A 227,577-nucleotide genomic window follows, 5' to 3' on the forward strand; every position below is an offset into this window, starting at 1 on the left:
GCCGCGCGGCCCTTAGGGCCGCGCGGCGGGGATCCGTACCGGGGCGCGGCGTTGCGGAGAACGTGGGCCTCGTCCGGCTACTTTCGAAGCTGTTGCGGCGGAGGGCTATTCGCGCAGGGTGGCCTCGAAGGCGATGCGGTCGCCGCGGTAGAGGGCGCGGACACGTTCGATGGGGCGGCCGTCGGAATCTACGGTGCGGCGGTGCAGCAGGATCATCGGGAGGGCTGTGGTGCATTCCAGCAGGGCCGCCTCGCGCGGGGAGGCCAGCACCGTCTCGATGCGCTCGCGGGCCGACTCGAAGACGACGCCCGAGGCGCGGATCGCGGCGTACAGCGATGTGGTCGGGTCGTAGTTCGCGCGCAGCCCGCCGAAGCGCTCACGGGTGAGGAAAGTGCTTTCCAGGCCGATCTTTTCGTCGTCGGCCAGCAGAATGCGTTCGAGGTGCATGATCGTCGTGCCGGTCGCGACGCCGAGCGCCGCCGCGGTATCGGCATCGGCGGGCACGTCGTCCCAGCTCACCAGCACGCGGCCCGGCGTGCGGCCCAGGCTGATCGCCGCCTCGGTGTAGGAGCGCAACGACAACGGCTGCACCAGCTTCGGCCGCGACACCACGGTGCCGCGGCCCTGCCGCCGAATCCGGCCCTCCACCAGCAGGTCTCGCAGCGCCTGCCGCACGGTCTCGCGCGCCACCTCGAACCGGCCGGCGAGCTCCCGCTCCGACGGAACCGGATCCCCCTCCTCGAGCCCGCCGATGATGCGCTCGATCTGCGTGCGCACACGGTAGGCCTTGGGCAGCCGGTTCTCCGAATCCGCACGGCCACTCGGCATTTCGCCGGTTCCGGGGCCGGGCTGCACCGCTGCGACATCGGTTGCGTCCATGCCCACAGCGTACCTCAATTGGTCTATACCAATTGTTAACCCAGCGTTCGCACAGGAAACACCCAACGGTCTAGACCATTGCGCATCATGGTCGGCATGCGATTGGTCATCATCGGCGGCGGCATCCTCGGCACCGCGCACGCCTTGGCCGCGATCGGCCGCGGCCACGAGGTCGTGCAGCTGGAGCGCGAGGCGCAGGCCCGCGGCGCCACGGTTCGCAACTTCGGCCTGGTCTGGGTGTCCGGGCGCAGCGCGAACGAACTGGACATCACGCTGCGCTCGCGCCGGCTGTGGGAGGAGATCGGCGGGAAGGTGCCCGGCATCGGCTTCCGCCCGGCCGGTTCGATCACACTGGTGCGCACCGAGGCCGAACTTGCGGTGGCCGAGGCGGCCGCGGCCGGGCCGACGGCGGCCGAGCGCGGCTTCGAACTGCTCGATCCCGACAGGGTCCGCGCGCTTAATCCGGCACTGCGCGGCAAATTCCTTGCGGGCCTGCACTGTTCGACAGATGCGGCGGTGGAGTCACGGCAGGCCATGCCCGCGCTGCGCGCCTACATGGAGGCCACCGGCCGATACACCTTCTATGCCGGGACCGAGGCCCGCACCATCACCGGCGGCACCGTCGTCGACGATCGCGGCCGGCGGTTCGACGCCGATCTGGTGCTGGTGTGCCCGGGTGCCGCACACGGCGGACTCACCCGGGAACTGGTGGGCGACATCCCCGTCCGGCGCGTGCGGCTGCAGATGATGCAGACCGCACCGCTCGGGGAGTCGCTGACCACCGCCATCGCCGACGGCGACAGCTTCCGGTACTACCCCGGCTTCGCGGGCCCGGAACTGAATCGCCTCAGTCACGAAGAGTCCCAGGCATTTACGGCCGCGCAGCACAAGATGCAGCTGCTGTGCGTGCAGCGCCTGCACGGCGGGCTCACCATCGGCGACACCCACGAATACGACGAACCGTTCGCCTTCGACGTCGACGAGGCCCCGTACGAGCACCTCACGTCGGTCGCCGAGGAACTGCTCGGTCGGAAGCTGCCGCCGGTCGTGCGGCGCTGGGCGGGCGTGTACAGCCAGAGCATCGACCCCGGCACGATCGTCACCCGCGCCCGGGCCGCCGACAACGTCTGGGTGATCACCGGCCCGGGCGGACGCGGGATGACGCTGGGCCCCGCACTCGGCGAGGAAACCGCCGACCTGCTCCACCTGTGAAGGGAAACACATTGTCCGACAAGCAGATCGAGCTGGCCGTCCTGGATATGGCGGGCACCACTGTGGCCGACGGCGGACTGGTCCTGCGGGCCTTCGATGCCGCCGCGACCGCGGCGGGCGTCCCGGCCGAGGGACCCGAGCGCGATGCCGCCGTCCGCTACGTGGTCGAGACCATGGGGCAGTCCAAGATCAGCGTATTCCGGGCGCTGCTGGGCGACGAGGACCGCGCCCGGCTCGCCAACCGCACCTTCGAGGCCGCCTACGACGAGTTCGCGGGCGAGGCCACCCCGATTCCCGGTGCGGCCGAGGCGATCACACGGCTGCGCGACGCCGGGATCAAGGTCGCCCTCACCACCGGCTTCAGTCGCGGCACGCAGGACAGGCTGCTGGATGCGCTGGGGTGGCGCGAGATCGCCGACCTGACGCTGGCGCCGTCGGAGGCGGGCCGCGGCCGCCCCTACCCGGACCTGGTCCTCACCGCGCTGCTGCGGCTCCAGGCCGATTCCGTGGATCACGTTGCGGTGCTGGGCGATACGGCCAGCGATATCGGCACCGGACTGGCCGCGGGCGCCCGCATCGTCGCGGGGACGCTCACCGGCGCACACGACGAGGAGCAGCTGCGTGCTGCCGGTGCGACGCACGTGGTGCCGTCGGTGGTGGAATTCGCCGATCTGCTGCTGACCGAGCACGCGGCGTCACCCGACGCTCCGTAACCGACCCATCACCACCATCCTCACGCCCCTTCCCACGAAAGTTACAGTCATCGTGCGTATTTCGATATCACGCCTCGCACGCGCCGCGCTGATCCTCGCCTCCGCGACCGCGGTCGCGTTCTCCGCTGTCGCCTGCGGCGGCACCGGCACCTCTTCGGGCGGCAACACCGTCACCGTCTACTCCGCCGACGGCGTCGGCGACTGGTACAAGTCCCAGTTCGCGAAGTTCACCGAGCAGACGGGTATTTCGGTGAATCTGGTCGAGGCGGGCTCGGGTGAGGTGGTCAACCGCGTCGACAAGGAACAGTCCAACCCGCAGGCCGACGTCATGGTGACGCTGCCGCCGTTCATCCAGAAGGCCGCGAAATCCGGTCTGCTGCAGGACAGCGGCATCGATACGACCGCGGTGGCCGATACGGACAAGGATCCGGGCGGCAAGTACGTCACCCTGGCCGGAAACTACCTGTCGTTCATCGCCAATCCCTCGATCGACTCCAAGCTCACCTGGGACGACCTGCTGAAGCCCGAATTCAAGGGGAAGCTGCAGTATTCGACCCCGGGGCAGGCCGGTGACGGCACCGCGGTGCTGATCCTGCTGCAGCAGCTGCTGGGCAAGCAGGGCGCGCTGGACTACCTGGCGAAGCTGCAGGCCAACAATGTCGGCCCGTCCGCGTCGACGGGCAAGCTGCAGCCGAAGGTCGACAACGGCGAGCTGCTGGTAGCCAACGGCGACGTGCAGATGAACCTGGCCAACATCAAGGAGAAGGGCTCGAAGTTCAACGTGTTCTTCCCCGCCTCCGCCGACGGCACCCGCAGCACCGTCGCGGTGCCCTACGTGATGGGCCTGGCCAAGGGTGCGCCGCACCAGGATTCGGCGAAGAAGCTGATGGAGTACCTGCTGTCGATCGACGTGCAGAAGACCCTGGGTCCCGATGCGATGGCGGTGCCGGTCCGCAAGGATCTGCGCGACGCCCCGACGCTCGACGGCAGCGTGTCGCCGGCGGCGTACGTCAAGGACGTCACCGTCGTGACGCCGGACTGGAACCGGGTCCTCGACGAGCTGGACGGCGATATCGCCGCCTACCAGCGGGCCACCGGAAGCTGACAGGCACAGGAGCGACATCATGTCCGCACCGACGACCTCCGCCGCCTCGGCCGTCACCACGGCCGACGCCGAGCCGGCGATCGTATTCGACCGAGTCGGCGTCCGCTACGGCCGCGGCCGCAAGGCCACGGTCGCGCTGGCCGAGTTCACCCTGCGCGTCGCCGCCGGGGAAACCGTTGCGCTGCTGGGCCCCAGCGGTTCCGGTAAGTCCACCGCGCTCAAGGCGCTGGCCGGGTTCGTCCGGCCCACCTCCGGCGCGGTCCGGCTGTCCGGTATCGACGTCACCGACCTCTCCCCCGCCAAGCGCGGGATCGGCGTGGTCGTGCAGTCGTACGCGCTGTTCCCGCACATGCGGGTGCACGACAATGTCGCCTTCGGCCTGAAGGCACATCGGGTGCCGCGCAAAGAGATCGGGGCCCGCGTGGCCGAGGCGCTGGAGATGGTCGGCATGGCCGCCTACGCGCAGCGGCTGCCGCGCGAGCTGTCCGGTGGTCAGCAGCAGCGGGTGGCGATCGCCCGGGCGCTGGCCATCCGGCCTCGCGTCCTGCTGCTGGACGAGCCGCTGGCGGCGTTGGATGCGCAGCTGCGCCAGTCCATGCTCGGCGAACTGCAGCAGTTGCGAAAGGCCCTGCCGGACACCGCGATGCTGTACGTCACCCACGATCAGGCGGAGGCGCTGGCCCTCGCCGACCGGATCGCGGTGATGCGTGACGCCCGCCTGGTCGACATCGACTCCGCCGAGAGCCTGTGGCGCCGCCCGCCCAGCTCGTTCACCGCCGCCTTCCTCGGGGGCGCGAACCTGTTGCCCTGCACCGTGAAACACGTATCCGGCCGCGCCGCATTGGTAGCGGTCGGCGAGCGCACCCTGCGCGCCGAGGCACCCGAACCCGGTATCGGACAGCTGGACTGGGCGCCCGACGCCGAGGGACTGCTGTGCGTGCGCCCGCATACCGTCCGGGTCGGCGCCACCACCGACCGGGACGCGGTGCTCGCCACGGTCGTCTCCAGCGTCTGGCGCGGCTCGACCACCCGCCTGCACCTCGACGTCAACGGCCTGCCCGCCGAACTCGTCGCCGACGTCCCGGGCCACACCGACGCATCGGTCGGCGCAACCGTGGGCGTCCGGTTCCCGGACCCGGCGGGAGTCCTGATCCCCGCCGCCGTCGGCACCGAACCCGGCTCCGCCACCACCGATTCGGAAGCAACCCCGTGATCCTCCCCGCCATTCCCCCCGGCCACCACGACACCACCGACCTCCCCGCACCCCTTGCCGGTTCCCACACAGCATCCAGCGCCCCGTACGGGGTGCGTGAGCACGAACAGGGTGCGGCAAGCGCGATCCATGAGGGGGATCGCGCGCCCGGGAACCTTCCCGCACCCCTTACCGATTCGCGCACCGCTTTCAGCGGCCCGTACAGGGTGCGTGAGCACGGAAGGGGTGCGGGAAGTGTCGGCATGCCGGTGGTCCGGACGAGGCGGGGTGGCTCATGAGCGCCACCGTCGTTCTCGAGCGGACCGCGGCGGAGCCGGGCCCCACGCGTCCTGCCGCCCGGCGTAATTGGCGGCCCATCCTCTGGTCGTTGCCGCCGCTGCTGATCGTCCTGGGTATCGCGGTCTATCCGATAGTGCGGGTGCTGACCGAATCCACCGAGACACCGAGCGGTCGCGGCGGGGCCGTGTGGTCGCAGGTGCTCGCGTCGCAGGCGTTCCGGGATGCGCTGTGGCGCACCGTATCCATCGCGGTGTGCTCGACCGCCGGGTGCCTGATCCTGGGCACGCTGCTGGCGGTGGTGCTGGCGTTCGTGCCGTTCCCGGGTTCGGCGGTGGTGGGCAGGCTCATCGATACGGTGCTGACGCTGCCGTCGTTCCTCATCACCCTGTCGTTCACCTTCCTCTACGGCACCGCGGGCGCGGTGAACGCGCTGATCGCGCAGATCACCGGAAACCGCTCCCCCGCACTGAATTTCCTCACCACCCCGACCGGGGTCGTCCTGGCCGAGATCACCTACTTCACGCCGTTCGTGGTGCGCCCGCTGCTGGCCGCGTTCGCGCAGCTGCCGCGCGAGCAACTGGATGTGGCCGCGAGCCTGGGGGCTTCGCCGTGGCGGGTGCTGCGCCAGGTCGTGCTTCCGGAGGCCTGGCCCGCGCTGGCCGCGGGCGGCAGCCTGGTACTGCTGTTGGCGCTCAACGAATTCGGCATCGTCCTGTTCACCGGCGCCAAGGGCGTCATCACGCTGCCCGCGCTGATCTACACGCGCGGCATCGTCACCTTCGACCTGCCGGGTGCCGCGGTGCTGGCCTCGGTGCAGGTGCTGCTGTCGCTGACCCTGTACCTCGGCTACCGGCTGATCTTCGCCCGGTTCACCGGGATTCCGACACGGGAGGGCTGATCCATGCTGGTCTGGACTCGGCGCGGGCGAGCGGTCGTGCTCGCGGTCTTCGCGCTGATCGTGCTGGTGGTGTTCGCGGCCCCGATCGCGACGGTCGTGGCGGCCGCACTGGCCGGTCGCTGGACCGGCCCGCTGCCGTCGGATCTGGGCCTGCACAACTTCGAGCGGGCGCTGTCGGGCGAGCAGGCGGCGAGCCTGTCGGTGAGCCTGCAGACGGCGCTGCTCGCGGGCGCGGTGGCACTGGTGCTGGGCACCTGGGCGGCGTTGGCCGCACGAGAGGCACCGCGGTGGTGGCGCCGGTTCACCGACGCCGTGTTCCATCTGCCGGTGGCGGTGCCGTCGGTGGCGATCGGGCTGGGCCTGCTGATCGCGTTCAACCAGCGTCCGCTGCTGCTGGGCGGCACGAAATGGATTGTGATCCTGGCCCATTCGGTGCTGGTGCTGGCGTACGCGTTCAGCGCGGTGTCCGCGGCGCTGGACCGGGTCGACCCCAATTACCGTCAGGCCGCCGAATCGCTGGGCGCGGGACCGGTCCGGGTGCTGACGCGAATCACGTTGCCGCTGTTGCTGCCCGCGCTCGGTGCGGCCGCCGGGCTGGCGATCGCGCTGTCGATGGGCGAGCTGGGCGCCACCATCATGGTCTATCCCGCGACGTGGAAGACCTTGCCGGTCACCATCTTCGCCGCCACCGACCGCGGCGACGTGTTCGACGCCGCGGCGTGCACCACCCTACTGGTGGCGGTCACGCTGGTCGCGCTGCTCGTCCTCGGGCGGCTACGTGGCCGCGCCGCAGTGCGATAAGAAACAAACCTGTCGGTAATTATCGCAATTCTGATTTCGCCGCGGCGGCAATGGATATGCGACGGGGAAATGTTGCGGGCGTGCCGCGCCAGTCGACCACGCGGCACGCCGGGCGGGGCGCCCCGTTGCGCCCGCCGATCAGGCGGGCAACGTCACGGTTCGAGTGTGCTACTGGCCGAATAGCATTCGCTCGAGCGACGTCACCGATCGGGCAATGACCTCAGATGTCACTGCTTTCGGGGCAGGTCACTGCTCGGGTAACCGACGACGGCCACCGGCCACGTCGATTACGAGATCAGTGTAACCGTCCACCAGTTCTGCCAGGTGATACCAGTGTTTATGGGTGTTATCGCTGCGCGGGCCGTCGCGATCGATCGCGTCGTTGGCATCGACCCAGCTCCGGGCCATGCGATCGACGACCGCGCCGAGGCTCTCGGTGTGCAGGGAGGCGCCGTTGCGATGCTGCGGCAGCTCCTGTTCCACCCAGTCGTTGATATCGTCGACGAGTTCACCCCGGCGGCAATCTATCTCCGCCAACATGATCGGGTCGCCGATCTCCGTGCGCCGGGCGTGCAACTCGGCGAGCGCGTGCGCGGTGCGCAACAACACCCGATCCTGGAATCGCCTGCCTTGGAACGCACAGAGCAATTGCGGCGCGGTCGGCAGCACCCCAGCTATCGACGTCGTCATCCCTGCACCCCGAAATCGCCCGAGTACTTCACTAATCGCGCCAACATGATTGATCTCCGGATTTCGCTGTCTACCGGTCATCGGATCGGTGGTTCACAACTAGGCTAGCTGGGATCATGCTCTTACAAATGCAAGAACGCAAGATTGCGTCTGCATTCTCGGTCGGCGGTGTGGGAACGACATCTCGGACACCGCCTCGAACGGTCGTCGCCACGCTCGACATCGCCCGCGACAAGCCGTCCGCGACGACCTCTTTCGAGGCGAAACTGCTGGTCCAGGCATCGAACGCCACTCAGGTAGGCCCTGAACGGGTCCGTCCGAGACAGCCACGGACACCTGCCACACCGCGGTTTCCGCCCCCCTGAACACGCCCGCTCCTTGACCCCCTACTCGCGCCCGATCGCCGATTCCACGACCCCCGAGGGGTGGACCACGACATCTCCGCGCACTAATATAAGTAACAACCTATTTAAGGAGTGTCTTATGTCTATGCTGAGCGACCCTGTTGCCGTCGCCGGTCTCGTGGCCCGCGAGATCCGCACCGGGACCCGCGACGGGGCCCCGACCAAGATCGCCATTGCCCGGCGCAGCTATCCCACGGATCGCGCCGACCTGTGGGACGCGCTCACCGATATCGAGCGGCTCCCGCGGTGGTTCCTGCCGATCAGCGGCGACCTGGCGGTCGGTGGCCGATACCAGCTCGAGGGCAACGCGGGCGGCGTGGTCGAGAGCTGCGAGGCACCCGAACGGTTCGCGGTGACATGGGAGATGGGTCCCCAGATCTCCTGGCTGACCGTCAGTCTGACCCCGGCCGACGACGGCACCGTGCTGGAACTGGTGCACGAGGCATATGTCGATCCGGACCTGTGGTCGCAGTTCGGGCCGGGCGCGGTGGGCGTCGGCTGGGATCTCGCCCTGATGGGCCTGGGCCTGCACGTGTCGAGCGGGGCGGCGGTCGATCCGGCCGAGGGGGCCGCATTTCCGACCACGCCCGAGGGTAAGGAGTTCGTGCGGTCGTCGGCCGCCGGCTGGGCCGACGCGGCGGTCCGCGACGGCGACGATCCGGCGGCGGCGCATGCCGCGGCGGAGCAGACGATAGGCTTCTACACGATCGTGCCCGAGGAGGACCCGCAGCCCTGATGAGCGAGCCAGCCCGGGCACAGGTATTCGAGGCCCTCGGAGATCCGGTGCGCCGCGGCATTCTCGAACTGCTGGCCGCCGGCGAACTGCCCGCCAGCGCGGTGGTCGCCGGCGTCCAGCGGTATACGCCGATCTCCCAGCCCGCCGTGTCCCAGCACCTCAAGGTGTTGCGCGAGGCCGGGCTCGTGAGCGTCCGCGTCGACGGCTCGCGGCGCATCTACACGCTGGACCGCGCGGGCCTCGACGCGGCACGGGACTGGCTCACCCGTCTGGCCGATCCGCTGGCACCGTTCGACCAGCCCCTCGACGCCCTCGCCACCGAGGTCGCTCGCGGCAGACGAACTCGCCGCCGTGCCGAACCCGGCCGGCGGTCCGGGGAGCCGCCGAGCACCCGATACGCCTGACCGCCGCGGTGTCTTCAGATCGAGATTTACCGCGGCGCAAAACATTTCGAACCCGGCGCCCAATGACGCTGTGGCCACAGTTCTTTGGCGGCCACGCGCGCCCCGAAGGCGTAGAGGGACAGGATCACCACCGCCGCCGGTACGACGACGAGGCCGAGACCCCACCACGCGAGAATCCAGGGCAGCCCCGCGATGAAGGCCGCGCAGCACAGCAGCGCGATGGTTCGCCGAGACCTGGAAGCGGATTCCAATGGCGAGAGCCAGGGATAGGTAAGGATCATCACGACGACGGCGGGAAACAAGACCCACAGGGCCGCCGTGGGTGTGGACAGCGCCATCGTCACCACGACTGCCACCACGGTGCCCGCGACGCAGGCCAGCCGGTATCCCTTCAGCAGCACACCGGGAAACTCGTACTCGGCCACCGTGCCATCGTAGGTGCAGGTCGATGCGGGTCAGCGGATGGCCGCCGTCGCCGTGGACACGCCGAGCGGAGTTCAGCCCACCCGATCCGGCGCGCGCACGGGCAGCACGGCGATCAGCCCCAGCCCGAGCACCAGGAGCAGGCCCACGATGCCCGCGCGATCGGCCCCGAAGGCCCAGACGAACAGCCCGAACATGACCGGGGCCAGGAACGACACCGCGCGGCCCGTCGTCGTGTAGAGGCCGAACAGCTGGCCCTCGCGTCCGGGCGGCGCGAGGCGGGCGAGGAAGCTGCGCGCGGCCGCCTGCGCGGGACCGACGAATATGGTGAGCAGCAGGCCGAACACCCAGAACAGCACGGGCCCGGAGACGATCAGCAGCGCGGTGCCGAAGACCAGCATCGCGGCCAGCGAGGTGACGATGACCGCCTTCGGGCCGACCGTGTCGTCGAAGCGCCCGGCGACGATCGCCCCCAGTGCCGCAACCACATTCGCCGCGATGCCGAACAGCAGCACATCGTCGTCGGAGATCCCGTACACGCGCACCGCGAGCACCGCGCCGAAGGTGAAGACCCCGGCCAGGCCGTCCCGGAATATCGCACTGGCCAGGAGAAATCCGACGATCCGCCGGTCGGCCCCCCACAATTCGCGCAGGTCGCGCGCCAGCACCCGATAGGAGGCGAAGAAACCGGCCCGCGCGGCGCCCGGATCGGCGTCGGTGCGCGGCAGTTCCGGCACGGCCAGCAGCACCGGCAGCGCGAAGGCGGCGAACCATACCGCCGCCAGCACCGCGACCAGCCGGATATTCAGCCCGTCCGCGGTCGGCACCCCCAGTAGCCCGCGCGTATCGCCGTCCCCCGCGATGAATCCCACATAGCAGATCAGCAGCAGCCCGATACCGCCGAAATATCCCATCGCCCAGCCGAATCCGGACACCCGGCCGATCGTCGCCGGTGTGGAGACCTGCCGCAGCATGGCGTTGTAGGGCACGCCCGCCAATTCGAACGCCGCCGAACCGAGCGCGAGCAGCAGCAGACCCAGCCACAGCTCGCGATAGTCGTCGTGCACGAAGAACATCCCGGCCATCAGCAGGATGGTGATCGCGGTCAGCAGACCCAGCGCCCGCTTGCGCCGTGCGGTGGCGTCGAACCACTGCCCGCTGATCGGCGCGGTCAGCGCGACCACCAGCCCGGACAGCCCCAGAGCCCAGCCCAGCCACGCGCTCGCCGAGATTCCGCCCGGCAGATCGTCACCGACCGTGTCGGTCAGATACACCGAGAAGACAAAAGTAAGGATGACCGCCTGGAACGCCGCCGAACCCCAGTCCCACAACCCCCACGCCACCACCTGCCGCTTCCCGGCCGCCTGCCCGATGGTGACCCGCCCCGGAACTTCGGTCATGCGACGCAGCGTATGCGACGGCGGCGCCCGATGCCCGGCGTACCGGCACCGCAGATCCCGGCCCTCACCGATGTTGCAGCAGGTACGCTCTCGGACTATGAACGCCCCCGCTGCGGCTCGGCGCTGGTCAGCGGGCTCCGACAAGGCAGGGACGCGATAGCGCGTTCCGCGAAGTGCACAGAGGAGAGCGCTCGCCATGGCAGGCAAGCGGACGGTGCTGACGGTCCAGCTCAGACGGCTGGCCGCACTGCTGCACGAGATGCGCGAACACGCCGGGGTCGGCAAGGACGTGGTCAGCGCCCGCACCGGCATCAACGTCACGACCCTGTACCGCATCGAGACGGCCCAGGCCCGCCCGCAGCGGCGCACCCTGATGGCCATGCTCGACCTGTACGGCGTCGAGGAGCCGCAGCGCGCGGATGCTCTGCAGTTGCTGCAGGAGGCCCAGAAGCCCGGTATGTCACGCCCGTTCGAGGCCTCGGTGTCGGAGGTGTACGCCGCCTACATCAACTTCGAGAACGAGGCGCTCTCGGCGCGGCTGTTCCAGACGTCGTTCATCCCCGGGCTGCTGCAGACCGAGCAGTACGCCGTGGCGGTGCTGGATACGGCCATGCCGAAGGTCGAGGCCGTGGTCATCGAGCAGCGCCTGCGCGCGCGCTTCGAGCGGGCCAAGGTGCTCACCAAGGAGGAGCCGCTGGAGCTGTGGGTGGTGCTCGACGAGGCGGCGATCCGGCGCGTGGTCGGCGGCCGGGAGGTGATGCGCGGGCAGCTGCTGCGGCTGGTCGAGGAGTCGGAGAAGCGCAACGTCATCCTGCAGGTGCTGCCGTTCGACGCGGGCGCGCATCCGGCCATGGTCGGCTCGTTCGTGCTGCTGGACTTCCACGACCCGGCCGATCCGGAGCTGGTATATGTCGAGGGCATCGCGGGTGACGATATCGTGGAGGGCCACAACGAGATTCGCCGCTTCGGCGTGATGTTCGACCAGCTCCGCGCGATGGCCCTGAGCCCACGCGACTCGACGTCCCTGATGGCCGAGGTGGCCGACGAACTGAAGTAGCCCGGCCAACATGCATGCCGGGCATGAACGGGGGCGGACGCCGGGCATGACGAGGGAAGCATGCCGGGCATGACCGGGGAATGCATGACGGGGCCGGGAATTGCGTTCAGCTGCGGCTGGCCCGGCGGTAGCCGATGATCGCGGGCACGGCGAAAACCACGATCGCCCCCACCGACCAGGCGACGGTTGCCAGCAGCGGCCCGCGCACCGGACCGCCCAGCGACAGGCCGCGCATGGCGTCGACGGCGTAGGACATGGGCTGGTGCGCCACAATCGGTTTCGCCCAGGCCGGGTACGCCGCCAGCGGCACGAATCCGGTGGAGAAGAACATCAGCAGCGACGAGCCCAGCGAGATCGCCTCCACCAGTGCCGGTTTCGCGGTGTAGACGGCGACCGCGGTCACCAAGGTGGCGAAGCCCAGCCCGTACAGCAGCGGCACGCCCACCAGCGCCACGGCCGCGGGCCAGCCCTGCCGGAACCGGAGCCCGAGCAGCACCCCCACCCCGAACAACACCAGCGTGCCCACCAGAATGCGGGCCCCCTCGGCGAGAATGCGCGCCAGCAGCCCCGATGCGCGATGCACCGGCAGCACCCAGAACCGGGCCAGCAGACCGTCGTCCCGCTCGCGGCCCAGCGTGATCGCCCCGGCCAGCGATCCCGACATGACCGACACCAACGTCACCATCGGCACCGAACCGTACAGCGCGCTCGCCCCGGAGAATGCCGAAATCTGGCGCCCCAGCACGGTATTGAGCATCACCAGCAGCAGCACCGGAAATATCAGCGACTGGGCCATGGTCAACGGGTCACGGCGCCAGCGAGTCAGTAGTCGCCGGGTCTGAATCATCGTCTGCGGCAACAGATATCGCCACGCCTCGGTGACAACGGACACCACCGGCAGCTCGGTGGCCGCGCGCGCCGTGCCTGCCTCGCGCGATCCGTTCGCCGTGTCGCGCGCCGCCCGCGATCCCGCCGTCATCGCTGCCTCCGCACGGCCACCAGCACCGAGCACCCGCCGAATACGGCCAGCCCCAACGCCGTCCACCCCAGCCCCGGCCCCACGGTGGCCCAGCTCACCGCCCCCGTACGCCCGGACCGGTCCCCCGCCAGTACCCGCATCACGCCGATGAACTGCGAGACCGGCTGATCGCGGGCGAAACCCTGGATCCAGTGCGGGAACTGGCTCGCCGGGGCGAATCCGGTGGACACCATGCCGAGGATCAGCTGCGGCAGCACCAGTGCCTGCGTCGTCGCCTCCGGGCTCTTCGACAGCGCCCCCAGCAGATCGCCCATCAGGCCCAGCAGCAGCCCGAGGGCCAGGGCGAACGCGATGAAGCCCGCGGTGTGCCACCCGCTCCCGTAGAACCGGAATCCGATCACGTGCCCGCAGATCAAGGCTGCCACCAGCGCGATCACGATCCGATACCCGACCGCCACGGTCCGGGCCGCCAGCGGCGCCACGGACGGCATGGGCATGGTCGCGAAGCGGGCGTCCAGCCCGTCCCGCGCATCGGTGGCCGACCGGAACGCCGCGGCCGTCCCACAGAAGGACACGGCCTGCATCACGATCATGGGCATCAGGAACTGCGCATAGCTGCTGAGCCCATGCCCAGCGAAGCTCATCACCCGGTTCAGCGGCACATAGAACCCGACGGTGAACACCACCGGAGACAGCAGCGCGGTCAGCACCTCCCCGTTCCGCAGGGACGGCCGGACCAGGCGCAATGCCAGAACCCAGCACTGCCGCACCGCCGACCGCCGGGGCACCGGCGGCGCGCCGGGCCGTGCGAGCACATCGATCGCCATCCCGTACTCCCTCCCCGTGCGCCGACGGCAGGTGCCTCCATCTCATCAGACATAACGTGCGAATTCCGGGGACCGTTCGATGTCCTCGCTCCGGTCGGCGTGTTCGCGGCTGTCAACCCCCGTCACCGATATTCGGCCGATCCGAGCGCGTCGTCCCCGCACCCGCGCCGCCCGCGGCCACTATGCTGGCCGCCGTGCTCGAACCCCAGCCTCCCGTCGCGCCCCATCCCGATATCGCCCACCTCGCCCCCCTGCTGGGCACCTGGCGCGGCTCCGGCCACGGTGAGTATCCGACCATCGAGTCGTTCGATTACCAGGAGGAAGTCACCTTCGGCCATGTCGGCCGCCCGTTCCTCACCTACCGCCAGCGCACCCGGCACGCCGGCGACGGCCGCTCGCTGCACGCGGAGACCGGCTACCTGCGCTGCGCCGGGCCGGACCGCATCGAGCTGATCCTCGCCCACCCGACCGGGATCACCGAGATCTGCGAGGGCAGCCTCGACGTCGCCGACGGCGGCCTCACCATGGAATTGGACTCCACCCACATCGGCCTCACCGCCACCGCGAAACGCGTGACCGCGCTGGGCCGCTCGCTCCGGTTGTCCGGTGACACCATCGATTACACGCTGCGCATGGCCGCCGCCGGGCAGCCGAAGCAGCATCATCTGGCCGCCAGCCTGCGCCGGGCCGAATAACAAAAAGGTCACCGACACGCCCGTGACCTGCGGCACGAATTCCGGGACCTGTGCTATTGCGCACCAGGGGTTGTCTCGGAGATTGCTGGCGTTCTACCGTTTTTCGAGTCGGCTAACAGTCGGCGACCGATAGTTCGAGCCCATTGGATCTCGCTCACCCCACAAGGGAGAAGACCATGAAGCGTTCGACGCTCACCCTCATAACCGCAGGGATGCTGCTAGCCGGAACCGGCGCCGTGGAATTGCTCGGCGACGCGTCCGTCGGAGCCGAATCCCCCGTTGGGAATGCCGCCTCGACGGGAACGAGCGGAATGGAGGTGCACTCGCCATAGATACCGACGAACACATTCGAATGCGACCCGACGACCGGATGCCTCACTCTCCCAGGCATCCGGTCGTCGCATATTCCGCCGGTCCTCGGTGATTTATGCGGTCCCCGGCGGCAGCGCCGTCAGCATATCCCGGGTAACCGCGACCGCATTATCGGAACTTCCGCCCTTCACCAGCAGCGTCGCGAACGCCATATCGCCGCGGTAGCCGATGAACCACGAATGCGAGCCGCCCTCCACCTCCGACTCGCCGGTCTTGCCATACACCTCGCCCTGATCGGCGATCCGCTCGGCGGTACCCCCGTTCACCACCATCCGCATCATCGTCCGCAGTCCCTGCACCACCGCCGGGGACAGTGGTGGGCGGTCCCCGACGACCTTCGTCTCGTATCCGGCGATCAGGTACGGCGTCGGCACCGAGCCGCGCGCGACGGTGGCGGCCGCGAGCGCCATCGCGAACGGGCTCGTCACCACCGTGCCCTGCCCGATGCCGTTCTCGGTGCGCTGCACCCTGTCCGATGCGGGTGGCACCGATCCCGACACCGTGGGCAGCCCGACGACGCTGTAGTCCGGCCCGATGCCGAACCGGGTCGCGGCATCGGTCAGCGCACCGGCGGGCAACTCGCTGGCGATCTTGGCGAAGGCGGTATTGCAGGAGCGCTGGTAGGCGGTGGCCATCGGCACGTCGCCGATGGTGAACAGCTGGTAGTTGGGGATGGTCCGCTCCCCGATCACGATCCGGCTCGGGCACGGCACCACCGTGTCGGGGGTCGCGACCCCCTCGGCCATCGCCGCGGCCGCGGTCACCGTCTTGAAGGTGGAGCCGGGCGGGTACAGCCCGGAGGTGGCGACGGGGCCGTCGGTATCGGCCGCCTTGTTCTGGGCCACCGCCAGCACCGCGCCGGTGGACGGCTGCAGCACCACCATCATGGTCTGGTCGGGGCGCACGTCGACCGCCCGCTGCGCGGAGTTCTGTACGTTGCGGTCGATGCTCAGCGAGAACGACGGCGCAGGCCGCGGCGCCACCTCGTGCAGCACGTCGACGTCGACCCCGTTGGTGTTGACCGTGACGACGCTCCAGCCGGCCTTACCGTCCACCTCGTCGATGACGGTCTTGCGGACCTGCGCCATCAGATCGGGGGCGAAGCGGCGGTCGGCGGGAATCAGGTCCGCGTGTTTGCCGGTGGTCACGCCGGGGAGCCCGAGCAGCTGGGCGCCCACCTGGTCGAACTCCCGATCACTCAGCGCCGCAACGGTATACGCACCCGGGGCCTTGCGCGCCGCGGCGAGGATGGAGTCGGCGGTCAGGTCCTCGTCGAACTGATTCAGGGCCGCGGCCAGGGCATCGGCGACATAGCCGGGGTCGGGGGCCGCGCTGGCCGTGAACGTGATCGGGTGCGCCGTACCGGGAATCAGCACGTCGGCACCGGAGCGCTCGTTCACCCGCGCGCGCGGCGCCGGGGTGGCACGCAGTTCCATGGTCTGTGTGTCGCCGAGCCTGGGGTGAATATCCGACGCCGTCCAGCGCACCTGCCAGCGCCCTCCGCTGCGCCCCATCTGCAGCTGCCCGGTGTAGGTCCAGACGCGGTCCTTCGGCAGCCGCCACTCGTAGGTGTAGTCGACGGTGGCGGTGTCGCCCGTGACCCGGGCGTCGCCCGCATGCGCGCTCAGCTGCTCGGCCTGCAGCTTGTCCCACGCCGAAGCCAGTGCGCCACTTGCCTTTCCGGGCTGATTGGTGAGCCGCGCCGCCGCTTCCACATCGTGGCGCGCGACCGCGGCCAGGAAATCGTCGGCCGCGGGCACCGGTCCCTGGGACTCGGCCGCGCACCCGCCGGATGCCAGGACGAGCGCCGCGGACACGACCAGCACGGCGATCGAACTCCGGGAGGGAACCTTCGCCATCCGCCCGGGAACACGGCCAACACAACGTCTTTCGGATATCGACATCGAGAGGATGGTATCCAGCCAACTACCCGCAAACACCTCCGACACACTGTGCCGACCCCGGCCAAAAGCACGCCGGGGATGACGAGGGAGCAGCCTTACTCGCCGCCCCTGTCATTTCCGGCGTGTCCCGCCCCTGCCATTTCCGGCATGGCCGGAATCAGTCCACCAGAACCGTGGCGAACGTGGCGATCTGGTTGAATCCGACCTTCTTGTAGGCGCGGCGGGCCGCCTCGTTGTAGCAGTTGACGTACAGGCTGGCGGTGCGGCCCGACGCCACGACCGCATTCGCCACCGCGGCCGTCCCCGCGGTGCCCACCCCGCGACCGCGACAGCTCGGATGCACCCACACGCCCTGAATCTGCCCGGTGCGCCGCGACACCGCGCCCACCTCGGCCTTGTACACGACCTCGCCGTCCTCGAAGCGGGCCCAGGCGCGACCGGCCTGAATCAGGCTCGAGACGCGCCGCCGATAACTGCGCCCGCCGTCGCCGACGCGGGGATCCACACCGATCTCCTCGGTGAACATGGCGACCGCGGCGACCAGGTACCGGTCCAGTTCATCGGCCCGCACCCGGCGCACCCGGGGATCGGGCACCGCGTAGGCGGGACCGTCGAGTGCGAGCAGCGGCTGGTCGGCGCGCAGATCCCGGGCCGGGCCCCAGCGTTCGGACAGCATCTCCCACAGCGGCAGCGCCAGTTCCTGGCGGCCGACCACCGACGAGCACACCCGCGGCCAGCGGACCGCCCGCTCGGCGAAGGCGCGCAGGTCGTCCGGGCCGCCGCGCAGCGGTACCAGGTTCGCGCCGGAGAAGCACAGCGACGTCATCGGGCCGCCGCGGCTCCACAGTTCCGCCTGCCCGCCCCGGCCCTCGAGGCCGTACTCCTGCAGGCGCGCAGCGACCATGCAGCTGGCCACCGGGTCGGTGTCCAGGATTTGCAGCACCTGTGCCAGATCGCGATTCGCGAGCTGGCGAGCGCCGGAATTCCTTGTCCGGCGGGTCGGCTCCAGCACACTCCGCACGACTCACAGCCTGCCACGAAGAGTGCGAATACGCTGCTGTTTGGGTGCCGGGAGCGACGCACCACACACGGCGGCGCCCGGTGTCACGAACGCATCCCGATCACCGGCTATCCGACGGTGACGACCGGTTCGCCCGCACCGGCGTCGCCCATCTCCTCGGCGATGCGCATCGCCTCTTCGATCAGGGTCTCCACGATCTGGTGCTCGGGCACGGTCTTGATGACCTCGCCCTTCACGAAGATCTGGCCCTTGCCGTTCCCCGAGGCCACGCCCAGATCGGCCTCGCGCGCCTCGCCGGGCCCGTTCACCACGCAGCCCATCACGGCCACCCGCAGCGGGATCTCCATGCCCTCCAGGCCCGCGGTGACCTCGTCGGCCAGGGTGTACACGTCGACCTGCGCGCGCCCGCACGACGGGCACGACACGATCTCGAGCTTGCGCGGGCGCAGATTCAGCGACTGCAGGATCTGGTTGCCGACCTTCACCTCTTCGACCGGCGGGGCCGACAGCGAGACGCGGATCGTATCGCCGATGCCCTGCGACAGCAGCGCGCCGAACGCGGTCGCCGACTTGATGGTGCCCTGGAACGCCGGACCGGCCTCGGTGACGCCCAAGTGCAGCGGATAGTCGCACTGCGCGGCCAGCTGGCGGTAGGCCTCCACCATGATCACCGGGTCGTTGTGCTTGACCGAGATCTTGATATCGCCGAAGCCGTGCTCCTCGAACAGGCTCGCCTCCCACAGCGCCGACTCCACCAGCGCCTCCGGCGTCGCCTTGCCGTACTTCTCCAGCATCCGCTTGTCGAGCGAACCCGCGTTGACGCCGATGCGGATCGGGATGCCCGCCGCCCCGGCCGCCTTCGCGACCTCGCCGACGCGGCCGTCGAATTCCTTGATATTGCCCGGGTTGACCCGCACCGCGGCGCAGCCGGCGTCGATCGCGGCGAAGATATAGCGCGGCTGGAAGTGGATATCGGCGATGACCGGGATGGGGGATTTCTTCGCGATCGCGGCCAGCGCGTCGGCGTCCTCCTGGCGCGGGCACGCCACCCGCACGATGTCGCAGCCCGACGCGGTCAGCTCCGCGATCTGCTGCAGCGTGGAATTCACGTCGTGGGTTCTGGTGGTCGTCATCGACTGCACCGACACCGGGAAGTCACTGCCGACCCCGACCTTGCCCACCTGTAGTTGGCGAGTCTTGCGCCGGGGTGCGAGGACGGCCGCGGGCCCCGACGGCATCCCCAAGGCGATGGCACTGCTCACGTTCGGTTGCCTACTTTCGTGCTTTCGTGTGTGCTCCACCCGTTCGGGCCCGAGTCTAGTGGTGTTGCCGTACCAGACGCTGTGAGAGCGCCGACAACGTATCGGATTAGGGGTCGGCCACGGACACCAGGGATTCGTCGCGATCCGAACGATGGTGCTGTGGAACAGGTTTCGCGACGGTCGGCCGGGCGTGTCGGCGCAGCTGAGAGCGCGTGGCGCGGTGTGTGACGCATTACACAATCGTGTGTCGCCGCGCGGTGATCGTTTGCCCGATACGACCGCCGAGTGATGAAATCTGCCCGCCGATGGAACCGAAGGCAGCCCCGCCGCGTCGGAACCAGTAACGGACCGATTCCCCGGAGGTGGCATGTCCAACAGCGAGCAGGAAGCGGAGCGCGCCCGCAACGCCGAGCTGCGCGACCAGGTCGACTCGATGCTCGTCACCTTCGAGCAGGAGCGCCGCGAGCTGGCCGAGGTGCAGGCCCGGCTGGCGGCCACCACGGGCGAGGCCTGGTCGTCGGACAATCTGGTCCGCGTCGTCAGCAATGTCTCCGGCATCCCGATCGAGGTGCACCTGACGCCGGAGTCGTTCAAGCGCTCCACCCCGGAGCGGCTGAGCCGGTCCATCACCGAGGCCGCGCAGGCCGCCGCCCGTTCCGCCGTCGAACAGTCCGAGCAGGCCACGGCGGCGCTGCACGGCGCCGCCGATCAACTGCCCGACCTGCCCGATATCGTCCCCGGCGCGCCCAGCATCAAGGATCTGATGCAGTCGATGGTGCCGGAGCCAGCGGAGGTGCCGCCCCCGCCCTCTCCCCCGATGGACGACGAGGAAGAGGACGACTACTACCGCAATCGCTCGTACCTGGACGATCGGCGCTAGTCCGAGTCACACCTCCGGGGCCGGGTTCGCCACTGGGCGAGGCTGGCCCTGCCGGTTCTGCACGCGAATGATCAAGGCCGCCAAGCACGCGGCTGCCGTGGCGAGCACACCGACTTCGATGAATTCCACGACGATCAGGCTCCAGCCGCCCTTCGGGCCGTAGGTGATCATGGTGTATTCATCGGTCGTGACGGTCTCCGGGTCCGGCGCGCTCAGCCGCAGATTCACGAACCCGAGCGCCCAGTTGGCCAGCCAGGCGACCCACCACGCGTCCACCAGCGCACCGGCGGGGCGCATCCGCAGATCCCTCGTATCCGCCCGCGTACCGGGGTCGGACGCCCGCAGCACATCGGCCATGATCATCCGGGGGAACCAGAGGTTGACCACCGGACAGAACCAGCCGCCGATCACCCAGCCGATGGGCAGCCGATGCCGGGCGACACACAGCAACTCGGCATTGCGGCGGGCGCGCCACAACCAGATGATGAACACGATTCCCGCGCCGAGCAGCAGGAGCATTTCGATACCGCCGACCCAGGCGCCGGCCCCCCACTCCGCCTCCATTTCCTGCCCATTTTCCAGGCGACGCTCGAATTCCGCGTAGGTGGCCGCGTCGACGATCACGCCGATCAACGACATGACGACGACGCCCGCGATCAGTGTCATCGCCCAGGCGCCGAGGGACGCTATCGGCCGGAGGCTCCCGTGCGCGGGCCCGGTTTCGGGTGCGTGTGACATTTTCCAACTCCCTTATCGATTTTCGTGACAGCGCGCATACCGCCTGCACGGCATGCGAATTCGGCTCGTATCGCGTCGTGAGCGCGCCGAGCTCGGAATGGTGGATGCGTATTCGCTATTCGCGGCGGATCGGATCGGGCCGCGGCCGGTCGATCAACCACGCCGAACCGTCGGGCGGGAGCAGGCGGTCGATCACCGGCGGAGAGGCCAGCGCCACGGGCAGGCCGGGTAGCTCGACGGCGCGGTCGCCGGTGTTGACCCAGCATTGAGCGGCGCCGTTGGTGAAGGCGAGCGCACCGGGCGGGGTATCGAGCCAGCGGATCGCCGCCGCATCCGCCCAGTACACGCGCCGCAGGGCGAGCGCCGTGCGGTAGAGGGTGAGGAACGATCCACGATCGGAATCCTGAGCCGCGACGGTGCGATCGGCCCACGCCGCCGGCTGGGGCAGCCACGGCGACCGCTCGGCGTGGTCGGGCGAGAAACCGTACGGCGGAGCGTCGCCGGACCACGGGATCGGGACCCGACAGCCGTCGCGCCCGACATCGGTATACCCGGATTGGGCCCAGGTCGGGTCCTGGCGAATGTCACCGGGCAGGTCTTCCACCTCCTCGAGGCCCAGTTCGTCGCCCTGATACAGGTAGGCGCAGCCGGGCAGGGCGAGCTGAAGCAGGGCCGCGGCGCGGGCGCGGCGGCGGCCGAGGTCGTGGTCCGGTGTCTCCCGCGTCCATCGGGTGCGGTCCCATTCGGAATCGATCTCGGCGCCGGGCTGGGAGCGGGCGTAGCGGGTCACGATGCGGGTTACGTCGTGATTGGCGAGCACCCACGCCGGGGACGCGCCGACGGCGGCGGCCTGTCCGACGGCGTCCTCGACCACCGCACGCAGAGGCGCGGCCCGCCACGACGATCGGAGCAGGTCCATCTGAAAGGCCGTGTGCAGCAAGCCCGGCCGCAGGTAACGAGCCAGCCGGGCGTTATCGCAGACGTGGATCTCGCCGACGAAAATCCTTGGCGGCGAATAGGAATCGGCGATCCTGCGCCACGATCGGTAGATGTCGGCGGTGCCGTCCTGATCCCAGGCCGGATGGTCGCTGATGCGATCGAACCCCACGATGCGTTTGCCCGCGTCCGGCAGTGCCGGATCCTTGACCAGACCGTGCGCCACGTCGATCCGGAAGCCGTCCAGGCCGCGATCGAACCAGAAGCGCAGCGTGCGTTCGAAATCGGCGCGCACGGCGGGGTGATTCCAGTTGAGATCCGGCTGCGAGGACGCGAACAGGTGCAGGTACCACCGGCCGTCGTCGACGCGGGTCCATGCCGGGCCGCCGAAGATCGACTCCCAATCGTTCGGCGGCAGCCCGCCTTCGGGGCCGCGCCCCGGACGGAACCAATAGCGATCCCGCGCGTCCGCGTCGCCGCGCAGCGCCGCCCGGAACCACGGGTGCGCGCTCGAGGTGTGGTTGGGGACGATATCGAACAGCACCCGCAGGCCCAGCGCGTGCGCCCGCGCGATGAGGGTCTCGGCGTCACCGAGCGTGCCGTACACGGGATCGATATCTCGATAGTCGGCCACGTCGTAGCCGCCGTCGGCCATCGGCGACGGATACACCGGTGTCAGCCAGATCGCGTCCACGCCCAGCCGCGCTAGATACGGGAGTCGCGCCAGAAGCCCTGCGAGATCACCGATTCCATCGCCGTCGCCGTCCGCGAACGATCGGGAGTACACCTGATAGATAACGGCATTGCGCCACCACGGATCGCCGGTCGCGTGACCGTGCGCGATAGGCGCTGTCGAATGTTCCTGCACCGTCGTTCTTTCCGAGAAACGATGAAACTCGACGACGTCGAATACAACGATAATTGCGCTGAAACCGAGTCGGAGTCAACGCCTGCGGGTTACGTAATTTCCTGCGGAAACCCTTGGTGTCCAGGAGTTTTCGCGCGAAACTTTTTGCGTGGGGTTAAGCTGAAGGCGTGAGCCGAAAACAGGTCACCATGGCGGATATCGCCGCCGCGGTCGGCCGAATCGCGGGGCGGAAGATCTCGATCCCGACAGTCTCTCGGGCAGTGCACCTCGAACCCGGCGTCTCCCCGGAGCTCCGCGAGCTCGTTCTGCGGGTGGCCGAGGAGATGAACTACATCCCCACTCCGGAGAGCACCGGCCGGGTGGCGGTCCTCACCCCGGTGGTGGACACCTGGTTCTACTCCAGCGTCGTCGCCGGCATCGAAACCGAATTGCACAGGGCCGGACTGGATCTGCTGCTGTACTGCCTCACCACGGCCGACCAGCGACGGCAGTTCATCGCGGGCCTGCCGCAACGGCGCAAGGTCGATGCCGTGATCGTCGTCGCCGCGCCGGTCGGCGACACCGACCGCGAACTCCTGCTCCGCCGGGGCTATCCGGTGGTGAGCGTGGGCGCGCGCACCGACGGCCTCGCCACCGTCCGCTTCGACGATCACGAGGCCGCGCGCAAGGCCGTCGGGCACCTGATCCACCAGGGGCACAACCGAATCGCGATGATCCGCACCGAATCGCTGGAGGGCGCGTACTGGGATGCCGACCGCGACCGCTACCGCGGATATCGGGATCAGCTCGACGCGGCCGGGCTGCGTTTCCGCGAGGACTACGTCGTCTCGGTGCGCTGGGGTGTCGACGAGGGCGGTCTCGCCATGGACCGGCTGCTCAACGTCGAGGCCCCGCTGCCGACGGCCGTGTTCTGCCACTCCGACGAGGTCGCCGCGGGCGCCCTGCGCAAGCTCCGCCACGACGCCCGCATCCCCGTTCCCGAATCCCTGTCGGTGGTAGCCGTCGACGACCACCCGATCGCCGAAATGATCAACCTGACCACCGTCGCCCAGCCCGCCCGCCACCAGGGCTCCCGAGCCGCCCGAGCGATCATCGACCACCTGACCGGCCAAATCCCCCTCGACCCCACCGCAGCCACGACCCTCCCCGCCACCAACCTCATCTTCCGCGGCTCCACCGCCCCACCACCCACCGAATCGGCCGCAGCGCCACGCTAGCCAACCGGACGAGAACGGACTGGCCCTGAGTCCGCGCTACCGCCAGCCCGAAACGACCCGCCGAGCCGACCATCTCTGCCGGACTCTGCTGCGCGACATCGCCTCCTGACTCCCAGCAGGCGTCTACACGTCGGCGGATCCTCCCGGATCGGGTTTGCGGGCGACGCCCGCGTATCCGACCATCTGCTTGTCCATCGATCGCGGGGGGACGATTCCGTCCGGGTGCCAACGGTGTGGCGTCTCGATTCCGGGATCGACCAGGTCCAACCCATCGAAGAACCGGGTGAACTCCACACGATCTCGGAGCCGGAACGTGATACCGCTGTCGCGGTAGATCTGGACGGCGCGATCGGCGATATCGGGTGTGAATTCGCCGGTGATATGGGTCATCACCAGATACGAGCCGGGCGCGAGCGCGTTCATCAAGGTGTCGACGATGTCGTAGGGATGTTCGTCGTCATCGATGAAGTGCATCAGCGCTATCAAGCTCAGCGCCACCGGACGTTCGAGATCCAAGATCTCACGCAACTTCGGAGCGTCGAGAATCGTCTCCGGGGCGCGAACGTCGGCGGGAATGAATCCGGTGCGTCCTTCCGGGGTGCCGACGAGCAAGGCCCTGGCGTGAGCGAGCACGATCGGGTCGTTGTCGACGTAGACCACCCTCGCGTCGGGCGCGATCTGCTGCACGGTCTGATGGAGATTCGGCTCGGTCGGAATACCGGTGCCGATATCGAGGAACTGACGAATGCCCGCCTGCGCGACGAAACGCGCAGCGCGAATCATGAAGTCCCGGTTGGTTCGCGCCGCCCGCCGCACCGACGGAAGCAGCTGTTCGATCTTCTCCACGGCCTCGCGGTCGGCGTCGTAGTTGTCCTTACCGCCGAGCATGTAGTCGTACATCCGAGACGGTTGAGCCTGATCTATCCCCAGATCCGGCCCAATTCTGTTGTCTTCGTCGGTCATCAGCGTGTTCCCTCGCGAGCAAAGTCGGCAATACTCCGGCGATCCTGCGGATCAATGGCGATACACGGGCACCCTCCGGTAGCCGTGCGAGATGAAGCTGGGAACGGCGCCCAACTCCTGCGGCGGATTCGCCAGTCGCATCTCCGGAAAGCGCGCGAACACCGCGGGCAGCGCGACCATGGCCTCCAGACGCGCCAGCGGCGCACCCAAGCAGTGGTGGACGCCGTGGCCGAACGACAGATGTTCCTTACCCGCGCGGCCCACATCGAAAGCGGCGGCACTGTCTCCGTGCCGCTTCGGATCCCGGCCGGCTGCCGAGTACGACGCGAGAATCGCCTGGCCTCGCGCGATGCGCACGTCGCCCACCTCGAGGTCGTCGACGGCATAACGCAACGGCAGATATCCCACCGGCGACTCGCAGCGCAGCGTCTCCTCCACGACCTCGGCCCAGGACACTCGCCCGTCGAGGACCCGCGTCTTCTGGTCGGGGTGACCGAGCAGTGCCACGATGGCGTTGCCGATGAGGTTGACGGTGGTCTCGTGGCCCGCGCCGATCACCAGCATCACCGTCTCGATGAGTTCTCGATCGTCGAGGCGCGAGCCGTCCTCGTCGTCCGATGCGGCGATGAGGGCGCTGGTCACGTCGGCGCCGGGGTCCCGCCGCTTGCGCGCCACGAGCTCGCCGACGATCCGGCCGATCTCGGCGTAGGCCGCCGCCGAGGCGTCCGGGGCCAGGGTGGTATCGAAACCGCTGTCGACGCACGCACTCAGCGCCGGACGCAGCGCATCGGGGATACCCATCAGCTCGCAGACGACCCGCATCGGCAGCACGTAGCAGAACCGTTCACGCAGATCGACCACCTCCCCCGCCGGTACCCGATCGACGGCGTCGAGCAACTCGTCGGCCACCTCCTGGATGTAGGGACGCAGGGCGTTCGTGCGGCGGACGGTGAACGCGGGCGCGACCAGCCGTCGCAGCCTGCGGTGCTCGGGGCCGTAGGCGGTGAGCATGTTGTTGGCGGCCACCCACGGCTTCAGCGGCCAATGACGGGGTACCTCGCCATTGCGGAAGGCGGGCCAATGGCGACGGGCGTCCTTGGAGACCCGGGGGTCGGCGAGCAGCTCCGCGAGGACGTCGGCATCGGTCACCGCCCAGGCACGCACCCCACCGGGCAGCTCCACCAGCGTCGCCGGACCGCGCGAACGGAGGCGCTCGACCTCTCCGTGGAGGTCGGCAGCGGTCGGGTCGAGGACGACGGGCTCGATGTCCAACGGCTTCCCCTCCGGCGATATCTGGTCGAATCGTTCGAATACGTCACCCGTACGACCTTGTCGCCCAACCCTATACCGGCTTTGCCGACCGGTAGGGTCACCACTGGTAGGGCAGGAATTTCCCGTCCAGGGTTACGACGACACGGTCGCCGGCCGGGTCCTCGGCCCGCGCCACGTCCAGGCGGAAGTTGATGGCGCTCATGATGCCGTCGCCGAATTCCTCGTGGATCAGTTCCTTGATCGCCGGGCCGTACACCTGCAGCACCTCGTAGAACCGGTAGATCGTCGGGTCGGTGGGCACCGCGGTCTCCAGAGCACCGCGGGTCGGCTGCGCCCGCAGCGCCAGCTCGATCTCCTCGCCCAGATCCAGCAGTCCCGCAACGGTTTTCGCTTCCGCCTCCGGCACCGGATGCTGTCCGAGCAGCGCGGCAACCGTCCACGCCGGGGCCCGCCCGATCGCCTCGGACAGCTGCGCCCACGTGAGCCCCAGCCGCTGCTTGGCCGCGATGATCACCGCCGCCGCTTCCTTCTTCGTCACTGCCGCACCTCCCTGGATATCCAACGCCGACGGACCCTACGCCGCACAAGTTCCCGCGAGGTTAATTCGCGAGACGACGCTCTCCGGCAACCGATTACGGGAAGAGTTTGATCGGGTTCACGATGTCGGCGGCGAGGGTGAGGATCATGTAGGCGCCGCCGATGACGACCACCACGTACGTGGCTGGGAGGAGTTTCATGTAGTCGACCGGGGCGCCGGGGGGTAGGCCCTTGCGGCCGCGCAGCACGTTGCGCAGCTTCTCGTACAGCACCACCGCGATGTGCCCACCGTCCAGCGGTAGCAGCGGCAGGATGTTGAAGGCGCCGAGGAAGAAGTTCAGGCTGGCCAGCACCAGGATGAATACGCCCCACAGGCCGCGTTCGGCCGTCTCGCCGCCGATCTTGCTGGCGCCGTAGACGCTCACGGGGGTGTCGGCGCTGCGTTCGCCGCCGGTGACGGCGGTCCACAGGTCGGCCACCTTGCTGGGCATCTGCGCCAGCGAGGCGAAGGTCTTGCCGAACATGTCGCCGGTGAAGGAGATCGAGGCGGGGATGGCGGCGAAGAAGCCGTACTGCTGCGGGTCGTAGTAGTCCTGGCCCACACCGACCTTCCCGACCATCACCGGGGAGGTGACGCGCTCCTCCGTCCCGGGCTTGAACGGATAAGTGGCCGTCTGCTGCGGCGTCACCGGGATATCGAGCCGCTCACCGTCACGTTCCACGGTGTACAACAAAGTGCCGCTCTGCTCGGTGGCCTTCTGCAGCTCCGGCCAGCTGTCGACGGGAACGCCGTTGATCGCCACGACCTTGTCCCCGCGCTTCAGCCCGGCCTGCAGCGCGGGCCCGGCCGGGCTGCTCGCCGTGCACGGTTGCGCGGTGCCGTCCGGGTTCTGCGCCTGGACGCACTCGGTCGGATTGATCTGTGTCTCCGGCGGCACGTCGAGCCGCGGCAGCCCCCACCCCACCGCCAGCAGCACGATCAGCAGGAACCCGAGCAGGAAGTTCATCGCGATGCCGCCGGACATCACGAGCAGCCGCTTCCAGGTCGCCTGCCGGTACATGGCCCGGTCCAGGTCCTCCGGTTCCATCTCGTCCAGCGCGGTCATGCCCGCGATATCGCAGAAACCGCCCAGCGGCAATGCCTTGAGCCCGTATTCGGTTTCACCGCGGCGGAAGGAGAACACCTTCGGCCCGAAACCGACGAAGAAGCGGCGCACCTTCATGCCCGTGGCCTGCGCCGTCCACATGTGGCCGCACTCGTGCAGGGCCACCGATACCGTGATGCCGAGCGCGAACAGCACGAACCCGATCGCGAACCCCATGCAGTGTCGAACCCTTCTGCGTCAGTTACCCACGTGCGACTGCGCACGCTGCCGCGCCCACGCGTCGGCCGCGAGCACCTCGTCCAAGGTAGCGGGTTCCGCGCTCCACCGGTCCGCCGCCTCGACCACACGCGCCACCGTGCGCACGATCTCGGGGAACCGGATGTGCCCGTCGAGGAAGGCCTGCACGGCAATCTCGTTGGCGGCGTTGTAGACCGCCGTCACGCTACCGCCCGCCCGCCCGGCCTGCCGGGCCAGTTCCACCGCCGGGAACACCTCGTTGTCGACCGGCTCGAACTCCCAGGTGAACGCCGTGCCGAAGTCCAGCGGTGCGAGCACTCCGGGCACCCGGTCCGGCCAGCCCAGCGCCAGCGAGATCGGCAGCTTCATATCCGGCGGGCTGGCCTGGGCGATGGTGGACCCGTCGGTGAAGGTCACCATCGAGTGCACGATCGACTGCGGATGCACGGTGACGTCGATCTTGTCGTAGTCGATGCCGAACAGCATGTGCGCCTCGATCAGCTCGAGGCCCTTGTTCACCAGCGACGCCGAATTCAGGGTATTCATCAGGCCCATCGACCAGGTCGGATGTGCCTTGGCCTCGGCCGGATTCACCGATTCCAGCATCTGCGTCGTCCACCCCCGGAACGGGCCGCCCGACGCCGTGAGCACCAGCCGGTCCACCTCGTCCGCCCGGCCGCTGCGCAGGCACTGCGCCATCGCCGAATGCTCCGAGTCCACCGGCACGATCTGCCCGGGCGCCGCGGCGCGGGTCACCAGCGAGCCGCCCGCCACCAGCGACTCCTTGTTCGCCAGCGCGAGGCGACGCCCCGATTCCAGCGTGGCCAGGGTCGGCTCCAGGCCCAGCGAGCCGACCAGCGCGTTGAGCACGACGTCGGCCTCGGTGCGGCGCACCAGCTCGGCCACCGCGGCCGGGCCCGCCAGTGCCACACCGAGTTTCGCGGCCGCGGCGGGATCGGCGACGGCGACGTTGGTGGTACCCGTCGCCCGGATCTGCTCGGCCAGCAGCGCGGTATTGCCGCCGCGCGCGGCCAGCCCCACCACCTCGAACCGATCGGGATCGGCGGCGATCACCTCCAGCGCCTGTGTGCCAATGGAACCGGTGCTGCCGAGCAGCAGGACTCTCACGATGTCGGACACCCCCTCATTGTTCCGGACCCAGCGCTCCGACACCCGCTCACCCCGCTGGCTACGACGGGCAGTCGTATGACAACATGGTGACGACAGTCTGTACCTGTTGTGCAGCAACCCGTACTGATGGGAGCGAACGTGGCCGCCACGGAACTGGAACCCGCCAAGAGCGCCGTCGTCACCAAGGTCGACCCCGCCGAGGTTCCGTCCGCCGCCTGGGGCTGGAGCGGCGAGTCACGGCGGACCTTCAAGGTCGCCGGCTGGGTGGTCGTGGTGATTCTGCTGGCCATGCTGTTCGAAGGGCCCCAGGGCAGTTCGTCGGGCACCGGCAACATCGGCTACCTGTTCCTGATCGGCTCCGCCGTCGCGCTCGCGGCCGTCCTGATCCGCGACTCGTTCCTGAAGAACAAGCCGCGCTAGTCACCGTCCCCGGCGGCGCGGGGGCTTCTTGCGGCCGGGGTGTGAATTCTTCCGTCCGGCGGTCCCGCGACCGCCGGACGTTCGCGTTCCCGAGCCTCGAGTTTCCTTGCTCTGAGTACCGCGGCCCTGAGCGGGTGGCGCCTTCCGTTCCGGCTTCTCCTCGGCCGCTGCGGTTTTCGCGTGTGACTGTGAGCGGGAACTGCGCTCGGTGCGGCCGCGCACGATGCCGATGAACTGCTCGATCTCCTCGGACTCGTGCTCGATCGGCCACGCCAGGGCGATCTCGGTATCCGGCACGTCGGTCACCGTGCGGAAGACGAGATCCCGCCGGTGGTGCAGCCGCGCCAGCGAATGCGGCATGATCGCCGCGCCGCCGACCGCGGCGACGAGTTCGACCGTGCCCGCCAGGGCGTCGAGGTCGCTCGCGTCCTGCATCCGCTCGTCGGCCAGATCCGCCGCGGCCACCTCGTCGAACAGCGAGATCGGGTGATCCTTGGGCACCACGACGACCGGCAGCTCGTGGTAGAGCGGGATGGCGTGCATGCCGTCGCGATCGATCAGCAGGCGCACGAAACACATGTCGACCCGCCCGTCCCGCAGCGCCGCGTCCTGCTCGGCCTGCGGCACCCCGATCACGTCCAGGGGGCTGTCCGGGAACCGCTCTGCCCACCGGCGCGCCCACTTGGCGACGGTCACGCCCGGAACGTAACCGATCCGCAGCGCACCGGGAGCAGACTCGTTCATTCCAGCAAGGGTATCGGGGAGTGCCTCGGTCCCCGAGCACGGTCGGCCCGAAGTGACGGGCCGGGAAGCGACCGCCGCCGATCCGGTCGTCACGCTCGGTTCATCGGGGACCGGCGAAATAGGACCGCGAGCCCAAGGTCATATCCACACAGGCGGCGAGCAGGATGTCGCGCTCCACTCGATCGACGCGATGCGGCACCGACACCCGGATACCGCTGATCGCAAGGCGATTCGCGTCCGGCGCGGCGTCGGTCGCGTGCGCCAGTTCGAGGCAGCCGACCTCTCCCCCGGACTGGTCGAGCAGCAGTAGGCGGGACGACTCCGGCACCGGGCTCGGCGCGGGATCCGGGACGAAGTGGAACAGCGTGCCGCCGGTCGAGGCGACCGCCGTGGCGGTTTCGGCGTGCAGGATGGCACCGACGGATACGCCGTCGCCGCGATGCACTCGCGTCCACGCGGCATCCTTCGACTCGATCCAGACCGTGGATCCGTCCGAGCAGGAGATCCGGCATCGGACGCGAGCCGAACCGAGCAGATTCGCCAGCCTCCCGCGAACTCCGGCCTCGGTCCGGTGCTCGGCGACCGCCAGCAGTTCCCCGGCTCCGGTCCGGAAGGTCACCTTCGGCGCATCCGCCGCCGCGTACTCCACTCGGCCCTCGATCGTCGTCGACACGTTCGGCAGGGCTGACATAGGAGAATGTTATTGCTGTGAGCTGGATCTCACAGTGATTTGCGGTCCCTAGGCCGATGCGCGTGGTGGCGGCGGCCCGCACCGAAGACCATCCGGCCGTTCCCCGTTACGATTGTCCGGATTTGATCTTCGTGAACGGGACGGCCGGGCGTTGAGCACGCGAGCGATTCTGCTGGTCCTGGCGTGCGCGTTCGTTCCGATGATGGATGCGTTCATCGCGGGCGTGGCGCTGCCCGGCATCCGGCGGGATTTCGATATCGCGGCGGGGTCGGCGCTGCTCGGCCTGATCATGGTCGGCTATCTCGCCGGTTTCGGCTCGCTGTTGATCGTCGGCGGGCGTCTCGGTGACCGCCTCGGGCGCCGCCGGGTGCTGTGGGCGGCGGTCTGCGGTTTCCTCGCCGCGTCGATGGTGTGCGGTCTGGCGCCGTGGCTTCCGGTGCTGGTCGTCGGGCGGATCGTGCAGGGCGCCACGGCGGCCTTCGTCATGCCCCAGGTGCTGGGGTTGCTCACCGCCCACGCCGGGTCGCGGCGCGATCGCGCGATCAGCTGGTATTCGTCGATGAGCGGACTGTCCGCGCTGATCGGGCTCATCGGCGGCAGCGCACTGCTCGACGTCGTCGGCGGCGACGGCGCGTGGCGCTGGCTGTTCCTGATCAATGTTCCGGTCGGGGTGGCCGCGCTGCTCCTGCTGCCCCGGCTGGTTCCGGACACGCGCCCGGACGCCGATCAGCAGATCGACTGGCGCGGTGGCGCACTGCTGTCGCTCACGGTCCTCACGTTCCTGCTGGCGGTCTCGCTGGCGACGACCTCCGGCCTCGCGGCGGTCGCCCTCGGCGTCGGGACGCTGCTCGCCGGGCGCGCGTGGCTGCGGCAGCAACGCCGGTCCGCGCCGACCGCCCTCGTGCCCGCGCGGATGTTCGAAAACCCGGATCTCCGTTGGGCGTTGGCGCTGATGCTGCCCTTCTTCGCCGGTGCGGGCGGATTCCTGTTCGCCCTGCCGCAGACCCTGCAGGAGGGACTGGGGCGCACCCCGCTGGCGGCCGGTGTGCTGACGGCGCCGATGGCACTGGGGTTCCTGGTGTCGTCGTTCACGGTGCCGCGGATACGGGATCGGCTCGGGGTACGGACGATCGCGCTGGGGGCGGCGGTGCAGGGCGGCGGCCTGGCCGTCATGGCGGGCGGCGTGCTGACCGCGTCCGCCCCGGTGATGTGCCTGGCGCTGTTGCTGATCGGCACCGGTCAGGGAATCGCCCTGGGCGCCATGAACGCCCACCTGCTGTCGCTGGTCCCGGCCGAACTGGCCGGGATGGGCGGGGGCGTGCTCCTGACGGCTCAGCAGGTGTCGATCGCCACCGGCACGGCGGTGCTCGGAACCGTGTTCGGCGAGGTCGTGCAGTCGTCGGGGCACCGGACGGCGATGGTCGCGGTGCTGGGTACGCAGATCCTCTTGGCCGCGTTGGTGATTGCCGCCGGGCTGCGGTCAGCTTCCGTCCGCCGCGCCGGCCGGCTGTAGCGCGGAGATATCGCTCAGGCTGTAGCCCATCTCGTCGTGCAGGAACCGCACCATCGTCCACCATCGGGCGCCGTCCGCGTCGAAGCCGCCGAACCTGGCGCAGTACAGCGGAATCCAGCGCAGCGACTGCTCGATCATGGTCTCCCGGGAGGGCTGCTCCCGGCCGTAGTCGGCGTAGGAGATCGACCGATGATGGATGAAACGCCCTCCCGGAAGCCGGTTCTCGCAGAGATCGGTGTATTCGCGGGTCTGCAGGATCAGGTAGTGCCAGACCTCGTCGATCGCCTGCTCGACGGGCAGGAACAGCCCGCCCAGCTCGTCGGGATGCGCCGAGACCAGCGCCAGGTAGCGCACCGCTTCGCGCACCTGCACACGGGCGGTCGGCTCGTCGACGCTGTTGTGCTGTCGCACATAGCGAACCGTCTCCTCGTACAGCTCGCCGAGGATCGCGTGTTCTGTCATCGGGTATCTCCTCGGCGATCGAGCCAGGCGTACTTTCCGGACTTGCCGATCGGAATGTGGGTGTGGTGCGCGACATCCACGGCCAGCCCGGTCAGCGCGGAGGCGGCCGACGCCAGTTCGTGCGCGGCGGCGGTATCGAGTGCCGCGCCGTCGAAGGTGGTGTAGGCCAGCAGCGCCCGGGCGCCGTCGACACGCAGCTGGTAGACGAACACCCGCGGGCCGATATTCGCGATTACGTCGTCGAGTTCCGCCTGCGAGGTGATCGCGGTATCGCTGACGAGCAGTTCCTTCTCCCGGCCGCAGAAGCGAACGATCTGCCGCGGATCGGAGGAGCCGTCGCGCGTGTGCACGCAGTCGCCGGTGTTGTACCGCAGCAACGGCATGAAGGGATTGCGGATGCTCGAGACCACGAGGTTGTAGATGCCGCGGCTGCCCGGAATCGGCTCGAGCTCGACCTCCATCCTGTCCAGGTGCGGGTGGTAGTGCCCCGCGGTGTCGCCGTAGTAGAGATATCCCAGCTCGGTGCTCCCGAACAGTTCCACGACCCGGCAGCCGAGCCGCTCCTCGAGGAACCGCCGGACATTGCGCGGCGTGAATTCGTACCCGTGGATCGCGCTGGCCGGGCGCGGCAGCCGCGTGCCCGCGGCGCGCAGCAGATACGCGGCGTGATACGACGAGCAGTCGAGATGGTAGGCGCCGGAACCTTTCTCGTGCCGGGCGGCCTCGATCTCCGCGAGCATCCGATCGACGGCCGCCGCCGACCACAGCGCCGGATCCAGGTCCTGATTGATGTACAGGGTCCGGTCGTCGAGCCATCGCCGCGCGATATCGGCGGCGTCGCCGCCCCGGGACTCGCTGACCCGCGCCACGTGATCGGTGGCCAGCCGGGTGGTGACGGACACGCGGGGAACTCCGGCGGCGAAGGTGTCGCCGATCTCCGGATGGTCCCGCCACACCGCGTAATACGTGCGCAGCAGAAACAGCGGCGGTCGAATCAGCTGCATGCGTGCGTGATTGGTGCCGGTGGACCAGACATATTGCGCGGCACCGGATTCCAACGCGGCCTCGACCCGGGGCGTCAGGAAGGACGCGGGGAACGACTGCGCCAGATCGGCTTTGGTGATGATCGGGAAGGCATTCGCCGCCGCCTGGTCCCGATAGAACGGGATATCACCGACGGCCTCGACGAACGGGCTCGGAAGTGGGCGGGTGCCTGCGGTTTCCGTCATGAGTGGCTGGCTCGGAGCCGGACCGGGCCCCGGCCCGGCTCACGCCGAGCGACTAGGAGATACAACCGGCCTTGGAAATGCACCCCGACTTGGAGATGCACCCGTCCTTGGCCGCCGAATCCGAGTTGGCCGCCACCCACTTCTCCCAGTTCTCGTCCCGGGCGAGAACCTTGATCATGTCGTTCATGGAGCATCCCTTCGGTCGAGCAACCTACCTGCGCAGCCCAGGGTAAAGCAAAGGTAAAGAGAGGGTCAGGCGTTGTAAGCAGCCTCACACACACGCCGAAAGTGAAACGACTCGTGACTGTCGTGTGCAGATGTGTTCGCATTACCATGGAGGCTCCGATGCATCGACGGTCACGACGCCGGGTCGCCGTGACAGCGGTGCTTCCTACCGAACCTCGGAGTGAATCCCATGGTCGCAGAACCGGTCCGGATCGACCGCATGGATCCGCTGGTCGTCGAACGAGGTCCGACGGCACTGCGGATAGCAGTCGGCAGGCAACTGCGCAAACTGCGGGAACAGTGCGGCATCACCCGCGAGGCCGCCGGTGACCACATCCGCGGTTCACACGCCAAGATCAGCCGCCTCGAACTCGGCCGGACGGGATTCAAGGAACGCGACATCCGGGATCTGCTGACGCTGTACGGCATCGCCGACGATCAGGAGTGCGACGAATTCCTGGACCTGGTCCGCAAGGCCAACGAACCCGGCTGGTGGCACCGCTACAGCGATCTGCTGCCCGCCTGGTTCGAGACCTATCTAGGCCTCGAATACGCGGCGAAGTCGATCAGAACCTTTGAGGGACAACTGGTTCCGGGCCTGCTGCAGATCGAGGAGTACACCCGCGCGGTGGTGGCGCTCGGCCACCAGAACACCGAGGCGGCAAGGCGGGTGGAGCTGCGCAGGCGGCGTCAGGAGATTCTCGACCGGCGCGGCGGCCCCACCCTGTGGGCGGTACTGGACGAGGCCGTCATGCATCGCCCGATCGGCGGCGTCGACGTCCTGCGCGCACAACTCGAACATCTGGTGGCGATGTCCGCCAGGCAGAACGTGACGATTCAGGTGCTGCCCTACGCGGCCGGCGGCCACCCGGCGGCGGGCAGCTCGTTCACGATGCTCCGCTTCGCCGAACCCGAACTCCCCGACCTGGTCTACATGGAACAACTGACCAGCGCCGCCTACCTGGACCGCCAGGACGACCTCGACCACTACCGCCAGGTCATGGAGCAGCTCACCGTGCAGGCCGAACCGCCGGAACGCTCCCGCAAACTCCTGCAGGAGAAGATCGCGAAGCTGCGCGTGTGATCGTCACCGCGCTGACACGGTGATGCCAGGTTAGGTGTTGCCGAGAACGCCGATGCACATGTGGGCACATTCGGCAGCGAGTTCCGCAGCGGTCATGGTCTCGGGATCGTCGAGCCATCGTTCGATGAGTTGGTTGACGCCGCCGGTGATGAACAGTGCCGCGCGGCGCAGCCGAGCCGGGTCGGGGGTGATTGCGAGCGCGGGGGGTGCGTGGTCGACTACCAGATCGGCGATCAGGGTGAGTACGTCGTGGCGGCGCTGCCGTAAGGCCGGGATGTCGCCCGGATCGCTGGCGACGATGCGATGGATGTGCCGATCGTTCGCGACGGTTTCGAGAAAGGCTTGCAGCGCGGCGTGCAGTCGATGCTCGGCAGGTCCGGTGCTCGATACCCCGGCCTGCACGAGGGTCGCGAGCAGTTGGTCGCGAACTTCGTCGGCGACCGCGGCGAGCAGATCCTCGCGATTGGCGAAGTGCTCGTAGAAGTAGCGGTCGGTGAGTCCGGCCGATTTGCACACCCCACGCACCGTGACCGCGGCGATCCCCGATTCTCCCCACGCGGCGCGCGCGGCGGCGACCAACCGGGCGCGGCGGTCGGCACGGCGGTCGGCGGCGCTGATACCGCCGTAGCTGCGCGGGGCCTGGCTCGTCATTGACAACACTCTAGGCGCACCCCTACATTTGCGGACATACGTCATCAGATGACAGTCGTCATCAGATTAGCGGTTCAAGGGAGAATCCACGATGACCAGCACTCGCACCGATACCTCCGCCTACCGCCAGATCACCGCGCCGCTGCTCGACGAACTCGACTACGGCATCGAACAGATCGACGGGCACCTGCCCAAGGATCTGCGCGGCACGCTGTATCGGATCGGGCCGGGTAAACATCAGGTCGGTCGCAGCCTGCTGCACAATGTGTTCGACGGCGACGGCATGATTTCCCAGTTCATCCTGGACGGCTCCGGGGTGCGGTTCCGCAACCGCTACGTCCGCACCCGCCACTTCCAGCACGGGCAGCGCTCGGACCGAATCCGGTATCGCGGTGTGGGAGGCCAGGTCCCGGGCGGCCCGCTGGCCAATATCGGGCGGCTCCCGGCCAACGTGGCCAACACCAATATCGTCAACTACGACGGCGGCCTGCTCGCCCTGTGGGAGATGGGCAACCCGCACCGCCTCGACCCCGACACCCTCGACACGTTGGGCCCCACCGATTTCGGCGGGCGGCTGGGGTTCCTCGGCGCGTTCTCCGCGCACCCGAAATGGGATCCGGTCACCGGCGACATGTACAACTTCGGTCTCGACATCCTGCCCACGCCCCGGATCCGCACCTACCGCATCGACCGCACCGGACGCCTGCATCGGCTCGCGACGATTCCGATGCTGGACCTGCCGTGGAACCACGACTTCGCCCTCACCGAACGGTATCTGGTGTTCGTCCTCGACCCAATCCTGCCGAACATCGCCAAACTGGCCCTGGCAACGCATTCGTTCATCGAATCCCTCGACTTCCACCACGCCAAGGGCACCCGGTTCCTGCTGGTCCCGAAAAACGGTGGACGCCCACGGATCATCGAGCACGAAGCCCTCCTGCACGTGCATCTCACCAACGCCTACGACGACGGTGACGACACGGTGGTCGAACTGGTGCGCCTGGACACCGACTGGGATCAGTTCCGGCGCATGACCGGCATGGTGAACACCACCGGCCCACAGGCGCCCCAGTTCCCGAACTCCCGCCTCATGCAGTACCGAATCACCCACGGCGGCACCGTGATCGAAAACGAACTCACCGACCGTTCCGGAGAATTCCCGCAATACGACTGGCGGCGCGGCACTCGCCGACACCGCTACAGCTACCTCGCCGGAGCCGGCGGCCCAGCGGGAGTGTTCAACTCCATCATCAAGGTCGACCACGACACCGGCGCGGTGACCAGCTGCGACCTCGGAGCGAGCTCGGTCGGCGAACCACTGTTCGTGCCCCGCGCCCGCGACTCCGCAGAGGACGACGGCTGGCTCCTCGCCCTCAACCACCAACTCACCGAAAACCGCTCCCAGCTCCTGATATTCAACGCCCACGACCTCGACCGAGGACCGTTGGCCACCGCCTGGCTCGACCACCACATCCCCTGGGGCTTCCACGGCACCTTCACCCATCGCATCGCCCATCCCACCGAGCCCCTGCCAGACCCGAACATCCTGTAATCCCGCTCACGGGGTTGTTCGGACCGAGCCCACCGCGGGCCTTCACCGTCACCCCGCACGGGCTTGCGTCGCGATACCTCGAGGCCAGGTCGGCAGCACGAAAATGCTTGCCGCGCAATAAGTTTGATTGCCAGCACAAATAGTCGCACATCGGCCATCCGCCCACCCGAGGCCCCAGCCAACCTCGCAATGAATACTCGACAGCATCAGCAACCGGCCGATTCTGCAGATCGCTGGTGGAATCACGCCGCCCTTGACGACGAGGCGGTGAAGCACCCCGTCAGCGACGGGACGACTTGAACATCTCGACCGCGACCACCCGTTCCCACCTCTGTCGGTGACGTGATCCGCGGACGAACCTACCCCTCCGCGGCCAACTGCCCGCAGGCTGCGGCGATCTCCTGGCCCCGCGTATCGCGGACCGTGCACGGGACGCCCTGGGCCTCCACGCGCCGGACGAATTCGCGCTCAACGGGTTTCGGGGAGGCGTCCCATTTGGAGCCCGGGGTGGGGTTCAGGGGGATCAGGTTCACGTGGACCCGGGAACCGAGGGCCTTGTGGAGTTTGGAACCCAGCATGTCCGCGCGCCAAGGGTGATCGTTGATGTCGCGGATCAGCGCGTACTCGATCGAGACACGGCGGCCGCTGGTATCGGCGTAATACCGTGCCGCATCCAGCACCTCGGCCACCGACCAGCGATTGTTCACCGGCACCAACGTATCTCGCAGCTCGTCGTCCGGCGTATGCAGGGAGACAGCCAAAGTCACCGACAGGCCCTCGTCGGCCAGCTTGCGGATCGCGGGGGCCAGGCCCACCGTCGACACCACCACATTCCGCTGCGAAATGCCGAGACCGTCGGGCGCCGGCGAGGTGATGCGCCGCACCGCGTTCACCACGCGCTTGTAGTTCGCCAGCGGCTCGCCCATGCCCATGAACACGATGTTGGACAGGCGGCCGGGGCCACCGGCGACCTCGCCGTCGCGCAGGGCGGCAGCGGCGGCGCGCACCTGGTCGACGATCTCCGCGGTGGACAGGTTGCGGTCGAGTCCGCCCTGGCCGGTCGCGCAGAACGGGCAGGCCATGCCGCAGCCCGCCTGGCTGGAGATGCACAGCGTGTTGCGGTCCGGGTAGCGCATCAGCACCGATTCCAGCAGGGTGCCGTCGCCCGCCCGCCACAGCGATTTGCGGGTCGTTCCGTCGTCGCACACCACGTGCCGCACCTCGGTCAGCAGCGGCGGGAACAGCGCCTCGGCGATCTTGGCCCGCATCGGCGCGGGCAGGTCGGTCATCTGCTCGGGATCGGCCTGCAGACGTCCGTAGTACTGCCGCGCGATCTGGTCGGCCCGGAACTTGGGCAGGCCCAGCTCCTCGACCACCCGGCGCCGCTCGGCCGCGTCGAGATCGGCGAGGTGGCGCGGCGGCATACCGCGACGCGGAGCATCGAAAACCAGCGGCAGGGGGGTTGTCATAACCCTCCCAGTGTCCCACCTCCGCGAGCGAGGATCGGCCCCGGGTAGACGAGGCCGTGATCACATCGGCACCCGGAACACATCCACAACCTCCGACGTGGTCACATCCCCACCCGGAACACATCCACAACCTCCGACGTGATCACATCCCCGCCCGGAACACATCCACAACCTCCGGCATGGTCACATCCGCACCCGGGACGCATCCCCCCAACCCGCGCCGTGGTCACATCGGCGGCGGCTCCACGTCGCAGGTGCCGCGGACGCGGTCGAAGGCCGCCCGGAATTCGGGATGGTCGCGGCCGAGAGCGGCGGCGTAGCGGTCGAGCGTGTCGTACTCCAGCTCGTCGGCCTCCTCGGTCCGGCCCAGGGCGCGCAGGTCGAGGGCCAGGTTGATCCCGCACTGCAGGGTGTAGGGATGGTCCGGCCCCCGCACCCTGCGGCTGCGGTCGAGCACGTCGGCCCCGATCTCGGCGGCCTCCTCGATCCGGCCGAGCCCGGCGAGATCGGAGGCCTCACCGCTGCGGGCCGCCAGCGTATAGGGATGGTCGGCGCCCAGCCGGACGGTGAACAGGTCGACGGCCTCGCGGTCGAGTTCCAGCGCCTCCGCGCAGCGTTCCCGGGTGCGCAGCGCCGCCGCGTAGTTGGCCGCGCACGCCGCCGTGTACGGGTGGTCGGCGTGCGCGGCCGAACACAACCGGTAGGCCTCCTCCGCCGTCGTGGCGGCGAGACCCGCATTGCCGGTGAGTCGATAGTCGTTCGCGAGATTCGTTCTCGCCGCGACGGATTCGGGATGACTGTCGCCGTAGACCCGGACATGGTCGATCAGCGTCGTCTGCTGCAACTCGCGCGCCTCGCGGTACCGCCCCGCCTTGCGGTAGGACACCGCGAGGTTCTTGCGGGCGCGCAGGATGTTCTGTTGCAGCGCATTGGGAAACAGCTCCCGGAACTCCCCCAGCACCCGTTCCTGCAGGGCCACCGACGCCTCGTACGCACCGAGCTCCCGATGGTTGCGGGCGACGTTGTTCACGCAGTGCAGCCGCAGGATGGCGTCGTCGGCCAGCAGCGGATCGCTGCGGAAACGCTCGTAGTTGCCGGCGTCCAGGTCCATCGCGTCCGCGAAGCGGCCCAGCATGCGGTAGGACACGGCGAGGTTGTGGGCCGCGCGCAGGGTCTCGATATTGTTGTCGCCCAGGCATTCCCGGGCCCACGCGTGCGACTGCTCGTTGAGTCCGACCGCCCCGGCCCAGTTTCCGGCCATGCGCATGCACGCGGCCATGAGGTCGCTGGACCAGACGTACTCCTCGGGGAACCGGCCGCGGGACTCCTCGACACCCGAACGCGCGGCCGCGGCGGCATCGTGGGCCTGCGACCAGTCACCCAGCTGCCACAGCGCGTTGCCGGTGACGATCCGGATGCGGACCACACGGATATCGTCGGTGCCCAGCATCGCCGACCAGGCCTCCGCGGCCTGCAGTCCCAGCCCGGCCGCCGCGGTCAGTTCGCCCTGGATCCGCAACGCGTCCACGACATTGCGGATCAGGTCCGGCAGCTGGGCGCACGGGTCGTCCGGATCCGCGACCAGCGGGCACGACAGCACCTCGATCTGCGCCACCTGCTGCCACAGCCACAGGTAACGGTTCCACAGCGACGGCACATCGGAGCGCTGCGGATCGGCGTCGCACAGCACGCGGTGCGCGACGTGCTGGTTGTCCTCGGCGAGCTCCCGGGGCAGGAACTCCCGGATGCCGTGCCACGGGATCGCGTGAATCTTCAGCGCGCGACCACCCTCCGTGAGCGGGTCGGCGCAGATCTCGGCCACCGAATCCCGGGTCACCAGGTCGAGGACCCGCTTGCGGCGATGCTCGTTGCCCAGTGCCTCGGCGAGTTCCGCGGGCAGCCGCGCCCCCGGCCGCCGCTCGGTGCCGGGCAGCTGCGATATCAACAGCGCCAAGGGAATCGGCTGATCCGCGGCGAAGCACGTCAGCAGCCGCAGCAGGTGCCCGGCCGCCCAGGCGTCCGAGCCCGGCGGCTCGTCGAGCAGCGGGCGCAGCGAGTCGCCGATGATCGAGGTGGCCCGCTTGTACACGCCCGGCTCGTCCTGCAGCAGCACGAACGGCTCGGACCGCACCCGCGCCAGCAGCGCCTCGTCGACGGCGTCGGTGCCCCGGGATCCGCGGTGCGCCAACGCGTTCAGCAGCACCGGGCTGCCGTCGACGGCGCTGCTGAACCGCTCCGCCAGCCGCTCGGGCAGGCCGTGCACGTGCCGCTGCAGCAGGGCCGCGCCCTCGTCGACGGTGAACATCGGCACCGCAACCGGACGCGGGTTGTCCCAGTCGGCGACCTTCGAGGTGAACAGCACGTGGCCGGGACCGTCCCACGGCACCATGTCCGACAGCCGCGCCGGTTTGCGCGGCAGCGGCAGTTCCTCACCCGCGGTGCGGTAGTGGTCCGGCGTCACGTTGTCGTAGACGATCAGATACCGCTTGGCGGACCGCCGCAGCGCCGCCACCACGTCGTGGTGCCGGGTGGCGCGCGGCAGCGAATCCGGCAGGCCCAGCGGCCCGGCCAGCTGGCCCAGCTCGGTGCGCATGACCGCGCCGTTCTCCCCCGAGATCCAGGCGATGAGGTCGTACTGCGACCGGAACCGGTGCACGTAGGCCGCGGCCAGCCACGTCTTGCCGCTGCCCGCCACCCCGGTGAGCACCGCCGCACCCGCGGTATCCAGCTGGGATCGGATCCGGTCGAGTTCGCGGTCGCGGCCGTAGAACCAGGCCGGTTGATACCGGGGCAGGCTCTTGGACTGGAAGTCGACGAACATCTCCTGGCGCGGATACCGCACGGGCGTGCGGCCCGCCTGGCGCAGCCGCTCTCCCGCCGCGGCGGGGTCGGCGCCCAACGCCTGCAACACCTTCGACCGCGCCTGCGCCTCGTCGGGCAGCAGCCGCAGGTCCACTGCGGCGATCCGGCCCGCCTCGGACGGAACCTCGGCGGCGGTGCCGACGATGACCGCGAGCAGACCGGCCGGATCGGTTTCGGCCTTGCGCCAGTCCTCGGGCGCGAGCGCGGCGGCGTGCACGAAGCTGCCGCTGATCACCAGGATGGCCGAACCGGCACCGGCCGCGCCGGTGAGTTCCCACTCCGCCCCGACCAGCCGGGTCCGGATGTCGAACCCGGCCTCGGTGCCGATCTGCTGTAGCCACAGCGCCCAGACCGTGTCCTCGGGGGCGTGGACCACGTCGATCGGCTCGGCCATCGGGGTCGAGTGCGGTGCACTGGGCGCCACGTCGCTTACTCCCATCGCACTGTCGGGACGGCCGCACGGCCGTCGGGATCCGTTACGGCGGCGCGCCGCATCAGAGTCACGAAACGTCGGCCGGCCGGGGTGAGCCGGTCCGACTCGAGCAGGGTGTCACACGCGGCGAGGGTCTGGTCCCGGACTTCTGCCGTATCGGGTACGGATTCGGCAATCCCGTTGGCGGCGAGCCGCCCCCACAGCCGCCCCACGGCCAGGTGCGCGTATATGCCGTGGAGCACCGCGCTGGTCGGCCGGGGCTCACGACGCCAGGGCGAGGGCAGCGCGGCCGGGCCGTCGGTCTCGATCAGCGGCACGATCTCCATCAGGGCGCTCAGCTTCGAATGCTGGAATTCGTGCAGCAGCCCGGTGGCGGCGGCCACGGTGTCGGCGGGCAGCACCATGGCCGCCGCGCCGAAGGAGTCCGCCAGGGTGGAGCTGCGGAACGGGCAGGTGTCCCGGGACCTCGGCAGTACCGCTTGGAAGCCGCGCGACAACGGGGCGGCCAGTTCGGGGACCGCGGTGTCCAGCAGCCGCACGGACTCGTCGAACAATCGCTGCCAGGCGCCGAATTCGCTGTCGCTCCAGGGTTTCCAGCGCTGGTCCGGGTGCACCGGCGCGATATCGGGCCACGCCGACGGCGTGGGCGGCAAGTCGTCGAATTCGATGCTCACGGCCCCGGCGGGCGGGCGCGCGGTCAGCCACCGCAGCGGGGTCCATCGACGGCCCGCCAGCAGCGGTTCGGCGGTGCCGCAGTAGCGCACCCGCGCGGTGTCCCCGGCCCGACCGGTCCAGCAGCCCAGCCCGGGCACCACCACGGCGTCGCCGACCTGCGGCACCTCGAGGTCGAAGTCGATCCGGGCCCGCATCGCCGCCCCGGCGGCGAAGGAGGCCAGGTGCGCGATCGGCACCTCGTCCGAGCCTTCCCGGCCGTCGCCGAGACCGGCCGCGCACACCGCCACCCAGGCCCCGAATCGCGGGTGCTGCACCGTATTTCGAACCACCTCGGGATCGTGTCGCTGCACCGTCACGAGCGTGTCGAAGCCCGCCCGGGCGATGCGGCGCTGTGGATCGTCGGGCCCGTCGCGCAGCACGGCCGCCAGGAAGGCGAGATTGCGGCTGGCCCGGGCGCGCTGCAGCAGCGCCAGCGTCCCCGGCGCGTCGGCGAGGACGGCGAGCGCGTCGATATCGGCATCGGACACCGACACCACATCCGGCTCCGCACCGCTCCCCGTCCCCGACACCATGGCCGCCTCCGTCGCGGCGCTCACGCGCCACCGGCGTTGTGGCCGGCGAAGATGATCCCCACCGAGGCACGGCGATGCAGCGCCGTGCGGTACGCCTGCACCACCTCGGGCCGGTGCGCGCTGAGCAACTCGTCGAGCGGCAGATCGGCCAGATCCGGTACGCCCCGTGCGGATTCGGGCTCCATCGCGCAACCTCCCCCCGGCGAACCGGATCGAGCCCGGTACCGCGACCGGATTCCGCCGATCGTTGCACTCACCCTGGCTCTCTTCCTCGAAGCAACTGCTTTCAAAATAGCCGAAATACGCCACTCCGAAACCCGCAATTGCCGGTAGCGCCTTGGGAATTGACGCTCGGCCTGGCTCCGGAACAGGGTGATGTCGCGGGTGCACGCGGCCGCGATCGCGACGGCGACCACCAGCCCCACCGGCGGCAGCGCCCCGCCGCTGGACTCGAGGGCCAGCGCGATCGCCGCCAGCGGCGTGCGCACGGCCGGGCCGAGGCATGCCGCCATCCCGGTGATGGTGAACGCCGCCGCCGATCCGGGCTGCAGTCCGGCCTCGAACGCGAGCCGCCAGCACAGCGCTCCCGTGGTCGCGCCGATCACCATGGCGGGCCCGAACACCCCGCCGACGCCCCCGGTGTGCAGCGTCACCGACGTGGCCGCGATCTTCACCAGAGGCAGCGCGACCAGCAGCCACAGCGGCAGCGCGGCGACCGCGACCTGCGACAAACCCATCGACACGATGCCGTAGCCGGTGCCGAGCGTCATCGGCAGGAAGATCCCGACAGTGCCCAGCGCCGCACCCGCCACCGCCGCCGTGACCACCGGCCACCGCCGCATCGGCGCGGTCAGGCGGCCCACCGTGTGGAACGTCCACACGTACAGCCGGGCCACCAGCGCACACACCAGACCCACCGCGGCCAGCAGGGCGGTGCTGCCCGGATCCCACAGCGCGCCGAAATCGGCGACCCCGAACATCGGCCGGTATCCGTACACGGCGACGAAGATCCAGAAGGCGATCGGCACTGCGGGCAACGCGAAAATCATTGCCGCCCAATCGATACCGCGACGGCGCAGGAGCTCACCGGCCAGCAGCACCCCGCCGATCGGCGCCTGGAACAGGGCGCCGACGCCCGCCCCCAGCGCGGCCACGACGACCAGGCCGCTCTCGCCCGGAGTCAGCCGCAGCCGACGGCCGACGGCCGCGCTCAGCGACGCCGACACCTGGGCGACCGGGCCCTCGGTACCACCCGATCCACCGGAGCCGAGGGTCACCGCGGTCCCGCCGAGCTTGCTGAGCGCGCCCCGCACGGTCAGCCCGGACAGGTCACGCCCGTTGACGGCGTTGATGACCCCGTCGGTCCCGTTCACCTGCGGGCCCCCGAGCCGGGACAGCAGCACCGCCGTCACCATGCCGCCCGCGACCAGCAGCGGCAGCAGCCACGCGCCGCGATCACGCAGCGGTTCCACCGGCGCGTACCACAGCCCGGCACCGATCGGCTCCAGCGGCAGGACCGAGCCCAGCAATCCGTGCGTGGTCACGTCCAGCAGTGCCCGCAGCGCGACCGCGCCGAGCCCGGCCGCGACCGCGGCCAACAACACCGCCGACCAGCGAACGCCCCACCTCCGAGGTCGTGACCGATCGGCGCCGCTCATCGCGGTCCGTCGTGAGCACCACCGGCGGCATCGAGCAGTTCGCAAGCCTCCGAGACGGCCGCGGTATGCGGCCGCGGGGCGGTCGACAGGACGCTGGACAGGGTGGCCGCGATCGCCGGGGGCAGCGCACCCGTCGTGACGGCGTGCACGACGCGAGTGACGGCCTGGCGCAGGGCCTCGTCGCTCTCCGGCACCGGCACGGTCGGTAGTAGTCGGGCCGCGTAGCGGAACTGCTCGGTGATGCGATCGGCGAGTTCGTCACGGGGATAGGCGGATTGCGTGGCGATGTCCAGATAGGCCCGCGCGATCTTCAACATCAGGATCGCCGTCCGGTCCCCGGTGCCGCCGTCGCCGATGTTGCCGCCCTTGGTGAATTCGTCACCGGTGCTCTCGGTCGTCGAACGCCCGGCCGCCAGATACAGATCCACCGCCTCCCACCCGTGCAGCGGCTCGCCGGTGACCTCCGACCGCCACAGCGTGGCATCGCCCAGTCGTTCGGACAGTTCGGCGCGGGCCGGATCCTCGGTCTCGGTGGTGTCGAGCGCGGTGCGCAGCACCCGGGTGGCATCGGTCAGGAATTCGCCGCCACCGACCGCGGTGAAGCGCCGCAGCAGCAGGTCCCCCAGCCGCACCAGCGCGGTCGTCGGCTCGTCGGTGTCGGGGGCCTCGTCCAGCGCCGCCTTGGAGACGGCGATCGCCTCGTCCAGATCGGCCGCGTCCCCGCGGCTTTCCCAGCGGCGTAGCAGCAGCCCGCTCAGCATCGCCAGCAGTTCGGCGCGCTCGGGACGACCCACCGGCACGGTCTCGAGGGCACGGCGCGCGGCGCCCAGCGCCGACTCGTCGTCGCCCAGCCGCGCGGCCGCGGCGGCCTCGCGCACGACGGTGTCGTAGCGGCGCTGCTCCTCCTCGCTCGGCGGCCGATCCCGCGGATCCGGAAAGTTGGGTGCGATGCGACGCAGCGTGTCGGGAGACAGGTAGGCGAAGGGCGAGCCGTCGCCCTCGGCCGGGCGCGAGACGGCCGCGCGGAACACCGGGCCCGGGACGTCGTAGCGCTGCACGATGAACTGCGAGGCCGCGGCCAGCACCCGGGCCGCCTCGCTGCGCGGAATGCCGTCGCGCAGGATCTCGGCGACATCCGGACGGAACGCGAAGACCCGGCTGTCCTCGGGAATCGTGTAGGGCGGCGCGGATCTCGCCGTCGTGTCCTCGATCAGGCCACCGGCCAGCACCTCGGCCAGCACGCTCGGCTTGCTGCCGGGCAGCACCGCCTGCTGCACCAGCCGCATGATCGGCAGCAGCAGCGGCACCTGGGCGAGGCTCGCCGCCAGCCGGAACGCCTCCGGCGTCGACGCCGCACGGAACCGCCGCACCCGTTCCAGGGCGTGGCGGCCCAGCTGCCGGTCCTGCCGGACCGCCAAGGTGCTCACGGAGTTCGGATCGGGCGGCTCGCCCCGCCGCAGCAGCGGGTACCCGGCGGTGCGGCGCTGCCCGGCCAGCAGCTGGGCCCACGGCCGGATCCAGCCGGGTGTCAGTTCCAGCACCGGGATGGCGGTGGTCGGCGTGCCCGCGGGTGCGACCAGGCGCAGCGGCGAGGGACGGTCGGGGATCACGGAAGTTATTCGTCCGTGGCCCCATTGCAGACCGGTGCGGCGCCACAGGCTGTTGGGGAGCGGCTGCACGATCGCCACCGGCGACAGCGCCGCGAGCCGTTCCAGCTGCGCCGCCGCGCTCCCCCACCCCCAGGCGTCCCCCAGGCAGGCGGTGAACACCATGACGACGCGGCGCCCCGACGGATCGGCCAGCGCCGAGAGCGGGCGGTCGGCGGAGCGGCGGGCGCCGGTGGCCAAACGCAGTGTCCCGGCGTCGTCTTCGTCGAGATACCACACGGTGACCTGGCGGAATCCGACCGAATCCACGAGTCGCCGCACCGCGGCGGCCAGCCCGCTCCAGGCCGCCATCGACGAATGGCGGTCGAAGACCAGCGCCGCGTCGCGCCGACGCACCAGCTTCGGCGTGGTGACCGGCCACGCGACGCCGGTAAGAGCGGTGCGGTCCACGGACGCGTCCTCGTCGAAGACGCTCTCGCGGGGATCGGGCAGCCGCTGACCCAGCGGGCGCAGGTCGCCGAGCAGGCTCGGACCCGACTCCAGCGGCGAGGGTGCGGGCACGTCGATCTCGGTGCGGGCGGGCCAGGCGCCGGGAATTCCGGGCGGCGTCACCGCGCCGGAATCGCGCGGCAGCAGCGCATGGGCCGTCCCCGCGTCCGGGAGCGGGGGCGGCATGGCTTCGGGTTCGATCGGCGGCGGCGAATGCTGCTGCGCGACAGCCGAATCCGGCTGGTCGGTAATGTGCTTCGCCAGATACAGCGCCTCGGCCACGGTGTCACCGTCGACATCCAGCCCGCGCAGCGCCTCGAGGAGTTCGGAAAGGCTCTCCACCTCAGCCTCCGGTGTCCGTGGGCTGCATGAGCCGCTCGGCCAGGCGCTGCCGGTCCACCTCCGCGCCGTCGGCCCGCGTGGCCTGGGTCAACACGTGCAGGGCGATCAGCAGTCGGTCGGTCGGCAGCGTCCCCAGCTCGCTGCGTCGTCTGATAAAAGTGTCGATGATATCGCCGTATTCGTCCACCACCGATCCGCCGAGATGCGCGGCGACCACCCGCTCCAGCTGCGCCCGCTCGGGCCGCTCCAGCCGCAGCTGCAGGCAGCGCCGCAGGAACGCCGGGGGGAATTCCCGCTCGCCGTTACTGGTCATGACGATCACCGGGAAGGCACTGCACTGCACGAAACCCTCACGCACGCCGACTCTTTCGCGGCCCTCATGGGTGAAGACCTCGACCTCCGGCCGGTGCGCGCGGATACGGCGCAGCTCATCGATCTGGTATTCGCCGTTCTCGAATACGTGCAGCAGATCGTTGGGGAGATCGACATCCGCCTTATCGATCTCATCGATCAGCAGCACCCGCGGTTTCGCATACGGCAGCAGCGCGGTGCCCAGCGGACCGAGCGTGATGTAGTCCGCCAGCCCCTCCGCGTCGTCGTCCGCCTCGCGGACCCGGCGGATCTGCGCCTCCTCGAAGCGGCGCAGCGCATCGTAGGTGTACAGGCCGTCGCGCAGGACGCTGCGGCTGGTGATGGGCCAGTGCAGGATCGGGCCCAGCTCCAGCTCGCGCGCGATCAGATACGCCAGTGAGGACTTGCCCAGCCCGGGCGCACCGGTGACCAGCAGCGGCCGGCGGCACAGCAGCGCGGCGTTGATCACGTCGAGATCGGCCGATCGCAGCTGATGCGCGCCGATCCCGTCGCGGCCGAGCTTGCGGCTGATCTGGGTGGGCTGATCGGGCTGCTCCTGCGGGAAGGGCAGCAGCGGATGCCCGGTGAACGTCCGGGCGATCATCGGCGGCGGCACGGCATCCCACGCGTCCGGGCGCGGATCGCTCGTACCGCGGAATACATGCCAACTCGGTGCGGTCATGGCCACTCCCCTCCCATCACGCCGGACCCGCCAGCGGAGGCGGACGCCGCCTGCTCTGACCTGGTATATCGACTATGTAGACAACCTTGCGCCAGAAACGATCTCGTTCCTCGGATTCCTCCCGCGCCCGCTGCGCACGCCAGATCTGGTCGTGCCAGTCGACCGGCGAGCGCCCGCCCAGGCGCCGGGTCAGCCGGGCCCGGAAGTCGCTGCCCGCGCATTCCACACCGCAGGCCGGGTGGGCGGCGCACCGCTCGTTGCGCCACAGCGTCACCGGCAGCGCGTTGGTCGCCGACGCGGTGAGCACGTGGGTCGTCGGCGGTTCGGTGACGCCCAGCGCATCGTGCGGGCCGTCCCCGGCGTCGTCGGGCGCGAACAGCGCCTGCAGGGTGGCCAGCCGCTCCGCGCGCGGGTCGTCGCACCGCAGCCAGAACAGGGCGTCGAACTCCCGCTGCCGCAGCCGATTCCACCGCTCCTCGAGTTCGACGAGCTGCTCGTCGCTCTTCTCCCAGGTGCAGCTGCGCCGCAGCCGCATCGCGAATTTGCTGCTGAACGGCCGCTCGTCGGGCCGCAGCCACTCGTACAGCGGTTCCTCGGTCAGGTGCTCGTCCGGCAGCGCCACGACGATCTCCACCGCGTCGCGCGGGGCGTTGATATTGCTCAAATGCCTGTGCAGCGCGGACTTCAGGGCATCCTTGGCATGGTCGTAGCCGGGGTACCGGCCCTCCTGGCCGAGCGGGATGATCTCCTGATCGCCGAATTTCTGCGCCACCTCGAACCGGTACGGCACCGGGGCGCACTCGTCGGTGCGTGGGCCCTCCTCCGGCACGATGACGCCGAACAGCCTGGTGACCGCCACCGAGACCGGGCGCGGCGCCAGAAACATCCGTTCGAATTCCGGATAGTCGCGCGGCGGGATGATCTTCTTCGGGATCCGCCGCAGGCCCTCGGCGACCGCCGAATCGGGCGGCAGGTGGTTCGGCGCCAGCGCACAGAACCTGGCCAGGTCGAACTCCCGGTTCTGACTCTCGGTGCCGACGTATTCGGCGACGTCACGCAGGGTGATCAGGCGGCCGGGGGCGGGCGGGAAGGTATCCCGGAACAGCTCCCCGACCAGGCCGCTGGAGACCCCGCGCTCCGCCGCGATCGTGAGCCGGGCCAGCCAGCCGTGCACCTCGACCAGCCAGCGCCGCACCATCGCCTCCGGGCCGACCAGGCGATCCGCCCACGCCTGCTCGTCGCGGTGATGGCCGTCGTGCGCGAGGACGATCTCCTCGTACAGCCCCGGCACGCGCAGCCGCCGCAGCCCCTCCAGGAGGTAGGCGATCGCACCGCCCTGCGCGGCCGCGATGTTCTCGCTCGCCTTGACGAACCCGACCACGCCGCCGTGCCGGGTCGACCACACCGGACCGCCCGACATGCCCCGGATGACTCCCCGGTCCCCGTCGATGGTGAAGAAACGCGACGGCAAGTGGGTGTCGCGGACGTGGTAGCCGTGATAGATCTCCACGACCCGCTCGACATAGCTCGGATTCAGTGCGCTGATGAGCAATTCGTCGCGCGGGGCCAGCGCGGGTTCGGCCATCAGCACGCAGGGCGCCGTCACCAGGTCCGGGCGCTCCAGGCGCAGCACGGCGTGGTCGTCGAAATCCCACCGGCCGCCCTCGGGGGGAGGCGGGGAGGCGGCGACGACCTCGGCGATGCACTCGCTGCCCTCGCCGAACGACAGCCGCACGCGGCCGTTGTCCACACCGGCGGCGACGTGCGCCGCCGTCACCGCATAGCCCGGGGCCACACGAAACGCGGTACCGACCCGCTCGGCACCGGCCCGATCCGGCGCCACCGCCGCGGTAGCCCCTTTCAGCAACACCTCGATATCAGCGTGCACCGGCACGGCACTATCACCCCTTCGCCTGCTCCCCGGCAGGTGGAGGGGCACCAAGATCCCAGTCGAGCTTGACCTTCAGCGTGGCCTTGAGTCCGCCCGACGCCAGCACCGCCACGACGCGACCCGCGTCCAGTGACAGCTCCAGCCCGAATTCCACCGATACCCGGTCCGCCCTCAGGCCTTCGACGCTCTGATGGACCGATGTCGCAACACTTTTGATCGTGGGGGTGAGGTTCTCCAGCTTGAAACGGTCACGCAATCCGACGTCCACGCCGCCCTGCTCGGGAACATCCTCCTCGAGCCTGGCGTAGACGACGGTGCCGTCGGGCATCTCCACACGATCGACGTGTGCCATGCCTACCCCCAGTTCCCGTGAATGGGCTGTGCGCCAACAGTACCGGCCAGGTCACCGCGCGACACCGGAAACGCCCGGATCACCCCACAGTGGTCACCCGACCACAACCCTCCGATCCGGCGTGCCTGCATTAAATCACCGAAACGCCTTGAGCAGCAAGATTTTTCGAGCAATTCCTGAGCTATTGCGAGGCGACGATCAGTAGCTCTCCGATAACGCATTTCCCCCGGCGGCGACGGCGAAACGCACCGCGCGAACCCGCAGAATATGCGTGCATTACCCATAGCCATCGGCAATGATCGAGATATGACCAGCGACGCAGCCCCGACCTCAGGCCCGGATCCGCACGCCGACACACCCGCAAAGCCGCAGACCCCGCAGTCCCCGAAGACACCCCCGGCCACGCGCCCCACCACCACACCGGCACCGCGCAAGCGATCGCTCAAGACCCGCACCGGCTATACCTGGGTCGCCCTCGTCGCCGCGGCGGTGCTGGGTATCGTCCTGCTGATCTTCATCATCCAGAACCAGGACCAGGCTCAGGTCAACCTGTTCTTCTGGGAGTTCTCGCTGCCGCTCGGGATCACCATCCTGCTCTCGGTGATCGCCGGGGCACTGGTGATGGGGCTGGTCGGGGGCTGGCGCATCCTGCAGTTGCGCCGCGCGGCCAAACGAAACTAGAGCAGCGTGGTGAACACCAGCCACGACACGAACGCCGACGGCAGCATCGAGTCCAACCGGTCCATGATGCCGCCGTGGCCGGGCAGCAGCGTGCCCATATCCTTGATGCCCAGCTCGCGCTTGACCTGCGATTCGACCAGATCGCCACCGGTGGCCACCAGCACCACCGCGATGCCCGCGAGCACGCCGATCATCGAATTCGCCTGCAGCAGCAGCGTCACGGTGAGCAGGCCGCCGATGATGCAGAACACCAGCGAACCGACGAACCCTTCCCACGACTTCTTCGGGCTGATCGCGGGAACCATCGTATGCCTGCCGAACAGCACGCCCGCCACGTAGCCACCGACATCCGAGCAGACCACCAGGATCATGAAGGTCAGCACCCGCAGGTTGCCGTCCTCCTGCAGCAGCTGCAGCACCGCGAACGCGGCCAGCAGCGGCACCCACGCCAGGACGAACAGGGTGATCGCGGTGTCGCGCAGGAAGTTTCGCGGCGTGGCCGCCAGGCCGTGATCGAACAGCCGCCACCCCATGCACACCAGCGCGGTCCCGGCGAACGCCCCCGTCACGCCGTCGGCGCCGAACGGCCAGGCCAGCCACAGGATCGCCTGCCCGCCCAGGATCAGCGGGATGCGCGGCACCAGCACATCGGCCTCGCGCAGCCGCTTGGCCACCTCCCAGGTGGCGACCGCGATGGCCGCGGCGGCGACGCCGACGAGCACCTTCGGGACGAACAGCAGGATCGCGATGAGCGACAGCCCCAGTGCGAAGCCGACACCCAGCGCGGCCGGTAAGTTCCGACCGGCACGCGAGGACTTGCCGTCCGGCTGCGCCGACGGTACTCCCTTTGCCGGTGTCACACCGGTCGCGTCGCTCGCCGGCGTCGCATCGCCGGCGGCGGCTTCTTCGGCCACCATTGTCCCGTCGCTCACTTGTCGTCCGCTCCGTCCGGCCCGGCGGGGAAACGCCCGAGGGCCTAGACCTCGAGCAGTTCCGATTCCTTGTGCTTGACCAGTTCGTCGATCTGGCCCACGTACCTGTGGGTCACCTTGTCCAGTTCCTTCTCCGCGCGGCCGACCTCGTCCTCGCCGGCCTCGCCGTCCTTCTGAATGCGCCCCAGCTCGTCCATCGCCTTGCGGCGCACGTTGCGGATGGCGATCTTGGCGTCCTCGCCCTTGCCCTTGGCCTGCTTGACCAGCTCGCGGCGCCGCTCCTCGGTGAGCTGCGGGACCACGACGCGGATGATGTGGCCGTCGTTGGTGGGGTTCACGCCCAGGTCCGAGTTGCGGATCGCGGTCTCGATCGCCTGTAGCTGAGCCTGCTCGTACGGCTTGATGACGACCATGCGCGGCTCGGGCACCGTGATGCCCGACATCTGGGTGATCGGTGTCGGCGCCCCGTAGTAGTCGACGACAACCCTGTTGAACATGCTCGGATTCGCGCGTCCGGTCCGGATGGCCCCGAGATCGTCCTTCGCCACCGAGACAGCCTTTTCCATCTTCTCCTCGGCGTCGAAGAGCGCTTCTTCAATCACGACCGTTTCCTCCACAGCGTTCGTCGAATGTCGGTTCCGGTTCAGGACTGCACCAGGGTGCCGACCTTCTCACCTGCCACCGCGCGGGCGATATTGCCCTTCACCAGTAAATTGAACACCAGAATCGGCATCTGGTTGTCCATACACAGGCTGAACGAGGTGGCGTCGGCGACCTTCAGCCCGCGTTCGAGCACTTCCTTGTGCGTGATTTCGGAGAACAGGGTGGCGTCGGGGTCCACGCGCGGATCGTCGGTGTACACCCCGTCCACCGCCTTCGCCATCAGGACCACCTCGGCACCGATCTCCAGGGCCCGCTGGGCGGCGGTGGTGTCGGTGGAGAAGTACGGCATGCCCATACCGGCGCCGAAGATCACCACCCGGCCCTTCTCCAGGTGCCGCTTGGCGCGCAGCGGCAGGTAGGGCTCGGCGACCTGGCCCATCGTTATCGCCGTCTGCACCCGGGTGTCCACGCCCTGCTTCTGCAGGAAGTCCTGCAGCGCAAGGCTGTTCATCACGGTGCCGAGCATGCCCATGTAATCCGAGCGGGCGCGCTCCATGCCGCGCTCCTCCAGCTCCGCGCCGCGGAAGAAGTTCCCGCCGCCGATGACCACCGCCACCTGCACGCCGGAGCCCACCACCTCGGCGATCTGCTCGGCAACCGTCTGCACCACATCCGGGTCCAATCCGACATTGCCGCCGCCGAACATCTCCCCACCCAGCTTGAGGAGCACTCGGCGATAACCCTTGCGGGCCGGTTCCGGGTCCGACATCGGTCTCCTTCTGCTCGGCAGACTGGTACACACGCGCGAAAAGACCATCCGGTGTCGGGAGGAACACGGGACGGTGACAAAAGCTCTGTCCATCCTGCCCTACGACCCCATCTAAACGTGAACCGACCCACGAATTCGTGACCGAGCGGCGCACTTCGGACATCGTCGCTCCGGCGCCGCCCGCCGGAACGCGCGCAGTGCCGCCACAGCAAGAGCCCCCGCACGGTCGAACCTGTTGTGCGGGGGCTCTTTTCGCTGAGCGGATCGACCGATCAGGCCTGGCCGACCTCGAACCGGGCGAAGCGGCTGACGGTGACGCCCGCATCGTCCAGCAGCTGCTTGACGGTCTTCTTGGAGTCGGTGACCGACGGCTGCTCCAGCAGCACGACGTCCTTGTAGAAGCCGTTGAGACGGCCCTCGACGATCTTCGGCAGGGCGCCCTCCGGCTTGCCCTCCTCGCGAGCGGTCGCCTCGGCGATGCCGCGCTCCTTCTCGACGAGCTCGGCCGGGACCTCGTCGCGGGTGACGTAGCGCGCCTTCAGCGCGGCCACCTGCATGGCGGCGGCACGCGCGGCCTCGGCTGCGGCGTCGCCCTCGCCCTGGTACTCCACCAGCACGCCGACGGCCGGCGGCAGGTCCGAGGAACGCTTGTGCAGGTAGGTCGCGACCGGGCCCTCGAAGGACACGACGCGGCGCAGCTCCAGCTTCTCGCCGATCTTCGCGGCCAGCTCCTGCACGACCTGGTCGGCGGTCTTGCCGTTGACGTCGAGGGCCTTCAGCGCGTCCAGGTCGGCCGGGCGGGCCTTGGCGGCGGCCTCGGCGATATCCCCGGCGACGTTCTGGAACTCGTCGTTCTTGGCGACGAAGTCGGTCTCGGAGTTGATCTCGAACATGACGCCGTTCGACGCGGCGACCAGGCCCTCGGCCGTGGCGCGCTCGGCACGCTTGCCGACGTCCTTGGCGCCCTTGATGCGCAGGACCTCGACGGCCTTCTCGAAGTCGCCGTCGGTCTCCTCGAGCGCCTTCTTGCAGTCCATCATGCCGGAGCCGGTGAGCTCGCGGAGCCGCTTGACGTCAGCGGCGGTGTAGTTCGCCATCCTGGCGAGCCTCCTTGGAGTTAGGTGTGAGTCCGCTTAGCAACACCATGCCGACCGCTTCCGAACAGGAAGGGCCGGCACGGTGAACAACAACTGGCGACGCGGTAGAAGCGTCCGGGCCGAAAACGGCAGCGTGCGGAACCAGCTGTGGCTCGCCGCTGCCGTAGTCGGACATCGATCAGAAGTCGGCCGGGGTCTTGGTGGCCGGGTCTTCCTTCAGCTCGGCCTCGGCCGCGGTCTCGACGGGAGCCTCGGCGGCGGAGGCCTCTTCGGTGCTCGGGTTCGCCTGAGCCAGCAGCTCCTGCTCCCACTCGGCGAGCGGCTCACCGGCGCCGGCCTCCGGCTTGGCGTCGCCACCGGCACGCGCGGCGCGGGCCTGCACGCCCTCGGCGACGGCGGAAGCCACGACCTTGGTCAGCAGCGCGGCCGAACGGATCGCGTCGTCGTTGCCCGGGATCGGGTAGTCGACCAGGTCGGGATCGCAGTTGGTGTCCAGGATCGCGATGACCGGGATGTTCAGCTTGCGGGCCTCGCCGACGGCGATGTGCTCCTTGTTGGTGTCCACGACCCAGATGGCCGACGGCACCTTGGCCATATCGCGGATACCGCCGAGGGTGCGCTCCAGCTTGTTCTTCTCACGCGTCAGCATGAGGATTTCCTTCTTGGTGCGACCCTCGAAGCCACCGGTCTGCTCCATCGCCTCGAGCTCCTTCAGGCGCTGCAGGCGCTTGTGGACGGTCGAGAAGTTGGTGAGCATGCCGCCCAGCCAGCGCTGGTTCACATACGGCATGCCGACGCGGGTGGCCTCGGAAGCGATCGACTCCTGGGCCTGCTTCTTGGTGCCGACGAAGAGGACGGTGCCACCGTGGGCGACGGTCTCCTTGACGAACTCGTAGGCCTTGTCGATGTAGGTCAGCGTCTGCTGCAGGTCGATGATGTAGATGCCGTTGCGGTCGGTGAAGATGAACCGCTTCATCTTCGGGTTCCAACGGCGGGTCTGATGCCCGAAGTGTGCGCCGCTGTCCAGCAGCTGCTTCATGGTTACGACAGCCATAGCTCTCGTATCTCTCTTTCGTTTGCCGGTTGATGCAGGGATCGGCGATCCCCGCCCTGGCGCCCGAGGCCGCCGGACCCGGGGTTTCGAGAACACTCGGGACCAGCCGACGACCATGCAATGCAGGCGCGCGAAGTCGGCCCACACGTGGTGAACCGCCTGGCCAGTCTACGCCGCCGCCCTGTCCGGACCTAATCGGTGGTCAGGCGCCCACCTCTGTGCGCAGTACAAACGCGGCGGCAGACAGTGCCCGGGCGCCCTCCGACGAGCGGCAGGACGATGCGCCCGGTCCCGGCTGCCCGACACCTGCGGGATTATGCCGCCCTGGCCATGACTACCCGGCGGGGACAGACACCAAGTCCGGTCACGACTACCGGTGCGCCGCGAGGAGATGCGGGTAGGCCCCGTTCACGGCTTCCCGGCCAGCGGCGGGTTCGTGGGCCCACAGCAGCCGATTCGTGCGGCCGACCTGCGCGGCAGCGCCTGCTTTTCGGACAGCCTGTATCGCCCCCGAACGGCCGCGGCGGGCGGACGCACTCTGTTCACAATCGCGCCGGTTGTCCACACTCGCCGACGATGGGCTTCCGACGCGTTGCGCTGTGCGACAAGCTTTTTGGATGTGCCGGGTACTCATGTTCGTAATCGCGTGGTTGCTGCTGCCGACGGTGTCTGCGCCCGAGGCCGGTGCGGCGCCGGGCGGTCGTTTCGATTGGCCGCTGCAGCCGCGGCCTCCGGTGCTGCGCCGGTTCGACAAACCGCCGCAGGACTGGCTGCCCGGGCATCGCGGGGTGGACCTGGGCGGCACGGCCGGGCAAGCGGTACTCGCGGCCGGTGACGGCGTGGTCGTCTTCGCGGGTGAGGTGGCAGGCAAGCCGGTCGTCTCACTCGACCACGCGGGCGGGCTGCGCACCACCCACGAACCGGTGCGCGCCTCGGTCACGGTGGGGCGCAAGGTAATTCGAGGCGAACCCATCGGCACACTGGAGACCGGCCACGCAGGCTGCACCACCCCGTGCCTGCACTGGGGAGCCCGCCGCGGACGGGACTACCTCGACCCGCTCGGCCTGATCCGCGCCACCCCACTACGCCTCAAACCCGTAATCCCGGCGCGATGAATATCCTTGCGCCGGTGCCGTCTCTGCGGGCAATCACCTCCGGCACCGCGCGCGATCCGCCCCATTCACCACCAGATACTCACAGCTCGCGCGACGAATGCGGCGCCCTCCCGCACGGCCACCCGCTTCACCAACGACATCGGCCGCTCGCGCGGTGAGCCCTGCACGCCTGCCGTCATGCTCGCAAGCGGCGCTTTCCTCGCTGACTGCGGCCCATCGACCCACTGGCCGGTCCATCCCGCGATGCCTCGAGCAGTGCTAACGTCCGGCGGAGACGGCACCCTCGCGTTCGGCCAGCTCACGCCTCCACTCCCGGAACGTCACCTCGGTGCGGTCCACGGCGCCGGTAGCCTGGGGCCAAGGCGCAGGCACGCGGGCACGACGCCGGGCGACCTACCAGCCGGTCTCAACGTGCGGCCGGGACGGCGCCCTCGCGTTCGGCCAGCTCGCGCTTCCATTCCCGGAAGGTTTCCTCGGTGCGGCCGCGGCGCCAGTAGCCGGAGATCGAGGCTCGGTCGGCGGGGACGGCGCGCTCCTTGCGGATGTAGGGGCGCAGGTTGTGCATGACCGCCTGGGCCTCGCCGTGGATGAACACGTGCACCTGCCCGTCGCGCCACGGTTCGGCGAGCACGGCCGCGACCAGGGCTTCGCCCGGTTCGGCGTCGCCGCGGTAGACCCAGGTCAGGGCGACTCCGGACGGGCGGTCGAAGTCGAGTTCGTCTGCGGGACCCGCGATTTCGACGAACGCGCGGCCTACCGCGTCGGCCGGGAGCGCGGCGCAGGCGGTCGCGATGGCGGGCAGCGCGGCCTCGTCACCGGCCAGCAGATGCCAGTCGGCGTCCGGGCTCGGCGAGTACGCGCCGCCGGGGCCGAACAGGTCGATCGCGTCGCCCGCCTGTGCGGCCGCGGCCCAGGGTCCGGCGACGCCCTCGTCGCCGTGGTAGACGAAGTCGATGGCGATCTCCTCGGCCTCGGAGTCGACCGACCGCACCGTGTAGGTGCGCATGGTGTCGCCGTCCGGGCCGGGGAACAGCAGTTTGACGTAGGAGTCGGTGTAGTCGCTGGGTTCGAAGCTGGTGAAGCCCGGGCCACCGAGATAGACGCGGATCAGATGGTCGTTCAGGCGCTCGGTGCGGCGGACCACGAAGCTGTGACGGGTGCGAGCCAAAGAAAACACCTCCATAATTAGGGTTACCTAACCGACGGTAGCATGAACTATCGGTGATAGCTCGCGATACATCCACGCGTGTGCGTCACCTCGTGCACCTTCCACACGGCCGCGGTGTCGAGCAGGATGGCCCCATGTCCACCCCGTCCGGCACTCCCGCCTTCACCTATGCCGAAACCGGCGCGACGAACGGTGAATTCCCGCCCGGCTACCACCATTTCCGGCTACGCCGCCGCATCGGATCCGGCCGGGCGATATTCGACTCGGCGGGAACGCAGATCCTGGCGTACCGCATGCAGCACGGCACCGGCATCTTCCATTCGGCGAGCACACCCTCGGCCGAACCGGAGACGGAGCTGACCGTCCGCCTCGGCCCCGGCCCGTTCGGCATCACGGCCCCGTGTCGCGTCGTCTACGTGCTCGACGAGCCGAACCGCCGCGGCTTCGCCTACGGCACCCTTCCCGGCCACCCGGAGATCGGCGAGGAACTCTTCGCCGTCGAATACGACCCGGCCGACGACTCCGTCTACGGTGTCGTGGCATCCTTCTCCCGTCCCGCCGCCTGGTACACCCGCCTCGGCGGCCCGGTCGTCCGCGCGGTCCAGCGCTACATCGCCGGAAAGTACATCGACGCCATCCGCCCGCGCTGACACCCACCCTCCGGGGAACGCGTCGACACGACAGCTCAGGCGCGCGGGTGGGCCTGGTCGTGGACCTTCTTCAGCCGTTCGATGGAGACGTGGGTGTAGAGCTGTGTGGTGGCCATGCTGGCGTGGCCTAGCAATTCCTGCACGATGCGCAGGTCGGCGCCGCCCTCCAGGAGATGGGTGGCGGCGGTGTGGCGCAGGCCGTGCGGACCCATGTCCGGCGCGCCGGGTATCGCCGAAACCACCTCGTGCACAACGGTTCTGGCCTGGCGCTGGTCGAGGCGTCTGCCGCGGCGGCCGAGCAGTAGCGCGCGGCCGGAATCGGCGGTCGCGAAGGACGGGCGCCCGGAACGCAACCAATCCTCCAGCGCCCGGTCGGCGGGGACCCCGAACGGCACCGAGCGCTCCTTGTTGCCCTTGCCGAGCACCCGCACCAGCCGACGCTCCCGATCGACGTCGTCGATGTCCAGTCCGCACAGCTCGCTGACGCGAATTCCGGTCGCATACAGCATCTCGACTATCAACCGATCCCGCAGCGCCATCGGTTCATGCTGTGCCGCACCGGATTCCGCGGCCTGCATGGCAGTGGTCGCCTGCTCCCGGCCCAGCACCGCGGGCAGCACCCGGTGCGCCCTGGGCGACCCGAGCCGGGGACCGGGATCGGCGGCGAGCCTGCCGGTGTGGGTCAGCCACGCGGTGAACGTGCGCGCCGCCGACGCCCGCCTGGACATGGTCGTCCGCGCCGCGCCGCCGCTCGCCTGTGCGGCCAACCACGACCGCAACAGCGGCAGATCCACCTCCGCCACACCGGAATCCGACGACCGGTCCAGCAGGTGCCGCAGCAGGGACCGCGCGTCCCCGAGATAGGCCCGCACCGTATGTGCCGACCGATTGCGCCCGAGCCGCAGATGCCGCCCGTACTCCACGAGCAGCGCATCCAAATCCTCGGGCAGTTCCTCCACCCCACTACAGTCGCCCGACAGCGAGACCACCGGCAAGTCGCCGCGCCGAACCCATCCCTCCCCCCTGTCGACATCGCCCGGGGACGCGAGCGGTCCCCTGTGACGGTTCTGACGCTCGCATCCTCGGCACGACTTGATCGACACATCAATTCTAGCAATGCTAGACAATCTTGCGGCGCTTCTGTTAGCGTCGGTTCAGTTCCTAGCACTGATAGAAAGAAGTCGGCAATGCTCACCACCATCGCCTACGGGCTGGCCATCGTCCTCAATCTGCTGATCCTCGTTGTCGGGATCCGCTTCCTGGTCGCCCCGTGGGCCGCGGCGGCCCGATACGGCGTGCGGGCCGAGCAGGACCGGGCCTACCTCACGATCAAGGGCATTCGCGACGGCACCTTCGGCCTCGTCGGCCTGGCCCTGCTGGCCTTCGCCGGCGCACCGGCAGCGGCGTTGTACATGCTGGTCGTCGCCGTGGCGCCGTTCGGCGACACCGTCGTCGTCCTGCGCAACGGCGGCACGAAAGCCGTGGCGTTCGGCATCCACTTCGCGACCGCGGTGGCGTACGTCCTCAGCGCCGTACTGCTCTTCGCGCTCTGAGCGCGCGCCACAGCCTCCGGAGCAACACCGCACGAACTCTTCGGTCATATGCCACTGACACCTCGGTTCTCCGGGCCCTGAAACCTTCGGTACCAGCCACTTTCGTCGCGACCGACCAACCCGGCGAGTTCGAGTGCGGGCAGGCCCGCGCGCACGGCGGGGAGTGGCAGGCCGGATTGGCGGACGAGTTCGTGTGGGGTGCGCGAGCCCACCGTGGGCAACGCCGCATAGATCGCCGCCAGGTCCTCGTCGAGGGCATCGGCCGGGTCGGCGACGGTGCCGCCCGGTAGCGACAGCCGCAACGGTCCGATCTCGTCGACGACTTCCTCCGCCCGGCCGACCAGCAGCGCCTCGCCGTCCCGGATCATGCGATGGCAGCCTGCGGAGGACGCGGCGGTAATCGGACCGGGCACGGCCAACGCCGGGCGGCCCAGGCGGCGAGCCCACTTCACGGTGTTGCGGGCCCCGCTGCGCAGGCCCGCCTCCATCACGAGCACACCGTCGGCCAGCGCCGCGATGAGCCGGTTCCGAGCCAGGAAGTGGTGTTTGTGCGCCGTGGTGCCGGGCGGATACTCGCTGACCACCGCGCCGACCTCGGCGATCTCGGCGAGCAGTCGCTCGTGCTGGGCGGGATAGGGCCGGTCGACCCCGCAGGCCAACACGGCAACCGTGGCGCCGCCCACCGCCAGCGCCGCGCGGTGCGCCGCCCCGTCGATGCCGAAGGCGGCTCCCGAGACGATCGTCCAGCCGCGACCGGCGAGTTCCCCGGCGATATCGGCGGTCGCATGGTCGCCGTAGCCGCTGCTGCAGCGCGCTCCGACCACGGCCACCGCCTGATCCGTGGAATGCAGCAGCGACAGTGGCCCGCGCGCCCAGAGCACCAGGGGCACCGCGGCTCCCGCGTCCCGCGCCGGATCGAGCTGACTCAGCCCGAGCATCCGCCAGGCAGGCCATTCCGGATCGTCCGGCGTCACCACGCGCCCGCCCAGCCGCGCGATCGACTCCAGATCTCGCTCGGCACGGTCGATCCCCCGCCGCGCCTCCGTGGGCCCGCGCAGTGATTCCGGCAGATCGCACTCCCATACCGCCCGCGCCGCCTCCACGACACCCACCTGCTCGATCAGCGCCGACAGCGCCGCGCACGGACCGCCCACCACCCGCGACAGATACACCCACGCCAGCCGCCGCTCGTCGGCGTCGAGCAGCGGTTCGCCGGCGCCGTGGAGAACATCCGGCATTTCGCCTGTGCCGCAGAGGACATCCGGCATTTCGCCACCGTCGAGATCGACCTCGCCAGCACTCATCCGTCTCCCCCGCCCACAACCGGCGACAGGCTCCCCGTGGCACCGCGCCCCGGGCGCCCGCCGAATCGACTACACGCGGCGAGGCCGATCGCATTCGATCTCTGCCGGGTGCGGGAGCACTCTCGGCGCGCGGCCTGATGATCGGTTACCGCAGCATTCTCGAAACGTGTGCGTGCGCACCCGAATGGCGCCGGTTGCGGCGACCAGGACGATTCGCTCTGTGCAGCGCAGAGTCGAGATGCCGACGCGATCGTCCCGTGCCGATTCCCGTTCACGACGCTCCCCGCTGCCGGAAGTTCAACGCCTGCAGGACATCCTGCGTGGTGGGCACGTCCCCGCCCCGCAAGTCGCATATGGTCCAGGCGACGCGGATCGCCCTGTCCGCGCCGCGCGCCGACATCCGCCCCTGCCGCAAGGCGTTCTCGACCGGAGTCAGTGACTCCCGGGGCAGCCGGAATCGCTGGCGCAGCACGTGTCCGGGGACCTCGGCGTTGGCGACCCAGCCGTGGCCGGACCAGCGCCGCGCGGCCGCCCGCCGGGCCACCTCGACGCGCCCCCGCACCACCTCACTGCTCTCGGCCTCCGACGAGGCGAAGGCGCCCGCGGCCTGGCCGTGCATCTGAACCCAGATGTCGATCCGATCCATCAGCGGCCCCGACAACTTGCCGAGGTAACGCCGCCGCGCCAGAGGCGCACAGATGCAGTCCACATCGCGAGCGGGCGCACAGGGACACGGGTTGGCGGCCAGGATGAGCTGGAAGCGTGCCGGGTACCGGGCCACGCCGTCGCGCCGGGCGATGCGAACCTCGCCCTCCTCCAACGGAGTTCGCAGGGCTTCCAGCACCTTGGCGCCGACCTCGGCGCATTCGTCGAGGAACAGCACACCGCGATGGGCCCGGCTGACCGCCCCCGGCCGGGCGGAGCCGGACCCGCCGCCGACCATCGAACTCACCGACGACGAATGATGCGGCGCGACGAACGGCGGGGCGGTGATCAGGGGGTGGTCGCCGGACAGCGTGCCCGCCACCGAATGGATCGCCGTCACCTCGAGCGACTCGGTCTCGCTCAGCGGTGGCAGCAGTGTCGGAAGGCGCTGTGCCAGCATGGTTTTCCCGATCCCGGGCGGCCCGGTGAGCAACAGGTGATGACCGCCGGCGGCCGCCACCTCCAGCGCCCAGCGCGCCTCGTCCTGACCCACCACCTCGTTGAGGTCGCCACCGGTGCGCTCGGGCGGCGGCAGTATCCCGTCCGGTTCGCGCAGGGCACCGTCACCACGCAACCAGTCGATGAGTTCCCGCAGCGTCGCCGCGCCGAGCACCGTGACCCCGTCCACCAGTCCGGCCTCGGCCAGCGTGCACTCCGGCACCACCACGGTCGACCGGCCCGCACCCCGCGCCGCCAGCACCGCGGGCAGGATGCCGCGCACTCGCCGCACCCGCCCGTCCAGCGCCAGCTCGCCCAGCAGCACGGCCCCGGCGAGCCGCGCCGACGGTATCGCGTCCCCCGCGTCCAGCACCGCCGCCGCGAGCGCCAGGTCGTAGACGCTGCCGATCTTCGGGAGCGTCGCGGGCGAGAGCGCCAGAATCACCCGGCCGTCGGGCCATTTCTCGCCGGAATTGGTCACCGCGGCCCGCACCCGGTCCCGGGATTCCTGCAGCGTGGTGTCCGGCCGCCCGACCAGGTGAACCGACGGCAGGCCCTGCCCGATATCGGCCTCGATCTCCACCAGCTGCCCGTCCACGCCGGTCACCGCGACCGAGTGGGCGCGGCCCAGCGCCATCAGAACACCGCCCGCAGGTGCTCGATGACCGGCTCGCTATCGCGGACCAGCAGCACCGACACCACATCGAAGCGCACCCGCAGCCACGGCCCCGCCTGCTCGTTGAGCCACAGCAGCGCCAGCCGCCGAATGCGCTGCTGTTTACGGAAAGTCACCGCCTCCGCGGGAACCCCGAACCCCAGCCCGGAGCGGGTCTTCACCTCGACGAACGCGGTCACCTCCGCATCGCGAGCGATCAGATCCAGCTCGCCGTAGCGGCAGCGCCAGTTCCGTTCGACGATCTCCATCCCGGCCTCGCGCAGGAACTGCGCGGCCAGCTCTTCCCCTTGCGCCCCCAGCGCCAGATTATGTGCCACCCGCCCACGATGACCGAAACCCGAAGCGCCTCAACGACTCCGACCAGGCAAAACAAGAAACCTGTTGATAACCCCAACCCTGTGCACAACAAGCGACGCGACGCAGGGTTGGGGTCCACCCCTACTCGGGCAACCGCAGGTCCGGCTTCTCCAACTCCTCGATATTCACATCCTTGAACGTGATCACCCGAACATGCTTGACGAACCGCGCAGGCCGGTACATGTCCCACACCCACGCGTCCGACATGCGCACCTCGAAATACACCTCCCCGTCGGCGTTCTGCGGCCGCAGTTCGACGGAATTGGCGAGATAGAAGCGGCGCTCGGTCTCCACCACGTACGAGAACTGACCGACGATGTCCTTGTACTCGCGGTACAGCGAGAGCTCCATCTCGGTTTCGTACTTCTCGAGGTCCTCTGCACTCATCTGGTGGAATGTCCTCCTTCTCGCCACAATGCGTGTGCCGACATCATCTCGCATGGGCGGTGCCGGTAGCCACTCGCCTCGATTCGGGCATGTCCGGATCGGCGACCACGCCCTCCGGATCCATCAGCGCCTCGGCTTCGATCATTGCCTCCGGATCGATCGCCTCCTCCGCGTCGAGCACCGCGGCGTCGACCGTCTCGTCCGGTGCGACTCCTTCGGACTGCCCGTTCAACCGCACATTCCGCCAGGACCGGCGGTGTTCGTTGCTCGGCCCGAGCTCCTTCAGGGCCGCCAGGTGCTCCGGGGTGTTGTAGCCCTTGTGCGCGGCGAAGCCGTAGCCGGGGATCCGCTTGTCCAGGTCCACCATCATGCGGTCGCGGGTCACCTTCGCCAGGATGCTGGCCGCCGCGATACAGGCCGCGGACGCGTCCCCGCCGATCACCGGCAGCGACGGCACGGGAATGCCGGGCACCCGGAAGCCGTCGGTGAGCACGTAGCCGGGGTCGGCGCCCAGCCCGGCCACCGCCCGCCGCATGCCCTCGATATTCGCGACATGAATGCCGATGGCGTCGATCTCCCATGCCGGGATCACCACCACCTGCCACGCCAGCGCCCGGCGCTTGATGATCGGAAACAGCCGCTCCCGGGTCGCCTCGGTGAGCCGCTTGGAGTCGTCCAGTTCGGCCAGCGAATCGTAGGCCTTGGGCGCGAGCAGGCAGGCCGCGACGACCAGCGGCCCCGCGCAGCATCCGCGCCCGGCCTCGTCAACGCCCGCGACGGGCCCCAGCCCGCTGCGGATCAGCGCCGCCTCCAGGGTGCGCAGGCCACTCGCCTTGCGCATCACGACCCGGGGCGGCCAATCGCCGCTGCGCACGGCGATGGGTCGAATCCCTTTGCCGCCCTTACCCTTGCGGGCGGCGCGCTGCTGATTCCGCGCCACTGCTGCCACCATTCGATTATCCGCGCGTTCGATTTCCGGCTGCTACCCGGGTCAGTTCGTCTGGGGGTCTTCCGACCGGATCGGCCCGATCCGGTTGGGCGGCCAGATCTTGAACACCGCCTTGCCGCGGATGTCGTCGACGGGCACGGTGCCGGAGTATTCGTCGTCGACGTGCGCGCGGGAGTCGGCGGATTCGTTGCGGTTGTCGCCCATCACCCAGACGTTGCCGTCGGGCACCTTGACCGGCCCGAACTCCCGGCCCACCGGGTTGATCCGCAGCGTGCCCTGCACATTCGTCGCGTAGGGCAGGCCCGGCTGGTACGGGAAGTTGTAGTGCGCGTACGACTCATCGAGGGGTTTGCCGTCGACCATCACCCGGCCCTGGGCGTCGCAGCACTGCACGGTCTGACCGCCGGTCGCGACCACACGCTTCACCAGATCGTTCTCGTCCGGGGGCACCAGCCCGAAGAACGAGAAGAAGTTCTGGACGCCGCGGATGACGACATTGCTGGAGCGGTTGGAGCGGTAGGCCTTGTTCCAGGAATCGCTCGGGCCCACGAACACCACCACGTCGCCGGGCGAGGGGTCGCCGAAGTCGTAGCTCAGCTTCTCGACGTAGATGCGGTCGCCGGTGCAGCCGGCGCAGCCGTGCAGCGTCGGCTCCATCGACTGCGACGGGATCACGTACGGACGGCCGATGAACGTCACCACCAGCGCGGCGATCACCGCTGCGATCACGATCAGGATCGGCAGCTCCTGCCAGAAGGGGCGCTGCTTCTTCTGCTTCTTGGCCCGCCGTCGCCTCGGCGTGGTTGCCCCCGCGCGTTCGTCATCCGCTCCGGATACCCGCACCGAGTCGATTTCGTCTGCCACGCCGAACAGCGTAGCCCGGCATGCTGAGTGCCCGCGCGGTGCCGCCCCGGCGCGGGAAAGGAAAAACCCCCGGCCGACCGGCCGGGGGTTTTACGAGCAGAGTGGCTGCCTCAGCGCTTTTCCTTGATCTTGGCGGCCTTGCCGCGCAGATCGCGCAGGTAGTACAGCTTCGCGCGGCGGACATCGCCGCGGGTCACGACATCGATGTGGTCGATGGTGGGGCTGTGCACCGGGAAGGTGCGCTCGACGCCGACACCGAAGGACACCTTGCGGACCGTGAAGGTCTCGCGGATGCCGCCACCCTGGCGCCGGATCACGGCGCCCTTGAAGACCTGGATGCGCTCCTTGTTGCCTTCGATGACCTTCACGTGCACGTTGACGGTGTCGCCCGGCCGGAAGTCGGGGACATCGGTGCGCAGCGACTTTTCGTCGACGAAGTCGAGGGTGTTCATTTCCGTCCTTTGGAAGTTCTCGTGAACAGAGGAACCTGGCGGCCTGCCGCTCGACCGGTTCGTGCTCCGGATATTGGGCGGTGCGCCGGGCGGACTCGCCCAGGGCAACCCGGTTATTGTGCCAGACCACGCACCCGGACGGTTAATCGGGTTGCCGACGCCACGTTCGCCCGCTATGGCCAGGCCTGCGGAGGCCCGGGGCAGGTCAGTCGGCAACCTTGCGGCCCACCCACACCGGGTGCGGCGGCGCGGGGGCCGGAACCACGGTACGCGCCAATTCCTCTTCGGTCGCGCGCCGCACGTGCGCGACGTCCGGGCTCCCGGCGATCAGGTCCTGCACGAAGATCTTGGCCCGGATCACCGGGCGCCGGTAGCGGCGTTCACGCCGGATCGCCCGCTGCATGAGCTTCGACCGGCCCGCGTACCGCCAGCGCGCCCAGGGCGCGCCGGGGCGGCTCAGCCGCAGCGCCCCGACGACCAGCAGCGGGAGGAAGAACATGCCGAACAGGCCGGTCCAGATCTTGCCCTTGGCGATGACGATCGCCGCGAGTGCCAGGTTCACGATCGCGAACAGCGCGCCCAGGATCTGGCCCGGCCGGCTGCCGTCGTAGCGGATGTCGTTGACCTCGAGCAGCCACAGCGGATGAAAGCCGAGCAGCAGCAGCCCCGTCACCGCCAGCGCGACGAATACCGCGTCGACCGAGGTGCGGCCCTGCTCCTCCCAGTACACGTCGCGCAGGTAGTAGATCAGCGCGAACTCGTCGAGCACGAGGGCCGCGCCGACGCCGAACGCCGACGCCAGCACGCTCACCGTGCCGACCCCGCTGCCATACGACGCGACCAGCCCGATCCCGGACAGCAGCACCAGCACGACCCCGAACACCATGTGATGGATGTGCACGTCCCCCGCGCGCAGGTTGCCCGGCCACCACCGCACCTGCTTGCGAATCAGCCGGACGCTCAGGCGAATCAGCAGAAACCCGACGATGAACCCGAGCAGAAAGCACAGCAGCGGTAGACGCCCCTGCGCGATGACCGAGTCATCGAGCCACCGTCTGATACCTGCCATGTCCCAGTCGTCTCCGGAGTCGCTGCGGGATCGGTCGCGGTCTCCGCTGCGCGCGCTCGATGCGCCGGACCCGCTGCCACATTGTGCAGGAATTACATGACGACCGGCCGAACCCCGCGCGACGCACCGCACAACCCGCCCACGTGTCCGGCTATCCGGCCGCCACGGCGCACGGTTGGGCTCAGCCGATATCGCCGTTCGGTCGGTAGGGTGCCCGCGCCACCGCAACAACGACTCGTTGCCTGGCGATTACTGTGCCGAATGCGGCCAGAGGCACGGCGCAGCGCATCCGCCATGGCGCCGCACCACCACTCTGCCCGCGGCCCGGCAGAACCCACTCCCGGCGCGGGGCTACCCGCCGGAATTGTCCCTCTCCTACTTGCCGAATCCCGCCCGGCGCAGCGCATCCGCCATGGCGCCGGACGGCTCGGGAGCGTTGCGGCGCTGCTGGTTTCGGCCCTGCCCCCCACGGTTCTGGTTACCGCCCTGGTTCCCGCGGTTCTGCCCGCCGCCCTGGCCACCGCGGTTCTGGCCACCGCCCTGATTCCCGCGGTTCTGCCCGCCGCGACCCTGCTGCCCCTGCGGGCGCTGGCCGCCGCCGCGCTGGCCCTGGCCGCCTTTTTCCGGCTTGCCGGGCTCGTCGTCCAGTCGCAGGGTCAGGCCGATGCGCTGGCGCGCCACGTCGACCTCGAGCACCTTGACCTTCACCACGTCGCCCGACTTCACGACCTCGCGCGGATCGCGGACGAAGGTGTGCGACATCGCCGATACGTGCACCAGGCCGTCCTGGTGCACGCCGACGTCGACGAATGCGCCGAACGCGGCCACATTGGTGACCACGCCCTCGAGCACCATGCCGGGCTTCAGGTCGGCGACCTTCTCCACGCCGGCGGCGAACTCCGCGGTCTTGAACTCCGGGCGGGGGTCGCGGCCGGGCTTCTCCAGCTCGCTGATGATGTCGGTGACGGTCGGGAGGCCGAAGGTGTTGTCGGTGAACTCGGCCGGGCGCAACGCCTTCAGCACATTGCTGTTGCCGATCACCTCGAGCACTCCGCGGCCGGTGCTGTCCACGATGCGCCGCACCACCGGATAGGCCTCCGGGTGCACCGCGGAATTGTCCAGCGGGTCTTCTCCGTCGCGGATGCGCAGGAAGCCCGCGCACTGCTCGAATGCCTTGGGCCCCAGGCGCGGAACGTCGCGCAGGCCGGTGCGGTTGCGGAACGGGCCGTTCTGATCGCGGTGCGCCACAATGGATTCCGCTACCGAGGCGGAGATGCCCGACACCCGCGACAGCAGCGGAACCGAGGCCGTGTTGACATCGACGCCGACCGCGTTCACCGCATCCTCGACCACCGCGCCCAGCGAGCGGGCCAGCAGGGTCTCCGACACGTCGTGCTGGTACTGGCCGACACCGATCGACTTGGGGTCGATCTTCACCAGCTCGGCCAGCGGGTCCTGCAGGCGGCGGGCGATCGAGACCGCGCCGCGCAGCGACACGTCCAGCTCGGGCAGTTCCTGGGAGGCGTAGGCCGAGGCCGAGTACACCGAGGCGCCGGCCTCCGACACCACGATCTTGGTGGGCTTGTTCTCCGGAATCCGCGAGATCAGTTCGGCGGCAAGGGCGTCGGTCTCGCGCGAGGCGGTGCCGTTGCCGATCGCGATCAGGTCGACACCGAAGCGGGCGACCAGCGCACCGAGCACGGCGAGGGACTTCTCGGTCTGGCCCTGCGGCTTGTGCGGGTAGATGGTCTCGGTGGCCACGACCTTGCCGGTGCCGTCGACGACGGCCACCTTGACGCCCGTGCGATAGCCCGGATCCAGCCCCATGGTGGTCCGGGTGCCCGCCGGCGCGGCCAGCAGCAGGTCGCGCAGGTTGGCGGCGAACACGTCGACGGCATCCTTCTCCGCGGACTGCCGCAGCCGCATCCGGACATCGATGCCCAGGCTCACCTGCAGCTTGGTGCGCCAGGCCCAGCGCACCGTGTCCAGCAGCCAGGAGTCGGCCGCGCGGCCCCGCTCGGCGATGTCGAACTGCCGCGCGATGCGGCCCTCGTAGATCGTGCGCTCGCCCTCGACGGGCTCCTCGGTATCGGGCTCGAGGTGCAGGGACAGCACCTCCTCCTTCTCCCCGCGCAGCAGCGCCAGGATCCGGTGCGAGGGCAGCTTCGTGAACGGCTCGCTGAAATCGAAGTAGTCGGAGAACTTGGCCCCGGCCTCCTCCTTGCCGGCGCGCACCCGGGAGGTGACCTGCCCGCGGGACCACATCAGCTCGCGCAGCTCACCCACCAGGTCGGCATCCTCGGCGAAACGTTCCACCAGGATGGCGCGGGCGCCGTCGAGCTGTTCGGCGTCGTACTGCGCGGGATCGGTGGTGGGGTCGCCCAGCAGCGCGTCGGCGACCGGCTCGTGCCCGGCCTCGCGGGCGATCTGCGCCTTGGTGCGGCGCTTGGGCTTGTACGGCAGGTAGATGTCCTCGAGGCGGGCCTTGGTCTCGGCCAGCATGATCTGCTGCTGCAGCGCCTCGTCCAATTTGCCCTGACCGCGAATGGATTCCAGGATCGACGTCCGGCGCTCGTCCAGCTCACGCAGATAGTGCAGCCGCTCCTCCAGCTGCCGCAGTTGCGCATCGTCGAGCGCGCCGGTGACCTCCTTGCGGTAGCGCGCGATGAACGGCACCGTGGACCCGCCGTCGAGCAGTTCGACGGCGGCACGCACCTGCTCGTCGCGCACGCTCAGCTCATCGGCGATGCGACGGCTGACGCTCGCTAGGCGTACCTCCGCATTCGCTCCGGCCGTGCGCGGGCTGTCGGCGGCTACGCCGGCTGTGCCCATTGTGCGTACGGTCCCGACGACCGGCGGATCGGCCGAGACGGAACCAGCGTCGGTGCTGGGTGCTGCGCTGACGGATTCTGGGGCTGTCGTCACGCCCGCAGACACTACCGTCGCACCCCGACAGCCAGCCAGAGTGCCGCACCGGAAGTACCTTCGGCCACATCCTGTTCCGCTCGTCCCACCCGCCTCAGCAGCGGCGACGGGTGCGAGCCGCAACCAGCGCGGATCATGCCGGGCGGGCCGAGGCGCGCAGATATCCGAGAAGATCGTCGACGAGATCGGACGGGTCGGCGTGTCCCTTGCCGTCGGCCGACAGATGTCCGGCGGCGGCCAGATCGGCGGCCCCGTGCGCCAGCGCGCGCAGCAGTGCGGCGAGCCGTTCGGGATCCCCCGCGGGCAGCGCACCGGCGGTCTGCGCCTGGGCGACCAGCGCCACCAACGCACTCTGCGCGTTGTGCGCGACCTCGGTCAGCTCCGGCGATTCGACCGACCAGCTGCCGAAGACCAGTTTGAAGCGCGCCGGGCGAGTCAGCGCCCACCCGATATAGCTGTGCAGCACCTCGCGCAGCACGTCCGCGGGATCCGGATACCGCTGCGCGATCGCCGCGAATTCGATTGCGCGCTCGGATAATTCGCGCGCCGCCACGGCGGCCAGCAACGCCTGCTTGCTGGCGAAGTGCTTGTACGGAGCGTTGTGCGACACCCCCGCGCCGATGCCGACCTCGCGCAGCGTCACCGCCTCGACCCCGCCGCCGTCCAGCAGCCGCAGCGCGGAGTCGAGCAGTACCTCACGGGTCGTCGGGGCCATCGGCTCATCGTACGACCAGGTTGACAATGTCAACCTGGCGGCCTAGGTTGACGTTGTCAACCAGCGTACGGACGGGAGTTGGACATGAACCACACAGGGACGGCGGTCGTCACCGGCGCCACGAACGGCATCGGCGAGGCGATCGCGAGGCAGCTCTCCGCGCGCGGCTGGACGGTGGTCACGGTGGGGCGCAGCACCGAGCGACTGGCGGCCGCGCAACAACGGATCCGCGCGGTCGTGCCGCAGGCCGACCTGCGGTCCGAACTCGCCGACCTCTCGCTGCTGACCCAGGTGCGAGCACTGGCGGACCGCCTCGATCCGGCGCAGGTCGACGTCGTGATCAGCAATGCCGCCGTGGTCGCGGATCTGGCCGATCACACCGAGGAAGGAGTGCAGCGCACCCTGGCGACCAACCACCTCGCGCCCTATCTGCTGCTGCGCACGGTGGGCGAAAGGATCGCCGCGTCAGGACGATCCGCACGACTGGTCGTGGTCGGCGCCTCCCCGACAGCGCTGCGCAGGGTTCCGGTCGACCTGGACGATCTGGGTTTCGCGGCCGAGCGGGGGTTCGCCGCGGCCCCGAGCTTCCGCCCCTTCGTCGCCTACGGGCGCACCAAGAACATGAACGCGATGTTCGTCTACAGCCTCGCCCGTCGCCTGGCGGGGACCGGCGTCACCGTGAACGGCGCGCATCCCGGCATCATCCGCGACACCGGCCTCGGCCGGGACTCGGCCACGGGCCTGCTCCGAGTCTTCGGCTGGACGCAATGGCTGAACCCGATGCTGGGCGGCCCGGACGCGGGCGCGGACACCCCGGTCTGGCTGGCCACGGCACCGGAGCTATCGGATACGACGGGCCGATTCTTCGTGCGGCGCAAGGCCGTTCGCACCGCCCCGCACACCACGGACACCGCACGCCTGGACCGGCTGTGGGAAGAAAGCGCCGAGCTGGTCGGCCTGCCCGCGTAGCCACCCGGCCTGACCGGTCGCGAATCCGGCCCACCCGGCAGGAATTGCCGCGAGGAGGCGGATCGTGTCCGTCCAGGCCGGTTCCACGACACCCTGACCGCTGCGCCGCCCTCATCCGCGGCTACCGAATCAAAGCGCGCCGCTGTTGTTTTCGGCCTCGCGTTCGAGATACGCCGCGATGCCGTCGAGCTGGCGTTGCAGGCCGAACTCGAACAGCGCGTCGATATCGTCGAGCTCGCGCCGGTTCACCTCGAACGCCGCGATCAGCGGGAACCGGCCCGAGCCGACGATCTGCTCGGCCGCCGCGTCGTCGGATGCGCGCCGGAATGCCGCGGATCCGCTGCCGGTCACCTCGGCCACGCGACTCAGCGCGATTCCGGTGACGTAGCCCGCCAGCGAGATCATCAGCCGCATCAGGATCACGGGGTCCAGGCCGAGATCGCGCAGGACGGCGAGCTGCCATTCGACGTGTGCCATCGCGTTGGGCAGCAGCGGCGGATCGATCAGGGAGGCGACCAGCGGCGCAGCCCAGGGGTGGCGCCGATAGATACGCCACTGCCACCGGGCCCCGGTCTCCAACCGGGAACGCCAATCCGGCGGGCCGGGCTCCGGCAGGCGGTGCTCCCCGAAGGCGGCGTCGGTCATGAGCACGCACAGCTGTTCCTTGTCGGCGACGTGGCGGTACAGCGCCATCGCGCCCACGCCCAGCTCGGCGCCGACGCGGCGCATGGACACCGCGCGCAGTCCCTCGGCATCGGCGACCGCGATCCCGGTGCGCACGATGCGCTGCCGGGTCAGCGCCGAGTCGGGCGGCGCCGCGCGCGGAGTCTGCTTCGCGAGTGACGGGATACGCCGGACGACCGTTCCCACGCCGGGGACAGCCTCGGCCAGTCCCTCGCGCTGCAGCAGGGACAGCGCCTTGGTCGCGGTCGCCATCGCCACACCCCGGTCCCGGATCAGCTGCCGCGTGGACGGCAGCCGATCGCCGGGCCGGAGTTCACCGGATTCGATGCGACCGCGGAGCTCGGCGGCGATCCGCAGGTACGGCGGGCCGGGCCGGGCGTGCCCCTCTGCATCTCTCATTGCGCACCACCCTAGCGCACTAGTGCAGGAATGTGAATATCAGGGATTTCCCCCATATTTGGGCCACACAATCGGAAATACGATGTACGCAAATACGACGTACACGTAGGGATACGAGATGACCGAGATCGCGCCAGATCGCCCACGCACTCCGGCCGATACCCCGGCCCGACCGGTTCGGCAGCGCTGGTGGCGGAGGCCGTGGGTGGTGCCGCTGGCCCTGCTGGTCTTCGCCTTCGTCGCCGTCTCGCTGCCGCCCTACCTGACCCTCGACTCCGACCGTTCACGGGTGCCGTCACCGCCCGACTTCGCGCCGCACTACCCCATGCTGGTGGCGCACGTGCTGTTCGGTTCCGTCGCGATGCTCACCTGCTGCCTGCAGGTCTGGCCGTGGTTTCGGCAGCGCTACCCCCGCGCGCACCGGATCTCGGGGCGCGTGTACGTCTTCGGCGGCGTCGTGCCCGGCGGCGTGCTCGCCCTGTTCATCGGCGCGTTCTCGCCGTTCGGCCCGGTGGCCCGGGTCAGCAATGTGATGCTCGCGCTGCTGTGGCTGACGTGCACCGTCATCGGCTACCGGCGGGCCCGGCAGCGCCGGTACGGCGACCACCGCCGCTGGATGATCCGCAGTTTCGCCCTGACCCTCTCGATCATCGGCAACCGTCTGTGGGGCGCGATCGTCACCGTCGTCCTGATCGTGACGACCCCGGGCATCGCGGACGACGGCGACCGCCTGGCCGAGACCACCGCGGGCATCGGCACCTGGCTGGGCTGGACGGTGGCGCTGCTCGCCGCCGAATGGTGGTTGGTGGAACGACGCCGCACCCACCGTCCCCGAGTGGGGGTGTAGCCGTGTCACCGGCCATCGCCGCTTCCGGCGTGCTGCTGGCCGGAATTCCCTGCGGCCGGTGCGGATCCCGGCCAAAAGCATGCCGGGAACAATGGGACCTACGCACCGGGACAACGATGGGGACCTACGCACCAGGACAACTATGGCAACCTACGCACCAGGACAACCATGGCAACCTACGCACCAGGACAACCATGGCAACCTACGCACCAGGACAACGATGGCGAATCCGCGCCGGGACGACGGTGGCGAATCGACGGATTACTCGCCGTCCGGTAGTAGGTCGGGGCGGCGTTCGCGGGTGCGGGCCAGGGACTGGTCGTGGCGCCAGGCGTCGATGCGGGCGTGGTTGCCGGACAGCAGGATTTCGGGGACGTCCAGCCCGCGCCAGCTGACCGGGCGGGTGTAGCTGGGCCCCTCGAGCAGGCCGTCGGAGAACGAATCCTGTTGGTGGGACAGCTGATTGCCGAGCACCCCGGGGATGAGGCGGACCACGGCCTCGGTCATCACCAGCACCGCGGCCTCACCGCCGATCAGCACATAATCGCCGATGCTGACCTCTTCGACCCGTACCCGGCGGGCGGCATCGTCGAAAACGCGCTGATCGATGCCCTCGTAGCGGCCGCAGGCGAAGACCAGATGCCGTTCGGCAGACCAGCGTTCGGCGGTCTCCTGGGTGAACGACACACCGGCGGGCGTGGGCACCACCAGCAGCGCGTCGTCGGGGCACACCTCGTCGAGCGCGTCACCCCACACGGTCGGTTTCATCACCATGCCGGGACCGCCACCGTAGGGGGCGTCGTCGACGGCCTGATGCACATCGTGGGTCCACCGGCGCAGATTGTGCACACCGAGCTCCACGAGCCCCTTGTCGATCGCCTTGCCCAGCAAGGCCGTTCGCATCGGCTCCAGATACTCGGGAAAAATCGTGACGACATCGAGGCGAAGCGCGGCGCGCGGCGCAGCGGCATCCTGCGGTGCGGCGGGTTCATCGACGCTGCGCATCGCTCACTCCTCGTCGAGCAGTCCCTCGGGCGGATCGATGACGATCACGCCCTCGGCGATCGATACGGTCGGCACGATCGCGGTCACGAACGGGATGAGAATCTCACGCCCCGCGGTGCCCCCGGCGCCTTCGGCCGCCCGCACCGAAAGCAGTTCTCCCGCAGCCGAATGCAGCACCTCGGCGACCTCGCCGACAACGGTGCCGTCGTCGAGCCGCACGGTGAGTCCCTCGAGTTCGTGGTCGTAGTACTCGTCCGGATCCTCCGACGGCGGCAGGTCGGCGCTGTCGACCACGAAGAGCGTGCCGCGCAACGCATCCGCGGCCTCGCGATCCGAAACACCCTGCAGGCGTAGGAGAAGTCGGCCCGAATGCTCCCGGACCGACTCCACCGTGTACTCCTGTGTCGCCTTCGCCCGAGGCATGCGCCCGCGCAGTACCGCGCCGGTCGCGAACCTCAGCTCGGGCTCGTCGGTACGGACCTCGACCACGAGTTCACCGCGCACACCGTGCGATTTGGCGATCCGCCCGACAACCAGTTCCATCTACTGATCGGTATCGACCACGTCGACCCGGATACCCCGGCCGCCGATACCGGCGACGAGGGTGCGCAGCGCGGTCGCGGTACGACCACCTCGACCGATCACCTTGCCCAGATCGTCCGGGTGCACGTGCACCTCGACGGTGCGCCCGCGCCGGCTGGTGATCAGCTCGACGCTGACGTCATCGGGATTGGCGACGATGCCGCGCACCAGGTGCTCGACAGCATCGGCGACGACTGCGCTCATGCCTCCACCTCGCTGGCGCTCGGCTCCGGCATGAACGCAGAGTGCGCTGTGTTGATGGTTCGCTCGCTACGCTCGCTCACGATTACTCGCCAGCCTCGGCCTTCTCAGCGGTCTCGGCCTTCTCGGCGTCGTCGGCCTTCTTCGACGCCTTCTTCTTCGGCGTGGTGGCCTCGGCGACGGGCTCGCTGTCGGCGGCGGCCAGCGCGGCGTTGAACAGATCCAGCTTCGACGGCTTGGCCGCCTTGGTCTTCAGGGTGCCCTCGGCGCCCGGCAGGCCCTTGAACTTCTGCCAGTCGCCGGTGACCTCGAGGATGCGCTTGACCGGCTCGGTCGGCTGCGCACCGACGCCCAGCCAGTACTGCACGCGCTCGGAGTTCACCTCGATCAGCGAGGGCTCCTCCTTGGGGTGGTACTTGCCGACGCTCTCGATCGCGCGGCCGTCGCGGCGGGTGCGCGCGTCGGCGACGACGATGCGGTACTGCGGGTTGCGGATCTTCCCGAGCCGGGTGAGCTTGATCTTGACAGCCATGGCTGTTGCCTTTCGGGTGGTGGCCGCCGCGGGGCGGCCGGTTGGTCACGGCGCAATTCAGCGACCCACACGGATGCGGGCCCGGTTTTGCGTAGAGTGTGTGACCGCCGCGCGGTACGTAACCGGAGACGGGCTGACACTGTCCCGACGCGGAGCCGCGAGGCTCCGACGAGGACGATCGTCCATTCTGCCAGACCGCCCCCGACCCGAGGAAATCGCCCACCCGAACCTCAGGCTCGTCTCACTGCCGCGCCGTCTCCCGGAAACGGGCCTCGACCGCCGAGCGTCCGGGTCCGTCCGGTCGCTCGATGCGCTGCTGGGCGATATCGACGGCCCAGGCGTAGCGCGGATCGGGCCGCAGGGCGTGCTCGCGCAGACAGGCCTCGGTGAACTTGATGACGTGCTCATCGCGATGGTCGACCGCCCGCGCGATCAGCTCGTCCCAGGCGGGCGGCTGCGCCTGTCGGGCCCGATCCAGCGCGGCGTCCTCCCCCGCCCGGCTGGTGGTCACCATCATCAGCAATGTGACCTGCGCCTGCCATAGCGCGGCCACCGTCGGCTGGTGCAGCTCCGGAGGCAGGTGCGGCAGGACGAGCCGCGCCGCGGCCGGTGCGGTCACACCGTGCAGCAGCGGGATCGGGAACCACGAATCCGTATGCGCCACACAGATTCCCGCGTAGTGGGCGGTCATATCCGACAGCAGCCTGTCGAGGTGGTCGGGCACCAGGGTGTCCAGGGCTTCGGCGTATCCGGGCATCGCGTGCGGGTTCCGCATGCGGGCCAGCCCTTCCTGCGGGCTGCCCAGCGGCTGCGACAGCCGGTTGACCGCGGCCACCGCCGCGGGCACACCCAGGTTCCCGACCAGCCGTCCGCGCCCCGGCGCATCGACGAACCGCGCGGCCCAATAGCCCATCCCCCGGGCCAGCTCCCGCACCTGCAGGTCGGTGGGTCGGTCGGTGGCGCCGAGCCCGCGCACCGCGTGGGCGGTACGGATCAGTCCGTGCGTCAGCCCGGTCATCGGACCCGGCAGCAGCCGCGGCCACCAGCGAACCAGGACCGCCTGCCAGCCCTCCTCCGCGATCTCGCGCAGGAACAGCTCCTCGAAATCCCCGGCGCGGCCGATATCCCCCAGTGCCGCACGCCAATCCGACTCGTCGGCACCGTCGAGGCGCTGGTACGGCACGGGCGGCTCGTGGTGCGGGGCGGCGCGGCGATACACCTCGACCCATTCCGGAACGGCGTCGCCGTGCCCCAGCACGGCGAGGGCCTCGGCGCCCATGGGCCCGTGGTTGGCCAGGTCCCCGCCCCCGAGGTTGCGTTCGTATCCGAGGTCGTCGAGCCGTTCGAGCGCATCGTTGACGGCGTCGTGGTAGGTGGTCATGGTAGCCTCACTTCGGATATACAAACTGTTCGTATAACCGAAGATATAGGATGCACCCGTGCCCGACAAGAGCAGCGCCCCAAGGGTTCCCAGCCGCACCGAGATCACCGAGATCGTCGGCTTCCTCCCGCTGATCGCGGCGTTCTTCGACAAGGCCCGCGCGGATATGCCCGCCGATCACGAGGAGACGTTCGTCGGGCGCGGCCTCACCTCGCGTCACGGGGCGGTCTGCGTGCAGTTGGTGCCCGACCAGTCGCTGAGCGTCGGAGAACTGGCCGCCCGGATGGGCCTCGCCCTGTCGACGGTCAGCGAACTCGTCGGCGACCTCGATCGCGCCGAATGGGTCAGCCGCACCCCCGACCCCGCCAACCGCCGCCGCACCCTGGTGCGCCTGCGCCCCGAAAAGCGCGACCACATGGAGACTTTCGTAGCCCGACGAGCAGAGCCGCTACTCAACGCCCTGGCAACCCTCACCCCCACCCAGCGCGACGGCTTCGCCGCGGGCCTCCGCGCCTGGGCCCACGAAATCCGAACCTGGCGCACCTGAGGTGTCCGAATTGATGCGCGACCTCGACAAGGAGTAGTCGCCGCAGCGTCAGCGGTGGCCGGTGACCGGATCGCGCCGGTTGTGGACGCGGCCGCGCAGGACCACGAACGACGGTGCGGCGAGTACTTCGGGGCCGGTTCGCGGGTCTTCCCGGTAGACGACGAAATCCGCGGGGGCGCCGGGGGCGATAGCCGGGCGGCCCAGCCATTCGCGGGCCTTCCAGGAGGCCGCGCCCAGCGCTTCGTCGGGGGTCAGGCCCGCCGCGGACAGCGCCGCGATCTCGTCGGCTATGCGGCCGTGGCGGATCGAGCCGCCCGCGTCGGTGCCGGTGTAGATGGGGACACCCGCGGCGTGGGCGTCGGCGACGGTGCTGCGGACGCGGCGGTGCAGGTCGCGCATGTGGGCGGCGTAGGTAGGGAATTTGGTTGCGCTGTCGGCGATTTCGGGGAAGGTGTCGATGTTGACCAGCGTCGGCACGAGGGCGGTGCCGTGGTGCGCCATCATCGCGATGGTCTCGTCGGTCAGCCCGGTGCCGTGTTCGATGCAGTCGATTCCCGCGCCGAGCAGGCCGGGCAGGGCATCCTCGCCGAAGACGTGCGCGGTGACGCGGGCGCCCTCGCGGTGGGCGGCGTCGATCGCCTCCTTCAGGACGGCGTCGCTCCACAGCGGCGCCAAGTCGCCCACCGACCGGTCGATCCAGTCGCCGACGATCTTCACCCACCCGTCGCCGAGCCGGGCCTGTTCGGCGACGATCTCCGGCAGGTCGCGCTCGTCGTCGAGTTCGATGCCCAGCTCGCGGATGTAGCGCTTGGGCCGGGCGATGTGGCGCCCGGCGCGGATGATCTTCGGCAGGTCCTCGCGCTCATCGATGAACCGGGTATCGATGGGCGAACCGGCATCGCGCAGCAGTAGCGCCCCGGCGTCGCGCTCGGTCTCCGCCTGCGCGACCGCCCCCTCGCGATCCTCGTGTCCCCCGCCGTACCGGATCCCGACGTGGCAGTGCGCATCGACCAGCCCAGGCACGATCCACCCACTGCCGCACAGGGTTTCGGCATCCCGAACGGGCTCGAACGAGATCACCCCGTCGTGCACCCACAGATCACGCACTTCGTCACCGGGAAGCACCACTCCCCGCAGATGCAGTCGCATATCGCCTCCCGGTTGCGCGCCGTCGAGAACCTCCCCCAACCTACTGCGCTCGGTCGGCCCCGAGCACGCGCTAGTTCTTCGGGAAGTTCAGCTTCGACAAGTCGATGCCCTCGAGGCCGGGCGGGAGTTCGTCGGCCCCGGAGGGCATGTTCGACAGGTCCGGCATTCCCGCGGGCATGCCGCCCGGCATGCCGGGCATACCCGGGAACCCGCCGCGCATCTTCGGCGGCGTCGGCCCGCGTCCGCCCTTCTTGCCCTTCTTCCCCTTCTTGCCCTTCGCATTTCGGCGTCCGCCGCCGGGCATGCCCATCTGGCGACCCATCTGCGCCATCATCTTGCGGGCCTCGAAGAAGCGGTCGACCAGCTGGTTGACATCGGTCACGGTGACGCCGGAGCCATTGGCGATACGCAGTCGACGGGAGGCATTGATGATCTTGGGATTGGCCCGCTCGGCGGGTGTCATGCCGCGGATGATCGCCTGCACCCGGTCCAGCTGCTTGTCATCGACCTGGGACAGCGCATCCTTCATCTGACCGGCACCGGGCAGCATGCCCAGCAGGTTGCCGATCGGGCCCATCTTGCGGATGGCCATCATCTGCTCGAGGAAGTCCTCGAGCGTCAGCTCACCGGAGCCGATCTTGCGCGCGGCCTCCTCGGCCTGCTGCTGGTCGTAGACCTGCTCGGCCTGCTCGATCAACGTGAGCAGGTCGCCCATGCCGAGGATGCGGCTGGACATGCGGTCCGGGTGGAAGACGTCGAAGTCCTCGAGCTTCTCACCGGTGGAGGCGAACAGGATCGGCTCGCCGGTCACCTCGCGCACCGACAGCGCCGCACCGCCGCGCGCGTCGCCGTCCAGCTTGGTGAGCACCACGCCGGTGAAGCCGACACCGTCGCGGAACGCCTCGGCGGTGGTGACCGCGTCCTGGCCGACCATGGCATCGAGCACGAACAGGGTCTCGTCGGGCTGCACCGCGTCGCGGATGCCCGCGGCCTGGCGCATCAGCTCCTCGTCGATACCCAATCGACCGGCCGTGTCGACGATGACGACGTCGTAGTGCTTCTGCCGCGCCTCCTCGACACCGGCGCGCGCAACATCGACGGGATCCGAGGCGGTGACGCCCAGCGGATTCTCGCCGCCGCCGATCGAGGTGCCCGGATGCGGCGCGAAGACCTGCGCGCCCGCGCGCTCGCCCACGACCTGCAGCTGCGTGACGGCGCCCGGCCGCTGCAGGTCACAGGCCACCAGCAGCGGCGTATGCCCTTGGCCCTTCAACCATTTCGCGAGCTTGCCCGCCAGCGTGGTCTTACCGGAGCCCTGCAGACCGGCGAGCATGATCACCGTCGGCGGGGTCTTGGCGAATCGCAGCCGTCGCGTCTCGCCGCCGAGAATCCCGACCAGTTCCTCGTTGACGATCTTGACGACCTGCTGCGCCGGATTCAGCGCCGCCGAGACCTCCGCGCCCTTGGCGCGCTCCTTGATCTTGGCGATGAACTGCCGGACCACCGGCAGCGCGACGTCGGCCTCGAGTAGGGCCAGGCGGATCTCGCGCGCGGTCGCGTCGATATCGGCCGGTGACAGACGCCCCTTGCCACGCAGATCACTGAGGGCACCGGTCAACCGGTCGGACAGGGATTCGAACACCGATCGCGCTCCTGGTATCTCGACGGACGTCACTCGACATACCAGGGTATCGGGATCTCGCGGATCGTCGGATCCGGGCCGGTTACCACTACTCCAGCGAGCGCCGCCGCGGCCGCGGGGCCTGTCGGATGTCGTGCTCCTCCGACGCCACCATATACAGCGCCTCGCGTGCGGTGAGCCCCAGTTCCAGCGCCATATTGTCGAGCATCGCCCATTCGGCCGCGCTGGGGTCGTGATCGGTGACGGTCGACGCGATCGTCATGGCCGTCACCGCCTGCTGCCCGGTGAGCGTGCGGCCCGGTAGCCAGGACACCACCCAGCGGTCTCCGCCGACGCAGCGCGCGATGTGCCGGGTCATATCGCTGGTCATCATCGACGCGGATACGACTTCAATAGCCACCGACCTGCTCCCCTCATGCTTCACAACAGCCAAAGACAGGTACTGCGACAGCTCAGAGCGAAGAACCCTCAAACGGTTCCGATACTAGAGTGGCTTGCATCACACCCGACACAGGTTGTCGCGATTCGCACGCAACGATCTGGTTAACCAGCAAACACCCGGTTTGCCAGCAAATTCACTGACGGGGCGAGCGATCAGTAAATCGCGCCGGACTCGACGCCGGTGTCCGTTTCGGCCGGTTTCTTCGGTTCCGGTTGGGGAACCACCGCGAGCACCGCGGCCTCGATCTCGGCGCGCCGCGCGGGCGTATCCGCATCGCCGAGATCCAGGCAGAACGCGTCGACCACGGCCGAGCCCATGGTGACCACCTTCGCCCACAGCACGTCGACGCCCGCCCCGGCCAGCGCGGCGGCCAACCTGCTGAGCAGACCGATCCGATCCTCGGCACGCAACTGCAGCAGCACCTGGCCGGGCGCACCGGATTCCGTCCAGATCAGCCGCGGCCGGGACTGCGAGTACGGGCTCGACCGCGCACCGGCGTCGCGCTCCTTCTTGGCCAGCACCGCCGCCAGGTTCAGGTCGCCCTTGACCGCCCGGATCAGCTCCTGGCGCAGCAGCCCGGGGTCCGGCGGATCGCCGAACATCGGTGTCACCACGAACCGGTCGATCGCCGCGGCCCCGGAGCCGGCCAGGTCGGCCGACAGCACCCGCAGCGAGTGCAGCGCCAGCACCCCGGCGGCATCGGACAGCAGGCCCGGCGTATCGGGCGCGATGACGGTCACGACATGGGTGTAGCGCCCGTCGCCGGGCACCAGCTCGACGTGCACGCCGCCCGACTTCGCCTTCTCCAGCAGCGCTTCGGAGATCGGATCCGGCTGCGGCAGTGGCTCACCGGCCATCACCAGCCGGCAGCGGCGCACCAGCTCGCCGATCAGCGAGGCCTTCCAATCGCCCCAGACGCCCGGACCGGTGGCCAGCGAGTCCGCCTCGGCGAGCGTGTGCAGCAGCTCGAGCAGTTGCGGATCGCCGTCGAGCGCGTCGACGACCATCCGCACGGTCTTCGGATCGTCGAGATCGCGCCGGGTCGCCGTGTCCGGCAGGAGGAGATGGTGCCGCACGATCGCCGACAGCGCACGCACGTCCGCGGGCCACAGCCCCATCCTGCGGCCGATCTGCGTGGCCAGTTCGGCGCCGACGACGCTGTGGTCCTCGGGGCGGCCCTTGCCGATGTCGTGCAGCAGCGCGCCCAGCAGCAGCAGGTCGGGACGCGACACCCGGGTGCTCAGGCCGCTGGCGTAGGCGACGGTCTCCACCAGGTGCCGGTCCACGGTCCAGGTGTGCTGCGGGTCGCGCGGCGGCAGGTCGCGCACCGCGCCCCATTCCGGAAACAGCCTGCCCCACAGCCCCGTTCGGTCCAGCGCCTCCACCGCGTCCACCGTGCCCCGGCCGGCACCGAGCAGCACGAGCAGATCGTTGAGCGCCTCCCGCGGCCACGGCTCGCGCAGCTCCGGCGCGTCCTCCGACAGCCGGTTGAGCGTGGTCGCGGCCATCGGCAGTCCCGTCTGCGCCGAGGCCGCGGCCACCCGCAGGATCAGGCCCGGATCCTTCTGCGGGCGGGCATCGCGCGCGAGCACCACCTCACCGGCGTGTTCGACCACCCCCTCATCGAGTGGTCGGCGCACCGGCATGCGACGCAGCCGGGCCAGGCCGCGCCGCGGCAGCGCATTGCCCGCGGTCCGCAATCCGACGTCGACCGAATAGCCGACCGTGCGCGCCGCATCGCTGAGCGTGCGCGCCAGGTCGAAGCGGTCGCCGATGCGCAGGGCGGCGCCGATCTCGTCGGCGTCCTGGGCGCGCAGCTGATCGCGGGAGCGGCGGGCCACGCGGTGCAGCTCCGTGCGCACGTCCAGCAGTCGGCGATGGGCATGTTTCAGGCCGCCACCGGGCACGTCCGGACCGAGCCCCGGCATGGCGTCGGTCAGCTGGGCGATGGCGAGGGCGTCCAGCAGCTGGATATCGCGCAGCCCGCCGCGGCCGTTCTTCAGATCGGGTTCGGCGCGGTGGGCGATCTCGCCGCTGCGCTTCCACCGGACCTGCGCCTGTTCGACCAATTCGCCGAAGCGGGAGCGGATTCCGGTGCGCCATTCGCGGCGCACCCCGCCGATCAGCAGGTTGCTCAGCTCGTCGTCGCCGACGATGTGACGGGCCTCGAGCATGCCGAGCGCGGCGGTGAGGTCGTCGGAGGCCACGCGCAGCGCCTGCGGGACCGTGCGCACGCTGTGGTCGAGCTTGATGTGGGCGTCCCAGAGCGGATACCACAGCCGATCGGCGACCTCGGCCACGCGCTCCGGATCGACGTCGTCGTGCAGCAGCACCAGATCCAGGTCCGAATAGGGCAGCATCTCCCGGCGGCCCAATCCGCCGACCGCGATCACCGCCAGGCCGCTGTCGCGGGTGATGCCCAGTTCGGCCCCCTTCCCGGTGAGCCACAGGTCGTGCAGGTCGACCAGGGCTTGGCGCAGCGATTCGGCGTCCAGGCGCGGATGGCGGGTGTCCCCGCCGTCGAGCAGTTGTTCCCGGGCCCGCACCAGATCCGTTGCACCGCCCGAAATTTCGTCTCTCGCCTGGAAACCCACAACCACCACCCATTCCGTGTCCTGCGCACCCGGCGTGCGGGACCAACCATGCATCCGCCCGGCCCCGGAGGAACCGGCTCGCATGCGGGCGGCCCCGCCCCGGCCTGTCCGGCAGGGGCGGGGCCGCCGCGCGCTTCTCTGTGCTGCGGCGGGGACCGCCGTCCCCGCCGCGTCCGATGTCCGCGAGAGCGGGCCCGGCGCTCCCGCCGGGGCATCGTGGTTCCTACAGAGCGTCGGAGCCGCGTTCGCCGGTGCGGACCCGGATCACCGAGTCGACCGGGCTCACCCAGACCTTGCCGTCGCCGATCTTGCCGGTGCGGGCCGCCTCGACGATCACCTCGACGACCTTCTCGACGGAGGCATCGTCCACGACGACCTCGACACGAACCTTCGGCACGAAGTCGACGGAGTACTCGGCACCGCGGTAGACCTCGGTGTGGCCCTTCTGCCGCCCGTAGCCCTGCACCTCGCTGACGGTCATGCCCAGCACGCCTGCCTGCTCCAACCCGCTCTTGACGTCCTCGAGCGTGAACGGTTTGACGATTGCAGTGATCAGTTTCATTGCGTCATGCCTCCTTGACGGCCGTACGTGCCGTGCCACCCACAGCAGCGAAATCGTATGCCGTTTCCGCATGCTCCGACTCGTCCATCCCCTGGAACTCGGCTTCTTCGTTCGCACGCAGGCCGATGGTGTACTTGATCGCCAGCGCGATGATCGCCGTGACCACGCCCGAGAAGATCAGCACCGCGAAGGCGCCGACGGCCTGCTTGCCCAGCTGGTCGAAGCCGCCGCCGTAGAAGAGGCCCTCGACCGCGGCGGGCGCCTCCGAGGTGGCCACCAGGCCCACCATCAGGGTGCCGACCAGGCCGCCGACCAGGTGCACGCCCACCACGTCGAGCGAGTCGTCGAAGCCGAACCTGAACTTCAGGCCCACGGCCAGGGCGCACAGCGCGCCCGCGACGATGCCGATGGCGAGCGCGCCGACGACGTTCACCGAGGAACACGACGGGGTGATCGCGACCAGACCGGCCACGATGCCCGAGGCCGCACCCAGCGAGGTGGGCTTGCCGTCGCGGAACTTCTCCACCAGCAGCCAGGCCAGCATGGCGGCCGCCGTGCCGATTGTGGTCGTGACGAAGGTGGCACCCGCGATCCCGTTGGAACCGACGGCCGAACCGGCGTTGAAGCCGTACCAGCCGAACCACAGCAGACCGGCGCCGAGCATGACGAACGGCAGGTTGTGCGGTCGCATCGGGGTCTTCGGCCAGCCCTTGCGCTTGCCGAGGATGATCGCCAGCACCAAGCCCGCGATACCGGCGTTGATGTGCACCGCCGTGCCGCCCGCGAAGTCGATCGCCTTCAGTTTGTTGGCGATCCAACCTCCGGTCTCGCCGGTGATGCCGTCGAAGGAGAACACCCAGTGCGACACCGGGAAGTAGACGATCGTGGCCCACACGCCCGCGAACAGCAGCCAGGAGCCGAACTTCAGGCGGTCGGCGACCGCACCCGAGATGAGGGCGACGGTGATGATCGCGAACATCAGCTGGAACGCCACGAACACCGACAGCGGGATGGTCCCGGCCAATGGCACGGCGGCAGGGGCGGCCGGGTCGGTGGTGGCCAGGTAACTGCCACCGAAGACCGACTTCAGGCCGAAGTACTGCGTCGGGTCACCGAACAGGTTGCCCTTGTCGTCGCCGAAGGCCACCGAGAAGCCGTATAGCGACCATAGGACCGTGATCAGGCCCATTGCGCTGATGCTCATCATGATCATGTTGAGCACGTTCTTGCCACGCACCATGCCGCCGTAGAAAAACGCCAGGCCTGGTGTCATGAGCAGCACGAGTGCCGAGCTGGCCAGCATCCATGCGGTGTCCCCGGTGTTGGGTTCACCGATTACGGGAAACGCCACCTTGTTCCTCCTCATCTCGGGCCCGTCCGAATACGGCAAACGAGCCTGACAAGAAGGTTCCTCAGTTGGTGTTTCCGCCGTGACGCAGCGATGTTTCCGCTGGGTGAACGGATGAACGTGCATTGTTGCCATCACGTTTCGTGATGTTCACCACAGCCGAAACCTCATTGCGACGGCCCCTCGGGTGTGAGCCGACCGAGCAGGATACGCGCTGGTCGAAGCCCTGCGACGCAGGCACTTTGGCACCGACTCGCCCGCACGTGGCCGAGAAGTCCACGGCCGAACCGACCGGTTCGGCCAGCAGGTCACCAGCGTTCCCTGTCTACCGGGCATGACACCGGATCGGCCACGGCAGTGCCAGCAAACCACCCGGCATACCCCACACTCCGCTTTCCCGGCATGCCCACCCTCCGCTTTCCCAGCATGCCCACCCTCCGCTTTCCCAGCATGCCCACCCTCCGCTTCCCGGCACACCCACACTCCGCTCCCGGCATGCGCTTGGCCGGGACCTCGCGCTGGATTCCGGCCAAAAGCATGCCGGAAATGAGGTGGCGGCTCATGCCGGAAATGAGGTGGCGGCTCCCGAGTGAGGGTGGAGGCTTCAGCCCAGGAGCGCGTCCACGAAGGCGCCCGGCTCGAACGGGGCCAGGTCGTCGGAACCCTCGCCCAGGCCGACCAGCTTCACCGGGACGCCCAGTTCGTGCTGCACCTGGAAGACGATGCCGCCCTTGGCCGTTCCGTCGAGCTTGGTCAGCACCACGCCGGTGATGTCGACGACCTCCGCGAACACCCGCGCTTGCGTGAGTCCGTTCTGGCCGACCGTGGCGTCGAGCACCAGCAGCACCTCGTCGACGGCGGCCTTCTTCTCCACCACCCGCTTGACCTTGCCCAGCTCATCCATCAGACCGGTCTTGGTGTGCAGGCGTCCGGCGGTGTCGACCAGCACGACGTCCACGCCGTTGTCGATGCCGGTGCTGACCGCGTCGAAGGCGACCGACGCCGGGTCGGCGCCCTCGCGTCCGCGCACCGTCTCGGCGCCGACCCGCTCGCCCCAGGTCTGCAGTTGGTCGGCGGCCGCGGCGCGGAAGGTGTCGGCGGCGCCGAGCAGCACCCGGCGGCCGTCGGCGACCAGCACCCGGGCCAGCTTGCCGGTGGTCGTGGTCTTACCGGTGCCGTTGACGCCGACGACCAGCAGGATCGACGGGTGGTCGTCGTGCGGGAGCGCCCGGATCGAACGGTTCAGCTCCGGGCGCAGGGCCTCGACCAGGACGTCGCGCAGCACCTGGCGGGCCTGCTCGTCGGTGCGGACGCTGCGCGAGGCCATTTCCTCGCGCAGCCGCTGCACGATCGTGGTGGTGCTGGCCGTGCCGAGGTCGGCCATGACCAGGGTGTCCTCGATCTCCTCCCAGGAGTCCTCGTCGAGATCGCCGCCGCCGAGCAGGCCGAGCAGGCTCTTGCCGACCGCGTTCTGGGAACGCGACAGCCGCCCGCGCAGCTTGGTCAGACGACCGGCGGTGGGCTCGATCTCCTCGATCTCCGGTGCGGGCGCGGAGGTCTCGGCCGGCGCGGCGGTTCCGGTGGGCGTGGTGGTCGTGCTCGGCGCGGTAGTTCCGACAGGCGCGGTAGTTCCACTCGGCGCAGTTGATCCGGTGGGCGCAGCGGTATCGGGCGCGGCAGTACCGGCGGCCGCGGTATCGGCGCGGTCGGTGTCGCGCGCGGCGGTGTCCGGCGCCGCGGTCTCGGCGGGTGCGGAACCGGAACGATCGGGTGCGGCGTCGCCGGTCGTGGTTTCCGGCGGGGCGGTCCCGGCGGGCGTCTCGATCGTCGCCGTCGAACCCGCGGCGCCGTCCGTGGCCGGATCGCCGGGCGCGCCGTCGGCGACCTCCTCCCCGACAACCTCTTCCTCGGGCGCCGCCTCGGCGGTGGGCTCCGGCAGTCGGACATCGGTGATGGTGCGGCGCGCCGAGTCGCGCGGGACGGCGGCATCGTCGCCGATATGCGGCTGACCCTCGTCGTCGGTCCGCTCGAGCGGCACCGGTTCCGGGCTGGGCGGGGTGAGCGTGCCCGACCCGGCACCGCCCTGACTGAAGCTGAATCCACCGGCCGCCTTGTAACCGCCCGACTTGTCGGTCAGCTCCTTCTCGGGAGCGGCCGGGGTCAGCGTCACCCGGCGGCGTTTGTACAGGACAAATCCGGAAACGAACGCCACCAGCAGCACGGCGGCGATCGCGGCGATCAGAATCCAAGCTTGCGCAGTCACGCCCCCATCCTTTCAGAACGCGGGTTAACACCCGTGGGGCGGCAGCGACGTGGCGCGTCGACACGCCGACTGGCGCGCGAGCCTTCCGGACGTCTCGGGCGGGCGCTCTGCCGCAGTCACGGCATCCGGCCTACGCGGTCACCATGCGGCCCCATGCGGCAAGAATTACCTCGTCGACGTGAAAGGTGACCGCGTAGGCCGGACGACCTCGATCCGCAGCCGAACGACGGCGAATCTCACCCGAGCCGGCTGTAGTTCCCGGCCTCCGAGTCGTCCGGCGCGGTGGTGAGGAACGCGTCCAGCATCTCCTCGGCGAGGGCGGGTGAGGTCAGGCGCAGACCCAGCGCCAGCACGTTGGCGTCGTTCCACTTGCGGGCGCCCTCGGCCGTGCCGCGATCGGTGCACAGCGCGGCCCGCACACCGGCGACCTTGTTCGCCGCGATCGAGACACCGGTTCCGGTCCAGCAGCACACCACGCCGCGGTCGGCGACTCCCCGCGCGACCGCCTCCCCCACGCCGCCGCCGACCTCGGGCCAGGCGATGTCCTCGCCGACCACCACCAGCTCGTGCCCTTGGGCGGTCAGCCAGTCCTTCATATAGCGCGTCAGATCCGTGGATTCATCGGTACCGAAGGCGATCCGCATACTTCGAGAGTACGGTTTGCCACACGCCCTCTAACACACCGCGAGGTTACTCAGCGCCAGGACACGCCGCTCGGACGGTCGTCGACCCCGTCAGCTACCGACCGGTCTGCTCGTCTGCGCACCACGCGGCGGAAGGCGCGGCGAATCCGACAGCTAGACAATAGGATCGGCGGCGTGACCGATCGAAATGTGCTTGGGGGACCGCTGGAGGAGTGTGGCACCGATCCTCTCACCGGCTTCTACCGGGACGGGTGCTGCAGCACCGGCCCGGAGGATCTGGGCAGCCACACGGTGTGCACTGTCGTGACCCAGGACTTCCTGGAGCACCAGAAGTCGATCGGCAACGACCTGATCACCCCGCGCCCGGAGAACAACTTTCCCGGCCTGCAGCCCGGCGACCGCTGGTGTGTCGTCGCGGTGCGCTGGCTGCACGCCCATGAGGATGGAGTCGCGGCGCCGGTCGTGCTCGCCGCCACCCATGAGAACGCGCTCGAGGTCGTCCCGATGGACACGCTGCGCAAGTACGCCGTCGACGTCCCCGACGACGTCAGCGATCTGCTCTGACGCATCGATGCCCGGCCGGTTACGGTTGTGCCTCAGCCGCTGCGCGGAACCGAATCTGCAGGACACAGCGCCCGTCTCGATTGCACAATCGCGTCATGCGGGTCGTGCAGTACGCCGACGAGCACCTCGACGGAATCGTCGCGCTGTGCCGGGCCGAGGGGTGGCCGAGCTACCCCGCCGATCTGGACGGAGCGGATCGAGCCCTCCGCGCACCGGGCAGTTTGACCCTCGTCGCTATCGACGGCCACGGCGCGATCGATGACATCGCGGTGGTCGGTTTCGCACACGCGCTCAGCGACGGCTGGTGGGGTTACCTGTCCCTGCTGCTGGTCGCCGAGCACCGCCGCAGGGAGGGCATCGGCGTCCGGCTGGTGAAGGAGTTGTTCCGTCGTAGCGGCGTCACTCGCCTGGATCTGATCACCGACGAGGCAAGCGAGTTCTATCGCTCACGCCCGCATACATCATTCGAGGGATTCCGGCTGTATCCCCGCAGTTGAGCCACCCCCACCGCTCCAGCGCGCGAATCCCATCCCTCCTATCCAGAGTGCGGTTCCGGTGAGCCGCACCGTCGTTCCGACATGCTTTCGGTCGAAACCCACACGCCGACCGAACCGAGGACGCACTCGATCCGCCCCCGTCGTTCAGGGATGCAATCGGCCCAGATAGTCGTGGTAGAGCACCACGAACCCATCGTCGTCGAAGTCGATATCGGCTTCGTAGTCACCCGAGACGAATCGCACGGTGCGGCCGCCCTGCGGTACGTACCGCTGCGTTGCCGGAACGGCGGCCAGTTGCGGGACGGTGACGAACCGCATCGTGTAGTCGCGCGGCGCGGCGCCCTCGGCCAACAACTCGTCCCGCACCACGGGCAGCGTGTTGAAGAACGCCGAGTGCTGGAGGTCGAAGTAGTCGGCTCCGTCCAGCCGGTGGCGGACCGGACCGTCACCGATATCGACGGTCAGCTCGGAACCGTCCAGTTCCCAATGCAATTCGTACACCAGACCGAGCTGCGTGCCGCGCGCCCGGTCCAGGGCCTCGACGTGGACGATCTCCATCCGCGGCTCATCGAGCCCCTGCCATACGAAGGTTCGCACTCGACGAGGTTAGCGGCGCACCACGATCGGGCGCACCAGGTTCCGGCACACCGTGTTCCAACGCACCAGGTTCCAACGCACCGTATTCCAGCGCAGCAGGTTCCAACGCACCGTATTCCAGCGCAGCAGGTTCCAACGCACCGTGTTCCAGCGCAGCAGGTTCCAACGCAGCAGGTTCCGGCGCAGCAGGTTCCGGCGCACCGTGTTCCAGCACCATCGCGTTCCGGCGCACCGGTGGACGTATGGATGCCGCTTCGAAAGCCTCGGGATCGCCGGACTCGGTTCGATCAGCGGTCGGATTGCTCACGGGGCCATTTCTCGCCACCGACGCACCAGTCGCGGTCTCTGCGCACCATGACGGGGCGTCCGGACCTCGCGGCCTGCCGTCAGACGGCGGCGACGTGCGGCGGATCGTGGCGAGCTGTTGCGCTTCGGCGGCGGTGGGCCTTCTGCCGGCAGGCCGGGGAGCAGTAGCGGGCCGGGCGGCCGGTACCGGAATTTCGTAGTGGCGCACCGCAGATCGGGCAACGTCCGGATCTTTCGTTACGCGACGGCGTTTCGTTACGACCGGTGGGGCGAGTAGCGGGTTTCGTCACGCCGTGGCCCGGAGTGGTGCGCATGGCGTCCAGCACCATGGCGGCCGGACGCGACAGCGTGTTCGTCCGGCCCGAACTACGTTGGATCGCCACGCATCCGGCGAAGATCGCCAGCAGGTCGGGCAGGGTGAGGTCGGCGCGTATCGACCCCTCGCGCTGCGCCGCCGCCAGCAGCGCCTCCAGCGCCCGGTCGAACCGCTCCCCCGCGCCGCGCAACAGGTCTCGCGGCCACCCGTCATCGGATTCGAGCACATCGCACAGCGCCTTGTTGCCCGGCGTTCTGGTCACCACCGTGGTGCAGAAGTCGAGCAGTGCCGCGCCCGCGTCGGGCGCATCCCGGTAACTCAGGGCCAGCGCCATGAGCCGGTCGATGCGTTGCTGGACAACCGCTTCCACCAGATCCAGCTTGGCCGGAAAATGCCGGTGCACGGTGCCGGTGCTCACGCCCGCACGGCGCGCGATCTCGGCGAGTGAGACCGAGGTGCCGTGCTCGGCGAGGGCATGCTGGGCGGCGGCCAGGATCAGGGCGCGGTTGCGGCGGGCATCGGCCCGGACGCCCGGCTGCGAGGGAGCAGTCATTTCGTTACGGAGCCTCTGTGCACTACTGGCAGAACGGAAATGGTCGTCCTACCGTCCGAATACGGGTCAATCAACCCGGATTCTACCGAAGGAGCACCGTCCGATGTCCGACAAGAACGATCTCATCCTCGTCACCGGCGCCACCGGCAAGCAGGGTGGCGCGACCGCGCGCCGTTTGCTCGACGCCGGTCATCGGATCCGCGCCCTGGTACGCGATACGGAATCGGCGGCGGCGCAAAGCCTTGCGAAAGCCGGGGCGGAACTCGCGGTGGGCGACTTCGACGCCCCGGACAGCGTGGCAGCGGCCGTCGTAGGCGTCCGCGCCGTTTTCGCCGTTCCGCCCGCCCCGTTCAGCGCGCGTGGCTGGGACGACGATCTGGAGGCCGAGCGCGGTGCCCGGCTGGTGGAACTGTCTCGCCGGACGGGCGTCGACCACTTCGTATTCACGGGGATCGGATCCTTCCGAGGCGATGTCGAGCGCCTGTCGCCGGGCAAGAAGCGGATAGAGGATGCGGTAGTCGCCAGCGGAATGCGGTACACGCTGCTCCGCCCGGTGCGGTTCATGGAGAACTACCTGGCCCGCACGGGATTGCTCGACGGAATCGAGAACGGCGTCAACCGCCACGCCTTCCCGCCGGACCGTCCCGTGCAGGTGATCGCCGTCGACGATGTCGGCGCATTCGGCGCCCTGGCACTGACCGATCCCGACCGATTCGACGGCCGCGCCCTGGAACTCGCCGGCGACGAGGTCACGCCGCTCGACGCCGTCGCGGCCATCAGCCGCGCAACCGGGCACGAGGTCCGCTACCGGCAGATCTCCGACGCCGAAGCCACCACCCTGCCCGAACCCATCGCCACCACCGTCCGGAAGCTGATGAAGACCGGCTCCGGCTGGCAGGCCGACATCCCGGCCCTCAGAGAAATCCACCCCGGCCTCCGCACCTTCGACGCCTGGCTCGCAGAAACCGGTGCAGCACAACTGAAATCGATGCTGGACGGTTAGCGGCCACGGCGGCGTCGACCACCCGACGGAAGGTGACGCCGTCCCGCTCGGCGCGCCGGCCACTCGGCCGCCGCCGAGCATGGGAGAAGGAAAGTGCCGCGTGCGGTAGAAGAACGGTGCCGAGTGCTCGGTGATCTTCTCGCTATGCCTTCTCTGCCATCGAACGACCGCTCCTAAACAGCCCAAGCAAGCATCCGAACAGCACGCAAGCTGACGATCGAACGATTGAGCTACCACCACCACAGCTCGACGGTCAGCCTTCAGTTAACAGATAGACAACTATTTGTGATCATCGTCGCGGCCGTACCGATTGTTCTGTTTATGTGAATGTGTCCGAACCGCATAGGGGAAGGATCGCTGATGAACGGCCTCGCTCTCCGTTCCACTCTGGTCGGCGTATCGGTCGCGGCGCTGGCCCTGCCGCTCGCCGCCACCACGGCATCGGCGGAACCGACCGATATCAACGTCACAGCGCATGCCGTCGGTTCCACGGTCACGACCGAGATCACCAACAACGGCTCATCCACGGCGGATTGCATGCTGGGGATCCGGAAGACTCTGGAGACTCCGCCGGACTACGGAAAGATGAATTTGGCGAGTAATGGCAACGATGTCATCACTTCGACGTTCGAGAACGTAGCTCCGGCGGACTACCTGGTGACATGGAAGTGCGAATCGCCCACGGGCGAAAAGTGGGGCACGCGGCCCGAACTGCAGCCGGACCACGTGACAGCGGTGCCGACACCTGTGACCGTCGAGCGCTGCAACGGGTCGGGCTGCCCTCCGCCGGCAGGTTCTTCCGGGGGTTAGGCACCGGATCCCCCGTTCTACAGCCTCGTGATGGCTGGTAGTCACGCTCGGCGTGTTCCTTCTGATCGTGGACCGGAGGGCTGATGAGCAGATCGCTGGTGCGGAATGGACGGCGGTGGCGGGCGGGTGCCGCGGCCTTGTTGCTGATCGGTGGCATGGCCGCGTGTTCGGACACCGACTCGAAAAATGAATCATCCTCCGGGGCAACGGCTTCCGCGACAGCACCCAGCGGCGGTGCGACCACGGACTTGACCGGCGGCGAGTTCAGTGACTGTTTCTGGCATTACGGCGCGGTCGGGGCCGACCCGTTGTTCAACGTCGCCTACCCCGACGCGGGTACCGCCTATTGGGCGGCCTACCTGCGCCGACCGGAGGGGTCGAAGCTGGAGTTGAGCGGTACCTTCCCGCATTCGCGATACTCCTCGCTGATCTCCTACGACAAGCTCGGCGCGGTTGTCGACGGTGTGGCCGACTACCAGATGCAACCCGCGCCGGGGTCGACGAACACTTTCGTGGCCGGTGCGCGCCGCGATGTCCCCGATGCCGAGCGGGCCTACACCCTCACGGTCGATCACGCACCCAACTACGACCCCGTCGCGAACCAGCAGCTGTACCCGACTCGCGATCCGCGCAATAACGAACCGCAGCGCACCAGCCTGTTCACCGGGACCTCCTCACAGCTGGGGCAGGTGGACCTGGGCGCGGAAACCGGGTCCGACGGTAGGACCTATCAGCTCGACCTGATGCTGTACCGGGTCTACATCCCTGACAGGGACACCGACCTCACCGGCGGGGTCGGCCTGCCGAAACCGAAACTTACGCTGACCGATGGCACCACCCTCACCGGTCAGGAGCTGTGCGATGCCACCGACACCGAATCCAAGGACTTCGCGAAGCAGCACGGCGGCGCAACCCGGCTACCGGCCGCGTCCTCGCTCGGGCTGAGTACCGAGAACTACAGCGACCTGCGTTATCCCGATCAGATCACCGACGATCACGACGCACTGCCCAATACCCCCGGTGTCCAGGCGCAGGTGTACCCGCCGCCGGACCCGAAGAACCTGAAGACCTACGACAGCCCACCGGACGGCGTGTTGTTCCAGACCAAGCGTGCGATCAATCCCGAGTTTCCGGCCGTCTACGCCCCGAGCGCCGATCTCACCATCGCGCGTTCGACCGCGTGGACGCCGCAGTACGACCGAATCTTCCTGTTGCAGACCTGGACCGGTGACGATGCCATCGGCGCGGAGACCGACCCGCCCCGGGAGGGCGGCGGTGGGTTCTTCCCCAACGTGCACAACAACTACATCCGCTCGATCCTGCACCGCGGCTACGGCGAAGTCGCCGTCGTGAAGGGCAAGATGCCCACTCACCCGAACACCTACAACCACGACACGGTCATGGGCACCGGCGACGTCCGCTACGTCTCGTTCTGCATGAACGAATCTCCGTACAGCACAAGGGTTATGAACTGCACCTACGACGAACAGGTCCCCGTCGACCGAGAGGGCAACTACACCGTCGTCATCAGCCGCTCCGGCGACCGCCCGAAGAACGCCACCCCCGAGTGCGGTTACGGCTACGTCGAATGGTCGGACAAGGGCGACGGATACAAGGACCACGACTTCGGCATGCTGCAGATCCGGAACATGCTGCCCGACACCGGATTCGACCAAGCCGTGCAGAACACCGAGGTACCCGGTGACGAGGTAGCGGTGATGGGGCCATACCTTCCTAACGTCACCTACACCGACAAGACCGGGTTCGACAACCAACCCTGTCGCAAGTAGACGGCACCGTAAGCCTGACCTTCTCCGACCGGGTGGTGGCCATGCCCTGCCCGGCGGGGTAGGGACCCCGCTCATCACGGTGCGGGTGCTACCGTTCGAGGCTGGATCTGAGGTCTCGCAACCGTCCCCCGGCCACGGACTCCATCTCCCGGCCACCACGGGCGAACATCTCCGGCCGAGCGAACATCTTCGGCGCATCATGCAGCCACCGCTGCCGCATCTCTTCCGCCGATCGCACCGCACCAGCCTATGCGAGTAAGAAGAACGAGAAGTGACTCATGACCACCCACCGGAAATCGACACGTTCGTCGGCGATTCCCGTTGTCCCGCAACGGCTCTGATCGAGCGCTTCGAGCGGAGCCACTACCGATCACCTGGCTGCTCGACGCACGTTCGAAGCCGCCTGATGATCGCGGTCAGCCGCCTGCTGGCGCCGGTGTGCAGTCCGGCTGGAACGGATAGCAAGGGCGGCGGGGAGGAGGCGGCGGCGGCACTTGCGCAGGTTCGGACCCTTGAGGTGACACGCGCACCGTAGGTGCTGCCGGTGGGGACGGGTCCCTGGAACCGAAGAGAACGATCCCGACGAGCACTATGAAGCTGAAGGCCACCAGCCCACCCAACACCAGCAGCGGCGCGAACCAAGCCACCGCGAAGAACGGGATACGCCGCGAACGTCTGCGCACCGGCCTCCCCGGCGGCCGCACGTACCTACCATTCCGCATCTGATCCCGCACCCGCCGCGCCATGCCCGCCATTATCGCAGCCGCCCCGACAGACCCCGTGAACACGTTGCGCTACCGACAGTTTCGCGCGCTCGGTCCAACCACGTTCGACGGAGCGAACATCAGTCGAACAGTCCTTCGACCGTATCGGTATCGACAGCACGCACGACCCACCGCAGCAGCTGATCGAGGTCACCGCAGGCTGCGATCCGAGCTTCGACCTCCGGCAAGACAGAAAATCCCCGCGCCTTCAATATCGACACCACCGAGCGAGCCGTTTGCTCCACTTGCCCTTGTTGCCGCGCCTCCTCACGCCCCTGCGCCACGCCACGTACCGCCGGGGCGAAATCGCTCTGGTACCGATATCCGGCCGTCACTGATCGAACAACTCGTCTACCGAACTGACAGAGGAGGCACGACGACCCCACTCCAGCAATTGATCAGGATCCTCACACCGAACGATCCGATCCTTGGCCCCTGAAGACACCGCAAGCCCCCGCCCCTCCAAGACAGCTAGCAACATCGCTGCCTCGCCTTCCGCACGACCCTCTACACGTCCCTCTGCGACGTATCGGCGGGCGAAATCGCTCTGGTAGTCCTTGGTGGTTGCCATGATCTCCTCCAGACGGCGCTGGGCTGTGGCGGACAGGGCCGCTGCCACAACGTCATAGTACATTCTGCCCTGCTCATCGGTAGTTTTGTGTAGTCCCGCCAGCAGCGCAGCGAACACCTGATCGGCGTACGGTTGCTCGCCGTGAGCTATCGCCGACAGCACGACACGCTCCGGCACGGCGATTGCTTCCGCAGGATCGGTGACCACCGGCACGCGGTCCGGTCCGAGCACCAGAGGGCGGAGCACCAATCCAGGATGACCGAACTCGATCGGCTCACGACACCATTCCGCAACCTCCGGCTTCGGAGCGACGACCAGGAGATATGTCGGACACCGAAGCCGGGAGCGCAGCGTCGACACGTACACCGGCCAACTCCACCTACGCGACTCATCGATCCCGAGTTGCACCTCCACATCAATAGCGACCATCGTGCGATCGTCCGGGCCGATCAGGGCAAACGCCGAATCACCGCGAAACTCTTTCGGCCCCACATCGGTGAAGTCGCAAGGCTCGGCTCGGGCCTGCGGACAGTCAGGCACATGCTCACCGAAGACATCTGCCAGGTACCACGCCGCAAGCATCGGCTGCGACCGGAAAAGCTCAACCAAACCCTCGTGCAGGTAGGACGGCATGGTGGGGACAGTACGCCGGGGCACCGACAAGTTCGCCCGAAATTTGAACTCGCACAACGGATCTGGGCGTTCGACCATAAGGGGGAGTGACCAAGTCGCTGGTTACGCACGACGGTCTCGACTTGCCGTAGCTGTCGTCGTGGCGCCCTAGCCGGTCATTGCAATGCTCAACCCTTCGGGGGCATCGATCGGCACTGTCATTGCAATCAGCAATCGCAGGTATGAGCTGCACAAATGGGCCGATGCAACGCCGGTTTCGTTGACCGTCGTTTCAACATCCCCCTAATGTTCGAATACGAAATCAGGCCAACATCACCCACGCCAAACACAGGAAAAACCATGCGCGCCAAGGGCATCACCTATGACACCGGCTTCACCCCCGGGCTGAGTTCGCGGCCCGAGTTCGATCCCGACGCGGTGAAGGAGGAGATCCGCGTCGTCGCCGAGGATCTGCACTGTGATGCCGTGCGGATCATCGGCGGCGACCCGGAGCGCATGTCGGTCGCGGCACGGCATGCGGTGGACGCCGGGCTCGAGGTCTGGTTCTCCCCGTTCCCGAGCGACCTGACCACCGACGACATGCGGCCGTACTTCGCCGAGTGCGCCGACCGCGCCGAGGCCGTCGGAGCGCAGGTCTTCGTCACCGGCTGTGAGCTGAGCCTGTTCGCCGCCGGCTTTCTCCCCGGCGCGGATCTGCTCACCAGGGTCGCGAATTTCACCAGCGGCGATCCCGCGGCCATGGAGAATCTCGCCGAAGCCACTCCACGGATCAACGCCTTCCTGGCGGAGACCGTGACGACGGTGCGAAAACGGTTCGGCGGCAAGGTCACCTACGCCTCCGCGCTCTGGGAGGAGATCGACTGGGAGCCCTTCGACATCGTGGGCATCGACGCCTACGTCGACCCCGAGGACCCCGCCTGCCGCCCGGGCCTCCGGCAATTCTTCCGGCACGGCAAGCCGATCGCCGTGACCGAATTCGGTTGCTGCACATATCGGGGCGCGGCCGCACGCAGCGGAATCGGCTGGGACATCGCCGACCACGAGGCCGATCCGCCGCGCATCAAGGGCGACTACGTCCGCGACGAGGACGAGCAGGTCCGCTATATGCGCGCCATCTTCGACCTGGCCGAGGACGAATCCGTGGACACCGCATTCTGGTTCACGTTCGCCAGCTATAGCTGCCCGCACCACGAGGATCCGCGCTTCGACCTCGACCTGGCCGCCTTCGGCGTCTGCAAGGTCATGCCCGACGGCAGCCTGGAGCCGAAGCGCGCCTTCCACGCCCTGGCGGAAATCTGCCGATGAGGTGAATCAGCCGCGGGCGTCCAGCCAAGCCCGGACCTCGTGCATCAACGCTACCGGCGCGTCGTAGTGCATGAGGTGGTTGGAGCCCGGCACCAACCGCAGGGTGGACCCAGCGATCAGCTCGTGCAGGCGGTGGGCACGGTCGACGGGGATCCAGCCATCCGCTTCACCCCAGACGATGTGGACCGGAATATCCATGTCCCCCAGGCGATCCTCGTTCTCGCGCAGGAACTTCTCGTCGTACTGGGCGATTTGGCGGTAGAAGGCCGGTTGCCCCTCCGCACCGGTCCACGGCTCCACGAGAGCGTCGAGGATCCGCTCCGGAAGCTCTGTGACACTTGCGTTCTGGACGTAGGCACGGACGAGCGCCCGGTGAATGTACTCGGGTAGCTGCCCGAGCAGGTCGGGGTTGTCTTGCACGTATCGGAAGAACGGCGACCCGCTGGGCGGAATCGCGACCACATCCACCAGCATCAACGACGCATACGCCACCCGCTCGACCAGATGTGCGCGCAACGACACCGCACCACCGAAATCGTGCGCGATCACGTGCGGCGACGCCAAGCCCCAATGCTCCAGCAGCGCCGCGAAAGCCGCTGCCTGAGAACCGAAGTCGACGGCATGACCGGCCTCCTTCGAGGACCGGCCGTACCCCGGCATATCCCACAGGTGCACGGTGAAGTCCCGCGCGAGGGCCTCCGCGAACGGCTGCCACAGCACCGAGGAGAACGGCGTGCCGTGACAGAAGACGACATCAGGACCGCTCCCCATCCTGGCGCAGGCGATCCGCCGCCCCTGCCATTCGAAGGTCTCATCAAGATCCATACCCACAGGGTAGCGGCGGTTCGTGCGAGCCCGGCGGGTCAGTTGGACGCGCCCACCAGGTTCTCCCCGCGCATGCGCTGGCTGATCACCTGGGTGATGCCGTCGCCGCGCATGCTGACGCCGTAGAGCGCGTCCGCGACCTCCATGGTCGGCTTCTGGTGGGTGATGACGATCAGCTGCGACTTCTCGCGCAGCTGCTCGAACAGGCCGATGAGGCGGCGCAGGTTGGTGTCGTCCAGCGCTGCCTCGACCTCGTCCATCACATAGAACGGCGACGGGCGGGCACGGAAGATCGCCACCAGCAAAGCCACTGCGGTGAGCGACTTCTCACCGCCCGACAGCAGCGACAATCGCTTGACCTTCTTGCCCGGCGGGCGGGCTTCCACCTCGATGCCGGTCGTCAGCATGTCCGACGGGTCGGTCAGCACCAGCCGCCCCTCGCCGCCGGGGAACAGCTTCGCGAAGACGCCGACGAATTCCTGCTCGACGTCCTCCCACGCCTCGGTGAACACCTGCAGGATCCGCGCGTCCACCTCGGACACCACATCCAGCAGATCCTGGCGCGCCTTCTTGACGTCCTCGAGCTGCGTGGACAGGAAGTTGTAGCGCTCCTCGAGGGCCGCGAACTCTTCCAGCGCAAGGGGATTCACCTTGCCGAGCGTGGTGAGGTCCTTCTCGGCGCGCTTGGCGCGGCGCTGCTGGGTGGCGCGGTCGAAGGGCATGGGCTGCGGCGGGCTGACCGCCTCGCCGCGCTCCTTGGCCTGCTCGTACTCCTGCAGCTCGAGCGGCGTCGGCGGCATCGGCACGTCGGGACCGTACTCGGCGATCAGATCGTCGAGGGCCAGGCCGAACTGCTCGGAGATGGTCTCCTCCAGCTGCTCGATGCGCAGCGCCGCCTCGGCCCGGGCCACCTCGTCGCGGTGCACGGCGTCGGTGAGCTGCGTCAGCTGGGTGGTCAGCGCCCGCGTCCGCTCCTTGGTCTGGTCGACCTGCGCGGCGCAGTCGGTACGGCGGCGGACCAGCTCGTCCCGGCGCGAACTGGCTTCGGCCACAACGGTTTCCAGCTCGGCGGCGACACGCTCCGCGGATTCGGCCACCACCGCGGCGACCTCGGCCGCGCGACGGCGTGCGGCCTGGGCCCGTTCGGCGCGGGCGCGCGACTCGCGTTCGGCGCGGGCGGCCCGGCGCAGCGAATCCGCCTTGCCGCGAACCGATTCCGCGCGCTCCTCGGCCGTGCGCACGGCCAGGCGGGCCTCCACCTCCATGGCGCGGGCCTCGGCCAGCGCGGCGGCGGCCTCCTCGCGTTCCTCCCCCGCGGTCTCGGTGCCCGCACCGTCATCCGAATCCAGTTCGGACTGTTCGGATTCCACGTGCCGCAGCCGATCCTCGAGTTCGGCCAGCTTCTCCAGGTTCTCGTCCCGCGCGGTCTCGGCGTCGGCGCGCTGCGCCTGCAGGCGCTCGCATTCGGACTGGGCGGTGCGGGCGGTCTCGCCGAGGCGGCCGAGCCGGTCGTATATCGACACCAGCGCCTGATCGGACTCGTGCAGGGCCAGCAGCGCCTGATCGGCGGCCCCCTTGCGGTCGGTCTGCTCGGCCTCCGCCCCCGACAGCGCGGCCTCGAACTCCTCGGCATGGCGCTGCCAGGACGCCAATTCGGCCTTCGCGGCATCGATATCGGCCTGGATCTCGAGCTGGCTGGGGGCGCGATCGGAGCCGCCGAGCAGCCAGCCGGTCCCCGTGAGGTCACCGTCGCGGGTCACGATGCGCAGATCCGGCTGTACCGCAAGGACTTCGGCGGCCGCGGCCAGATCGTCGACGACCACGGTCCCGGCGGTCAGCGCGGCAATGGCACCGCGCATCGCCTCGGGAGCATCGACCACCTCCGACAGTCGCCGCGCGGACCCCGGCAGCGGTCCGCGATTGCCGCCGTCGCCGAGTGAACCGGCCGCGCCGCCGTAGACGACCGCGGCCCGGCCCCCATCGGCCTCCTTGAGTGCGCGCAGCGCGGAGTGCGCGGGACCACCGGCCTCCGCGGCGACCGCATCGGCCAGCGGGCCCAATGCGGCGGCGACCGCGGCCTCGAAGCCGCTGTGCACCTGCAACATCGCCGACAGCGGGCCGAGCAGGCCCTCGGCGTGATGCTCCAGCAGCCAGGCGCCGCCGTCGCGGCGTGCCAGACCCATGGTCAGCGCCTCGATCCGGGCGGTCAGCGAGGCGACCTTCTTACTGGCCTCCCGATCGGATTCACGCAGTTCGGTCACCCGCCGCTCGGCCTGCTCCAGCGCCTCGGCGGCGTGCTCGTAGGCGGTGTCCAGGCTCTCCTCGCCCGCGTCGAGTTCGCTCAGTTCGCTTTGCACGGATTCGAATTCGGCCTCGGCGCCCTCGCCGCGCCGGCGAGCCTCCGCCAGCGCCTCCGACAGCCGCGCGATCTCGGTGTCCGCGGATTGCGCGCGATGCCGCAGCGTGTCGACCTGTCCGGACAGGCGGGCCAGGCCCTCCCGGCGATCGGCGATCGCCCGCACGGCGGCCAGGTGCGCCTGTTCGGCGGCCTTGGCGGCCTGTTCGCGCTCGTGCAGTTGCTCGCGGGCGGACTCGAGCGTCTCGGCGGCGACCTCCACCGCCGCCTGGAGTTCGGCCTCCTCGGCCTCCACCCGGGCCGCCTCGGCCTCCAGCTGCTCGGGATCGCGCCCGGTGCCGGTGGGCTGTTCGATGGTGAGGTTGCGGGCGCGGTCGCGGGCGATGCGTATGGTGGCGTTGACGCGCTCCACCAGCGCCGACAGCTGGAACCACGTCTGTGCGGCGGCCTCGGCGCTGGGCGTCAGCCGGGAGAGCTCGAATTCCTGTTGCGCCAGCGCGGCATTGGCGGCGTCGAGCTCGGCCTGGACGTTGATCTGCTGCTCGCGGGCGTACGATTCCTTGCTCTGCTGGCTCTCCAGCTCGCGGCGCCGGGTCACCAGGTCGTCGGCGGCCAGCCGCAGCCGGGCGTCGCGCAGCTCGGACTGCACCGTCGCCGCGCGCCGCGCCACCTCGGCCTGCCGGCCCAGCGGCTTGAGCTGGCGGCGCAGCTCGGTGGTGAGGTCGGTCAGGCGCGCCAGGTTGGCCTGCATGGCCTCCAGCTTGCGCACCGCCTTCTCCTTGCGCTTGCGGTGCTTGAGCACGCCCGCGGCCTCTTCGATGAAGGCGCGGCGGTCCTCGGGACGCGATTCCAGGATGGCCGAGAGCTGGCCCTGTCCGACGATCACGTGCATTTCCCGGCCGATGCCGGAGTCCGACAGCAGTTCCTGCACGTCCATCAGGCGGCAGGAGTTCCCGTTGATCTCGTATTCACCGGCGCCGTCACGGAACATGCGCCTGGTGATCGACACCTCGGAGTAGTCGATGGGCAGCGCGCCGTCGGAGTTGTCGATGGTCAGCGTGACCTCGGCGCGGCCCAGCGGCGCGCGGCCGGCGGTGCCGGCGAAGATGACGTCCTGCATCTTGCCGCCGCGCAGTGCCTTGGCGCCCTGCTCACCCATCACCCAGGTGAGCGCATCGACGACGTTCGACTTGCCCGAGCCGTTCGGCCCCACCACGCAGGTGATGCCCGGCTCGAAGCGCAGGGTCGTCGCGGACGCGAAGGACTTGAACCCCTTCAGCGTCAGACTCTTCAGGTGCACAGCACGCCAATCTACCCGCTACCCGCAGATAGCCCCGCGTACGCCAGCCCCCGAATGTTCCCCGCCCGGTTGCCCACCCCCACTTTCCACGCACCCCGCATCCATTCTCGCACCCCTTACAGCTGCTGTAGGGAGTGCGTGAGCACGCCAGGGGCACGTGAATCGGATGTGCGCCCCCACCGGTGGGTGTCGGCCCACATGACGATCGACCCGAGCAGCAGGCCCGCCGTCCCCGCGGCGATGTGCGCGGCGAGCAGCAGGCCGTACGCGGTCATTACCGGTCCAGTCCCAGGGACCGGCAGCCGCGCGACTCCCAGCCGGTGAGGACGCGAAAGACCAGGACCGCGCCCCACGGACCGATCACCCAGATCGGCCAGGGATAGGTGAATTCGCCCGCGCCGAGCGAGATCGCGGCCCAGATTGCCAGGCACAGCACGCTGACGCCCAGCCAGGCGCTGCCCTCGATGCGCTGCCAGATCGGGAAGCGGACCGGCACCACCGGCGCTTTCGGTTGCGCGGCCCGCTGTTTGGGCAATTTGGGCAGATCAGACAGCACCAGCTTCAGATCGTCCCGCGTGGTGGTGGCGTAGACCTGCGCCACGCGCTGGTCGTATTCGGCGAGATCGAGGCGGCCCTCGCTCAGATGCCGGGCCAGCAGTTCGGCCACCTGCTGGCGCTCGGCGTCGGAGGCGCGGGTCCCGGTCGCGATATCCATGGTCGGTGTTCCTTATCGAAGAGTCCTATATTCCAAAGTGGAATGTAGCCATATTCCTCCCTCCACAGTGGAATGTCAAGAGCTGGGCCCCGACGTTCGCCCGGCGGCAGGGAAATCACCCAGGCGAGACGGGGAACCATCCGGACGCCGGGATCCGACCCATCCGCCGTCCCGGCGAACGCCGGGATCCGCGCCCATAAGTTAACGACCATTTGCGTTCCTGTGCGAGGAAATGAGAAGGTAGAGCTCCGTTTATCGCACAAGGAGTTCTTCGTGGATCTGGACTGGTCGCCCGCCGATCTCGCGTTTCGCGACGAGGTTCGGCGTTTTCTGGACGAGCACCTCACCCCCGAGCTTCGGCGCGCCGGGCAGCTCGCCACCAGCGTCTACCCGGATCACGAGGCCAGCATGCGGTGGCAGCACATCCTGCACGAGCGTGGCTGGGCCGCCCCCGCCTGGCCGGTGGAGCACGGCGGCTGCGACTGGAGCCTGACGCAGCACTACATCTTCGACCGAGAGTCGATGCTGGCCGGTGCGCCGGCGCTGTCGCCCATGGGAATCCGGATGGTGGCGCACGCGATCGTCGCGTTCGGCACCGAGGAACAGAAGTCCTACTTCCTGCCGCGCATCCTCACCGGCGAGGTATTCTTCTGCCAGGGTTACTCGGAGCCCGAGGCGGGCTCGGATCTGGCGTCGCTGACCATGGCGGCCGTCGACGACGGCGACGACCTGGTATGCACCGGCTCCAAGATCTGGACCACCCACGCCACCGAGGCGAACTGGATCTTCTGCCTGGTGCGCACCTCCAAGCTGGAGCGCAAGCAGCAGGGCATCACGTTCGTGCTGATCGATATGAACACCCCCGGCATCGAGGTCCGCCCGCTGGTGATGACCTCCGGCGAGCAGGTGCAGAACCAGGTCTTCTTCGACCAGGTGCGGGTGCCGAAGGCCAATGTGCTCGGCCGCATCGACGACGGCTGGACCGTCGCGAAGTATCTGCTCAACTTCGAACGCGGCGGCGCCCTCGCACCCATGCTGCAGGTGCTGGCGGAATCGCTTGCCGAACAGGCGGTCTCGCAGCCCGGTCCGAACGGCGGTGCGCTGCTGGACGATCCGGCGTTCGCGGCCAAGCTCGCGGATGCCCGGATCCGCGCCGACGTCCTGGAAATCCTGGAATTCCGTACCGTAGCCGCGATTTCGCAGGGAAAGAATCCCGGTCCGGCGGCCTCGACGCTGAAGATCCTCGGCACCGAATTGAGCCAGCAGCTCACGGAGCTGGCGCTGGAGGCGGCGGGCCCGCGCGGCCGCGCCTACCAGCCGCACGCCGCCATGCCCGGCGGCCCGGTGGTCGACTTCACGGTCCCCGCGGACGACTACGTCAGCGGCGACGAGTGGCAGGCGGTCGCGCCGCTGCGCTACTTCAACGACCGCGCCGGTTCGATCTACGCCGGCAGCAACGAAATTCAACGCAACATCATCGCCAAGGCAACCCTGGGACTGTAGAGATGGACTTCGAATTCACCGCCGAACAGCAACTGCTCCGCGATACGGTCACCGAGTTCCTGGCGGCCCGCTACGACCTCGAGAAGAGCCGCGCCGCCGCGCGCACCGGGCCGGGCTGGCAGCCGGAGATCTGGCGCGCCTTCGCCGAGGAGGTCGGCATCCTCGGCGCCAGCCTGCCCGAGAGCGCGGGCGGTTTCGGCGGCGGGGCCGTCGAGACGATGCTCATCGCCGAGACATTGGGCGGGGCGCTGGTGATCGAGCCGTATGTGGACACCGTGGTGCTGAGCGGCGGTCTGCTGCGCAGGGCCGGTGGTGAGCGGGCCGGAGAGCTGTTGCGCGGCATCGTCTCCGGTGACGTGATCACCGCTCTGGCTGCGCTGGAGGCGGATTCGGGCTACGACGTGCGCAAGGTGTCCACTACCGCACGGCGCGACGGGGATTCGTGGATCCTCGACGGCGCGAAGACGATGGTGACGAGCGCACCGCTGGCGACGCACCTGCTGGTCACCGCGCGGACCCCGGACGCCGACGGCGTGTCGCTGTTCGTGGTGAGCGCCGATGCCCCCGGCCTCACCCAGCATCCCTACCGCACCATCGACGAGCGCCGCGCCGCCGATGTGACACTCGAGGGCGTGCGGGCCGATGCGCTGCTGGGAACCGAAGGGGGCGCGGGCGATTCGCTCGACACCGCCGTGGACGAGGCGATCTCGGCGATCTCGGCCGAAGCGGTCGGCGGGATGCGCAAGGTGCTGGCAGATACGGTCTCCTACGCCAAGCAGCGTCAGCAGTTCGGCGTGCCGATCGCCTCGTTCCAGGTGCTGCAGCACCGCATGGTCGACATGCACCTGGAGCTCGAACAGGCCGTCGCCGCAACGTATCTCATCACCTTGAAGCTGGACGCCGATCCGGCCGAGCGCGCCCGGGCGGCCGCCGCGGCCAAGGCGACCATCGGCCGCGCCGCCCGCTTCATCGGCCAGCACGCGGTCCAGCTGCACGGCGCGATGGGCATGACCGAGGAGCTGGCCATCGGCCACTTCTTCAAGCGCCTCACCGCAATCCAGCACGAGTGGGGTTCGCCCGACCACCACACCGCCCGCTACGCGGCCCTCACCCGCCCGAACTAGGCACCACGGTCCCGGCCAAAAGCGTGCCGGGACAACAGAGGAAGCACGCCGAGACAACTGAGGGAAGCACGCCCGGACAACTGAGGGAAGCACGCCCGGACGACAGAGGGAAGCACGCCCGGACGACAGAGGGAAGCACGCCGGGACAACTGTCGGAAGCACGCCGGGACAACAGAGGGAAGCACGCCGCAGGGGATGAACTGGGCGCGCCGCAGCAAGTACATACACAACGTGGCGCCGCTCGCTTCATTGAAGCGGGCGGCGCCTCGTTTCGGTGTGCGGCCGCTGGTGTGATGCGCTCGCTCGGCGGCCGCATTCCGATTCCGCGCCGCGCACAACCGAATCCGGCGTGCGCGGCGCGGTGTTTCTACCGGACGGGCTCGAAGTCCCGGCTGGCGATGTACGTCGGCCGGGCATCCCCGGCGGCGTACGGCTCCTGCAAGGTGTTCTCGACACTGTTGAACACCACGAAGATGTTCGAGCGCGGGAACGGGGTGATGTTGTTGGACGATCCGTGCATGATGTTCGAATCGAACAGCAACGCCGACCCCTGCGGGCCGGTGAACTGCGCGATGCCGTGCTTATTGGCCATAGTGGCGATTTCGGCGTGCGCGGGCACGCCGAACTCCTGCTCCTTCAACGACTCCCGATAATGCTCGGAAGGTGTCTCGCCCTGACACGGCACGAACGTGTTCTGCGAGCCGGGCATCACCATGAGGCTGCCGTTGAACGAATAATTCTCGGTCAGTGCGATCGACAGGCTGACCGCACGCGGAGCCGGCATACCGTCCTCCGCGTGCCAGGTCTCGAAATCCGAATGCCAGTAGAACCCGGCACCCTCGAAGCCCGGCATGTAGTTGACCCGGCTCTGGTGAATGTACACCTCGGAGCCGAGAACCTGCCGGGCCAGCCCGACCACACGTTCGTCCCGGATGAGTTCCGCAACCGCCCTGCTGATCTTGTGCACCTCGAAGATCGAACGCACTCGGTTCGATTTCTTCTCGATGATCACGCGCTCGTCCAGGCGCAGTTCGGGATTGGAGGCCAGCCGATCGATCTCGATGGAGAAGTCAGCCACCTCCTCCGGCGAGAGTAGCTGATCAATGATCGCGTACCCGTCGGCGTCGAAGTTCGCCAATTCTGGCGAGGTGATCCGGCCCCACACGGTCGGATCGTTTCGTTCGATCGGCGGCACCTCGGTCAGAGTACGGGTGCGGTAGCGATCGATTCGACTGTCGGCCAACGTCATCGCGGTGTTGTCCTCCTACCTACTCGGTAACGGCGACCAACGGGTAGACGCCGTTCTCGTCATGCACCTCCTGGCCTGTTACCGGCGGGTTGAACACACACAGCATCCGCATCTGGGTGCGGGTTTCGATTCGATGGCGCTCATGCCCGTCCAGCAGATACATCGAGCCAGGCCCCAATTCGTAGCTGACACCGTTGTCGAGATCGGTGAGGGTGCCTTCGCCCTCGACCAGCCACACCGCTTCGACGTGGTTGGCGTAGTGGAACTCGTGTGTGGTGCCCGCTTGAATCGTGGTCTCGTGGAAGGAGAAACCGACCCCGTCACCGCCGAGAATGATCCGTTTGCTGCGCCAACCGGCGTCGGAAACGTCTCGGTCGGTGCCGGTGATCTCGGCGGTGGTCCGCACGATCATTGGTCAGTTACCTCCTCGTGCCATGCCGACCGCGTTGCCCAGAATGCTCAGGCCGTGGTCGAGCTCGTCTTCGGTGATGGTGAGCGGCGGCAGCAGCTTCACCACCTCATCCTCCGCGCCGGAGGTCTCGACGAGCAACCCCTGTTCGAAGGCGATTCGGCTGACCTTGTTCGCCTCCGACGGCTCGTCGAACACCAGTCCGTGGACCATGCCCCGGCCGCGCGTGGACACACCCTCATACGTATCAGACAACGCACTGAAAGATCGATGGATTCGCGCGCCGTTCGCCGCGGTGGCCTCCTCCAGCCGCGTGTCGGACCAGAAGTGCTCCAGCGCCGCGGTCGCGGTCACGAAGGCCGGGTTGTTGCCGCGGAAGGTGCCGTTGTGCTCGCCGGGCGCCCACTGGTCCAGCTCACGGCGCATCAGCACCAGCGCCAGCGGCATGCCGTAGCCACCGATCGACTTCGACAGCGTGACGATGTCCGGCGTGATCCCCGCGATCTCGAAGGAGAAGAACGGGCCGGTGCGGCCGCAGCCCATCTGCACGTCGTCGACGATCAGCAGGATGCCGCGCGCGGCGGTGAGCTCGGACAGCCGCTTCAGGAACTCGGCCCGCGCCACGTTGACGCCGCCCTCGCCCTGCACGGTCTCCACGATCACCGCGGCGGGCTTGTCGACACCCGACGAGCCGTCGTCGAGCATCTTCTCCATCCAGGCCAGCTCGTCGGAGCCGTCCAGGTAGCCGTCGTAGGGCATCGGGTTCACGTGCACCAGCGGCACGCCCGCGCCCGCGCGCTTGGCGGCGTTGCCGGTGACCGACAGCGCGCCCAGCGTCATGCCGTGGAACGCGTTGGTGAAGTTGAGGATCGTGGTGCGGCCGGTGATCTTGCGAGCCAGCTTCAGCGCGGCCTCGACCGCATTGGCGCCGGTCGGCCCGGGGAACTGCACCTTGTAATCCAGTCCGCGCGGATCCAGCAGCACGCTGTTGATGGTCTCCAGCAACTGCTGCTTGGCGACGGTGGACATGTCCAGGCCGTGGGTGATCCCGTCGCGCGAGATGTAGTCGATCAGCGCCTGCTTCAGCACGGGATTGTTGTGGCCGTAGTTCAGCGCCCCGGCACCGGCGAAGAAATCCAGGAAATCGCGGCCGCTGGCATCGCGGATCCAGGATCCCTGAGCTGTGTCGAACAGCGTGGGCCAGGACCGGCAGTAGCCGCGCACATTCGATTCGAGCGATTCGAAAACGGTCATCTCAGCGGTCGTCGTCATCGATGATCCTTTCGTGTGGTTTGCGCCACGGAATGCAATGGCGCGATCCGGTACAGGTCCTCTGATTCATGACCGTCCGGAAAGTCTTCAGGTTTGAAGAGCGACTCTCGCGTCAGCTCGGCGCCCCGGCGTCGCGCCAGCGCGGCGAACATCGCCAGCGAGGCCGCGTTATCCGGGGAAACAGTGGTCTCCAGTGTTGTAACTCCTTGCCCTGCAACGTTGTCGACCAGGCCTTCCAGCATCGCCACCCCGACTCCGCGGCCGCGGAACGCATGGTCGACGGCCACCTGCCAGACGAACACCGTGTCCGGTGCCTCGGGCCGGAGAAATCCGGTGACGAATCCCGCGATTTCCGAGCCGATTTCGGCAACCACGCTGGTTGCTGCGAAATCTCTGCACCACAGCAGATACGCATAGCTCGTATTCGCGTCCAGTACCTGGGAATCGACGGCGATCTGCCACAGCGTCGCCCCATCGCTGACCTGTGGCGTGCGAATCACCACTGGCACAGACGTTTCCTTTCGACTTTCGGGTCGGTCGGGAGAAGGGGATCCGAATGGCGTACTCCGCGTTCGGGTCTGCATCACCCTTTCAGAATTGCGAATGAACTTTGAGGCCACCCGGTCGACTACTTTACGGTCGTGTTACAGAAATATGTTCGGTGAATTGCGTCACGGCAGGTAGCCGGACGATGAACCTCGCACCCCCTCCCGGACTATCCCTACATTCGACCATTCCCCCATGTGCCGCAACGGTTTCCGCAACGAGCGCCAAGCCGATTCCGGTGCCCGTTCCGCCGCGTCTGCCGCGGCGCACCGTCACGAAACGTTCAAATATGCGCTCCCGATCCGCCGCCGCGACGCCCGGACCGGAGTCGTCGATTGTGATCCACACCTCAGTCCCCCGATGGTCCACCCCGACCCCGACCACGCCGCCGCCGTGCTTCTCGGCGTTGTCCAGCAAATTCACCAGCGCACGCTCGAGTTCCAGCTTGCGGCCGGTCACCGTGCCGTCGGCGGACACGGTCAGCAGCTCCGGCGGATAGCGCAGCTCGTCGAGGGTGTGGGTGAGCAGTTCGCGCACCGACAGCGGTTCGGCGTCGGCGCCGTGCATGCGCGCCTCCGCGCGCGCCAGCGCCAGCAAATCGTCGAGCAACCGGCGCAGATGCTCCAGTTCGGCCCGGACCAGCACCAACGCCTGCCGCGAGCGCTGCGGCAGTTCGTCTTCGTAGCGGGACATCACCCCCACGCTCGTGGTGAGCGTCGTCAAAGGCGTTCGCAATTCGTGACTTACGTCACCCACGAGGCGGCGTTCCCGATCGATGCGGCGCTGCAGCGAGTCGACCATGGTGTTGAACGCGTCGACCGTCGGCGCCAGATCGGGGTCGTCGGTATCGGGCAACCGGGTGCTGAGCTCGCCCGAGGCTATGCGTGCCGCCGTGCCGGTGACCCGCTGCAGCGGGTCCAGCAAACGCCGCGTGAACCACAGACCGAACACCGCGCCGATCGCGGTGCCCGCCACCGCGCAGACCGCCAGCGTCACCCAGAAGCCGCGCCCCAGCGCCGACACCGTCGCCGCCAGCACCGCCGACACCAGGCCCGCGGTCACGGCGAACGCGAAAATGGCTCGGCCGCGCAAACTTTGGCGACTGGGCAGCCGAAAGCGGCTGCGCTGCTCAGCGTTGAACATCGAGTCGATAGCCGAGCCCTCGCACGGTGACGACGATGCACGGCTCCGACGGATCTCTCTCGATCTTCGTGCGCAGCCGCCGCACATGGACGTCCACGATCCGCTCGTCGCCGAAAAAGCCACGATCCCAGACCCTTTCGAGCAGCACGCTGCGCGAGAGCACGCGCCCCGGCGTCTCGGCCAGCTCGCACAGCAGGCGAAACTCCGTCAGCGTCAGGTGCAGTTCCTCCTCCCCGCGGCGCACGGTGCCGCCCTCGACCGACAGCAGCAGCGGGTTCTCCTCGTCGGCGTCGAGCACCACCTCCTGCGGCGCCGGCGGCTCGGCGAACTGCTGGGCCCGCCGGCGCAGCGCCCGCATGCGCGCGGTGATCTCCTTGATCTCGAACGGCTTGGTCACGAAATCGTCGGCGCCGGCCTCCAGCGCGGCGACCACGTCGTGAGTATCGTCACGCGCGCTGACCACTATGATCGGCACGTCGTGATCGCGGCGGATCTCCCGGATGCAGGTGAAGCCATCCATCTCGCCCAGCATCAGGTCCACGATCATCACATCGGGCGCACCGTTGTCGCGCAGATGTTCGAGCGCATCCTCGGCTTCCTCGGCCTCTTCTACGTCGTACCCTTCGTCCTCCATGGCCAGCCGCAAGGCGCTCCGTACCCTGTCGTCGTCCTCTACGATCATCAGGTTCGCGCTCATGCCTCCGCCTCGCTAGCGCTCGGCTCCGGCATGACCGCGACAGCGGCTGTGCCGACGATTCCCTCGCTGCGCTCGCTCATAAATCTTCTTCCCTAGCAGAAACTCGGCCGTTTGCCCCAGCGCCTTGATGGCACGGTTACGGAGGGCAGAGAACGGTAGCTGGAGTACCCGCTCAATCATTTCGTAAACATGGGGCAACACCTCGGTGTGCCTCTTCCCCCAGTGTCCCCGTAAACTACGCGCCAAGACAGTTTGGCCATGGTGCGCTGCGGGGGCCCGCTCAGCAGGCGCACGGCGAGCGCAGGAGACACCATGTCAGGTCGCCGCTGCCGATTCGGTGTCGCAATGGGTGTGATCGCCCTGGTGACGATGCTGATGGCCGCGTGCTCATCCTCGTCGGGATCCGGACCGAAACCGGCCCCGGCGAGTTCCGGACCGGCGGCGCCGGTGATCTCGGTGACCCCGGGGAACGGCAGCGAGGACGTCGATCCGCTGGGGAAGATCGAGGTCTCCGCCTCCGACGGCATCCTCTCATCGGTCACCATGACCAATGACCAGGGCAAACCGGTGGATGGGATCCTCACGCCGGACAAAACGGCCTGGAAGCCGACCGGCCCGCTCGGGTACGGGCGCACCTACAACGTCACCGCGCAGGGCGTGACCATCGCCGGGCCCAGCGGCCCCACGAAGGCCAGCTTCTCGACGCTGACGCCACGCAATCAGACCAAGGCATACCTGACCACCACCGGTGGCCAGACGTTGGCCGAGGGCGGCACCTACGGTGTCGGAACGGTCATCGTGGCCAAGTTCGACGAGCCCATCGCGGACAAGGCGGCGGCCGAGAAGCGGCTGAGCGTCACCACCGATCCCCCGGTGCAGGGCGCGTGGTACTGGCTCGACGACACCCGGGCGCACTGGCGACCGCAGCAGTACTGGGCGCCGGGCACCAAGGTGAACGTCGCGGCGAACATCTTCGGCGCCGAGCTGGGCGGGGGGATGTACGGGCAGGAAGACACCAAGACCAGCTTCACCATCGGCCCGTCGCACGTGTCGATCGCCGACGACAACAACAAGCAGGTGCAGGTCTTCGAGAACGGCAAGCTGATCCGCACCATGCCCACGTCGATGGGCCGCGGCGGCAGCCAGCAGGTCGGCGGCAAGACCATCTACTTCAACACCCCGGCGGGGACCTACACCGTGATGGACAAGGGCAACCCGGTGATCATGGACTCCTCCACCTACGGCCTGCCGGTCAACGACCGGCTGGGTTACAAGGAGACCATCGGCTGGGCCACCCGGATCAGCGGTGACGGAATCTACCTGCACCAGCTCGATGACACGGTATGGGCGCAGGGCAGCCAGAACCTGTCGCACGGCTGCCTGAACCTCAACGGCGAGAACGCGAAATGGTTCTTCAATTTCTCGCTGCCCGGGGATGTCGTGGAGGTCCGCAACACGACCGGACCGCCGCTTCCCACCTGGAACAACGGCGACTGGCTGGTGCCGTGGGATCAGTGGCTGGCGGGCGGCGCGCGGGACTGAGCACCTGCCCCGGGCCCGGCCGTTCTCGCACGTGGCGGGCCCGAATACGCTGAGCCGCAACCGGATACCCGAAGTCGGCTGTCGCATGCCCGGGCCCGACGTTACGATGCGCGCTGCATGCCGTACGCGTTTCGATGGGCAGGTGGTGCCGAATGGCCAGACGGAAGAAACTCGACGAGCATCCCACCGTCCTCCGGGTCCGGGAGCGATCCGGCCGGCCCGTCCGGCCGTCGACGCCACTGGATGCGGAATGGTTGCGTGACCTGGCGCTGCGGTCGGGCGCCGACGATGTCGGGTTCGTAGAGATCGAGCGCCCGGAGCTCGCCGACGAACGCGCCGAGATCGACGCCGCACTCCCGGGCGCCCGCGCGCTGATCAGCTTCGTGTGCCGGCTCAACCGGGACAGCATCCGCAGTCCCGCGCGATCGGTGGCAAACCTCGAGTTCCACCACGGCAACGACGACACCAACGATGTGGCCCGCCGGATCGTTACGGCCCTCGAGCGGCAGGGTGTCCGCGCGCTGAACCCCTCCGTCGGCTTCCCGATGGAGATGGACCGGTTCCCGGACCGGATGTGGGTGGTCTCGCACAAACCCGTGGCCGTCGCGGCGGGACTGGGCCGGATGGGCATCCACCGCAACGTCATTCATCCGCAGTTCGGCAATTTCGTGCTGCTGGGCACCGTCGTGATCGACACCGAGATCGGCGAGTACTCCCGGCCGATCGACTTCGATCCGTGCCTGGAATGCAAGCTGTGCGTCTCGGCCTGCCCCACCGGCGCGATCTCCCCCGACGGGCATTTCGACTTCTCCGCCTGCTACACCCACAACTATCGCGAGTTCCTCGGCGGTTTCGGCGACTGGGTGGAGCAGGTCGCCGACAGTCGCAGCGCGGGCGATTACCGATCGAAGGTCGCCGACAACGAGACCGCCTCGATGTGGCAGAGCCTGTCCTTCGGCGCCAATTACAAAGCCGCGTACTGCATGTCGGTCTGCCCGGCGGGCGAGGACGTCATCGGCCGCTATCTCGACAACAGCAAGGAACATCTCAACGACGTCGTGCGCCCGCTGCAGAACAAGGCGGAGACCGTCTACGTCGTGCGCGGGTCGGACGCGGAACAGCATGTCGCCCAGCGGTTTCCGAATAAACAGGCCAAATTGGTGGCGCGCGGGTTGCGCCCGGCCAGCATCGACGGATTCGTGACCGGGCTGCCGCTGCTGTTCCAGCGCGGACAGGCCCGCGGCATGACGGCCACCTATCACTTCACCTTCACCGGCGCGGAGCAGCGCCGCATCACGGTGGCGATCCACGACGGCGACCTCGACGTCACCGACGGGCACCAGGGCGAGCCGGACATGCGGATCACCGCCGACTCCCGGACCTGGCTGCGCTTCCTGGCCAAGAGGTCGGTGCTGCCACGGGCAATCCTGCTGGGCCGCCTCAGGATCCACGGCTCGCCGAAGCTGCTGCTGGCCTTCGCCCGCTGCTTCCCCACCTGAGCAGCGGGCCGCGGTGCGCATCGCATCGTTCGCGAGGGGACGTGTGCGGCTGCTCACGACCGTGCTTGCTCGGCGGAGACCGCGCTAGCCTGGCCGGGTGGTACTGGCGTATTTCGGCGAGCCGACGGGTCAGGGCCTCACCCAGGTGGCAGAGTTGGCCATCGCCCTGCTCCTGGCGTCGGCGATCGGCCTGGAACGGGAGGTCCGGCAGAAGAGTGCCGGATTGCGCACGCACACCCTGGTGGGTTTCGGCGCCGCATTGATCATGCTCGTGTCCAAGTACGGGTTCACCGATGTGCTCGGCGACCACGTGGAGCTGGATCCGTCGCGAGTGGCCGCGCAGATCGTCTCCGGACTCGGATTCATCGGTGGCGGATTGATTTTCGTGCGGCGGGACACTGTCCGCGGCCTCACCACCGCGGCGAGTATCTGGCTCACCGCCGCCGTCGGCATGGCCGCCGGGGCGGGGCTGTGGCTACTGGCGATCCTGGCCACCCTGGGTCACTTCTTCGTCGTATTCGCCCTCAGCCCGCTGGCGGCACGGCTGCCCGGCTCGAAGTACGCCCCGTCCCGGCTGCGGCTGAGCTACCTGGACGGGCGCGGTGTGCTGCGGCGAGCGCTCGTCGAATGCGCGGACCACGAGTTCGTGGTCGGCAATGTGTCGATCGAACAACCCGATCTCGAGGACTCGGCCCGAACTGTCTCGGTGTGGCTGTCGGTGCAGGGCCGGGGCTCACTCGGAGAGCTGACCGCGTCACTCGCCGAAATCGAGGGCGTCCTCACGATTTCCACCGAGAACGGCGGCGTGACGACCGTGTGACGAGGCCCCGGGCCGCCCGTGCGGACGGCCCGGAACGCATCAGGAGCCGCAGTGCTCCCCTGCCTTGTCGCCCTTCACACTCGTGGCCTTCCAGCCATTGTTTTCGCCGATGTAGCCGCCCCAGTCGACGCACAGGCCCTTCGCCTGGATGCGCACGGGGCCCGCGTACCAGGTGAAGTCGCCGTTCTGGTTCTCCGCGGGATTCGCCTTACCGTCGAACACCTGCACACCGGCGCCCATCGGCATCCGGTCGCCCTGGTGGTCCCGCACGGTGACCACGCAGTTCTGCTCGCCGTTGTAGGTCAGGAAGATGGTGCCGCCTGTCAGCTCGTGCTTGTCGATGACCTCGTACCCGGCACCGCACATATCCTTGTCGTAGCTTGCCGCCGACGCTGTCGCCGGCAGGAAAACCGTTGCCGCTGCGGCAATTCCGAGCGCGCCCATCCCCGTGGCGACGGTCTTCTTGATCATGCAGAACTTCCCTTCTCGATGTACGAATTGCGGTCCGCTTTGTACCATTTCGCGGGCGGTGCCGCGGTTTGCGTTCCCTCCGTTGGGGATATCGACACCGGGCGAGTCGTCGGTCACGGCCACCACATCGCAGGTCGTAGCGATTTCGTGAAGAGGTACGCCGAAAGCCGCAACGTCCCGTAAAGGCGGCAGCCACGACGCGATGATCGCCCTAGCGTCGATCGCGGAATATCCAGCGCGCAGAAGGTACGAGGTGACGTCCGTCCCATGCACATTCATTCCGATCTGACGGCACTGTCGGACCTGGTCAGCCAGCGATACGCGGTGGAGGTGCTCGACGCCCTGGCGCAGCGCCCGCGGACGTCGGCCGAACTCGCGACCTTCGCCCCGCAATCATCGGTCCTGGACCGGACGCTGCGCGAACTCGCGGCCCGCGGAATCATCCGGACCGACGGCACCTGGGACGACACCCGCACCCTGCCCGGCACCATCACCCTCACCGCGGCGGGTTTCGCCCTCATCGGCGCGCTGTCCCGCTTCGACGTGTGGGCGGCGCTGTACGCACACGCGGGCCCGGCACGGTACCGCCGAGGCTCCATCCGGCGCCGCGATTCGGGTCACTGACTTGACCTTCACCCCGGCGTCAAGGTTTAGCGTCGCGGTATGAGCGAATCGAGTTCGTTGCGGGGCCGGGCCGTGGTGGTCACCGGTGCGGGGACCGGGATCGGGCGGGCGGCGGCCCGCCGGTTCGCAGCGGCGGGAGCGGACGTGCTGGCGGTGGGCCGCACCGCGCAGACGCTACGAGAAACCGCTGCCGACAGCACAATTCGTGTTCAGAACGCCGATGTCGCCACGGTCGAGGGGAGGTCCGCCGTGGTGGCCGCGGCACTGCGGGAGTTCGGACGGATCGATGTGCTGGTGAACAATGCGGGCATCACGCGGCCCGCCCCGCTCGGCGAGATCGATCCCCTTGTCGCACAACAGCAGTTCGATACCAATCTGAGCGGCCCGCTGTTCCTGACCCAGGCCGCGCTGCCGCATATCGGCTCCGGTGGCGTCATCGTCAATGTCACGTCGAACTCGCCGCACCGAGGCTGGCCGGGGGCCTCGGTCTACGGGGCGACGAAGGTGGCGCTGGACTTCCTCACCAAGACGTGGGCGCTGGAGCTGGCCGAGCGCGGCATTCGCGTCGTCTCCGTCGCCCCCGGGATCACCCGGACGCCGATTCTCGACAATGCCGGTCTCACACCGGAACAGCTGGAATCGGCCGAGCAGTTCGTGGGCCGAGTGCCGCTGTCCCGGATCGCCGATCCGGACGAGATAGCCTGGTGGATGGTGGCGGTGACCCATCCCGAGGCCGGTTACCTGACCGGTCAGGTCATCCGCGTGGACGGCGGCCTGGACGCGGCGTGAGGTGAGGCATGCGAATCGGTGAACTGGCCCGGCGCACGGGAGCGACCCGCCGGGCGCTGCGCTACTACGAGGAGCAGGGCCTGCTTCCGGATCGCCGCTCGCCCAACGGATATCGAGAGTACGACGAGCACGCCGTGCGACTGGTGGACAATATCCGCCGGCTGCTGTCGGTGGGTTTCACCGCCGAGGAGATCGTCGGCTTCCTCCCCTGCATGAACACCGATACCCCGCTGCACGACCTCTGTCCCGCCGGCGCCGAGGCCGTGGCCCGCAAGCTGGCCTCCGTCCAATCCACCATCGACGACCTCACCCTCACCCGCGACCGCCTCACCGACCTACTCGCCGCCCACCGCGGACCACCACCACTGTCCGGTTGCGCGCCAACCTATCCGGTGACGACCTCGGTCATGGCCGGGGAAGCTGTCGGACGGACGGGGTGATTGGCGCGGAGCAGACCGTGTGGGTCGCATCGCGATGCGATCGCGGCGAGCCGTTCGAAATCCCCTGGCGCGAAGGCGGATCGGATCTCCTCCTCGCCGACCGGGCCGAAGGTGAAGTTCAGCGACGTGCCGATCGCGTTGCGGGAGAAGGGTTTCAGCGCCGCGCGGTGGGTCGATCGCACCAGTTCCCGCTCACCGTCGTCGACCGGGGACAGGACCGACACCGAGTAGGCCGCTTCGCGGTGGCCGACGGCATTGGGGATGCGCGGCGGCCGGGCTAGCGCACCACCGAGGTGACGCAGTCCGGCCACGACCATGATCGGGGCCTCGGGCCCGGATGCCGTTGCCAGACCGGCCAGGTCGTTGCCATCCAGCTCGGACACCAGCACGTTGCGGGAGCGGTAGGCGTGCGGCTGATCCGGTTCGTCGAAGATCGCCCCGGATTCGGTGAACGGGCGCTCTCGGAGCGTGTCGAGCAGGATCGGCCCCGCCGACCGCAGCGGATCCACCACCGCGGCGCCGTCCCTCGGCGAGCCGAGATATGACACCTGGACCTGGGCAACATGCCTGCCGCGCAACGGTTCCGGCAGCATCGGCAGGTCCGGGAACGACATCATCGTCACCGCCGAGGTCATCTCCTCGGGGACCCCGGCCGTCCAGCGGTGCCAGGCCGCGGGCAGGTCGGTAACCTGCGTCAGATCGAAATACAGACTGCCGCCGTAGATTTCGGCCACCGGCAGCAGATCGATCTCCATGCCGGTGACCACGCCGAAATTGCCGCCGCCCCCGCGCAGGGCCCAGAACAGGTCCGGATCGGATTCGGCCGTGACGTGGTGCGACCGGCCGTCGAGGGTCACCAGATCGATGCGGCGCACGTGATCGGCCGCGAATCCGTACCGCCGCGCGAGCAGGCCGACACCGCCACCGAGCGTGTAGGAGATCGCGCCCACACCGGGGAAGCTGCCCGACAAGGGCGCCAAGCCGTGCGGGGCCGCCGCGTCGATCACGTGCTGCCAGGTCGCGCCCGCTTGCACCCAGGCCGTGCGGGCCCGCGGATCCACCCGCACACCGGACATGTCGCGCGTGCTGATCAGCACGCCGTCGGTGGGGGCGGCCAGGCCGTGCCCGGTCGCCTGCACCGCCAGCGGCAAGCCGCGCTCGGCCGCCACCTCCACCGCCGCGCGGATATCGCGCTCACCCGTCGCGGCGACGACCACGCCGGGGCGGTGCTGGTCCAGGAGCTGGAAGCCGCTCCGTTCCCGGTCGTATCCGTCGGTCTCGGGCAGATGAATCCGGCCGTCCACGCGCCCGGCAAATTCCTTCTCGATTTCGTTCATGAGAGCCACGCTATGAACCCTTGCGGACACATGTTGTCCGCAAGGTCGGGCATTCTGTCTGTGTGATCGACGACTCGGAATCCGTGCGGAAGAACATGCCGGGGCGGCTGCTGCGGCTGCTGTCGCTGCTGCAGAGCCGTCGCGAGTGGCAGGGCGCCGAACTCACCGACCGGCTCGGGATCAGCGCGCGGACCCTGCGCCGCGACATCGATCGGTTGCGGGCGCTCGACTATCCGGTGGACAGCACCTCGGGCACGGCGGGCGGCTACCGCCTGACCTCGGGCCGGAATCTGCCGCCACTGCTGCTGGACGACGAGGAGGCGATCGCCGTCGCGATCGGCCTGATCACCGCGGCCGATGTGGGCGGGATCGAGGAGAGTTCGATGCGTGCGCTGGCGAAGCTGGACCAGGTCCTGCCGGTGCGGCTGCGCCCCAGGCTGGCGGCCCTGGCCGATACCGCCGTGGCCCTCCCCGCACGGCCCGGCGTCGCCCCGGATCCCGCGACGCTGGCCACGCTCGCCTCCTGCTGCCGGGAAAGCCGGGTGGTGAACTTCGATTACCGCGGCCGCGGCGAGGCTCCCGGTGCGCGCCGAGCCGAGCCGCATCACCTGGTGGTCATCGAGCGCCGCTGGTACCTGATAGCGCACGATATCGACCGCGCCGACTGGCGCATTTTCCGAGTCGACCGGATCGACCGTCCGGTCCCGGCACATGCCCGGTTCGTCCCGCGCCCTCTCCCCGCACGCGATCCGGCCGACTATCTGACCCGCTCCCTCGCCCGCGCAACCTACCGCCACACCGCCCGCCTCGCCGTACCCCTCGACGTGGATACGTTGCGCGCCAAGCTTTTCGCCCCCGTCCCCGGCTCGGTCGACCCCGACGGCCCGAACGCCTGCACCGTCCGACTGAGCGCCGACTCCGCAGAACTGGTCACCCAGTACGTGGCAGCGATCGCGGCACTGGACACGGCCGTAGAACTACTGGACGCCTCCGACGAGGTAGCCGAAGGCCTTCGCAGATCGGCCGAACGCACCACACGACTGCCGTAGACGTCCCGGTTGTGGAGATCCCGTCGTCGCGGCCCCAGGGGGCCGCGACGACGGGAATGGGGATATGGCAAGGCGACTGGAATGAGGACACGGCAAGACGACTGGAATGAGGACACGGCGCGACGACAGGAATGAGGACAAGACGACACGGGATGAGGACAAGACGACACGGGATGGGGACAAGACGACACGGGAACGAGGACAACAGAAACGGGGCGGCGGGGATGAGAGACACTGCCACTCCCCCTCGGTGATGAGAAGGCACCCACGTCAGTGTTGGAAAGCTCCACCCTATAGTATAGTGATCGCTATACTTCCGGGCGTGGCTGCCGGGGAGTGGGAAATCTACGTCATAGACGAGGTTCGAGAATGGATCACACAGCTCGACGAAGCGAACTACCGAAGGGTCGTGCAGGCCATCGATGTTCTGGCCGACATCGGCCCGAGTCTCGGACGCTCCCTTGGCCGATACGATCGCCGGCTCGTCGATACCCAACTTGAAGGAACTTCGGCCGGGCACGGTTCGCATCCTGTTTGCATTCGACCCTTGGCGAGCTTGCGTACTGCTGGTCGCGGGTGACAAGGCCAACCAGTGGGCGTCGTGGTACCGATGTGCAATCCCATTGGCAGAGCAGCGATACGAGCTATATCTGAAGAAGCGAGAGGAAGAAGAGGACCGACGATGAGCGGATTCTCCCGGTGGAAGGACATCCGTGCCGAATTCGTCGAGCACGCCGGTGGTGAGACAGCGGTCGCCGCGGGAAAGGAAGAGCTTCTTGCGCAGGTGGTCGGGCACCGCTTGGCTGAGATACGTAAGGCGCGCGGATTCACCCAGCAGGACATCGCGGACCGAATGGGCGTCACGAAAGGCCGGATCTCCCAGATCGAACAGGGCAAGGTGTCCGGCCAAGAGGTGATTGCCAGGTTCGCCGAGGCGCTCGGGGGGCGGCTGCATCAAGCGATCTACTTCGATGACGGGGATATCGCAGCCATCGCCTGACGGCTGTCGGGTGGGGACGCTGAAAAAGGCCGCCTTCGTCTGGAAGACGAAGGCGGCCTTGGGGTTTGGGTGGGTTAGCTCTTGGTGGGGTGTTGCTTGTCCAGGGCGAGGTTGAGTTTCAGGACGTTTACTCGGGGCTCGCCGAGGAAGCCCAGGTCGCGGCCGGTGGTGTGGGCGGCGACCGCGGCGCGGACCTCGTCTTCGGAGATGTTGCGCGCCTTGGCGATCCGGGGGACCTGGATGGCCGCGTAGGCCGGGGAGATGTCCGGGTCCAGGCCGGAGGCCGAGGTGACGACCGCGTCCGACGGTACGGGGGTGTCGCGGGAAGCGTCGCCCTCGATGGGGACGATCAGCCCGGCCGAGTAGTCCTCGCCGACCTGCGCGCACTCCACCTTCACACCCTTGTAGGTGTCGAGAAACGGTGTGGCGGGGCAGGCTTCGTTCACGCTGACCACCTTGGTGGGATGCTCCACACCACCGCGAGAATCGCGGGGGCCGAGCACCGACAGCACCGCACCGGCGCCGCTGGGCGCGCAGAACGGCCGGCTACCGTCCACGCCCTCGCGCTCACCGATCTCCTTGCTGCGCGTGCACACCTGGGTCAGCAGGCTCTGCTTGGCATCGTCCGGATTGTCGGCGAGGGTGTCGACGATGCTCTCCGGACCGAGGTTGGTGAAGCTGGTCGAGGTCGGGTCGTAGCCGTCGCCCTTGCCCGACGACGACGGGCGGCTCTGGAAATACTGTGCCAGCGCGGTGCCGTTGCCGTCGGTGAACGCCTGCCCGATCAGCGACGAGCCGACGACCCTGCCGTCCCGCTCGATCAGCGAGCCGTCCGCCTTGTCGTTCAAGCCCGGCAGCTGAGCGACCACGAAAACCGCTACGGGATAGACGATTCCGGTGATCACGGTGAGCACCAGCAGCGCACGCAACGCAGCGAGGTGTTGCCGGATCCAGGTTGACATACGCATATCAGGACATCCCAGGGAGGAATTGGACGACAAGGTCGATGATCTTGATGCCGATGAACGGCGCGATGATGCCGCCGACACCGTAGATCGCCAGGTTGCGGCTCAACAGCTTCGACGCACTCGACGGCGTGTACTTCACGCCCCGCAGCGCGAGCGGAATCAACGCCACGATCACCAGAGCGTTGAGCACCACCGCGGACAGGATCGCCGACTGCGGACTGTGCAGCCGCATGATGTTGAGCACGTCCAGGCCGGGGAACAGCGCCACGAACAGCGCGGGAATGATCGCGAAGTACTTGGCGATGTCGTTGGCGATGGAGAACGTGGTCAGCGCGCCGCGCGTGATCAGCAACTGCTTGCCGATCTCCACGATCTCGATCAGCTTGGTCGGATCCGAATCCAGATCGACCATGTTCCCGGCCTCCTTGGCGGCCGAGGTGCCGGTGTTCATCGCGACACCGACGTCGGCCTGCGCCAGGGCGGGTGCGTCGTTGGTGCCGTCACCGGTCATCGCGACCAGCCGGCCGCCGTCCTGTTCGGTCTTGATCAGCGCCAGCTTGTCCTCGGGCGTAGCTTCCGCGAGGAAGTCGTCGACGCCCGCTTCGTCGGCAATGGCCTTGGCGGTCAACGGATTATCGCCGGTGATCATGACCGTGCGAATACCCATGCGGCGCATCTCGTCGAAACGCTCACGCATGCCCTGCTTCACGACGTCCTTGAGGTGAATCACGCCGAGCAGCCGGGCATTCCCGTCCTGGATCTCGCCGACCACCAGCGGGGTGCCGCCGGAGGCGGAGATGCCGTCCACGGTCACACCGACCTCGGTCGGCACCTCGCCGCCGTTGCCGCGCACCCACTCGGTGACCGCGCTGGCCGCACCCTTGCGCAGCTGATGGCCGTCGTGCAGATCCACGCCCGACATGCGGGTCTGGGCGGTGAATTCCACCCAGTGCGCGCCGGTCAGCTCGCCCGGGGTGCGCTCGCGCTTGTTGTAGGCCTGCTTGGCGTACACCACGATCGAGCGCCCCTCGGGGGTCTCGTCCGCGAGGCTGGAAAGCTGTGCGGCATCGGCGATTTCGTCCTCGGTGACGCCGGGCATCGGCACGAACTCCGAGGCCTGGCGGTTACCGAGGGTGATGGTGCCGGTCTTGTCCAGCAGCAGCGTGTTCACGTCGCCCGCGGCCTCGACCGCGCGCCCCGACATGGCCAGCACATTGCGCTGCACCAGCCGGTCCATGCCCGCGATACCGATCGCCGACAGCAGCGCCCCGATGGTGGTCGGAATCAGGCACACCAGCAGCGACACCATGACGATCCCGGTGACACCGTTGACGTCCAGCGCCAACGTGTCCGCGACACCCGGATTGTTCGACTTGGAGAAGATCGCCATCGGCTGCAGCGTCACCACCGCGAACACGAAGATGATGGTGAGCGCGGCGAGCAGGATGTTCAGCGCGATCTCGTTCGGCGTCTTCTGCCGCGCCGCACCCTCGACGAGCGCGATCATCTTGTCGATGAAAGAGCCGCCGGGCTCCTGGGTGATCTTGACGACGATCCGGTCCGACAGCACCGTGGTGCCGCCGGTGACGGCCGAGCGGTCGCCGCCGGATTCGCGGATCACGGGCGCGGACTCGCCGGTGATGGCCGATTCGTCCACGGAGGCAATGCCTTCCACGACATCGCCGTCACCCGGGATGACCTGGCCCGCCTCCACCACGACGTGGTCGCCGCGCTGCAGCTCCGGCGCCGCGACCTGCTCCTCTGTGATTCGTTCCTGCCCGGGGTGCCATTCGACGAGTCGCCGCGCGACGGTGTCGGTCTTGGCCTTGCGCAGGGTGTCGGCCTGTGCCTTGCCGCGCCCCTCGGCGACGGCCTCGGCCAGATTGGCGAAAAGCACTGTGAGCCACAGCCAGACGACGATCGCCCAGGCGAAGAACGTGGGCTCGGCAATGGCCAGGATGGTCGACCACACGGCGCCGATCTCGACGATCAGCATCACGGGATTGCGCCACAGCGTGCGCGGATCCAGCTTCTTGAAAGCGTCCGGCAGCGACTTCACCAGCATCTGCGGATTGAACAGGCCGCTTCCCGCGCCGCCCTTGGAATGGGAACTGGATTCGGGTGTCTTCTCGGTCTCGAGGGTGGGGGCGGTCATGAGTGGATTCCTTCGGCGAGCGGCCCGAGCGCCAGCGCGGGCAGGAAGGTGAGGGCGACCAGGATCAGCGTCACGCCGACGACCATGCCGACGAACTGCGGGCGATGGGTCGGCAGCGTGCCGATCGATTCGGGCGTATGACCTTGCGCGGCAAGCGATCCGGCCAGCGCGAGTGCCAGGATGATGGGCACGAATCGGCCGAATACCATCGCCAGGCCCAGCGCCGTGTTGAACCAGTCGGTATTGCCGGACAGTCCCGCGAAGGCTGAGCCGTTGTTGTTGGCCGCGGATGTGAATGCGTACAGCACCTCCGACAGGCCGTGCGGGCCGGTGTTCGCCATGCTCGCGCGCTGGCCCGGCATCGCCATCGCCGACGCCGTACCCACCAGCACGATCAGCGGACTCACCAGGAAATACGTTGCGGCCAGCTTGATTTCGCGCGGTGTGATCTTCTTGCCCAGGTACTCGGGCGTGCGGCCGACCATGAGCCCGGCGACGAAGACCGTGATCACCGCGAGGATCAGCATGCCGTACATACCGGCGCCCACACCGCCGGGCGCGACCTCACCGAGCTGCATATTGAACAGCGGCCACAGGCCGCCGAGGCTGGTGTACGAGTCGTGCGCGGAGTCGACGGACCCGGTGGAGGTGAGCGTCGTGGCGGCCGCGTAGGTTGCCGAATTCGAGACGCCGAACCGGGTTTCCACATCGGCCATCGCCGAACCGACCGCGGTCGGCACGGTGCCGTGGTGCATCAGCTGGAAGACGTTGGTGAGCGTCACGCTGATGATCGCCAGCGTGGCCATCACCGCCGTGATCGCGTAACCCTGTTTCGGGCTGCCGACCATGCGGCCGAAGGTGCGCGGCAGCGAGAAACTGATCATCAGGATCAGGAAGATCTCGAGCCAGTTCGTCCAGGTGGTCGGGTTCTCGAACGGATGCGAGGCGTTCACGTTGAAGAAGCCGCCGCCGTTGGTGCCCAGCTCCTTGATGACCTCCTGGCTGGCAACCGGACCACCCGGCAGGGTCTGTGTCCCGGTGCCCGCCACGGTCTGCGCGACCTGGTCGTACACGTGGAAGTTCTGGATCATGCCCGCGGCGACGAACACGATGGCGAAAACGAACGCGATCGGCAGCAGGATTCGGATGGTTCCCCTCACCAGATCCACCCAGAAGTTGCCCAGATCGCTGGTGTTGCGGCGGGCGAACCCGCGCACCAGCGCGATCGCCACGGCGATGCCGACGGCGGCGGACACGAAGTTCTGCACCGCCAGCCCGACCATCTGCACGGTGTGGCCCATCGTGGACTCACCGGCGTAGTTCTGCCAGTTCGTATTCGTGACGAAGCTGATCGCGGTGTTCCAGGCCAGGCCGCCGGTCATCTCCGTGCCCGGCTCGCTCAGATGCCAGGGCAGGTGCCCCTGCAGCAGCTGCAGGAAGAACAGGAACAGCACGCTGATCGCCGAGAAGGCCAGCACGCTGCGGGCGTACACGCCCCAGTTCTGCTCGACCCCCGGCTGCACGCCGATCAGCTTGTAGATGCCGCGCTCGACCCGCGAGTGCTTCTCACCCGAATACACCCGGTACATGTAGTCGCCGAGCGGGATGTGAATCACGGCGAGCGCGATGACCAGGGATACGACGAACAATATCCCCGCAGTAGTCGTGTTCACCTAGAACCTTTCCGGAAACAGCAGCGCCGCAACCACATACAGCGCGACACCGACGGCCAGAACCAGACCGATGATGTTCTCCGTCACAGCCGCTCCACACCCCGTTGGATCAGGCCGAGCAGCGCGAAGACCGCCACGGTCAGCAGCGTGAACACCACGACAGACATGTCGAAACCTCTCTCGGATCAGCGGCGCACAGCAAGATGCGCCGCACAGAGTCAAGCGGTCGTCCAGGTCTTTTTCGACATCGTTAACGAGTTCTTTGCGCCGTAAACGTCCGCATTGACGGGCCGCTTACGGATTTCCCGATTCGTCGCCAGGATGACGTCAAGGTAGCCGAACACGCCGTCAAGAAGTCGTAAGGAACTGTCCGTCAGCGATTCACGGAGGTACACAGTGTTGTGTTCGGCTGCGGAACGAGCCCGGTCGGCGCAACACAGTGATGTAAGGAGATGACTGTGCCGGATTTCGCGGTCACCGCGGCGGTGCTCCTCGGCTTCCTGACCTGCGCACTGGTCCTGCGGATACTCGCCACGGGCACCCCGATCCGCGCGCGCGTGCCGCGGCGGCCACGCGGAGCGTCACGCGCGATGATGGACGAGTGAAGCCCGGTCAGTTACGGATCTACCTCGGCGCCGCTCCCGGTGTGGGCAAGACGTACGCCATGCTCGGCGAGGCCCATCGGCGCCTGGAGCGCGGCCGCGACGTCGTGGCGGCGGTGGTGGAGACGCACGGCCGTAAGCGAACCGCGGAGCTGCTGGAGGGGATCGAGCGGATCCCGCCCAGACAGGTCGAGTACCGCGGAGCCACGCTGCCGGAACTCGACGTCGAAGCGGTGCTGCTCCGCAACCCCGCCGTGGTGCTGATCGACGAGCTCGCCCACACCAATGCGCCCGGCTCCGACAACGAGAAGCGCTGGCAGGACGTGCACGAACTGCTCGCCGCCGGGATCGACGTGATCTCCACCGTCAACGTCCAGCACCTGGAGAGCCTCAACGACGTCGTGCAGCAGATCACCGGCGTGGTGCAGCGCGAGACCGTGCCCGACTGGGTGGTACGCGGCGCCGAGCAGGTGGAACTGGTCGACATCACCCCGGAAGCGCTGCGGCGCAGGATGTCCCACGGCAATGTCTACGCAGCCGAGAAGGTCGACGCCGCCCTGCGCAACTACTTCCGCCCCGGAAATCTCACGGCGCTGCGAGAGCTGGCGCTGCTGTGGCTGGCCGATCAGGTGGACGCCGCACTCGCCAAATACCGCGACGACCACAAGATCACCGATACCTGGGAGGCCCGCGAGCGCGTCGTCGTCGCGGTCACCGGCGGCCCGGAGTCGGAGACCATCGTGCGACGCGCCAGCCGCATCGCCACCAAGTCCAGCGCCGACCTGATCGTGGTGCACGTGGTTCGCGGCGACGGGCTGGCGGGCGTATCCACGCAGCGCCTGAACCGGCTCCGGGATCTGGCCAACGGTCTCGGCGCCAGCCTGCACACCGTCACCGGCGAGGACGTTCCCGGCGCACTGCTGGGATTCGCCCGCCAGGTCAACGCCACGCAACTGGTGGTGGGCACCTCACGGCGTTCCCGCTGGGCCCGGATGCTCGACGAGGGCATCGGCTCGGCCGTGGTCCAGTCGTCCGGAAAGATCGACGTGCACATGGTCACCCACGAGGAGTCCAACCGCGGCTTCCGCTGGTCGTCGGTGACTCCGCGGGAGCGAAAACTGTCCTCCTGGCTCGCGGCGGTCCTCGTGCCCTCGATGATCACCGTCGGCGTCCATTTCTGGCTGGACGCGCATCTGGATCTGGCCGGTAAGAGCGCGCTGTACTTCATCGGCGTCATCGCAGTGTCACTGCTGGGCGGCGTCGCCCCGGCCGCACTGTCGGCCCTGCTGGGCGGCATGCTGCTGAACTGGTTCTTTGTTTCTCCCCGGTACAGCGTCACGATTGCCCAGCTCAACAACTTCCTCACCATCGTCGTGATGCTGATGGTGGCGGTGGCCGTGGCCGCCCTGGTGGACGTCTCCGCCAAACGCGCGCGCGAGGCGCGCCGGGCATCGCAGCAGGCCGAACTGCTCACGGTGTTCGCCGGGGCCGTCCTGCATGGCGCCGACCTGCACGATCTGCTGGAACGCGCCCGGGAGACCTTCGGCCAGCGCGCGGTCAGCTTCGTCTCCGACGACGACGTGATCGCGTGTGTCGGCGAGGATCCGCCGCGCCGGGTCGCCGACGCCGACGTCGCGATCGAGGCGGGCGACGATATGCACTGGCTGCTACTCACCGGCCGTTCCCTCACCCCCGGCGACCGGCTGGTGCTCGGCGCGGTCGCCAATCAGGCCGCCGGGCTGCAGCAACGGCGGCGACTGGCCGACGAGGCGCAGGCGGCGGCGAGCGTGATCGCGGCTGACCGGCTGCGGCGGGCACTGCTGTCGGCAGTCAGCCACGACCTGCGCACCCCGCTGGCGGCGGCCAAGGCCGCCGTGTCGAGCTTGCGCAGCGACGACGTCGAATTCTCGCCCGAGGACACCGCCGAACTTCTCGAAACCATCGAGGAATCCACCGATCAGCTCACCAGCCTGGTCGGCAATCTGCTCGATTCCTCCCGGCTGGCCGCGGGGGTGGTGCAGCCGCACCTCAAGCGGGTGTATCTGGAGGAGGTCGTCAATCGGGCGGTCGTCGGGGTCGGGATGGGCACCCGCGGATTGCGCCGGGCGGCGATGGAGCGGATCAAGGTGGAGGTGGGCAATGTGTCGGTGCGGGCCGACAGCGGCCTGCTCGACCGGGTGCTCGCCAACCTGATCGATAACGCGCTGCGCTACTCCCCCGGCGACACTCCGGTCCGGGTGACCGCCGAACACACCGGCGACCGCGTGTCGATCACGGTGGTCGACTACGGTCCCGGAGTGCCGACGGGGATGGAAGACCCGATGTTCGAGCCATTCCAGCGTCTCGGCGATCGCGACAACTCCACCGGCGTCGGATTGGGACTGTCGGTGGTGCGCGGATTCGTCGAGGCGATGGGCGGCACCGTCCACGCCGAGCCGACGCCCGGCGGCGGTCTCACCATGGTGATCGACCTGCCGTCGGACGAATGAGGATGCACTGCCACACCCCGAGACCCATTGGACAGCACGAGAACAGGAGAACCGGTGACGACACCGAGCGCGAGCGACGGGCCCGCGGCGCGAGCGAGTGAGCAGCACAGCGCCGTGCGCTCGCCGATGCCCGTGGCGAACGCCGCACGGGCGGGAGCGACGGGTCCCGACGACGCGGCCCGCGCGGCCAAGGAGAGTCCCGGGAACGCCGCGCTCGGACGCAGCGGCGGAACCGCGCGCAACCCCGGCGGGACCCGCGAGCGCGACCAGTCGGTGCCGCCGACCAAGGTGCTGGTGGTCGACGACGAACCGCAGATCCTGCGCGCGCTGCGCATCAACCTGTCGGTCCGCGGCTACGAGGTGATCACCGCCGCCACCGGCGCCGCGGCGCTGCGCGCGGCGGCGGAGAAGCATCCCGAGGTCGTGGTGCTGGACCTCGGGCTGCCGGATATGGACGGCATCGACGTGCTGGCGGGCCTGCGCGGCTGGACGCAGGCGCCGGTGATCGTGCTCTCGGCCCGGACCGACTCCGCCGACAAGGTGGAGGCGCTCGACGCCGGCGCCGACGACTACGTGACCAAACCGTTCGGCATGGACGAACTGCTCGCCCGGCTGCGCGCGGCGGTGCGCCGCGCGGCGGCCATCGGCGAGGGCTCCGACCCGGTCGTAGAGACGTCCTCCTTCGTCGTCGACCTGGCTGCGAAGAAGGTCACCAAGCACGACACCGACGTGCACCTGACCCCGACCGAGTGGGGCGTGCTGGAGATGCTGGTCCGCAACCAGGGCAAACTCGTCGGACGGCGGGAGCTGCTGCGGGAGGTGTGGGGGCCGTCGTACGCAACCGAGACGCATTATCTGCGTGTGTATCTGGCGCAGTTGCGGAGGAAGTTGGAGGACGATCCGTCGCACCCCAAGCACCTGTTGACCGAGGCCGGGATGGGGTATCGGTTCCAGTCCTGAGGTACCCGTGGTTGCCGGTGGGGCCGAGAGGACAAAGATTGTGCGGTCTGCGCGCGGGTTCGCGGGGATGGCAGGATCGAGTCATGGCTGAACAGACCGCTGCAAGTGCTCCCGCCGCGCCCGCGAAGGCGGCGACCGAACTCTGGGTCGAGCGGACCGGGACCCGGCGGTACACCGGGCGCAGTTCGCGGGGGGCGGAGGTGCTGATCGGGTCGGAGGGGGTCGAGGGCGTGTTCTCGCCCGGCGAGCTGCTGAAGATCGCGCTGGCGGCCTGTACCGGTCTGAGCTCGGACTTTCCGCTGTCGAATCGGCTGGGCGAGAACTATGACGTCACCATCCGGGTGTCCGGAGCCGCCGATCGGGAGAACGAGGTCTACCCGGAACTCGACGAGGTGGTGGAGCTGGACCTGTCCGAGCTCGACGAGGCGGGACGGGAGCGGCTGATGGTCACCGTGCAGCGGGCCATCGACAAGGTGTGCACGGTGGGCCGGACCCTGAAGGCGGGGACCAAGGTGAATCTGTCGTTCCGGGTGGACGCGTGATCCGCGCCGCCGCTCCGGCTCGGGCGGGCACATGACGGACTCCGTGCGGCTGAGTGTGTGGGTGCACGGCCGGGTACAGGGCGTCGGGTTCCGGTGGTGGACCCGTTCCCGCGCACTCGAACTCGGCCTCACCGGCTTCGCGCGTAACACTCGCGACGGCCGAGTCCATGTCATAGCAGAGGGTCCGCGGGACCGATGTGACAAACTGCTGGCGTTGTTGCGGTCCGGCAACACTCCTGGCCGCGTCGATCTGGTTGTGGAAGACTGGGGCGCCGCACAGGGCGAATTGACCGGATTCGAAGAACGGTAGAGGCGGGGAACAGGGAGTCGATCGTTGGCAACTGAAGAATCCGGCAACCGGTCAGGCAATACCGGAGACCCTGGAAAAGACCCTGGCAGACCCGATCCGAACGAGACGGCCGCCAACCAGAACGAACCGCGCCCCGCAGACCGGGACGACGCGGAACCCACCGTGCGCTTGGATCGGCCGGGCGCCGCGGAAGTCACGCGCCCGCCCGAGCAGCACACGGCGCCCTTCGCCGAACCGGGCCCCACCGCGCCATTGCCGGGCATGCCGAATCTGTTCCCCGGCGCACCGGAAACCGGCGGCATCGGTGTACCGCCCGCCCAACCGCCCGGCGGCGCAACCGAACCCGGGCCGCCGCGCTCGATGCGCGGCAGCGTCAGCCGTCAGGAGGCGGGCGTCACGCAGCCGCGCCCGCCGACGGTGGCCGAGGCGCGCGCCCGCGACAAGGCCCGTCAACGCGCCGAGGAGGCCCAGCGCGCCGCCGAGCAGGCCTTGGCGGACAAGAAGAAGCAGCGCAAACGACTGCTGATCGGCGGCGTGGCCGTGGTCGGCATCGCCGCGGTGGTCGGTGCGGGTTATCTCACCTATCGGGCGGTCTCCGCTCCCGACGAGGTCACCGCCTCCTGCGTCATGGAAAAGGACGGCCAGCAGATCGTCGTCCCCGACGAGGATTGCGAACGGGCGCAGAACGCCTCGTCCACCTCCGGGTATCACGGCGGCGGTTTCCCGGGCATCTTCATCCTCGGCGGCAATCAGTATCGCTACTACTACGGCGGCAACCAGACCGTCGGGCGCCCACCCGTCGGCGGCAGCACGGTCGAGCCGAAGAACGCCACGGTGAAGACCAAGAGCGGCACCGTCGTTCGCGGCGGTCTGGGTTCCAAGGCCGGCAGCTCGAGCGGAGGTTCCTAGTGCGGCGAGTGCACAGCCAACCCAGGCCGGGCTGGCAGCGGATCACTCAGGATCAGGGCCTGGTCTTCGGCTCGCCCGGCCGCGATGTCAACGGGCATCCGCGGCCGTACTGGGACGAATCGGTGCACTACGAGTTCGACCTCGACGAAATCCTCGCCCTGGAGGCGCAGGTCGAGGTGCTGCATTCGATGTGCCTGCATGCCGCGGAACAGATCATCCTCACCGAGCGGTTCGCCGATTTCGGTCTGCCGCAATGGAGTTGGGAACCGATCAAGCAGTCCTGGCAGCGGTCGGACCCCTACGTCTACGGCCGCTTCGATCTGCGTTACGACGGCCGCGGTCCGGCAAAGCTGCTGGAGTACAACGCCGATACCCCGACCTCGCTGCTCGAGGCGGGAATCGTGCAGTGGCACTGGCTGACCGACACCCACCCGGACGACGATCAGTGGAATTCGCTGCACGAGAAGCTCGTCGAGCGCTGGGCCGAACTGCGTGAGTCCCTGCCGACCGGCGACCTGCACTTCACCTGGTCGGGCGCGGACGCCTCCGGCGAGGACAACGTCACCACCGCCTATATGCAGGAGACCGCCGCCGAGGCCGGATTCCACACCGTGGCACTGCCGATCGAGGAGATCGGCTACGACACGGAGCTGGAGCGTTTCGTCGATCTGGCGGAGGCGCCGATCGAGTCGCTGTTCAAGCTGTATCCGTGGGAGTGGGCCCTGGACGACGAGTTCGGCAAGCGCGTGGTCGACTCGCTGCCGGAGACGATGTGGGTAGAGCCGCTGTGGAAGGCGGTGCTGTCGAACAAGGCGCTGTTGGCGGTGCTGTGGGAGATGTATCCGGGCCACCCCAACCTGCTGCCCGCCTACATCGATGATCCGCACGAGCTCACCGAATACATCAAGAAACCCAAGCTCGGCCGCGAGGGCGCGAATATGACCATCGTCGGCGCCGGGATGGAGACCGCGACCGGCGGCGTGTACGGCGAGGAGGGCTTCGTCTACCAGTTGCTCGATCCACTACCGGATTTCGACGGCATGCGCCCCGTGCTGGGCGCCTGGATCGTCGGCGACACCTCGGCGGGGCTGGGCATCCGGGAGACCCCGGGCCTGATCACCGACGACAGTTCCACCTTCGTCCCACACCGCATCCCGCAGCACTGACACGCACCGAACCACACCTGGAGGACAATCCATGACCACACTTGCGCTCGAACCGGGGTATTGGGGGAATATCGGCCACGGCATCGGCTCCATCATCGCTTTCGCCGTCCTCGGCCTCGTCCTCATGCTGATCGGCTTCTTCGCCATCGACATCACCACGCCCGGCCCGCTGCGCCGGCTGGTCGCCTCCGGGAATCCGAACGCCGTCGTGGTCACCGCCTCCGGCATGGTGAGCATGGCGCTGATCGTGGTACTGGCCATCTACTCCTCGGCCGGAAAGCTGGCCGAGGGGCTCATCGCAGCAGCCTGCTGGGGCCTGGTCGGCATTGTCGCGCAGGTGATTTCGGTGCGCGCTCTGGAATGGGTCGTCGGCCTGGACATCGACGACCTGCTGCACGCCGACACCTACAAGGTGCAGTCGTTGCTGGTGGCCGCCGCCCACCTCGGCATCGGCATGGTCGTCGCGGTCGCCGTCCTGTACTGAGTTCAGGCGCCCGCGAACTCCAGCAGCTCGTCCACCGGCCAGGTGTTGATGATGCGTTCCGCCGCAACACCATTGGCCAGCGCGCGCTCGCATCCGTAACCCTGCCAATCCAATTGGCCGGGGGCGTGGGCGTCGGTGTCGACGGCGAAGTAGCAATCCATCTCCACCGCCAGGCGCATCAGTCGGCTCGGCGGATCGCGGCGCTCCGGACGGCTGTTGATCTCCACCGCGGTGCCGTAGCGGCGGCACGCCTCGAACACCACCTCGGCGTCGAACTGCGATTCCGGCCGGATGCCGCGTTCGCCGGTCACCAACCGGCCGGTGCAGTGGCCCAGGACGTCCACGTTCGGGTCGGCCACCGCGTACACCATGCGCCGCGTCATCGTGGCACTGTCGGCGCGCAGCTTGGAATGCACACTGGCGACGACGATATCGAGCCGCGCCAGCAGGTCGGCCCGCTGGTCCAGGGTGCCGTCGTCGAGGATGTCGACCTCGATGCCGGTGAGGATGCGGAACGGCGCCAGCTCCTCGTTCAGCCTCGCCACCACGTCGAGCTGGCGGCGCAGCCGGTCGGCGGACAGCCCGTTGGCGACGGTCAGCCGCGGCGAATGATCGGTCAGCGCGCAGTACTCGTGGCCCAGTGCGGCGGCCGTGCGCATCATCTCCTCGATCGGGCTGCCGCCATCGGACCAGTCCGAATGGGTGTGTAGATCACCCCGCAGCAGCTTGCGCAGCGGTGCCCCGTCCGGCGCGATCGGCTTTGCCGCCGTACGCAATTCGGCCAGCTTGTCCGGCAACTGTCCGGCGGAAGCCTGCGTGATCACGTCTGCGGTCTTCGGGCCGATTCCCGAAATCTCTTGCCAGCCACCGTTTCTCCGGTAGCCGTCGTACTGTTCCGGCGACAGGTCGGCCACGATGTCGGCCGCCCGCCGGTAGGCCTTCACCCGATGCGTCTGCGCCCGGGAGCGCTCCATCCAGAAGGCGATCTCCCGCAGCAGGTAGGAGACCTGCTCCTGTTGGGCCACTAGCGAATCCGAACGTATTTCACGAAGGCCACACCGTCCTCGAAGACCCGGCTGGTCAGCACTCGGAACCGGGCCGGTTCGGGCAGCTGCGCGCCCGCGCCGAACAGCGGGCGGCCGCGCCCCAGCACGATCGGGTACAGCTTGAGGAACACCTGGTCGATCTCCGGCAGCAGTGCCTGGGCGAGCTCGCCGCCGCCGCACAGCCAGATGCCGAGCCCGGTCTCGCGCTTGAGTTCCCGCACCCGCTCGAGCGGATCGCCGGAGACGAGTTCGACGTCGGGGTCCGGGCGCTCGGGCAGGGTCGTGGACACCACCACCTGCCGCAGATGCGCGTATGGACTCGACGTCCCGGTCCGGACGCCGAAGTCGTGGGTCTTGCGGCCCATCAGCACGGTGTCGAAGTAGCTGCCGACCTTGTCGATGCCCAGCGACTCGCGCACCTTCGTCGGCAGGGTCTCCGGGTACTGCGCCGTGATCGCCGGGCCGTGGTCGCCTCCGACCGGGAAGAAATCGACCGAACCGTCCTCGGTGGCGATGAAGCCATCGATGGTCGATGCGACGTAGTAGGTCAGCTTGCGCATGCCCCCGCCTCTCCGCGTGTCCTGCCGGTAGTGAGTGCTATCGACGTTACCGCGAATTCTGTTGTCACCGTGGTCAGCCGCGCGGCCTGGGCTGGCAGCGCGGGCAGGAGAACGACGAGCGGTTCATGAACTTCTCGCGCCGCATCGGCGCCCCGCAGCGGCGGCACGGCTCGTCCTCGCGGCCGTAGGCGGCCAGGGCGCGCTCGAAGTAGCCGGATTGACCGTTGACGTTGACATACAGCGCGTCGAAGGAGGTGCCGCCCGCCTGCAGCGCCTCGCTCATCACCGCCCGCACCTCGGTCAGCAGGCCGTGCAGGGCGGGCTTGGTGAGCTTGGCGGCGACCCGTTCACCGTGGATGCGGGCGCGCCACAGCGCCTCGTCGGCATAGATGTTGCCGATGCCGGACACCACGGTCTGATCCAGCAGCACCCGCTTGATCTCGGACTGCTTCGCCTTCAGCGCCCGGACCACCGCATCGGCGTCGAAGCGGGGATCGAGCGGGTCCCGGCCGATGTGGGCCACCGCCTCCGGCACCGCGGTGCCGTCGACCTCGACGAGCCGGTGCAGCGCCCAGCCGCCGAAGGTGCGCTGATCGATGAACCGCAGCTGCGCGCCCGAATCAAGGACTGCGACGATATGCGCGTGCTTCTCCAGCGGCGCATCGGCGGGCTGCACCAGCATCTGACCGCTCATTCCGAGATGCACGACCAGCGACGTCTCCGGGTCGTCGAAGGTCAGCCACAGGAATTTGCCTCGGCGCTGGGCGGATTCGACCCGCAGCCCGGCCAGCTGCGCCGCGAGATGGTCGCCACCGAGCGGGTGGCGGCGCACCGAACGCGGATGCTTGACGGTGACGGATTCGATGACACTGCCGACCACATGCTCGGCAAGGCCGCGTCGGACGACCTCGACCTCGGGAAGCTCAGGCACCGCGATACTCCTTAGAATCGCTCACCAGTGTAGAAACGGCCACCGACAGAAATGGCCGAGCGCGCCGAGGCGCGGACGAATCAGACGCCGCCGTTCAGCGACTGCCAGGCGGCCCCCGCGGCCTTCTGCTCCGCTTCCTTCTTCGACCTGCCGACGCCCGTGCCGTACGCCTGGCCGCCGACCACGGCGGTCGCGGTGAATTCCTTGTCGTGATCCGGGCCGGTCGAGGTGATCTCGTAGCTGGGCACGCCGATACCGCGCTCGGCGGTCAGCTCCTGCAGGCTCGTCTTCCAGTCGAGCCCGGCGCCCATGCGGGGACCGCGCTCGAGCAGATCGGCGAACAGGCGCAGCACCACACTGCGCGCGACGTCGATTCCGTGCTCCAGGTGCACCGCACCCAGCAGCGACTCCATGCCGTCGGCGAGAATGCTCGGCTTGTCGCGGCCCCCGGTCAGCTCCTCGCCCTTGCCGAGCAGCAGGTGGCGACCCAGGCCGCCGGGGCCGAGATCGCGGGCGACCTCCGCCAGGGCGTGCATGTTCACCACGCTCGCGCGGAGCTTGGCCAGCTCGCCCTCGGACTTCTCCGGATGCTCCAGGTACAGGCGCTCGGTGATGCTCAGGCCGAGCACCGAGTCGCCGAGGAACTCCAGTCGTTCGTTGGTCGGCAGGCCGCCGTTCTCGTAGGCGTAAGACCGGTGGGTGAGCGCGAGCCGGAGCAGATCCGGGCGCACGTCGACGCCGAGTGCCTCGAGCAGAGGGCTGTGATCAGCGGCTTCGCCTACGGCGAGAGCGTCTGCTCCGTCCTTGCTGGCGGTCACGTTCGGCTACCGGGCTATGCGATCAGACAGCGGAGGTGACCTGGCGGCCCTTGTACGTGCCGCAGTTGGGGCACGCGATGTGCGGCAGCGTCTTCTGACCGCAAGCCCGGTTCGGGCAGGTGATCAGGGTCGGCGCGGTGGCCTTCCACTGGCTGCGCCGCGAGCGGGTGTTGGCACGAGACATCCGGCGCTTCGGAACGGCCACGACTACTTCTCCTCTGTTCTGGAACTTGCCGAGCCGTTGCGGCCCGCAAGAGATCGGTCTTCGTCTGATTCTGCGGCGGTGCCCTCGGCACCGGTGCCGGGTGCCTCGGCCGCGAAATTCGCGAGCCCGGCCCAGCGGGGGTCCAGTATCTCATGCTTGTGATCCGGACCTGCAATCGCCATCCGCACACCGCATTCCGGGCACAGTCCGGCGCAGTCGGGCTCGCACAGCGGCTGCAGCGGCAGCGCCAGGCCGACGGCGTCGACGACCACCGGTTTCAGATCGATCATGTCGTCGATCAGCCGGTAGACCTCGTCGTCCTCGGTGGTCTGCTCGGTGGCGCTGTCCGGGTAGGCGAACAGCTCCGTCAGCTGCAGTTCGATCTCGTCGGTGAACGGCTCCAGACAGCGCGAGCACTCGCCCGACACCGGCGCGAACACCGCACCGGTGACAAGGACGCCCTCGGAGACGGCCTGCAGCGTCAGGTCGAGCTCGACCTCGCCGCCGACGGGGACGGCGACCATGTCCAGGCCGATCCGCTCCGTCACGGGCACGGTGCGCTGCACCTGCCGTATCGAACCGGGTGCGCGTCCGAGGCTGCGCGTGTCCAGCACGAAGCCCGCGTCGGTCTGACGACGACGCGAACCGGAACCGGATTCGGCGGGCATCACGAACTCACTCACGATCGGGTGTGGGATTTGGGCAACCAGTCAACAGTACGCGACCGGGTGGTGCGGACCCAAACCGGCCGGGATCAGCGGCGGAACTCCGTGGCGTAGTCCGGGACGCCCGCGCCGGAGCGCAGCTGCTGGCGGCCGCGGCCTACCGTCCGCAGGGCGCCGTGCAGCGTCTCCTCGAAGTCGGCCAGCTGGCCGTCGACGTAGTGGTCGCACTCCTCGCGCAGCCGGTCCGATTCGGCCTGCGCGGAGTCGATGAGGCGGGCCGATTCCACATGCGCGGCGCGCACCACCTCGGTCTGCGATACCAGGCGCTCCTGTTCGGCGCGGCCGTCGGCGACCGACCGGTCGTAGGACGACTGCCCGGCCGCGATCATCCGCTCGGATTCGGTCCGCGCCCGGCCGGTGACCGCCTCGAATTCGGCCTTGCCGTCGGCGACCACCCGATCGGCCTCGGCCTGCGCGGTCGCGACCAGGTGGTCGGCGTGGGCGCCGGCCTCGGCCACCATCCGGTCGGCGTGCGCCTTGGCGTCGGCCAGGATCCGGTCGGCCTCCTCGCGGGCCGCGGTGACGGTCTGCTTGGCCTCGTCGTCGGCGGTGGTGACGGTGGTCTCAGCGGTCGAGCGGGCATCCGAGACGATCTTGTCGCGATGATCCAGCACGTCCTGGGCGTCGTCGAGTTCGCCGGGCAGCGCGTCACGTACGTCGTCGAGCAGCTCGAGGACCTCGCCGCGCGGGACGATGCAGTTGCGCGTCGGCGGGATGCCGCGCGCCTCCTCCACGATCGCGACCAGTTCGTCGAGTGCTTCGAATACGCGGTACATCCTGCTGACCCCACTCTCCTACCGAACTCTCACGACGGAGACCGCCGTCTGGCCTTCTTGCAGCCTGGGCCCAGTGTGCCCCTCGTCACGATCATCTGCCCAGTTCACCCGCGGTGTGTCGTGGGTGTGTTTCCAACGCCACAGAAATCAAGTGGAGGATTTCCCTCCACTTGGTGTTATCTTTTTACTGAGCGGTAGACCAGTCGGGCCGCGGAACAATCTGCGCCCGGCGATGTTGGATCGGAAATGACAATGGCTGTCCTGTATCCGGTACTGAAGGGCCCGGGGGCGAACACCCCGCCCGGCCCTGGCATACCCGTGCAGTCCGACGGCAAAACCGCTGGACAGTCCGCCGATTCCGGCCGTTCTCCCTATCATTGGCTCATCTGGTTGGGCATGGGTTTGACCGTGCCACCGCCCGACGTCTTCCGGATGCCGTTGCGTCCGGCGGATTCTCCCGCCGCGAGTGACAGCCGCAAGCCGTCCCTGCTGTCCCGGCTGGTGACCGGGCAGTTGTCTCGCGGCCGGGCCAGGCATCTGCCCACGGGATCCGAGCCCATCATCTCCGGCGCGACCGCCGAGACGCCGCGCACCGGGTCCGTCACCGTCCTGCTGCCGGAGGAATCGACCGCCGACGGCCCGCGCACGGCGCGACGGGCGCTCGGGCAGCTGGGCGCCTACCTGCGCGGCGACAAGTGGCTGCCGCAGCTGATCCGGTTCGCGCTGGTGGGCGGCCTCAGCAATATCGGCTACTTCCTGCTGTTCCTCGCCTTCTACGGCGGCGGTGCGCAGCTGGCCAACCTCGCCGGTTCCATCGTGAGTACCGCACTGGCCAACGAGCTGCACCGGCGACTCACCTTCCACGCCGCCGACCGCGTCGGCTGGATCACCGCCCAGCTCGAGGGCGGCGGCCTGGCGCTGGCCGGTCTCGCGATCACCTCGGCCGCCCTCGCCGTGCTCGACTTCGTCGCGCCCGGCATGAGCGATATCGCCGAGGCCCTTGCCGTCATCGCCATCGCGGCCGCCGTCGGCACCCTCCGCTTCCTCACCCTGCGCCTCTGGGTCTTCTGAGCACCAGCCTTCCCGCACCCCTTGCGCGTTCCCGCACCGCCTACAGAGCCCTGCAACCTGTGCGGGAACAGACAAGGGGTGCGGGAAAAAGCTGGTCAAGCGAGTAAGGAACCGGGTGGGAGTACCCCGCGTCCAATCTGAGCAAACGCTGTTTGCCGAGGATTCGATGTGGAGGTTGCGCAATGAAGCATTGCAGGGGATGTCGCACGTCGTGGCGGAACGGGCTCAGCCCGGATATCTCACGGACCCGGCCGACGGCCCGGCCCGTCGAATTGTGTGAAGGCTTCACCTCGCTGCGAACGCGGCGGCCGCGGACCGATCGCGAGCCCGAATGACGGCCCCGGACGAATCACCTCGCGACGAGGTGTTCCCCGGGCCGTGGACGCGGTGCGTCTCCGCCGAGGACGGGTGCGACAACACCCGCATCCGGCGACGGAAAGAGATCGTCCGGAACGGCGTCACCGACGGCGAGATCCGCCGGCGCTGCGCCGGTGGACAGTGGCGGCGGGTCCGGCGCGGCGCCTACACCGATGAGGAGGCATTCGCGGGACTGGATGCGATGGCTCGACACCGGATACTCGCGGATGCCGTGCTGCCCGGCCTGTCCGCCGACGCCATCCTCAGCCACCAGTCGGCGGCGGTGATGTATGGGGCGCCCGTATGGGTAGCGCTGCTGCGGCGCGTCGACGTCACGCGGAACCGACGCAACGGCGGCCGGATCCGGCCGGACGTCAAGGTGCACTGCGCGCCGATCGACATGGTGGCCGAGCTGGACGGATTCGTCCTGACCACCCCCGCCCGCACCATCGTCGACCTGGCCCGCACCGCACCCTTCGAGGCAGCCGTTGTCGCGGGCGACGCGCTGGCCCGCGAATACGGTGTTGTCGCAAGCGATCTGGCGATGGAACTGGAACTGGCAAAACGTCGGCACGGGATGGCCGCGGCGCGCCGAGTGGTGCAGTTCCTCGATCCGCACAGCGAGAGCGTGGGCGAGTCTCGCAGCCGGGTGATGCTGCGGCGGCTCGACCTGCCCATGCCGCAGTCGCAGGGTGACGTCTACAGCGGTGGCGGCCGGATGCTGGGCCGAGTCGACTTCTATTACGGCGAGACGGGCGTGGTCGGCGAGTTCGACGGACGCATCAAGTACGGACGCCTGCTCCAGCCCGGCGAGGCCCCCGGCGACGCGGTCTTCGCCGAAAAGAAGCGAGAGGATGCCTTGCGCAGCAACGGCTTCCAGGTGGTGCGCTGGACCTGGGACGAGCTCCCCACCGGCGAGGTCGCCACCCGCCTCCGCGCCGCCCACACCCGAGCCCAGCACATCCGCCCCGACGGCTTCATCTGCCAGGCCCCTCTCCCGAAACCCAAACCCCTATCCCTCAGGAGGCTCTGAACCTCTCCCCCGCGGGCACGGAAACTCGCGCACCCCGTGTCGATTCACGCACCCGCTACAACACACGCACGGGGTGCGGGAAGAGGCACGGGGTGCGGGAAGGGCGGCTCCCTGCCCCAACACGCCGTCGGTCGCCCGGGTCAGGCTGCACCTGTTAGCGTTCGGGAATGGCTGGAGCACTGTGCCCCGGGTCGTTCGATCCGGTGACGAACGGGCATCTCGACGTGATCACGCGGGCGGCCGCGCAGTTCGACGAGGTCGTGGTGACCGTGAACGTGAACAAGAGCAAGCAGGGCATGTTCACCGTCGAGGAGCGGATGGAGATGCTGCGCGAGGCCACCGCCGAGCTGCCGAACGTCCGCGTCGCGTCGTGGTACGGGCTGACGGTGGAATTCGCTCGGGAGCAGGGCATCACGGCGATCGTCAAGGGCCTGCGCGATGCCACCGACTTCGGCTACGAGCTGCAGATGGCGCAGATGAACAAGAAGCTGTCCGGCGTCGACACCTACTTCCTCGCCACCAACCCGGCCTACGGCTACCTGTCCAGTTCGCTGGTCAAGGAGGTCGCCACCTTCGGCGGCGACGTCGTCGACATGCTCCCGCCCGCCGTCCACAAGCGCCTGCTGGCCCGCATCGCCGAGCGCAAGGGCTGAGCACACCGGAACGACATACCTCGTCGGGTCCGCGTCGTTCACAGTCCGTGCCGGTTGCCTGTCACCAGCTCGCTGACCTGGGATTCCGACGCTGCTGAGAACGGGGCGCGCGCCGCCTCGACCGCCCGGCGGGTCTCCTCGGTCACCAGGTCCATGTTGATCTGGGCGCCGGCGTTCGCGCCTGCCGCCGCGGCGGGGCCGACCTGGGCGGACGGGTCGGTGACGTTGCCCGCCAACCAGACTCCGGGGATCGACGTGCGTCCGGACGGGTCTGCGGGAATGTGGTCGCCCATCCCGCTCGGGTGCGCCACCGGGTGCAGGCCGAGGTCCGACAGGAATCCCGCGCGGGCCACCATGCGCGACGGAGCCGCCAGGATCTGCCGGGCGATCAGCGTTCCGTCGGCCAGCCGCACTCCGACCAGCCGATCGTCGACAACCTCGACCGATGCGACCTCGCCGGGCACCACGCGAATGCCGCGAGCCGCCAGTTGTTCGGCCTGCTCGCCGGTCGGTTCGGCCATGGTGTGGGTGAACAGCGTGACGTCGTCGGTCCACTGCCGCCACAGCAGCGCGCCGTGCACCGTCATCGGACCGTTGGCGAGCACGCCGACGGCCTGGTCGCGGACCTCCCAGCCGTGGCAGTAGGGACAGTGCACGACATCGCGGCCCCAACGATCCCGCAGCCCGGCGACGTCCGGCAGCTCGTCGGTCAATCCGCTGGCCACCAGCACACGTCGCGCTCGCACGGTGCGCCCGTCGGCCAGGGCCACCGTCAGCCCGGCGTCGTCGCGGGTGACGGTCTCGACGGTTCCGGCGACCACCTGACCGCCGTAGCCGCGGACCTCCTCGCGGCCCCGTTCGAGCAGTTCGGCCGGGGGCATGCCCTCGCGAGCCAGCAGACCGTGCACCCCGTCGGCCGGTGCGTTGCGCGGACTCCCCGCATCGATCACCACCACCGACCGGCGCGCCCGGGCCAGCATCAGGGCCCCGTTCAAGCCCGCGGCGCCGCCGCCGATCACCACCACGTCGTAGCCGTCCATCAACTGATCGGTCATATGACCACCTCCTGCCATCGAGAATGCGGGCGGATCGGCGGGCTCGGCAAACTTCTTTGCCGAAATGGCAAACTGGCGGCATGGACGACATCGATCAGGCGCTGGATGCGGTCGGCCCTCGGTTGCGGGCGCTACGCAAGCAGCGCGAGACCACGCTCGCGGATCTGTCGACGGCGACCGGCATCTCGGTCAGCACCCTGTCACGCCTGGAATCCGGCGCCCGGCGGCCGACCCTCGAGCAGCTCCTCCCGCTGGCCCGGGCGCACGGCGTCACCCTCGACGAGCTCGTCGACGCCCCGGCGACCGGTGATCCGCGCGTGCACATGCGCCCCGTCACCCACCACGGCATGACGATGGTGCCGCTGACCCGCCGCCCCGGGGGTATCCAGGCCTACAAGATGGTGCTGACGCCCGAGGATCGCGCCGGGGATCCGCAGCCACAGACACACGAGGGCTACGACTGGGTCTATGTGCTCAACGGACGCCTACGCCTGGTCCTCGGCGAGCACGATCTGGTGCTTTCCCCAGGCGAGGCAGCGGAATTCGATACCCGGGTGCCGCATTGGTTCGGCGCTGCGGGCGGGGAGCCGGTCGAACTCCTCAGCCTCTTCGGCAAGCAGGGCGAGCGCGCGCACCTGCGCGCCCGCCCCAAAGAGCAAAGCGGGTAGGGCTTTTCGCATCCGAGAGGGTGGCTCACCACGCTCAGGGATCGAGTACGGATTGCCACGCCCAGCGGCCCGAGTGCGGATTGCCGCGTTGCGAGGCGGTTGGGCTCAGGGCTCGAATTCGGCCAGCTCTATGCGGGTTTCGCCGTAGCGGCGCGGCTTCGATGCCGAAAACACCGGCGGCCAGTCGATTTCGGGTGACCGGGTCGGCCGCTCGACAATCACCAACGCGTCCTCACGCAACCAACCGTTGGCAGCCAAGGCATTCAGGTCGGCGACCACAGCGGTACCGTCCACGGCGTAGGGCGGATCCGAGAAGACCAGGTCGTAGGGTGTGCCGGGCGTGCTGGAGAGCACGGAACCCACTGTGCCCACCCGTAATTCGGCACCGGGCAGGCCCAGATCGGCGATATTTCCGCGCACGACGGCCGCCGCCTTACGATCGGACTCCACGAGCAGCGCATGAGAAGCCCCGCGCGACAACGCCTCCAGACCGAGCGCCCCGGAACCCGCATACAGATCCAGTACCCGCGCCCCATCGAAATCGCGCCGCGCGGCCAACATACTGAACAGCGCCTCCCGCACCCGATCCGACGTCGGCCGCGTACCGGCGGGCGGAACCCGCAGCCGACGCCCTCCGGCCACCCCCGCCACGATCCGCGTCATAGAGCCACCCCCGAGGACACCGCCCCACTCGATGCCCCCGCTCCGCACAACAGGCGGGCGCCACCGCGCACGGCGCGGACCGCACCCGAACGGCGGCGTCCCCGCGAGGCTGACCCGCTCTCGCACCCCGTGTTCGTTCCCGCACCCCATTCAGGGGCGTGCAGGGGGTGCGGGAACACGTAAGGGGTGCGGCGGGGGGTGGTGGGCCTGGGGAGGCTCACTCTGCCGCGGCCTCGTTCAGGCGCAGGTCGACGAGGAGGTCGCCGCCTTCTACCTGCTGGACCTTGCCGATGGCGACGCGTCGCACCACACCCGCGCGGGGGGCGGTGATGGCGGCCTCCATCTTCATGGCCTCGATGGTGCCGATGGTGTCGCCGGCGGCGATGGTGTCGCCCTCGGAGACGACCAGGGTGACGACGCCCGCGAAGGGGGCGGCGACGTGGCCCGGATCGGTCTTGTCCGCCTTCTCGGCGGCCGGGACGTCGCTGGCGACGGAGCGGTCACGCACCAGGACGGGACGCAGCTGCCCGTTGAGAATGCACATCACCGTGCGCATCCCGCGCTCGTCGGGCTCGGAGATGGCCTCCAGGCCGATGAGCAGCGTGACGCCCTTCTCCAACTGCACCCGATGCTCCTCGCCGTGCCGCAGCCCGTAGAAGAACTGGTTGGCCGACAACCCCGAGGTATCGCCGAATTTCTCACGGTGCGCGAGGAATTCGCCCGCCGGGCCCGGGAACAGCAGCCGGTTCAACGTCGCCCGGCGCTCCTCCGAGGTGCCGCCGAGCCCGGCCTCGTCGGCCGCGGTCAGCTCCGTCTCGGGCTTGGCGGGCCCGCGCCCGGCCAGGGCCCGGCTGCGGAACGGTTCCGGCCAGCCACCGGCGGGGGTACCGAGTTCCCCACGCAGGAAGCCGATTACGGAATCGGGGATGTCGTAGCGGCCCGGATCGGCGGCGAAGTCCTCGACATCGATGCCCGAGCCGACCAGCGACAGGGCCAGATCGCCGACCACCTTCGACGACGGCGTCACCTTCACCAGGCGGCCCAGCAGCCGGTCCGCCGCGGCGTATTTCGCCTCGACCTCCTCGAACCGGTCGCCGAGGCCGAGCGCGATCGCCTGCTGACGCAGGTTCGACAGCTGCCCGCCCGGAATCTCGTGGGTGTAGACGCGCCCGGTCGGACCGGGCAGCCCGGACTCGAAGGGCCCGTATACCTTTCGCAGGGCCTCCCAGTACGGCTCCAGATCGCACACGCTGCCCAGGTTCAGCCCGCTGTCGTACTCCGAATTCGCCGCGGCCGCAACGATTGCCGACAGCGGCGGCTGGCTGGTGGTGCCCGCCATCGGCGCGCTGGCGCCGTCGACGGCATCGGCACCGGCCTGCCATGCGGCCAGATACGTCGCCAGCTGACCACCCGGTGTGTCGTGGGTGTGCACGTGCACCGGCAGGTCGAAATTGCTGCGCAGCGCCGTGACCAGGGTGTGGGCGGCGGGTGCGCGCAGCAGTCCGGCCATATCCTTGATGCCGATGACGTGCGCCCCGGCATCCACGATCTGCTCGGCCAGCTTGAGGTAATAGTCGAGCGTGTAGAGGTTTTCGTCCGGATCCGACAGGTCGCCGGTGTAGCTCATCGCGACTTCCGCGAGGGCCGTGCCGGTTTCGCGCACCGCGTCGATGGCCGGGCGCATCTGGTCGACATTGTTCAGCGCGTCGAAGATCCGGAAGATGTCGATCCCGGTCGCGGTGGCCTCGGAAACGAAAGCGCGCGTGACCTTCTCCGGATACGGCGTGTACCCGACGGTGTTGCGCCCACGCAGCAGCATCTGCAGGCAGATGTTGGGGATCGCCTCGCGCAGCGCCGCCAACCGCTCCCACGGATCCTCGTACAGGAACCGCAGCGCCACATCGTAGGTCGCGCCGCCCCAGCATTCGATCGACAGCAGTTCCGGCGTCAGCCGCGCCACGTGCCCGGCCACCTGGATCAGGCTGTTGGTGCGCACGCGGGTCGCCAGCAGCGACTGATGCGCGTCACGGAAGGTGGTGTCGGTCACCGCGATTCCCCGCTGCTCGCGCAGCGCCTGCGCGAAACCTTCGGGCCCCAGCCGCAACAGCCGCTGCCGCGACCCGTCCGGCGGCGGCACCGTGGTGTCGATGGGCGGCAGTTTGTCGTGCGGGTACACCGCGGTCGGACGCTCACCGTGCGGCTTGTTGACGGTGATGTCGGCCAGGTAGGTCAGGATCTTGGTGCCGCGGTCGGCGGACCCGCGCTGGGTCAGCAGGTAGGGCCGCTCGTCGATGAAGGACGTGGTCACCCGCCCGGCCCGGAAGTCGGGATCGTCGAGCACCGCCTGCAGGAACGGAATGTTGGTCGCCACACCGCGAATCCGGAATTCGGCGACCGCCCGCCGGGCCCGCGCCACCGCCTGACCGAAGTCGCGCCCGCGGCAGGTGAGCTTCACCAGCATCGAATCGAAGTGCGCGCCGACCTCGGCGCCCAGGTTGGCGCCGCCGTCGAGGCGGATGCCGCCGCCGCCCGGACTGCGGTAGGCGGTGATGCGCCCGGTGTCGGGCCGGAAGCCGTTGGCCGGGTCCTCGGTGGTGATGCGGCACTGCAGCGCGGCGCCGCGAATACCGATCGCATCCTGGCTCAGCCCCAGGTCGTCGAGGGTTTCCCCGGCGGCGATCCGCAGCTGCGACGCCACCAGGTCGACGTCGGTGATCTCCTCGGTGACGGTGTGCTCGACCTGGATGCGCGGGTTCATCTCGATGAACACGTGATTGCCGCGCTCGTCGAGCAGGAACTCCACGGTGCCGGCGCAGCTGTAGCCGATCTGCCGGGCGAAGGCCACGGCATCGGCGCAGATGCGTTCGCGCAGTGCGGGATCCAGGTTCGGCGCGGGTGCCAGCTCGATCACCTTCTGGTGGCGCCGCTGCAGCGAACAGTCTCGCTCGAACAGATGCATGACGTTGCCCTGCTCGTCGGCGAGGATCTGGACCTCGATGTGGCGGGGGTTGATCACCGCCTGCTCGAGAAACACCGTCGGGTCGCCGAAGGCCGATTCGGCCTCCCGCATCGCGGCCTCCACGAACTCGCGCAACTGCGCCCGGTCCGCGACCCGGCGCATACCGCGCCCGCCACCACCGGCGACGGCCTTGACGAACACCGGGAACTGCATGGACTCCGCGGCCGTCAGCAGCTCCTCCACATCGGCCGACGGCGCGGTGGAGGCGAGCACGGGCAACCCGGCGGCCTTCGCGGCGGCGATCGCGCGGGCCTTGTTACCGGTCAGCTCCAACACCTCGGCCGAGGGGCCGATGAAGGTGATGCCCTCCCGCGCGCACGCCGCGGCCAGGTCCGGGTTCTCCGACAGAAAACCGTAACCGGGGTAGACGGCATCGGCGCCGGCGGTCTTGGCCGCCTTGATGATCTCCTCGATCGAGAGGTAGGCCCGCACCGGGTGACCGGGTACCCCGATCTGGTACGACTCGTCGGCCTTCAGCCGGTGCACCGAATTGCGGTCCTCGTAGGGAAATACCGCGACGGTGCCGATGCCGAGTTCGTAAGCGGCGCGGAACGCCCGAATGGCGATTTCCCCGCGGTTGGCGACCAGCACTTTGGAGAACATTGGCTTAAGGTACCTGGCCCGTCGGCGAGTCCGGACATCGAATACACCTTCGCAGCCAACCTCACAACCGAACCGTGCTCATTTGCGAAGTTGCGTAATCCGCTGGTAATCACCGTTGGCGCCGCCTTCGCAGCGAGGCCACACCGAGTGCAGGCGTCGACCCCGCACGTGACCGCCAGGAATAAACCATTGGCCCCCGTGCCTTATCCTTCTCTACGCAGCTGGTTCGCTGCGCCGGCGAGTTGGAGCCCCGAGCGCCGGGCGGCAGCGTCGAAACCGGTCCGTAGGGATCGGCCAGAGGGAACCCGGTGGGAATCCGGGACTGTCCCGCAGCGGTATGCAGGAACGACCGCCGTCACCAGCACTGGGTGCACGCACCTGGGAAGCGACGGCCACTAGGACCACCCCGACGGGGAACGCCTGCGAGTCCGAAGACCTGCCGGCTGTGCCGGGTACGCCGTATCCGGCGGCCACCGCCTCGTGGAATCGGGCGGGCGGACACCAGTGCAAGAGGCATCTCGGGCTCCGTCTGCTCTGTATGGCGGTGACCTGTGGCTTCCAGCACTGGAGAGAGACCGTGACTGTTCACAACCCTTTCACCGCAACGGTTCTCGGCATTCCGCGGATCGGGCCGCGGCGCGAGCTCAAACGCGCGACCGAGAGTTACTGGGCCGGCCGAATCGACGCCGGCGAACTGCACGCCGTCGGGCGTGAGCTGCGGAGCACGCAGCTGACCGCGCTGACGGCCGCCGGACTGGACTCCGTTCCGGTCGGCACCTTTTCCTATTACGACCAGATGCTCGACACCGCGGAGATGTTCGGCGCGCTGCCCCTGCGGGTCGCCGGGATCACCGATCCGCTGGACCGCTATTTCGCCGCGGCCCGGGGCACCGACGAGGTCGAGCCGCTGGAGATGACCAAGTGGTTCGACACCAACTACCACTACCTCGTCCCCGAGATCGGCCCGGGCACCGCCTTCGCGCTGCATCCGGACAAGCTCCTCGGCGAGCTCCGGGAGGCCCGTGAGCTGGGCGTACCTGTTCGTCCGGTCGTCATCGGACCGCTGACGTTCCTGACGCTGTCCAAGGGCATCGACGGCATCTCGCCGCTGGATCGGCTGAACGACCTGCTCCCCCACTACCGCGAACTGCTGGGGCTGCTGGCCGCCGAGGGCGCCGACTGGGTGCAGATCGACGAGCCGGTGCTGGTCACCGATCTCACCGATGCCGAGCTGTCGCTGATGCGGCGCACCTATGCGGAGCTGTCCGGGCTGACGCGGCGACCGGCCATTCTGGTGGCGACCTACTTCGGCCGCCCGGGTGCGGCGCTACCTGCCTTGGCGGACATGGGAATCGAAGGTGTCGCGCTCGATTTCGCCTCGGGCACAACGGTCGACGATGTCGCCGCCGTACCGGCACTGGCCGACAAGCTCGTGGTGGCCGGCGTGGTCGACGGGCGCAACATCTGGCGGACCGACCTCGACGGGGCGCTGGCATCGCTCGGCACGTTGTTGGGCAGCACCGGCGCGCTCGCGGTGTCGAGCTCCAGTTCGCTTCTGCACGTGCCGTATTCGCTGGACCACGAGACGGAGCTGGATCCGGCGCTGCGGTCGTGGCTGGCGTTCGGCGCGGAGAAGGTCGGCGAGGTCCGGCTGCTCTCGACCGCGCTGCACGAGGGCACGGGCGGCATCGCCGACGAGCTGGCCGCGGCGCGCGCGGCACAGGCGAGCCGGACCGCCGATCCGCGCCTGCGCAACGACGCGGTGCGTGCCCGGCTGTCCGCGCTCGGCGAGGACGCCACCCGCCGCGCTCCCGCGACGGAACGCCGTGCGCTGCAGCGGGAACGGCTGCAGCTGCCGCTGCTGCCCACCACCACGATCGGCTCGTACCCACAGACCACCGCGATCCGCAAGGCGCGGGCCGAGCTGCGCAAGGGTGAGATCACCGGCGAGCAGTACCACGAGCGGATGCGCGCCGAGATCGCCGATGTCGTTGCGCTGCAGGAGAAACTGGGCCTCGACGTGCTGGTGCACGGCGAACCCGAACGCAACGACATGGTGCAGTACTTCGCCGAACAGCTGGACGGCTTCTTCGCCACCGCCAACGGCTGGGTCCAGTCCTACGGCACCCGCTGCGTGCGACCGCCGATCCTGTACGGCGACGTGGTGCGGCGCGCGCCGATGACCGTCGAGTGGATCGGGTACGCGCAGTCGCTGACCGCCAAGCCGGTCAAGGGCATGCTCACCGGGCCGGTGACGATCCTGGCGTGGTCGTTCGTGCGCGACGACCAGCCGCTGGCGGATACGGCCCGGCAGGTCGCGCTCGCGATCCGGGACGAGACGGTGGACCTGCAGTCCTCCGGGATCCGCATCGTCCAGGTCGACGAGCCGGCGCTGCGGGAGCTGCTGCCGCTGCGCGCCCAGGCCAAGCAGGCGTACCTGGACTGGGCGGTGACGGCGTTCCGGCTGGCGACCAGCGGCGTGGCCGACGCCACCCAGATCCACACCCACCTGTGCTACTCGGAGTTCGGTGAGATCATCGGCGCCATCGCCGATCTGGATGCCGACGTCACCTCGATCGAGGCGGCCCGCTCGCACATGGAGGTGCTGGACGACCTCAACGCGGCCGGATTCCATCTCGGTGTCGGGCCGGGCGTCTACGACATCCACTCGCCCCGGGTGCCGAGCGTGGAGGAGATCACCACCTCGCTCCTGGCGGCGCTCAAAGCCGTTCCCGCCGAACGGCTCTGGGTCAACCCGGACTGCGGGCTGAAGACCCGCGGACCGGCCGAGGTCGAGGCGTCGCTGCGGAACCTGGTGACCGCGGCACAAGCCGTACGCTGAACACGCTGTGGCCCCGGCCGTCTCACGACGGCCGGGGCCACGGGTGTCACCGACGCGACGTGCGTCAGGCTGCTCCCACAACTCTTTGCGGCACACCCACATACTCCGAGAGTGGGCGGATGAGCGCGTTGGACTGGGACTGTTCGATGATGTGGGCGGTCCAGCCGGTGATGCGGCTCATGACGAAGATCGGCGTGAACATGTCGATGTCGAAGCCCATCAGGTAGTAGGCGGGCCCGGCGGGGAAGTCCAGATTCGGTTCTATGCCGGTCGATTCCGCCATGGCCGCCTCGAGTTCGGCGTACATGCGCAGCCATTCGTGGCCGCCGGTCACCTCCGCGACCTGCTCCAGGGCCGCCCTCATGGTGGGCACCCGGGAGTCGCCGTTCTTGTAGACGCGGTGACCGAAGCCCATCACCTTCTCCTTGCGGGACAGCCTGTCCCGCAACCACTCCCGCGCCCGCTCCGGCTTGCCGATGTCCAGCATCGCGTGCATGACGGCCTCGTTGGCGCCGCCGTGTAGCGGGCCCTTCAGCGTGCCGATGGCCGCGGTGACCGCGCTGTACATATCGGACTGCGTGGAGGTGACCACGCGGGCGGCGAAGGTCGAGGCGTTGAAACTGTGCTCCGCGTAGAGGATCAGCGACGTCTCGAACGCCGCGACGATCCGCGGGTCCAGGTGCCGGTCGGCGTCCGACGGTTCACCGAAGCACATGTAGAGGAAGTTCTCGGCGAAACCCCGCTGTTCGTCCGGGGCGATCGGATCCAGCCCGCGGCGGCGGCGCATATCGGCCGCGATCACCGTGGGCAGGATCGCGGTCATCCGTAATGCCTTGGCCAGCAGCGCCTGCGGGCTCGTTCCCCGGTCCTCGAGTGGATCCTCGGCCCCGAGGTAGCTGACGACGGTGCGCACGACATCCATCGGATGGCAGGTCTCGGGCAGCTTGTCGATCAGCGCCAGCAGGGAGCGATCGAGGTGCCGCAGTGCGCGTTCGCGGTAGCGGAGCGCCTGCAGTTGGTCGGCGTCGGGCAGTTCGCCGTACCAGAGCAGATGGGCCACCTCCTCGAAGCTGCAGTGCCGCGCCAGATCCTGGACCGCGTAGCCGCGGTAGGTCAGGGAGTTGGTTTCCGGGACGACCTTCGAGATGGCGGTGGTGTCCACCACCACGCCGGCCAGCCCCTTCTTGATCTCGGTCATGGAATCACTCGCTCACGGTGAAATTGAAGATGCCGGAATCGAATTCGTTGTAGCGCTGATAGCCGAGCAGCTCGTACAGCCGCGCCCGGTGCTGCATGGTGTCGAGCAGGCCGGATTGTGTTCCGGTGGCGGCGATCTCGCGCAGCCCGGCCTCGACGGCGAACATCGCCAGGCGCAGGGTGGTGACCGGGTAGATGACCGCGTTGTAGCCGAGCCCCTCGAGCGCCTCCGCCGACAGCAGGTCGGACTTGCCGAATTCGGTCATATTGGCCAGCAGCGGAACATCCACGGCGGCACGGAACTTCGCGAACTCGCTCGCATCGGCCAGGGCCTCGGTGAAGATCAGATCGGCACCGGCATCGGCGTAGGCCCTGACCCGGTCGATCGCCGCGTCCAACCCCTCGATGCCGCGGGCGTCGGTGCGGGCGCAGATCACGAAGTCCGGATCGCGCCGGGCCGATACCGCCGCCCGGATCCGCCGCACCATCTCCTCGGAAGGTACGACGGCCTTCCCGTCGAGATGCCCGCACCGCTTGGGATTGACCTGGTCCTCGATATGGCAGCCGGCCAGGCCCGCGTCCTCGAGCAGGGTGATCGTGCGGGCCGCGCTCATCGGCTCGCCGAATCCGGTGTCGGCGTCGATCAGCGTCGGCAGATCGGTGACCCGCGCGATAGTCCGGCCGCGCTCGGTGACCTCGCTCAGCGTGGTCAGCCCGATATCGGGCAGCGCGAGCTCGGCGGAGATCACCGCCCCGGACACGTACACGCCCTCGAACCCGAGCTCCTGAACCAGCTTGGCCACCAAGGGGTTGAACGCCCCGGGCATCCGCTGAATCCGGCCGGCGGCCAGACCCGCCCGGAATGCCTTTCGCTTGTCGCTCGCCGACGTCGCCGCCGCCATCAGCCCCGTCACAGCGACCACCGCCCCGTACCCGATGCGGCGCACCTTAGGCTCGTGCCATGACCGAACCGCTGCGTTATCGCCTGATCACCGGCCAGGATGATGTGTCGTTCTGCGAGCGCATCAGCGCGTTGCTCGCCGAGGGCTACCGACTGCACGGCTCGCCGTCGGTCACGTTCAACGGCATTCACGTGATCGCGGCTCAGGCCGTGGTGTGGGACGAGGACTGAGAGGCAACCTGACGACATCCGGCTGACGGAGCGACCGGCGTATCCGCCAGGAGATCCCGAGCGAGGGTCACCGTCGACCATCGAAGAGATGTTTTCCAGCATCAGAAGATCCCCTTTCCGGTAGACGGCGCCGTCGCCGGCACATCGGGAGATACGGTGAACGTCAGCTGGTCCAGCTCGTCCGACCGCAGTTGTGGAACTCGTTGCGCCGCATCGAGAAAGCGGTCCTGTTCGGCGGGTTCGAGTACGCCCTCGGCGAGGGTGCGGAACTTCGCGATGTACTGCTCGCGCCCGAAGGGCCGCTCCCCCAGCGGATGGGCGTCGGCCACCGCCAGCTCGTCCACGATGGTCTCGCCGTCGGCCAGCGTCACCACCGCCCGTGCGCCGAAGGCCTTTTCGCTCGGATCCGTGGAGTGGTAGCGCCGGGTCCACTCCGGATCCTCGACCGTGCGAATCTTCTGCCACAGCTCCACGGTGTCGGGCCGCCGCGCCCGCTCCGGCGCGTAGGAGCGCTCGTGGTGCCAGGTTCCGTCCTGCAGGGCCACCGCGAAGATGTAGGGCACGGAATGGTCGAGCGTCTCCCGGCTGGCGTGCGGGTCGTACTTCTGCGGATCGCCGGACCCGCTGCCGATCACCACGTGCGTGTGGTGGCTGGTGTGCAGCACGATCGAGGCGATCTTGTCGAGATCGCCGATGCGCGACCGCATGCGCCGCGCCAGATCGATCGGCGCCTGGCTCTGGTACTCGGCCGAATGCTCCTTGGTGTAGCTGTCCAGGATCGCCCGCTTCGGCTCGCCCGGGACCGGCAGCGGCACGGCGTATTCCGCGTCCTTGCCGCCCAGCAGCCGGGCGATCACGCCGTCCTCGCCCTCCCAGATCGGCGCCGGGGCGCCCTCGCCGCGCATGGCCCGGTCCACCGCCTCCACGGCCATCTTCCCCGCGAACGCGGGTGCGAAGGCCTTCCAGCTGGAGATCTCCCCCTTGCGCGACTGCCGGGTCGCGGTCGTGGTGTGCAGGGCCTGGCCGACGGCCTGATAGATGGTCTCGGCGTCCAGGCCCAGCAGGGTGCCGATACCGGCCGCCGCCGACGGGCCGAGGTGGGCGACATGGTCGATCTTGTGCTCGTGCAGGCAGATTCCGCGCACCAGGTCGATCTGGATCTCGTAACCCGTTGCGAGACCGCGGATCAGGTCCGCTCCGCTGCGGCCGGTGTGCTGCGCGACGGCGAGGATCGGCGGGATGTTGTCGCCCGGATGCGAGTACTCGGCGGCCAGGAAGGTGTCGTGGAAGTCCAGCTCCCGCACCGCGACACCGTTGGCCCATGCCGCCCACTCGGGCGAAAACCGCTGCGCGGCGGGCAAGCCGAATACGGTGGCGCCCGGAGCGTACGGGTGCGCCTGCGCCTGGCGCCGCGCGGTCGTCGGCGGGCGCCTGCGCAGCGCGGCCGCGGCCACCCCGGCGTTGTCGATGATCCGGTTGACGATCATCTCCGCTACCTCGGTCGGCACCGGCACGGGGTCGGTGGCCACCTCCGCGATCCGGGTCGCCAGGTGGTCCGAGCGGGGGAAGTCCTCGGCCGAGGCATGGGGACGTGCGATATGACGCTTCATACTTCGCACGCTACGCAGCGACACATCGCGACAAAACACCTTGCAACAGCAGATTTTTGTCGGCGAGTACCGCCAATATTGCAATGTTTGCGAAGCCAGTGGGTAGCATCGGCGGCGTGCGCAAGATGTATGCGGGTGCCCGACTACGGCGGTTGCGCGAGGAAAGGCGGATGACCCAGGCCGCGTTGGCCAAGTCCCTGGAATTATCCCCCAGCTACCTCAACCAGCTCGAGCGCGACCAGCGACCGCTCACCATTCCGGTACTGCTGAAACTGAACTCGACCTTCGACCTGGATGTGCAGTTCTTCGCCGCCGACTCCGATGCGCGGCTGGTCTCGGACCTGCACGAGGTGCTGGTCGAGGCCGCCGGCGGCACGGCCCCGCCCGCCGCCGAGGTCGAGGACCTGGCCGGCCGCCTGCCCGAGGTCGCCAAGACCATCGTCGCCATGCACCGCCGACTACGCGCGGCGACCGACCAGCTGGACCTGCTGTCCTCCAAGGTCGCGACCCCGACCGGCGCGCCCGGCGTGCCGATGCCCTACGAGGACGTCCGCGACTTCTTCTACGACCACCACAACCACATCGCCCAGCTGGACCTGGCCGCCGAGCGGCTGTTCGACGAGTGCGGGCTGTCCATCGGATCGCTGGACCGGCAGTTGGCCCGCGTCGCCGAGGAGAAGGCGGGCGTCACGGTGCTGGTGCGCGGCGACGGCGCCGATCCGGCCATCCCCAAGCGCCACTTCGATTCCGAGAGCCGCACGCTGACCCTGGCCCGGCGGCTGCGTCCCGGCCAGCGCGCCTTCCAGATCGCCACCACCCTCGCATTCCTGCTGTACGGACCGCTGCTGGACGAGGTGCTCAGCGATACGCCCTCGCTGACCGGGGAATCCCGGGCGCTGGCCCGGGTGGGCCTGGCCAACTACTTCGCCGGGGCACTGGTGCTGCCGTACGGGAAGTTCCTGCGCTCCGCCGAGGAGCTGCACTACGACATCGATCTGCTGGGCCTGCGGTTCGAGGTGGGTTTCGAGACGGTCTGCCATCGGCTGAGCACGCTGCAGCGGCAGGGGCAGCGTGGGGTGCCGTTCTTCTTCGTGCGCACCGACCGCGCCGGGAATATCTCGAAGCGTCAGTCCGCCACGGCATTTCACTTCTCCCGGGTCGGCGGCAGCTGCCCGCTGTGGGTGGTGCACGAGGCGTTCGCGCATCCGGGGCGCGTGCTCACCCAGGTGGCATCGATGCCCGACGGGCGCCGCTATCTGTGGGTGGCCCGCACCGCCCATTCGACCCCGCGTGGATTCGGCACGGCGGCAAAGGAATTCGCCATCGGGCTGGGCTGCGATATCGAATATGCCGACCGGCTGGCGTATTCGAAGGGCCTACAGCTCGACGACCCGTCCGCGGCGATCCCCATCGGGGCCGGTTGCAAGGTGTGCGAGCGGTCGGCCTGCCCGCAGCGCGCCTTCCCGCAGATCGGGCGACCGCTGGCCGTCACCGAGACCACCTCGATCGACCTACCCTATCCACGCGCGGTGCGCTGAGGGATAGGCGGCGACGCCGGAATACGAGCGGGCGGGCATATTCGGCGCTAGGGGCGGGCGCTCGCCAGGGAAGCTGCGCTGCTTCGCCCCGCGAGGACCCGGTCGATACCGAGGACGTACGCCCGCGTGGGAGCCAGCGCCAGCAGCCCCGCTGCCGCCGCGGCACCGAATACCGAGAAGGTCAGCGGTGCCTGCCAGCCCAGGGCGAAGAACATCGAGAGGCCGAAGATCAGGAGCAGTCCCAGGCTGCCCAGCGCGGCCCAGCGGGTCGCGAGGCCGAGCAGCAGCGCGAATCCGAGGACGATCTCGACGACCGTGCCGCCCCAGCCCGCGACATCGGCGAGTCCGCCGGGGAGATACGGCGTGAGCGAATGCGAGTACGCCATGAAGTTGTCCATATTTCCCCACGCCACATCGCCGGTGCCCTTCGCCCCCAGCAGCCCGAACCGGTCGGCGACGGCGGCCAGGAATCCGGCGGCGAGCGCTATCCGCGCGAAAACCGTTGCCGCGGGCCATGTTCGGCGTCGAATATCGTCCAGGGTCGCATCCGTGTTCATGGCTGCGACAGTACGAGGAAAATGGACCCCCGGTAAGCTCCACTTCCGTGTCTGCTTCAGGTACCAATTCGGGTCCGGAGATCCACCTGACCCTGACTGCCGACGGCGGTGCGCCGCTGCGTGCGCAGGTGGAGGCCGCGCTGCGCGATGCGGTGCGGGACGGTCGGTTGCGGCCGGGCCAGCGCCTCCCGGCGAGCCGGGTACTCGCGGCCGATCTCGGGGTGTCGCGGCGGCTGGTCGTGGAGGCGTACACGCAACTGGTGGCCGAGGGGTATCTGACGGCGCGCCAGGGTTCGGCCACCCGGGTCTCCGACGTCGCCGCCACCACCGCCGCGCCGATCACCCCCGGTCCGGCCGTTCCGGTTCCGCGACGCTGGGATATGCGGCCCGGGCAGCCCGCGATCTCACATTTTCCGCGACGAGCCTGGCGGCGGGCATGGCTCACCGCCCTCGCCGAGGCCGGTAACGCCGACTTCGGGTATCCGCATGCCGCAGGCCATCCCAGGCTGCGCGCCGTGCTCGCGGCCTACCTGGGCCGAGTGCGCGGTGTCGCCGCCACCCCCGAATCCACGCTCGTGTGCGCCGGAGTCATGCACGCCCTGGATCTGCTGTGCCGGGTCCTGGGCCGGCGTGGCGCCCGGGTGATCGCATTGGAGGATCCCGGCCTGCACCAGCGCGCGCCGCTGATCGCTCACGCCGGGCTGAGGCCGCTGCCGATCCCCGTCGACGGCGATGGGCTCGTGGTCGACGCCCTGCCCGAGCACGGTGTCGACGCCGTCATCGTGAACCCGGCCCACCAGTTCCCGACCGGTGTGGTGCTGGCGCCTCATCGTCGGGAAGCGTTGGTAGCGTGGGCATCTCGCACCGGCGCCCTGGTGATCGAGGACGACTACGACGGCGAGTTCCGCTTCGACCGCCGTGCCGTGGGATCACTGCAGGGCAGGGCCTCGGCGTCGGTGGTGTACCTCGGCTCGGTGAGCAAGACGCTCGCTCCGGCGCTGCGGCTGGGGTGGATCGTCTGCGAGCCCCGCCTGGCAGACGAGCTGCGCCACAGCAGATTCCTCATCGACAGGGGCAACCCCACGCTGGAACAGCTGGCACTCGCCGAGCTCATCGACAGCGGCGCCTACGACCGGCACATCCGCCACAGCAGGGCCCGCTACCGGGAGAACCGGCAGGCTCTCGACGCCGCGATCACCCGGTACCGGCTCCCGCTGCACCTGAGCGGAATTCCCGCCGGTGTACAGACTTTGGCGACCCTGACCGATGATCACGACGCGGATCTGGTGCGCGAACGAGCGGCCCGGGTGGGAGTCCACCTCGAATCGCTCACGACATTTCAGGCCGCACCGGCACATCCGGCGCGAGACCTGGTCCTCGGTTACGGCAACATCACCCCGGGCGGTATCGACCAGGCGATGGCGGCACTGGCCGAACTGCTGCGTCCCCGAACCTTCGATAGCCACTGATTGGCACCCTGGATTGCGCGGCAACTGGAACTGTCCAGGGAGCCAATAACGGCTTAACGTCCGGTCATGACCCGAAACACGAAGCTCTGGAAGCGGTTCCGACTACTGGTAGGACTCGTCGTCGGCGGCGCGGCGGTGGCCGCACCCGCCGCGGCCGGACCGGGTGACTCGCCCGCCGAACCGGGCGGCTCACACTCCGGCACCGGCGCACACCCGACCGGCTCCGCGACCGTCCTGACGCCCCTGCTCACCGTGACCCCGCCCGTCATACCCGAGGGCGCCGAGATAACAACCGCGACAATCGAATTGCAGCCCGGCGATCCCGGCACTCCACCGCACCGCCACCCCGGACCGGTTTTCGGCTACATGCTCGAGGGCGAGATGGTGTTCGAGCTGGAGGGCGAACCGGAACGAATCATCCGGGCGGGGGAGGCGTTCTGGGAGCCCGGCGGCGACCTGATCCACTACCAGACCCGGGACAACCTGCCCGACCGCAAGAGCCGATTCGTCGTCGCCATGGTCTGTCTCCCCGGTCAACCGATGCTGACCCTCGTCTCCCCCGAGGAACTCGAAGCCCGCAAGGACCGCCGCGCACCCCGCCCTCGATGAAAGGGCGCCGCCCGGAAGGTCCGCGGCCTACTCCGAGGTCTGCTCATCCGCCGGGCGGCCGGGGAGCGGGTGAGCGAGATAGCCATCGGCGAAGAACTGCATGGAACCGCACCGACCGCATCGATAGGCATGTTGTTTCAGGACCTCCTGACCCCAGTCGCTCGGATGATCGGTCAGCAGCCCGCTGTGCCCCGTGAGGAATCCGAGCACGCCGATGTAGGTCCGCTGTTGGTCACACCACGGGCAGGTGAGATCGACGGCCTCGCGCCGACGGCGGATCTCGTTCTCCTGCAGCGTTATACGCTGCTGCACCTGAGTCAGGTAATGCGCGGCATCGGCCAAGGACAGTTGGGTCACCGCACCCCACGAACCTTCATACCCGCCGTTGCCGATGGTCCGGAGATGCGCGAACCCGGCCTCGGAGCGCCGCACCACCCGGGTGCCCCTGATCCCGCCCTCGATACGGAAGGTGATCTCCGCGCGCGACAGTCCGCTCGGCAGGCCCCTGGCCACCGTCACCCGCTTCGGGTCATCCGCATCCGGCTTGAACTCGATCCCCCGGTCCCGCACGACATCCACCATACCGCCCGAGCGGTATGCCGGTGCGTGGCGGCACAACAGACGGGAGGCTGGACGTCACACCTTTGCACTGCGTGTGGCGCCGATGGAGGCGGCGACGACGCAGGCTATGCCGCCCCACTGCTGAATGTTCATCAGCTGGCCGAGGACCGCCAGGCCGGCGAAGGCGGCCACGGCGGGTTCCAGGCTCATCAGGACGCCGAAGACGCGGGGCGGGATGCGGCGCAGGGCCTCGAGTTCCACCGAATACGGGAGCACCGAGGACAGGATGGCGACGCCGAATCCGGCGGCGAGCACGGACGGCTGGAGCAGCGCGGTTCCGGCCTCGGCGATGCCGACCGGGGCCATCAGCACGCCGCCGAAGGCCATCGCGAGCGCCAATCCCCCACCGCCGCTGGTCCTCTCGCCGAGCTTGGCGCTGAGCAGGATGTAGCCCGCCCAGCACGCGGCGGCCGCCAACGCGAACGCGATGCCCGCCCAGACCACCGGACCGTCGGCGTGGGTGAGCAGCAGGACACCGCCGCCGGCCAGCACCGCCCACACCGGGTCGGTCCAGCGACGCGACCCGGCCAGCGCCACCGCGAGCGGGCCCAGGAATTCGATGGTGACCGCCATGCCGAGCGGGATGCGGTCGATCGCCTCGTAGAAGAACAGGTTCATCGCGGCGAGCACGGTGCCGTACGCGACGACCACCGGCAGGGCGCGACGCTCGATGCGCAGCGCGGAGCGCCAGAAGATCAGCAGCACGATGCCTGCGAAGAACAACCGGAGGCTGACCGCACCGCCCGGTCCGGTGGCCGCGAACAGCCGATTGGCCAGCGCGGCGCCGATCTGGACACTGACGATGCCGAGCAGCACCAGCACGGTCGGCGGGACGCCGCCGATGCCCTGACGCGGCCGCAACCGGGAAAGCACCTGCGGCAGAGAGGGTTTGCGCCCCCATTCGAGATCGATCGCTACCACCGGCGCTCCCTCCTGCCTCGCAGCCTCCAGAAAATCGACCCTGGCAGCATCTCACCGACCACCGACAAGTTTCCACCCGGTAGATTCCGGGCGGGTTATGACTTGGCCAGGTATTCCAGGCGTTCGGCGTCTACCGCGGCGCGCATCATGCTCGCCAGGCCGGGGTGGTTTTTCAGGCCCGGGTCGGCCTCGACCAGTTCCCGCGCCAGTTGCTGCGCCGTGGTGATGACCTCGAGGTCGTCCAGTAGGGACAGCAGGCGCAGGCTGCGGGCGGTGCCCGACTGCGCGGAACCGAGCACGTCGCCCTCGCGGCGCTGACGCAGGTCGAGCACCGACAGCTCGAAGCCGTCGAGGGTGCCCGCGACCGCATCCAGCCGGACCATGGCGCCGCCCATCGGCGAGGTCTCGGTGATCAGCAGGCACAGGCCCGGATGCTTGCCGCGGCCGACGCGCCCGCGCAGCTGGTGCAGCTGGCTGACCCCGAACCGGTCGGCGTCGACGATCACCATCACCGTCGCGTTCGGCACGTCCACGCCGACCTCGACGACGGTGGTGCACACCAGCACGTCCACGTCGCCGTCGTTGAACGACCGCATCACACGGTCCTTCTCGTCGGTGGGCAGGCGGCCGTGCAGCAGGCCCACTCGCAGATCCGCGAACGGACCGCCGCGCAGCGTCTCGAAGACATCGGTCGCCGCGTGCGTGGTCGGGGCCTCTTTCTCCTCGTCCGACTTCTTCTTGCGCCCCTTGCCGTTTCCGTTCTCGTCCTCGTCGCCGATGCGCGAGCACACCACGTATGCCTGACGGCCCGCGGCCACCTCCTCGCGAATGCGTTCCCAGGCCCGCTCCACCCAGGCCGGATGCGCCTTGGCGGGAACGACTTTGGTGGTGATGGGCGAGCGCCCGCGCGGCAGCTCGGTCAGCGTGGAGGTCTCCAGGTCGCCCAGCGTCGTCATGGCGATGGTCCGCGGGATCGGCGTCGCCGTCATCACCAGCAGGTGCGGGCTGATCCCGTTCTTGGCCTTGGCGCGCAGCGCATCCCGCTGTTCGACACCGAAGCGATGCTGCTCGTCGACGATCACCATGCCGAGATCGTGGAACTCGACCGCGTCCTGGATCAGCGCGTGGGTGCCGATGACGATGCCCGCCGCACCGGTCATCGCGTCCAGCAGCGCCGCCTTCTTCGCGGCCGTCGGCATCGAGCCCGTCACCAGCGTCACCTTCGTGGCGTTCTCCGCGGCACCGAGCTCACCCGCGGTGCCGAGATCGCCGAGCATCGCGCGCAGCGACCGATAGTGCTGAGCGGCAAGCACTTCCGTCGGCGCCAGCAGCGCGCACTGCGACCCGGCGTCGACCACCTGCAGCATCGCGTGCAGGGCCACGATCGTCTTGCCCGAGCCGACCTCACCCTGCAGCAGCCGGTGCATCGGATGGTCGCGGGACAGGTCGTCGGAGATCTCGGCGATCACCTTCTGCTGCCCGGCGGTCAGCTCGAACGGCAGGCGCTGCTCGAAAGCCGTTGCGATGCCGTCGGTGCGGGGCGGGCACGACTTCGCGGCTCGGCCCTCGGCATCGTGGCGGCGCTCCGCCAGCACCAGCTGCAGGGCCAGCGCCTCGTCGAAACGCAAACGCTCCCTGGCCTGTTCGATATCGGATTTGCGCTCCGGCAGATGGATCAGCCGCAGCGCATCGGTCACGGCCATCAGGCCGCGGTCCTCCCGAATGTCCTGGGGCAGCGGGTCGTCGATCGGATCCAGTTGATCGAGCACCTGCCGGACACAGGCCAGCAGGTCCCAGCTCTGCACCTTGGCGGTGGCGGCGTACACGGGGATGTACTCGCGTTCGAAGAACGAGACATCCACTCCCCCTGCGCCCTTCGCGCTCTGCGCCAGCCCGCGCAGGTTGCCGCTGCCGCGCACCGAGGTGAGGTTCTCCACCGACTCCCCGGCCTCGGGCAGGATCAGATACGACGGGTGCGACAGGTTCCACCGGTCGGGGCGCCAGTAGTGCACGGTGCCCGACATCATCGCCCGAACGCCCTGTTTGACAAGGTAATTCACCTTGTCGCCGTTGAAGAAGGTGATCTCCACGGGGCGGCTGGAGCCGGCGTCGAGCTCGACCTTCAGCAGATTCCCCCGCCGCTGGCGCATCGGGCGCTTCTCGGTCTTGGTCACCCGGCCGACCACGGTGAGGTGCGCGCCCTCCTCCGGCGCCTCCTCCGTGAGCGGCTGCCCCTGCGTCGCGTAACGCAGCGGGTAGTGCCGCAGCAGGTCCTCCACGGTGTGCATATCGAAGGCGTCGGCCAGCGGCTCGGCCGCCTTCACGCCCAGCACGTGATCGAGCCTGTCGCGCAGCGTCGTCATCTATTCCACCCCGATCTGCACCAGGTCACCGGATTGCCCGCCGTCGTAGGTGATGACCTCGACGCCCGGGAAGTTGGCGATGATGTGCCCGGTCAGCGCCTCGCTCAGGCCGGCCGGGGCCTCGGCGCCCAGCAGCAGCGTGACCAGTTCGCCGCCGAGGCCGAGCATCCGATCCAGCAGCGTGCGGGCGGCCACCCCGACGACCGGATCGATCACGACGACGTCGTGCCCGACCAGCCCGAGGCCGTCACCCCGCTCGCAGGTGCCGACGATGGTCAGCGCCCGCTCCGCGGCCACCCGCAGGGCGCCCCACCGGGTCGCGGCGGCCGCCTCGGACATGGCGAATACGTCGTCGGCGGCGGTGCGGCCGCCGTCGTGCAGGGCCAGCGCCGCCAGCCCCTGCACCATCGACCCGCTCGGCAGCATCAGCACCTCGCGCTGTCCGTCCCGCGCGGCGACGCTCACCGCGACCAGTTCGTGGGCGGGCAGCGCGCCGTTGGGCAGCACCACCACCTCGCGGTGCGGCATGTCCCGGATCGCGGTCAGCAGCGCCTCGGCGGTCACCTCGCCGTCCAGCACGACCGCCCCGGCGTCCTCGAACAGCCGGGCCGCGCCCGCACCCGCGGCGACGGCGAGGATCCCGCGGTCGGCCGGGCCGAACCCCTGGTGTTCGTCCACCACGAGACCCTCGATGCGGATGCGGCTCACGGCGCCCGCGTTCAGGCCCGCCTCCACGGCCGCGCCCGCATCGGCGCAGTGCACGTGTGCCGACCAGGTACCGCTGCCGTCACCGACGACGACGACCGAATCGCCCAGGCGCGCAAGGGAGTCGCGCAGGTCCGCGATGCGGTTCTCGTCGGTGCCGGACAGGAGGTACATCACCTCGTACTGCGGTCGCGCCACACCGTCATCGTCGTCCGTACCGTCCGGGGCCGCTGCCGTTTCCGCCGCACGGAACGAACTCGCCGCCGTTCCGGCACAGGACGGACCGGCGGTTCCGAGCAGAGCCGCCAGGTCCCGGCTCGCACCCGGGGTCGAGCCGCCGCCGGAAGCAGACGCCCCCGAACGACCGCGCGGCCGAGAGCGCGCGGCCGCGGCGCGGACCGCGGGCACCGGCTCGAACTCCTTGTATTCCGGCCGGAACGGAACCTGCCCGGTGACCACCGTGACCAGGCCGTCCAGCAGGATCAGCAGCCCCCGCGCCCCCGCGTCCACCACCCCGGCGGCACGCAGCACGTCCAGCTGCGACGGGGTATCGCCCAGCGCCTTCGCCGCCCCGTCGGCCGCGGTCTGGGCCACCGCCGCGAGGGTGTCGTCCGCGCAGTCCTCGGCCCGGTCCGCCGCCGCCTCCAGCACGGTCAGCATGGTGCCCTCGACGGGTTCGCTCAGCGACTCCCGCACCAGAACGGCGGACCGCCGCAACGCCTTCGGCAGCGTGGCGGCCGTAAGCGGACCTGCCGCAACGCCTTCGGCGATCCCACGCAACACCTGAGACAGGATGATGCCCGAGTTCCCCCGCGCCCCAGCGGTCGCCGCTCGCGCCATGGCTCCCGCCACCGCACGGACAGCGGTGGGATCCGCTACCGGCGCACTCTCACGCGCCCGCCGCCCGGCGCCGCCGTCGGCCCCCGGATCCATCGCGGCCGCGTCGAGCGCCCGGCTCATGCCCGCGCTCTCCGCACGTGCAGCTGGATCGCCGCCAGAAGCAGGCCGCGCCGACGGCTCGCTGTCGTTGCCGGGTCCCGACACCTCGGCCTCGACCGCCCGCACCGCGGCTCGCATGGTGACCAGCATGTTGGTGCCGGTGTCGGCATCGGCGACCGGGAAGACGTTCAGCGCATTGATCTCGTCGCGGCACCGCTCGAATCCGTCCAGGCAGAGCCGAGCCCACCGCGCGAGTGCAGCACCATCCAGCTCCTCCCGGACCCCGGGCACGCCACCGTCCTTTCGCCGCAGCTGCGATCCGCCAAACCCCGACCGCCAGCCTAGTCTCCCGCTCCGACACGCGAGGAGGCGCAGTCGAGCATCGCGGGTGCGACCCCGCCGATGCCCCACTGTGCGGTACGCCACAGACCCCCGCGGGCGTCGAAGACCCTGATTGGACATCGATCACCGGCCCCGGCTAGTCTTGCAGGGTTGCCTCACGCAGCCGTGGATCGGCCGCGTTCGCCAGCGGGTCTCCGCGGGCAGGCATGACGACAAAGTTTCCGGACAGGCTGTCCCGCGAAGACAGCAGTCCCCACATGACATGAAGGAGCTCGCGACTATGGCTGCCGTCTGCGACGTCTGCGCCAAGGGCCCCGGCTTCGGTAAGTCGGTTTCGCACTCGCACCGGCGCACCAACCGTCGCTGGAACCCGAACATCCAGACCGTCCGCGCGCAGGTTGCCCCGGGCAACACCCGCCGGATGAACGTGTGCACCTCCTGCCTGAAGGCGGGCAAGGTGGTCCGCGGCTGAGCTGCGCGAAACTGTCGAACGGCGCCCCGGCGCACCCGCGAGGGTGACCGGGGCGCCGTCGTCGTTCCGCGGGTAGCCTCGCACGGCAAGGGGGATCAGTGACCGAGCGCAACTGGCGAATCGTGCCGCTGGCGGCCGAGCACACCCGCAGCCTGGCCGAATGCCATATCGCCTGCTGGCGTGAGGCCTATCGGGACCTGGTGTCGCAGCACGTGCTCGCCGCGTTCGACGTCGACCGCCGCGCCGAGCAGTGGGAGCGGGTGCGCCTGCGGTACCCGGACTCCACGACGGTCGCCCTCACCGGAGACACCGTCATCGGATTCGCCAGCGGCGGCCCGTCGCGGGACCGCCCGCCGGTGGCCGCCCGCGAGGTGAACGCGATATACGTGCGAGCCGCCTGGTACGGCACCGGCGTCGCCCACGACCTGATGCGCGCGGTCCTGCGCCCCGACGCAGACACCTCGCTATGGGTGTTCGAGGAGAACCCGCGCGCCCAAGCCTTCTATCGGAAATACGGTTTCGAACTCGATGGCACGTTCCGGACGGAGGCGTTCACACCCACCATCGAGGTTCGCATGATTCGCCGGGTCAGTTCGCTCCGCCGAGGCACTGCACCTCGGCACTGATGCTCTGCAGCGCGCACAGTCCGAAGGCGTTCACGTTCGACGACAGCGAGGCCGAGCCGGTCTGCGGGTCCCACAGCGCCAGCACCGGTGCGGCCTGTTCGGTGGTCGTCGTTTCCTGCGGGGCCGCCTGCTCCAGCGGCAGCGGTGCGGCCTGGGCGGCCGCGGGCGCGCCCAGAATGGCCGCTCCGGCGGCGACGGTGACGACGGCGCCACGCACGGACTTGATCTGCATGCAACTTCTCCTGTTTCGATCCAGCGTCAGCGCCCCGGTCAGGGCAGACGCCAGTCGACCGGAGCGGCACCCAATGTACCCAGCAATTCGTTGGTTCGCGTGAATGGCCTCGATCCGAAGAATCCTCGCGAAGCGGACAGCGGTGAGGGATGGGCGGATTCGATGTACGGAACGCCGTCCAGCATCGGCTTGAGCGTCGACGCGTCGCGCCCCCACAGGATCGCGACCATCGGCTGTTGACGTGCGACGAGCGCCCGAATCGCCTGCTCCGTCACCGCTTCCCAGCCCTTGCCGCGGTGCGAGGCGGGCTGGCCGGGCTGCACGGTCAGCACCCTGTTCAGCATCAGCACGCCCTGGTCCGACCACGGTGACAGGTCACCACAGGACGGCGTGGGGTGGCCGAGGTCCTTGGAGTACTCCGAGAAGATATTGCCCAGGCTGCGCGGGACCGGCGAAACATCCGGCGCCACCGAGAAACTCAGCCCCATCGCGTGCCCGGGGGTCGGATAGGGGTCCTGGCCCACGATCAGCACGCGCACCTTGTCGAAGGGCCGCTGGAACGCGCGTAGCACGTTCTCGCCCTTCGGGAAGTAGCCGCGGCCCGCGCTGTTCTCCTCGCGGAGGAATTCGCCCATCGCCGCTATCCGGTCGGCAACCGGTTCCAGCGCTTCGGCCCAGCCCGTATCGATGATCTCCGACAGTGGTTTTGCGCCCATGTCGGGACAACATAGCGTGGCGAGTTTCACGACGGTAGCTCACCCACCTTCCGCGAACGATTCCCAGCCGACCGGTCCGGTCCACGGCGTGCCGTCGACGGTCACGCCGGAGCCGGTGCCGACCCGTCCCACGGGGGCCCATCCGGCGGGAAGTGGTTGTCCGGCGCGGAAAGTGGCGGCGAAGGCGTGGTCCTCGCCGCCGGTGAGGATCCAGGCGGTGAGGTCGGCGCCGAGCAGGTCGGCCGCGGGCCGCAGGGCCGGATCGGTGAGCGCGTCCGAGTCCACATCGATGGCGATGCCGGAGGATTCGGCGATATGCCCGAGGTCGGCGAGCAGGCCGTCGGACACGTCGGCCATGGCCGTGATCGGGGCGTCGGCGGGCATGCCCAGCACGGTCCCGTACGGCGGCTGCGGGACTCGGTGCGCGGCAACGATTTCCGGAAACTTCGCGGGGTCGATGCCCGCGGCCAGCACCGCGAGCCCGGCGGCCGACCAGCCCAGTCGCCCGGCCACCGCGACGATGTCGCCCGGGTGGGCCCCCGAGCGCAGCACGGGACGGTCGGGCGGATCCCCGAACGCTGTCACCGAGATCACGAGCAGGGGGCTGCGGACCACATCGCCCCCGGCGATCGAGCCGCCCGCGCGGTGCGCCTCGCGCCACAGGCCCTCGACGAACCGGTCGACGAATTCGACGGGGGTGTCGGCGGGGCAGCCCAGCGATACCACGAACGCGCTCGGAGCCGCGCCCATCGCGACCACGTCGGCGGCGTTCTGCGCGATGGCCTTGCGCCCGATGTCCTCGGGTGACGACCAGTCGAGCCGGAAATGCCGGTCCTGCACCAGCATGTCGGTGCTCACCATGTACCGCCCGGCGGGCGCCGCCACGATCGCGGCATCGTCGCCGGGGCCGAGCAGCACACCGGCGCTCTGGCTGCGGCCGCCGTTCATGCGCGCGATGAGCGCGAACTCTCCCAGTTCGCGGACCGTGCGCGGGGTGCTGTCGGTGATGACGCTCTCCTTCCCGATGAGCCGAACCGCCGTCGGCCGGATCGACAGTACTGGCGCGGCCGGGCGCGCACGCGACGCACCGCCGCGGGACACGCTCGGCGCACCTACGGCCCGACTACCCACATCCACGGCCGCCGCACATCCCGGCCGCGCCCCTCCTCCTCGAGCCGCGTTATCCGGTTCGCTACGCTCGGGACCGGAATCCATCCCAGCAGCGGCACGCCGGACCCGCGGCGCGATATCAGGACGAGCGGAGACGAATCCCCGGATGAGCAGCGAGACGGAACGGTCCGAAGGCACCACGCCCGAGCACCCGGATCGAGCACCCGGCGCGACATCGGGTGACGCTGCCGACGGCGAGACTCCCCGGTTCTCCCCCGCGCTCATCGCGACGGTCGTGGCGCTGCCGGTCGCGCTGATCGTCGCCGTGCTGGTGATCGCCGTGATGTCTCGGCAGAACCCGGTGCGGGAGCCGCTGGCCCTCGGTTCCATTCCGGCTCCCGGAGCCACCGGCGAGGCCTGTGCGGCGCTGCTGCCCGCGCTGCCGAACGAGCTGGGCGACTACACCAAGGCCGAACTGGCGCAACCGGCGCCGCCCGCCACCGCCGCCTGGCAGCTGCCCGACGGGGGTGAGCCGATCGTGCTGCGCTGCGGTCTGGACCGCCCGCTGGAATTCAACAAGGCGTCGTCGCTGCAGGTGGTCGACGGGGTGAATTGGTTCGAGCTGCGCGACCAGACCTCGGGCGTCACCTCCGGCACGTGGTTCGCCGTCGACCGCGGCACCTACATCGCCGTGACCATGCCCAACAGCGCGGGACCGACACCGCTGCAAGATATCTCGGACACCATCGTCAAGACGATGCCCGCCCGGCCGATCGATCCGGGCCCGGTTCCGAGCTAGCGTTCAGGAGGGGCGGAGTCGTGCCTTGCCGGAGTTCAGGTCCAGGTCGAAACCGCCCGGCGTGCCGTCGCCCGGGTTCTCGCGGTGCATGAGCACCGACTGGCGCTGCTCGAACTCGTGGCGCTTGGCCGAGGTGAACAGGGCGTCGAACTGTTCGAATCCGATCGCCGAGGCGCGCTCGCCCTCCTCGCCTCGCATCCAGGGCAGGGCCGCGCGGCCGGTCACCTTCCGATAGGTCACCTCGGCGAAGGCGATGGCGATAATCAGCAGCGCCAAGCCGGGGATGGTCATCGCGACGAGCACCTCGTCGAGGATACGCGTCAGCGCAGCCCGGTGCCCCTGGCCACGGCGGTATCGACGAGCGTGGTGATCAACGACCGGTTGTCGATGCCGGTCGCCTCCCACATGCGCGGGTACATCGAGATGGAGGTCATGCCGGGCATGGTGTTGATCTCGTTGAGCACCGGACCGTCGGCGGTGACGAAGAAGTCGACCCGGGCCAGGCCCTGGCAGTCCAGCGCCCGGAACGCCCGCACCGCCAGCTCCCGGATCTGTTGGGTCACATCGTCGTTCAGCTTGGCCGGGATATCGAACTCGCACACGTCGTCGAGGTACTTGGTGTCGAAGTCGTAGAACTCGGGAGCCGCCGCGCCGGGGTCGGCGTCGGGCATCCGAATCTCCGCCGGCACACTGCCTTCCACCCGGCCGTCCGGGAATTCCAGGACGCCGCACTCGACTTCGCGGCCGACGACGGCCGCCTCCACGATCACCTTCGGATCGTGTTGCCTCGCAACCGCGACGGCCGCGTCCAGCCCGTCCCAATCGTCGACCTTGGTGATGCCGATGGACGAACCACCCCGTGCGGGCTTGACGAATACCGGCAGCCCGAGCCGGTGCCGGTCCGTCTCGGACAGCGTTGCGGCGCCCGGCCGCAGCACCACGTGGTCTCCGACCGGAAGTCCCTCGGCCACAAGGAGTTTCTTCATGTACTCCTTGTCCATGCCGGTGGCGCTCGCCAGCACCCCGGGCCCGACGTAGGGCAGGCCCGCCAGCTCCAGCAGACCCTGGATCGTGCCGTCCTCGCCGAACGGGCCGTGCAGCACCGGGAACACGACATCGACCGCGCCGAGGCCGGACCCCGTGTCGCCCAGCGCCAGCAGCTTGCCGGAGCGGGTCGGATCCGCCGCCAGCACCAACTCGGCGCCGGACGAATCCACCGCGGGAAGCGACCGGTCGGCGATCGCGAGCGCGCGGGCGTCGGAATCACCCAGCACCCAGGTGCCCTCGCGGGTGATGCCGATCGGCACCGCGTCGAACCGCTCGGGGTCCAGGCTGCGCAGGACGAAGCCTGCCGACACGCACGACACGGCGTGTTCGTTGCTGCGTCCGCCGAAGACCACCGCGACCCTGATCCGGTTGCTCATAGAGCGAACCGTACCCGGGACGGGCGGTGATCAATCATTCCGGCTTCATCCGCCGCCCGAGCAACTGACCGACCGCCTCCGCCACCGACAGGCCCTCGTGGCAGACCCGGTGCACCGCGGTGGTCAACGGCATCTCCACCCCTTGACGCTCGGCCAGCGCGCGAATCGACGTGCACGACTTGACGCCCTCGGCGACCTGCCCGTGCGTGGCCTCCTGCGCCGCCTGCATGGACCCGCCCTCGCCCAGCACATACCCGAACGACCGGTTTCGTGACAACGGCGAGGTGCAGGTCGCCACCAGATCACCGATCCCCGCCAGCCCGGCCAGCGTGACCGGATTCGCGCCCAGCGCCACCCCCAGCCGGATGATCTCCGCCAGGCCGCGGGTGATGAGGCTGGCGATCGAGTTGTCGCCCAGACCCATTCCCGCGGCGATACCGCAGGCCAGGGCGATGACGTTTTTGCTGGCGCCGCCGATCTCGCAGCCCACGACATCGGTGTTCGTGTACGGGCGGAAGTAACCGGTGGCGCACGCGTGCTGCACCGCCTCCGCCCGTGCGGCGTCGGTGCAGGCCACGACGGAGGCGGCGGGCTGCTGGGCGGCGATCTCGCGCGCCAGATTCGGCCCCGACAGCACCGCGATGCGGCTGGTCCCGGCGCCGGTCACCGACGCGATCACCTCGCTCATCCGCAGCAGCGTGCCGGTCTCGATCCCCTTCGCCAGGCTGAGCAGCGTGGCGTCGGGCCCGATCGCGTCCTTCCAGACCTCGAGATTGGCGCGCAGCGATTGCGACGGGACGGCCAGCACGACCGTGTCCGCACCGTCCAGCGCCACCCGGAAGTCGTCGGTGGCCGAGATCCCGGGCAGCTCCACATCGGGCAGATAGGACGGGTTGCGATGCTCGGTGGCCAAGACCTTGGCCACCTCGGGCCGCCGCGCCCACACCGTCACCTCGGTGCCCGCATCGTTCAACACCTTCGCGAACGCGGTGCCCCACGACCCCGCACCCATCACTGCCGCCCTAGTCATGACAGCCAATATGCCATCCGCCACACCCCACCGCCCCGACTACGGAACGAAAGGGAAACCCTCCGGGAAGCGATAGCCAGCCGTTACTTCGGGGCGCCGAAAACCCCGCGACGGCGGAGGCGGCGCCATCAAACACCTCGTGGGACGATTGGCACATGCGTCCGGATGCAGTGCACGCCGTGATCGCGGTGAAACACCTCGATCGCGCCAAGAGCCGACTCGCCGACCGGTTGCCACCCGGCCAGCGGTCGCGATTGGTGCTGGCGATGCTGTCGGACACCGTTACCGCCGCGATAGCCGCGGGCCTCGGTTCGGTCACGGTGGTGACCCCGGACGACGAGGTGGCCACCACCGTGCGGGGGTTGGGCGCAGCGGTCCATCCGGACCCGGTGGGCGATGCGGATCCGGGGCGGCAGCCGAACGGACACGACGGCCCGACCCCGCACTCCGCCGTCGACTCGCCGGACATCCCGAGCGATGGGCTCAACGCCGCGCTCACCGCCGCCGCCACCGCGGTGCGAAACCGGCGCGGCGCGGTCGATCTACTGGCGCTGCAGGCCGATCTGCCCGCGCTGTGCCCCGGCGAGCTGGCCGACATGCTGGCCTCCGCCCCGCCCGGCCGCGCGATCGTCGCCGATCACGCCGGTCACGGCACCGCCGCCCTGCTGGTGCGCGACGGCCTGGCCCCGCTGGACCCGCTGTTCGGCCCCGATTCGGCCCGCCGCCACATCGCTTCGGGTGCAAAGGATCTGGAGGGCGACTGGCCGGGCCTGCGGCTGGATGTCGACACCGAGGACGACCTGCACCGGGCGGCCGCGCTGGGGGTCGGCCCGGCCACCGCCGCGGTGCTGCGCGCCATCGGGTGGCCCGAACCTGTTCACCGAAAACTCACACGGAGGTATGCGGCGAATCACATGTGTGCCAGATGATCGCCGGAACGGCGTCGTACATTGTCGAAATCGGTGGTGCCGGACACCGCGCCGCCCGACCGGTAAGGAATGATCGTCATCGTGAGGGAGCTTGCGAGTGAACCATCGGCACAGCGCGCACCGCGCACGATGACGCCGAGCGCTAGCGAGGCGTCATCGTGAGCGATACGGATACAGGGCAGCAGCCGCGCCTGCCCGCGGCGCCCCCGGCGGCGACGCCGCCGCCCTCCGCCTCCGCGACGCCGCAGTTGCCAGCAGATCGCTACCTCAACCGAGAGCTGAGCTGGCTGGACTTCAACGCCCGGGTGCTGGCCCTGGCCGAGGACACCTCCGAGCCGCTGCTGGAGCGGGCCAAGTTCCTCGCCATCTTCGCCTCGAACCTCGACGAGTTCTATATGGTTCGGGTCGCGGGCCTGAAGCGCCGCGCCGAGGCCGGTCTGTCGGTGCGCTCGGCGGACGGCCTGACGCCCAGCGAGCAGTTGGAGATGATCGCCAAGCGCACGCAGGATCTGGCGGCCCGCCACGCCCGGGTGTTCCTGGACCAGGTGCAGCCGGCGCTGGTGGAGCAGGGCATCGCCATCATCGGCTGGTCGGACCTGGACGACGATGAGCGACAGCGACTTTCGGGATACTTCCAGGATCAGGTGTTCCCGGTGCTCACTCCGCTGGCCGTGGATCCGGCGCACCCGTTCCCCTACATCAGCGGCCTGAGTCTCAATCTCGCTGTGACGGTGAAGGATTCCGAGACCGGCGGCGAACATTTCGCCCGCGTCAAGGTGCCCGACAATGTCGACCGCTTCGTGCGGGTGCGCCGCTCGGTCCCCGACGCCGCCGCCCCCACCCGGCTCGCGGCCTTCCTGCCGATGGAGGACCTGATCGCCGCGCACCTGGATCAACTCTTCCCCGGAATGGATGTGGTGGAACAACATTCGTTCCGCATCACCCGCAACGCCGACTTCGAGGTCGACGAGGACCGCGATGAGGATCTGCTGCAGGCGCTGGAGCGCGAGCTGGCGCGGCGGCGCTTCGGTTCGCCGGTCCGCCTGGAAGTGTCCGACGATATGACCGAGCACATGCTCGATCTGCTGCTGCGCGAGCTCGACGTCGATCCCGGTGACGTGATCCAGGTGCCGGGCCTGCTGGACCTGTCGTGCCTGTGGCAGGCCTACGGGGTGGACCGGCCGCAGCTCAAGGACGCACCCTACGTCCCGGCCACGCCGTCGGCCTTCGGCGAAAGAGAGACGCCCAGAAACGTTTTCGCGGCCCTGCGCGAGGGCGACGTGCTGGTGCACCACCCGTACGACTCGTTCTCCACCAGCGTGCAGCGCTTCATCGAGCAGGCCGCCGCCGACCCGCAGGTGCTGGCGATCAAGCAGACCCTGTACCGCACCTCCGGCGACTCCCCCATCGTCAACGCGCTCATCGACGCCGCCGAGGCCGGTAAGCAGGTGGTGGCGCTGGTGGAGATCAAGGCCCGCTTCGACGAGCAGGCCAACATCAAATGGGCACGCCAGCTGGAACAGGCGGGCGTGCACGTCGTCTACGGCCTGATCGGGCTCAAGACGCACTGCAAGACGTGCCTGGTCGTGCGCCGCGAGGGCGCCACCATCCGCCGCTACTGCCATATCGGCACCGGCAACTACAATCCGAAGACCGCGCGGCTGTACGAAGATGTCGGATTGCTCACCGCCGCACCGGAAATCGGCGCCGACCTGACCGACCTGTTCAACTCGCTGACCGGGTACTCGCGCAAGGCGAACTACCGCAATCTGCTGGTGGCCCCGTCCAGCGTGCGCTCCGGCATCGTCGAGCGGATCCGCCGCGAAACCGAGCTCGCACAGCAGGGCCTGCCCGCCCGGATCCGCTTGAAGGCCAACGCGATCGTCGACGAGCAGATCATCGACGCGCTGTATCGGGCCTCGCAGGCCGGGGTGCCGGTGCAGATCGTGGTGCGCGGCATCTGCGGGCTGCGCCCCGGCGTGCGGGGCATGAGCGAGAACATCGAGGTGCGCTCGATTCTCGGTCGCTTCCTGGAACATTCGCGCGTTCTGCACTTCCAGGCGCAGGACGAGTACTGGATCGGCAGCGCCGACATGATGCACCGCAATCTGGACCGGCGGGTCGAGGTCATGGCGCAGGTGAAGGACACCAAGTCGTGCAAGCAGCTGGAGGCGGTGTTCGATTCGGCGCTGCATCCTTCGACGCGCTGCTGGGTACTCGAACCCGACGGCAGCTGGCAGGCCCAGCCCGATCCCGATACCGACCACGCCGAACCGGTGCGCGACCACCAGGAGTTCCTCATGCGGCTGCGACGACCGGATCAGCAGTGAATCACGCGACGGCACAGGATTTCGAGGAGACCTCGTTCTCCGACCCGCGCGTGACCGCCAATATTCTCGCCGCCGGCGCCGTGGTGTGGCGCCACGCCCCCGGCACCGGCCTGGTCGAGGTCGCCGTGGTGCACCGGCCGAAATACGACGACTGGTCGCTGCCGAAGGGAAAGCTCGACCCGGGCGAGACCCCGATCGTCGCCGCGGTGCGCGAGGTGGCCGAGGAAACGGGCCTGCGATGCCGCCTGGGCCGCTATCTCGGACATGTGACCTATCCGGTGACCGGGCATCGCAAACTCAAGCGCGTCGACTATTGGGCCGCCGCGGTCACCGAGGGTGCCTTCGAGCCCAATTCGGAAGTGGACCAGCTGCGGTGGCATCGCGTCGACCGGGTGATGGATCAGCTGTCCTATCCGATGGACCGCACCATGATCCGCAATTTTCTGCGCCTGCCGCCGGATACGGGCACGCTGCTCGTGGTGCGGCATGCCAAGGCCGGACGCCGCGACCGTTTCAAGGGCCCCGACGACGATCGTCCCCTGGAGAAGGCGGGACGGCACCAGGCGGAGACGCTGACCCCTAATCTGCTGGCGTTCGGGGCCACCGAGATCTACTCCGCGCCGCCGGTGCGCTGTGTGGAGACCGTGGCTCCGCTTGCGGACGCGCTCGACATCGAGATCGGCCGCGAGCCGCTGCTGTCCGAAACCGGTTATGCCGCAGCGCCGGACGATGCGCTGGACCGCGTGCGCGAGCTGGCTTCCGCCCCGGTCGTGCGCGTGATCTGCAGTCAGGGCAAGGTAATTCCGCCACTGCTGGAACGCTGGGCCGAAATCGACGGTGTCACACTGCCACCCGCGCGAAATCGCAAGGGCACCGTCTGGGTGCTATCGGTGGCCGACGGGCGGCTGCTGGCCGCCGATCACCTCGATCGCGCCCTGCGGGTGGACGCCCGCTCCCCCGACGCGGATCCCAAGGGCGCGTACTCCGCCGACGGACGTCGATAGCCCTTACCGCACAACACGAAGCGGCCCCGGCCGAAAGGCCGGGGCCGCTTTCGCGATGCCGTCAGCGACGCGTGGTCCGCTTGGCAGCGGTACGCTTCGCGGCAGTCTTCTTGGCCGGGGCCTTCTTGGCCGCGGTCTTCTTGGCGGTGGCCTTGGCCGCGGTCTTCTTGGCCGTGACCTTCTTGGCCGGAGCCTTCTTGACCGTGGTCTTCTTGGCAGCCGTCTTCTTGGCCGTGGTCTTCTTGGCCGTGGTCTTCTTCGCGGTTGCCTTCTTGGCCGGAGCCTTCTTGGCGGCGGTCTTCTTGGCCGTCGTCTTCTTGGCGGCGGTCTTCTTGGCCGTCGTCTTCTTGGCAGCGGCCTTCTTGGCCGTCTTCTTGGCCGCACCCGATACCGGCGCTGCCACACCGCGTTTCACGGCCGGACCGGCCGCGGCGATCTTCTGCTTGCCCGCAATGATCGCCTTGAACTGCGCACCCGGACGGAAGGCCGGCACCGAAGTGGGCCGCACCTTGACGGTTTCGCCGGTGCGGGGGTTACGCGCCACCCGCGCCGCACGCTTACGCTGTTCGAACACACCGAATCCGGTGATGGTGACACTCTGACCCTTGTTCACAGCGCGCACGATCGTGTCGACAATCTGCTCGACTGCCGCAGTGGCCGTGCGCCTGTCAGTACCCAACTTTTCGGTCAGAACGTCGATCAGTTCCGCCTTGTTCATTGAATCCTCCGCAGACTAATGGCCCGTCGTCGGACCGACTAGGTACCACGGTAAACCCTCAATGGGCAAGAGTCTATGTGCCACGCCAAATTTCATGTGGCGTGGCACACGCGCAGCAACTGCGATTGGTAGCTCCCAGCTAACACCCAGGACTGTTTACGCCTGCGAAATAGCGTCCGGAATGGTGGTGGGTTTCCAAGCTGGCCTTGCCTTTTCGAAGGCGTCGATGGCGCCTTCCTGGCGCAGTGTCAGCCCGATGTCGTCCAGACCCTCGAGCAGGCGCCACCTGGTGTAGTCGTCAATATCGAAGGGCAACACGGTGGTTCCAGCGGTCACCGTGCGCGCCTCGAGGTCCACGATCAATTCCAGGCCGGGCCGTTCCTCGAGCAACTTCCAGAGCAATTCGACATCATGTTGTGACATCTGGGCCGCGACCAGGCCACCCTTGCCGGAGTTGCCCCGGAAGATGTCGGCGAAGCGCGACGAGATCACGACCCGGAAGCCGTAGTCCATGAGCGCCCAAACCGCGTGCTCTCGTGAGGAACCCGTGCCGAAATCCGGACCGGCCACCAGGACAGACCCCCGGTTGAAGGGCTCGGTGTTCAGAATGAACGTCGGATCCGAGCGCCAGGCCGAGAACAGCCCGTCCTCGAATCCCGTTCGTGTAACGCGCTTCAGATAGACGGCGGGGATGATCTGGTCGGTATCGACGTTGGATCGGCGCAGCGGGACGCCGATCCCCTTGTGTACCTTGAACGGTTCCATCAGTTCTCCTGGCTGGTGAAGGTTTATAGGTGCGGAGTCCGGCTTTCGCCGGGACTGCTACTACTCTTTCCCGGATCTACTCGTGCCTGCCGCACTACGCCTTCCCGGTGCCAGCCGGGACCAGATCCGCAGGTGAGGCCAGCGTTCCGCGCACCGCGGTGGCCGCGGCGACCAGCGGCGAAACCAGATGTGTGCGGCCACCTTTGCCCTGCCGGCCCTCGAAGTTGCGATTGGATGTCGAAGCACACCGCTGACCGGGCGAAAGCTGATCGGGATTCATCCCCAGGCACATCGAGCACCCGGCCTGACGCCATTCCGCGCCGGCGGCGGTGAAAATCTCGCCCAGCCCCTCGGATTCGGCCTGGGCCCGCACGCGCATCGACCCCGGCACGATCAACATCCGCACGCCGTCGGCCACCCTGCGGCCGTCCAAAATCCCGGCCACGGCACGCAGATCCTCGATGCGGCCGTTGGTGCACGAGCCCACGAATACCGTGTCGACCTTGACCTCCCGAAGCGGAGTTCCGGGCTCCAAATCCATGTATCGCAGTGCCTTCTCGGCCGATTCGCGCGCCGTTTCGTCGGAGATATCGGCCGGATTCGGCACCGATTCGCCCAGCGGCAGTCCCTGTCCCGGATTGGTGCCCCAGGTGACGAACGGGGTCAGCGTGGACGCGTCGATGTGCACCTCGGCATCGAATTCGGCGCCCTCGTCGGTCTTCAGCGCCTCCCACGCCTCGACGGCCGCATCCCAGTCCGCACCCTGCGGCGCGTGCGGGCGGCCCTTCAGGAATTCGTAGGTGACCTCGTCGGGGGCCACCATTCCCGCGCGGGCACCGGCCTCGATGGACATGTTGCACATGGTCATCCGCGCCTCCATGGACATGGCGCGCACGGCCTCGCCGCGGTATTCGAGCACATAGCCCTGACCGCCGCCGGTGCCGATCTGCGCGATCACGGCCAGGATCACGTCCTTGCTCGTCACACCGTCCGGCAGTTGGCCGTCGATATTGATCGCCATGGTCTTGAACGGCCGCAGCGACAGCGTCTGCGTGGCCAGCACGTGCTCGACCTCGCTGGTGCCGATACCCATCGCGATCGCGCCGAACGCGCCGTGCGTCGAGGTGTGCGAATCGCCGCACACCACGGTCGTGCCCGGCTGGGTCAGGCCCAGCTGCGGGCCGACCACGTGCACGATGCCCTGGTCGATATCGCCCATCGGGTACAGCCGGACACCGAACTCCTCGCAATTGCGCCGCAGCGTGTCCACCTGGGTGCGGGAAACGGGGTCGGCGATCGGCTTGTCGATGTCGACGGTCGGGACGTTGTGATCCTCGGTGGCGATGGTGAGATCGGGCCGGCGGACCGGGCGGCCGGCCGCGCGCAGGCCGTCGAAGGCCTGCGGGCTGGTCACCTCGTGCACCAGGTGCAGGTCGATGTAGATGAGATCGGGTTCGCGCGCGTCGCCCTCGCCGGCGCCGCGGGCGACGACGTGCTGGTCCCAGACCTTCTCCGCCAGGGTGCGTGGCCGCTCGGCCATCTTCATCTCGCTTTCACTCGGATCCCGCGCCGTTATGGGCTGTCGACACGGGGCTGCATTTGCATATCTCAGTATTCGAGACGCTAATATCGTTCTATGAGACAGCATAGCGGTATCGGGGTGCTCGACAAAGCCATGGCCGTGCTCTACGCCGCGGCCGAGCAGCCCTGCGGCCTCAACGACCTGTGCACCCGCACCGGCCTGCCCCGCGCGACCGCGCACCGGCTGGCCGTGGGGCTGGAGGTGCATCGCATGCTCGCACGCGACGCCAACGGGCTGTGGCGCCCGGGCCCGGCCCTGTCCGAGCTGGCCACCACCGCCGAGGATCCGCTGCTGGACGCGGCCGCCACTATCCTGCCGCGGCTGCGCGAGATCACCGGCGAGAGCGTGCAGCTCTACCGCCTCGACGGCCATTCCCGCATCTGCGTCGCCGCGCTCGAGCCCGCGCAGGGCCTGCGCGACACCGTGCCGGTGGGCGCCCGGCTCCCGCTCACCGCGGGTTCGGCGGCCAAGGTGCTGCTGGCCTGGTCGGATCCCGAACTGCAGCGCGGTGTGCTGACCGACGCGGTCTTCGGCGACCGCGCCCTGGCCGAGGTGCGCCGCCGCGGCTGGGCGCAGAGTGCCGCCGAACGCGCGGCCGGGGTGGCCAGCGTCTCGGCCCCGGTCCGGGATTCGGCGGGGACGGTGGTGGCTGCGGTATCCGTATCGGGCCCCATCGACCGAATGGGACGACGGCCGGGGGCGCGGTGGGCCGCGGACCTGGTGGCAGCGGCCGACGCCCTGCACAAGCGCCTGTAGCGGCGCCCATGCGAGATCCCGGCCAAGAGCAGGCCGGGAAAGCTGGGCGAGCCAGGAGGACGCCGGGTAAGCGAGGGCACGTCATGGCGGCCGCACACTGTGACCCTCGCCATACGCCGTAAAGTACAGTCGGCGCATGGGAGTTAATCAACGCGCGCAGATCGTGATGTCCGACGCGGAGATCACCGGATTCCTCGAGCACAGCCGCGTCGCCACGCTGGCCACGCTCGGCAAGACGGGCCTGCCGCACCTGACCGCCATGTGGTACGGGCTGGTGGACGGCGAGATCTGGTTCGAGACCAAGCTCAAGTCGCAGAAGGCGGTCAACATCCGCCGCGATCCGCGGGTGACGGTGCTGGTGGAGGCCGGCGACACCTACGACCAGCTGCGCGGGCTCTCGATCGAGGGCCGCGCGGAGATCGTCGAGGACCCGGACGCCCTGTTCAAGGTAGGAATCAGCGTCTGGGAGCGCTACACGGGCCCGTACAGCGAAGACCTCCGCCCGATGGTCGAGGCGATGCTGAACAAGCGAGTAGCGGTCCGCGTAGTCCCCGAACGCACCCGCAGCTGGGACCACCGCAAACTGGGCCTCCCCGAGATGCCCCTCGGCGGCAGCACCTGGCCCCCGCAGAACTAGGCATGAAAAAACCCTCCAGCTGGTGAGCTGGAGGGTTTCAGTAGCCCCGACGGGATTTGAACCCGCGCTACCGCCTTGAGAGGGCGGCGTCCTAGGCCGCTAGACGACGGGGCCAGGAAGGATGTTCTCCGGGATCGGAGGTCTCCCGCTAGAGGAGGCTCGGCCAGCTTAACCGGCCGGAACCCCGGCGATCAAATCGCCAGGAGGTTGACCGCTCGACCGCGAACCGAGGCGGATCAACACTCTCCGCTGGGGTACCAGGACTCGAACCTAGAATGGCTGAACCAGAATCAGCTGTGTTGCCAATTACACCATACCCCAATGACCTGGGCTTTCGACCTCCGCCCCGTCGGGCCGAGGGCCTCGTTCCGGGCCGAGAGAAAGATTACCAAACCCTGCCCTGAAAACTACAAATCGGCTGGTCAGAGCGGGGTTCTCGAGTCGAATTACATAGTTCGAAGCCGACGGCGGGTCACCCGGACGTGACGTTCGGCCGGGCGAGCGTCACGTCCGGGTGGCCAGGCTCAGGCGGTCTCGACCGCCCGCAGGCGCTGCATCGTCGACTCCCGCCCCAGCAACTCCAGCGACTCGTACAGCGGCGGGCTGATGTGCGAACCGGTGACCGCGACCCGAACCGGCGCGAAGGCCTTGCGCGGTTTGAGGCCCAGATCGTCCACCAGCGCCGTTTTCAGCGCATTCTCCAGCGTGGCCGCCGTCCACTCGGAAACACCCTCGAGCGCGGCAATGGCGGCCTGCAACACCGGTGCGGCATCGGGCCCGAGGTTCTTTTGCGCCGCGGCGGGATCGACAGCGAACTCCTGCGACGGCACGAACAGGAACTTCAGCAGATCCCAGGCGTCGCCGAGCACGACGATCCGGGTCTGCACCAACTCGGCCGCCGTTGCGAAAAGGGTCTCGTCCACTTCGGCGCCGATGTTGTTGTGCGCCGTCAGGTACTCGCGCAGCCGGTGGGCGAAATCACCCGGAGCCAGCAAACGAATGTGCTCGGCGTTGATCGCGTCCGCCTTCTTCTGATCGAAGCGGGCCGGATTCGAATTTACTTTCGATATGTCGAACGCCTCGACCATCTCGGTCATCGAGAAGACGTCGCGGTCGTCGGTGAGACTCCAACCGAGCAAAGCCAGGTAATTCAGCAAACCCTCCGGGATGAATCCGCGGTCGCGATGGACGAACAGATTCGACTCGGGATCGCGCTTGGACAACTTCTTGTTGCCCTGGCCCATCACGAACGGCAGATGTCCGAACTGCGGGGTGAACTCCGCCACACCGATCCGCTGCAATGCCTCATACAACGCAATCTGCCGCGGAGTGGACGAGAGGAGATCTTCTCCACGCAACACATGGGTGATCTTCATCAGCGCGTCGTCGAGCGGATTCACCAGCGTGTACAGCGGATCACCGGTTCCCCGGGTCAGCGCGAAATCGGGTACCGACCCCACCTTGAACGTGGTCTCGCCGCGCACCAGATCGTGCCACGTGATGTCGTGGCCGGGCATGCGCAGCCGGACCACCGCCGGGCGGCCCTCGGCCTTGTAGGCGGCGATCTGCTCCGCCGTCAGGTCGCGGTCGAAGTTGTCGTAGCCCAGTTTCGGATCGCGTCCGGCCGCCCGGTGCCGCGCCTCCACTTCGTCTGGGGTGGAGAAGGATTCGTAGGCCTCCCCCGCCTCCAGCAAACGCCGCACCACATCGAAATGGAGGTCTCGCCGCTGCGACTGCCGGTACGGTTCGTAGGGCCCGCCGACCTCCGGCCCCTCGTCCCAGGTGAGCCCGAGCCACCGCAGTGCGTCCAGCAGCGCGCCGTAGGATTCCTCGGAATCGCGTGCGGCGTCGGTATCTTCGATGCGGAACACGAAGGTGCCGCCGTGGTGGCGGGCGTACGCCCAGTTGAACAGCGCGGTCCGGATGAGGCCGACATGCGGCGTGCCGGTCGGTGACGGGCAGAAACGGACCCGTACGTCAGACATGTTCCTTCTCTCGATCAGCGTTTGGCGGCAACGGGATTGGTGAGGGTGCCGATGCCCTCGACCGTCACGGAGACGGATTGCCCATCCTTCATCGGTCCCACACCTTCCGGTGTGCCGGTGAGGATTACGTCACCCGGCAGCAGCGTCATCACCGTGGTGACCCATTCGATCAGCTTCGGAATATCGTGCAGCAGAAGCGAAGTCCGGCTGCGCTGACGGACCTCGCCGTCGAGCTCGGTGGTGATCTCCAGATCGGCCGGGTCCAGCGCGGTCTCGATCCAGGGCCCCAGCGGGCAGAAGGTGTCGTAGCCCTTGCCGCGGGTCCACTGGCCGTCGTGGCGCTGCTGATCGCGGGCGGTGACGTCGTTGGCCGCGGTGTAGCCCAGGATCACGTCCCGGGCCCGGGCGGCGGGCACGTCCTTGCAGGGGCGGCCGATCACGATGGCCAGTTCGCCCTCGTAGTCGACCTGGGACGAGCTGGGCGGCAGCACAATTGGCACATTGGGCCCGACGATGGCGGTGTTCGGCTTGAGGAAGATCACCGGATCCTCCGGCGCCTCGCCGCCCATCTCCTGCGCGTGCGCGGCGTAGTTCTTGCCGACGCACACCACCTTGCTGGCGAGGATCGGGGCCAGCAGCCGCACATCGGGCAGCGGCCAGCTGCGGCCGGTGAACGTGGGGGTACCGAACGGGTGTTCGGCGATTTCCCGGGCCACTTCGCCGGAGCTCGATTCCTCGATGCTGACGAACGCGACTCCATCGGGACTGGCAACTCGACCTAGGCGCATGGCTCGACAGTCTATCCATCTGGTGGTATGCGCCCGACCGGGTGGTCTGCAGTGAGGGCGGAAAACCACCGGTACGTGGCGGGGTGCGCGAGTTCGGCTCGAGCACAGCGTGTACCGTGAGGGCGAGTTCACAGAGTAAGACTCTGTTCCCAATATATGAGATTGAGGTGAGGATGTGTCCACCGTGACTCCCATGCACGCCACCCGCCGGTGGGTCATGCTCGCCCTCGGCGTGTTCGCGCAGAGCTCGAGCGCGGTCATCGTGCACGGCACACCGTTCCTGCTGCCCGCCCTGACCGACCGCGGAATGCCTTTGGCGACAGCGGGTCTGCTGGTCGCGATGCCGACGGTCGGCCTGGTGTGCACGCTGATCGCGTGGGGCTACGCGGTGGACCGGATCGGCGAGCGCGCCGTCCTGGTGGCGGGCCCGCTGGTGATGTTCGCGGCCGGCGCGGCCGCGGCGTTCGTCACCGATTACGTCCTGCTGGGTGTGCTGTTGTTCCTGGCGGGATTGGGCGCGGGCTCCACCAACGGCGCCAGCGGCCGGGTGATCGTCGGCTGGTTCCCGCCGGATCAGCGCGGGCTGGCCATGGGAATACGGCAGTCCGCACAACCGCTGGGCGTGGGGATCGCCGCGCTGACGATCCCGACCATCGCTGCGGCGCACGGGTTTTCCACCGCGATCCTGGTTCCGGCTGTGATGGCGGGGCTGGCCGCCGTCGGGTGCGGCATCGGGATCATCGATCCGCCGCGCCCCGCGGTGTCGGCCGACTCCCGCCCGGCCAATCCGTATCGCGGCGACCGCACGCTGTGGCGAATCCACGGGGTGTCGGTGCTGCTGGTGATCCCGCAGGCCACGGTGTGGACCTTCGCGCTGCTGTGGCTGCACCGCGATGTCGGGCTGTCGCTGGCGGTGGCCGGGGTTCTGGTCACCGGCACCCAGCTCCTGGGCGCCGCGGGCCGCATCGGCGCCGGCTTCTGGTCGGACCGGGTCGGCAGCCGCCTGCGCCCGCTGCGCACGGTGGCCGTCGCGGCCGCGATCTCCATGTGCGCCTTGGCCGTTGCCTCCTGGCTGCACTGGTGGTGGGCCGCCATACCCATCCTGGTCGCCGCCTCGGTCATCACCGTCGCCGACAACGGACTGGCCTTCACCGCCGTCGCCGAGATCGCCGGACCCTATTGGAGCGGAAGAGGTCTGGGCATCCAGAACACCGGCCAGAACCTGGCCTCCGCCGCCATCGCCCCACTCTTCGGCGCCTTGATCACCGCCTCCGGCTTCCCCGCCACCTATCTCGTAGCCGCGGTAATCGCCACCGCCGCAATCCCCTTGGTCCCCCTCCCCCGCCACATCAAGCCCGCCCCCTGACAACCCCGGAGTCACACCAGCTCTCGACGCGCCAGTCACCCGTCTCCGCGCCCTCTATGGGGCCTGCACAGTGCAGGTCCCGTAGAGGGTACGTCGAACCACTGCACCGCAGGATCACTCATGGCCCCGAGTTCGATCGGACCGACACCGAGGTTCGGCGCGGGCCGCCGCCACCAAGTTCAGAACTCCAGCAGCGCACCAGGATCGAACGTGACCCGGAACGTCTTGTCGGCCTCGACGTCCGCGGCGAATTCGGTGCCCTCCGCAACGACTGGTTGCCAGTCGTAGTCCCCGCCGTTCAGAACGGCACGATGAATCCGGGTGGCCGATTGGTGTTCGATCAGCCAGTACTGCGGAATGCCAAGCGCTGCATACTCTCTGACCTTACGCACACGATCCGTACGCTCACTCGCGCTGCCTGGGGAGATGACTTCGACTACCAGCAGCAGTTCGGCGCCCGGGATGAGCTTCGGCGACTCATCGATAATGGCCGCGCGCGCGACGTCCTTGGGAATAACGAATACGTCCGGTTTACGAACGCCTGAGGGGGTGCTGACCTCCCACTCACCCCCATCGCACACGAAGACATCCGTGTCCGAGGCCGCAGAACGAAGAATCCCGGCGAGCGACCAGCCGATGTAGTTGTGCCGGGCCCCCGCCGCCATCTCGATCAACCACCCGTCCTCGAGTTCGTAGCCCTTGCCGTCCTCCGGAAGATCGTGCAGATCGAGGACAGTGTACGGGCCGAAGCCAGCGGCACAGGGCAGGTTCTCCGCTGTCATGCTGCCTCCAGTTGCTAGCGCTCAGATGATGATGACGGCATCCAGATGATGACGGCATCCGGGTGTGTCCTCATGCTATAGCGCCTGGCGAGAAGAGTCCGAGAAGAACCCGTTGGAAGCGGATCTCAGACGGCGGCGGCGATGCGGTCGCCGATCTCGACGGTGGAGGCGGGGCCGGTGCGGGAGGCGAGGTCCTTGGCTACGGCGGATTCGATGCGGGTGGCTTCGTCGGTCTTGCCGAGGTGGTTGAGCAGCATCGAGACCGAGAGGATGGCGGCGGTGGGGTCGGCCTTGGACTGGCCCGCGATGTCGGGGGCGCTGCCGTGCACCGGCTCGAACATGCTCGGGTTGGTGCCCGAGGCGTCGATGTTGCCGGAGGCGGCGAGGCCGATGCCGCCCGAGACGGCGGCCGCCAGGTCGGTGATGATGTCGCCGAACAGGTTGTCGGTGACGATCACGTCGAAGCGGCCCGGATCGGTGACCATGTGGATGGTCGCGGCATCGATGTGCTGGTAGGCGATCTCGACATCGGGGAATTCCGTGCCGACCTCGTTCACGGTGCGCTGCCACAGCGAGCCCGCGAAGCTGAGCACGTTCGTCTTGTGCACCAAGGTGAGGTGCTTGCGCCGATGCTGCGCCTTGTCGAACGCGTAGCGCACCACGCGCTCGATGCCGAAGCGGGTATTGGTGCTGACCTCGGTGGCGACCTCGTGCGGCGTCTCCACGCGGATGGCGCCGCCGGTGCCGGTGTAGGGGCCCTCGGTGCCCTCGCGCACCACCACGAAGTCGATGTCCGGATTGCCCGACAGCGGGCTGGTCACGCCGGGGAACAGCTTGGAGGGGCGCAGGTTCACGTGATGGTCGAGCGCAAAACGCGTGTGCAGCAACAGACCTCGCTCCAGCAGGCCGCTCGGCACCGACGGGTCACCGATCGCGCCCAACAGGATGGCGTCGTGCTGCTTCAGCTCGGGCAGCACCGAATCCGGCAGCACCTCTCCCGTGGCGTGGTAGCGCTTGGCGCCGAGGTCGTACTGGGTCTTCTCGACCCCGGGCACGACCACGTCGAGCACCTTCAGCGCCTCGGCGATGACCTCGGGCCCGATCCCGTCACCGGGGATGACAGCCAGCTTCATATGACAACGCTCCGTTCCTTCGGGCCTCGGCCAAGACGCTGGCCACCCTATCCGGTCCCCGAAAACCACCCGCGACCAGGGCAAGTCCATCCCGCATACTGGAATCGATCGTTCCGGCGAGCAGTGTGCCTACCGTCATTTCCGGCTGCTTTCGGCCGGAATCCACCGCGGACCCCGGCCAAAAGCGTGCCGGGGATAGGGATTGAGGCGCGCTGGGAACGACAGGGCGCACCAGGAACGACAGGGCACACCGGGAACGACAGAGGCACGCCGAGTCCGGCGTGCCTCATCGTCATTCCGGCATGCTCTTGGCCGGAATCAGCTCAGGTCGACCTGGGCGACCTTGGCGGCGCCGACAGCCTCGGCGATGGCGGTCTGGACATCGGCGGGGACCTCGCTGCTGATGCGCAGGACGACGGTGGCGCCTTCCTTGTCGACGTCCTGGCTCAGCTGGGCGGCGTGGATGTCGATCCCGGCCTCGCCGAGCTTGGTGCCGATCTTGCCCAGCGCGCCCGGCTTGTCGCCGTAGTTGAGCACCGCCAGGTTCAGGCCCTCGGCGCGCATGTCGTAGTTGCGGCCGTTGATGTTGACGATCTTCTGCACCTGCTGCGGCTCGGTCAGGGTGCCCGCGACATTGAGCGTGCGGCCGTCGCCGAACACCGCGCGCAGGTCGACCAGGCTGCGATGCGAGGGGCTCTCCGAGGCGGTGGTGACCGACGACTCGAGGCCGCGATCCTTGGCCAGCGACGGGGCGTTCACGAAGGTGACCGCATCCTCGATCAGTGCGGAGAAGACCCCGCGCAACGCCGAAAGCTCCAGCACCGCAACGTCTTCCGAAGACAGCTCGCCACGCACCTGAACCTCCAGGCTGACCGGGAGCTCGCTGGCGAGCGCACCGAGCAGGGCGCCCTGCTTGCGCACGATCTCCAGCCACGGGGCGACGATCTCGTTCACGGCGCCGCCGGTCACATTGACCGCGCCGGGCACGAACTCACCGGCGAGGGCCAGCTGCACGGACTTGGCGACATCGGTGCCCGCGCGGTCCTGCGCCTCGGCGGTGGAGGCGCCCAGGTGCGGGGTCACGACGACCTGCGGCAGCTCGAACAGCGGGCTGTCGGTGCACGGCTCGGTCTCGAACACGTCGATGCCCGCGGCGCGCACGTGGCCCGAGGTGATGGCGTCGGCGAGCGCCTGCTCGTCGATCAGGCCACCGCGGGCGGCGTTGACGATGACGACGCCCTTCTTGGTCTTGGCGATCGTCTCGGCGTTCAGCATGCCCTTGGTCTCGGGCGTCTTCGGCAGGTGGATGGAGATGAAGTCGGCGCGCTCGAGCACCTCGTCCAGGCTCAGCAGCTCGATGCCCAGCTGGGCGGCGCGGGCCGGGGACGTGTAGGGGTCGTACGCGACGATCTTGGTCTCGAACGCGGCCAGGCGCTGGGCGAACAGCTGGCCGATGCGACCCAGGCCGATCACACCGACGGTCTTGCCGAAGATCTCGACACCGTTGAACTTGCTGCGCTTCCAGGTGTGTTCGCGCAGGGTGGCGTCGGCGGCCGGGATCTGGCGGGCGGCGGACAGCAGCAGCGTGACGGCGTGCTCGGCGGCGGTGTGGATGTTGGAGGTCGGCGCGTTGACGACCATGACACCGCGCTCGGTGGCCGCGGGCACGTCGACATTGTCGAGGCCGACGCCGGCGCGGGCGACGATCTTCAGGTTCTTACCGGCGTCGAGGACATCCGCGTCGACCGTGGTCGCCGAGCGCACCAGCAGCGCATCCGCGTCGGGGACGGCGGCGAGCAGTTCGGGTTTGTTCGGGCCGTCGACCCAGCGAACCTCGACACCGTCACCGAGCGCCTCGACGGTCGACTGGGCGAGCTTGTCGGCGATCAGAACAACAGGACGGCCATTAGGGCTCACTGTGGGGAACTCCTGGGGAAGGGGGTCGGCATTTACCGCCGACCAGCTTAATGGGCCGGGTTCGGCGTCGGGGTACCGCCCGGTAGGCGGCCGCCGTCAGACGGCTCCGCGTCGGCGGGAACCGGGCATAACCGTCATGCGTCGGATGCGTGAACACGGTGAACCCGGCCCGTCGCGCGCGTGAGGTTTGCGCGAAGGCTTGGCGAAGTCGGTCATTTCCGCTGGATAGACGCTATTTTCGACGTCACAGTGTGATCATGGCCATCACCCGGCGCACGTGTTCGGCACTGCTGGTGACCTCATTCGCCGCGCTCGTCACCGGCACCGCGCTGCCGCGGGCCGCCGCGGCATCCGGAATCGGCAAGGTCGCGGTCATCGGGATCGACGGCTGCCTCTACAGCGAGCTGCTGGCGGCGGTGACACCCAATCTGCAGCGCCTGGCGGCCGAGGGCACGCTCAGCCGCTACTCGATCGCGCCGCACACCACGGTGTCCTGCCCGTCCTGGTCGGCGGTGCTGACCGGGGTGTGGGACACCCGCACGGGCATCTGCGACAACGGCGACACCTGCGACCCCGCCCATCTGGGCCGCTTCCCGACGGTGTTCAACCGCATCAAACGCGCGGCGCCGCAGCGGAAGACGGCGTCGATCGCCACCTGGGACACGATCTCCGCCATCGCCCGCACCGGCGATCCGCACGCGGACACGATCGTCACCGCAGGTTCCAATCCGCTCGGCACCTACGGCTGCGAGGCCGATATCGACACCGCGACCGCGGCGGCCACGGTTACCGCGATCGACGCGGGAACCGACTTCGTCTTCACCCACTTCGACCAGGTCGACATCGCCGGGCATCGCCTGCGCGCCAGTAACCCGCAGGCCTATCGGGACGCGATCAGCCGGGTCGACGTGCTGGTCGGGCGGATCGCCGACGCGGTGGGACGACGTGCCGCGGACCATCCCGAGGAACAGTGGACGATCCTGGTGACCACCGACCACGGGCATAAACCCGAGGGCGGCCACGGCGGTCAAAGCCCTTACGAGGTGGCCAGTTTCGTGATCGCCCACGGCCCGGACTTCGCGGCGGGCCGGACGTACAACGGCTACTCGCTGGTCGATATCACCCCTACCGTGCTCGACCTGCTCGGGCTGGCGCCGGTGGCCGATCTGGACGGAAAGTCGTTGCGCTCGGGCGGATCCGGGAATCCGAGCGCCCCGCCACCGTCGACCCCCGTGATCGGGCATCCCACCGACCCGGCGACGACCCGCCTTGCGGCCCTGCCCTTTCCGGCCGATGCGCGCTGCAAGGTGGGCGAGGCGCAGGCCGGAGATCAGCACACCGCAGTGGCCGCGCCACGGCCCGGCGGGACGCCCTGACACGCACGAAGGCCCCGCACCGTCCGGTGCGGGGCCCTCGGCAAGTCTGGGATCAGAGCACGCGAACGTCCTGAGCCTGCGGGCCCTTCTGACCCTGGCCCACCTCGAACTCCACGCGCTGACCTTCATCGAGGGAGCGGAAGCCCGACCCCGACACGGCCGAGTAATGCACGAACACGTCGGGACCGCCGTTGTCCTGTGCGATGAACCCGAAGCCCTTCTCGCTGTTGAACCACTTCACTACGCCTTGCGCCATTTCATACCTTCTGTAGACGAGCCGGGTCGGCCAACCAACGGCAGCACCGGTCTCGATCGTCCACATTGCCATGCCGCGCGCGGAGGCCGCCACCGGGGTTGACGTGGACGAGATTTGCGGAGAGTCAGCTCGAAATCATTCGAGACTGTAGATTACGTGCCTGTAATTGATTCGTGATAGTCCGCTGACCGGGCGTTTGCGGCACTCGTCCTCAGTTCGGAACATCGACATCGAATGCCCTCGGACAAAAATAGGTCGGCCTCGGACAGTTACTGCCCGAGGCCGACCCAGGGTCGATCAACACGACCATCTAGCGAGCTCAGCCGCCGAAGGAGCCGGTCCACAGCGTGTCGAACAGGCCGTGGAACGCGGCGCTGCCGGTGCTCAGGATGCCGTTCAGGGCGGCGCTACCGGTGTCGATGATAACGGGGATCATGGAATACCTCTCCTTTATTCAATCCCAGCCGGACTGGCTGACTACACGCATATCGACACGTCAGAAATAGCCGTTAGCCAGATTTGCTGAAAAGTGACGTGGGCGACACGTTTATGAGGAGGTGATGCAGAACACACCCGCTCAGTCGCGCACCACACGCACGCTCCTGGCCTCGGGGCCCGCCTTGGCCCGGCGCACCTCGAACTCCACCCGCTGGCCCTCCACGAGAGAACGGAAGCCCGCGCCCTCGACCTCGGTGTAGTCGACGAAGACGTCCGGTCCGCCGCCGTCGGCGGTGATGAAACCGAACCCCTTCTTGCTGTCGAACCACTTGACCGTGCCGTGCGCCATCTCTCTCTTACCTTCTCCCCTTCGAGCCAGGCAGACGATAACGAGGCGATCCGCGACAGTCCAGGCGGGTACGGCGTGCCGTCGGCAGTTCGCCTCCGGCGCGGCCCCGGTCAGCGGGTGTAGCGCACCTGCCGGGGCTTCGCGTCGTCGTACGCGGCCCGGCCGGGCAGATGCGCGGGCACGCCGACCTCCCACCAGGCGCCGGATTCGGTCCAGGCGGCGGGCTGGGTGGGCACGACCACGACCGCGGGGCGCGACTCGGCCAGGGCGGCCGCCCGCGCGCCCGCGTAGGCGGCCCGGAACTCGGCCAGGTCGGTCGCGACGAACGCCGCGCAGCCGAGCGATCTCGCGTGAGCGGCGAAATCGACCCGCGGCGGGCGGCCGTGGTTGGTGCGGCACTGCCGGTAGAAGTTGTTGAATGCGTTGCCGCCCTGGCCTTCCTGCAGCCGCGCGATGACGGCGTATCCGTCGTTGTCGCACACCACGGCGACCAGCGGATGTCCGGCGAAGGCCGCGGAGAACAGCTCGGAATTGAGCATCAGGTAGGAGCCGTCGCCCAGCATCGTCGTCACCAGGCCGCGCCGGTGCGCCATCGCCGCGCCCCAGGCGCCGGAGAGTTCGTAGCCCATGCAGGAGAAGCCGTATTCGACGTCCATGGTCGGTTCCCCGCCGACGGCCCGCCACCCCCCGACCAGTTCGCCGGGCATGCCGCCGGAGGAGGTCATGACGTAGTCGGCCGGATCGCTGAGATCGTTGACGACACCGACGATCTGGGCGTAGCTGGGGATCCCGGCCGCGGGTGCGCGCAGCTTGTCGACGTAGGCGTCCCACTCGCCGCGCACCGCGCTCGCCCGCGCACTCCACGCCTGGTCCACTCGCCAGTCCGACAGGTGCGGGGCCAGATCCTCCAGTGCCGCACCGGCATCCGCGACGACCGACAGCGCGCCGTGCTTGACCGCGTCGTACCGTGCGGCGTTGATGGCGACGATCCGGACGCCGGGGTCGAACACCGTCCACGACGCGGTCGTGAAGTCCTGCAGTCGGGTTCCCACCGCCAGCACCAGATCAGCCTCGGCGGCAACGGTATTCGCCGATCCCGAACCGGTGATGCCCAGCGGCCCCGCGTACAGCGGGTGGTCGTGCGGTACCAGGGTGCGTCCGGCGGTGGTCTCGGCGATCGGAATGCCGTGGCGCTCGGCCAGTTCCACCGCCCGGCCGCCCGCGCCCGAATAGCGCACTCCCCCGCCCAGCACCAGCAGCGGCCGGTGCGCCGCCCGCAGTGCCCGCGCCGCCTCCCCGAGACTCTCGCGATCGGGGCGCGGCCGGTCGATCCGGTGAACGACCGGCTGGAACAGGGCCGTGGGGAAATCGGAGGTTTCCGCCTGCACGTCCTGCGGCAGGGCCAGCGTCACCGGGCCCGCCTCGGCGGCATCGGTGAGCACCCGAGCCACCTGCGGCAGCGTGGCGAGCAGCTGCTCCGGCCGGGTGATGCGATCGAAGTAGCGGCTGACCGAGCGGAACGCGTCGTTCACGGTGACGGTCGCATCGCCGAAGTGCTCCACCTGCTGCAGCACCGGATCGGGGGCGCGATTGACGAAGGTGTCGCCCGGAAGCAACAGCAGCGGAAGACGATTCGCGTGGGCGACGCCCGCCGCGGTCACCATGTTGAGGGCGCCCGGGCCGATGGAGGAGGTCGCCACGCCCACCTGGCGGCGATGGGTCGCCTTCGCGAGACCGACCGCGGCCAGTGCCATGCCCTGTTCGGTGTGCCCGCGCCACACCGGAATCACGTCCCGTCGCTCCTCCAGAGCCGTGCCGAGCCCGAGCACGTTGCCGTGCCCGAAAATCGCGAAAACCGCTGGGAACAGCGGGACCTCGCGGCCGTCGAGCGTCTCCGAGTGCTGGGCGATCATCCACGCCACCAGGGCTTGCGCGGTTGTCAGTCTCATGTCGACGGCCCCTTACTTCCTCTGGATCTCGATCATTCACTCCGGCGCGACGGCGACCGCCCCACGTGGCTGGTGACCGGACAGCGCGGGTCGACGGGCGTGCCCTCCCAGCTGCCGCGGATCCAGCTGTGCGCCGGGTCGTCGCAGAAGGCCATGGACCGCTCGGGCGCGGGTCCGGCCAGGACGTTCAGGTAGTACATGGGGTATCCGGGGGCGGCGATGCACGGGCCGTGATAACCGTGCGGGACCAGGAAGACATCGCCGTCGCGCACGGCGACGTTCTCGTCCAGCGAGCCGTCCGCGGTGTAGGTCCGGTGCAGGCCGAACCCCTCCGGGGACGGGGTGGTGCCGTCGCGTCCGGCGATGCGGAAGTAGTAGATCTCCTCGTTGACGACCTCGCACTCGGTCGCCTCGTCGTGCTTGTGCGGCGGATACGACGACCAGTTGCCCGACGGGGTGATCAGCTCGCAGGCGTTGAGCTTGTCGGCGTGATCCCAGATCCCCGGCGTGCCGAAGTTGGTGACCTGCCGGGTCGCCTGTCCCGCTCCCCGAACCTCCACCGGAACGTCTTCGGCGGGACCGTATTTCGGATCGAGCCGCCGCGTGCAGCGGGCCATCGGCAGTGCGATCTCGGCGTCCCGCTCGGCCGACAGTTCGATCGTCGCATCGCGGGGTACGTAGGCGAAGTCGGTAACGCGGGTGAAAACCGAATCCCGCCCGGACAATTCGAAGGTCGCGCCGTCCACGCGGAGGGTGCATCCGCCGGACAGGGGAAGAACGAACGCCTCGTATTCACCGGTGTGAACTACGCGGGAGACACCTGCCGCCAGGCGAAGGACGCGCAGTCCCGTGTGTGCCCATCCGGCGCCCGCGGCGGTGAGCAGCACGGGATCGCTTGCATCGCTCAGCGATCCGGCGGGATGGTGCAGCTTCGAGGATGTCATCGCACCTCCCGCAGCACCTCTGCCGCGGCTTCGACCGCGCCCGCGACGTCCCCGTCCGGCGGATACAGCAGGCTGCGCCCGACCACCAGCCCGCGGGCGACGTCATGGCCGAGTGCCTTGCCCCAGGACGCGATATCCGCGGCGATATCGCCCGACGGAGCGCCACCGAGCAGCAGCACCGGCAGCGTGGTCGCGTCGAGGACCGAAACATCGTCCGGCGCAGGCATCTTCAGCCACGTGTGGGCGGAGGTGACACCCAGGCCGGAGGCGATGGTGACGGCCCGCTGCAGCGAGAAGGAGTCCTTCTGCATGGTCAGCGAGCCGGACTCGTCACGGTGGAACGGCAGCGGTTCCACCATCGCCATGAGCCCGTGCTCGGACAGCTCCGAGACCGCGCGGGCGCAGGCGTGCAGGGTCGGGATGGTGCCGCGGTCCGAATCCACCAGCCGCAGGAGCATTTTGCCGCCGTCGAGCCCCCACTTGACCAGCGACTGCGCGTCGTACCCGGTGAAGCGGTCGTCGATCTCCCAGTCGGCTCCCGCCAGCCCGCCGCGGTTCATCGACCCGATGACGACCTTGTCGTGCAGCGCGTCCAGCAACAGCAGTTCCTCGACGATGTCCGGAGAGCCCAGCACGCCGTCGACCGAGGGGTTGTCCAGCGCGATGAGCAGGCGCTCCAGCAGCATTCGGCGGTCGGCCATCGCGTTGCGGTCCGAGCCGACGCCGAGCGCGCCGCGGGCCGGGTGGTCGGCCGCCACCAGGAACAGCGTCCCGCGCTCGGACAAGAGCGTCGGCCGGCGGCGCCGCGCGGCATAGGCGCGCGCGATCGCGTCGGGCTGGGCGACACGCACCTGCAGCAGCTCGTGCCAGCGTTCATCGGTCAAATACACGATGCCTCCGTCGAATACAGGCTTGCTACGCGCACAGCATCTCCTCGATCTCGGCGTTCGTGGGCATCGCATCGGCGCAGGCCAGCCGCGAAGCCACCAGTGCCCCGGCCGCATTCGCGTAGGTCGCGAGGCGACGCGGGTCCCAGCCGGACAGCAGGCCGTGGACGAGGGCGCCGCCGAAACCGTCGCCCGCGCCGAGTCCGCACACCACGTCCACGCGGCAGGGCGGCACGGTCCATCGCTCGGAGTCGGTGGCCACCAGCACGCCCTCGGCACCGCGCTTGATCACCGCCAGCCGCACGCCGCACGCCAGCAGTCGATCGGCGGCCTCGTCCGGATCGGCGCTGCCCACCGCGACCTGGACCTCGGTGCGGTTGCCCACCACGACATTCACGTGATCGAGCATCCAGCCGATCTCCCGGCCCGCGGTCTCGATATCCGGCCAGAACATCGGCCGGTAGTCCAGATCGAGCACCGTGTGCCCGGCTCGCCGCCGCCGTTCCAGCACGGCGCGCTGCGTCGTGCGCCCGGGCTCGGCGCTCACACCCGTTCCCGTGACCCAGAGCAGCGGTACGGATTCGACCACCTCCCAGGGGACTTCGTCCTGGGTCAGCGTGAGGTCGGGTGCGATCGGCGACCGGTAGAACAGCAGTGGAGGATCGGCGGGCGGGTTCAGCTCGCAGAACACCACGGGCGTCTGCAGATCCGGCGCGGTCGACACGTACCGCGACGAAACGCCGAAGTCCGTCAGGGCCGTTCGCACGAAGTCGCCGAATCCGTCCGGGCCGACCTTGGTCAGCACCGCACTGCGCCGCCCCAGCCGGGCCGCCGCGACGGCCACATTGGTGGCGGTGCCGCCCAGGAACTTCGCGAACGTCTGCACCCGTGCCAGCGGCACGCCGCTCTGCTGCGGATACAGGTCCACCCCGACCCGCCCCACGGTCAGCGCCTCCACTTTCACGGCACCACCCGCTCCAGTTCGTGTTGCAGCGCTTCGAGTTCCGCGCCGCCCGCCATCTGACGGGTCAGCTCCGGCAGGTCGATCTCGGACTTCTCGTAGGAGCCGAGCATGCTGCCGCGCTTGAGCAGCAGGAACCGGTCGCCGACCGGATAGGCGTGATGCGGATTGTGGGTGATGAGGATGACGCCGAGCCCCCGGTCCCGGGCCTGCACGACATAGCGCAGCACCACCCCGGACTGCTTCACCCCCAGGGCCGCGGTCGGCTCGTCGAGGATCAGCACCTTCGCCCCGTAGTGCACCGCGCGGGCGATGGCGACGCACTGGCGCTGGCCGCCGGACAGCGTGCCCACGGGCTGCTCCATATCGCGCAGCTCGATCCCCATGTCCGCCAGCGCCTTCCGGGTGATGTCCCGACCTCGCCGACGGTCCAGCAGCTGGAACGGACCGAAGTTGAAGGTGGGTTCCGAGCCGAGCACGAAGTTGCGCCACACGCTCATCAACGGGACCACCGCCAGGTCCTGGTACACCGTGGCGATGCCGCGGTCCAAAGCCGCACGCGGGGAATCGAACCGGGTGGGCTCGCCCGCGACCTTCAGCACGCCCGCGTCGTGCTGGTGCACCCCGGCCAGGATCTTGATCAGGGTGGACTTGCCCGCGCCGTTGTCGCCGAGCACGCAGGTGACCTCGCCCGCGTTGACGACGGTGGACACGTCGCGCAGCGCCACCACGCCGCCGTAACTCTTTCCGATGCCGAGGGTTTCGATCAGCGGAACCGTCATCGCCGTACCCTTTCCGCGCGCTTCTTGAATGCGTTGTTGACCAGCACCGCCGCCAGCAGCAGCACGCCGAGGAACAACATGAACCAGTCACTGTCCCAGCGGGCGAACACGATGCCCTGTCGCGCCATGCCGAAGATCAGCGCACCGATCGCCGCGCCCACCACCGACCCGAACCCGCCGGTGAGCAGGCAGCCCCCGACCACGGCCGCGATGATGTACTGAAACTCCAGTCCCACACCCTGATTCGCCTGGACGCTCGCGAACCGCAGGATGTTGCAGGACCCGACGACCCACCCGGCGAACGCCGTCGTCATGAAGAGGATGATCTTCGTCCGCACCGCGGGGACACCCACCGCGCGGGCGCTCGCGAGTGACCCGCCGACGGCGAAGATCCAGTTGCCGAACCGGGTGCGCACCAGCACCAGTCCCGCGAGGGCGGTGAGCACGATCCACCACACCACCGAGGCCTGGATGCGCGCGTCGCCGAGATCGGTCGTGGACGCGAACACCCAACCGGCCGAGGCGTATCCGTCCGCCGAGCGCACACCCGACACCTGGACGGTGTCGGTGATCAGCCGGGTGACACCGAGATTGAGGCCCTGCAGCGCCAGGAAGCTGCCGAGCGTGACGATGAAGCTCGGCAGCCCGGTCCGCATCACCAGCCAGCCGTTGAGCGCGCCGACCGCCAGGGCGAACAGCAGCGACACCAGCAGCGCGGGCCACACGTTCCACCCGGCCTCCACCGCCAGCAACGCGGTGACCAGCGCGGTGGAGGCCGTCATCACACCGGCCGACAGGTCGAATTCCCCGCCGATCATCAGCAGCGCCACCGCGACCGCCATGATGCCGAGCGTGGAGGCGTCGTCGAGCCAGGTCGCGACGCCGAGCGGGCTGAGGAACTTCTCGGTGATCACCGAGAAGAACACGAACACCAGCACCGCCCCGAGCGCGGAGCCGATCTCCGGCCGCACGATCAACCGGTTGAGCAGCGAGGCGCGTACTTCGGACCCGGCCGGATCCTCCGTGGAAACGGTTGTGGTAACACTCATTTCATCCGCTCCTGTCTCACCGGGTGCCCTGCGCCACGAGCTTGGCGATGGCATCGACGTTGCCGGAGTCGACGAAGGCCGGGCCCGTCTGCACCGGCCGTCCGCCGCCGACGGTGTTCAGGTTGGTCCGGTACAGCTGCAGCATCACCACCGGGAGATAGCCCTGCTCGTACTGCTGCTGGTCGACGGCGAACAGCAGCTTTCCGGCCCGGATCGCGTCCACCACATCGGGATTCAGGTCGAAGGTGGCCACCGTCGCATTCGACCGCAGCTCCCCGGCCGCCGCGACCGCGCGCGCCGCGATCTGCGAATTCAGCGTCAGCACCGCGTCGATGGAGCGATCGGCCTCCAGGGCGCCCCTGATGCGGGCCTGCGCGTCGGTCGGGTTGTTGATGTCGACCTGCAGCGTCCCCGCGTTGCCGAAGCCCTGGATGGCGCCGCCGCAGCGCTCGGCGGCGCTGACATTGCCCGCCTCGTGAATCACGCAGAGCATCTTGCTCTTTCCGGCGTCTCGCAGCCTCCTGCCCGCGGCCTCACCCGCGGAGCGCTCGCTCTGGCCGACGTGCCCGATCGCCCCGGAGGCCGCGCTGTCGGCCTCGCCGGAGTTGATGGTCACCACCGGGATGCCCGCCGCGACAGCGCGTTCCACCGAGGGGCGCAACGCCTCCGGGTTCGCCATCGACACCACCAGCCCGCCGACGCCCTGCGCCACCGCGTTGTCGACCAGCTTGGCCTGCTGCCCCGGGTCACCGTCGGAGTTGTATTCGACTCGGATGCCCAGCTTCTCGCCCGCGGCCTGGGCGCCGTTCTTCACCACGTTCCAGAACGCGTCGCCGGGCGTGCCGTGCGTGACGACCGCAACGGAGTCGAGTGTGCCTGCGGCGACCGGGGTCTGGGTCTCGGAGACCGGCGCGTCGGCGCCCGGCCCGCTGCACGCGGCCAGCGCCAGCCCCGCGGCGAGCCAGGGCAGCAAGCGCCGCCACCGGCCATGGTGTCGGTTGGGTCGCGACCTCGTTGTCATGGGCTCCTACCTATATTCGAGCGGATGTGCGCGCGGCGCCCAGGCCCGCCAGATAGTGCAGGCTGCGGGCGGTGTCGCGGCTGGGTCCGTCGGCGGTATCCCCCGGCTCCAGCGCCGTGTCCTGCTCGATCACATACCAACCCCGGTAGCCCGCCGCCTGTGCGCAGCGCACCAGGGTCTCGATATCGACGTCCCCCTCCCCCAGCGGGGCATACAGCCCCCGCCGCACGGCCTGGCTGTATTCCATTGTTCCGCTGCGGATCTCGTCGGCGAGGGCGTTTCGCACATCCTTGAGGTGAATGTGGCCGATCCGGTCGGCGTGACGGCGTGCCAACCGGACCGGATCGGTGCCACCCACCAGGAGATGCCCGGTGTCCAGGCAGAGGTCGAGATCGGAGTCGGCGAGGAAGCGCTCCACCTCGGGCTCGGTCTCCACATGCGTGCCGACATGCGGGTGCAGCACCGCGCGCAGCCCGTGTTCGGCGGCGATATCGCCGAGGGTGGCGGCGGTGTCGACGAGGGTGCGCCATTCGTAATCGCTGAGCGGCGAGCGCGTGTCGTAGCCCCGGTCGCCGGTGGCCGCGGCGAGTACCAGCACCTCGGCGCCGGTGGCCGCGAGCAGCGCGGCGCCGGTGCGCGCGGCGGCAATGGCGCGGCCGGGCTCGCGATGCAGCGGCAGCGCCAGGAAGCCGCCGATCACGTCGATGCCGAAGGGGCCGAGCAGTGCGCGCACCGCCGCGGGCTCGCGCGGCAGATAGCCGGGCGGGCCGAATTCGGTTGCGGTCAGACCCAGTGCGGCCATCTCGGCCAGGACGGTGCCCGCATCGAGCACGTGGCCCCAGCCCGGGACTTCGCAGACTCCCCAGGAGATCGGTGCGGCGGCGACGCGGAGCGGGTGCAGCGGTTCGGTCATCGGAACTTCTCCGGCGGGTCGATGTGCGAAGGGAGCGCTCCGAAAGATTGGAGCGCTCCAACTATGTAACCGTGGATCACGGTAATGTCAAGGGCCCGGCACCGTGTCGAAAAAATGGCTCTACCTCGATAAATATTCGAAGTTCGAGGCAAAACACCTGCCCGCGCAGTGTCGAAATTCGGCAATTAGAGCGCTCTATTGATCCGCCCGCGTCGACGCTGTAACGTCCAACACGCGCGCCCCGCTCGCCGCGTTCGATGCACCCCAGGAGGCCACCCGCGATGACGCGACCGACGATGGAAGATGTTGCCGCGCAAGCGGGCGTCTCCCGCGCGCTGGTCTCGCTCGTCATGCGCGGGTCGCCGAAGGTGAGCGAACATCGCCGCCGCGCGGTGCTGCAGGCGGCGAAGGATCTCGGCTACCAACCCCATGCGATGGCGCGATCGCTGGCCAGCCGCACCTCCAACATCGTCGGCGTGATGGTCTCCGACCTGCGCAACGCCTTCTTCGCCGACGTGGTCGAGGGTATGGACACCGCGGCGCAGCAGGCCGGGCTGGAGCTCATCCTGAACACCGGCCGCCGCAGCGCCGCCCGCGAGCGCACCGCGCTGGACAGCCTGCAGGCGTTCCGGCCCGGCGGGGTCATCCTGCTGTCACCGGTACTGCCCGCGGCGGCGATCCGGGAGGCCGCCTATCAGTGCCCGGTGGTCCTGGTGTCGCGGAGCTCGACGGTCGCCAATATCGACACCGTCAACGACGACGGCGAGGTCGGCGTCGCACTGGCCGTCGATCACCTGGTGGCGCTGGGGCATCGGCGGATCGTGCACTTCGACGGCGGCGCGGCCTTCTCGGCCACACCGCGGCGCAAGGGATACCTGGCGGCGATGGACGGTCACGGCCTGGAACCCATGGTCATCCCGAGCGAACATACCGACGCGGCCGGTATGGCCGCGGTGCGCAAACTGCTGAAGGTGTTCTCGCCCGGCCACTTTCCCACCGCGCTGGTCTGCGGGAACGACTTCAACGCGGTCGGTGCGATGTCCGCGCTGGAGGAGGCGGGGCTGCGGGTCCCGCAGGACGTCTCCATCGTCGGCTACGACAACACGTCGCTGGCCGCACTGCGGCACGTGGCGCTGACCACCATCGATCAGCCTCGCATCGATATCGGCCGGTTGGCCGTGGAGGCACTGGTCGAGCGCCTGCGCGACGGCCGCACCGAGCCGGTCCGCCGGCGCGTGCAGCCATCGCTGGTCGTCCGCGCGACCACGGCGGCACCCAGAAGTTGAAAACCAGTACGCCGCACCGCTTTCGGTAATAGCGGTGCCCTCGACGCCGCACCGACAGGAGCCACGCATGACGATCAGGTTGGGACTCGCCGGCACCGGCCGCATCGGCACCGCGCATGCCGAGACCCTGAAGGCCCTCCCGGGCATCTCGGGTGTCGTCGTGACCGACGCCGATACCGAGCGCGCCCGCACCACCGCGACCAAGCTCGGCGTGGAGTTCGCCCCGGATATCGAGGCCGTGCTCGGGGCCGATATCGCGGGTTTGGTGATCGCCACCGCCACCGACTCGCATCCCGAACTCATCCTCGCGGCCGTCGACCGGGGCATTCCCGTCTTCTGTGAGAAGCCCGTCGCCGCCGATATCGCGGGCACGCTCGAGGTGATCGACCACGTCGAAACCTCCACGGTGCCGGTGCAGATCGGCTTTCAGCGGCGCTTCGACGCCGGATACGTCGCGGCCCGCGCGGCGGCGTCCTCCGGGGAGCTGGGCTGGCTGCACACCCTGCGCGCCACCACCCTCGATCCCGCTCCGCCGCCCGCGGAGTACATTCCGCGTTCCGGTGGCCTGTTCCGCGACTGCGGGGTGCACGATTTCGACATCATCCGCTGGGTCACCGGGCGGGAGGTGACCGAGGTGTTCGTGCTCGGGGGCAACCGGGGCGAGCGGTTCTTCGCCGACGCCGGGGACGTCGACACGGCCGCGGTGCTGCTGCGCATGGACGACGGTGCGCTGGCGACGGTTTCGCTGAGCCGCTACAACGGCGCCGGGTACGACGTCCGGCTGGAGGTGCTGGGCAGCAAGGGCAATGCCGTTGTCGGACTGGACGATCGCGCTCCGCTGCGCTCGGTCGAGCCCGATTACCCGGCTTCGCCGTTCCCTGCCTACCCGGGTTTCATGGATCGGTTCCGCCGCGCCTATACCGAAGAGCTGACGGTGTTCACCGACGTCGCCACGGGCAGGATCGAAAACCCTTGCACACCACGAGATGCGCTGGAGGCGTTCTACATCGCCGAGGCCTGCGAGCTGTCGCGGCGGGAGCGGCGGCCGATCCCCGTCGACGAGGTGCGCCGCTGATCGAGCCGGGGGTCCTCGGCGCGGCGCCCCCGTTGCGATCGGACCTATCCCTCATCCGCGGCGGCACCCCCTACCGGAGGGTGAGGGCCGATCGTCCTCTGCGGTGATGTCCGCGGGGGTCCGGGCGGGAGATGCTCCGCGCATGCAGTTACGCCGCAGCGTATTTCCCCTCGTCCTGGCCCTGGTGAGCGCGTCCGCCGCGCTGGCCGCGTGCACCACCACCGCCGAGAGCCGGGCGCCGAGTCCGGATTGGCGGCCGTGTGCCGAGAACGCACAGGTGGAGTGCGCGACGATCGCCGTGCCGGTGGACTGGTCGGACCCCGGCGGACCGACCATCGATATGGCGGTGGCGCGGAAGCGGACTCAGGAGCCGGGCCGGATCGGCACGCTGATCCACCTGCCCGGCGGTCCCGGAACCTCCGGTGTGGACGAACTACTGAACGACGACCGCTTCAGCCCGGAGCTGCACCGGCGGTTCGATATCGTCACCCTCGACCCGCGCGGCGTGAAGCGCAGCCACCCGGTCCGGTGCGATATCGGCCTGGCCTCGGCGCGGCCCAACCTCGAGCCCGATACCGGTGCCCGGTTCTCCGAGGTCATCTCCTACGCACGCGATCTCGCCGACAGCTGTCGGCAGTACACCGGTCCCCTGTTCGACCATCTCGACGGAGTGAGCGTGGCACGAGACGTCGACGCGCTGCGAAATGCCCTGGGCGAGAACACGGTCAGCCTGTACGGCCCGTCCTACGGGACCATGTCCGGGCAGGCGTATCTGGAACTGTTCCCGCAGCGCGTCCGCGCCATGGTTCTCGACAGCGTCGACGACCACAGCCTGAACGGGCCCGAGTTCCTTGCCAGCGAGGCCCGGGCGGCCGGGGACTCGTTTGCCGGATTCGTGTCGTGGTGTGACCGGGAGACCAGTTGCGCGCTGCACGGCAAGGACGTTCCCGCACTGTTCGACGCGTTGTACGAACGCGCGGTCCGCGGCGAGCTGTCGGGACCGGACGGCACGGCGCTGGGTCCGCTGGCGCTGAGCAGGTTCGCCCTCGGATATCTCGAAGAACCCGAATGGTCGCGCCTGGCAGCCGATTTGAACGAGCTGAGCAATCGCCCGCCGACACCGGTGACCGAGCCGGTACCGCAGCGGCGGGGTCAACCGGTGCAGGCACCGGAGCTGATCGCCTGTTCCGACTGGCCGTCCGGCATCCGCGATCAGGCGCAGTGGGAGCGACTGTGGGTCGAGCAGAAGCAGAACGCCGGCACCCTACGCTCCCACTTCGCCTGGGTCGCGGGGAGTATCTGCTCGGGCTGGCCGCCGCCACCGAATGCGCCGCACCGCCCCCGGATCACCGATGCGCCAACCGTTCTCCTGATGAACTCGCGCCACGACCCGGCCACGCCGTACGAATGGGCCATCGGCGTCGCCGCGAACACCCCGCGGTCGGTGCTGCTCACCTACGACGGCTGGGGCCACGGCGTCTACCGCCGAAACGCCTGCACCAGAGGCGCCGCCGACCGATACCTCATCGAACTCACTGCTCCCCAACCTAATACGGTGTGCTCCATGGGTAGCTAGGGCCGAAAGGATCGCTGCCGCACCTCTCAGTGCGCCGACTGCCACGCACCGCGCCGGCGCCTCGCCTGATCGTCGAGCCGGTCGCGAATCCGGCCCACTCGTTCGTCGGGCGAGGTGCCCAGCACCACGGCCGAGACGGACAGGCGGCTCGGCGACGCCTCTTCGTCCTCCGGGATTTCCCGGTACCGCAGCACGGCGCAGAGGTCGGGCCCGTACCCCAGGTCCACGGCCACCGCGTCGGCGCGGTGTTCGGCTCGGTGCACGATCGGGACCAGCGCCAATGCCGCCAGCTCCGGCGCAAGCCGCAGGAGCAGGGCCACCGGTAGCCCGACGATCAGCGTCGACATCGCCACGACCGGGCAGGCCACCAGCACCCTGCTCACCGCGGTCCAGACCAGGAGGAAGGGGCGGGAGCTGCGGGGCGGCACCCGGTCGGCGAGCCAGTCCCCGACGGCCACGGGACCCGCGAGCAAGGCCCGCTCGCCCAGCACAACCGGCGCGTTGTAGCAGCGGAATACGAACTGCCACAACGCCGCCCGGCCCTGCCGGCGATGGCCGAGCTCGTGAATGAGCACCGCCTCGAGTTCCCGCCGTTCCAGCCCCTCGACCGATCCGGCGTCCACCGCGATCATCCGGTCCGGCAGGACGCCGTCGCGGCGGCCCGTCCGCACCCACAGCGAATAGGACGAAGCGGAGACGCCGGACTCGTGCGCGACCCGGTGCCACGCCTTGGTCAGGACGAGTCGTTCATCGTCCGTCGGGGAGCGCAGACCGAACAGCGGCAACAACACGCCGCGCTCCGCGCCCAGGAAACACGCCACGCTCCAGGCCGCACACACGAGGAACCACCCCACCGGAACGGCGGCGGGAGTACCGAGCCCCACCGCCATGCCCAGCCCGTAGAGCAGCACCGTCATCAACGCCGCGGACGGCACCGCGGCCAGCAGCGTCGCGGACCACGCCCGTGCACGGCCCGTCAGCGCGCGCCGGGTAACCGCTGTCACATCGGCGTGGTTCGCCTTCGCGATTACTTCGGAGGTCACATGCGACGGTACAGCGAATAGCGGTCAGCTCGCCGATTCGCTCCGCCGCCGACCGCGCCACTGTGAACATATTCACGCCGCCGCAGGCTTTCGAGCTGCGGCGACGCGCATCACACGGCCGCCGGGGCGGCGCCACCGATACCCCTATTTCTCGATGTTCTCGAAGTCGAAAAGTCCGTTCCAGGCCAGCGGTGCCTGCGTGACCTTTTCCGATCGGCCCGCGTTCGAGATGTAGTTGAGAATCGGAATGTCGGCCATATCGCGAATCAGCACGGTCTGCGCCTGGGCGATCTGCTGGTAGGACTCCTCCGGCGTGGGCGCGGCCAGGGCCGCGTTGAGGAACCGGTCGAACTCGGGATCCGCGTAGTCGACGTCGTTGGTCTCCGAGCCCGAGAGGAAATTCGAGGTCAGGAACTGCAGCATCGAGGGATAGTCGCCCTGCCAGCCGTACCGGAACGCCTTGCCGATGGTGCGGGAGTGCACGAGGTCCCGGATCTGTTTGAAGGTCGGATACGGCACCGCGACCGCCTCGATTCCCAGCGTGTTCTTGATGCTGTTCGCGACCGCCTCGAGCCACGCCTGATGGCCGCCGTCGGTGTTGTAGGCGATCTCGAACCGCCCCGACCAGAGCGCCATCGAATCGGCCTGGGCCCACAGCTTTTTGGCCTCGGCCGGGTTGTACTCGAGGGTCTGGACACCGGGCAGGTCGGGGCGGAACCCCTGCAGCGTGGTGGCGGTGTAGTCGCGCGCCGGGGTCTTCGTCCCGCTCCAGATGGTGTCGCAGATCTGCTGCCGATTGATGGCCATGGACAGCGCTTTACGCCGGAGCAGACCCTCCTCGCCACCGAAGTGCGGCAGGTTCGGCTGGATGCCGATGCGCTCGTTCTGCGCCGTCGGCTTGCTGATGGCCCGGTCGCCCAGGTCGTCCTTGTACGTGGTCAGCGCGCTCGACGGCATGGTGTCCAGCGCGTCGAGATTACCGGCCAGCAGGTCGGAGTAGGCGGTGTCGTAGGACTGGTACGTCACGAACCGCAGGCCCTTGTTCTTCGGCGCCCGGCCGCCGTGATAGTCGGGATTCGGGACCAGGTCGATCTTGACGTTGTGCTGCCAGGCACCGGGCTCCGCGAACTTGTACGGGCCGTTGCCGATCGGGTTCTCGCCGTACGCCTTCATATCCCGGTACGCGGACTCCGGCATCGGGTAGAACGGGGCGAATCCCATCGAGAGTTCGAAGTCGCCCGACGGCTGCTTCAGGTCCACGGTGAAGGTGCGGTCGTCGACGACCTTCAGACCCGACATCGTCTGCGCCTTGGGCGGATCCGCCGAAACGTCGTCGTAGCCCGCGATCGAGGAGAACGCCCAGTTCTGATTCTGGCCGTTGGTGGCGAGCGCGCCGTAATTCCACGCGTCGACAAAGGATTTCGCCGTCACCGCGGTGCCGTCGGTGAACTTCTCGTCCGGTTTGATCGTGATCCTGTAGTGCTGGCGGTCGGTCGACTCGATCGACTGCGCCAACTCGTTGTGCGCCTTGCCGTTCGCGTCGTAGTACTTCAGTCCGGCAAACAACCGGTCCACCACCCGGCCGCCCATGTTCTCGTTGGTATTGGTCGGCACCAGCGGATTCTGCGGTTCGGCGCCGTTCACGGTGACCAGGTCGGTATCACCGCCGCCCGACGAGCATCCGGTCAGCGCCAGGCTTGTGGCCAGCACCGCCGCCGTCGTTATCGCACCAAGTCGTAGATACCTCAACGCGCTCTCCTGTCCTCGAGGTATACGAGTGATCCGGTGCGGACTTCGGGTTCGCCGATGCGCCGCCCTATCACCTCGGAATGTGTTCGGACAGTAGCGCTGTGCAGGGGTGTTGTCAGCGGATCGGTATCCCCCGTCGCACTGTCATGCCCCCGCCAGTTCCGCGACCGCCTGCTTCGCGGGCACGACTCGCGAGATGCGGAGCGCGGATTCGCCTGCGTAGAGCGCGGATCGGTCGGCCCAGTCCGCGGGCATACCGGCGAGGGGTGAGGCCGGGCTGAACAGCGGCAGGCGGGGGTGCTGCAGCCGCACCAATGCCCGTTCGCTGCCCTGGGGCGAGTATCGGGCCGCGGCGGCGCTGGGCGCGTTGAGCAGCGCCGGAATTCGGCGCGGCGTGCCGTCCGCGCGACACCAGCGTTCGGTCGCCGCATTCGGTATCACGCGATGGCGCGCGGGCCAGCCGAAGCCGAACAGCGTGGTCTCCACGGTTTCTCGCGCCGCGATGACGCGGCGCCGGTATTCGGCGTGCGCGCCGGATTCGTCCGTCAGCAGAAACCGTGTTCCCGCAACGACTCCCGCCGCCCCGGCCGATACCGCGGCGAGCGTGTCCGCGCCGGTCGCGATGCCCCCGGCCAGCAGCACCGGGCGGCCGCGGGCGATCGATAGCGCCTGGGGTAGAAAGTCCAGCGCCGCAACGGTTCCCACCAGATGTCCACCGGCCTCCCGGCCCTGGGCGATCAGGCAGTCGGCACCCCACACCACGGCCTGGCGGGCCTCGTCGCCGGTGCCGACCATGACGACGACGAAGATCCCGGCGTCGCGCAGCTCCCGCACGAGCGCCTCGTCGCCGCCGAACGCGACCACCGCCACGTCGACCCGCTCATCGATGCACAGCCGCACATGACCGCGGCGCACGAACGGCATCAGCAGGTTCACCGCGACCGCTCGGCCCGGAGCCTCCTCGCGGACCCGGGCGATCGCCGCCCGCAGTCGCGCGGGCGACATCAGCCCGATGGTTCCCAGTCCCCCCGCCGCGGCCACGGCCGCCGCCAGGTCGGCGCCCGCGAGCTGCCCGCCCATTCCCGCCTGGGCCACCGGTACGTCCAGATGCAGTCTGTCCAGAAGGTCCACGGCCACAACCTTATTCCCCCGCCCGCAGCGGAGGGGGCGGCCGAAGTGGCGCGGGTCATGCCGCCGGAGCCTTTCTTCAGATATGGAACATATGCTCTAATTCGTTCTAGAGCGAACATTTCAGAACCTCGAAGGAAGGTGACGAGGATGGCCGTGGTCAATATCCACTCCCGGCAGCTGCCGGTGGCCGAGGACGAGGTCGGCGGGCTGATCGACTCGCTCGCGGGCGTTGACGACCGGCTCTGGCCGCAGGACAGCTGGCCACCGATGCGCTTCGACCGCCCGCTCGGCGTCGGCGCGGTCGGCGGGCACGGGCCCGTGCGCTACACCGTCGAGGGGTACCAGCCGGGGCGCTGGATCCGGTTCCGGTTCACCGGCCCGCGCGGCTTCGACGGATTCCACGAATTCACCGTCCACCCCGGCGGCGATGGAACGGCCGAGCTGCGGCATCTGCTGGCCATGCGCGCACGGGGCCCCGCGCGGTTCACCTGGCCGCTGGTGTTCCGCCGCATGCACGACGCCTGCCTCGAGGACTCCCTCGACCGGGCGGAGCGCGAGGTGACCGGCACGGTCCGCACACCGGCGCGGTGGAGCCCCCTCGTCCGCGCGCTGCGGGCGGGTATCGAGCGGTTCGCGGCCCGCTGATCGATCGGGCGAGCGAAAACCATTGCTGCACAACTGTTATCCGGGAGACGGCTCCCGGACCGAGAAGAGGAGAAGAAGATGTCCGTAGGTTTCGTCGCATTCCACTACCCCGGACCGGCGCACTTCGAGGAGTTCGTCGGCCGCGTCCACGAGGTCCGGGACTTCCTGATTCGGACCGAGGGATGCCTGGGGGTCGACTGCTGGGCGACCGAGGACGGCACCGCCGTCGTCTCGGCCGCGCACTGGGAGTCGGAGGAGCTGTACTCGGCGGCCTTCGCGTCGGTCGGCGGCAAACCCGATGTGGACGCCGACTTCGACGAGCGCGAGGTGCGTCCCCGCGAGTTCTTCAAGCTGTATTCGAGGTAGCCGCCGTCAGAGCGCCGAGACCTCGCGGCGCGGCCCGCCCCGGAAGTTCTCCTCGTCGAACAGCACCCAGCTCTCGACGTCGATTTCGTACATCCGGGACGCGCCCTCGGGCATGGCGTCGAGCACCCCGGCCGCGTTCGGCCAGCGCGCCACGAACGCGCGGACCTCGGCGTCGACCCCGGTGCCGGGCAGCTGCGTGGCGCGGCCGGTGAACGAGACGCCGCGGGCCGTCCGACCGAGTTCGGACGGCGGGTTGTCGAGTATCGCCCCGGCGACGGCCGGATCGCGCCGGATGTTGTTCGAGTGCACCCGATCGGTGCGGGAGACGAAGTGCAGGCGGTCGGGGCGGAAGGTGGGCACGTACCAGACGGTGCACACCACCGGCGTGCCGTCCGCGCAGAGTGTCGACAGCTGCATCAGCCCGGCCGCGGCGACGTAGGCCTCCAGAAGTTCTCGTTCACCCACGGTGGAAACCCTAGACGCCCGGGCGTCACCGCAGGCGAGCCACGCGGCCGCGGGCGGTGGCCAGCACGGTGATCAGCAGCACCGCCATCAGGATCGTGATACTCCACGCGCGGTGATGTTCGGGCAGGGCGGCGGTGTCCGGCGGGTCGCGCGGACGGGGCGGTGCGGGGGTATCCGGAGCCGTGGCGGGCAGCGCCGCGGGTGGTGGGGCGGCTGGGGCGGACGCGGCGGGTGGCGCCATGCGCGGAGCATCCGGGAGCGCCGGCGGGCGGAGCGGTATCTCGAGTTCGGGCGGGCGCGGCAGCAACAGCAGGCAGGTCAGCAGGGCGCTGCCCGTGACGGCGCTGCCGACGGCAGCGCTCCCGATTCCCGAACCGCCGGAGCCCGTGCCGATCACCCCGGGCACGAGACTGCTGCCCGTGAGCAATCCGGACAGCGTCATCGAGCTGCCGACGACGGCGCTTCCGGCACAGGCGGTTCCGACACTTCCGGAATCCGGGGCGAAGGACTCGGCTGGTGTGGTCGTTTCGGCCACGACGCGGTGCACCGTTGTGGAAAGGCTCTCGCCGGAGTCCGGGGTCGGCACTTCGACCCGTGAACCCGCGTCGGTGATGGTGTCGGAGGCAGAGCCGACGATGGTGGAATAGCCGCTGCCGGAGCTGCTTCCGAGGGCGAAGCCACTCGACGACTGTGGTACCGGCCCGAGACTCAGCGAACTCTCCGTATCCACACTGTCGGCAGGTCCGGGAGCCGCACTGCCGCTGACGATTTCACCGATCGGCGGCCATGAAGTTTCGGCCGGATCCGCTGCGGACGGACCGGCCAGCACGACCGCCGACACGGCTGCGACGACGAATCCGACTGCGGCCCCTCGTGTTACGGGATAGACGAATCTCATCCGTATACCTCTCGGCTACTCGATCTGCTGATAACGCGCCAGGGCGTACTCGTAGGCGTCGCGAGGTACGACGGTGGAGCCCGAGAACGGCCGATCCAGATTGCGGATCTCCAGCAGCGTGAGACCGACCACCACACCGAGCAGCGCGATCATCAGGATGCTGCTCGCCGACACCTTGATCCCGGAGAACACGGGGCTCAGCAACAGCAGGATCGTCCCGAAAATCAGTGCTATGTCCAGGAATCCGGGTACGGTGCGCCGGACGTCGATCTCACGTTCGTGGCGGGCGTCGGCGACCTGATCCAGCTGCTCCAGCGCCTTGGTGCGTAGATCGGCGACATCCGGGTCGGCGGACTGCATCGATTGCACGGAGTCGCGCAGGGCATCGAGGGTTGCCTGCGCCGACCGGCTGAGCGTGCCCTCCTTGTTCATCGACGCCCACTCGTCGCCGACGACCTGCTGGGTGTAGTCCCGGACCAGTCCCTGAATCTTCCCGTGATCCGGCTCCGGCAGTGCGTGGGCGATCCAATACGTGTTCACCAGCGCCTTCGCCTCGGCCACGGTGTGGGTCTGGGCATTGTCGTACTGCTGCCAGCACAGCACCACGATGAAGGCGACGACCGCGATGAAGAAGTTCTTCACGACGTCGAGGACCAGCTCCCCGGCGGCGTCCTCGCCCGTCGTCTGCCACGACCTGGGGCGCAGCCGGGCGCCTGCCACCAGCACGACCACCGCCACGGCCGCGGCCGCCACGGAAACGACCAGTTCCTGAACCATGTGCTCCGCCTTCCGGCACGAGGCCACCCTCTGATGTTCGAAAGCAGGTGTGGTCGAAGGGTATTCGTGGCACATACGGGCCGGGATGGCCTCGATTCGGCCCGTGCCGGTCAGCCGTTCGCCGCGTCTTCCCGGCGCGGCGTGTTGCCCACCGTTGAGAACATGTCGCGACAGATGTGCACGGAAGTCGTTACCCTTGCAAGGGAGTCCGGACGGGCAGCCGATGCCGAAGGGGCAATGACAATGACTGCACCGAATGAACCCGCCCCACAGCGATACCGGCATGCACCCGGATCCCGTTCCCACAGGGACGGTTTCGCCTGCGCCGGTAATCCCGCCGAGACGGCGCACCGCTGCTGCGAACGTCCCGCCGTCCGCCGGTCCACCACACGCCGCCGCCCCCACCCGCCGCAGCCGGTTCCACCACAACCGTCACGAGATTCCCGGATAGGCGCCCTGATCGGCATCGGCCTCACCGTCGCCAGCGTCCTGCTCCTCGCCGCGGCCTGCGTCGTCACCAACTCCTCCGACCGCACTCCCCTGCACATCTCGGCCGGCATGGATTTCATCGCCGCCCCCGAAACAGCCACCGCCGCAGGACCTGACGTCGAGGCCCCGTAGCACCAGCGATCAATTCGCTTGTCGCGCGTGATTTTCGCGACGAGCATGACGGCATGAAGCGTCCGGAAGAAGTTCTCGTATCCGGCAACGTGCGGCTGCGGCGGCTGCGGAGCGCCGACACGGAAGCGCTGTACCGCGTCGTGAACCAGTCGCTGGACCACCTGCGGCCGTGGATGGGCTGGGTCTCACCGGACGGCGAGCACCCACGATCGGCGCTCGCGAAGTTCGTCGCGGAGACGCACCGGAACTGGGAGTCGGGAGACGCGTATTCCTACGCCGTCACGGTTTCCGGCGAGGTGGTCGGGATGTGCGGCTTGGAGAAGCGGCTCGGCCCCGACAGCCTGGAGATCGGCTACTGGCTGCATCCCGCGCACACCGGCCGCGGATACGCCACCTCCGCCGCCGCGGCGCTCGTGCATCAGGCCCTCGCCCTGCCCGGTGTCGACCTCGTGCAGATCTGGCACGACCGGGCGAATACCGCCAGCGGGCGGGTTCCGCGCCGCCTCGGCTTCACCGAAATCGGCCGCCGCACACCGCCTCGCGATCCGTTGACGCCCGGCGAGGTAGGTGTCGATGTGGTGTGGGAGCTCCGCCGCTCCGATCGATGAGGCATGGCCGGGTGAGTGCACCCACCGGCTATCGACGCACCACGATGGTGGTGCCCTGGGACAGGAGGGTTGTTGCGGTGAGGCCGAACATGGCGCGGAAGGTGTCGCTGAAGTGGCTGGGGGAGGCGAAACCGGCGTCGGTGGCGGCGCGGGTGAGGTCGCTGCCCGCGGCGATGGCGGCGGCTACCGAGAGCATCCGGGCCCACAGGCGGTAGCGGCGGAAGCTGGTGCCGGCACCGGCGGCGAACAGGTGCAGGAAACGCGAGGTGGACAGTCCGGCCGCGGCGGCCAGGTCCGCGGCGGCGAGATCCGCGCCCGGGTTGTCGACGATCGCGTTCATGGCCCGCCGGATCCGCTCGTCGACGATGCTCGAATCGCCGCCGCCCAGCAGGATCCGGTGCAGTTCGTCCGGGTCGGCACCGCGGTGCAACTCGGCGAGCAACTCGGCCTCGGCACGATGGGTTGTGGCGATCGGCTCCGACGCGTCGCTCATCGCGGCGCGCAGGCGATCGGCGTGGGCGGATCGCGGGTCCACGTAGAAGAACAGCATGCGCCCGTCGCCGGCATCGATCCGGTGGGTGGTGCGCGCCGGGACCAGCACGCTCCGTCTGCGGCGCGCACCGCCTTCCGGCGTCGCGACGGTGAACGGGCCGTCGACGCCGAGCGCGAAGCAATGCACCGGGGTCGAATGCGTGTCGAGATGAAAAGACGGGCCCAGATATGCCGCGTGACCGGCCCACAGCCACACCGTCCGAGCGGTGCGAGCGGGCAGGGTCGCGGACATGGACGCCATGGTCGCACGCTCACGCGACGGCCAGGACGGCCGCCGCGCCGACCGCCTCGACGAGGCAGTAGAACCAGATCGGATAGAACGACGTGGCGCTGTCGGCCAACCGGGACAGCACCCGCCCGGCCGCCATCCCCGCCAGCGCCACACCCACCGTTATCGCGGCGCCGCTCCGCAGATCATCGGTGCCGGACGCCGACCATCCCAGGAGTGCGGCCATCGCGAGCCCGAATCCGCCGTAGACCGCGCGGATCTCCGACCGGCTCACGGCGGTGTCGACGGTGAGGCGAAACGGCTTCGCCAGGGCCGCGGGTACCGCCAGGGCGTAGATTCCCATGCCCGCGAAGAACATTCCGGCCGCGGCCAGCACCAGACTCCTCATTTCGCGACCTCCTCGACGTCACTCCCCTTGCGCACCAGGACAATTCCGGCCGCCAGCGCCACCGCACCCACGACGTCGAACATCGCCACCCGCTCCAGTTCCGTGTTCACCGGGCGCTCGGCGAGGACGATCGCCAAGAATCCGGCGAAACTGACGGCATTCGCACCCACCGCCGCCGCCCGCAGACGCGGCCGGAAGGCGCCGACGACCAGCGCGATCCCCACGATGGCGAACAGCACCGCACGATGCCGCAGCAGCACCGCCACTTCCGGGTCGGTCGGCGAAATTCCGTATGCCGCATAGGCTTTCTGTGCCGACAGTGCGCCGAGCCCAGGCACGGTATTGATCAGTCCGGCCAGCACGAGCAGCCCCTGCCCGCAACGTCGGATCCACATGGTTCTCCTCGGGTCGAGTTGCCGAAATACTCGCCCGGTCGTGACCTCGGCGCTTCCGAAAACCTGCTACGCGCCGGACCCGAACTCAGTACGCGCTGCCGGTGATCGTCGTGCACAGACCGCTGACCGGGTTCTCGGGATCGAGTGCCGTCGCGATCATGGCCACCGCGGTCGGGGAATACTGCTGGGAGAAGTGTTCGGAGCGATCCGTGGGGCACACGCCGTCGATGTAGCGGGTGGTCGCATTGGCCGCTCCCGCGGGTGCGGGCATGCCGCCCAGCAGCCCGAAGGCGTCGGCCGAATTGGTGATCTGAATGTATTCGACACCGGGCTGCAGCGGTTCGATGAATTCCCACGCCCAGGGATCGGCGACGTTCGCACCGAACAGCGCCACCGGCGGGACGACACCGTTGTAGAGCATCGCCTCGTAGACCGGCGCCGGGATCGAATCACGTGCCCGCGCAGTGAGATCGGGCGACCCGGTCAACCGGTACGGCGAGGACAGCAGCACCATGCGGTCGACCTTGCCCGCCCCGCCCAGCGCGTTGATGTAGTAGCGGGCCACCATGCCGCCCTGCGAATGTCCCACCAGGTCGACGCTTTCGGCGCCCGTCGCGGCAAGGACGCGATCCACCGTCGCGGCCACCGTTCGGGCGGACGACTCCATCGGATCCATGCCGTTCAAACCCGGTGGGACGTCATAGATCTCCCGGCCGTAGTCGAAGGTGAACACGCAGTACCCCAGGTTGTGCAGGTACGGCGCGAGCGTGGTCCAGGCGACCGCGTCGGAGAAGAACGTGGAAGTAACGAGGACAACGGGTTTCGGATGCTCGTCACTCGGCCTGCAGGAGTAGTCGTTGGCGCCCGCGACCGGGCCGTCCCACTCGGTGACGGCCTGATCGATCATGGCCCGGTTCCCGTACGGAACCGGTAGTGGCGCAGCGCCCGTGGGCGGCGACAGTCCGATCAGCAGCACCGCGAGTGTGATACCCGGCGCTACCCACCGAGACGACCCGAACCGGCCACGACGCCGAAACCCCTTGTCGGCGACCATCGAACGCCCGCGTACACCAGCCATGACCTCACCCCGCTCGCCCGGCCGAGTACATCCTCGGCACTCCGATGAATCAGGTTGCGCTGCAATGCTTTACGTCAGCACGGGGACTGTATCAGCGGCGCTCCGGCCCGGGATACCCCTACGGCGGCTACAGGCCGAATCGTTCGGCGAATTCCGACATCTGATCGTGCTGCTGCTCGGCGTCGGGGGCCATGAAGTTGACCACGAGGCGGGTTACGCCGTGGCCTGCGAGTTCGTCGACGCGTTCGGTGGTCAGGTCGCTCGAACCCCAGCGCGTGTATTCCAGGGCGGCGGGGTCGCGTCCGGCGTCCGCCGCGGTCTTGCGGGCCAGTTCCATCTGCAGGTCGCGTTCCTGTTCGGTCAGCAGCCCGCCCGCGAAGTAGCCGTCGCCGCGCAGACCGGTCCGCCGCGCCGCCGCGCGACTGGAACCCCCTACGTGAATGGGCAATTCGGTCACACCGAGCGGCTTCGGGAAGCTGCACAGGTTGTCGAAGTCGAAGAACTCACCGTGATAGCCGACGCCCTCGGCGCCACCCGACCACAGCAGCCGCAGCACGTCGATCGCCTCGTCGGCGCGACGCCCGCGGGTGCGGAAGTCCACGCCCGCCGCCTGCGCCTCGCCCGGCAGCGCACCGACCCCGATGGTGAGCAGCCGCATCCGACCCTTGGACAGCAGATCCACGGTCGCAAGGCGTTTGGCCAGGATCACCGGGTGCCGATACGGCAGCAGCAGGACTCCTGTGCCGAGCAAGATCCGATCCGTCTCCGCCGCAACGAAACTCAAGCAGTCCAGCGGATCGAGGAACGGCATCGTCGGGGGCAGCTGCCCGCCTCCGTAGTCGGCGCCCGGATACAGCGCGATGTGATCCTGCACGTACAGCGCCTCGAAACCACAGTTCTCGGCGTGCGCGGCGAACGCGGCGAGCCGGTCGGGGTCGGTGCCGTTCAGGGCGGCGCTGTAGCTGATGGCGAATTTCACGGATATCTCCTGGGCCAGCGGTTGTCAGTACCGGTGCGAGAGTTCGCATTTCGGCGGCGCCGCGGGGATGTCGAGCGCGTCGGCGAGCTGTTCGTGCAGCTGCCGCCGGACGACGGCGAGCCTGTCCATCGCCTCGTCGACCTCGTCGAGCTTGTGGCGCAAGGATTCCACCGAGTCGGGGCACTCGTCGCCGTTGCGGTTGCCCGCGCGCAGGCACGTGACGAACGGGCGGGTATCGGCCAGGTCGAAGCCCAGCTCGAGCAGTTCCCGGATCTTGCGGACGATGGGCACCTCCGCCTCGTCGTACACCCGGTATCCGCTGCTCGACCGCCGCGCCCGCACCAGTCCGTGCTGCTCGTAGTACCGCAGCGTGCGCGCACTCGTCCCGGCGCGTTCGGCCAGCTCCCCGATCAGCATCCAACCTCCTCATCCGGTACCACGACGCTAAACGTTGACACCGGCGTCAAGGCAAACCTGGGGTCACGATCACAGTCGGCGGCGTCCGGGTCGCGCGGCGAACGATCATGCGAACAGCGCGTGCAGTCGTCCGGTCGCCTCGGGGCCGTAACCGACCGCGCCGACGGGGACCGCCGAGCCGATGCGCTCGATCACCCGCGCGGCCCAGACCGGCCCGAAGGCGCCGCACAGTTCGATCAGTTGCACACCGTCGCCAACCAATCCCGCCGCCGCCTCCGGCGCCTGGTCCGGTGTGCCGAGCCCGATCAGAACGGTTCGGCACGTCCCGGTATCGACCACGGAGATGTCGCGATTCGGGTCGCAGCCGTCCGCGACGTAGAGGAAACCCCAGTGTGTGAGCGCCATGGTCGTGCCTTTCGTGAGCCGTGCGGTATGCCCGACCAGCTAAGCGCGACAAGGGATCCCACGTCCACGAGGCAATTCCGCACGCGGGTGCGGCTATGCCTCATCCGCCAGGTGGACGGTCAGATCCGCCAACCGGCCGGCGTCCCGATGCGCGGGATCCCATGCCAGCGCATGACACAACCGGGGTGCGTCGGCCAGCTCCCGCCAGACGACGGCGCCGCTGGTCTCGTCCCAGCGGGGCCGGATGGCCACCACGTCGCCGTCGGCCAGTTCAGCGAGGAACGGCCCGCGGCGCGGTGGGCCACGGCGTATTCGACGCGGCCGCCAGCCGGCCCGTCGGAACGTGTCGAGCATGGCGTCGTGGTAGCCGGGCGCCAGCTCGCGGTCGAACCACAGCAGGTCCAGGCCGTCCAGATCGGTCCAGCCGATCGATGCGCGGGCGGCGAGCGGATGGGTGGCGGAGACGAGAACTCCCAGCGGCGCCTCGCTGACCGTGCGGACCCGCAGACCGCCGGTGTCGGCGGGCAGCACGATCAGTGCCGCGTCGAGTTCGCCCCGGGGCAGCATCCGCAGTTGCTCACTCACCGGCAGATCCCGCACGTCCAGGGCGCCGGCGGCATTCCGCAGTGCGGCGACGACCTGGGCGGAGGCTCCGGGTGTGACACCGATTCGCCACGGCCGAACGGCGCCGCTCAGTCGGACCGCCTGCTCCCCCGCGCTCACGGCGTCGAGCGCGCGGCACGCGTGGGGCAGCAGCGCGTCGGCGGCGGCGGTCGGGATCATGCCGCCGGGGGTTCGGCTGAACAGCGCCGTGCCGAGTTCGTTCTCCAGGGCGATGATCTGCTGGCTGAGCGATGTGGCCCGAATTCCGAGTTCCTCCGCGGCGCGGGTGAGGTGCCGCCGCTCCGCCACGGCGCGGAAGTACCGCAGTTGACGCAGCTCCACTGGTGCTCCTTCACTCCGTCCCGGACTGTCGACCGTCCGGGCCAACTCTTCCAGCAACCGGGGACACGGTCCGCTGCCGAATCGCTCGACGGACTTCGGTACCTATTCCGGGCCGGACTGCTGTAGTCCGGCGGCGGTGCGCATCGCGGCCCGGCCGCGGCGGGCGGCGGACCGGTCGTCGAGGAGCTGGATCTCCTGGTTGACCGCCATCGAGATGCCGATCAGGGCCGTGGCTATTTCCGCCGGGGGGCGGTCCGCGGTGGCGGTTTCCGCTTGTGCGGCAGTGATTTCCGCGATCAGCAGGGTGCGCCAGTCGATGACGGCTTTGCGTAGCCGATCACGCAGTGGCCCCGGCCGCCCGTCGAGTTCGGTCGATGCCGCGGTGACGAAACATCCACCGGGGAAAGGGCATTCGGCCAGATAGTCGATCCATCCGTCGATCAGCCGAGTCAGCCGGGCCACGCCCAGCGGCATATCGGCCAACGGGTCGATGACGGTTGCCCGGAAAACCCGCCCGGCCCGCTCCAATGTGGCGTACTGCAGGTCTTCCCGAGATCCGAACGGGCCGACCACGCCCGCCTTGCTCATGGCGAGCCGGTCGGCGAGCGCACCGATCGTCAACCCCTCCAAGCCGATTCGCGACGCCTCGTCGACGGCCATCGCCACGATCCGCTCCCGGGTGTGGGCGGCCTCGGCGCGTGAATTTCGAGGAGACATGTCTCGAACTATAGCGTACGGTCGTTTGCCATACTACTGTTAGCGAACGACCGTACGTTATATTGGAAGTGGACACATGACTGACCTGCTGCAGCTGGACGCGATGGCCCTGGCGCTCATCGGCCACGACGTGACCGTGCTCGACGATGCCGACCTCGATCGGCCGACACCGTGCACCGGCTGGACGGTCGCCGACCTGATCCGGCACATGAACGAACGCCATGAGGCGATCATCGAATCGGTCCTCGCACCGATCCCCGCCCCCACCGACGACCCCCGCGGCGGCTTCGCCCGCACCGCCGCACGATGGGTGGTGGCCATGGAGCAGACCGGCGACATCGTGAACCTGCCACAACTGGGCCCGATGCCCACCGAGGAGGTCCTGTCGATCCACTACGTCGACATGCTCGTACACCGCTGGGACCTCACCCGCGCCCTCGACCGAACCTATTCCATCCCAGCCGAATTCACCGCCCGCGCCCTCCCCATCGCCCGAAAGATCACCGCCCCGGGAAGCCCCCTCAACGCCCCCGGCGGCGCCTACAACCCCCCACTGACAGAAGACCGAACCCTCTCCGCAATAGACAACATCGCAGCCCTCCTCGGCCGAGACCCCCACTGGCACACAGCAACGCATGCCGATCGCGTGGCCGACTGATGTACTGGCGGGCGCGCTGCTGTGGCGGCGCGGCTCGGACAGTCGGGCACTTACAACGGCCCGAGTGAGTGGGTGGGGGTTATGGTGCGGATTCGGAGGAGGATGTCGAACCAATCTGCCAGCCCGGCGCCCGCGATGTAGTGGGCGGGGTCGCGGGCGGGGTCGTAGGTTCCGATCACGAGGCGGAACTTGGCCGGTTGGTGCAGCCACTGGCGCACCACGCCCGGTGGTGCGTCTCGCAGGTCGAGCAGATAGTCGTCCCGTCCCGGGACGTCGATCACGGTGTCCGCGAAGTCTTCTGGGGGCGCGGGGACGGACAGGTCGGCGCGCAGCTTGCCGTCCCGGAAGGCGACGGCCATCGACAGATAGCCGGTACCGAACCGCTCCCTGAGCAGGAATCCCGTGGTCGGAAACTCCTGCGCCATCGCAGCCAAGGTCAGGCGGTCGGCCACTGCCGTGTTCGATACGCCTTCCCAGTAGGCGATCCGATGCCCGGTACGGTTGTGCCACTCGGCGATCCGGTCCGCGGCAGCGGCAGCCTCGGCCGCGAAATCACGCCGCCCGGATGCGGTGCTGAACTCGTGATATCGCAGAATCAGGCGGGCGGCATCCAGCACGCAGGCGGAGCCAGGCAACGACTCGACAAGTGCCAGTGCGTCTCTCGCGTGCTCGACGAACGGCCGACCCGGATGCGTACCGTTGGCCAGCTGAATATGTTCGCCCAGCCGATGCGCGGTAGCGATCGGCCCGTAGTGCGAGTTCAGCTCCTCGAGGCGGTGCGGGGCAACAGCTTCCACGAACTCAGCCACCTGCGCATAGTGCCCGGCCCTGGCCGCCTCGGGCGTCAACCCGAACAGGCGCAGGGGATCGTCCGGATGCTCGCTGTTGAAGGCGCGTGCCCACTCCAGCACCGCGAGAGTCTCGGCATTCCGCCACGGGGCCCAGGCCTCCTGCAACAGTTTTCGCGGATCACCCGCACCCGTGCGCACGAACTCGTCCATGGCCGCGACGACGACTTCGTCATCGAGCAACGCCAGCGCCCGAAAGCCTTTCTGCTCCACCAGCACTCGCAACACCCGATGCGCGAGCACGGACAGCTCGTGTCCGGCGCGGGTCGTCATGCCGATTCCGACCACTGCGGCGTCACCGATTCGATCGGCCAGCGAACCCGGATCGGACAGCGGTGCGTCGGCACCGGCCACGTCCAGGGGCCGCGCCGAATCGTGAATCCACCGCGTGATTTCGTCGGCGTGCGACACGATGCCTCCTAAAGCAAGCAACCGCGAAACGGCGATAAAATACCTTTGTCATCAAAGCAAATTACCTTTGATGACAAAGATAAATGGAGGCGATGCCGATGTCAACGACGGAGTCCGGACCGGACACCGACGACGCGATCCGGGCGATGCTGCTGCTGATGCCCCGGCTGGTCGGCCGGGCCAAGCGGATGCGCCCACCTGCGGAACTCGGGTCGCTGGCGCTCGCACCGCGACACCTGTCACTGCTGTCGTATCTGCTGTTCGACGGCGCGATGACGGTCAACGAACTCGCGGCCCGCCTGGACGTCGCGCCGACCACCGTCAGCCTGATGGTCAGCGACCTCACCCAGCAGGGCGTTCTCGAACGCCGGGAGGACGACACCGATCGCCGACGCAAGATCATCAGCATCGCCGACAAGGCCCTGCCCGCGATTCGGCAGTGGCTGGCACGTGGCGCGGACGCCTGGCGCGTGGCGCTCGAGCCGCTCACCCCCGGCCAGCGAGAGCTGTTCATCGAGACGCTGCGCAACTACGAACGCGCGGTCACAGGGCAGCCGGACGGTAACGAGACGGCAGCTCAGGCCGGGTTCGAATAGATGCGGGTGGGTGACACGAGGACGGCGGTGCGGCGCTCCTCGCGCATCACTCGGTCGTAGGTATCCCAATCGTCGTGCGTCCCACCGGCGGCCGTGAAGATCTCGCGGAGCAGAAGGCGCAGACGCTCGCCATCGATATCCGGGTGCGGATCGTCGGGCCCGATCAACTGCGCCGAGCCCTCGACGGTGGTCCACTGCCAGCCGCCCCGGACGGTCACCGCGACAGTCGAATTCCGGCGCAGGTGAGCGAGTTTCGCGGTGCCGCCCCGCGCTACGAACCCGACGACGTCGGAATCGCCCAGCGGATGGGGCAGGACGCCCGCGTTGACGACGGTGGCCTGCGGTGAGCCGTCGGCACGGAGGGTGGCGACGACGCAGAGACCGTGATCGAGGGCCACCAGGTCGGCGAAGGTCTTCAGGTCGGTCATGGTCATATCCCCGCTGTCCGTTCGATTGTCGCGAACCACGCCGCCCCGCCGTTCTCGTCGTGGAATCTGGTCTGAATCCGGTCCGGTTCGAGGGAGACGATATTCCATCCGGTGGTGGGAGCGAACGCCGCCGACAGCTCCGCACGGCTGACGGGATGCGGTCCGATATCGGGACCTTCGTCGCTGAAGCACAGCACGTACAGCGTGCCACCGGGTTCGGTGACCGATGCCAGGCTCGCCACGTATCCCGGCCGCTCGTCCCCGTCGAACGTGTGGAACAGCCCGCAGTCCAGCACCGTGTCGAACCGGCGTCCCAATCGCTCCAGTTCGAAGGCATCGGCCGTGGCGAATTCCGCCTCGACCCCCTGCTCCACCGCCTTCTTGCGGGCGATCGCCAGCGCCGTCTCGGCGATATCGACGCCCAGCACGGGCAGACCGAGCGCGGCGATGTGCAGCGCGTTTTCGCCTGTGCCACAACCGGCGTCGAGCACCGCGCCGGAGAATCCGCCCGCAGACGCCACCCGCACCACCGCCGGTTGCGGGCGACCGATATCCCATGGCGCGGGACCATCCCGGTAGGACGCATCCCAGGGTCGGCCCGTCATGCGTTCATGACTCGTCGGGTGGCGACCATCGAATGGATCGTCACCGGCATTGCCCGGTTCTGACACGATCGTGACCTCCCATGCGGCCTACGGTGCCCTTCATCGTGGCACGCCGACCGACGGATATCGGCTGTATCCGAGCTGCCGCTTCAACCGCGGGCGCCGAAGGGCCGCCGCAGGCCGATGGTCGCGGCGGCGACGCGCGGTTCCATCATGTGCACCGGGGATTTGTCCATATTCAGCACGTCCAGGAATGTCGCCGCGGTCGCCGGATCGTCCGCCGCGGCTCGGAAAACCCTGCTCATGCCGGAATGCAGCAGCGATTTCGCACCCGATGAGCCGAGGGGCACCGGTGGCAGCGCGATATCGCTGAACTTCGTCAGCCACCACGGTGTCCGCAGCATGCGGCCCACGCGTCGGTAGTAGCGGCGGGGCAGATCCCTGGTCCCCCGCTTCAGTACCTCGTCGAGCAGGTCCGCGGTAATGGCCGCGACGGTCATTCCATTGCCGTAGATGGGATTGAAACAGCACACCGCGTCACCGATGGACAGCATTCCCGCGGGCAGGCGATCGAGCAGTTCGTATCGGCGCCAGACCGCCGTCTTGAACCGATATGTCGCCACCTCGTCGATGGGACTTGCGCGGCGCAGTACGGCGGCCACATCGTCGTGGGCGAATTCCGCGGCGAAGGTCAGCAGTTCGCCGGGAGTCGCCGGTGGGTGATTGTCCTTCCCGACGCCGAACGCCGACAGCACCCATATATCCCCCTCCTGGGCCGCGAACCCGAATCCGCGCGGGCGGGCGGGCGTCGGACCGACCAGGATCACCCGGTCGCCGCCGACGGCATCCAGCGGCAGGCGGAAATGGCAAGTGGCATAACCGATATCGACGGGAACCTGGTCCTCGCGTGGCCGCGGATAGCCCATCGATTCGAGCCAGGCGCCGGCTCGCGAACCCCGGCCCATGGCATCGACCACCAGATCGGCGCGTATCGGTTCCTCGTCCGCCTCCCGGCGCATCACCCGGACCCCGCCGATGCCGCCGTCGACCGCGATGAGTCCGGCGACGGCCGCGTCGTCGCGCACCGTCACATTCGGCAGCGCCGCTACCCGCGCTCGCACATGCGATTCCAGGAATGGACGACTGGCAGCGACCGAACTTCTGCCCAGCGCCGATCGGTGCAGAACGTTGCCGAAGAAGACGGCCCGGAAATCGTCGAACGCGCTGAATGCCTTGGCACCGTCGGTGATCAGCTCGTCGGTCAGACCGGGAAACCGCGCCTCGGCAATGTCCGCGGCCCGCATCAGCAGCCCGTGGGAATGCTGTCCTTGCGGAACCCCGCGCCGCTTCACCACCTCGCGCGGCAGCCGATCCCGTTCGACAATGGTCACCGCCGCATAATGGTCGGCCAGCGCCCGGGCCGCGAACAGACCGGCGATTCCGCCGCCGAGAACCACCGCGTGCTCGCCCGCGCGGCGATTATCCCGTCGACTCACCATTCCCGCTCCGCCCGTAATCGGGTAATCGCGGGCTCATGCCGTGGGCCTGTTGTCGATATCGTGCGCACTGGTCCCTCACTGGAGTCGAACAAACCACGGCGACGGTAACTCCGATAAGTGCGGGCCCGCAGTGCGAACACCCCGTGCTGGGAAGGGGTGACCGGCCTGCGTCGGCGCTGTCACCTCCGGCTCCTCGAGCCACACAGGTGGTTGAATCACACCAACCGACCGGTAGAGGAGAGTGCGTGACCGACCTGAAGGACTTCGCCGACCTCGTTCCTCTCGATTACGGCCTCAGCGTCGCCGTCACCCTGCGCGCCGACGGTACGCCGCACGCCACCGTCGTCAACGCCGGTGTGCTGCCGCATCCGATCACCGGGACCGACACCCTCGCCTTCGTATCCCCCAGCGCCACAGTGAAACTGGCGAACCTGCGCGCGAATCCCACTGTCGCCCTGACTGTCCGCGGCGGCTGGCGGTGGATCACGGCCGAGGGATCGGCCCAGCTGATCGGCCCCGACGACCCACATCCGGAGATCGACGACGAGCGCCGGCGGCTCCTGGTCCGCGAGATCTTCGCCGCGGCGGGCGTCACCCATGACTGGGACACCTACGGCCCGGTGATAGAGGAAAAACGTGGGACCGCGGTTCTCGTCGCACCGGTCCGCATCTACTCGAATCCCTTGTGACCCAACCGTTTCGACCTCGGGCGCCCCTCCCGCCAGAGATCTGAGCCTACGAGCCGCCGTCTCGTGTATCGACGACGAGGGTGCCGATCTCACGCATCCGCTCGACGGCGTCGGCTGGGTCCAATATCGCCTCGGGGGTATGGATTCCGGGTGCCACCGGGTCGCCGCGAAGACCGATCAGCCGTTCGATGCCCAGGGCGACGCCGAGCGCGGTCAGCGGGCGCTGGCCCTCCGGGTGGATCAGATGGCGCTCGGTGCGCAGCGGTGCGCCCGCCGGGTCCAGTCCCTCGATCTCGATCCGCACCTCGGCGGACGGCTGCGCGCCGCGGCGACGGCCCGCCGACTCGCCCACCGCGAAGTCGACGCGAACGTTCGACGCGCCCGTCGCGAGGCCGAGGCTCGGCACATCGGGGATGGCAATGCTCTGGCCGGGCACCGAAATGCCGTCGGCGCTGCGCACCTCCGCCTGCGCGTCGGCACCCGCGATCCAGGTGAAGACCCCGTCGCGGCGGATCAGCCCCGCCGTGGTGACGGCCGCCAGGCGATCCAGATCCGCCATCCCCGCGGGGCCCCCGGCGTCCGTCTCGTCCAGCACGGTGCCGACACGAATGGAGTCGACGCTCCCGAATTGCTTCGCCGAGTCCAGTGCCGCGAGGACGACGAGACCGGCAAAGTAGTGGCTGGCCAACAGAATCGGCGCGGCGTGCGCCCGCTGCGCACCCGCGATGACCTCCGGCGCGATCTCCACGAGCCCGTTCGAGATGCTCAGGTACGGCACGCCGTGCCGCTGCGCGTACCCGAGGCCGTGCAGCCCGCGGTCCCACAGCGCCGCGACCACCGCCGAGTGACCATCGCCCGGCGGGAGGCCGAGATCGCCGCGATCCAGGTCGACGACCACGGCCGTCGCGGCACCGAGTTCGTCGGCCACCCGCTGCGCGCGGCCGAGATCGCGGGCCGCGATCGTCAGTGGCAGCGCCGGGTACCAGCGGCGCAGCAAGGCCGCCGTTCCCGCGCCCGCCTGCCCCGACCCGCCCATTACCAGGACCGATTTCCTTGGCTCGACCATTGCTTTCACTCCCATTCAACTAAGCTACATTTTGTAACCTACACTTTGTAGCTAAACTGAGGCGAGACCGCAAGGGAGGTTCGATGACTCGCCTGTCCAAACAGGCCCGGCGCGAGCAATTGCTCGACACCGCCCTGGCGATCGTGCGCACCCAGGGCGCCGACGGCCTGACCCTGGTCACCCTCGCGGAGGCCGCGGGCGTGAGCAGGCCGATCGTCTACGACCATTTCGCCACCCGTCCCGGTCTCCTGATCGCCCTGTACCGGCAACTCGAGGAACGCCACCGCACGACCGCGGCACAGGCGTTGCAGTCCGCCGCGCCCACCCTCGCGGAGACGGCCCGCGCCGCCAGCACCGTCTACTTCGCGTGCGCCACCGACATGCCGGAATTCGCCGCCATTTCCGCTGCGCTGAAAGGAGATCCGGAGATGGAGGCGGCACAGCGCGAGATCTCCGACGCCTACGTCGACCTGATGGCCGACTCCCTCCAGCCACACTCCGACCTCGCCCCCGCCCTGATCCGGTTGCGCTGCATCGGAATTCTGGGCGCGGCCGAGGCGATAGCGAGCGAACTGAACGGCGCCCGAACGACATCCACCGACGCCGTCGCCGCACTTGCCGATCTGATCGCGAGCAGCCTCGGCCATCGCTGACAACCCGATCCGGTACCGCAACAGCATTCGGTCGGTCCGGTGGCCGTTCGCCGCATCAGGGCAGAGGCGCAGTCATCGGTCATCAGAAGCGGATTGGCGGATGCCGTCCAGGAGGTACGTGGTGCGGCGGTCGTAATCGTCTCGGGGAGGGCGCTCGCCGTGTTTGAGGGCGAGGGCGTTGTCTACGACGAGTGCGTGCAGGTCGCTCGCCGTGAACTCCGGGCGCAGCGCACCGCAGTCCCGCGCCGCCGCGACGAGTTCATCGTTGACCTCGCTCCCGACTCGACAGATCTCCATGAGCTGCTGCGAGTGCGGATACGTCTGCAACAGAACGTCGTTGACCGCGGGCTGGCGGTATTGGAGGTCGCGGATCGCGGTGAGGTAGTAGGTGATCCGCTCGCCGGCGGCATCGATCGTCCGCGTGTGTTCGATGACGGCGAACAGCTCCGTCGCGACGACTTCTTCGATGACGGCCTCGATGAGGCCGACCCGGCCGCCGAACCGGTTGAAGATCGTGGCCTTACTCACCCCGGCGGCCTTCGCGACCTCCTCGAGCGGCACCGTCAGGCCCCGTCCCTGGAACGCGCCGATCGCGGCGGACCGGATCTGTTCGGAGTTACGCCTGGCATCGGCGCGCAGCCGTGGTTCCGATGGCGCCGCACCGGTCAAGGTCCTCACCGACTCTCATTGCCGCTAGGAATCGAAATTTGACTACCCGAGTCAGTTTACCTACCGTCGATAGGACATAAGTTGACCCATCTGGTCAACTTATGCTGCCGCCGAGGAGGCGACCTCCTCCACCAGGGCGGATACGGAGTGAGCAGACAAGGAAGAGGTCCCGAGCATGATCGTCGTCACCGGCGCCACCGGTGGGCTGGGCAGCGCCACCGTCGAAAAACTCCTCGAGCGCGTACCCGCGGACCGGATCGGTGTCAGCGTCCGTGACGTCGCCGGGGCGCGGCATTTCGCCGATCGCGGCGTCCGCGTGCGGCAGGGCTCCTACGAGGATCCGGCCGCGCTGCGCAACGCGTTCGCCGGCGCCGAGCAGGTGCTCCTGGTGTCGGGCAACGATCCGGCGGCCGATCTGGTCGGCCTGCATCGCGATGCCATCGCGGCCGCCGTCGCCGCGGGCGCCCAGCGGATCCTCTACACGAGCCAGCACGCCGCCGTCCCCGGCAATCCGTACCCGCCGTCGAGGATCCACGCGGCCACCGAGGCCGCCCTCGCCGAATCCGGAGTGGCCTGGACCGCGCTGCGCAACGGCGCCTACGGCACACTGGACCAGGTGCTCGGCCCGTGGCAGCAGACCGGGCAGATCGCCCGACCGGAAGACGGCCCCGTCCCGTACACCGACCGTGCGGACGTCGCCGAGGCCACCGCGATCATCCTCGCCGGTGACCACCACTTCGACGGCCCGATCACCCTCACCGCGCCAACCGCCGTCACCTTCGCCGATTTCGCCACGATCGCCTCCGACCTGACCGGCCGCACCATCGACCGCACAGTCCTGAACGACGATCAGTGGATCGCCGCCCAGACCGCGACCGGAGTCCCCGAACAGGCGGCCCGATTCACGCTCACCTGGTACCAGGCCACCCGCGCCGGCCACTTCGCCACACCCGACCCCCTACTGTCCAACCTCCTCGGCCGCAAGCCTTCCAGCGCCGCCGACCGCCTCGCGGCCCAGGTCGCCGCCTGACGCGCTTGTCGATCGGCTTCACGCAGGCATATTCGGTGTAGGTCACACCATCGACGCAGGTAGTTCATCGACGGAGTCACCAACCGGCCCAGGACTTTTCAAAGTCGTCGTGACCGGTCCAGCATGAGCCTGCCAGCGTCTTCCAGCACCCGCATCGCCGCAGCCTATCGCAGGCAATCGTTGGGGTGGATTCGAAGTGCCACTGCATGTCCTGGTGCGCTTCGGCGGGAGTCGGTGCGGAGGCGGGAGCTTCGTGGATCCATTGTCGCGGCCACAGATATTGCCGGACAACCGGTTCCGTGTCGACCGATGATCGCGCGTTGGCTGCGAGGCGGGGAGCCAGCGTCGAGGCGAATCGACTTCTGATGCAGGCATATCGAGCTGCCGACGCGCTCGCGGACACCTCACGGAGGCCGAGAACGTCACAGCTGCAGTTCGCGAGTCCGCGTATCTGAGAACGGCATTCGGACAATCATCGGTTCGGATCGACAAGGTGTCGCTCGCAGTCGAACTCGGGGACCGGGAGCAGCCCCTTGCAGCGGCGATCACCGACAAACCCAAACGCGTCACGGGCACCAGGCGCGAAGCCGGCGACCTTGTCGAAGAACGCCAGGCTCGGCTTTGCCCTACCCCACTCGCCGAATGTCGCGATGGCATCGCACGGAAGCTCCAGAGCGCCCAGCAATTCGGCCGCTCAAGCAGCTCTATTGTCAGCTATACTGACCCGCCGCCCACGCTCTTGCCATGCCGACACCGCCGATCGCACATCCGGGCACAGAGCTGGCTCCTCGATTATCTCACCGCAGCCCGACTCCTCCCGGAGCCGACGCTCGCGTGCCAGATCGAAGCCAGACCGCAAGTACTGAAACGTCTCGGCGTTGTCACGCCCAACCGCAGTCAAAGCACCGAGCACAGCGGAGATTGTGCGCCGAGGTACGTCGATCCAGGCCGCCCAGGCGCCAAACTCACGGGCGTCATCGAG

The 227,577-nt window shown here is 68.8% G+C and carries 226 protein-coding genes, 2 tRNA genes and 1 riboswitch; of the genes, 82 read left to right on the forward strand and 146 right to left on the reverse strand.

Going from position 1 to position 227,577, the window contains the following annotated elements; genetic code table 11:
* Positions 1-105 precede the first annotated feature (105 nt).
* A complete protein-coding gene (locus tag NM1_RS02745) occupies positions 106-828 on the reverse strand; it encodes a GntR family transcriptional regulator (protein ID WP_068013884.1) in 723 nt (240 codons plus the stop codon).
* 147 nt (positions 829-975) lie between these two features.
* Between NM1_RS02745 and NM1_RS02750 the strand changes: the two genes are divergently transcribed.
* The 6 genes from NM1_RS02750 (at position 976) to NM1_RS02775 (ending at position 7,100) form a co-directional block, all read left to right on the forward strand.
* A complete protein-coding gene (locus NM1_RS02750; RefSeq protein ID WP_068013887.1) occupies positions 976-2,091 on the forward strand; it encodes a TIGR03364 family FAD-dependent oxidoreductase in 1,116 nt (371 codons plus the stop codon).
* 11 nt (positions 2,092-2,102) lie between these two features.
* Positions 2,103-2,804, forward strand: a complete 702-nt coding sequence (locus NM1_RS02755; RefSeq protein ID WP_084519127.1) for a phosphonatase-like hydrolase — start codon at positions 2,103-2,105, stop codon at positions 2,802-2,804.
* A 58-nt stretch (positions 2,805-2,862) separates the two neighbouring features.
* Positions 2,863-3,909: a 2-aminoethylphosphonate ABC transporter substrate-binding protein gene (locus NM1_RS02760; protein ID WP_068013891.1), complete on the forward strand. Its 1,047-nt coding sequence runs from the start codon at positions 2,863-2,865 to the stop codon at positions 3,907-3,909.
* Between the two features lie 19 nt (positions 3,910-3,928).
* Entirely contained in the window at positions 3,929-5,122 is a 1,194-nt protein-coding gene (locus tag NM1_RS02765; RefSeq protein ID WP_068013509.1) for an ABC transporter ATP-binding protein, read from the forward strand.
* Positions 5,123-5,396: 274 nt separating this feature from the next.
* A complete protein-coding gene (locus NM1_RS02770; RefSeq protein ID WP_068013510.1) occupies positions 5,397-6,299 on the forward strand; it encodes a 2-aminoethylphosphonate ABC transporter permease subunit in 903 nt (300 codons plus the stop codon).
* A gap of 3 nt (positions 6,300-6,302) precedes the next feature.
* Positions 6,303-7,100 carry an ABC transporter permease gene (locus NM1_RS02775; protein WP_068013511.1) on the forward strand — a complete coding sequence of 266 codons (798 nt, stop codon included), beginning with the start codon at positions 6,303-6,305 and terminating at the stop codon, positions 7,098-7,100.
* A gap of 246 nt (positions 7,101-7,346) precedes the next feature.
* On the opposite strand, the gene NM1_RS02780 is transcribed toward NM1_RS02775, so the two are convergent.
* Entirely contained in the window at positions 7,347-7,871 is a 525-nt protein-coding gene (locus NM1_RS02780; RefSeq protein WP_246011410.1) for a DUF4254 domain-containing protein, read from the reverse strand.
* Positions 7,872-8,273: 402 nt separating this feature from the next.
* On the opposite strand from NM1_RS02780, the gene NM1_RS02785 reads away from it, so the two are divergent.
* Together NM1_RS02785 and NM1_RS02790 are read left to right on the forward strand one after the other, a co-directional pair.
* On the forward strand, positions 8,274-8,930 hold the full coding sequence (locus tag NM1_RS02785) for an SRPBCC family protein (protein ID WP_068013517.1): 657 nt from the start codon (positions 8,274-8,276) through the stop codon (positions 8,928-8,930).
* A complete protein-coding gene (locus tag NM1_RS02790; protein WP_068013519.1) occupies positions 8,930-9,334 on the forward strand; it encodes an ArsR/SmtB family transcription factor in 405 nt (134 codons plus the stop codon). Before NM1_RS02785 ends, NM1_RS02790 begins: the two co-directional genes overlap by 1 nt.
* Before the next feature lie 26 nt (positions 9,335-9,360).
* Here the strand turns inward: NM1_RS02790 and NM1_RS02795 are convergent, their stop codons facing one another.
* On the reverse strand, positions 9,361-9,759 hold the full coding sequence (locus NM1_RS02795; protein ID WP_068013521.1) for a hypothetical protein: 399 nt from the start codon (positions 9,757-9,759) through the stop codon (positions 9,361-9,363).
* 72 nt (positions 9,760-9,831) lie between these two features.
* A complete protein-coding gene (locus NM1_RS02800) occupies positions 9,832-11,157 on the reverse strand; it encodes an MFS transporter (RefSeq protein WP_068013523.1) in 1,326 nt (441 codons plus the stop codon).
* A 196-nt stretch (positions 11,158-11,353) separates the two neighbouring features.
* On the opposite strand from NM1_RS02800, the gene NM1_RS02805 reads away from it, so the two are divergent.
* On the forward strand, positions 11,354-12,214 hold the full coding sequence (locus NM1_RS02805; RefSeq protein WP_068013525.1) for a helix-turn-helix domain-containing protein: 861 nt from the start codon (positions 11,354-11,356) through the stop codon (positions 12,212-12,214).
* 106 nt (positions 12,215-12,320) lie between these two features.
* Here NM1_RS02805 and NM1_RS02810 read toward each other — a convergent pair whose 3' ends face one another.
* Both NM1_RS02810 and NM1_RS02815 read right to left on the reverse strand, forming a co-directional pair.
* Positions 12,321-13,061 carry an ABC transporter permease gene (locus tag NM1_RS02810; protein ID WP_246011450.1) on the reverse strand — a complete coding sequence of 247 codons (741 nt, stop codon included), beginning with the start codon at positions 13,059-13,061 and terminating at the stop codon, positions 12,321-12,323.
* A gap of 128 nt (positions 13,062-13,189) precedes the next feature.
* Positions 13,190-14,020 carry an ABC transporter permease gene (locus NM1_RS02815; RefSeq protein WP_068013527.1) on the reverse strand — a complete coding sequence of 277 codons (831 nt, stop codon included), beginning with the start codon at positions 14,018-14,020 and terminating at the stop codon, positions 13,190-13,192.
* A gap of 182 nt (positions 14,021-14,202) precedes the next feature.
* Between NM1_RS02815 and NM1_RS02820 the strand changes: the two genes are divergently transcribed.
* A complete protein-coding gene (locus NM1_RS02820) occupies positions 14,203-14,715 on the forward strand; it encodes a peroxynitrite isomerase (protein ID WP_068013530.1) in 513 nt (170 codons plus the stop codon).
* A 425-nt stretch (positions 14,716-15,140) separates the two neighbouring features.
* Here NM1_RS02820 and NM1_RS02830 read toward each other — a convergent pair whose 3' ends face one another.
* The 3 genes from NM1_RS02830 to ispG form a co-directional block, all read right to left on the reverse strand.
* A complete protein-coding gene (locus NM1_RS02830) occupies positions 15,141-16,946 on the reverse strand; it encodes a penicillin-binding transpeptidase domain-containing protein (protein WP_068013534.1) in 1,806 nt (601 codons plus the stop codon).
* Between the two features lie 202 nt (positions 16,947-17,148).
* Positions 17,149-18,012 (reverse strand): GNAT family N-acetyltransferase, encoded by an 864-nt coding sequence (locus NM1_RS02835; RefSeq protein ID WP_246011411.1) that lies wholly within the window; start codon positions 18,010-18,012, stop codon positions 17,149-17,151.
* A 107-nt stretch (positions 18,013-18,119) separates the two neighbouring features.
* The gene (gene ispG, locus NM1_RS02840; protein WP_373864015.1) at positions 18,120-19,250 is read right to left on the reverse strand and encodes a flavodoxin-dependent (E)-4-hydroxy-3-methylbut-2-enyl-diphosphate synthase; all 1,131 of its coding nucleotides are present in this window, start codon (positions 19,248-19,250) and stop codon (positions 18,120-18,122) included.
* Between the two features lie 391 nt (positions 19,251-19,641).
* On the opposite strand from ispG, the gene NM1_RS02845 reads away from it, so the two are divergent.
* Positions 19,642-20,154 carry a YbaB/EbfC family nucleoid-associated protein gene (locus tag NM1_RS02845; protein ID WP_068013540.1) on the forward strand — a complete coding sequence of 171 codons (513 nt, stop codon included), beginning with the start codon at positions 19,642-19,644 and terminating at the stop codon, positions 20,152-20,154.
* Positions 20,155-20,160: 6 nt separating this feature from the next.
* On the opposite strand, the gene NM1_RS02850 is transcribed toward NM1_RS02845, so the two are convergent.
* The gene (locus NM1_RS02850) at positions 20,161-20,892 is read right to left on the reverse strand and encodes a DUF4328 domain-containing protein (RefSeq protein ID WP_084519104.1); all 732 of its coding nucleotides are present in this window, start codon (positions 20,890-20,892) and stop codon (positions 20,161-20,163) included.
* A gap of 115 nt (positions 20,893-21,007) precedes the next feature.
* Positions 21,008-22,696: a glycoside hydrolase family 13 protein gene (locus NM1_RS02855; protein WP_068013544.1), complete on the reverse strand. Its 1,689-nt coding sequence runs from the start codon at positions 22,694-22,696 to the stop codon at positions 21,008-21,010.
* 167 nt (positions 22,697-22,863) lie between these two features.
* Between NM1_RS02855 and NM1_RS02860 the strand changes: the two genes are divergently transcribed.
* Positions 22,864-23,913, forward strand: a complete 1,050-nt coding sequence (locus NM1_RS02860) for a LacI family DNA-binding transcriptional regulator (RefSeq protein ID WP_246011412.1) — start codon at positions 22,864-22,866, stop codon at positions 23,911-23,913.
* Between the two features lie 123 nt (positions 23,914-24,036).
* Here the strand turns inward: NM1_RS02860 and NM1_RS02865 are convergent, their stop codons facing one another.
* The 5 genes from NM1_RS02865 to dxr all read right to left on the reverse strand — a co-directional run bounded on the left by NM1_RS02865 (position 24,037) and on the right by dxr (position 29,168).
* Positions 24,037-24,876 carry an SAM-dependent methyltransferase gene (locus NM1_RS02865; protein WP_068013548.1) on the reverse strand — a complete coding sequence of 280 codons (840 nt, stop codon included), beginning with the start codon at positions 24,874-24,876 and terminating at the stop codon, positions 24,037-24,039.
* Between the two features lie 51 nt (positions 24,877-24,927).
* A complete protein-coding gene (locus NM1_RS02870; RefSeq protein ID WP_068013550.1) occupies positions 24,928-26,148 on the reverse strand; it encodes a cytochrome P450 family protein in 1,221 nt (406 codons plus the stop codon).
* 97 nt (positions 26,149-26,245) lie between these two features.
* On the reverse strand, positions 26,246-26,686 hold the full coding sequence (cynS, locus tag NM1_RS02875; RefSeq protein ID WP_068013552.1) for a cyanase: 441 nt from the start codon (positions 26,684-26,686) through the stop codon (positions 26,246-26,248).
* A gap of 94 nt (positions 26,687-26,780) precedes the next feature.
* The gene (locus NM1_RS02880; RefSeq protein WP_068013554.1) at positions 26,781-28,007 is read right to left on the reverse strand and encodes a M50 family metallopeptidase; all 1,227 of its coding nucleotides are present in this window, start codon (positions 28,005-28,007) and stop codon (positions 26,781-26,783) included.
* 21 nt (positions 28,008-28,028) lie between these two features.
* Entirely contained in the window at positions 28,029-29,168 is a 1,140-nt protein-coding gene (dxr, locus tag NM1_RS02885) for a 1-deoxy-D-xylulose-5-phosphate reductoisomerase (protein ID WP_068013899.1), read from the reverse strand.
* 129 nt (positions 29,169-29,297) lie between these two features.
* Between dxr and NM1_RS02890 the strand changes: the two genes are divergently transcribed.
* Complete coding sequence (locus NM1_RS02890; RefSeq protein ID WP_174556828.1) at positions 29,298-29,579, forward strand: DUF2631 domain-containing protein; 282 nt, start codon at positions 29,298-29,300, stop codon at positions 29,577-29,579.
* Here the strand turns inward: NM1_RS02890 and NM1_RS02895 are convergent, their stop codons facing one another.
* Together NM1_RS02895 and NM1_RS02900 are read right to left on the reverse strand one after the other, a co-directional pair.
* A complete protein-coding gene (locus tag NM1_RS02895) occupies positions 29,580-30,323 on the reverse strand; it encodes a LysR family substrate-binding domain-containing protein (RefSeq protein WP_068013556.1) in 744 nt (247 codons plus the stop codon).
* Between the two features lie 100 nt (positions 30,324-30,423).
* Entirely contained in the window at positions 30,424-31,014 is a 591-nt protein-coding gene (locus NM1_RS02900; protein ID WP_147289011.1) for a hypothetical protein, read from the reverse strand.
* 151 nt (positions 31,015-31,165) lie between these two features.
* Between NM1_RS02900 and NM1_RS02905 the strand changes: the two genes are divergently transcribed.
* A complete protein-coding gene (locus NM1_RS02905; protein WP_084519105.1) occupies positions 31,166-32,527 on the forward strand; it encodes an MFS transporter in 1,362 nt (453 codons plus the stop codon).
* On the opposite strand, the gene NM1_RS02910 is transcribed toward NM1_RS02905, so the two are convergent.
* The 3 genes from NM1_RS02910 to NM1_RS43720 are packed head-to-tail and all read right to left on the reverse strand — an operon-like array spanning position 32,495 to position 34,405.
* A complete protein-coding gene (locus tag NM1_RS02910; RefSeq protein WP_068013562.1) occupies positions 32,495-32,989 on the reverse strand; it encodes a glycine-rich domain-containing protein in 495 nt (164 codons plus the stop codon). The two genes, NM1_RS02905 and NM1_RS02910, sit on opposite strands and share 33 nt — an antisense overlap.
* Positions 32,986-34,218: a phenylacetate--CoA ligase family protein gene (locus NM1_RS02915; protein WP_068013564.1), complete on the reverse strand. Its 1,233-nt coding sequence runs from the start codon at positions 34,216-34,218 to the stop codon at positions 32,986-32,988. The genes NM1_RS02910 and NM1_RS02915 overlap by 4 nt, the downstream gene beginning before the upstream one ends.
* Positions 34,219-34,270: 52 nt before the next feature.
* Positions 34,271-34,405, reverse strand: a complete 135-nt coding sequence (locus tag NM1_RS43720) for a hypothetical protein (RefSeq protein ID WP_255286157.1) — start codon at positions 34,403-34,405, stop codon at positions 34,271-34,273.
* Positions 34,406-34,633: 228 nt separating this feature from the next.
* Between NM1_RS43720 and NM1_RS02920 the strand changes: the two genes are divergently transcribed.
* On the forward strand, positions 34,634-35,527 hold the full coding sequence (locus NM1_RS02920) for a Sco1979 family transcriptional regulator (protein WP_068013565.1): 894 nt from the start codon (positions 34,634-34,636) through the stop codon (positions 35,525-35,527).
* Between the two features lie 30 nt (positions 35,528-35,557).
* Here the strand turns inward: NM1_RS02920 and NM1_RS02925 are convergent, their stop codons facing one another.
* On the reverse strand, positions 35,558-36,178 hold the full coding sequence (locus tag NM1_RS02925; RefSeq protein ID WP_068013567.1) for a TetR/AcrR family transcriptional regulator: 621 nt from the start codon (positions 36,176-36,178) through the stop codon (positions 35,558-35,560).
* Between the two features lie 91 nt (positions 36,179-36,269).
* Here NM1_RS02925 and NM1_RS02930 point away from each other — a divergent pair, with 91 nt between their 5' ends.
* Complete coding sequence (locus tag NM1_RS02930; protein WP_068013570.1) at positions 36,270-37,730, forward strand: carotenoid oxygenase family protein; 1,461 nt, start codon at positions 36,270-36,272, stop codon at positions 37,728-37,730.
* A 359-nt stretch (positions 37,731-38,089) separates the two neighbouring features.
* Here NM1_RS02930 and rlmN read toward each other — a convergent pair whose 3' ends face one another.
* From rlmN to NM1_RS02970, 8 genes are all read right to left on the reverse strand, one after another.
* Complete coding sequence (gene rlmN / locus NM1_RS02935) at positions 38,090-39,199, reverse strand: dual-specificity RNA methyltransferase RlmN (RefSeq protein WP_068013572.1); 1,110 nt, start codon at positions 39,197-39,199, stop codon at positions 38,090-38,092.
* 226 nt (positions 39,200-39,425) lie between these two features.
* Positions 39,426-42,485, reverse strand: coding sequence for an FxSxx-COOH system tetratricopeptide repeat protein (gene fxsT / locus NM1_RS02940; RefSeq protein ID WP_147289012.1), 3,060 nt, complete (start codon positions 42,483-42,485; stop codon positions 39,426-39,428).
* Positions 42,486-42,490: 5 nt separating this feature from the next.
* Complete coding sequence (locus NM1_RS02945; RefSeq protein WP_068013576.1) at positions 42,491-43,765, reverse strand: aKG-HExxH-type peptide beta-hydroxylase; 1,275 nt, start codon at positions 43,763-43,765, stop codon at positions 42,491-42,493.
* Positions 43,762-45,345, reverse strand: coding sequence for a chloride channel protein (locus NM1_RS02950; RefSeq protein ID WP_068013578.1), 1,584 nt, complete (start codon positions 45,343-45,345; stop codon positions 43,762-43,764). The genes NM1_RS02945 and NM1_RS02950 overlap by 4 nt, the downstream gene beginning before the upstream one ends.
* 50 nt (positions 45,346-45,395) lie before the next feature.
* Entirely contained in the window at positions 45,396-47,837 is a 2,442-nt protein-coding gene (locus tag NM1_RS02955; protein WP_068013580.1) for an SAV_2336 N-terminal domain-related protein, read from the reverse strand.
* 1 nt (position 47,838) lies between these two features.
* Positions 47,839-48,870 carry an AAA family ATPase gene (locus NM1_RS02960; protein WP_068013582.1) on the reverse strand — a complete coding sequence of 344 codons (1,032 nt, stop codon included), beginning with the start codon at positions 48,868-48,870 and terminating at the stop codon, positions 47,839-47,841.
* Positions 48,871-48,886: 16 nt separating this feature from the next.
* Positions 48,887-50,764 carry a S1 family peptidase gene (locus NM1_RS02965; protein ID WP_169814187.1) on the reverse strand — a complete coding sequence of 626 codons (1,878 nt, stop codon included), beginning with the start codon at positions 50,762-50,764 and terminating at the stop codon, positions 48,887-48,889.
* 7 nt (positions 50,765-50,771) lie between these two features.
* Positions 50,772-51,113 carry a CU044_2847 family protein gene (locus tag NM1_RS02970; protein ID WP_157123829.1) on the reverse strand — a complete coding sequence of 114 codons (342 nt, stop codon included), beginning with the start codon at positions 51,111-51,113 and terminating at the stop codon, positions 50,772-50,774.
* A gap of 306 nt (positions 51,114-51,419) precedes the next feature.
* Between NM1_RS02970 and NM1_RS02975 the strand changes: the two genes are divergently transcribed.
* Positions 51,420-51,794 (forward strand): LapA family protein, encoded by a 375-nt coding sequence (locus NM1_RS02975; protein WP_068013588.1) that lies wholly within the window; start codon positions 51,420-51,422, stop codon positions 51,792-51,794.
* On the opposite strand, the gene NM1_RS02980 is transcribed toward NM1_RS02975, so the two are convergent.
* The 5 genes from NM1_RS02980 to rpsB all read right to left on the reverse strand — a co-directional run bounded on the left by NM1_RS02980 (position 51,791) and on the right by rpsB (position 56,249).
* The gene (locus tag NM1_RS02980; protein WP_084519108.1) at positions 51,791-52,711 is read right to left on the reverse strand and encodes a phosphatidate cytidylyltransferase; all 921 of its coding nucleotides are present in this window, start codon (positions 52,709-52,711) and stop codon (positions 51,791-51,793) included. The genes NM1_RS02975 and NM1_RS02980 overlap by 4 nt on opposite strands.
* Before the next feature lie 59 nt (positions 52,712-52,770).
* Positions 52,771-53,328, reverse strand: coding sequence for a ribosome recycling factor (gene frr, locus NM1_RS02985; protein WP_068013905.1), 558 nt, complete (start codon positions 53,326-53,328; stop codon positions 52,771-52,773).
* Between the two features lie 41 nt (positions 53,329-53,369).
* Positions 53,370-54,098 (reverse strand): UMP kinase, encoded by a 729-nt coding sequence (pyrH, locus tag NM1_RS02990; protein ID WP_068013590.1) that lies wholly within the window; start codon positions 54,096-54,098, stop codon positions 53,370-53,372.
* 272 nt (positions 54,099-54,370) lie between these two features.
* Entirely contained in the window at positions 54,371-55,195 is an 825-nt protein-coding gene (gene tsf, locus NM1_RS02995) for a translation elongation factor Ts (RefSeq protein WP_068013593.1), read from the reverse strand.
* A 178-nt stretch (positions 55,196-55,373) separates the two neighbouring features.
* Complete coding sequence (rpsB, locus tag NM1_RS03000) at positions 55,374-56,249, reverse strand: 30S ribosomal protein S2 (protein ID WP_068013595.1); 876 nt, start codon at positions 56,247-56,249, stop codon at positions 55,374-55,376.
* 632 nt (positions 56,250-56,881) lie between these two features.
* Here rpsB and NM1_RS03005 point away from each other — a divergent pair.
* On the forward strand, positions 56,882-57,364 hold the full coding sequence (locus tag NM1_RS03005; RefSeq protein WP_084519129.1) for a murein hydrolase activator EnvC family protein: 483 nt from the start codon (positions 56,882-56,884) through the stop codon (positions 57,362-57,364).
* Positions 57,365-57,770: 406 nt separating this feature from the next.
* On the opposite strand, the gene NM1_RS03010 is transcribed toward NM1_RS03005, so the two are convergent.
* The gene (locus NM1_RS03010; RefSeq protein WP_068013908.1) at positions 57,771-58,532 is read right to left on the reverse strand and encodes a siderophore-interacting protein; all 762 of its coding nucleotides are present in this window, start codon (positions 58,530-58,532) and stop codon (positions 57,771-57,773) included.
* A gap of 134 nt (positions 58,533-58,666) precedes the next feature.
* Here NM1_RS03010 and NM1_RS03015 point away from each other — a divergent pair, with 134 nt between their 5' ends.
* Entirely contained in the window at positions 58,667-59,182 is a 516-nt protein-coding gene (locus tag NM1_RS03015) for a DUF1990 domain-containing protein (RefSeq protein WP_068013599.1), read from the forward strand.
* Between the two features lie 35 nt (positions 59,183-59,217).
* On the opposite strand, the gene NM1_RS03020 is transcribed toward NM1_RS03015, so the two are convergent.
* Positions 59,218-60,141 (reverse strand): tyrosine recombinase XerC, encoded by a 924-nt coding sequence (locus NM1_RS03020; protein ID WP_174556829.1) that lies wholly within the window; start codon positions 60,139-60,141, stop codon positions 59,218-59,220.
* A gap of 228 nt (positions 60,142-60,369) precedes the next feature.
* On the opposite strand from NM1_RS03020, the gene NM1_RS03025 reads away from it, so the two are divergent.
* Positions 60,370-60,735 (forward strand): DUF4267 domain-containing protein, encoded by a 366-nt coding sequence (locus NM1_RS03025; RefSeq protein WP_068013602.1) that lies wholly within the window; start codon positions 60,370-60,372, stop codon positions 60,733-60,735.
* A gap of 44 nt (positions 60,736-60,779) precedes the next feature.
* Here the strand turns inward: NM1_RS03025 and dprA are convergent, their stop codons facing one another.
* From dprA to NM1_RS03075, 10 genes are all read right to left on the reverse strand, one after another.
* On the reverse strand, positions 60,780-61,973 hold the full coding sequence (gene dprA / locus NM1_RS03030) for a DNA-processing protein DprA (protein ID WP_084519130.1): 1,194 nt from the start codon (positions 61,971-61,973) through the stop codon (positions 60,780-60,782).
* Between the two features lie 337 nt (positions 61,974-62,310).
* Positions 62,311-63,819: a YifB family Mg chelatase-like AAA ATPase gene (locus NM1_RS03035; protein WP_068013604.1), complete on the reverse strand. Its 1,509-nt coding sequence runs from the start codon at positions 63,817-63,819 to the stop codon at positions 62,311-62,313.
* Entirely contained in the window at positions 63,819-64,175 is a 357-nt protein-coding gene (locus NM1_RS03040) for a YraN family protein (protein WP_068013606.1), read from the reverse strand. Before NM1_RS03040 ends, NM1_RS03035 begins: the two co-directional genes overlap by 1 nt.
* Positions 64,176-64,296: 121 nt before the next feature.
* Entirely contained in the window at positions 64,297-64,602 is a 306-nt protein-coding gene (locus tag NM1_RS03045) for a DUF2469 domain-containing protein (RefSeq protein WP_011210678.1), read from the reverse strand.
* A 43-nt stretch (positions 64,603-64,645) separates the two neighbouring features.
* On the reverse strand, positions 64,646-65,443 hold the full coding sequence (locus NM1_RS03050; RefSeq protein WP_068013915.1) for a ribonuclease HII: 798 nt from the start codon (positions 65,441-65,443) through the stop codon (positions 64,646-64,648).
* 150 nt (positions 65,444-65,593) lie between these two features.
* Positions 65,594-66,415 carry a signal peptidase I gene (lepB, locus tag NM1_RS03055; protein WP_114699637.1) on the reverse strand — a complete coding sequence of 274 codons (822 nt, stop codon included), beginning with the start codon at positions 66,413-66,415 and terminating at the stop codon, positions 65,594-65,596.
* A 110-nt stretch (positions 66,416-66,525) separates the two neighbouring features.
* Positions 66,526-66,867, reverse strand: coding sequence for a 50S ribosomal protein L19 (rplS, locus tag NM1_RS03060; protein WP_068013609.1), 342 nt, complete (start codon positions 66,865-66,867; stop codon positions 66,526-66,528).
* A 205-nt stretch (positions 66,868-67,072) separates the two neighbouring features.
* Positions 67,073-67,927 (reverse strand): hypothetical protein, encoded by an 855-nt coding sequence (locus NM1_RS03065; protein WP_246011452.1) that lies wholly within the window; start codon positions 67,925-67,927, stop codon positions 67,073-67,075.
* 384 nt (positions 67,928-68,311) lie between these two features.
* Positions 68,312-70,768 (reverse strand): Tex family protein, encoded by a 2,457-nt coding sequence (locus NM1_RS03070; RefSeq protein WP_084519110.1) that lies wholly within the window; start codon positions 70,766-70,768, stop codon positions 68,312-68,314.
* 226 nt (positions 70,769-70,994) lie between these two features.
* Positions 70,995-71,576, reverse strand: coding sequence for a TetR/AcrR family transcriptional regulator (locus tag NM1_RS03075; RefSeq protein WP_068013612.1), 582 nt, complete (start codon positions 71,574-71,576; stop codon positions 70,995-70,997).
* An 84-nt stretch (positions 71,577-71,660) separates the two neighbouring features.
* On the opposite strand from NM1_RS03075, the gene NM1_RS03080 reads away from it, so the two are divergent.
* Positions 71,661-72,545 (forward strand): SDR family NAD(P)-dependent oxidoreductase, encoded by an 885-nt coding sequence (locus tag NM1_RS03080; RefSeq protein ID WP_068013614.1) that lies wholly within the window; start codon positions 71,661-71,663, stop codon positions 72,543-72,545.
* A 129-nt stretch (positions 72,546-72,674) separates the two neighbouring features.
* On the opposite strand, the gene NM1_RS03085 is transcribed toward NM1_RS03080, so the two are convergent.
* Positions 72,675-73,628, reverse strand: coding sequence for a TetR/AcrR family transcriptional regulator C-terminal domain-containing protein (locus NM1_RS03085; RefSeq protein ID WP_068013617.1), 954 nt, complete (start codon positions 73,626-73,628; stop codon positions 72,675-72,677).
* Between the two features lie 118 nt (positions 73,629-73,746).
* On the opposite strand from NM1_RS03085, the gene NM1_RS03090 reads away from it, so the two are divergent.
* Entirely contained in the window at positions 73,747-74,475 is a 729-nt protein-coding gene (locus NM1_RS03090; RefSeq protein WP_084519111.1) for a DUF2306 domain-containing protein, read from the forward strand.
* 261 nt (positions 74,476-74,736) lie between these two features.
* Here the strand turns inward: NM1_RS03090 and trmD are convergent, their stop codons facing one another.
* The 5 genes from trmD to NM1_RS03115 all read right to left on the reverse strand — a co-directional run bounded on the left by trmD (position 74,737) and on the right by NM1_RS03115 (position 78,176).
* On the reverse strand, positions 74,737-75,480 hold the full coding sequence (trmD, locus tag NM1_RS03095; RefSeq protein WP_068013619.1) for a tRNA (guanosine(37)-N1)-methyltransferase TrmD: 744 nt from the start codon (positions 75,478-75,480) through the stop codon (positions 74,737-74,739).
* Positions 75,481-75,483: 3 nt separating this feature from the next.
* Positions 75,484-76,023 (reverse strand): ribosome maturation factor RimM, encoded by a 540-nt coding sequence (rimM, locus tag NM1_RS03100; protein WP_068013621.1) that lies wholly within the window; start codon positions 76,021-76,023, stop codon positions 75,484-75,486.
* Positions 76,024-76,266, reverse strand: a complete 243-nt coding sequence (locus NM1_RS03105; protein WP_068013624.1) for an RNA-binding protein — start codon at positions 76,264-76,266, stop codon at positions 76,024-76,026.
* 82 nt (positions 76,267-76,348) lie between these two features.
* Positions 76,349-76,795, reverse strand: coding sequence for a 30S ribosomal protein S16 (gene rpsP / locus NM1_RS03110; protein ID WP_068013626.1), 447 nt, complete (start codon positions 76,793-76,795; stop codon positions 76,349-76,351).
* A gap of 241 nt (positions 76,796-77,036) precedes the next feature.
* Positions 77,037-78,176 carry a questin oxidase family protein gene (locus tag NM1_RS03115; protein WP_068013628.1) on the reverse strand — a complete coding sequence of 380 codons (1,140 nt, stop codon included), beginning with the start codon at positions 78,174-78,176 and terminating at the stop codon, positions 77,037-77,039.
* Between the two features lie 58 nt (positions 78,177-78,234).
* Here NM1_RS03115 and NM1_RS03120 point away from each other — a divergent pair, with 58 nt between their 5' ends.
* Positions 78,235-78,723 carry a MarR family winged helix-turn-helix transcriptional regulator gene (locus NM1_RS03120; protein WP_068013630.1) on the forward strand — a complete coding sequence of 163 codons (489 nt, stop codon included), beginning with the start codon at positions 78,235-78,237 and terminating at the stop codon, positions 78,721-78,723.
* Positions 78,724-78,771: 48 nt separating this feature from the next.
* Here NM1_RS03120 and NM1_RS03125 read toward each other — a convergent pair whose 3' ends face one another.
* From NM1_RS03125 to NM1_RS03160, 8 genes are all read right to left on the reverse strand, one after another.
* Positions 78,772-79,872 carry a metal-dependent hydrolase family protein gene (locus tag NM1_RS03125; RefSeq protein WP_068013632.1) on the reverse strand — a complete coding sequence of 367 codons (1,101 nt, stop codon included), beginning with the start codon at positions 79,870-79,872 and terminating at the stop codon, positions 78,772-78,774.
* A 70-nt stretch (positions 79,873-79,942) separates the two neighbouring features.
* Positions 79,943-81,514 (reverse strand): signal recognition particle protein, encoded by a 1,572-nt coding sequence (gene ffh, locus NM1_RS03130; protein ID WP_068013635.1) that lies wholly within the window; start codon positions 81,512-81,514, stop codon positions 79,943-79,945.
* Between the two features lie 88 nt (positions 81,515-81,602).
* Positions 81,603-81,914 carry a hypothetical protein gene (locus NM1_RS03135; protein WP_246011414.1) on the reverse strand — a complete coding sequence of 104 codons (312 nt, stop codon included), beginning with the start codon at positions 81,912-81,914 and terminating at the stop codon, positions 81,603-81,605.
* A 194-nt stretch (positions 81,915-82,108) separates the two neighbouring features.
* On the reverse strand, positions 82,109-84,634 hold the full coding sequence (locus NM1_RS03140) for a [protein-PII] uridylyltransferase (RefSeq protein WP_425454314.1): 2,526 nt from the start codon (positions 84,632-84,634) through the stop codon (positions 82,109-82,111).
* 139 nt (positions 84,635-84,773) lie between these two features.
* Positions 84,774-85,112 carry a P-II family nitrogen regulator gene (locus tag NM1_RS03145; protein ID WP_068013639.1) on the reverse strand — a complete coding sequence of 113 codons (339 nt, stop codon included), beginning with the start codon at positions 85,110-85,112 and terminating at the stop codon, positions 84,774-84,776.
* Between the two features lie 4 nt (positions 85,113-85,116).
* Positions 85,117-86,463 (reverse strand): ammonium transporter, encoded by a 1,347-nt coding sequence (locus tag NM1_RS03150; RefSeq protein WP_068013641.1) that lies wholly within the window; start codon positions 86,461-86,463, stop codon positions 85,117-85,119.
* 601 nt (positions 86,464-87,064) lie between these two features.
* Entirely contained in the window at positions 87,065-88,723 is a 1,659-nt protein-coding gene (gene ftsY, locus NM1_RS03155; RefSeq protein ID WP_068013643.1) for a signal recognition particle-docking protein FtsY, read from the reverse strand.
* A gap of 236 nt (positions 88,724-88,959) precedes the next feature.
* Positions 88,960-89,367 (reverse strand): RpiB/LacA/LacB family sugar-phosphate isomerase, encoded by a 408-nt coding sequence (locus NM1_RS03160; protein ID WP_068013645.1) that lies wholly within the window; start codon positions 89,365-89,367, stop codon positions 88,960-88,962.
* 174 nt (positions 89,368-89,541) lie between these two features.
* Here NM1_RS03160 and NM1_RS03165 point away from each other — a divergent pair, with 174 nt between their 5' ends.
* Positions 89,542-89,931, forward strand: a complete 390-nt coding sequence (locus NM1_RS03165) for a DUF2237 family protein (RefSeq protein ID WP_040749614.1) — start codon at positions 89,542-89,544, stop codon at positions 89,929-89,931.
* Positions 89,932-90,026: 95 nt separating this feature from the next.
* Complete coding sequence (locus tag NM1_RS03170; RefSeq protein ID WP_068013647.1) at positions 90,027-90,428, forward strand: GNAT family N-acetyltransferase; 402 nt, start codon at positions 90,027-90,029, stop codon at positions 90,426-90,428.
* Between the two features lie 144 nt (positions 90,429-90,572).
* On the opposite strand, the gene NM1_RS03175 is transcribed toward NM1_RS03170, so the two are convergent.
* On the reverse strand, positions 90,573-91,025 hold the full coding sequence (locus NM1_RS03175) for a putative glycolipid-binding domain-containing protein (RefSeq protein ID WP_147289015.1): 453 nt from the start codon (positions 91,023-91,025) through the stop codon (positions 90,573-90,575).
* A gap of 52 nt (positions 91,026-91,077) precedes the next feature.
* Between NM1_RS03175 and NM1_RS44565 the strand changes: the two genes are divergently transcribed.
* A complete protein-coding gene (locus NM1_RS44565) occupies positions 91,078-91,383 on the forward strand; it encodes a pentapeptide repeat-containing protein (RefSeq protein ID WP_169814188.1) in 306 nt (101 codons plus the stop codon).
* Positions 91,384-91,411: 28 nt separating this feature from the next.
* Here NM1_RS44565 and NM1_RS03185 read toward each other — a convergent pair whose 3' ends face one another.
* On the reverse strand, positions 91,412-92,200 hold the full coding sequence (locus NM1_RS03185) for a TetR/AcrR family transcriptional regulator (RefSeq protein WP_068013653.1): 789 nt from the start codon (positions 92,198-92,200) through the stop codon (positions 91,412-91,414).
* A 103-nt stretch (positions 92,201-92,303) separates the two neighbouring features.
* Here NM1_RS03185 and NM1_RS03190 point away from each other — a divergent pair, with 103 nt between their 5' ends.
* From NM1_RS03190 to NM1_RS43730, 4 genes are all read left to right on the forward strand, one after another.
* Positions 92,304-93,203 carry an NmrA/HSCARG family protein gene (locus NM1_RS03190; protein ID WP_068013655.1) on the forward strand — a complete coding sequence of 300 codons (900 nt, stop codon included), beginning with the start codon at positions 92,304-92,306 and terminating at the stop codon, positions 93,201-93,203.
* A 360-nt stretch (positions 93,204-93,563) separates the two neighbouring features.
* Positions 93,564-94,013, forward strand: coding sequence for a hypothetical protein (locus NM1_RS03195; protein ID WP_068013658.1), 450 nt, complete (start codon positions 93,564-93,566; stop codon positions 94,011-94,013).
* 248 nt (positions 94,014-94,261) lie between these two features.
* A complete protein-coding gene (locus NM1_RS03200; protein ID WP_147289016.1) occupies positions 94,262-95,803 on the forward strand; it encodes a hypothetical protein in 1,542 nt (513 codons plus the stop codon).
* A gap of 591 nt (positions 95,804-96,394) precedes the next feature.
* On the forward strand, positions 96,395-96,529 hold the full coding sequence (locus NM1_RS43730) for a hypothetical protein (RefSeq protein WP_255286158.1): 135 nt from the start codon (positions 96,395-96,397) through the stop codon (positions 96,527-96,529).
* 118 nt (positions 96,530-96,647) lie between these two features.
* Here the strand turns inward: NM1_RS43730 and NM1_RS41830 are convergent, their stop codons facing one another.
* Together NM1_RS41830 and NM1_RS03205 are read right to left on the reverse strand one after the other, a co-directional pair.
* Complete coding sequence (locus tag NM1_RS41830; protein WP_147289017.1) at positions 96,648-96,902, reverse strand: hypothetical protein; 255 nt, start codon at positions 96,900-96,902, stop codon at positions 96,648-96,650.
* Positions 96,899-97,771, reverse strand: coding sequence for a hypothetical protein (locus NM1_RS03205; RefSeq protein WP_068013663.1), 873 nt, complete (start codon positions 97,769-97,771; stop codon positions 96,899-96,901). Before NM1_RS03205 ends, NM1_RS41830 begins: the two co-directional genes overlap by 4 nt.
* Before the next feature lie 339 nt (positions 97,772-98,110).
* Here NM1_RS03205 and NM1_RS03210 point away from each other — a divergent pair, with 339 nt between their 5' ends.
* On the forward strand, positions 98,111-99,076 hold the full coding sequence (locus tag NM1_RS03210) for a glycoside hydrolase family 113 protein (protein ID WP_068013665.1): 966 nt from the start codon (positions 98,111-98,113) through the stop codon (positions 99,074-99,076).
* Positions 99,077-99,082: 6 nt separating this feature from the next.
* Here the strand turns inward: NM1_RS03210 and NM1_RS03215 are convergent, their stop codons facing one another.
* The 4 genes from NM1_RS03215 to NM1_RS03225 form a co-directional block, all read right to left on the reverse strand.
* Complete coding sequence (locus tag NM1_RS03215) at positions 99,083-99,901, reverse strand: alpha/beta fold hydrolase (RefSeq protein WP_068013667.1); 819 nt, start codon at positions 99,899-99,901, stop codon at positions 99,083-99,085.
* 38 nt (positions 99,902-99,939) lie between these two features.
* A complete protein-coding gene (gene smc / locus NM1_RS03220; RefSeq protein WP_068013669.1) occupies positions 99,940-103,557 on the reverse strand; it encodes a chromosome segregation protein SMC in 3,618 nt (1,205 codons plus the stop codon).
* 116 nt (positions 103,558-103,673) lie between these two features.
* Positions 103,674-103,832 (reverse strand): hypothetical protein, encoded by a 159-nt coding sequence (locus NM1_RS41835; protein ID WP_157123831.1) that lies wholly within the window; start codon positions 103,830-103,832, stop codon positions 103,674-103,676.
* Positions 103,832-104,272 carry a DUF1707 SHOCT-like domain-containing protein gene (locus NM1_RS03225; protein ID WP_068013671.1) on the reverse strand — a complete coding sequence of 147 codons (441 nt, stop codon included), beginning with the start codon at positions 104,270-104,272 and terminating at the stop codon, positions 103,832-103,834. The genes NM1_RS41835 and NM1_RS03225 overlap by 1 nt, the downstream gene beginning before the upstream one ends.
* Positions 104,273-104,545: 273 nt before the next feature.
* Between NM1_RS03225 and NM1_RS03230 the strand changes: the two genes are divergently transcribed.
* On the forward strand, positions 104,546-105,775 hold the full coding sequence (locus NM1_RS03230) for an acyl-CoA dehydrogenase family protein (protein ID WP_068013673.1): 1,230 nt from the start codon (positions 104,546-104,548) through the stop codon (positions 105,773-105,775).
* A gap of 2 nt (positions 105,776-105,777) precedes the next feature.
* Positions 105,778-106,899, forward strand: a complete 1,122-nt coding sequence (locus NM1_RS03235; protein ID WP_068013675.1) for an acyl-CoA dehydrogenase family protein — start codon at positions 105,778-105,780, stop codon at positions 106,897-106,899.
* A 367-nt stretch (positions 106,900-107,266) separates the two neighbouring features.
* On the opposite strand, the gene thpD is transcribed toward NM1_RS03235, so the two are convergent.
* The 6 genes from thpD to NM1_RS03265 form a co-directional block, all read right to left on the reverse strand.
* The gene (thpD, locus tag NM1_RS03240) at positions 107,267-108,148 is read right to left on the reverse strand and encodes an ectoine hydroxylase (protein WP_068013677.1); all 882 of its coding nucleotides are present in this window, start codon (positions 108,146-108,148) and stop codon (positions 107,267-107,269) included.
* Positions 108,149-108,167: 19 nt separating this feature from the next.
* Positions 108,168-108,560, reverse strand: a complete 393-nt coding sequence (locus tag NM1_RS03245) for an ectoine synthase (RefSeq protein WP_068013679.1) — start codon at positions 108,558-108,560, stop codon at positions 108,168-108,170.
* A 3-nt stretch (positions 108,561-108,563) separates the two neighbouring features.
* The gene (gene ectB / locus NM1_RS03250) at positions 108,564-109,829 is read right to left on the reverse strand and encodes a diaminobutyrate--2-oxoglutarate transaminase (protein ID WP_068013681.1); all 1,266 of its coding nucleotides are present in this window, start codon (positions 109,827-109,829) and stop codon (positions 108,564-108,566) included.
* Positions 109,826-110,413, reverse strand: a complete 588-nt coding sequence (ectA, locus tag NM1_RS03255) for a diaminobutyrate acetyltransferase (RefSeq protein WP_084519114.1) — start codon at positions 110,411-110,413, stop codon at positions 109,826-109,828. The genes ectB and ectA overlap by 4 nt, the downstream gene beginning before the upstream one ends.
* Before the next feature lie 49 nt (positions 110,414-110,462).
* Positions 110,463-111,437, reverse strand: a complete 975-nt coding sequence (locus tag NM1_RS03260; RefSeq protein WP_246011416.1) for a HAMP domain-containing sensor histidine kinase — start codon at positions 111,435-111,437, stop codon at positions 110,463-110,465.
* 67 nt (positions 111,438-111,504) lie between these two features.
* The gene (locus NM1_RS03265; protein WP_068013687.1) at positions 111,505-112,215 is read right to left on the reverse strand and encodes a response regulator transcription factor; all 711 of its coding nucleotides are present in this window, start codon (positions 112,213-112,215) and stop codon (positions 111,505-111,507) included.
* 345 nt (positions 112,216-112,560) lie between these two features.
* Between NM1_RS03265 and NM1_RS03270 the strand changes: the two genes are divergently transcribed.
* The 3 genes from NM1_RS03270 to NM1_RS03280 all read left to right on the forward strand — a co-directional run bounded on the left by NM1_RS03270 (position 112,561) and on the right by NM1_RS03280 (position 116,076).
* The gene (locus NM1_RS03270) at positions 112,561-113,757 is read left to right on the forward strand and encodes a L,D-transpeptidase (protein WP_068013689.1); all 1,197 of its coding nucleotides are present in this window, start codon (positions 112,561-112,563) and stop codon (positions 113,755-113,757) included.
* 152 nt (positions 113,758-113,909) lie between these two features.
* A complete protein-coding gene (locus NM1_RS03275; RefSeq protein ID WP_068013691.1) occupies positions 113,910-115,256 on the forward strand; it encodes an SCP2 sterol-binding domain-containing protein in 1,347 nt (448 codons plus the stop codon).
* Positions 115,257-115,353: 97 nt separating this feature from the next.
* Positions 115,354-116,076, forward strand: a complete 723-nt coding sequence (locus NM1_RS03280; RefSeq protein WP_068013693.1) for an MgtC/SapB family protein — start codon at positions 115,354-115,356, stop codon at positions 116,074-116,076.
* Positions 116,077-116,115: 39 nt separating this feature from the next.
* Here NM1_RS03280 and NM1_RS03285 read toward each other — a convergent pair whose 3' ends face one another.
* A complete protein-coding gene (locus NM1_RS03285) occupies positions 116,116-116,547 on the reverse strand; it encodes a hypothetical protein (RefSeq protein ID WP_068013924.1) in 432 nt (143 codons plus the stop codon).
* A gap of 267 nt (positions 116,548-116,814) precedes the next feature.
* On the opposite strand from NM1_RS03285, the gene NM1_RS03290 reads away from it, so the two are divergent.
* From NM1_RS03290 to NM1_RS03300, 3 genes are read left to right on the forward strand one after another with little or no spacing between them, the layout of a single operon-like run.
* Entirely contained in the window at positions 116,815-117,171 is a 357-nt protein-coding gene (locus tag NM1_RS03290; RefSeq protein WP_068013694.1) for a hypothetical protein, read from the forward strand.
* Between the two features lie 39 nt (positions 117,172-117,210).
* Positions 117,211-117,960, forward strand: coding sequence for an SDR family NAD(P)-dependent oxidoreductase (locus NM1_RS03295; RefSeq protein ID WP_211339423.1), 750 nt, complete (start codon positions 117,211-117,213; stop codon positions 117,958-117,960).
* 8 nt (positions 117,961-117,968) lie between these two features.
* Positions 117,969-118,400, forward strand: coding sequence for a MerR family transcriptional regulator (locus NM1_RS03300; RefSeq protein WP_068013698.1), 432 nt, complete (start codon positions 117,969-117,971; stop codon positions 118,398-118,400).
* Here the strand turns inward: NM1_RS03300 and NM1_RS03305 are convergent.
* On the reverse strand, positions 118,346-119,737 hold the full coding sequence (locus tag NM1_RS03305; protein ID WP_068013700.1) for an FAD-binding oxidoreductase: 1,392 nt from the start codon (positions 119,735-119,737) through the stop codon (positions 118,346-118,348). The two genes, NM1_RS03300 and NM1_RS03305, sit on opposite strands and share 55 nt — an antisense overlap.
* Before the next feature lie 62 nt (positions 119,738-119,799).
* Between NM1_RS03305 and NM1_RS03310 the strand changes: the two genes are divergently transcribed.
* The 4 genes from NM1_RS03310 (at position 119,800) to NM1_RS03315 (ending at position 121,786) form a co-directional block, all read left to right on the forward strand.
* Positions 119,800-120,786, forward strand: coding sequence for a helix-turn-helix transcriptional regulator (locus NM1_RS03310; RefSeq protein ID WP_211339424.1), 987 nt, complete (start codon positions 119,800-119,802; stop codon positions 120,784-120,786).
* A gap of 322 nt (positions 120,787-121,108) precedes the next feature.
* Positions 121,109-121,366, forward strand: coding sequence for a hypothetical protein (locus tag NM1_RS43740; protein ID WP_246011463.1), 258 nt, complete (start codon positions 121,109-121,111; stop codon positions 121,364-121,366).
* The gene (locus tag NM1_RS43745) at positions 121,284-121,472 is read left to right on the forward strand and encodes a type II toxin-antitoxin system RelE/ParE family toxin (RefSeq protein WP_246011455.1); all 189 of its coding nucleotides are present in this window, start codon (positions 121,284-121,286) and stop codon (positions 121,470-121,472) included. Before NM1_RS43740 ends, NM1_RS43745 begins: the two co-directional genes overlap by 83 nt.
* Positions 121,469-121,786 carry a helix-turn-helix domain-containing protein gene (locus NM1_RS03315; RefSeq protein WP_068013702.1) on the forward strand — a complete coding sequence of 106 codons (318 nt, stop codon included), beginning with the start codon at positions 121,469-121,471 and terminating at the stop codon, positions 121,784-121,786. Before NM1_RS43745 ends, NM1_RS03315 begins: the two co-directional genes overlap by 4 nt.
* Before the next feature lie 74 nt (positions 121,787-121,860).
* Here NM1_RS03315 and NM1_RS03320 read toward each other — a convergent pair whose 3' ends face one another.
* From NM1_RS03320 to NM1_RS43750, 4 genes are read right to left on the reverse strand one after another with little or no spacing between them, the layout of a single operon-like run.
* Entirely contained in the window at positions 121,861-122,754 is an 894-nt protein-coding gene (locus NM1_RS03320; protein WP_068013704.1) for a potassium-transporting ATPase subunit C, read from the reverse strand.
* Position 122,755: 1 nt separating this feature from the next.
* Positions 122,756-124,909, reverse strand: a complete 2,154-nt coding sequence (gene kdpB / locus NM1_RS03325; protein ID WP_068013706.1) for a potassium-transporting ATPase subunit KdpB — start codon at positions 124,907-124,909, stop codon at positions 122,756-122,758.
* The gene (gene kdpA, locus NM1_RS03330) at positions 124,906-126,582 is read right to left on the reverse strand and encodes a potassium-transporting ATPase subunit KdpA (protein ID WP_068013709.1); all 1,677 of its coding nucleotides are present in this window, start codon (positions 126,580-126,582) and stop codon (positions 124,906-124,908) included. Before kdpA ends, kdpB begins: the two co-directional genes overlap by 4 nt.
* Entirely contained in the window at positions 126,583-126,669 is an 87-nt protein-coding gene (locus tag NM1_RS43750; RefSeq protein WP_114699638.1) for a potassium-transporting ATPase subunit F, read from the reverse strand.
* A gap of 365 nt (positions 126,670-127,034) precedes the next feature.
* Between NM1_RS43750 and NM1_RS41845 the strand changes: the two genes are divergently transcribed.
* From NM1_RS41845 to NM1_RS03370, 8 genes are all read left to right on the forward strand, one after another.
* Positions 127,035-127,187 (forward strand): hypothetical protein, encoded by a 153-nt coding sequence (locus NM1_RS41845; protein WP_157123833.1) that lies wholly within the window; start codon positions 127,035-127,037, stop codon positions 127,185-127,187.
* A complete protein-coding gene (locus tag NM1_RS03340) occupies positions 127,184-129,673 on the forward strand; it encodes an ATP-binding protein (protein ID WP_068013711.1) in 2,490 nt (829 codons plus the stop codon). The genes NM1_RS41845 and NM1_RS03340 overlap by 4 nt, the downstream gene beginning before the upstream one ends.
* Positions 129,674-129,946: 273 nt before the next feature.
* A complete protein-coding gene (locus NM1_RS03345) occupies positions 129,947-130,633 on the forward strand; it encodes a response regulator (protein WP_068013932.1) in 687 nt (228 codons plus the stop codon).
* Between the two features lie 83 nt (positions 130,634-130,716).
* On the forward strand, positions 130,717-131,175 hold the full coding sequence (locus NM1_RS03350; protein ID WP_068013713.1) for an OsmC family protein: 459 nt from the start codon (positions 130,717-130,719) through the stop codon (positions 131,173-131,175).
* Positions 131,176-131,206: 31 nt separating this feature from the next.
* Positions 131,207-131,485, forward strand: coding sequence for an acylphosphatase (locus NM1_RS03355; protein WP_068013715.1), 279 nt, complete (start codon positions 131,207-131,209; stop codon positions 131,483-131,485).
* A 24-nt stretch (positions 131,486-131,509) separates the two neighbouring features.
* On the forward strand, positions 131,510-132,394 hold the full coding sequence (locus tag NM1_RS43755) for a hypothetical protein (RefSeq protein ID WP_246011417.1): 885 nt from the start codon (positions 131,510-131,512) through the stop codon (positions 132,392-132,394).
* Positions 132,394-133,560, forward strand: coding sequence for a glutathionylspermidine synthase family protein (locus NM1_RS03365; protein WP_068013716.1), 1,167 nt, complete (start codon positions 132,394-132,396; stop codon positions 133,558-133,560). The genes NM1_RS43755 and NM1_RS03365 overlap by 1 nt, the downstream gene beginning before the upstream one ends.
* A gap of 31 nt (positions 133,561-133,591) precedes the next feature.
* Positions 133,592-134,044, forward strand: a complete 453-nt coding sequence (locus tag NM1_RS03370) for a DUF350 domain-containing protein (protein ID WP_068013718.1) — start codon at positions 133,592-133,594, stop codon at positions 134,042-134,044.
* Between the two features lie 2 nt (positions 134,045-134,046).
* Here NM1_RS03370 and NM1_RS03375 read toward each other — a convergent pair whose 3' ends face one another.
* The 7 genes from NM1_RS03375 to NM1_RS03405 all read right to left on the reverse strand — a co-directional run bounded on the left by NM1_RS03375 (position 134,047) and on the right by NM1_RS03405 (position 139,105).
* Positions 134,047-135,069 (reverse strand): PHP domain-containing protein, encoded by a 1,023-nt coding sequence (locus NM1_RS03375; protein WP_255286159.1) that lies wholly within the window; start codon positions 135,067-135,069, stop codon positions 134,047-134,049.
* On the reverse strand, positions 135,069-135,650 hold the full coding sequence (locus tag NM1_RS03380) for a dihydrofolate reductase family protein (RefSeq protein ID WP_068013720.1): 582 nt from the start codon (positions 135,648-135,650) through the stop codon (positions 135,069-135,071). Before NM1_RS03380 ends, NM1_RS03375 begins: the two co-directional genes overlap by 1 nt.
* 73 nt (positions 135,651-135,723) lie before the next feature.
* The gene (mutM, locus tag NM1_RS03385) at positions 135,724-136,581 is read right to left on the reverse strand and encodes a bifunctional DNA-formamidopyrimidine glycosylase/DNA-(apurinic or apyrimidinic site) lyase (RefSeq protein ID WP_068013722.1); all 858 of its coding nucleotides are present in this window, start codon (positions 136,579-136,581) and stop codon (positions 135,724-135,726) included.
* 80 nt (positions 136,582-136,661) lie between these two features.
* Positions 136,662-137,399: a ribonuclease III gene (gene rnc, locus NM1_RS03390; RefSeq protein ID WP_068013724.1), complete on the reverse strand. Its 738-nt coding sequence runs from the start codon at positions 137,397-137,399 to the stop codon at positions 136,662-136,664.
* A 22-nt stretch (positions 137,400-137,421) separates the two neighbouring features.
* Complete coding sequence (gene rpmF, locus NM1_RS03395; RefSeq protein WP_084519117.1) at positions 137,422-137,604, reverse strand: 50S ribosomal protein L32; 183 nt, start codon at positions 137,602-137,604, stop codon at positions 137,422-137,424.
* 2 nt (positions 137,605-137,606) lie between these two features.
* Positions 137,607-138,272 carry a YceD family protein gene (locus NM1_RS03400; RefSeq protein WP_174556833.1) on the reverse strand — a complete coding sequence of 222 codons (666 nt, stop codon included), beginning with the start codon at positions 138,270-138,272 and terminating at the stop codon, positions 137,607-137,609.
* A gap of 86 nt (positions 138,273-138,358) precedes the next feature.
* Positions 138,359-139,105, reverse strand: a complete 747-nt coding sequence (locus NM1_RS03405; protein WP_068013727.1) for a DivIVA domain-containing protein — start codon at positions 139,103-139,105, stop codon at positions 138,359-138,361.
* 246 nt (positions 139,106-139,351) lie between these two features.
* Between NM1_RS03405 and NM1_RS44495 the strand changes: the two genes are divergently transcribed.
* The 3 genes from NM1_RS44495 to coaD all read left to right on the forward strand — a co-directional run bounded on the left by NM1_RS44495 (position 139,352) and on the right by coaD (position 142,219).
* Positions 139,352-140,176: a GtrA family protein gene (locus NM1_RS44495; protein WP_307719298.1), complete on the forward strand. Its 825-nt coding sequence runs from the start codon at positions 139,352-139,354 to the stop codon at positions 140,174-140,176.
* Between the two features lie 331 nt (positions 140,177-140,507).
* Positions 140,508-141,566: a hypothetical protein gene (locus tag NM1_RS03415; protein ID WP_246011418.1), complete on the forward strand. Its 1,059-nt coding sequence runs from the start codon at positions 140,508-140,510 to the stop codon at positions 141,564-141,566.
* A 167-nt stretch (positions 141,567-141,733) separates the two neighbouring features.
* Positions 141,734-142,219 (forward strand): pantetheine-phosphate adenylyltransferase, encoded by a 486-nt coding sequence (gene coaD, locus NM1_RS03420; protein WP_068013730.1) that lies wholly within the window; start codon positions 141,734-141,736, stop codon positions 142,217-142,219.
* Between the two features lie 38 nt (positions 142,220-142,257).
* Here the strand turns inward: coaD and NM1_RS03425 are convergent, their stop codons facing one another.
* A complete protein-coding gene (locus NM1_RS03425) occupies positions 142,258-143,274 on the reverse strand; it encodes an NAD(P)/FAD-dependent oxidoreductase (RefSeq protein ID WP_068013732.1) in 1,017 nt (338 codons plus the stop codon).
* Between the two features lie 80 nt (positions 143,275-143,354).
* Here NM1_RS03425 and NM1_RS03430 point away from each other — a divergent pair, with 80 nt between their 5' ends.
* Positions 143,355-143,942: a helix-turn-helix domain-containing protein gene (locus NM1_RS03430; protein ID WP_068013734.1), complete on the forward strand. Its 588-nt coding sequence runs from the start codon at positions 143,355-143,357 to the stop codon at positions 143,940-143,942.
* A gap of 105 nt (positions 143,943-144,047) precedes the next feature.
* Here the strand turns inward: NM1_RS03430 and rsmD are convergent, their stop codons facing one another.
* Positions 144,048-144,605, reverse strand: coding sequence for a 16S rRNA (guanine(966)-N(2))-methyltransferase RsmD (gene rsmD, locus NM1_RS03435; RefSeq protein ID WP_068013737.1), 558 nt, complete (start codon positions 144,603-144,605; stop codon positions 144,048-144,050).
* Between the two features lie 217 nt (positions 144,606-144,822).
* A complete protein-coding gene (locus NM1_RS03440; protein WP_068013739.1) occupies positions 144,823-148,227 on the reverse strand; it encodes a pyruvate carboxylase in 3,405 nt (1,134 codons plus the stop codon).
* Between the two features lie 260 nt (positions 148,228-148,487).
* A riboswitch (cobalamin riboswitch) is annotated at positions 148,488-148,685 on the forward strand.
* Between the two features lie 80 nt (positions 148,686-148,765).
* Here NM1_RS03440 and metE point away from each other — a divergent pair.
* Complete coding sequence (metE, locus tag NM1_RS03445) at positions 148,766-151,069, forward strand: 5-methyltetrahydropteroyltriglutamate--homocysteine S-methyltransferase (protein WP_068013741.1); 2,304 nt, start codon at positions 148,766-148,768, stop codon at positions 151,067-151,069.
* A gap of 64 nt (positions 151,070-151,133) precedes the next feature.
* On the opposite strand, the gene NM1_RS03450 is transcribed toward metE, so the two are convergent.
* Both NM1_RS03450 and prpB read right to left on the reverse strand, forming a co-directional pair.
* Positions 151,134-152,267: a bifunctional 2-methylcitrate synthase/citrate synthase gene (locus NM1_RS03450; protein WP_068013743.1), complete on the reverse strand. Its 1,134-nt coding sequence runs from the start codon at positions 152,265-152,267 to the stop codon at positions 151,134-151,136.
* 4 nt (positions 152,268-152,271) lie between these two features.
* On the reverse strand, positions 152,272-153,168 hold the full coding sequence (gene prpB, locus NM1_RS03455; protein WP_373864016.1) for a methylisocitrate lyase: 897 nt from the start codon (positions 153,166-153,168) through the stop codon (positions 152,272-152,274).
* Between the two features lie 59 nt (positions 153,169-153,227).
* Between prpB and NM1_RS40750 the strand changes: the two genes are divergently transcribed.
* The gene (locus tag NM1_RS40750; RefSeq protein ID WP_084519118.1) at positions 153,228-153,398 is read left to right on the forward strand and encodes a DUF1737 domain-containing protein; all 171 of its coding nucleotides are present in this window, start codon (positions 153,228-153,230) and stop codon (positions 153,396-153,398) included.
* A gap of 101 nt (positions 153,399-153,499) precedes the next feature.
* Here NM1_RS40750 and prpD read toward each other — a convergent pair whose 3' ends face one another.
* The gene (gene prpD, locus NM1_RS03460) at positions 153,500-155,008 is read right to left on the reverse strand and encodes a 2-methylcitrate dehydratase PrpD (RefSeq protein WP_068013745.1); all 1,509 of its coding nucleotides are present in this window, start codon (positions 155,006-155,008) and stop codon (positions 153,500-153,502) included.
* 116 nt (positions 155,009-155,124) lie between these two features.
* On the opposite strand from prpD, the gene NM1_RS03465 reads away from it, so the two are divergent.
* Entirely contained in the window at positions 155,125-156,546 is a 1,422-nt protein-coding gene (locus tag NM1_RS03465) for a short-chain fatty acyl-CoA regulator family protein (RefSeq protein ID WP_068013948.1), read from the forward strand.
* Positions 156,547-156,593: 47 nt separating this feature from the next.
* On the opposite strand, the gene NM1_RS03470 is transcribed toward NM1_RS03465, so the two are convergent.
* Complete coding sequence (locus NM1_RS03470; RefSeq protein ID WP_068013747.1) at positions 156,594-157,103, reverse strand: MauE/DoxX family redox-associated membrane protein; 510 nt, start codon at positions 157,101-157,103, stop codon at positions 156,594-156,596.
* A 47-nt stretch (positions 157,104-157,150) separates the two neighbouring features.
* On the opposite strand from NM1_RS03470, the gene pdxR reads away from it, so the two are divergent.
* Both pdxR and NM1_RS03480 read left to right on the forward strand, forming a co-directional pair.
* Positions 157,151-158,572, forward strand: a complete 1,422-nt coding sequence (gene pdxR, locus NM1_RS03475; protein ID WP_068013749.1) for a MocR-like pyridoxine biosynthesis transcription factor PdxR — start codon at positions 157,151-157,153, stop codon at positions 158,570-158,572.
* A gap of 234 nt (positions 158,573-158,806) precedes the next feature.
* Positions 158,807-159,181, forward strand: a complete 375-nt coding sequence (locus NM1_RS03480) for a cupin domain-containing protein (RefSeq protein ID WP_068013950.1) — start codon at positions 158,807-158,809, stop codon at positions 159,179-159,181.
* A 27-nt stretch (positions 159,182-159,208) separates the two neighbouring features.
* On the opposite strand, the gene NM1_RS03485 is transcribed toward NM1_RS03480, so the two are convergent.
* The 4 genes from NM1_RS03485 to NM1_RS03500 form a co-directional block, all read right to left on the reverse strand.
* A complete protein-coding gene (locus NM1_RS03485; RefSeq protein ID WP_147289018.1) occupies positions 159,209-159,751 on the reverse strand; it encodes a hypothetical protein in 543 nt (180 codons plus the stop codon).
* 66 nt (positions 159,752-159,817) lie between these two features.
* Positions 159,818-160,723 (reverse strand): EamA family transporter, encoded by a 906-nt coding sequence (locus NM1_RS03490; RefSeq protein WP_068013753.1) that lies wholly within the window; start codon positions 160,721-160,723, stop codon positions 159,818-159,820.
* Positions 160,724-160,818: 95 nt separating this feature from the next.
* Positions 160,819-163,086, reverse strand: a complete 2,268-nt coding sequence (recG, locus tag NM1_RS03495) for an ATP-dependent DNA helicase RecG (RefSeq protein WP_068013755.1) — start codon at positions 163,084-163,086, stop codon at positions 160,819-160,821.
* The gene (locus NM1_RS03500; RefSeq protein WP_246011419.1) at positions 163,087-165,021 is read right to left on the reverse strand and encodes a DAK2 domain-containing protein; all 1,935 of its coding nucleotides are present in this window, start codon (positions 165,019-165,021) and stop codon (positions 163,087-163,089) included.
* Between the two features lie 331 nt (positions 165,022-165,352).
* Between NM1_RS03500 and rpmB the strand changes: the two genes are divergently transcribed.
* Complete coding sequence (gene rpmB, locus NM1_RS03505) at positions 165,353-165,544, forward strand: 50S ribosomal protein L28 (RefSeq protein WP_011210730.1); 192 nt, start codon at positions 165,353-165,355, stop codon at positions 165,542-165,544.
* 98 nt (positions 165,545-165,642) lie between these two features.
* A complete protein-coding gene (locus tag NM1_RS03510; protein ID WP_068013757.1) occupies positions 165,643-166,170 on the forward strand; it encodes a GNAT family N-acetyltransferase in 528 nt (175 codons plus the stop codon).
* Here the strand turns inward: NM1_RS03510 and NM1_RS03515 are convergent.
* The 3 genes from NM1_RS03515 to NM1_RS03525 are packed head-to-tail and all read right to left on the reverse strand — an operon-like array spanning position 166,133 to position 168,126.
* Positions 166,133-166,402, reverse strand: coding sequence for a hypothetical protein (locus NM1_RS03515; protein WP_068013758.1), 270 nt, complete (start codon positions 166,400-166,402; stop codon positions 166,133-166,135). The genes NM1_RS03510 and NM1_RS03515 overlap by 38 nt on opposite strands.
* 38 nt (positions 166,403-166,440) lie before the next feature.
* Positions 166,441-167,118: a uracil-DNA glycosylase gene (locus NM1_RS03520; RefSeq protein WP_068013760.1), complete on the reverse strand. Its 678-nt coding sequence runs from the start codon at positions 167,116-167,118 to the stop codon at positions 166,441-166,443.
* Between the two features lie 39 nt (positions 167,119-167,157).
* The gene (locus NM1_RS03525; protein ID WP_068013954.1) at positions 167,158-168,126 is read right to left on the reverse strand and encodes a thiamine-phosphate kinase; all 969 of its coding nucleotides are present in this window, start codon (positions 168,124-168,126) and stop codon (positions 167,158-167,160) included.
* Positions 168,127-168,394: 268 nt separating this feature from the next.
* Here NM1_RS03525 and NM1_RS03530 point away from each other — a divergent pair, with 268 nt between their 5' ends.
* On the forward strand, positions 168,395-169,027 hold the full coding sequence (locus NM1_RS03530) for a DUF3515 domain-containing protein (protein ID WP_084519122.1): 633 nt from the start codon (positions 168,395-168,397) through the stop codon (positions 169,025-169,027).
* Positions 169,028-169,030: 3 nt separating this feature from the next.
* Here NM1_RS03530 and NM1_RS03535 read toward each other — a convergent pair whose 3' ends face one another.
* Genes NM1_RS03535 through NM1_RS03545 form a run of 3 tightly spaced genes read right to left on the reverse strand, consistent with a single transcriptional unit; the run spans position 169,031 to position 171,481 of the window.
* A complete protein-coding gene (locus NM1_RS03535) occupies positions 169,031-169,330 on the reverse strand; it encodes a DUF6191 domain-containing protein (protein WP_246011420.1) in 300 nt (99 codons plus the stop codon).
* 17 nt (positions 169,331-169,347) lie between these two features.
* Positions 169,348-170,451 (reverse strand): D-alanine--D-alanine ligase family protein, encoded by a 1,104-nt coding sequence (locus tag NM1_RS03540; protein ID WP_068013762.1) that lies wholly within the window; start codon positions 170,449-170,451, stop codon positions 169,348-169,350.
* A gap of 34 nt (positions 170,452-170,485) precedes the next feature.
* Complete coding sequence (locus NM1_RS03545; RefSeq protein WP_068013764.1) at positions 170,486-171,481, reverse strand: NAD(P)H-dependent glycerol-3-phosphate dehydrogenase; 996 nt, start codon at positions 171,479-171,481, stop codon at positions 170,486-170,488.
* Positions 171,482-171,636: 155 nt separating this feature from the next.
* Between NM1_RS03545 and NM1_RS03550 the strand changes: the two genes are divergently transcribed.
* The 3 genes from NM1_RS03550 (at position 171,637) to NM1_RS03560 (ending at position 175,744) form a co-directional block, all read left to right on the forward strand.
* On the forward strand, positions 171,637-172,410 hold the full coding sequence (locus NM1_RS03550; protein ID WP_068013766.1) for a CofC family guanylyltransferase: 774 nt from the start codon (positions 171,637-171,639) through the stop codon (positions 172,408-172,410).
* Positions 172,411-172,568: 158 nt separating this feature from the next.
* Entirely contained in the window at positions 172,569-174,740 is a 2,172-nt protein-coding gene (locus NM1_RS03555; RefSeq protein ID WP_068013768.1) for an RNA degradosome polyphosphate kinase, read from the forward strand.
* Positions 174,737-175,744 (forward strand): NUDIX hydrolase, encoded by a 1,008-nt coding sequence (locus tag NM1_RS03560; RefSeq protein ID WP_246011421.1) that lies wholly within the window; start codon positions 174,737-174,739, stop codon positions 175,742-175,744. The genes NM1_RS03555 and NM1_RS03560 overlap by 4 nt, the downstream gene beginning before the upstream one ends.
* 61 nt (positions 175,745-175,805) lie before the next feature.
* Here the strand turns inward: NM1_RS03560 and NM1_RS03565 are convergent, their stop codons facing one another.
* The 3 genes from NM1_RS03565 to leuC all read right to left on the reverse strand — a co-directional run bounded on the left by NM1_RS03565 (position 175,806) and on the right by leuC (position 178,767).
* Positions 175,806-176,462 carry an HU family DNA-binding protein gene (locus NM1_RS03565; RefSeq protein WP_068013769.1) on the reverse strand — a complete coding sequence of 219 codons (657 nt, stop codon included), beginning with the start codon at positions 176,460-176,462 and terminating at the stop codon, positions 175,806-175,808.
* 156 nt (positions 176,463-176,618) lie between these two features.
* Positions 176,619-177,227: a 3-isopropylmalate dehydratase small subunit gene (leuD, locus tag NM1_RS03570; protein ID WP_068013771.1), complete on the reverse strand. Its 609-nt coding sequence runs from the start codon at positions 177,225-177,227 to the stop codon at positions 176,619-176,621.
* A gap of 94 nt (positions 177,228-177,321) precedes the next feature.
* A complete protein-coding gene (gene leuC / locus NM1_RS03575) occupies positions 177,322-178,767 on the reverse strand; it encodes a 3-isopropylmalate dehydratase large subunit (protein ID WP_174556831.1) in 1,446 nt (481 codons plus the stop codon).
* 96 nt (positions 178,768-178,863) lie between these two features.
* Between leuC and NM1_RS03580 the strand changes: the two genes are divergently transcribed.
* Both NM1_RS03580 and NM1_RS03585 read left to right on the forward strand, forming a co-directional pair.
* Entirely contained in the window at positions 178,864-179,565 is a 702-nt protein-coding gene (locus NM1_RS03580) for an IclR family transcriptional regulator (RefSeq protein WP_068013775.1), read from the forward strand.
* A 136-nt stretch (positions 179,566-179,701) separates the two neighbouring features.
* On the forward strand, positions 179,702-180,202 hold the full coding sequence (locus tag NM1_RS03585; protein ID WP_068013777.1) for a pyridoxamine 5'-phosphate oxidase family protein: 501 nt from the start codon (positions 179,702-179,704) through the stop codon (positions 180,200-180,202).
* Positions 180,203-180,243: 41 nt separating this feature from the next.
* On the opposite strand, the gene NM1_RS03590 is transcribed toward NM1_RS03585, so the two are convergent.
* The 4 genes from NM1_RS03590 to NM1_RS03605 all read right to left on the reverse strand — a co-directional run bounded on the left by NM1_RS03590 (position 180,244) and on the right by NM1_RS03605 (position 182,975).
* Positions 180,244-180,316 (reverse strand) — tRNA-Glu (locus NM1_RS03590).
* 135 nt (positions 180,317-180,451) lie between these two features.
* Positions 180,452-180,523: transfer RNA gene (locus tag NM1_RS03595), tRNA-Gln, on the reverse strand.
* A 203-nt stretch (positions 180,524-180,726) separates the two neighbouring features.
* Positions 180,727-182,187, reverse strand: coding sequence for a glutamate--tRNA ligase (gltX, locus tag NM1_RS03600; RefSeq protein ID WP_068013780.1), 1,461 nt, complete (start codon positions 182,185-182,187; stop codon positions 180,727-180,729).
* A 14-nt stretch (positions 182,188-182,201) separates the two neighbouring features.
* Positions 182,202-182,975: a fumarylacetoacetate hydrolase family protein gene (locus NM1_RS03605; protein WP_068013782.1), complete on the reverse strand. Its 774-nt coding sequence runs from the start codon at positions 182,973-182,975 to the stop codon at positions 182,202-182,204.
* A 175-nt stretch (positions 182,976-183,150) separates the two neighbouring features.
* Between NM1_RS03605 and NM1_RS03610 the strand changes: the two genes are divergently transcribed.
* Entirely contained in the window at positions 183,151-184,341 is a 1,191-nt protein-coding gene (locus tag NM1_RS03610) for an MFS transporter (RefSeq protein WP_246011422.1), read from the forward strand.
* A gap of 179 nt (positions 184,342-184,520) precedes the next feature.
* Here NM1_RS03610 and NM1_RS03615 read toward each other — a convergent pair whose 3' ends face one another.
* The 3 genes from NM1_RS03615 to serA form a co-directional block, all read right to left on the reverse strand.
* Positions 184,521-185,123, reverse strand: a complete 603-nt coding sequence (locus tag NM1_RS03615; protein WP_068013786.1) for a Uma2 family endonuclease — start codon at positions 185,121-185,123, stop codon at positions 184,521-184,523.
* A gap of 125 nt (positions 185,124-185,248) precedes the next feature.
* Entirely contained in the window at positions 185,249-186,256 is a 1,008-nt protein-coding gene (locus tag NM1_RS03620) for a 3-isopropylmalate dehydrogenase (RefSeq protein ID WP_068013788.1), read from the reverse strand.
* 318 nt (positions 186,257-186,574) lie between these two features.
* Positions 186,575-188,173, reverse strand: a complete 1,599-nt coding sequence (gene serA, locus NM1_RS03625) for a phosphoglycerate dehydrogenase (RefSeq protein WP_068013790.1) — start codon at positions 188,171-188,173, stop codon at positions 186,575-186,577.
* 257 nt (positions 188,174-188,430) lie between these two features.
* Here serA and NM1_RS03630 point away from each other — a divergent pair, with 257 nt between their 5' ends.
* Positions 188,431-189,549: an alkaline phosphatase family protein gene (locus NM1_RS03630; protein WP_084519134.1), complete on the forward strand. Its 1,119-nt coding sequence runs from the start codon at positions 188,431-188,433 to the stop codon at positions 189,547-189,549.
* Positions 189,550-189,601: 52 nt separating this feature from the next.
* Here the strand turns inward: NM1_RS03630 and NM1_RS03635 are convergent, their stop codons facing one another.
* The 10 genes from NM1_RS03635 to NM1_RS03680 all read right to left on the reverse strand — a co-directional run bounded on the left by NM1_RS03635 (position 189,602) and on the right by NM1_RS03680 (position 199,098).
* A complete protein-coding gene (locus tag NM1_RS03635; RefSeq protein ID WP_068013963.1) occupies positions 189,602-189,805 on the reverse strand; it encodes a cold-shock protein in 204 nt (67 codons plus the stop codon).
* Between the two features lie 577 nt (positions 189,806-190,382).
* The gene (locus NM1_RS03640; protein WP_068013792.1) at positions 190,383-190,592 is read right to left on the reverse strand and encodes a cold-shock protein; all 210 of its coding nucleotides are present in this window, start codon (positions 190,590-190,592) and stop codon (positions 190,383-190,385) included.
* A gap of 110 nt (positions 190,593-190,702) precedes the next feature.
* Entirely contained in the window at positions 190,703-192,541 is a 1,839-nt protein-coding gene (iolD, locus tag NM1_RS03645; RefSeq protein WP_068013794.1) for a 3D-(3,5/4)-trihydroxycyclohexane-1,2-dione acylhydrolase (decyclizing), read from the reverse strand.
* A 32-nt stretch (positions 192,542-192,573) separates the two neighbouring features.
* A complete protein-coding gene (gene iolB, locus NM1_RS03650) occupies positions 192,574-193,485 on the reverse strand; it encodes a 5-deoxy-glucuronate isomerase (protein ID WP_068013796.1) in 912 nt (303 codons plus the stop codon).
* The gene (locus NM1_RS03655) at positions 193,482-194,378 is read right to left on the reverse strand and encodes a Cgl0159 family (beta/alpha)8-fold protein (protein WP_114699657.1); all 897 of its coding nucleotides are present in this window, start codon (positions 194,376-194,378) and stop codon (positions 193,482-193,484) included. The genes iolB and NM1_RS03655 overlap by 4 nt, the downstream gene beginning before the upstream one ends.
* Positions 194,379-194,400: 22 nt before the next feature.
* Entirely contained in the window at positions 194,401-195,336 is a 936-nt protein-coding gene (gene iolC / locus NM1_RS03660; RefSeq protein WP_068013799.1) for a 5-dehydro-2-deoxygluconokinase, read from the reverse strand.
* Positions 195,333-196,115, reverse strand: a complete 783-nt coding sequence (locus NM1_RS03665) for an ATP-binding cassette domain-containing protein (RefSeq protein ID WP_068013802.1) — start codon at positions 196,113-196,115, stop codon at positions 195,333-195,335. The genes iolC and NM1_RS03665 overlap by 4 nt, the downstream gene beginning before the upstream one ends.
* Complete coding sequence (locus tag NM1_RS03670; RefSeq protein ID WP_068013804.1) at positions 196,112-197,164, reverse strand: ABC transporter permease; 1,053 nt, start codon at positions 197,162-197,164, stop codon at positions 196,112-196,114. Before NM1_RS03670 ends, NM1_RS03665 begins: the two co-directional genes overlap by 4 nt.
* Before the next feature lie 16 nt (positions 197,165-197,180).
* The gene (locus tag NM1_RS03675) at positions 197,181-198,185 is read right to left on the reverse strand and encodes a substrate-binding domain-containing protein (protein WP_068013806.1); all 1,005 of its coding nucleotides are present in this window, start codon (positions 198,183-198,185) and stop codon (positions 197,181-197,183) included.
* Between the two features lie 10 nt (positions 198,186-198,195).
* Complete coding sequence (locus NM1_RS03680; protein WP_068013808.1) at positions 198,196-199,098, reverse strand: TIM barrel protein; 903 nt, start codon at positions 199,096-199,098, stop codon at positions 198,196-198,198.
* Between the two features lie 281 nt (positions 199,099-199,379).
* Between NM1_RS03680 and NM1_RS03685 the strand changes: the two genes are divergently transcribed.
* The 3 genes from NM1_RS03685 (at position 199,380) to NM1_RS03695 (ending at position 203,035) form a co-directional block, all read left to right on the forward strand.
* The gene (locus NM1_RS03685) at positions 199,380-200,384 is read left to right on the forward strand and encodes a LacI family DNA-binding transcriptional regulator (protein ID WP_068013809.1); all 1,005 of its coding nucleotides are present in this window, start codon (positions 199,380-199,382) and stop codon (positions 200,382-200,384) included.
* A gap of 67 nt (positions 200,385-200,451) precedes the next feature.
* Positions 200,452-201,459: a Gfo/Idh/MocA family protein gene (locus NM1_RS03690; protein WP_068013811.1), complete on the forward strand. Its 1,008-nt coding sequence runs from the start codon at positions 200,452-200,454 to the stop codon at positions 201,457-201,459.
* A gap of 142 nt (positions 201,460-201,601) precedes the next feature.
* Positions 201,602-203,035: an alpha/beta hydrolase gene (locus NM1_RS03695; protein ID WP_068013813.1), complete on the forward strand. Its 1,434-nt coding sequence runs from the start codon at positions 201,602-201,604 to the stop codon at positions 203,033-203,035.
* Positions 203,036-203,061: 26 nt separating this feature from the next.
* Here the strand turns inward: NM1_RS03695 and NM1_RS03700 are convergent, their stop codons facing one another.
* From NM1_RS03700 to NM1_RS03710, 3 genes are all read right to left on the reverse strand, one after another.
* Positions 203,062-204,078, reverse strand: a complete 1,017-nt coding sequence (locus NM1_RS03700; protein WP_068013815.1) for a M48 family metalloprotease — start codon at positions 204,076-204,078, stop codon at positions 203,062-203,064.
* A 144-nt stretch (positions 204,079-204,222) separates the two neighbouring features.
* Positions 204,223-205,827, reverse strand: a complete 1,605-nt coding sequence (locus tag NM1_RS03705) for a peptide ABC transporter substrate-binding protein (protein ID WP_246011423.1) — start codon at positions 205,825-205,827, stop codon at positions 204,223-204,225.
* Positions 205,828-205,971: 144 nt separating this feature from the next.
* Positions 205,972-206,958, reverse strand: a complete 987-nt coding sequence (locus NM1_RS03710; RefSeq protein ID WP_068013967.1) for an NAD(P)H-dependent flavin oxidoreductase — start codon at positions 206,956-206,958, stop codon at positions 205,972-205,974.
* A gap of 147 nt (positions 206,959-207,105) precedes the next feature.
* Here NM1_RS03710 and NM1_RS03715 point away from each other — a divergent pair, with 147 nt between their 5' ends.
* Positions 207,106-207,603: an SRPBCC family protein gene (locus NM1_RS03715; RefSeq protein WP_068013817.1), complete on the forward strand. Its 498-nt coding sequence runs from the start codon at positions 207,106-207,108 to the stop codon at positions 207,601-207,603.
* A 78-nt stretch (positions 207,604-207,681) separates the two neighbouring features.
* A complete protein-coding gene (locus tag NM1_RS03720; protein WP_068013819.1) occupies positions 207,682-207,969 on the forward strand; it encodes an antibiotic biosynthesis monooxygenase in 288 nt (95 codons plus the stop codon).
* A 6-nt stretch (positions 207,970-207,975) separates the two neighbouring features.
* On the opposite strand, the gene NM1_RS03725 is transcribed toward NM1_RS03720, so the two are convergent.
* Genes NM1_RS03725 through NM1_RS03735 form a run of 3 tightly spaced genes read right to left on the reverse strand, consistent with a single transcriptional unit; the run spans position 207,976 to position 210,109 of the window.
* The gene (locus NM1_RS03725; RefSeq protein ID WP_068013821.1) at positions 207,976-208,434 is read right to left on the reverse strand and encodes a pyridoxamine 5'-phosphate oxidase family protein; all 459 of its coding nucleotides are present in this window, start codon (positions 208,432-208,434) and stop codon (positions 207,976-207,978) included.
* Positions 208,435-208,459: 25 nt separating this feature from the next.
* Positions 208,460-209,332: a hypothetical protein gene (locus tag NM1_RS03730; RefSeq protein WP_068013823.1), complete on the reverse strand. Its 873-nt coding sequence runs from the start codon at positions 209,330-209,332 to the stop codon at positions 208,460-208,462.
* A gap of 15 nt (positions 209,333-209,347) precedes the next feature.
* A complete protein-coding gene (locus NM1_RS03735) occupies positions 209,348-210,109 on the reverse strand; it encodes a bestrophin-like domain (RefSeq protein WP_068013970.1) in 762 nt (253 codons plus the stop codon).
* 243 nt (positions 210,110-210,352) lie between these two features.
* On the opposite strand from NM1_RS03735, the gene NM1_RS41850 reads away from it, so the two are divergent.
* Positions 210,353-210,730 (forward strand): hypothetical protein, encoded by a 378-nt coding sequence (locus tag NM1_RS41850; RefSeq protein WP_147289019.1) that lies wholly within the window; start codon positions 210,353-210,355, stop codon positions 210,728-210,730.
* Between the two features lie 53 nt (positions 210,731-210,783).
* The gene (locus NM1_RS03740) at positions 210,784-211,338 is read left to right on the forward strand and encodes a GNAT family N-acetyltransferase (protein WP_068013826.1); all 555 of its coding nucleotides are present in this window, start codon (positions 210,784-210,786) and stop codon (positions 211,336-211,338) included.
* A gap of 28 nt (positions 211,339-211,366) precedes the next feature.
* On the opposite strand, the gene NM1_RS03745 is transcribed toward NM1_RS03740, so the two are convergent.
* The 9 genes from NM1_RS03745 to NM1_RS03785 form a co-directional block, all read right to left on the reverse strand.
* Positions 211,367-212,122: a helix-turn-helix domain-containing protein gene (locus NM1_RS03745; RefSeq protein WP_068013972.1), complete on the reverse strand. Its 756-nt coding sequence runs from the start codon at positions 212,120-212,122 to the stop codon at positions 211,367-211,369.
* A gap of 19 nt (positions 212,123-212,141) precedes the next feature.
* The gene (locus NM1_RS03750) at positions 212,142-212,507 is read right to left on the reverse strand and encodes a DUF4345 family protein (protein ID WP_068013828.1); all 366 of its coding nucleotides are present in this window, start codon (positions 212,505-212,507) and stop codon (positions 212,142-212,144) included.
* Positions 212,504-212,902, reverse strand: a complete 399-nt coding sequence (locus tag NM1_RS03755) for a hypothetical protein (RefSeq protein ID WP_068013830.1) — start codon at positions 212,900-212,902, stop codon at positions 212,504-212,506. Before NM1_RS03755 ends, NM1_RS03750 begins: the two co-directional genes overlap by 4 nt.
* Positions 212,903-212,987: 85 nt before the next feature.
* The gene (locus NM1_RS03760) at positions 212,988-213,980 is read right to left on the reverse strand and encodes an esterase/lipase family protein (RefSeq protein ID WP_084519124.1); all 993 of its coding nucleotides are present in this window, start codon (positions 213,978-213,980) and stop codon (positions 212,988-212,990) included.
* 127 nt (positions 213,981-214,107) lie between these two features.
* Positions 214,108-214,959: an LLM class F420-dependent oxidoreductase gene (locus NM1_RS03765; RefSeq protein WP_068013835.1), complete on the reverse strand. Its 852-nt coding sequence runs from the start codon at positions 214,957-214,959 to the stop codon at positions 214,108-214,110.
* 24 nt (positions 214,960-214,983) lie between these two features.
* Positions 214,984-215,376, reverse strand: coding sequence for a MerR family transcriptional regulator (locus tag NM1_RS03770; protein WP_068013838.1), 393 nt, complete (start codon positions 215,374-215,376; stop codon positions 214,984-214,986).
* Positions 215,377-215,481: 105 nt separating this feature from the next.
* Positions 215,482-215,781: a DUF6506 family protein gene (locus NM1_RS03775; RefSeq protein ID WP_068013841.1), complete on the reverse strand. Its 300-nt coding sequence runs from the start codon at positions 215,779-215,781 to the stop codon at positions 215,482-215,484.
* Positions 215,782-215,874: 93 nt separating this feature from the next.
* On the reverse strand, positions 215,875-216,726 hold the full coding sequence (locus tag NM1_RS03780; protein ID WP_176582594.1) for a LysR family transcriptional regulator: 852 nt from the start codon (positions 216,724-216,726) through the stop codon (positions 215,875-215,877).
* A gap of 102 nt (positions 216,727-216,828) precedes the next feature.
* Positions 216,829-217,443 carry a TetR/AcrR family transcriptional regulator gene (locus NM1_RS03785; RefSeq protein ID WP_068013843.1) on the reverse strand — a complete coding sequence of 205 codons (615 nt, stop codon included), beginning with the start codon at positions 217,441-217,443 and terminating at the stop codon, positions 216,829-216,831.
* A gap of 76 nt (positions 217,444-217,519) precedes the next feature.
* On the opposite strand from NM1_RS03785, the gene NM1_RS03790 reads away from it, so the two are divergent.
* On the forward strand, positions 217,520-218,101 hold the full coding sequence (locus NM1_RS03790; RefSeq protein ID WP_068013845.1) for a TIGR03086 family metal-binding protein: 582 nt from the start codon (positions 217,520-217,522) through the stop codon (positions 218,099-218,101).
* A gap of 50 nt (positions 218,102-218,151) precedes the next feature.
* Here the strand turns inward: NM1_RS03790 and NM1_RS03795 are convergent, their stop codons facing one another.
* On the reverse strand, positions 218,152-219,360 hold the full coding sequence (locus NM1_RS03795; protein ID WP_084519125.1) for an erythromycin esterase family protein: 1,209 nt from the start codon (positions 219,358-219,360) through the stop codon (positions 218,152-218,154).
* 98 nt (positions 219,361-219,458) lie between these two features.
* Here NM1_RS03795 and NM1_RS03800 point away from each other — a divergent pair, with 98 nt between their 5' ends.
* The gene (locus NM1_RS03800) at positions 219,459-219,956 is read left to right on the forward strand and encodes a MarR family winged helix-turn-helix transcriptional regulator (protein ID WP_068013977.1); all 498 of its coding nucleotides are present in this window, start codon (positions 219,459-219,461) and stop codon (positions 219,954-219,956) included.
* On the opposite strand, the gene NM1_RS03805 is transcribed toward NM1_RS03800, so the two are convergent.
* The 3 genes from NM1_RS03805 to NM1_RS03815 form a co-directional block, all read right to left on the reverse strand.
* Positions 219,938-220,384, reverse strand: a complete 447-nt coding sequence (locus tag NM1_RS03805; protein WP_068013847.1) for a TIGR03618 family F420-dependent PPOX class oxidoreductase — start codon at positions 220,382-220,384, stop codon at positions 219,938-219,940. The genes NM1_RS03800 and NM1_RS03805 overlap by 19 nt on opposite strands.
* 2 nt (positions 220,385-220,386) lie before the next feature.
* Complete coding sequence (locus NM1_RS03810; RefSeq protein WP_068013849.1) at positions 220,387-220,989, reverse strand: class I SAM-dependent methyltransferase; 603 nt, start codon at positions 220,987-220,989, stop codon at positions 220,387-220,389.
* Positions 220,990-221,138: 149 nt separating this feature from the next.
* A complete protein-coding gene (locus NM1_RS03815) occupies positions 221,139-222,485 on the reverse strand; it encodes an NAD(P)/FAD-dependent oxidoreductase (protein WP_169814189.1) in 1,347 nt (448 codons plus the stop codon).
* A 248-nt stretch (positions 222,486-222,733) separates the two neighbouring features.
* On the opposite strand from NM1_RS03815, the gene NM1_RS03820 reads away from it, so the two are divergent.
* Positions 222,734-223,177, forward strand: coding sequence for a pyridoxamine 5'-phosphate oxidase family protein (locus NM1_RS03820; protein ID WP_068013853.1), 444 nt, complete (start codon positions 222,734-222,736; stop codon positions 223,175-223,177).
* Positions 223,178-223,223: 46 nt separating this feature from the next.
* Here the strand turns inward: NM1_RS03820 and NM1_RS03825 are convergent, their stop codons facing one another.
* The gene (locus NM1_RS03825) at positions 223,224-224,258 is read right to left on the reverse strand and encodes a saccharopine dehydrogenase family protein (RefSeq protein ID WP_246011424.1); all 1,035 of its coding nucleotides are present in this window, start codon (positions 224,256-224,258) and stop codon (positions 223,224-223,226) included.
* A 68-nt stretch (positions 224,259-224,326) separates the two neighbouring features.
* Between NM1_RS03825 and NM1_RS03830 the strand changes: the two genes are divergently transcribed.
* The gene (locus tag NM1_RS03830; protein ID WP_068013858.1) at positions 224,327-224,896 is read left to right on the forward strand and encodes a TetR/AcrR family transcriptional regulator; all 570 of its coding nucleotides are present in this window, start codon (positions 224,327-224,329) and stop codon (positions 224,894-224,896) included.
* Between the two features lie 72 nt (positions 224,897-224,968).
* Here the strand turns inward: NM1_RS03830 and NM1_RS03835 are convergent, their stop codons facing one another.
* A complete protein-coding gene (locus NM1_RS03835) occupies positions 224,969-225,574 on the reverse strand; it encodes a TetR/AcrR family transcriptional regulator (RefSeq protein WP_218022162.1) in 606 nt (201 codons plus the stop codon).
* A gap of 166 nt (positions 225,575-225,740) precedes the next feature.
* Between NM1_RS03835 and NM1_RS03840 the strand changes: the two genes are divergently transcribed.
* Complete coding sequence (locus tag NM1_RS03840; protein WP_068013861.1) at positions 225,741-226,595, forward strand: NAD(P)H-binding protein; 855 nt, start codon at positions 225,741-225,743, stop codon at positions 226,593-226,595.
* Positions 226,596-227,577 lie beyond the last annotated feature (982 nt).

Origin of the sequence: Nocardia mexicana NBRC 108244 (assembly GCF_001613165.1) — a bacterium.
Classification (GTDB): domain Bacteria; phylum Actinomycetota; class Actinomycetes; order Mycobacteriales; family Mycobacteriaceae; genus Nocardia; species Nocardia mexicana.

Coding starts and splice junctions, on each gene's coding strand:
- gltX (WP_068013780.1), bottom strand. CDS start 182,187: ATGTCTGACGTACGGGTCCGTTTCTGCCCGTCACCGACCGGCACGCCG.
- NM1_RS03640 (WP_068013792.1), bottom strand. CDS start 190,592: ATGGCGCACGGCACGGTCAAGTGGTTCGACAGCAAGAAGGGGTTCGGT.
- NM1_RS03035 (WP_068013604.1), bottom strand. CDS start 63,819: ATGGCGCTGGGCCGCGCCCACTCGGTCGCGGTGACCGGCGTGGACGGG.
- NM1_RS03305 (WP_068013700.1), bottom strand. CDS start 119,737: ATGAACGAAATCGAGAAGGAATTTGCCGGGCGCGTGGACGGCCGGATT.
- rsmD (WP_068013737.1), bottom strand. CDS start 144,605: ATGACGCGGATCGTGGCGGGGGTGGCCGGAGGGCGTCGGCTGCGGGTT.
- ectA (WP_084519114.1), bottom strand. CDS start 110,413: ATGCAGACCCGAACGCGGAGTACGCCATTCGGATCCCCTTCTCCCGAC.
- tsf (WP_068013593.1), bottom strand. CDS start 55,195: ATGGCGAACTACACCGCCGCTGACGTCAAGCGGCTCCGCGAGCTCACC.
- NM1_RS02865 (WP_068013548.1), bottom strand. CDS start 24,876: ATGACCGACGAAGACAACAGAATTGGGCCGGATCTGGGGATAGATCAG.
- NM1_RS03695 (WP_068013813.1), top strand. CDS start 201,602: ATGCAGTTACGCCGCAGCGTATTTCCCCTCGTCCTGGCCCTGGTGAGC.
- trmD (WP_068013619.1), bottom strand. CDS start 75,480: ATGCGCAGCGTCGATGAACCCGCCGCACCGCAGGATGCCGCTGCGCCG.
- NM1_RS03825 (WP_246011424.1), bottom strand. CDS start 224,258: ATGGGAGTGAAAGCAATGGTCGAGCCAAGGAAATCGGTCCTGGTAATG.
- NM1_RS03430 (WP_068013734.1), top strand. CDS start 143,355: ATGGACGACATCGATCAGGCGCTGGATGCGGTCGGCCCTCGGTTGCGG.
- NM1_RS02810 (WP_246011450.1), bottom strand. CDS start 13,061: ATGATTCAGACCCGGCGACTACTGACTCGCTGGCGCCGTGACCCGTTG.
- NM1_RS02815 (WP_068013527.1), bottom strand. CDS start 14,020: ATGGCGATCGATGTGCTCGCACGGCCCGGCGCGCCGCCGGTGCCCCGG.
- NM1_RS03810 (WP_068013849.1), bottom strand. CDS start 220,989: ATGACGGGCCGACCCTGGGATGCGTCCTACCGGGATGGTCCCGCGCCA.
- NM1_RS02850 (WP_084519104.1), bottom strand. CDS start 20,892: ATGTCACACGCACCCGAAACCGGGCCCGCGCACGGGAGCCTCCGGCCG.
- NM1_RS03115 (WP_068013628.1), bottom strand. CDS start 78,176: ATGACCACCTACCACGACGCCGTCAACGATGCGCTCGAACGGCTCGAC.
- NM1_RS03635 (WP_068013963.1), bottom strand. CDS start 189,805: ATGGCGCAAGGCGTAGTGAAGTGGTTCAACAGCGAGAAGGGCTTCGGG.
- NM1_RS40750 (WP_084519118.1), top strand. CDS start 153,228: ATGACCGAACCGCTGCGTTATCGCCTGATCACCGGCCAGGATGATGTG.
- rplS (WP_068013609.1), bottom strand. CDS start 66,867: ATGAACACCCTCGACTTCGTCGACGAAAAGTCGCTGCGCACCGATGTC.
- NM1_RS03615 (WP_068013786.1), bottom strand. CDS start 185,123: ATGACAGCGGAGAACCTGCCCTGTGCCGCTGGCTTCGGCCCGTACACT.
- NM1_RS03370 (WP_068013718.1), top strand. CDS start 133,592: ATGACCACACTTGCGCTCGAACCGGGGTATTGGGGGAATATCGGCCAC.
- NM1_RS03105 (WP_068013624.1), bottom strand. CDS start 76,266: ATGAGCGCAGTCGTCGCCGATGCTGTCGAGCACCTGGTGCGCGGCATC.
- NM1_RS03005 (WP_084519129.1), top strand. CDS start 56,882: ATGTTCGTAATCGCGTGGTTGCTGCTGCCGACGGTGTCTGCGCCCGAG.
- rlmN (WP_068013572.1), bottom strand. CDS start 39,199: ATGACAACCCCCCTGCCGCTGGTTTTCGATGCTCCGCGTCGCGGTATG.
- NM1_RS03760 (WP_084519124.1), bottom strand. CDS start 213,980: ATGGCTGGTGTACGCGGGCGTTCGATGGTCGCCGACAAGGGGTTTCGG.
- NM1_RS03520 (WP_068013760.1), bottom strand. CDS start 167,118: ATGGGCGCAAAACCACTGTCGGAGATCATCGATACGGGCTGGGCCGAA.
- NM1_RS03265 (WP_068013687.1), bottom strand. CDS start 112,215: ATGAGCGCGAACCTGATGATCGTAGAGGACGACGACAGGGTACGGAGC.
- NM1_RS41850 (WP_147289019.1), top strand. CDS start 210,353: ATGACTGCACCGAATGAACCCGCCCCACAGCGATACCGGCATGCACCC.
- metE (WP_068013741.1), top strand. CDS start 148,766: ATGGCGGTGACCTGTGGCTTCCAGCACTGGAGAGAGACCGTGACTGTT.
- NM1_RS03215 (WP_068013667.1), bottom strand. CDS start 99,901: ATGGATCTTGATGAGACCTTCGAATGGCAGGGGCGGCGGATCGCCTGC.
- NM1_RS03755 (WP_068013830.1), bottom strand. CDS start 212,902: ATGTGGATCCGACGTTGCGGGCAGGGGCTGCTCGTGCTGGCCGGACTG.
- NM1_RS03185 (WP_068013653.1), bottom strand. CDS start 92,200: ATGACTGCTCCCTCGCAGCCGGGCGTCCGGGCCGATGCCCGCCGCAAC.
- NM1_RS02975 (WP_068013588.1), top strand. CDS start 51,420: ATGACCAGCGACGCAGCCCCGACCTCAGGCCCGGATCCGCACGCCGAC.
- NM1_RS03665 (WP_068013802.1), bottom strand. CDS start 196,115: ATGACGGTTCCGCTGATCGAAACCCTCGGCATCGGAAAGAGTTACGGC.
- NM1_RS03275 (WP_068013691.1), top strand. CDS start 113,910: ATGGCCAGACGGAAGAAACTCGACGAGCATCCCACCGTCCTCCGGGTC.
- NM1_RS02900 (WP_147289011.1), bottom strand. CDS start 31,014: ATGTCAGCCCTGCCGAACGTGTCGACGACGATCGAGGGCCGAGTGGAG.
- NM1_RS03170 (WP_068013647.1), top strand. CDS start 90,027: ATGCGGGTCGTGCAGTACGCCGACGAGCACCTCGACGGAATCGTCGCG.
- NM1_RS02820 (WP_068013530.1), top strand. CDS start 14,203: ATGCTGGCCGCCGTGCTCGAACCCCAGCCTCCCGTCGCGCCCCATCCC.
- NM1_RS03605 (WP_068013782.1), bottom strand. CDS start 182,975: ATGCGCCTAGGTCGAGTTGCCAGTCCCGATGGAGTCGCGTTCGTCAGC.
- NM1_RS03800 (WP_068013977.1), top strand. CDS start 219,459: ATGTCAACGACGGAGTCCGGACCGGACACCGACGACGCGATCCGGGCG.
- dprA (WP_084519130.1), bottom strand. CDS start 61,973: ATGCCGGATGTTCTCCACGGCGCCGGCGAACCGCTGCTCGACGCCGAC.
- NM1_RS03025 (WP_068013602.1), top strand. CDS start 60,370: ATGCTCACCACCATCGCCTACGGGCTGGCCATCGTCCTCAATCTGCTG.
- NM1_RS02805 (WP_068013525.1), top strand. CDS start 11,354: ATGGCAGGCAAGCGGACGGTGCTGACGGTCCAGCTCAGACGGCTGGCC.
- NM1_RS03750 (WP_068013828.1), bottom strand. CDS start 212,507: ATGAGGAGTCTGGTGCTGGCCGCGGCCGGAATGTTCTTCGCGGGCATG.
- NM1_RS03300 (WP_068013698.1), top strand. CDS start 117,969: ATGCGAATCGGTGAACTGGCCCGGCGCACGGGAGCGACCCGCCGGGCG.
- NM1_RS03545 (WP_068013764.1), bottom strand. CDS start 171,481: ATGACTAGGGCGGCAGTGATGGGTGCGGGGTCGTGGGGCACCGCGTTC.
- NM1_RS03440 (WP_068013739.1), bottom strand. CDS start 148,227: ATGTTCTCCAAAGTGCTGGTCGCCAACCGCGGGGAAATCGCCATTCGG.
- NM1_RS02765 (WP_068013509.1), top strand. CDS start 3,929: ATGTCCGCACCGACGACCTCCGCCGCCTCGGCCGTCACCACGGCCGAC.
- NM1_RS03745 (WP_068013972.1), bottom strand. CDS start 212,122: ATGTCCGCGACCCTGCCCGCTCGCACCGCTCGGACGGTGTGGCTGTGG.
- NM1_RS03565 (WP_068013769.1), bottom strand. CDS start 176,462: ATGAACAAGGCGGAACTGATCGACGTTCTGACCGAAAAGTTGGGTACT.
- NM1_RS03770 (WP_068013838.1), bottom strand. CDS start 215,376: ATGCTGATCGGGGAGCTGGCCGAACGCGCCGGGACGAGTGCGCGCACG.
- NM1_RS03015 (WP_068013599.1), top strand. CDS start 58,667: ATGTCCACCCCGTCCGGCACTCCCGCCTTCACCTATGCCGAAACCGGC.
- NM1_RS03245 (WP_068013679.1), bottom strand. CDS start 108,560: ATGATCGTGCGGACCACCGCCGAGATCACCGGCACCGACCGAGACGTT.
- rpsB (WP_068013595.1), bottom strand. CDS start 56,249: ATGGCTGTCGTAACCATGAAGCAGCTGCTGGACAGCGGCGCACACTTC.
- NM1_RS03585 (WP_068013777.1), top strand. CDS start 179,702: ATGGGAGTTAATCAACGCGCGCAGATCGTGATGTCCGACGCGGAGATC.
- ispG (WP_373864015.1), bottom strand. CDS start 19,250: ATGCCGTCGGGGCCCGCGGCCGTCCTCGCACCCCGGCGCAAGACTCGC.
- NM1_RS02915 (WP_068013564.1), bottom strand. CDS start 34,218: ATGACGGAAACCGCAGGCACCCGCCCACTTCCGAGCCCGTTCGTCGAG.
- NM1_RS03400 (WP_174556833.1), bottom strand. CDS start 138,272: ATGCCCGCCGAATCCGGTTCCGGTTCGCGTCGTCGTCAGACCGACGCG.
- NM1_RS41845 (WP_157123833.1), top strand. CDS start 127,035: ATGACTGTGCCGGATTTCGCGGTCACCGCGGCGGTGCTCCTCGGCTTC.
- NM1_RS03670 (WP_068013804.1), bottom strand. CDS start 197,164: ATGAGTGTTACCACAACCGTTTCCACGGAGGATCCGGCCGGGTCCGAA.
- NM1_RS03620 (WP_068013788.1), bottom strand. CDS start 186,256: ATGAAGCTGGCTGTCATCCCCGGTGACGGGATCGGGCCCGAGGTCATC.
- NM1_RS02770 (WP_068013510.1), top strand. CDS start 5,397: ATGAGCGCCACCGTCGTTCTCGAGCGGACCGCGGCGGAGCCGGGCCCC.
- NM1_RS03225 (WP_068013671.1), bottom strand. CDS start 104,272: ATGGATATCGCGACCGGGACCCGCGCCTCCGACGCCGAGCGCCAGCAG.
- NM1_RS03270 (WP_068013689.1), top strand. CDS start 112,561: ATGGGTGTGATCGCCCTGGTGACGATGCTGATGGCCGCGTGCTCATCC.
- NM1_RS03515 (WP_068013758.1), bottom strand. CDS start 166,402: ATGCAGATCAAGTCCGTGCGTGGCGCCGTCGTCACCGTCGCCGCCGGA.
- leuD (WP_068013771.1), bottom strand. CDS start 177,227: ATGGAACCGTTCAAGGTACACAAGGGGATCGGCGTCCCGCTGCGCCGA.
- NM1_RS03090 (WP_084519111.1), top strand. CDS start 73,747: ATGACCGAGATCGCGCCAGATCGCCCACGCACTCCGGCCGATACCCCG.
- NM1_RS02780 (WP_246011410.1), bottom strand. CDS start 7,871: ATGACCGGTAGACAGCGAAATCCGGAGATCAATCATGTTGGCGCGATT.
- NM1_RS03790 (WP_068013845.1), top strand. CDS start 217,520: ATGACTGACCTGCTGCAGCTGGACGCGATGGCCCTGGCGCTCATCGGC.
- NM1_RS02750 (WP_068013887.1), top strand. CDS start 976: ATGCGATTGGTCATCATCGGCGGCGGCATCCTCGGCACCGCGCACGCC.
- iolD (WP_068013794.1), bottom strand. CDS start 192,541: ATGAGACTGACAACCGCGCAAGCCCTGGTGGCGTGGATGATCGCCCAG.
- NM1_RS03730 (WP_068013823.1), bottom strand. CDS start 209,332: ATGAGATTCGTCTATCCCGTAACACGAGGGGCCGCAGTCGGATTCGTC.
- NM1_RS03285 (WP_068013924.1), bottom strand. CDS start 116,547: ATGATCAAGAAGACCGTCGCCACGGGGATGGGCGCGCTCGGAATTGCC.
- NM1_RS03295 (WP_211339423.1), top strand. CDS start 117,211: ATGAGCGAATCGAGTTCGTTGCGGGGCCGGGCCGTGGTGGTCACCGGT.
- NM1_RS03190 (WP_068013655.1), top strand. CDS start 92,304: ATGTCCGACAAGAACGATCTCATCCTCGTCACCGGCGCCACCGGCAAG.
- pyrH (WP_068013590.1), bottom strand. CDS start 54,098: ATGTCGGACCCGGAACCGGCCCGCAAGGGTTATCGCCGAGTGCTCCTC.
- NM1_RS03720 (WP_068013819.1), top strand. CDS start 207,682: ATGTCCGTAGGTTTCGTCGCATTCCACTACCCCGGACCGGCGCACTTC.
- NM1_RS03805 (WP_068013847.1), bottom strand. CDS start 220,384: ATGACCGACCTGAAGACCTTCGCCGACCTGGTGGCCCTCGATCACGGT.
- NM1_RS02970 (WP_157123829.1), bottom strand. CDS start 51,113: ATGGCACACGTCGATCGTGTGGAGATGCCCGACGGCACCGTCGTCTAC.
- NM1_RS03540 (WP_068013762.1), bottom strand. CDS start 170,451: ATGAGCAACCGGATCAGGGTCGCGGTGGTCTTCGGCGGACGCAGCAAC.
- prpB (WP_373864016.1), bottom strand. CDS start 153,168: ATGGCGGCGGCGACGTCGGCGAGCGACAAGCGAAAGGCATTCCGGGCG.
- NM1_RS03320 (WP_068013704.1), bottom strand. CDS start 122,754: ATGCGTATGTCAACCTGGATCCGGCAACACCTCGCTGCGTTGCGTGCG.
- NM1_RS03785 (WP_068013843.1), bottom strand. CDS start 217,443: ATGTCTCCTCGAAATTCACGCGCCGAGGCCGCCCACACCCGGGAGCGG.
- NM1_RS03045 (WP_011210678.1), bottom strand. CDS start 64,602: ATGAGTGCAGAGGACCTCGAGAAGTACGAAACCGAGATGGAGCTCTCG.
- NM1_RS02800 (WP_068013523.1), bottom strand. CDS start 11,157: ATGACCGAAGTTCCGGGGCGGGTCACCATCGGGCAGGCGGCCGGGAAG.
- NM1_RS03355 (WP_068013715.1), top strand. CDS start 131,207: ATGACGGACTCCGTGCGGCTGAGTGTGTGGGTGCACGGCCGGGTACAG.
- NM1_RS43720 (WP_255286157.1), bottom strand. CDS start 34,405: ATGAACGACATGATCAAGGTTCTCGCCCGGGACGAGAACTGGGAGAAG.
- NM1_RS03840 (WP_068013861.1), top strand. CDS start 225,741: ATGATCGTCGTCACCGGCGCCACCGGTGGGCTGGGCAGCGCCACCGTC.
- NM1_RS02745 (WP_068013884.1), bottom strand. CDS start 828: ATGCCGAGTGGCCGTGCGGATTCGGAGAACCGGCTGCCCAAGGCCTAC.
- NM1_RS03425 (WP_068013732.1), bottom strand. CDS start 143,274: ATGACCGATCAGTTGATGGACGGCTACGACGTGGTGGTGATCGGCGGC.
- NM1_RS03580 (WP_068013775.1), top strand. CDS start 178,864: ATGAGACAGCATAGCGGTATCGGGGTGCTCGACAAAGCCATGGCCGTG.
- NM1_RS03685 (WP_068013809.1), top strand. CDS start 199,380: ATGACGCGACCGACGATGGAAGATGTTGCCGCGCAAGCGGGCGTCTCC.
- leuC (WP_174556831.1), bottom strand. CDS start 178,767: ATGGCCGAGCGGCCACGCACCCTGGCGGAGAAGGTCTGGGACCAGCAC.
- NM1_RS03195 (WP_068013658.1), top strand. CDS start 93,564: ATGAACGGCCTCGCTCTCCGTTCCACTCTGGTCGGCGTATCGGTCGCG.
- NM1_RS03315 (WP_068013702.1), top strand. CDS start 121,469: ATGAGCGGATTCTCCCGGTGGAAGGACATCCGTGCCGAATTCGTCGAG.
- NM1_RS03070 (WP_084519110.1), bottom strand. CDS start 70,768: ATGGGCACAGCCGGCGTAGCCGCCGACAGCCCGCGCACGGCCGGAGCG.
- NM1_RS03775 (WP_068013841.1), bottom strand. CDS start 215,781: ATGGCGCTCACACACTGGGGTTTCCTCTACGTCGCGGACGGCTGCGAC.
- NM1_RS03450 (WP_068013743.1), bottom strand. CDS start 152,267: ATGACCGAGATCAAGAAGGGGCTGGCCGGCGTGGTGGTGGACACCACC.
- NM1_RS03690 (WP_068013811.1), top strand. CDS start 200,452: ATGACGATCAGGTTGGGACTCGCCGGCACCGGCCGCATCGGCACCGCG.
- NM1_RS03405 (WP_068013727.1), bottom strand. CDS start 139,105: ATGTACCGCGTATTCGAAGCACTCGACGAACTGGTCGCGATCGTGGAG.
- NM1_RS03075 (WP_068013612.1), bottom strand. CDS start 71,576: ATGGCCCCGACGACCCGTGAGGTACTGCTCGACTCCGCGCTGCGGCTG.
- NM1_RS02880 (WP_068013554.1), bottom strand. CDS start 28,007: ATGGGGTTCGCGATCGGGTTCGTGCTGTTCGCGCTCGGCATCACGGTA.
- NM1_RS02775 (WP_068013511.1), top strand. CDS start 6,303: ATGCTGGTCTGGACTCGGCGCGGGCGAGCGGTCGTGCTCGCGGTCTTC.
- NM1_RS03470 (WP_068013747.1), bottom strand. CDS start 157,103: ATGAACACGGATGCGACCCTGGACGATATTCGACGCCGAACATGGCCC.
- NM1_RS03290 (WP_068013694.1), top strand. CDS start 116,815: ATGCACATTCATTCCGATCTGACGGCACTGTCGGACCTGGTCAGCCAG.
- NM1_RS02930 (WP_068013570.1), top strand. CDS start 36,270: ATGACCAGCACTCGCACCGATACCTCCGCCTACCGCCAGATCACCGCG.
- NM1_RS03550 (WP_068013766.1), top strand. CDS start 171,637: ATGCGTCCGGATGCAGTGCACGCCGTGATCGCGGTGAAACACCTCGAT.
- rpmB (WP_011210730.1), top strand. CDS start 165,353: ATGGCTGCCGTCTGCGACGTCTGCGCCAAGGGCCCCGGCTTCGGTAAG.
- rpsP (WP_068013626.1), bottom strand. CDS start 76,795: ATGGCTGTCAAGATCAAGCTCACCCGGCTCGGGAAGATCCGCAACCCG.
- NM1_RS02830 (WP_068013534.1), bottom strand. CDS start 16,946: ATGGCGAAGGTTCCCTCCCGGAGTTCGATCGCCGTGCTGGTCGTGTCC.
- recG (WP_068013755.1), bottom strand. CDS start 163,086: ATGACGACGCTGCGCGACAGGCTCGATCACGTGCTGGGCGTGAAGGCG.
- NM1_RS03380 (WP_068013720.1), bottom strand. CDS start 135,650: ATGCGCAAGCTGACCTACTACGTCGCATCGACCATCGATGGCTTCATC.
- NM1_RS03630 (WP_084519134.1), top strand. CDS start 188,431: ATGGCCATCACCCGGCGCACGTGTTCGGCACTGCTGGTGACCTCATTC.
- NM1_RS03050 (WP_068013915.1), bottom strand. CDS start 65,443: ATGCGCAAGGCGAGTGGCCTGCGCACCCTGGAGGCGGCGCTGATCCGC.
- coaD (WP_068013730.1), top strand. CDS start 141,734: ATGGCTGGAGCACTGTGCCCCGGGTCGTTCGATCCGGTGACGAACGGG.
- NM1_RS02920 (WP_068013565.1), top strand. CDS start 34,634: ATGGTCGCAGAACCGGTCCGGATCGACCGCATGGATCCGCTGGTCGTC.
- NM1_RS03210 (WP_068013665.1), top strand. CDS start 98,111: ATGCGCGCCAAGGGCATCACCTATGACACCGGCTTCACCCCCGGGCTG.
- ectB (WP_068013681.1), bottom strand. CDS start 109,829: ATGACGACGACCGCTGAGATGACCGTTTTCGAATCGCTCGAATCGAAT.
- rimM (WP_068013621.1), bottom strand. CDS start 76,023: ATGGAACTGGTTGTCGGGCGGATCGCCAAATCGCACGGTGTGCGCGGT.
- NM1_RS44495 (WP_307719298.1), top strand. CDS start 139,352: ATGACAATGGCTGTCCTGTATCCGGTACTGAAGGGCCCGGGGGCGAAC.
- NM1_RS03235 (WP_068013675.1), top strand. CDS start 105,778: ATGGACTTCGAATTCACCGCCGAACAGCAACTGCTCCGCGATACGGTC.
- NM1_RS02910 (WP_068013562.1), bottom strand. CDS start 32,989: ATGACAGAACACGCGATCCTCGGCGAGCTGTACGAGGAGACGGTTCGC.
- NM1_RS03080 (WP_068013614.1), top strand. CDS start 71,661: ATGAACCACACAGGGACGGCGGTCGTCACCGGCGCCACGAACGGCATC.
- NM1_RS03085 (WP_068013617.1), bottom strand. CDS start 73,628: ATGAGAGATGCAGAGGGGCACGCCCGGCCCGGCCCGCCGTACCTGCGG.
- NM1_RS03735 (WP_068013970.1), bottom strand. CDS start 210,109: ATGGTTCAGGAACTGGTCGTTTCCGTGGCGGCCGCGGCCGTGGCGGTG.
- NM1_RS03125 (WP_068013632.1), bottom strand. CDS start 79,872: ATGCGACTGCATCTGCGGGGAGTGGTGCTTCCCGGTGACGAAGTGCGT.
- NM1_RS41835 (WP_157123831.1), bottom strand. CDS start 103,832: ATGACCGCGTACGGCCTGCTGCTCGCCGCGCACATCGCCGCGGGGACG.
- NM1_RS02980 (WP_084519108.1), bottom strand. CDS start 52,711: ATGGTGGCCGAAGAAGCCGCCGCCGGCGATGCGACGCCGGCGAGCGAC.
- iolB (WP_068013796.1), bottom strand. CDS start 193,485: ATGACATCCTCGAAGCTGCACCATCCCGCCGGATCGCTGAGCGATGCA.
- NM1_RS02785 (WP_068013517.1), top strand. CDS start 8,274: ATGTCTATGCTGAGCGACCCTGTTGCCGTCGCCGGTCTCGTGGCCCGC.
- prpD (WP_068013745.1), bottom strand. CDS start 155,008: ATGAAGCGTCATATCGCACGTCCCCATGCCTCGGCCGAGGACTTCCCC.
- NM1_RS02960 (WP_068013582.1), bottom strand. CDS start 48,870: ATGACCGCACCGAGTTGGCATGTATTCCGCGGTACGAGCGATCCGCGC.
- NM1_RS03160 (WP_068013645.1), bottom strand. CDS start 89,367: ATGCGGATCGCCTTCGGTACCGATGAATCCACGGATCTGACGCGCTAT.
- NM1_RS03140 (WP_425454314.1), bottom strand. CDS start 84,634: ATGCGAGCCGGTTCCTCCGGGGCCGGGCGGATGCATGGTTGGTCCCGC.
- NM1_RS03350 (WP_068013713.1), top strand. CDS start 130,717: ATGGCTGAACAGACCGCTGCAAGTGCTCCCGCCGCGCCCGCGAAGGCG.
- NM1_RS02790 (WP_068013519.1), top strand. CDS start 8,930: ATGAGCGAGCCAGCCCGGGCACAGGTATTCGAGGCCCTCGGAGATCCG.
- NM1_RS02895 (WP_068013556.1), bottom strand. CDS start 30,323: ATGAACGAGTCTGCTCCCGGTGCGCTGCGGATCGGTTACGTTCCGGGC.
- NM1_RS43730 (WP_255286158.1), top strand. CDS start 96,395: ATGAAGCTGAAGGCCACCAGCCCACCCAACACCAGCAGCGGCGCGAAC.
- NM1_RS02845 (WP_068013540.1), top strand. CDS start 19,642: ATGTCCAACAGCGAGCAGGAAGCGGAGCGCGCCCGCAACGCCGAGCTG.
- kdpB (WP_068013706.1), bottom strand. CDS start 124,909: ATGACCGCCCCCACCCTCGAGACCGAGAAGACACCCGAATCCAGTTCC.
- NM1_RS03145 (WP_068013639.1), bottom strand. CDS start 85,112: ATGAAACTGATCACTGCAATCGTCAAACCGTTCACGCTCGAGGACGTC.
- NM1_RS03740 (WP_068013826.1), top strand. CDS start 210,784: ATGAAGCGTCCGGAAGAAGTTCTCGTATCCGGCAACGTGCGGCTGCGG.
- NM1_RS03415 (WP_246011418.1), top strand. CDS start 140,508: ATGACGGCCCCGGACGAATCACCTCGCGACGAGGTGTTCCCCGGGCCG.
- NM1_RS03675 (WP_068013806.1), bottom strand. CDS start 198,185: ATGACAACGAGGTCGCGACCCAACCGACACCATGGCCGGTGGCGGCGC.
- NM1_RS03530 (WP_084519122.1), top strand. CDS start 168,395: ATGAGCAGCGAGACGGAACGGTCCGAAGGCACCACGCCCGAGCACCCG.
- NM1_RS02925 (WP_068013567.1), bottom strand. CDS start 36,178: ATGACGAGCCAGGCCCCGCGCAGCTACGGCGGTATCAGCGCCGCCGAC.
- NM1_RS03205 (WP_068013663.1), bottom strand. CDS start 97,771: ATGCCGTCCTACCTGCACGAGGGTTTGGTTGAGCTTTTCCGGTCGCAG.
- NM1_RS03680 (WP_068013808.1), bottom strand. CDS start 199,098: ATGACCGAACCGCTGCACCCGCTCCGCGTCGCCGCCGCACCGATCTCC.
- thpD (WP_068013677.1), bottom strand. CDS start 108,148: ATGACGTTGGCCGACAGTCGAATCGATCGCTACCGCACCCGTACTCTG.
- NM1_RS03715 (WP_068013817.1), top strand. CDS start 207,106: ATGGCCGTGGTCAATATCCACTCCCGGCAGCTGCCGGTGGCCGAGGAC.
- NM1_RS03830 (WP_068013858.1), top strand. CDS start 224,327: ATGACTCGCCTGTCCAAACAGGCCCGGCGCGAGCAATTGCTCGACACC.